Source organism: Paenibacillus physcomitrellae (genome assembly GCF_002240225.1).
Taxonomy (GTDB): Bacteria; Bacillota; Bacilli; order Paenibacillales; family Paenibacillaceae; genus Fontibacillus; species Fontibacillus physcomitrellae.
In genome coordinates this window covers 461,371-692,056 of record NZ_CP022584.1, presented here as the reverse complement: position 1 = coordinate 692,056, position 230,686 = coordinate 461,371, and the positions used below count along the sequence as shown (strand labels likewise).

Here is a 230,686-nt window from a genome sequence, read left to right as displayed (position 1 = left end):
TGTGATTCCGGGTATCCCGTTGACCAATCGAATCAGATATCCATACATTGGCGTTAACCCGGTGACTGAAAATTCTTCTTCTGCCATGCGTGTTATGGCCCTGCTTAAACGGTTGGTATTGAAATATAAGCAGCTTTGCAAAAATTCAAAACTATCTTGATCGGACATTGGCTCCCCTCCTTTAATTTTGTATGTACAACGAAATATATAGGAATAAATGACTTCTGTCAACAAGTTTTGTTGATTCAGTTGACCCGGCGCTTTCCTTAAGCTAAAGGAGCAACCGGGGTTGATTTAATATCTCGAATTGACTATCCTGCCTTGCATGCTTAACCGGTCGTTTCCTTCAACTGTCTCCGCATGAACAGCCAGCCCAGCACAGGAGAAAAACCGAGTCCAACAATCAGCCAGGTAATGGTTCTTGGCGCATCGCTGATCGATAGTATGACGACATAAAGCAGAATGCCCGCCAAACGTCCGCACATCAAACACAGTTCGCGCAGTACCATCAGTTCAACCCGGCTGTTAGCACTTTCTTCGTTTGTTCCCATCAGGTCAAAGGTAACGGACACCATAGGGATCATATAGAGAGGCACGAAAGCGGCCATCCCTATACCCATGACGAGCAGCATGCCATACTGCAGACTCCACAGCAAAGGAATCATAAAACCGGCCAGCAGCAGTGTGCCGATCAGCATCCCCGCATATCGATAACGGGGTTTTAACCATTTGCCCGCAACCCAGAAGGTTACCAGTGATATGGCAGAAGTAATCAGAGAGAACTGCCCGAGCTTCCATTCCTGCTGTGTAGCTTCATAGACCAGAAGCACGATCAAGAAGGAATAAACCCCCTCCCGCAGACCTTGGAAAACTAAGCCAAGCGCTGTGCGCCGCCAGGGACTCCCCGGTCTTTTGAGCTCAAGCAAAGGGGTACCCCACTGGTAATGCCCCTTCAGCTTGCGCTTGTTCAGAAAAAAGCTGAACACGACAGCTATTCCGTAGATCATCAGCGACAAAGTGAAAATAAGCCGGTACCCGGCATTATCCTGCATGCGGGAAATCACCCAGCCGGAGAACCAGGGGCCGACGATCCCGCATACGGATCCGATTAATCCCAGCCATCCATTAAACATATCCCGATTGCCCGGATCGGTCACTTCGAACGTCACCACATTAAAAGCCAGCCAGAACATGCCGAGCGCCGCCCCGAGCAGCAGCCCGAGCGGCCAGATATACCATACGGCAGCTTTGCCCGCCAGCAGCACCAGCAAATAGAACAAACCGGATAAGGCCGTGCCCACACGGAGCGCATTCATTTTGTTATGCTCCTTCACCCATTTTCCGGCGATCCAGAAGGTCAGGCCAAGCGCTATTTGCTGACTGACCGTAAACCAGCCGATCATGGCATAGTCCTGCTTGCTTTTCCACAAAAAGACATTCAGGAATGTGCCGGACAATGCCCCGGATAAAACAAACAATCCATTCACTGCAAGCAGCAGAATGGATTGTCGGTCAAGAGCTTTTTTCATCCTTTTCCCTCCTCAAGCCGGAGCTTCCAAACTGCAAAACCTCAGATTAGAATGTCCCGATTGGAGGATAAAGATCAATTTTTTTTATTCAGAGACGTAAGAACAGCAGTAGTCGGTCACAGCCGCCACTTGAAGTTTAAATTTAGTGTTCGCGGGAACAGTGAATTCCCCTTTGCCTTGAATATGCTGCCATTCTGTTTCCCCTGGCAGAAGAACTTTCAGATCGCCAGCCAAAATCTCCATTATTTCAATGCTGTCTGTACCGAATTCGTAGTCGCCTGGAAGCATGATGCCAAGCGTCTTTCTTGTGCCGTCTGCGAACAGGACAGCGCGGCTCGTTACTTTACCGTCAAAGTAAATATTAGCTTCCTTGACTACGGTGACATTCTCAAATTGTGCCATTCTAGTGATAGCTCCTCTACCTATGGAATAATGTTACAACCATTCTATTTGCTGAAGTCTATGAAGTCAATCATCAAACCAACAGAAGCTGCCCCGTCTTTTCCACTCAAATAATACCCTAAAAATGAAAGATTTATAGTACAATATGGAAACTACATAATTGGTGTGCCGCTTTACAGTATTAATGGTAATTTGAGAGGTACACCTAAGAAACTCAGTCGTTGCTGGCAGCCGCTCCAAAATTCTGGACAGCGGACTGCTGATCTTCGCTGTAGTCGTCCTGCATAACGGCCTCGGGTACTTGCTTGGCTACCTGTTCGCCAAACTGTTCCGCATGGACCTTGGCAAACGGAAAGCCATTATGTTCGAGACCGGTATGCAAAATTCCGGGCTTGGCGCTACGCTGGCCGCCGCTCACTCTAATCCGCTTGCGGCTGTGCCCAGCACGATCTTCAGTGTCTGGCACAATATCTCCGGTTCTGTTCTGGCCACGTTCTTTGCCCGGCGCAGTGAACGGAAACGTTAAGCTCTAGTCCACAAACAAACCCCGGCTCCCCTTCAAGGGGAAAGCCGGGGTTGTTATTTTTAATATACCCTTTATCGCTACAGATCCCGCAATATAACTGTTCTCGTGGAAGCATTCCATTGGACATCCAGCGCAAACGCCTCGGAAAAGAAACGTAAAGGGACCCTTACACGATCGCCTTCTATATACGGAGCAGCATCAAGCTCTTTCGTATATGTCCCTTCATTCGTCTCAACCTTCATGGTCCGGCTGCCTACTTCCATCTGAATGGAAGTATTCCCTTTACGCATAGTAACGGTTTGCTGCTGATAGGAGCTCGTATAACCAAAAGCTTCGACAACAGCACGCGCAGGAACCATTGTCCGGTCGTTCTTCAGCTGAGGCTGCGCATCCAAGAAAATCAGATTCTGCCCGTAGACCAGCTTGATCTCGTTATTTTGCGGAAGCTCAGGCAATTGGTAGCGGGACCACATTTTGATCCTGTTGTTTCCGGAATCAGCAATATAAATATCGCCGTTATCCGCAACCGCCACATCGCTTGGCTCGTTCAGCGCATTATGTCCATTAATGCCGTTTTGTTCCCCCGCCTGGCCGCTGCCCGCAAGGGTCACCACAGTCCCGTCATGCAAATAACGAATAGCATGATTCAGGCTGTCAGCGATGACAACGCCGCCTTCCGCTGTTACCGCGAGTCCTTTTGGAGCCTGAAAGCGGGCTGCATGTGCCGCTCCATCCGCAAAACCTCCTGCAGCAAAAAGTTCCTGTCCTTGACTTAGCTTCTGTGCAGCAGCAACATCTCCGGCAACGGTGGATACTTCACTTGTTTTAAAATCTATCAGACGAATAAGCTGGTTGCCTGTATCGCTGACATAGAGATTTCCTTCGGCATCCAGCGCCAATCCGGACGGTTCATTGAATTTTGCTTCCACCAGCGCTCCATCCGCATAATCACCTGCTAACAAAGGCACCCCTTCGACGGCTTCGATATAACGTTCTGAAGCCGCAGTCAACGTCTCAACTTCCCCATCTACAATACGTCTAATCACATGGTTGCCACTGTCAGCAACATAAATCGCCCCATCCTTCGCAACCGCAACATCACTCGGATGGTCGAAACGCGCCTCGCTCCCAGCCCCGTCTCGGCTGCCGGCGACGCCATCACCAGCCAATGTCGTCACTTTACCGCCAGGCGACAGCTGCCGGATCGCATGATTATAGGTATCCGCGATATAAACTGTTCCATCCTCAGCAACTGCCATACCTTGCGGACGCTGGAATGCCGCTTCCCCGGCGGCTCCGTCCAGCAGTGCTCCAAGAGGCAGACCATAGCCGTCAACCGGCATCCCCTCTTCAATCCCGGCATAAGTTGTCACCTGATCGCCTTTCGCCAGTTTGATCTGCTGATTTCGTGTATCAGCGACAAGCAGTGATCCATCCGGAAGGAAAGCTATTCCTTGCGGCATTCTTAATCCCGACTCTAGCAGCGCCCCGCCGGCTTGTGTATATTGTCCGCTACCAAGATACGTGCCAACTTCCGAGAGAAGCGCACCCTTTTCACCATAGACGGCTCCATTCGCCGCCGCTCCACTTGCTCCGCCTTCCAGCGACACTGCTGCTGCCAGAAGCAGCAGGATCGTTATTCGCTTGATCATGTTCTCCCTCCCCGCTTTTTTATAAGTTTTCTTCAATGGGTTCATTTCCTTCGGCATTCGGAATATCAGGAAATTCCGCGTGTTCAGCATAGAAAACGCCATATATTCCGTTGATGCTTTCTACCTTCGCGCTTGCTTTCCCATTCTCAATCGTGGTCGGCAGATAGTTCCAAACCCCATTATCCTGCTGATAGAAAATACCAATATTGCCTTCATTCATTTCCTCTCCAATTGCTCCATCTTCCAGGTCAAATTGCAGTTCAATGTCCCCTCCTGCTGCTTCAAATCTCTTTAATTCCAGAACAGCCCCGGCAGGAACAAGGCCCGTCACTTCACTCTCTTCTTTCGTAAATTCAAAGGGTGAAACGATCGGATTGCTGCCCCCGTCCGGTATGGAGGCATCAATAAATCGAATCACAGCCTCAGGCAGTGGAATCATCCGTTTTGCCGGATTCAGTTCAAACGGTTCGCCATATGGGACATAGACCATGACCTCAAGCGTCACTTCGCCTTCATAGCCGGCAACCGTTCCGCCGATTGTATATTGGCCGTATTCTGAAGGATCAAACTCGTCCTGCCATTGTACCTCCGCCAAACGAGTGGTGTTATCGCTCATCCTCACATTGACCTTGGCAGGCAGAGTAAAGTCTGCACCCGCCGCGATCTTTATCGGCTCAGGTTGAATAACTCCCACTATGGTTGGTGAAGGACTGCTTCCCCCTTCTGATGAACCACCACTAGGCGGACTTGATGGACTAGAACTTGGCGGACTTGGCAGACTCGGAGAGCTAGGCGGAGCAGGCGTTTGAGGTGCTTGAGGTGCTAAAGGCTGCCGCTGTTCCCGCTCCTGCTGAGCCAGCTGCCGCTCTTGTGTACGCTGCTGCTGGGCTTCTTCAAATCGCTGTTGGTCCGATTCCGGCAGCTGCTGCAGATAACGCTCTTCCGCCTTTTGCTGCTGTTCTTCCAATGCCCGTTGGTTCGCTTCCTGCTGCTGCCGGACCATCTCCTGCACTCTCTCTATGAGCGCTTTGTTTGTCTGCTCAAGCGAATCCCTCATTTGCTCCTTCTGCTGCTGTTGTTGGCTTTTCTGCTGAGCGAGGCGTTCTCTGTTCTCAATCGACTGACTTGCTGCCTCACCGCTTAGGCTCTCAATGGGTGGAATAGTACCAAGATCAAGCCTGCTATCAGCAGGTGTCCGGCTGTTTAATTCATCAACTATCTGCTGGGCACGCTCCTGATTCACAGCGCCATTTTCAACGGCTCCTTTTACAATATTGCCAACAAGATTATTCAAATTGTTAGTCAATTTGTTCATATCATCAGGAGCTGGTTCATTTCCGTTCTTCGCCAAGAAGTCCTGGGCAGTATAACCGTCGATTATATCCTGTTTCCTCTCCTCGTTCTCCCGCTCAATATCTTCCTTGTTCGCAAGCAACTGGCGGAGCATTTCTTCATCCACTTGACCGGCAAGCTCCTTCATGTCGATAGGACTGACAACTCCCGCAGGAGTTTCCTCTGAGGCACTTGGATCGAGATCAATCTGCTGGCCAGGCAGCGCCCTTGCCGGGGGAGAATCCGGTTGTCTCGAAGATTCTGCAGTGACCACGCCGGAATATACATATGTAGAAGGAAGTCCCGTGAGCGGATCAACCGAGACTGAAAAATGGGTTCCTCGAGCAGAAATAACCGCTTCCGGATTTACAAGTTCAAACGTATCCCTCGACTCCGTTAACGGCTCAACCTCGGCATAAACCGAACCGGCCTGCACACGCAGCCTTGTTTGCTTTGCTCCACTGTTCTCAGCAAGCACTTCGGCATACAGCTCGGTATTTTCGGATAAGACAAGTGAATCTTCACGATCCGTGCTGCTTAGAGTCGCCGAAGAACCCTCTTCCGTTCTGAGCCGGTCTCCTTCCTGAATCACCGTACCCGCATAAACAGGGACCTCTTTTGCGCTCCCTGCCTTCTGAACAAAGACATTCCCGACCACGCTGTCCACGATAAAAGAGCGCTCACCTTTTCCGGCTGCAAAAGCCGGCGGCATCATAGTATAAAAAACTAGAAAAAAGACCAAAAAACTAACCAGACGACTTAACCCTCTTTTTCCCTTCTTACCCTTCATCCTGTTTGCTCCTTTCGGACATTTCTGAAGCCATGTTGTAATTATTATATTCAGGCCTCTAGCAAGGGGTAAGTAGACAGTTTTATGTATACCTCAGCTGAAGCCCAGAAAGAGTCTGTATGCTGAAAACTCTTGCTGGACGCTAGACTAGAGAGAAATAGAGGGGAGGATGAGTGGTGTTAGTGGTGTTAGTCATCTTAGTCATCTACGCCATCTAAGCTAACTATGCCATCTTCACTTAGCTGTTCTGGATCTCTATCGTTCTGATCCCCTTCGCCGGATTCCCGCCAACTACGACATTATCGGGGACATCCTTTGTCACCACGGCACCGGAAGCAATAACAACATTGCTGCCAATCGTAACACCTGGATTGATAACGGCTCTGCCGCCCACCCAGACATTGTCGCCGAGCTTAACCGGCTTGCCCAATTCCGGACCCTTGATCCGTTCATAAGGATCTACAGGATGGGTAGCGGTATAGATATGAACTCCCGGTCCAAACATACAGTTATCTCCAATGTGCACCTCGCATACATCCAGAATGGTACAGTCAAAGTTGGCAAAAAAGTTCTCGCCCACATAAATGTTGTAGCCATAATCAAACCGGATATTCGGCTCCATCCCTACATGCTGACCGGTCCGGCCAAGCAGCTGCTTCAGAAGGCTTTCCCGAAGTTCATAGTCCGTCTCGCTGGTCTGATTATAGATGCGTGTCATCCTTCTGGCATATTCCCGCTCACGGGTTAGTTCAGGATCCCAAGCCTTATACAGTTCGCCAGCCAGCATTTTTTGTTTTTCCGTTTTCATCTCAAACACCTTGCCCTCTCTTCTTCCAATTGGAGAAATTCTAATGGTAGAAAATAATTCGCGCTTTGGCCGATTTCATCGCCGTTTATCTACAATTCGGAGTGAATAAGCCAAACTTTCCAGCGTCATTGTGATTAGACCGTACCTATAATCTTCTTCTGGATGTTCAAGAAGTGTCAGCTGCGGCATGTGCATATCCGGGATATATTTCCGGCATTCCTGACGAATCCGCTCAATGTCGGAAGGAGCGACCAGGCTAACTCGCCAAGCTCCTGCAGCTCGTTCAACAGATTTCCCCAGGTGGCTATGCTAAGGCCTGTTGCCTGTGCCACCATGGACTTCGTCCCCTGTTTCATCGTAGGTCAAGCAGGAATCGTTTGTAGCTTGCTTGTCCTTTAAACAGAAAATAGAAGCCATTGAGGAACGATAGCTTCCGTTCATGGCATGAAAAGTCGTAGGAGACACTATGTTGTGCCTTTGTTCTTATTGTCTCTCCTTCATATCCACTGTAACCGCAAGCTCCTCATAATAATGAATAGGATTAAACACGGGTGTTGTGATCTCGACGGAATCTATACGGCTGACATTGGAGAATGTAGTTTCATACCTGTCGCTGCCTTTAATCCGGATCGGCGGATTCACTCTCGGAAGTGGATTTCCATTTTGATCATAAAGCCAAATTTGTTCGATTTGCTCGTTAATGCGTTCCCCGGTGACCTCAAAAGTTACGGTTAATTTATCGCTCCGCAATTTCTCATCCAAAATCATCAGCGAGCCGGCTTCTCCTTGGGAAACAGAAATTGGCATTCCCTTCCATGCTGCACTTACTTTGGCTGTTGTATAGGCAGTGCTTACATAAGGGATAATCAAAAGCTTTCAAGATAGACTCTTGAATGGCGTCGCCGCAATCCGCATCTTGGGAGAGTATGGTTTTGGCTACCTGATACATGACGGTTTTATGGCTTTGAATCAGCTTCTCAAAGGCCTGTACATGATCCTTTTGCGCCTTTTTAACTTCTTTGCTCAAGTCCAATAAGTTGTCCCCCTCCTATCATCTAGACACATGTTAGATGCACGAGCCCATACGAAGGTTTCAATTTTCCCCAAAAAAGTAACGTAATCCATCTATAGAAAAACCCCCGCCTAAGCAGGGGCTCAACTGTTCATCCGTTTCCCAGATCCTCTTTCCATAACCTCTTTCCAGAACTTCTTTCCAGAACTGCTCCCCCAGCGCTTACATCAGCCGGATATTCCCTTCGCGGCATTCCTCCCGCGTCTTCTGATTCCAGACCGATACCTGCACTTCGCCGATATGGGCTTTCTTCAGCAAAAACATACAAAGCCTGGATTGGCCGATCCCGCCGCCAATAGAAGCCGGAAGTTCTCCGTTTAACACTGCTTGGTGGAAAAACAACGAGGAACGGTTCTCACAGTTGCTTAACTTCAGCTGGCGTTTCAGCGTTTCCGCATCCACCCGGATGCCCATGGACGAAACCTCAAATGCTCTTTCCAGCACCGGGTTCCATAACACGAGATCCCCGTTTAAGAACCAGTCATCATAGTCCGGAGAACGGCCGTCATGGACTTGCCCGGACTTCAATCGGCCTCCAATTTGCATAATGAATACAGCTCCATGCAATTGGGCGACTTCATTTTCTCTTTCCTGCGGGGAAAGGTTCGGGTATTGATCCTCGAGTTCTTGAGTCGTGACAAAATATAACGAATCCGGCAATATCGGCTCCAGACAAGTGAACTGGCGACAAATATATTGTTCGGTTTCTTTAACGGCTCTATAGATTTTGCGCGCTTCTAATTGGAGTGTCTCCAGCGTACGTTTGCCATCAAAAATAACCTTCTCCCAGTCCCACTGATCGACATAAACCGAATGGAGATTATCCATCACCTCGTCCCGTCTTACGGCTCTCATATCGGTGTACAAGCCTTCCCCGTAGGTAAAGCCGTAGCGGGCCAAAGCCATTCGCTTCCACTTCGCGAGCGATTGAACCATTTCGATTTGGCCGTCCTCCAGATCCAGGGCATCAAAAGAGACGATGCGTTCAGTTCCATTCAAATTATCGTTAACCCCGTTCCCCGCTTTCAGCATGATAGGCGAAGAAACCTTCATTAGCCGGAGTTTATTTTCCAGCTGTGTTTGGAAAAAGGTTTTGACCTCAGTGATTGCCTGTTCGGTCTCCAGCAGATTCAGCTTCGACTCATATCGGCGGGGTATTACAGTGGATCTCAACATTCAATTGCTCCTCCCAAATTGTAAATATAAGCTCTTGCCTAGGTTTGAGAACAGTGTATGTTGAGAGGGCCCGTTTGTCGCTTTGTCCGTTCGAAAAACATTTAGCAGGTTAATGCAGGTTAACCCTGCTGCTCTGCTGTTTTAATGTTATGACGTCAAGAGGGTCGTGATGCTGCCGGCTATAGGTATTATTACTGCTAGTTAGCGTTCTCCCTAAAGAGAGTTGTTCCCGCATGAATGTCAAAGCCACTACTCCCAAAATCAAGCTACCAGACCCAATCCCTTCCAAACAACATCCCTGAATACCAAGGCCGGGTTCGCTGCCATGACATTCTGGGTGATGCCTCCATTATGAGAACTGTATTCGTCAGACGTAAGGATGTTTTAATGACGCCGGCCTTATCCTCGTTCCTGTCGGAAATGAAAGCTCATTTTAATTAACTTGATTAATAATTAATTCCATGAGAAAGAAGACGATTGCCGCCGCAACCGTCTTCTTTCTGTCTTATTGCCAGCAGCACGGGCCTTTATTCCCCTCGGACGACCCGAAATCCTTGATCGGGCCCATAGCCGCTGGCTTCAAATTTCCCGCGAAAAGGCACTTCACCGCTGTTGACATCTCCAATCCAGCCGCCGCCTTTCACGACCCGGTATGAACCGCTGGCTGTCTCCGCGTCCTCAAACCAGTCCCAGCACCATTCCCGCACATTGCCTGACATGTCGTACAGACCTAACTCATTGGCTTTCTTCTCCCCGGCTGTATGCGGCCTTCCTTTGTTGCTTTCGATAGCCGGCCAGCTCCAGTCGCCGGATAAGGTTTTGTCTCCGGAGTTTCTCCAATACCAGGAGACATCGTCTGCCTGATCGCTTCCGCTGTAAGTATAGCTTTTGCTGAGCCGGCCGCCGCTTGCGGCATATTCCCACTCGGCTTCGGTCGGCAAACGATACCCGTTTGCCCCCTCATTGATCGTGACCTTCCATTTCAGAAAATCATATTCACTTTTATTATTCGGATCGAGTGTATCTTTATCTATATGATAATAAGGCCGCAGCCCCTCTTGTTCACTTCTCTTGTTACAATAGTCAACAGCGTCATACCAGCTCACCATTTCTACCGGAAGGTTGTCGCCTTGGAATTGGGAAGGATTATTTCCCATGACTTGAGTCCACTCTTTCTGGGTCACTTCATATCGGCCGATATAGAAATCGGATAAGGTCATCTTGTTCCCGTAATAATTGGATTTGGTATTCGTAAAAGTCCCGCCTTTCACCAGCACCAAGTTATCCTTGTCCGTCTTAGGCTGATTCTTCTCCTTTCCAGACGTGACTTGCGAACAACCGGTAGCGGCCACGAGACAGGCCAGGATCAGGATAATGAATAGATTTTTCATTCCACGATCTCCTTTAATGAATTCCCTATTAATCTGCCGGCTTAAGGCCGCTGCCCTGCTGATCATTGCTTGGTTGATAGGGAGGAGCGCCTCCCGGTCACACCCTTAGCCAAGGCGCTCCTCATAATGATGTTATATATAAAAGAATCCGATCACCACACGGTTACGTTTGCATTGCCGCTGCTTTGATAGCCTTCTACGACCATGGCCTGGTAAGACCAGCTGCTGCCCAGGTTCATGCCTTTGCTTTTCCAAGCGTTGACATGGTTGCCGAAATTAATTTGTACGTTGCTGCCGATCGGTCTCTTCGACTGTCTGACACTCCAGTACTGGGTAAAGGTTTGGGTCCCGTCAATGGATGGCGCATTGTAGCGTGTGTTTGTATAGATATCATAAGTGCCCCCGTCGCTGTTGACAGTGCCCTTGAAGGTTCCGGTCGGTCTGTACGTTCCCCAGTTGTCCACTACGTAATATTCGATTAGGGAATTTCTTGTCCATCCATAGAAAGCCAAATACCCGTTGCCGGACGGCGAGAAAACGCCTGCATTGTAGTTAACTACGCGGGAAGGCGAACCTGTCTGCCAGCCTTTGCCGATGACGAAGTTGCCGCTGTTTGTCCAAGAGACACTGAAATTGCCGCCTGATCCGTTAGTTGCATTTACGGTGCCGCCGCCATCGGTCCAATTCTGCCAATAGTCGGTTGCGGCATAAGAAGTTGCCCCAAACAAGCTAAAAGTCATTGCAGCAGTAAGAAGTGCCGTCAACCATTTCTTTTTTAATTTAAGCATAAGTAACCTCCTAAAATGTTGGTTTAGTAAGTACCTTCCTGCTTACTCTTGTTGTGGTTGTCTGCCTCGAAGTCCGTCACAGCTTCAGCTTCTTCATTTTGCTCGCCAACTCTCTTGGTTTCCACCTCCTTTCTAGCCAAATTATAGAAAGTAAGCGCATACAAAACAACCTGACAAATTAAAGGTTAATCCCCCTCAGATTAAAGATTTTTTGAAATCATGAAGAGTGGCTGACTTTTCTTCTTACCCATCCAATCAGCCAAATGATCATGGGAATCGCTGCCAGATGCAGCGTTGCGTACCCGACCCAAACGCTTTGTATGATGTTAGCTACATATACCGTATTGGTATACGTATTCCAAGCCACAATGACAAACAGAATAGCTAAGGGATATATGAACGGTTTGTGATCCTTAAGCCCAAACGTAACCTGCAGGCCATGGAGCATCGATAGGAACAACAAGGAAATCTTAATAAAAAAAGTCAGGATCCAGATCGTAATCAAAATACCCTCGACCCTTTGAAAGAAATTACCGACGTTGATCGTTTTGGCCAGAGCGAAAGCTGGGAACGTGCTGTTTTCCGTTTGTTCGATGCCCAGCACAAGCACGCTCAGCAGTACGATAATAGAGAGCACCAATCCGCCCGTTATTGTGCCCATGACATACAACCTTTCCCTGCTCTTCTTTTCGTTGACCATCGAAATAAAAGTCAGCATGACAATCATTTCTTCAAACATGGAGGAATGAATCCCTGCCTTAAAGACAGGAATCCAGCCGTCTTCTAGAACAGGTTTGATGTAATTCCAATGAATTTGCGGGATTAATGCGCCAACCAGTATAAGGAAGAGAAGGATGATCCAAGGAAACATCAATTCGCTTACTCTGGCCAAAATGATTATACCTTTATGAGCGCAGACGATAGCTGCCACTAAGAAGATGATTTGAATCGCTTCAATCGGCGTCTCAGGCATCATTTCACTGGACAGAAAAAAGCCGAGGTTTCCAAGTAAGGTACCGGTCAAGATAAGAAAATAAAACAGATAAAGCAGATTAAGCAGTTTCCCTAAGGCTTTGCCGAGAACATCCTCATGGATCTGAAAGATCGTTCTCCCCGGATATAAACGGGTGATCCCTATATAGAGCAGTACTGTCAGAACATTGATTGACAAACTGACTAACGAAGCCATCCAAGCGTCCTCTCTAGCCGTGTGGGCCAAACCAGAGGGCGTTACCAGGATGGAGGTACCTACAACCAGCCCAAATGTCAGGACAAAAAATTGCCTAGGAAAAATCTGATTCTGGTTTATCACGTAAACACTCCTTTCTCTCAGGGCATAAATTTATTAATAGGCTGCATAACAAAACCGATCCAATCCAAAGGCCTCAGACCCGAAAATTGCAGCATATCGGCAATTACAGTGATTAATGCAAGACCCCAGATGGAGAAGAAGACCAGGGTATCCGCAAGATATCGCTGCTTGATGCTCCTCCAAATCCCTTCGATCAAAGAAAAGGCCAGCACCAACAGAAGAGGCAGATTCCAATTCATGTTATTTAGACTCCCTGCTGATCGGCTGAACAATGGAACCGATTCTCCGTATCGCAACCTTCGTGTCGACGTTTACCTTCATCTTCTTGAAATGCTCCTCCCAATTGTCTCTATACTTTCTCCATTTCTTTGGGTATTTCCGGTGCAAAGCTTCTCCAAACCCGAAGACGTCGGCTCCGTAACGGACCTGAACATTTTGGATGGATCTGCTGATCATCGTATTATATTTCTCTTCAATCCGTTTCTCTATTTCTGTAATAGTAGAAGGTTGGCTAAGGTCCATCGGGAATTGAATGGTACTCAGATCCGCTTCAACTTTTATACGAACCTTAAATTCAGGAATTCCCTCTTCATTAAAAGAAACCTGTAACGAGCTGGTGGCCTGGTTTACGTTAAAACCAATAACGCCTTCAGGAAATACGATAACTCCCCCGGTGCTGTCCACTTCATTAAGAACATAATTTACAGCTTTGCTGGGAGCTTCCTCTAACCAGCCCACCAGACGGTCTCCTTTAAAAACGCCTAATCCAGTGTGCTCAATCAGCGTATCTGGCGTAATCTTTTTTACGTTATCGATGCTTTTCCCTTTGTTTTGATCCCCGCTCAGCCGTACACCCGATAACACAGGGTCTGAACCGTCACGTTTGAGTTCGGTAATAAACTGCTGGAGCGTAACTTTCCCTGTCGCAGCCCATTTATCATGGGAAACCAGAATAGACGAGTAAATCGAACCGGCCGGAATGTATTCGAAAGGGGTCACAACATCAAGGATCTCGGAAGCGTGGCCTGCTTTGGTCACAAGCAGAAAAAAATCCGTGCGCAGTTGGTAATTCCGCGCTATAAAATCCATGACATCTCCCAGTCCCGCCCGGGCCAGCTTTTCGCCAAAGATGAGGACCCTCAGATGAGACAAATATAAGGTTCGCGGTGCCAGACCATGCATACGCTGAAGGGCATCCGGGATGGTTTTGCCGACTGAAAAATAAGTAATGACGGGCAGACTCCCCATTGAGGCTCCCCGCTTAGTATCTGTTTCACCGGAATTAAGCACTTGAGCCGTTACGGCATACCCGCCTTCTACTTTGTCGATTCCCAGAGCCATAACGACGGCAAGTTCATTCAGCTCTTTCCGGCTCCAACAACCCGGAGTGAAAAGGACACCGATGAGAAGAAGGGTTATGAGCATCAGTCTTCCCAGCATTCTGGATCATCCTTATCTTGATTAGATTCTTGATCGTCCGCCATTTTTATGAGCATCAAGCATATTCAGATACTTCTTTTTTGTTCGCTGAGACAATCGAAGCATAGCGTCTTTTTGACTTCTCCAACGAAAAGGAGCAAAAGAAGTCATATACGGAACCCCCATCGATTCCAGACTGCAAAGATGTAGTCCAAGGATGATCAAAGCAATAATCATGCCGTACAAACCAAATGAAGCACCAATTCCCATAAGAACAAAACGAAGAACCCGCGTGGAAATGCCGAGATTAAAAGATGGAAGAGCAAAATTGGAAATGGCGGTGATCGATACGACGATAACCATGGCAGCGGATACCAATCCGGCTTCCACGGCTGCTTGGCCTATGACCAGAGTTCCTACGATGGAGACAGACTGCCCGATCGATTTAGGCAGCCGGATTCCCGCTTCCCTTAAAATCTCAAAGGTGATCTCCATGATAAGCGCTTCTACAAACGCCGGAAACGGAACCCCTTCCCGTTGACCGATTAAGCTGATGAGCAGATTGGTCGGAAGCATCTCCTGATGAAAGGTTGTGATTGCGATATAGAATGAAGGGGTTAGAAGTGCGATGCCGAAGCATAGGTACCGGAGAAGGCGGACAAGACTGGAGAAGTCTCCGCGCTGGTAATAGTCCTCGCTGGACTGGAAGAATTGGGCGAATAAGGCCGGTACAACTAATACAAAAGGCGTCCCTTCAACGAAGATCGCGATTCGGCCTTCCAGTAGTGCTGAGGCAATAACATCCGGACGCTCTGAATTGTACACGGTAGGAAAAGGACTATAACTCCGATCCTGAATCATCTCTTCGATATAGTTGCTCTCAAGTACGCTGTCCAAACGAATTTGGTCCAGCCGTTCTCTTAGTTGATTAAGGACCTCAATATCACACAGCCCTTGCATGTACATAATGGCAATCTGCGTGTTCGTATTGTCTCCGATTTTTCGTTCTTCAAGCTGGAGCTTTCGACTTTGGATCCGTCTTCTTACCAGTGCCGTGTTCTCCCGAAGCGATTCCGTGAAACCTTCCCTTGGTCCCCTTACCACAGACTGGGAAGTGGCTTCTTCAACGCCGCGCTGCTTCAAGGCCTCCGTTCCTACGTAAAGAGCCGTATCTAATCCATCAATATAAACAAGGGTATTACCGCTCAGAATTTTGGCTTCAAGCTCAGCGTGTGTCTTCACTTCACCAATCTTTCCCAATGTAATCGTTCGTTCTTTGAGCAGCAATAAGAGCTCCTCAGCGGACTGCTCCTGCCTCTCCAAATAAAGCGGCATATCCTGATGGATGGCTTCCAGCATTTCGTGTGGATCTCCCATTCCATCGATGTATATCATAACGACGCGTTTATTGCCTAATGTCATTTCACGATAAATAACATCCGGACTCTCCCCCAAAGACGATCTTACAAGTTCCGTGAATTCCTCCATCGTACAGGGAAAGCCGTCAGGTGTAGGGTTATTGCTCTTATTCATCATCACATGAGCTCCTAAGAAGATACTTATCCTGAAGATATTTCTCCAAAATATTTGTTGTGGCAGTTTTTTACTAATTCTTTTTACATTCTCCATTTAGTTGGAATATATACATTCGGTTCTACCGTTCCATATGTTCGTATTTGATGATTTGCACCGAACCCGGTTGTCTGGTCTATGGATTAGGCTTTTGCAGCAAAACAGAAATATTCCTTTCATAGCTCTTCATGTACGGCAAATCCATCTATTACACTCCCTTCCTCCAGCGTTTAAAATCAAAATCCTCCCCCCAGTATTCCTTCAATATCAACTATTATCAACACAAAAAAAAGCCGCCCTACAGGCGACTTCTTTAGCGGGATTCTTTCTTTTTAGCTTGGCGTAAACATTTTAATCTTCAATGACGTTCAGCAAAGGCCACTGCTTCTTCCATTCCTTCTTGTGAACACGTTCCAAATAATATGCCCTATCCGGGAAGAGCGGACTGCGCCTTATGATTAATTCAAACAGATCCTTTACCCCATACGGGCAAATGAACTGAACCTGGCCTTCCTCACCCATACTCGCTCCAACTGCGGTTGCGACCTCCGGCCATCTTCTCATAGCATCCCAAGTTGAGGAATAAGGCTGTTCCCCATTTCGCACATGCATCCTGGCCTGATTCTTGACGGACCATTTAGGATTACCGGTGAGACTTTTCAGCTCATCCTCCAGCCTTGCATCCCTTTCCTCCGAACAATCGGCGGGGTCATAATAAACGACGTCAATATCGCTGTGCCGCCCCCGATAGTCAAATCCATGAAGTCTGTCCCAAACATAATTTCTGATATACCCGGCTGCGATATAACTTTGGGGCAATTGAAGCTGCTTTACTAAGCGTAAATCTCGCAGCAAATCATCGTATTCAGATATATATTGCTTAAACTGGGTTTCCACTCGGCCGTATACTCCTTCTCCCTCTCATGAAACCTGAACTTCCTTCTCCATAATAAAATCATCCATCACAAATCCGCTGCCGATATCGGCTTTTTGCTCCCGGATGGAACGGAAGCCTTTGCGCTCATATACCGCTATGCTGTTTGTATTATAACGATTGACCGTCAGCCAGATATGGCTTAGTTTGCGATCCTTGCACAACTGTTCCAGGAAAGCAAAGGCCTGGCTTGAATAACCGTTCCCCCGGTGCTCTTTAGCGATATAAAACTTGCTCAGAAACAGCTTGCCTTCTTCGGGTTTGACCGACATATATCCAACATTGACCCCATCCTGCTGGAATAAATAATACTCGTAACCTTGCTGCTGGATTTGGTCCGTGATAGCGGCAACAGATTGAAATTTATCGATCATGTAATCAATCTGCTCCATGGTGATGATAGTAATATAATGTTCACGCCAGATTTCCGCCGCCAATGGAGCTAAATCAGCAATTTGTTCTGTATGATTCACCTTTACGAAATGAAGTTTCACAGCCTGTCCCTTCCTCTCCGTCTGATATCCTAAATCCTATCTATTACTTTAATTCTTAATTATTGTTCCGTAAAGAAAAAGACCGGCGAAATGTCGCCAGCCTTTCTATTGCTTAAAAGGTAGTACTTTTCTCATCATATTCGCTGGATAACTCCTTAAGCGATTTGATTTTACCATGGGGATGTTGTTCCTGCTTTCGAGACTTCCAGGCGGCTTCTTTCCTTCTTTTCTGGTCAGCCATAACAGATATCCTCCTCGGAAATTGAGATTTGTACTCCTTCCTTAGGTTGCCATTCTGCAGCCTTGTTCATTCCCGGAGCAATATATTCCTACGGTTACAACTCCAGATCCGCTGCCCGTGCGTTGGCCTCGACTTGTTCCGGACTTTTGCAGCCCGGTATAACGCAGCTTACGACCGGATTCTTCAGACACCAGGCCAGCGCCCATTCCGCCATGCCTACGCCTTCGGGCAATTCCGTCTGTTTGATCTGCTCCACAAGCTTCAGTTTCTCGTCGATCTCTTCACGCTTGCGCCCTTTCCTTACGTTATCCTCAAACACAGTACCCGGCTTGTATTTCCCGCTCAGAAAGCCGCTGGCCAGAGGAACCCGTGCGAGTACACCAAGATCCTGCTGCTGGCAGGACGGGAATACCCGTTCTTCCGGCGTGCGGTCCAACCGGTTATAAACGACCTGGATCGCTTTGGCGTTGAGCTCCGTAGCTTTGCTGGTCTGATGCAGGTTATCGTTGCTTCCGATCGAAATGCCGAGGTTGCGGATTTTGCCGGCCTGAACCTGCTTGTCCAGCATCGTCCATAGCTCATCCTGATCAAAGACCTCATCGGGTCCGGAGTGGAATTGATAAAGATCAATGTAGTCCGTTCTAAGGGCTTTCAAGGATTCTTCAAGCTGAACCCGAATCTGGTCCACGTTCCAGGCGTGCTCCCAATGGTCATGCCATTGATGACCAAACTTGGAGGCAATAATCCAATCCTCACGCCGGCCGCGGGAGATATAGTCCCCAATAAAGCTCTCTGACAAGTGATGGGGTCCGTAACACTCGGCCGTATCGATCAAGTTAATGCCTAACTCTTGTGCCCGGTTCAAAATTCCGTCTACTTCTTTCTGTGTGTAATCTTTGCCCCAATCACCGCCAAACTGCCATGTACCTACGCCAACAACGGATACGTTCAGTTCTGTTTTGCCTAGTCTTCTGTATTTCATTCCTCTCACCTCTTGATCCGAATGATAGATTTCGATATACCGATATATCGATAACGCTTTCATCTTATTCGATATCTATGTATTTTTCAAATCATCTCCATAAATCTTGATCGGAGTCCGCAATATGTTTCTTATCAAGGCCCTTTGGGTAATGACAAGAGTCAACTATAATTAACGTGGACCTTGGAACCAGCTTCAAAGTTTGTTTATCTATAATGGAGGTTAAGTTATGCATCGCGTGAATTTGAATCAAGTTACCTTCAATCAGCAAGTATTTGATCATGCTTCATTTGGCATTGGCCTTATTTCGCCGGAAGGCATGGTTTTAACCGTAAATCCTGCTATGGAGAAGATGTTTGGATATACCAAAGAGGAATTTGACAGCAAGCCCGCAGGCGTCTTTGCTCACCCGGATGAAACGGATACGGATATTGCCGGTTTGAAGGCCTTAATGGGTGATGGCGATGAAGTACAGGTTGAAAGAAGATACATGAAGAAGAACGGAGAAATCATGTGGGTACTGCTTTCCATCAAGCTCTTCAGCGATGAGACAGGCAAACCTCTATACTATATTGCACAGATGATTGATATCACCAAACAGAAAGAATCCGAGCGGCGGCTTCAGGAATCGGTTGAACGTTATACGTCTCTCAAGAAATACAACCATGACGCCGTTATTTCCTTTGGGCTTAACGGACGCATTATCAATACCAATAAAGTAACCGAAGAACTGACCGGATATGTAAATGAAACCGAATTGATCGGGATGGAGCTTGCCAACTTGATCGGCCAAGAGAATGTAGACAAAATTCTGGAGAAGTCTCTTTACGACAACTCCATTGAACACCACATCGACAAGCTGTTTACCAAATACGGCAATGCCGTTGAGGTACTTGCCAGCATAGCGCCGATCTTTGTCGGCGGACAGAATATAGGTTTTTACCTAATCTGCAAGGATATTTCCGAACAGAAGAAGCTGCTGCTGGCCAAGGAAGCTGCTGAGAGCACCAATAAGGCCAAAAGCGAGTTTTTGGCCATGATGAGCCACGAAATCCGGACACCGATGAACGGAGTCATCGGCATGACGGACATTTTGCTGGACACGCCCGATCTTACGGAAGAACAAAGAAACTGCATTGAAGTCATCCGCCAAAGCGGTGAAACACTGTTAGGCATTATCAATGACATTCTGGATCTGTCCAAGATCGAAGCAGGCCGCACCGAACTTCAAGAAGAAGTTTTTGATTTACGTTTATGTATCAAAGAAAGCTTCTCGGTCATTTCGGGCAAAGCGGAAGAGAAAAACCTGGCCTTATCCTACACCTTGAACCACGATGTTCCCGATCATATTTATGGGGATCCCGACCGGTTGAAGCAGGTACTGATAAACCTTCTGGGCAATGCCGTCAAGTTTACGCCTCAAGGAAACATATCGGTGAAAGTGGAACCATCGAAAGTGAAGCAGGAAATGCTGGTCTTTACTATTACAGATACGGGCATTGGGATCGATCCGAAACGGCTTGAGGACATCTTTGAGCCTTTCGCTCAAATAGACAGCTTTATGAGCCGCAGGCACGAAGGCACCGGTTTGGGGCTTGCGATCAGCCGCAAGGTCGTGCAGATGATGGGCGGCGAGATTCACGCCGAAAGCGACGGCAAGAACGGGTCTTCGTTTATTTTTACGATTGTCTTTAAACCAGCTTTGGAGCTTCCCGAGGGGCATTCTCTCGATCTGCTGCAGCAGAATATGGTTCAAACGAAGATCCTGCTTGCTGAAGATAATCCGATCAATCGATTGGTGATGAGCAAAATGCTGGAGAAACTAGGCCACGAGGTTACCGTTGTTAACAATGGTCAAGAAGTGATCGAAGAGGTGAACCGGCAGCTGTATGATATCATCTTTATGGATCTCCACATGCCCGTACTGAACGGCTTTGAAGCTACTCGTATGCTCAGAGAGAATCTCAAGGACAAGTGCCCCCGCATTATTGCCGTTACGGCCAATGCTTTAAAAGGCGATCGGGAGAAATGTCTCGAGGCCGGCATGGACGAATATATCAGTAAACCGGTCAAACGGGAGACGGTTATGAAGCTTTTGTGCCAGTTTGCTGCTGTTTGAGTGGTTCATTTTACCGAAAAATAAATAAACCGGATGTCTGTCCAGGACAGCATCCGGTTTGTTCTTTTTAAAGCCACACCAGGTGTCCGCCTTGGTTTCTACACCTGGCTGGCTGCGATAGCCTGCCCCAGATCGTACAGAATATCGTCAATTGACTCGGTGCCGATGGATACGCGCAGCAGTTCCGGCAACACGCCGGCCGTACGCTGTTCTTCTTCGGAAAGCTGCTGGTGGGTGGTGCTGGCCGGGTGGATGATCAGCGATTTGGAATCCCCTACGTTAGCCAGATGGGAGAACAGCTTGACGCTGCCGATCAGTTTAACGCCGGCTTCAGCCCCTCCTTTAATCCCGAAAGTGAGGATTGCCCCTTGGCCTTTAGGCAAATATTTTTGCGCTAGATCATAAGATGGATGGCTTGGCAAACCGGCATAGCTCACCCATTCCACGGCTTCATGGGCCTCCAGATATTCGGCAACCTTCAGCGCATTCTGGCTGTGGCGCTCCATACGCAAGTGCAGCGTTTCAAGCCCTTGCAGTAGAAGCCAGGAGTTAAACGGCGAAATCGAAGCGCCCAAATCACGCAGAAGCTGCACTCTGGCTTTGATGATGTATGCAATCGGCCCTACGGCCTCCGTATAAACTACGCCGTGGTAGCTTGGATCAGGTTCGGTCAAACCCGGGAACCGGCCGCTCGCTTTCCAATCGAATTTACCACTGTCCACGATGACTCCGCCGATTGAGGTCCCGTGTCCGCCGATAAATTTGGTCGCCGAGTGGACGACAATGTCGGCTCCATGTTCAATCGGGCGCAGCAAATACGGGCTCGGAAACGTATTGTCCACGATCAGCGGGAGACCGTGCTCATGAGCGATGGCAGCTACCGCTTCGATGTCCAGCACGTTACCCTGCGGGTTACCGATCGTCTCCGCGAAGACCGCTTTGGTCTTCTCGTTAATAGCATTTCGGAAGTTCTCCGGATTGTCCGAGTCGACAAAACGGACCTTAATGCCCAGTTTAGGAAGCGTTTGCGCAAACAGGTTGTATGTACCGCCGTACAAGCTGGAGGAAGATACGATTTCGTCTCCGGCTCCGGCGATATTAAGGATGGAGAAGGAAATCGCAGCGGAACCTGAAGCCGTAGCAAGCGCCCCTGCCCCGCCTTCGAGAGCCGCAATCCGCTGCTCGAATACGTCAGTTGTCGGATTCATGATCCGCGTATAGATGTTGCCGAACTCTTTCAGGGCAAACAGGTTGGCCGCATGCTCGGCATCGCGGAATCCATAAGAAGTGGTCTGGTAAAGCGGCACGGCGCGTGAGAACGTGGTCGGATCGACTTCCTGGCCGGCGTGTACGGCTAACGTTTCAAAGGACAGCTTGTGGTCTTCAGGCATAAATAAATCCTCCTTCAATGAATTAAAGTTTTAATGAGGGAAATATTGGAATGGCCTTATTTTCTCACAAAGCTTGTCATTTGAAAAGATTAATTCTTATTATTCTACTGAGAATTATACGAATTATTCACCTGTTCATTTACTGCTTGTCTGCTCCGGCAAAATATTCGGTAACAATCTCTCTAAATTCCCGGGCCGCCTGCGAAAGAAAACGGTTCTTGTGCCACAACAAGGCAATTTCCCTTTCCAGCTTGTGACCCTCAATAGGGATATAATGGATACGGTCTCTTATATCTCTTGCCGTGCTTGGTATAAAAGCGATCCCGATTTCCGCTTCGACCAGAGCGCTGAGCCGGGCGGGTTCATCTCCCTCAAACACATATTGGGGGACAAATCCTATGGACCTGCATGCCGAATCTGCCAAATCCCTAGTTCCATAACCGGGTTTGACGCCTACAAACCACTCATTCTTTAATTCCGTTAAAGATACACTGGCCCGCGCAGCCAGATGATGTCCGGTTGGAACAGCAACAAGGATTGGATCCCGGTACACGATTATGCTTTCAATCTCCTCTTCATTAACCGGTGGGGAAGACAAACAAAGATCGACCTCTCCTCTTTGAAGGAGGACAACCATTTCCTGAGTGGCCAGCATTTGAACATGAAATTGAATATCCGGCCGCATCTTGCGAAATTCACGGAGAATTTGAGGAAGCTTGCTGGCCGCTGTTACGGCAAGCTCAAGCGTGCTTTGTTCCAGGTTTAGTAGATCCTTGATCTCTTGTCTCCCCTGTTCCAATTCGAACAAAGCCTTCTCTGCACGTTGAAGGAACCTGCTTCCAAACCCATTCAAGCGCAAATTCCTTCCTATACGGTCAAACAAAGGAGCTCCCAGATCCTCCTCCAGCCGCTGAATCGTTTTGCTTAATGAGGATTGCGTAACATGCAGACTCCGCGCTGCCTCGGTTACGTGTTCTAACCGGGCAACCTCTATAAAATACTGCAATTGCAGAAGTTCCACTTGTGTCCCCCCAATTCATTCCTTCTAGTCAATAAAATCATACCATAAAATGCGTTGGAGTAAATGAATCGTCTCCGGTACGATATCCTTAATACGATTAAGGAGGAACACAAAATGAATGCTCGCAGCTGGTGGATGATGATCTCCATAGGTCTTGGAATTTTATTAAATCCACTTAATTCATCGATGGTTTCCGTTGCTATTCCAGGATTGCAAAAGGAATTCCATCTTGATTTCACAACGGCTTCCTGGATTATTTTTTCTTTTTATATCGCTAGTGCTTCTGCACAGCCGATCGTGGGAAAGGCTAGTGATTTATTCGGTCGCAGAAGGATTTTTCTAACGGGTCTGTGGGTATCCCTCGTGGTCTCTATATTAGCTCCATTGTCTGTGAGCTTTGGATGGATTATCTTCTTTCGCATCGTACAGTCCATCGGAACAAGCATGATGGCGGCTGTCGGAATGGCTTTAGTCCGTATCCATATTACAGAGAAACAAGCGACGGCGCTGTCCGTTTTGTCGATTTTTTTGTCCGGAGCAGCGGCTCTAGGGCCTTTTATCGGCGGGGTGTTGTTGGACTGGTGGAACTGGCCGGCCATCTTTTGGATCAACCTTCCCTTTGTAATTGCGGGGATTCTGCTCGCGTGGAGGACGATTCCACAGGACGGTCGATCAAAGCCGGCAATAGGCGGACAATCTCTCCGGAAATGGCTCAGCAGATTAGATGCGGCAGGGGTTCTCCTGTTTACGACAGGCCTGGTGGCTTTGCTGGTTGGGTTATTGTCGGCAATAGCCTCGCGGCACCTTTCCTGGGTAGATTTACTGCTTGGATTGTCCGGTCTCGTCGTTCTTCTCATTTTTGTCTGGCATGAAACAAGAACAGTGTTTCCTTTTATTCCTTTGCTAACCTTAGCCCGATATCCCGCAGTCACGCGGGTCAACATTCAATTCATACTCGTGAACGTTCTATATTACTCGATCTTCTTCGGGTTTCCGTCCTACCTGCAAACGGTACGCCACATCAGCGAATTTGATACAGGCCTGCTTATGTTAAGCTTAGGCGTATGCTCGCTTGCTGCTTCTCCATGGGCTGGAAAATGGATGGATAAGTCCGGGCCAAGGCCGGCCTTGTTGACGTCTGCCCTGTTCATGACGCTGGGCTCCCTGGGAATGCTCCTGATGAATGTGACTTCTTCCCTTCTCTGGGTTTGTTTGGCTTTAGCCGCTTTCGGTATTAGCAACGGGCTGAACAATGTCGGTATGCAAGCGGCCTTATTCCAAAGTTCGCCGAAAGAGATCATAGGTGTGGCATCCGGATTATTTAACACGTCCAGATATTTGGGCACCATTCTATCCTCCCTGTTAACAAGTATCATTATGGGCGGAAGCTTCAGCATTGGCGGATTTAAACTGCTTGGGGGAATATTGGCGGCCGTTGCGTTGACCTTGGCCTACATGAGCCGGCAGCTTCGCGGACAAGTCGGACGAGAGTTATGATAAAGCGCGTCACTCCTGGTGTCCGGATGTGGTCTGTACAGGAAGCCAGCCGCATAACAGCGCTCCTCCATCCGGATGGTTGCTTGCTGCGAGTTCCCCTCCATGCCGTCTAATAATGTTCTGCGAAATCGTTAATCCGAGTCCGCTGCCTCCGGTCGATCGGCTTCTGGAGGTTTCTCCCCGGTACAACGGTTCAAAGACGCGCTGCAGCTCATCTGCAGGGAAACCCGGTCCCGTGTCGCGCACCGTAAACTGTATTTTATCCCCTTCTTGTTCGCACCAAACTGCAATCTCCCCCTTATAGGGTGTATGTCTGACTGCGTTATCCAGCAGATTGTTGATCGCACGCTCCAATAAGTGGGCATCCCCGCTGATGATACAGCTGGAGCTGTCTTCACCAGCCGCGGTTGTCAGGGCGATCTCTTTTTTTTGGACCAACGGCTGCAGACTGTCTATCGATTTACAGAGAACATTCCTGAAATCGACAGGTCTGCTGCCAGGTTCCGTTTTGACATATTCCAACTTGGTATAGGTGAAGAGGTCCTCTACCAAGAGATCCAATTGAGCTGATTTCTCCTTGCATACCGCCACATATTTGGCTATTTTCTCCGGTGAATGAGCAATGCCCTGCTCCAAACCGTCCAAATACCCTCGGAGTGCAAAAAGAGGCGTCCGCAAATCATGAGCGACCGCAGCAATCACAAACCGGCGTTCTTCTTCCAGTTCGGCTTGTTTACGGTTGGATTGCTGTAACCCTTTTACCATGACCTGAAAACCATCCCCCACTTCAGCGATTTCCGCAATTCTGGAAACAGGCAGCTCGACTTCCCAATCCCCTGCAGCAATTTGTCTGGCCGCTCTACCCATTTTCTCAAGAGGTTTTAGGAGAAACCTGCTCATTTCAAACCCAATGATAAAGAAAGCCAGCAGAAGACCGATCAAAGCGGATATCGCCTGAACGGTATAGGATTTTGGCAAATAAAAAGTGAAACTTCCGAGTAAACGGCCATCTTCGATCAAGGCGTAATGTTCAACCGAGGACGACAGTCTGCTGGGGACTTGCGGGGAAGACTGGTAAACAATCTGATCTGCTGCGGACTGAATAACAACGTCAATTTGGGCCTGCTGTAATTGAAACTGAAGCTGCTTTTGCCAAGCGGGTTCCGCCCAGCGGCCTGCCCCTGATTCCACCTGCTCTACCAACCTGTTAAAATCGTGCTGAAGGATCGCCTTGCGCGGATTCTCCGGGAACTCAAACGATCGGGTGACTATAAAGTGAGCCGTAATAAAGAACAGCCAGGGCAGCAAAAGAATGAAGCAGAAACAAAGCAAGGTAAACGAACGAATACGAAGTCTTCCCATATTACCCTCCCTCAAAGCGGTAGCCTACTCCCCATACGTTCACAAGATGCCGCGGATGGTTCGGATCCGCTTCGATTTTCTCCCGAAGCCGGCTGAGATGAACCCGGATCGTATGTTTATCGCCGATTCCTTCCCAGAATTGATCGAGCAGCTGTTCATAAGTAAAAACTTGTTTGGGATGTGCTAGAAACAATTGCAGCAGCTCATATTCTTTTCGGGTCAGCAAGACCTGCTCCCCTTCCACAAATACTTCTCTTGAAGACAGATTCAGCCGGACACGGCCGTAATCGAGCACCTGTTCTTCCTTTTGCGCTTTTGAACCGCTCCTCCGCAAAACCGCTTTTACCCGGGCAATAATTTCACCGGGCGAAGCGGTCTTCAAGATATAATCGTCACCGCCGAGCGTAAGTCCCCGTATTTTATCCACATCATCGCTGCGAGCGCTCAGGAACAGGATGGGCACATCACTCTCCGCCCGGATCCGGCGGCACAGCTCAAACCCGCTTTGTCCCGGCATCATGATGTCAAGCACGATCCCCTGGATCGAATGCTGTTCAAACAATCCCCAGGCTTCACATGCGTCTCCAGCCATTAACACACGGAATTCCTCATGCTCCAGAAAATCTTTTAATAGATCAACGATACTCGGATCATCGTCCACCACCAGTATCGTATTTGATATGTACATGAATATCCCACCTCATTTTCCAGTCTACCATTTTTTTGTTCGAAAACCGATGGACCTCCTTTATTGTGATTGTTTGTTTATTCTTTTGTGACCTTTTCTTTGCCTGAATTGAGATATTGATTCGTTATGATTCAGTTTGAAAACAATTAAATGCTAGGAGGACGTACCATGTTATCTGTTCAAATCGTATTATTTGAAGGCTTTGATCTTTTGGATGCCATCGCCCCGTATGAGGTGTTCAGTGCTGCCAGCATGATGACCGAAAACATGATAAACTTAGAATTTGTTACAGCCGAAGGGCCAAGACTGGTCGCCAGCGGGATTAACGGAATTCAATTGGAGGCACACGGCAAGCTGGACCCTGGCCGGGCAGGGCTTATTCTGGTTCCCGGAGCGTCCGGCGATGTCCAAGGAGACGGTCCGGATTCCGTTCCGGCCATTTTAAGCCGAGCCGTGCATACGGGGCTGACCGGCTGCATGGAACAGGCACTTGGACAGCGGGACATCATCGTTGCTACGGTATGCGGCGGCTCACTGGTGCTTGCCATGGCCGGACTGCTGGAAGGCAGACCAGCGGTAACTAATCATCTAGGCATGGAGCTGCTTGGAGCAACCGGAGCGATCCCTGTTTGGGCACGGGTTGTGGATGACGGCAATCTCGTAACCGGAGGCGGAGTCACCTCAGGGCTTGATGTCGCTTTGTATTTGCTGGAGCGTGAACTGGGCCCCATGATCGCCCATGAGGTTGAGCGGTTGTTTGAATTTGAACGCAGAGGAACGGTGTGGCGACAATCGGGAATGGCGCCAGGCAGCGGTAGCAGCAGCCTTAATGCTCCTTCGGACGACAAGGTTTCTTTGGCGCAGGATCAACAGAATAGGGTTAGCCTAAGGCCAGACCCTATCACTCAAGCCTCAATCTTTGATGGAGATTGGGATACGTCGATTGCAACGCCGGTCGGGAAACTCCAGGTCAAGCTGTCTATTACAACTAGCCAAGGGAAGATCCTGGGCAAGGCCACTCAGGGGAATGAGACGGTTGAGTTTATCAATCCTCAGCTGGTGGAGAATCGGATGACCTGGTCCTTACAAATTCGGAAACCGATGCGCTTGAATCTGATGTTTGAGGTGTACGTTAGAGGTGATCAAATGACCGGAACCGCCAGAGCCGGAATGCTGCCGGCCTCCAAATTAACAGGTGAGCGTGTTCTATAAGCGGTGTTTGTAATGAGGAGCGAATTCAAGAATTACGGGGGTTAGCAACAATTGAAGAGACAACGAGTTTTATTCAGTATTTTAGTGACGGTCTGTTCTCTATTTATCTTGTATGCAATAATCAAAAATTACTTGGTTGATCCGGATGCCTCCGGATTCCTAAGTCACAAAACCGGGCTGAAGCGGGAGCTGAGCCTGCCCGTCTGGCTGAACGTGCTGTACGTTCACGTCGCTTTTGCCTGCCTTACCATGGCGACAGGGCTGCTTAATTTCTCTAATCGGATTTTTCGACAAAGCCGCAGATTCCATCGTATAAACGGCTATGTTTATCTCGTATCTGTGTTTCTGGTGGTATTGACCTCCGGTTATCTCGCCCCCTATTCGACTGGCGGAAAAATCAGCAGCATAGGGTTTAACGCGTTAAACCTGATCTGGCCGTTTCTTACGGTAATGGCGGTGATCTGGATCAGGAAGAAACAAATCGACCGGCACCGGAACTGGATGATTCGGAGCTACGCTTTTTGCTTCACTAACCTGTCGATCCACCTGCTCGCTTCTCTCTTCCAGTATGGACTTGGTTTCGACTATGCGGTCAGCTATACCATCGGCATTTATGGCTCTATCATCCTGCTGCTGGCCATTCCGGAGGTCCTGATCCGCAGCCTGTTTCCAGTTGGCAAAACCATCCATCCTTAAACAAAGGTTTAAACGCATCAATTTCAACTAAAAAAGAGAATCGCTTCACCTTAAAATAAAAGGATCGCTTCTTCATAGTCAAACATATCCTTAACAGCGTCTGCACCGCCGAAGAAAATCCTGTCCTCAACAAGTACCTGATCATTTTTAGCCCCATTATCCATACAAGTAAAACTCCTTCACTGAACGTTTATTTGCCGTTTTCTACGAACCGGGCTACACGATCCTTGATCGCATCGCGAACCTGATTAAACTGCTTTGTGATCTCTTTTTCCGTACCGGTGGCTTTGGCTGGATCATCAAAGCCCCAATGCCATTTGGTGACGTTTGGATTGGAGATCACCGGGCAGTGTTCATCGGCATGGCCGCAAAGCGTAATGACGTAGTCGGCGCGGTTGAGAATTTCCGGATCGATCACGTCGGAAGTATGGTTGGTAATATCAATACCGGCTTCTTTCATCGTTTGGACAGCACGCGGATTTAATCCGTGGGCCTCCAGCCCGGCACTTTTGACTTCATATTTGTCCCCGCCAAGCGCCTTCAGAAAGCCGTCCGCGATTTGGCTGCGGCAGGAATTGCCGGTGCACAGGAAATAAACAAAGGGTTTTGTTTTGTCCGCGAGAAGCTTCATATGTTCAGATATCTCTTCAATCGTGCTCACATCGCCATCCTCCTTTCAGAATCCAGATTCGCTGGATTTATTATATAAGCATTAATTTATATAAGTAAATGATTATATTGAAAACATTAGAAAAGATGAGCAAACACTCATCTTTGATCCCTATTCTTCTCTCATTCTTCTTTCAAACTTCCTTGATCCTTCTCTCAAACTTCCCCTCATCCGCCTATGACGGACAATTACTCATGTGCCTTCCATTTGCATGCCGTCAGCCGAATCTCACTGAACACCGCTTTGAAAGAGGACTCCTCAGGGCTGCAGGCATAGATCCCCAGCTGAATTTCCCCCGCGCCTTCAAACAGATGGAAAATCCGCATTTGCTTATAGGTCACCCCATCATAAGAATGTTCGATCAGAAAATCACTTTCCCGGCGGCTGACCCGGTAATACATTTGCTTAACAGCCGCATCGATATCAGTGGTAGCCCAGTCCGAGTACCCATGATTGGTGACTACGCTCCCCAGCCGTTGATATTCATCATTTTCATATTCAATCGAAGCTTTCGACCAGTTATCGCTGTTCTGGTAGATGATAACTCCGCATTGGTCAAAGCGGTGCTGGCTATCAAACTTGGTTTTCAGTTCAAAAGAAAAATACGGCTCGTCGATCTTAAACAATAAAGCCGGAGCGTTATCATTTCTAAATCCGTAATAGGTCCGCTGCCAGAAATCCGTGCCTGGATCGGTGTAGATCGTAATCTCATCTTCTTTAATCTCGTAATTCTTCGGTTCATGAAGCCAATAGGAATGGCTCGGATCATATTTCACTGACTTTTCCTCCAGACTGTTCTGAAATTTTTTTGAAAAAAAAGGGAGCCCAAGGCTCCCTTGCCTTCACGGCTTCTTTTAATAAGCGCCGCGAATATGTTCATGCACCTGCTCTTCGTAGAACTTCCGCAGCCGCTCATGTTCTTCCGCGCTGAACGGTTTGGCCGACAATACGCCAAGGTTGTCCTCGACCTGCTTCACGTTCTTGAAGCCCGGAATCACACATGTAATCTCTTTGAAATCCAGCAGCCAGCGAAGAGCGGCCCGCGTCATGTTGCCGCGTCCTTCCGCAATCCAGTCCAGCTGGGACGCAAGCTCGACGCCTTTCTCAAACGGCAGCCCGGCAAACGTTTCACCAACATTAAACGCTGCTCCGTCACGGTTGAAGTTGCGGTGATCCTCCGCTTCAAAGGTGGAGTTTGTCGTAAATTTGCCAGTCAGCAGACCGCTCGCAAGCGGCAGCCGGACCAGCAGCCCTACGCCGCGTTCGCTGGCGCGGGGAAGAAGCTCCGCGATTGGCTTCTGCCGGAAGATGTTGAAGATGATCTGCAGCGCCTGCACGCCGGATTTCTCCAGGCAGAACAGCCCTTCTTCCACGGTCTCGACGCTGACGCCGTAAGCACGGATTTTGCCTTCCTGCTTCAGCTTGTCCAGCACCTCAAACACAGCCCCCTGCTGCAAAATCTCGAACGGCGCGCAGTGGATTTGATACAAATCAATCGTGTCGCGCTCCAGCCGTTTCAGGCTGTCTTCACACCACTGGCGGATCCGCTGCTCCGAATAGGTCTGCGGATCGAAGATATCGCCCTGGCGGCAAAACTTCGTAGCGATATGAATTTGATCTTCCTTGCCTTTGGTAGCGCGGGCGAGCAGCCGCTCGCTTCTGCCGTCGCCGTATACATCGGCTGTATCGAAGAAGTTAACGCCTTCATCCATAGCTTTATCCAAAGCGCGGAGCGACTCGGCTTCACTGGTCTGTCCCCAGGAGCCTCCGATCGCCCATGTGCCAAAGCTGACTTCACTGACCTGCAAGCCCGTTCTGCCGAGCGGACGTTTGTTCATAAACGTTGCCTCCTTATTTTTCTACTATTAAATCCCAACGTTCCTATTGTAGCAAAATCAGGCATGAACGCGCTATCATGAATTGCCTGCACCTTCCTCCGCCGGGTCTTTCACAACTTCGAACTTTGTGCCTTCTGCCATTCTGCCAGCCTTCACATGCTTTAACTGAGCGACGATAATGACGCTGATGATGACCAGCAGGAACCAGGAACTGATCTTGCTGACGCTGACGGGATGCCAGGCCTCGTATTGGTCCGGATATTTCCAGGCGTTAAAGAACGTAGCGATATTTTCGGCCAGCCAGATGAAGAAGCCTACCAGAAAAAAGGCCAGCGTGAGCGGCATCCGGTAAACCTTCCCCCGCACCCGGTAGATGATCCAGGTTCTCCAGAAGACAACCAGCACAAGCAGCGCCAGCCACCAGCGGAAATCGGGGATAAAATGATGGGTGAAGAAGTTCAGGTAGATCGCCCCGCCAAGCAGCCCCGCAGCAAGAAGCCCTGGCCAGCCGGTCATATCCATCTTCAGTCTGCGCCATGCCTGGCACATATAACTGGCAACACTGGCATACATGAACCCGCTGTACAGCGGCACACCGAACACTTTACTCAAAGCCGGCTCCGGATACGACCACGAGCCCATCTTCACCTTATAGATTTCCAGCGCTAATCCGATGATATGAAACACGCAGATCACCTTGATTTCATCACGGGTCTCCAGACCGCTCCGGTACATCCCGTACTGGACCAGCAGCAGAACCACAAGAATCAGATCATAACGGTGAATGAAAGGCAGCTGGACAACCCCCGACACCGCTAACGTCAGAAAAATCGCAACAGGAAAAATGCAGCTCATCGCCTGCTGGTAGCCAAAATGCAGAAGCTGGACTACAGGTTTCATCTTCTTCATGACAGGATCTCCCCGGATCTCTTCTTATCCTTCAAAATATTCGCCAGGCCTGTATTCCAGAATATCTCCCGGTTGACAATCCAGCGCTTTGCAGATTGCCTCCAGCGTGGAGAACCGAATGGCCTTGGCTTTCCCGTTCTTTAAAATGGAGAGATTCGCCATCGTGATTCCCACCCGGTCGGCGAGTTCCGTTACGCTCATCTTTCGTTTGGCCAGCATCACATCAACATTAATAATAATCGCCATTGTCCTCACCTCAGACCGTTAAATCATTTTCGGATTTGATATCGATCGCATTCTTTAACAGCTTCTGAAGCACAGCGGCAAAAACGCCAATCACCAGAGAAGCAAAAATCACAACCAGCCCGATAACGATGAGACCGGGAGCATCATCCTGATCGGCCATGAAATACAAGAAAGGAAGAATCGCCACATACAAAATACAGATTGCAAAAGCGCAGTATTTAATGATCTTTAAGGCCCTGACGGACGAATCCGAGAACGCCGTGTTGCGGTCAATATAGCTCAGCAGCTTTAAAGCCTGATACAAGGCCGCAAAGAACGGCACAGCCGACAAATACATTCCCGTAATAGTCGGGTAAAGCCAATAGTCCGAAAAATACCCGTCAAAGCCTTTCGCAATCGAAGGCAGCCCAAAGATACACAAGGCCAGAATCACCAGACCCATCAGAATCACCGTTGCTTTTAAAAAGAAAGTTGATATGCGTTCCATTTCATACACCCCACTTTGATTTCTGAATCTGATTTTAGCATTTGATTTATCGTTTATCAATAAATAATTATTAAATATGAATATATATTTACCGATTTTCAAACAAAAAAAACACCTCCAAAAGGAGGTGCGGATAAGTCAGTCCGCGAAACAGCGGGGGATGTCCATCCCGGAACCGTTCAACGACGTCAGCGGAATATAGCGGCATTCAGCGAGTTTCAGTGCGATTCATCCCTTGTTAATCAGGCTTGCGATGAAATATAAGAGAACCAGGTGGACGGGATAAAAGAGATAAAACACATATTTCAGCTTTAATCCTCGTTTGCCGTTATAGAAGCGGATGAGTCCGGCGTTTAAGAAAGCCCATATTTCGATCAAACTCATGCAGGTAAGGATAATTGAGCCGGCCAGCATGGATTTTACCCGGTGCCTGCGGAACACGTACATCGATGCAATCGTCATGATTCCGAAACCGCCGTAGTCCGTGTGGAGCGCCGTCGCCAATATAACCCCGATGAAGGTAACAGAAGCCAGCTCCAAAGCCGAATTTAACCTTTGAACAGGAATTTTGGCGCTTAGCGCTAAGTAAATGATAATCCATACCAGCCCGTTTACCCACAGCAGGCTTCCCAAAGTAGATTGCGGTAACGTGATTTGTGCCGAAGAACCAAACGCATGAAAAGTCTCATTCAGCATTTGCAGCCCGGATGGGAGGACATAGAAAGCACTCAGAAATGTACAAGCCAGCAGCCCCATAACCGCCCTCAGAGAGAAACGCCTAGGGTCTGTCTCCCTGCTCCTAAGATACTCGAACCCCATCATCACCAGCAGTCCAATCCATAACGTGAAGAAGACATTTTGTTTTGCGAGATTCACAATCTGCCCGCTGAACGCGAGATCGAACGGGATTTCCGAAAGGAAAGCAAAAGCGATAAGCCGCATGGCATATTTCTGCCTATTGCCGGTATACATGAACCCCTCGACCAACAAGAAGCAGAAGATGGGAAAAGCGAGCCGGCCGGCCATTCGCATATATTGTCCGGTATGTACGAATGCGGGATGATTCCCGTTAATCTCGGGATGAATCAGAATGACGGCTGCAATATGATCGATCAGCATGGCGATTATGGCGATGATTTTTAACGTGCTTCCATCCAGACTGAGGGCGCTTCGCCTTCGGAGCTCCAGCTGCACGGCGCTGTTATTCAATCCGATCCCTTCTTTCCATTCAAATTATGCAATACTCCTGGTAATACTCTTGCTAATATTCTTGTTCAGTAAAAATGCTCCTGCATAAATTGTATCTATTTTACTAACCGTAATCCAATCTATTTTCTTTTATTTTCTTTTATCTTCTTCTACTTCCCGCCGATCCTAATTGTTCTCTGCTTTGTTCTCTGCTTATCCAATGAAATAAACCCGCCTTCCGGCGGGCTGGGGTTGATTTGATCTTGGTTTGAGTTTGTGTACCAGTTTGTTTGTAGTTTGTTTGTAGTTTGTTGGGTCGTCAGCAGAATCGGGCCCGGTTAAGACCGGGATTTGGCCAGCCTTTCCACACCGGAAGATACATAGATATCGTCCGCCAGCTTGACGGCCTTGAGTCCTTCCCATCCGTCAATCGCAAACGCCTCGCCCTTCTGCAGGCAGGCATAGAAATCCTGAATCAGGCTGGCATGGCTGCTGCCCCAATACGATTTGCCCGGAGGCCCGGTGAGGGCCGCGGCGCCGCACAAGACATCTTCTTCCCCGTCCTTCACCTGATACAAGGAATCGCTGCGCTGAATCAGCTTGCCTCCTTCAAAGACAATCTCAAGCTCGACTGGGGAATTGTCCACATAGCCGTTAGTAGCATAGAATAGGGCGGTCGCCCCGTTGGTGAAACGAATGCGGGCATGCGCCGTATCCTCAACCTCGATGACACCGTCCAGCGAATCCGTCGTAACACTTCCGCGGACGGACGCAATGTCGCCGCCGAACCATTGCAGCAGATCAAGCGTATGAATCGACTGATTCATCAGCACGCCGCCGCCTTCGGTGGCCCATTTGCCGCGCCATGGGCTTTGCGTGTAATACGCCTCGTCCCGGTACCAGGTTACGATCGCTTTCATGCCAAGCAGCTTGCCTAGTTCGCCTGACAATATCGTTTCCTTGATACGTAAGGACGCTTCATTGTACCGGTTCTGAAAGCAAACCCCAAGCTGCTTCCCGCTGATGGCAGCGGTTTCGGCCAGCTCTTTCCCTTCGCTCAGCGTATGGGAGATCGGCTTTTCGGTCAGCACGTGTTTGCCTGCCTTCAGCAGCGTAAGCGCCATCGGCACATGCAGATGATGGGGCGTGCATAAATGGACGACCTGGATATCCGGATTCCCGAGTAACGCCTGAATATCAGTTAGCGCTTCGCATCCATATTCCTCGGCGGCCAGACGCGCCCGCTCGGCGTCAGTATCGACAACGGTCCGCAGGCGCACCCCTTCCAGCTCGCTCAAAGCTTTGGCGTGCAGCGAAAATATACTGCCGCAGCCGACTATGGCTGCTCCTATTTCTTTCATCGTGAATCGCCTCTCTCTATTAGAAATGCAGCTACAACCGCAGCGGTTTCCCACCAACAGGAGTCACGTTCACCGCCAGATTCTGAGCCTGCAGACAAAGCTCGGCGGCTTTGAAGACATGCTCCTGGGTCATGGCTGTTTCCGTCCGGTTCAGGCAGTCGAGAATCAGCTCGCCGAAGAATGGATAACCGACCTTGCCGTGAACATCGGAGTAATGCTCGCCTTTGCGGTCGGCCCAGTAGACATGGTCGCCTCCTTTGGAACGGGCAAGATCCACGTATTTGCGAAGCTCGATATAACCTTCCGTACCCAGAATGGTGCATCTTCCGTCGCCCCAAACGCCAAGTCCGTCCGGCGTAAACCAGTCCACCCGGAAATAGTTCGAAGCACCGTTGTCGCCCACCAGCGCGGCATCCCCAAAATCCTCAAGCTCCGGATAATCGGGATTGGCATAATTGGCTACCTTACTGTGCAGCACTTTGGCATCCTTGCAGCCGGCAAAATACAGAAACTGCTCGATCTGATGGCTGCCAATATCGCAGAGAATGCCGCCGTATTTCTCCTTCTCAAAGAACCAGGCCGGACGATCCGGCGCATTCAGCCGGTGCGGCCCGAGGCCGATGACCTGAATGACCTTGCCAATAACACCCTCTTCAATCAGTTTGCCTGCATAGATGGCGCTCTCCACATGAAGCCGTTCACTGAAATACACCATATATTTACGCCCGGTCGCCGCGGTTGTGCGTCTGGCGTCTTCCAGCTGAGACAGCGCGGTGAACGGCGTTTTATCGGTAAAATAATCCTTGCCCGCAGCCATCACACGCAGCCCCAGTGGGCCCCGTTCGTTTGGCACAGCGGCAGCCGCCACCAGCCGGACCTCCGGATCCTCCAGAATCTCTTCGGGAGAACGGGCGGCCCGGGCCTGCGGATAACGTGCCGTGAAATCCTCCACCTTGACCGGGTCCGGATCGTACACCCATTTCAGTGTGGCACCGGCTTCGATCAGTCCGTTGCACATGCCATAGATATGCCCGTGGTCCAGCGCCATGGCCGCCATAACAAATCCGCCAGGTCCGACAACCGGCTTCGCTTGATGGACCGGAGCATACATCATGCCGTTGTTTGTGCTCAAGCCTTTACCTCCTCGCATTTGCCAAGCAGGTATTTCAAGCTGATGTCCACGCTTTCAAATGGATCGCGCCGGCACTCGTCCTGCTCCACAACCATCCATTCAACGCCCGTCTCGTCACAGGCCCGGATAAGCGCTTCATAGTTCATATTGCCCTCTCCAACTTCAGCAAAGACCTGTTTGCCGGAGACAATTGCCATATCCTTGAAATGGACGACCTGCATCCGTCCGGCAACCTTGTGGATCCATTCTACAGGGTCGCCGCCCCCGGCTTGGACCCAATACAGATCCAATTCAAATCCAAAAGCCGAAGGATCGGTTTCATCAAACAGGATTTCCAGGCCTGTTTTGTCGCCGTATTTCTCAAATTCAAAATGATGGTTATGATATACAAATTGCAGATCATAGTCGTTCTTCAGTTTGAGCGCTATTTCATTTGCCTGCTTCGCAAAGGTTCTGTAGCCATCGGCAGATCCCCGGTAGGATTCCGGCAGGGAACCAAGCCCGACATAACGGCAGTTCCACAGCCGATGCTGCTCGGCAACCCCTTCCAGGTCATCCACCAGGCGGTCCCATGGCACATGAGTCGCGCAGATGGAGAGCCCGGCTTCATCAGCCAGCTTCTTGACCGTTTCGTGCGGAATCGGTCCGATCCCGGAAACCTGAGCGGAGCGGTAGCCAATCGCTGCCACCTTGTTAAAAGTATCCTTCAACCCTTTTTCCGTTTGCGTGAAATTCCTCAGGGTATACAGCTGTACAGCTAAGTTGACGGGTTTCATCTATATTTTCACTCCTGTTCTTCAATTTGAATGGCGGCTTGAAAGCGTCGGCAAGTCTTTAGGCATCAGGTATTAGTGATTGCTATAGTGCTTGGCTATTAGTGCTTGCTATTAGATGCCAGTTATTGGGTATTAGTTACCAGTTAGGTACCCGTTTGGGTATAAGGCTTCAATGGGTGCCCGTTACGTCCAGCGTACGGCTCTCGTCCGTTTTCTTCTCATATTTCGAAGCGGCAATTTTGCTTTGCAGCAGTTCATGGAACCGGTCTTCATCCAGCGGGAGGTCGGCCCAGTCATCTTCCCAGGCGGATAGGTGCATTGCATTGGACAAGGTTAGGCCTTTGATCCCTTCTTCACCCGGCGCAATCAGCTGCTCGCCGTGCAGGATTGCATTCGTGAAATTTTTGAGAATGCCCAGATGCTGCTCGCCATGGCTTGCAGGCACCGGAATTTCACATTTCCAGCATTCTGGCGCACCAAAGCCGCCGTTAAAGGACGCATTAAATTCTGGTTCTGGAACACGCAGCCGCCAGAACACAAGCTTGTCGTCTTCGATGACGATTTTGCCCCGGTCTCCAGTGACCTCAAACCGGTTGGTACCCGGCGCTTCGCCGGTGGTCGTCACGAACAGGCCGGTCGCACCATTTTCATATTCCACATAAGCCGTTACGTCGTCTTCGACCTCAATATCACGGTATTTCCCAAAATGGCAAAAGGCGCGGACACGCTTAGGCATCAAGCCCGTTGTCCACTGCCAGAGATCCAGCTGGTGCGGGTCCTGATTCAGCAGCACGCCGCCGCCTTCCCCCGCCCAGGTTGCTCGCCAGCCGCCGGAATTATAGTAGCTTTGAGAGCGGTACCAATTGGTAATAATCCAGTTCGTCCGCCGGATCTCGCCAAGCTCGCCGGAAGAAATCAGCTCTTTCAGCTTTTGATACAGCGGATTGGTTCTTTGATTGTACATGATGCCAAACACCCGATCCGAAGCCGCAGCTCTGGCATTCATCTCTCTGACGGCTTTGGTGTACACGCCCGCAGGCTTCTCGATCAGCACGTGAAGGCCGGCGTCAAACGCCTGGATCGCCAGCGGCGGATGATCGTAGTGCGGCGTTGCGATAATCACCGCGTCGATCAAACCAGACTTGAACAAATTTTCCGGCTGCTTGAATTGTTGAACGCTTTCCGGCAGCCGGTCTTTGGCCCACGCTAAAGCGGCCGGGGAGCTATCGCATACAGCGGCAAGCTCCGCCCCGTTCACCTGATCCAGCAGCTGAACCGCATGCGATCTGCCCATATTTCCTATCCCGATGATTCCGTATCGTACCTTATTCATCCCTTAGAATTCCTCCTTGGTCATCTTTATGGATAGAGAATATAACGCTTTCATCTTTAGGAGAATGGTTGAAACTAAGACAGATTTGTATATAACTAAGGTGTTCCTGCCAAATTTTTATATTTAGATTATAATGAGGAGGATGATGAAGCAGGAGGCTGTCAACATGTCTGAAGCTCTTTCTTTTGCCGAAAGTTTAATGGAGAATCTGAGTGTATCCGTATCCCTGGTTCATTCCAGGTCTCATTTTGGCGGGTGGAACCGTACCGATGAAATTCCGTCGTTTAGCCGGCTGTATTATATTGCGGATGGTGAAGGAAGCGTGCTGCTGAACGGCGAGCTCCACTACCCGAAGCCGGGGCAGCTGATGATTATGCCCGCTGGTTCTGTCCAGACCACCACCACTTCCCGGGACAACCCCTATACACGTCACTTCTGCCATTTTGACGCCAAGATCGGCGAATGGCCGCTGTTTGCCCCCGAAGGGAAACTCATTCTTGTAGATGCGGAGGAGCCGGAGGCAACCCGGCGGCTGTTTCTGAATATGGAGGTGCAGTTCAGTCAAGGCGGGTATCTGGCTCCGCTGCGGCTCAAATCGGCGCTGCTGCATCTGCTTGCCTACTGCATGGAGCATTCCGGATATACAGCAGAGCTGGACCGCTTCCTGTTCCATGAAGAACGGGTCAAACTCGGCAGCGTACTGCAGTATATTGAAGAACATTTGGATCAGACGATCGAGATCGATACGCTGGCCGATATTATCCATCTTCATCCCAATTATTTCATCCCTTATTTTAAGAAGCTGATGGGCGTTACGCCTATCCACTATGTCCAGCAGAAGCGGATGGACAAGGCGAAGCGGCTGCTTTCTTTTTCCAATTTGTCGATTTCGGATACTGCGGAGCAGCTCGGCATGGATCTCCCCCACTTCTCTCGTACCTTCAAGAAGGCGACCGGCGTCAGCCCCAGCTCCTATCGCAGAGGAACGACGTAAATTCAAAAAAAGGTGACCCCACTAAATCTGGAGTCACCTTTCGTCTGTAAATGAGGATATTCCGCCTCGAATGATTCGGATAATCAAAGCAGCCATCTCGGCAGGAGGCGTTACATAACCGTCATTCACCCACTTAATCATCATGCCCATCCCGCCCGCCTCGGCAAATTTAAATAAATATTCCGCAATTTCAGGGTCTACAGCCTCGTCAGCCAGCCCGTTAACCTCAACTATTAGTCAACAATGGATTTGGGAAGACGGGGGAAATTATTACGGTGTGCCTATCTCCAATTATTTCGGCTGGTTCTTCGTCGTTTATCTGTTTATGCAAATTTTTGCCCTTTACCTTGCCAAGTATGACAAGAAAGGCACGGAATCGTTCAGCAAATCCTACTGGTTGGAGCCAATTGCGGTCTATGCTATTCAAAGCTTGAACTATTTGCTGCTATGCTTCACCGGTACCGGCTATCGCGACATCTACGACTCCATGACTCTCGTGTGCGTCTTTACGATGGTGTTTGTGGCGCTGCATGCCGCCTTGACAGTAAGCCGTGCTCACGATTTGGAAGCCCAATAATTTAGTTCAACTCAGTAAACGGGTAAGAAATCCGGGTGCCGTCGTCCAAAGTGACATACAGGTCGTCACCATTTAGGGATGATATATTTCGGTTTACAGGTATAAACCAGCTCCCGTCTTCCCCTACCCTATAACTGATTTCCAAAGAACCGCTTCCGAAAGAAGAAGGTTCATCATTAAAAGTTACGGTCTTCATATCATCAGAAGGAAAATAACCGAATATAAAGGTTTGACCATCCGCTTGAAAGAAAGAAAATCGTTGATTGTAGGCTTGCGTATTTTTTGGAATCGGAGCCGGTTCGATGACCTTGTTCCAGCCTAACAGTCCCCTTTTCAAATAAATGGCGTCCAGCTCTTTATCATCATTCAATAAGGCTATTTCGCCTTGCGCGAAAGGGATAAATGTCCAGCTGCCGTCCTCTGAATTTAGCACTTTGGAAATGGAAGAATGGTTATAGGAATAAGTGCCCGTATAGATAACGATTGCGAGTAAGATAAGGATGCCGAGAGCAGCCGGTAAAACAGCACCCGAAATCATTCGTTTCATCACGTCTATCTCCTTTTGAGTGGTACATGTGAATCACAACTGATCTTTCTGATTTAACTCCATTTTATTACAATTCACCCGTCCAATAAAAGAAAACGGCGATCTGCCCGGAAGAAAAACTCCGAAGGCGGATCGCCGCTTTTGTTATTTAAAGCTGAAAACTCGATTAAAGCTCAACCAAGCTCAATTAAAGCCCGTTTCATTAATGCTCCGCTTACCAGCTGGCTTTCTTCACACCCGGAATCCGTCCCTGATGAGCCAGTTCACGGAACACAATCCGGGATACTTTATATTTGCTGAGGTAACCTCTTGGTCTGCCGCTCACCAAGCAGCGGCTGTGAAGTCTTGTTACGGACGAATCACGCGGCAGCTTCTGCAAAGCTTCGTAATCCCCTTTGGCTTTCAGCTCTCTTCTTTTCTCCGCGTATTTCTCTACCAAGGCCTGGCGTTTTAGTTCTTTTACCACTTTGGACTTTTTAGCCACTGAAAATCAACCTTTCTGTTTATTAATTGGGTTAGATTGTTTTTTTAGATCGGGTTTTAATTGCATTGTAAAATGCCGTTATAAGAGTGATACGAGTTATTTTCATTCAAAGCTTTTTGCAGCGCGGTCAGATTCTGTTTCATGACACTAATATAATTCTGGTTCTGGGCCAACTCTTCATCGGTCAACCCTTCCAGCGGATTCAGCACATCCGACTTGGCGCCGATTTCCTTGGCGATGGTCTCAGCAACATTGGATGAAACCAGCGTTTCAAAAAAGATCGTCTTCACCTGGTGTTCCTTGGCGAATTGTACAATCTCCGCCATTTTGGCAGCTGACGGCTCCTGATCCGGCGATAAACCGGCAATAGGCACCTGCGTCAGGCCGTATTCTCTAGCCAAATAACCGAACGCGGCATGCTGCGTGATGAAATCCGTGCGTTTTGGATCTTTCAGGCTGTCTTTAAACTGCTGATCCAGCGTTTGCAGCTCGGCTATATAAGCATCAGCGTTGGCTTTGAACGTATCTGCATCGGCTGGATCGGCTTGTGCCAGTCCCTGCTCGATATTTTGAACTTCCTTGATGGCAAGTGCCGGAGACAGCCAGACGTGAGGGTCCAGTCCCGAGTGACCCTGATCCTGATCGTGGCCGGCCACTTCTTCGCCGGGCTCCTCTTCTTCCTCTTCCACAAAACCATCCATGATATCTAATCCTTTGCTGGCTTCAATAAGCTTTAGATGTCCGCCTGTCGCACTGGAAGCGACCTGATCGATCCAGCCCTCCATACCTGCGCCATTATAGACCAATACGTCTGCATCCGTAATTTCCGCGATGTCCTTGGGTACAGGCTCCCAATCGTGAGGTTCGGCGCCAGCCGGAACCAGATTGTGCACCTCGGCAAGATCGCCCGCTACGTGACGGGTAAATTCGTACATCGGGTAGAAGCTTGTCTCAATCTTAAGTTTCACCCCGGCAGTCGATACCGCCGATGAGTTGGATGCTGACACAGCATCCCCGGCTTGACTTTGATCTCCGGTCTGTTTCGATCCGCATCCTGCTGCAACCAGAACTAAAGATAATGAAAGTATAACGAGTAGCTGTTTCCTGCGTTTCATTTCTAAACCCCTTTTCTAATAGAACCCTTTAAACCGTGTCTTTCGATAAGCTTTGGCCGTCTAGTTCTGACTGGCCAATAACTATGTACCTGTTGGTTATTCGTAATTATTACGATTACAAGATTCGATTATATCGTAATAATTACGATTTGTAAACAGGTGTCTTTGACTATCCGATTAATGCCAAGTCGGCAACCAGGCGATCAGCATCGAGACACACACGGATGTCAGGAGCCGCTTGCCCGATATAGACGTTCCCTTTTGAAAAGTCCTCACCCTTAAAAAACTTTATAAATCCTCGAATCTAATCGAAACTTTTACGATTAATTTATCGTCAAAAGATAGAGTCAGGGCAACAAACAATTTCTCCGTCCTGAAGATTACAAATCATAGAATGGTGGTACATCATGAAGAAACTGTTATTTTTCGGCTTATTCGCGTTCCTAACGCTCTGCTGGGTTCAGACTCAGGCGGTTTCGGCCAAGGAGAGCACCCATTTGTTCCTGAATAATCAGGAGATAAGTCTATCGAAATCAGAGCAAATCATTATTTCTAACAACCGGGTGCTGGTTCCACTGCGGGTTTTGACCGAAGAGATGAATTATACCGTGGATTGGAATAACGGAGATAAAACGATTACTATACATAACGCAAGCCAGACGATCAAACTGAACTTGAACCGTCTTGAGGCTGTGGCAGATGGACAAACCATTCAGTTAAGCGCCGCCCCAGTTCTTTCCGGCAATACGGCTTTTGTCCCGATCCGTTTTGTTGGAGAACAGCTCGGGAGTGTGGTGGCCTGGGAGTCAGCGACAAAATCGGTAAAAATCACTACATCTAAAGGTCAGCCGTCCAAGGGAACAACTGCGGAGCCCAATCCCGTTTCGGGGTCCGGGACAGGACAAGCTTCCTCGCCTGCTCTCGGTTCCAAGCCAGAGGACACCTCCGTCTCCGTGTCCGATAAACCTGCGCAAGCCGTGCTCAAGGATTTGAGTTTGGCAGATGGGAAGTTAGTGCTGACCGTTCAAGGCTCAACGGAGCCTGGGACAGCTCTGCTGAGTGATCCGAATCGCCTCCAGGTTGATTTGCCTGCTGCGGTTTTTGATGCAGGCTTTACGCAGAAATATCCGCTTGACGACAATCATCACGGAGATATTCTTCTGCCAAGCGATCCTAACGTCAATGAAATCGAGCTTTCCCAGTTCAGCGGTTCGGATGACTCCTCTTCGATCCAAATCGTCTTGGTTCTGAATGGAGCCCAATCTTATCAGCTTCAGCAATCGTCAGGTACGATCACGATTCAGTTGCAGCCGGCTGCCAGCGATTCGGCCCCGCAGGCCGGCACATCAACCGGCATCGCCATGGGGCTTGACGTGTCCCATCATAATGGCTCGATCGACTGGGCAAACGTCGCCGCCTCCGGTTATTCCTTTGTTTTCATCAAAGCGTCGGAAGGCAAGACGTTTAAGGACCCGCAGTTTGCCGCCAATCTGGCAGGTGCAAAAGCCGCAGGCTTGCTTACAGGCGCCTATCACTTCCTGGATGCCACAACGCCGGAGAATGCACGGCTTGAGGCGGATCACTTTATCGAAACCCTGCAGTCCGCAGGCGGGATTGAGCAGCTTGATCTTCCGCCCGTGCTGGATTATGAAGACAATCCGGGCAAATTGACAACCGCCCAGATTAACCAAGTGGCCAAGGCCTTTTTGTCCGAATTCGAAACGGTTACCGGAGTCCGCCCGACGATTTATACGGGCAATGTATTTGCCGCCAACTTTGACGCTACCTTCTCTGCTTATAAGCTTTGGGTAGCCAAATACAGCAGCAAGCAGCCTACCCCGGTTACGGCTTGGGACAGCTGGTCTATATGGCAATACTCCCAAACCGGAAGTATTCCAGGTGTGACAGGAAATGTCGACCTGGATCAATTTAACGGAACGCTCGATGATCTGCTCTCCTCGCTCCGGATGTAAAGAAAAACAAGAAAAGCCCCGTTCAGATTTCAAACCTGAAACGGGGCTTGCTGCTTTTCAATCAGATGTTAGGTTAGGTTTGCTTTGCTTATTCATGTTTCATCAGTTAAGCCACTGAATAACGTCTTCTGCACTTCTTCTGGATTGCGGACGCCGCTCCTGCACCCGGTAACCAAACGCGGCCATTACGCTGATGCCGTATGTTCCGTTCTCCAGCAGTCCCGCCTGCTCGAGAACCTCATTTAATGCGGCTTGGTTAAAGCCTTCAATCGGGCAGGAATCGATGCCCAGCAGTGCTGCGGCGGTCATCATGTTGCCCAAAGCGATATAGGTCTGCTTGCAGGCCCAGTCAAATAAGGCGCGCTCGCTTTCAAACAAATTGAAGTCTTCTCCCTGGAATTCCGCATAACGGCCCATCATTTGACGGACCGTATCTTCCGGAATCCCCTTGATCTTCGTCATCTGGTTCCAGAAATATTCCGTATCATAACGTCCGTTCCTGCGGGCCAGAAGGACAACAAAATGGCTGGCCGTAGGCAGCTGCCCTTGCGCTCCCCAAGAGACTTTTTTGATCTTTTCACGAAGGTCGCTGTTTTGAACAACCAGAAACTTCCAAGGTTCCAAACCGACTGAACTTGGAGACAATCTGCCTGCTTCGAGGATCGTTTGGAAATCCTCGTCCGCAATTTTACGCTCATGATCAAAAGATTTAGTAGCATGTCTGAAATGAAAAGCGTCCAGAATTTGCTGGCGTTTAGCTTCGTTGCTGCTCATCCGTATGTTCCCTCCAATAGTTTCTGCTAAGGTTCTGCAATACCTTATAAAGGTAAGCTGCTATTTATAGAGCAATAAGTTACTTTTTCTACGCTTGAATATATTAGTACCCTCTGGCGGAATTGTCAATTTTTACGGAACAGGCTTATAGCTTTACCATGGAACCGTTCATTTATCCTTGATGGATAGGACGTTTTCTTAACGGAAACCACTTTGAACCGCTGTTTTCTAAGCCTCCATTTATAGCCTTCACTACCCGCAATGCTTCCTATAGTGGAAATCAGCAGGCTGGAGGTCATCCATTTTACCGTGAAATAAAGCCCCGTGCCCATAAGAACATCAACCAGAATGATGATTTTAATCGAACGGATGGTCTTTCCGCTTATGGCGTAAACATATACTTTCCTTGGCTTGGTCAAAGTTTTAATTCCTCCCCTGGATCACACTCCTATAAGGAAGTATTCTTTACCGGCCTTGTCCTATAACCCTTTCACCTTTCTCTACTTGTGAGCAAGCCCTTTTCTGTCTGAAAGTTCTTCGCAAAATGTAAAAAAGCTTAACCCAACAGGAGATAGTCAAGTTAAGCTTTTTTATAAGTGAAATTCTACTTCAATAAGCCGGTTATCGTCTCCCGCTCGCTGCGCGGCAGGTTTCGAAGCACAAGGCCATAGGATTCCTCGATCATTTCATACAAAATAGGTTCCGGCACTTTCCCATTAAGCAGAACCGTATTCCAGTGCTTTTTATTCATATGATAACCTGGAATTACAGTCCCGTGATATTGCTCACGCACGATCCATGCTTCTTCCGGGTTGGTTTTTACAGTCATGCTCGGGTAATCTTCATTCCTTCCGAAGAGAGCAAACATTTTGCTTCCGACATACAAGACAGGCACATCCGGATAAAATGGGTAACGCAGGCTGCTCCCGGCCAGCTGCAAGCCATGTCCGATCAATTGTGCAGGGTTATATTCCATCCCCTCTCGCTCCTTCCGGTCATTTTTTATCTGGAGATTTTATTATGGCTAATCCACGTCCTTCTGACAAGCCACGACCGGACTGAACTGGAGTATGAGGCTTCGCAGTTCAAACGTTCACATCACTGGACCTGCGTCAAACCGTCGTTATTCCAAAATTTCAAAGGATATTCTAATAAACAAAGAGCGTCCTATACGCTGCCGCGCAGTGTTTGATATTTGGCCACATAAGCAGCGGCCAACTCCGTAATTTTGTCGTATCTTCCCTGCTTCGCGGGAGCCGTCAGATTACCGCCAATACCGACTGCGATGCAGCCGGCTTTCAGCCATTGCTCCATATTCTCCAGATCCACGCCGCCGGTAGGCATAATGCTGATATGAGGCATAGGGCCTTTGACCGCTTTCACAAAATCCGGACCAAACGCGCTGCCTGGGAACAGCTTTAATACATCGACTCCAGATTTAAGAGCTTCTTTGATTTCGCCCAGTGTCAGGATGCCCGGCATGTAAGGGATTCCGTATAAATTACAGATCTTCGCCGTCTCGCTGTCAAACGATGGACTGACTACAAACTCGGCTCCAGCCAGAATCGCGATTCGGGCCGTGACCGGATCAAGTACAGTTCCCGCGCCGATGACCGCATGATTCCCGTGTTCCGCAGTCAGCCTGCGGATGGCTTCATCCGCACCAGGCGTTGTAAACGCTACTTCAATCATCGTCAAGCCGCCTTCAATACAAGCTGACGACATTTTACAAGCATCCTCTACATTATCCGCCCGAATTACGGCAACTACACCGCAGGCGGACAGGCTTTCCAGCACTTTAAGCTTTTTCATAGGTTTCTGCTCCTTTTGTTTATTGAATGTTATTCCATGAACTCTATAAACTTAAAATTAGTAAATAAATTTATTAAGTAAGTCTTTAAATTGCGAGAATTGGTTGTTTAATTTGATACTAAGCGCAATTAGAAGCTTCGTCAACCTTTTTTTGCAAACGATTGCAGAAATGACTGCCCTGGAAAGGAAGATCATTAAGTAACTTGTATACCCCTTATATATTAAGGTTTTTTTGATTTCTAGGCTCTGATTTGTATGCCGGAGAGTTGGCCTCGTACCGCCCTAACAAGAACGACAAACTTAAAATGATCATTGTACTAAACCGGTTTATGTGATATTTTGAGTGAAAGAATGATTACGGGGAGGATTCCGCATGTCAAAGCAGTTAGCTGCTATTACTTTTGGCGAACCGATGGTTATGTTCAGAGCTGAGGAATTTGGAGAACTTGAGAACGTTACTTCATTCTCAAAGGCCGTAGCCGGGGCCGAAAATAACGTTGCAACGGGGTTGTGCCGTCTCGGCCATCCAACCGGCTATGTGACGAAACTGGGCGATGATAGTCTGGGCCGGCATATTCTGCAAGTTCAACAGAAGGAAGGCATTGAGACTTCCGGTGTAAAAATGTCCAGTGAACGGCCTACAGGCCTGCTCTTTAAATCACGTGTACAAAGCGGAGACCCCAAGGTCGAGTATTTCCGTAAAAATTCCGCCTCTTCCACGCTCGGCATCGCCGACTTTGATCCGGATTATTTCGGCCTGGCAGGACATCTGCACGTTACCGGCATCTCGGCCGCCCTTTCACCGTCCACACTGGAATTTTCCCGTCATGCCATGGATTATATGAAAGCGCTTAAAAGAACCGTTTCTTTTGATCCGAATCTTCGCCCGGTGCTCTGGAGCGACCAGGAGACGATGATCCGCATAACGAATGAGCTGGCCGCCCGTACCGACTGGTTCATGCCCGGCATTGGTGAAGCCCGGATTTTGACCGGTCTTACCTCTCCAGAGGAGATCGCCGATTTCTATTTGAACCAAGGCGTTTCGCTGGTGGCGATCAAGATGGGACCAAGCGGGGCATATTTCAAATCTTCCGGGCTGGAAGGTTATGTTCCAGGCTTCAAAGTGGATGAAGTAATAGATACGGTTGGTGCAGGCGATGCCTTTGCCGTGGGCATAATCAGCGGCCTGCTGGAGAAGCTGGATGTACGTTCCGCCGTGCTGCGCGGCAATGCGCTGGGTGCACTTGCGGTCATGTCGCCAGGCGATATGGATGGTCTGCCGCGGCGCTCCGAGCTGGAGTCTTTTCTCGCTAAAGCCATCCCCGTCAATTAAGCGGCGCACGCAGTCTCATATCGGCAGGCTCATGCTGCTGAAAGGACTTATACTTATCAAACCCAAAAAAAGGGATTTCTTCTGGCATTGATGCCGGGAGAAATCCCTTTTTGAACTGTTGGAGACCGAAGACCGGTCCCTGTCCCTTCCTTTTACGGTCATTCGGAAACCTATTTAGAGTCTATTTAACGTTCATTTAGGCCTAACATTAAGGCTCCTACATTTAGATTTCAAGTCTTTCACTGATGCCCCTCGCTGAAGCGCAGGCGGAAAGCGGTACGTGATCGGTACCGGACGATCCTTCTCCTCAATAGCGGACAAAATAACTTTGGCTGCCTGAGCGCCCATTTCGTGAGCCGGCTGGCGGATAGTCGTGATAACAGGATTATAAATTTGAGCAAACTCGGCGTCGTCAATCCCGATCAGCGAAAGATGCTCCGGGATGATGATACCCTGACGGTTTGCTGCTTTCAATAGCTCAGCAAGTACGATGTCATTGCCTGCAAGCAGAGCCGTCGGCGGCTCGGGCCTTGCCAGCAGTTCCGCCAATCTGGCGGCTACTTCGCTTGCCGGAAGGCTGAGCACATAATCTTCGGCCGGCTGCAGGCCGGCCTCCTCCATTGCCTTCCGGAATCCGCCCAGTCGCTCCTTGCGCGGCGTAATCCCCTGCTCTCCGAGCGGGAGCGTCACAATCCCGATTCGTTCATGTCCTTCGCGAACCAGCTCTTCCACAGCCAGCTTCACGGCCATTTCGTTATCAAGCAGCAGGCTTTGCGTGCTGACACCTTCGACAAGCCGGTCAATCAACACGAACGGCAGCTGCTGCTCGCTGAGCCGTTCATAGGCAGACGCCTGATGTCCGGTAGGAAAGACGATCAGACCGTCAACCTGCCTTGCGATCAGCGTTTCAATATGACGCTGCTCTTTCTCCGGATTTTCATCCGAATTGCAGATCAACACCTGGATCCCGCGGTTTTGAAGTTCATTTTCAATCGCCTTTACGCATTGGATGGACAAGCTGTAATCAATATCCGCCACAACGACGCCTACCAGATGCGTCCGGTTCTGTTTTAAGCTGCGTGCCAGGCCGTTGGGCTGGTATCCAAGCTCGTCAATGACCTCTCCAATCCGCTGGCGGGTCTCCTCGCTCATATATTTATATCTTTGGTTCAGATATTGGGATACCGTGCTTTTGGAAACACCTGCAGCGCGGGCAACATCGTCTATTTTCAGCTTTTTCATCTTCTGGCTTCGCTCTCTTCATCTATTTTCTTCCTCATTTAAGCATAGCCGAAAAGAGACACATTTTCTACACAGCCCTGTTCCAATAAAAAAAGCCGCATTAAGCGGCCAAGTCTAGCAGGTCCTAGCTGATTATATAAATTATAACTTAAAGGATCAGGATGGATACGGATCAATCGTTTGAATCGTCCCGTCTGCGTTATATGTAAGTTCGGCATATTTCACGCTCCGCTTATGGTTCACCCCACCCGATAAGGAGCTGTCATGATAGAACAGATACCATTTATCCTCAAACTGCACGATGGAATGGTGAGTGGTCCAGCCGATCACCGGGGTCAGGATCGTACCTTTGAAGGTAAATGGACCAAGCGGATTATCGCTTACCGCATAAACCAGCTTATGAGTAGATCCTGTGGAATAAGAAAGATAATAGAGTCCGTTATACTTATGTACCCAAGGCCCTTCAAAATATCTGCGGTCCTCATCGCCGGCGAGAATCGGCTGCCCTTCTTCATCTATGATTGAAATTTCCTGCGGCTCCTGCTGGAAGGTCAGCATATCCTCGCTGAGCAGTGCTACTCGGGGACCCAAGGCAGGCTGGTCCGGCTTCAGTTCGGACGGATTCGGCTCAAAAGTGCCTGTCTGCCATTTCTCCAGCTGTCCGCCCCACAGTCCGCCAAAATAGATATACGCTTTATCGTCTTCATCGACCAATACCGCTGGATCAATGCTGTAGCTTCCCGGGATATAATCAGGTTCAGCCTTAAAAGGTCCCGCAGGAGAGTTCGAGGTGGCAACACCAATCCGGAAAATGCCATCATGATCACGTGCCGGGAAGAATAAATAATAGATGCCGTTCTTGAAAGCCGCATCCGGAGCCCACAGCTGTTTGGAAGCCCAAGGAATGTCGCGCAGATGCAGAGCTTCGCCGTGATCGACTACCGGCGACGAGAAATTATCCAGCGACAGGATATGATAATCCTCCATCGCATATTGGTCTCCGTTGTCATTGTCCGGCCCGTCATGTTCAAGGTCATGGGATGGATAAATATAAATTTTCCCTTCAAACACATGGGCGGAAGGGTCCGCAGTATAAATATGACTGACGAGCGGTTGATGCGGAACAGGAATTTTAGAATTCATCTGCAAATGCTCCTTTTTAATTGGTGTGAAAACGCTTCATTCAAAGACATTTCTATTCTACCTCCTAATCCTCCCCATTCTCAAGTATATAAATTTGAGCTCCGATCGCCAGGATCGAAGCTCACTCTCGTTTTCTATATCGATTTCGACTTGGGCATCAGCATCTTATTCGCTAACAGACTGTCCAGCGTGTTCTTCACCATCTGCCGAAGATCCGTATACTGGTATTGATACACTTCAGGATACTTGGTTTGATAGATTTGCGTAGTTCCAATCCGGGAATAAATCGTGTCTACATCTCCGTTAACAAAGCGTAATCCCCAAAGCACAAATTTGGGTATCGTTCGCGGGGAAGGTTTAAAGCCCAGATGACTGTATTCTTCACGAATTATGCCGGGGACTTCCGTCAGCCTTCCTTTTGTTCCAAAGCTTAAATGGCGATTGCTGTCAGTGCCCGGATTGCTCATCACCGCGATATGCATCTGCGCACAATCCCGAACATCTACATAATGCGAAAGCAAATCGAATACAAACGGCGTTTTGCCTTCCGCCATATCCTTCAGAGAGCCACTGCTGTACCGTACCCAAGGAATCAAGCTTAGTCCTAATATCTGGCCCGGGCAGACGGTCGCAAGAGCGGCTTCGGGCTGATTTAACCTTTTGTCTCGGGCCATGTCCCAAGCGAGCTGCTCGGCCAAGGTTTTACTCTTCATGTAGTCCTGTTTAGCGATTTCAGTATTCGTCCAGTCATCTTCATTAAAATACACTTTGGACGCCGGGTGACCGTAAGCCACTGCAGCCTCGGAGCTGGTCACCACAACCTGATGCCCTTCCCTCAAGGCCCTCTGAATAAGCTGTTGTCCAGTGCCGCCTCTTCCTGTTTTTGTTTTTCGTGTTCTTCTTGATTTTCTTATTCTTCGTGTTCTCTTTGTTTTACTCCACTAGCTGCTCTCTGTAAGCAATCGCGTCCCAGCTCATCTGAATTGCCGAGGTTATTTTGTTCTGTTCTGGTCGAATTGGAACTGTCCTGTCAGCTGCTCTTTAGCAAGCTGCGCGATAGGCGCTATCGAATACATAACCAGTAAGTTGAGATCCTCATTTTGAAAAAGCTTCTGCTGTTTGCCCTCTTCATACAATTCGAATAACGGCTGATACATGGGTGTCGTGTCTTCCAGGCACCAATTGCGCAGCAGCGGAGAGTTGGACACCTGCTCCATAAACAAATAATATTCTTTGTTGTTCACAATATACTGCACAAAGTTCCGGGCGAAGAACTCAAAACGTTCCCGCAAGGATGCCCTTGGGTCTACCGTTTGAAAAACCTTCTCGCTCATCAGCTTCTTAGCTTTCAAAATAAATCTTGCTTAACATATCCTCCTTATTCTCATAGTAAATGTAGATGGTAGCTGCCGAAACGCCCGCTTTCTTGGCTATCTTGGAAATGGAGGTTTCAGCGAAGCCGATTTCATTCACAAGGCCGACAGTCGCTCAATAATCGCTTCCACTTTATTGTCATCTCTTGGTCTCATGATTCAAATATAAATGATCATTCATTTAAAGTGAAACGGAAATTCGATTTTTCGATCGGGATCTTAACAGCTGCAAAAATAAAACGGATGGCCTTCAGCTGAAAGCCATCCGTTTTAATTCTTCAATCACATAACCGCTTCTCGGAACTCAGTCTCCGACTGCGGATGTTTTCTCCGTCATCCCGACCGTCTGTTGCATCGCATAATGCTTGGCTACACGGAACAGCAGTTCCGTGCCGAGCTTAATATCTTCGGTTTCGGCGAATTCTTCCGGGTTATGGCTGATTCCGTCCCGGCAGCGGACAAAAATCATCCCCATATCCGAAATGGCTGCCATCAGCTGGGCGTCATGGCCCGCGCCGCTGACCAGCTCGGGACAAACCAAATGCATCGCTTTGGCTTGCTCCTTCATGACCTCCACGATGCCCGGGGTGCACTGCACCGGAGGCACATCCATTCTTTCATGGAATTGCACCCGGAGTCCGCGCTGCTCGCAGATCCGCAAGGCCCCTTCTTTAACCTGCCGGATCACTTCGTTTCTCCGGTCTACGTCAATATCCCGGATATCCATTGAAAAGGACGCCAATCCGGGAACGATATTAGAGCCGCCGGGTTTAACTTCGACATGTCCGACGGTGCCGACCACCGGAGATCCTTTGAAGGAGAGGCAGGTTTGCTCTACCAAAAGCGCTATTTCACTGGCTCCCAAAAAAGCGTCCTGCCTCATTTCCATCGGAAGGATCCCGGCATGGCCCGCTTTCCCCTCGACTACCACTTCGATCCAGGCCGGGCCGGCAATGCCGGTCACGATGCCGACCGGCGCTCCCATTTTCTCAAGAACTGGTCCCTGCTCAATGTGCATTTCCAGATAAGCCCGGATTCCATCCTTTGTACGCACCGCTTCCGTTTGGATCCGGTCCGGCTCCAGCCCGAACAAGGCCAAGGCATCCCGGCGGGAAACGCCTTGTTTGTCGGTCAGCAGCAAATCCTGTTCTGACGTAGCCCCTATCATGGCTCTGCTGCCGAACAACCCGCTTTGAAAGCGGGAACCTTCCTCTTCGCAGAAAGCGATCACTTCAAGCGGAAGCAGCGGGCGGATATTTTCTTCCTTCATATGCTGGACTACCTCAATACCGCCAAGCACGCCGATGACGCCGTCATATTTCCCTCCGTTAACAACGGAATCGATATGCGAGCCGATCACGACAGGCGCCTCATCAGGATGCACGCCCCCCAGGCGTCCAATCAGATTGCCGGCGTGATCCAGACGCACCTGCATCCCCGCTTCCTCCATCCAGGCCGATACGACTTCTTGAGCTTCCTTGTCTTCCATGGAAAGGGCGACCCGAGTCACCCCTCCGCCCGGCAAACGGCCGATTCGGCCCAGCGTCTCAATTCGTTCCTTCAACCGTGCAGCATTAATCATTGTCAAGTTCTCCTCTGTCTTCTGTTGTTTTAGGCATTCATCACCGTCAAGCCCGGCAAGAAATCAGATGGTGTCCACCTTTTCGCGGGCTGTTGGCACCGATTTGGTCAGCTCTCCTCTCATCAGAAGCGTATAGACCAGCCCGCCGACCAGAATGCCGACAAACCAGTTGTACGTATACACAACCGACAGCGCGGGGACAAACAGGCCGATCAGTGCCGCAACTACGCCCACTGCCATGGCGATATAAGCATGGGGATTCCATCCCCGTACATAACTGAAATCTCCTTGCTTCGAGAACAGGCTGCTAATATCGTAATGACGGCGGCGGACCCAATAATAATCGGTGATCATAATCCCGGCTACAGGTCCCAAAGTTCCGCCGATGGCTCCGAGTATGGTATAAATCGTCGAGGAGTTGTCGTACCAGAGCCAAGGAGCGAAGAACAAACCAATTACGATGGAAAGCATGCCCGCCTTAACGAAATTCAGCTTTTTAGGCAGCAAATTAACCAGATCGTAGGCCGGGGAAACCACATTGGCCACGATATTTACGGAAAGCGTCGCTACCAATAAGGAAATAGCTCCGAGCAGGATGACCACAGGATGATGGAATTGAAGCAGAATATCGACCGGGTTTGTGATCGGTTTGCCAAATGCGATGATCGTCCCCGCCGTAATCATAATGCTCATGAAGGCGAAAACCGTCATCATGACCGGCAATCCGATCGCCTGACCTACCACCTGATCTTTCTGGCTCCGCGAGTATCTCGTCAGATCGGGAATGTTCAGCACCAGGGTAGCCAATACGCCAATCAAACCCGTGACCGAAAGGAAAAAGCTGTTCCAGAAAGATCCGCCGCTTAAGGTTCCCTGGATGGAAAACAGCGGCCCTACGCCTCCAGCAGCCCGGATGGCCCAGCCGACCAGTCCGAAACCAAGCACGATAACCAGCGGCCCGGCCCACATCTCGAAATGTCTGACCCGCTCCATGCCATGGGAGATGACCCAGGCATGCAGCAGCCAGAAGACCCCGAAACTGATCCAGTCCTGCAGCCCCATCCCGAGGAAAGCGATCCGGCCAAGCGAATCCCAGCCGGGATAAATGACGCTGATTATGGCGCCGACAGCTTTGCTGCCCGCATAAGCCTGGGCAGCAAACCAGAAAATGCCGACGAACGCCCTGATCATGACGGGGAAATGGGCTCCATGATAGCCGAATGAAGCTCTGATCAGCACCGGGAAAGGAAGGCCGTATTTGGTTCCTGCCGTACTGTTCAGCCAGATGGCCGCTATCAAAACGATATTGGAGAGAATAACGGCGCTTAACGCCTGCCAGACGTTCATTCCCATTCCAAGCAGGCTTGCCGCCAGCTCATAGGAAACGATATTGTGCACCATGCCCATCCAAATGGTGGAGTAATTGATCCAATCCCAGGTCCGTTTTTCCTTGGGGACCGGAGCCAAATCTTCGTTATACAGGGAAGGATCCGGATGATTAACCCGGGAGGATACAGTTTCCATAACATTCACCTCTCCAATATTTTCTATTTATTAAGCACGAATCCGGTGGGTTGCGCTCCAGTCGATGTTTCCTCCGGAAACCACGACCCCGTAATGACGTTCAGCGTCGTCTGCAGAGATGAAGCCATCCAGCACATCCGAAAGCACCGCTTCGGGTTTGCGTTCATACGGATTGCCGTAACCTCCGCCCCCCGGTCCGACCAAGGTCAGGGAATCTCCTTTTTTGGCCCGGTGATGCGGAATCTTCGAAGGCAATTTCGATTCCTGCCCATCCGCCGAGCGCATGATCAGCTGGCAAGTCGAGCCTTCGCTTCCGCCTTCAAAACCCCAGGGTTTGTATTTCTGCCCATCCCCTTCCACGGAAAATCCTCCGTCCTCGAGAAACGTCACTTCCCTTACCGAGCCGATTCCCCCGCGGAATTTGCCTGCCGCCGCCGAGTGGTCCAGCAGCTCGTAACGGGTAACCCGCAGCGGATAATGGGATTCGATATCCTCAATCGGGTTGTTGCGGGTATTGGCGTAAAGCGTGTCAACGGCATCCATGCCGTCCTTCTCGGCGCGGCCGCCGTAGCTGCCTTCCATGATGTCCATGTAGACCCAATATTGTTCGTCCTCCAGGCCACTGTAGGCTACAACGTTCAAGTTTCCGATACCGGCGCTCACCTGTCCCGGCACGATTTGCGCCAGCGCATGCATCAGCGTGTCTGCGACCATGTTGCCGGGACAGAAACGGGCGATTGTCGGCGCCGGGAACGTCGGATTCACCAGCGTGCCCTTAGGGGCGATAATTTGGATCGGTCTCATCAGGCCCGAGTTTTGCGGAATATGCCCAAACAGATCCGAATCGAGAAGCACGGAACGAAGCGTAAAATAAATGGCGATATCGACGGTCCCTTCGAGCGGCATATTAATCGGCCGGTCGGACACCTGCGGCGAGGTGCCGGTCAAGTCGACGGTGATTTCATTTCCTTTTACCGTTACGGCCACACAAAGCTTGAGATCCTTTTTCTCCGGATCCGGACTGTCCAGAAAGCCGTCGATATATCCTTCGGACCGGTAGATGCCGTCCGGCAGCTTGGCGATCTCATTGCGCATCATCCGTTCGGAATAGGCCATCAGGTCCTCGCTGGCTGCGAGTACCGTGTCCAGACCGTAGGTCTCGACAATGTCCAAATAACGGTCGGCCCCGATCCGGCATGCCGCGATCTGGGCTTCCATATCGCCGACCACCATATCGGCGGCCCGGACATTGTCCTTCAGCAGGCGCCAAATCATTTCATTGCGGACACCCTGGTCATAAACCTTGATCGCTTTGAACTGAAGGCCTTCGGCATAAGCGTCAACCGCATCCACGATCCCGCACGATCCCGGGGTTAAGGCCCCCAAATCAAGATGATGCGCTGTCGAACAAGAAAAGCCGATTAGCTGGTCCTGATAAAACACGGGCACGAAAAAACCGACATCGGGCTGGTGCGAAGCCCCGTAATAAGGGGAGTTGTGCATAATGACGTCTCCCGGGCGGAATACGTCTCCCCGCTGTTCCATAATCTTTTTGATGCCTCTCATATATCCCGGGAGCGGCCCGGACTGCAGCGGCGTGCTGGTCGTTGACTCGCAAAGCTGCTGGCCTTCCGCATCCAGCAGGGCGCACCCGAAATCCTCGGACTCGCGGATAATGCTGGAATAAGACATGCGGGCAAGCTTGTAACCCATTTCGATGGCGACGTTTTCGAGTGCCCCGCGCAAAACCTGCGCGGTGATCGGATCTATGGCCTGGCGATGATCTGTTTTCTGCATCCTGTTCATACCCCCACTTCGATGATGATGTTTCCGGATGACTCAAGCTTCACTTTGCAGTCCGGAGGAATAATGGTTGTCGTATCCTTCTGCAGGATAACGCACGGGCTGTTGAAAACGGTGTCCACCGGGAGCTGCTCCCTGCGGTAAAACGGAGTATCCACATCCCGGAGCTCGCCTTGAACCCGGAAAACCGATTTTTCTGTCTTCACAAGCGCATCGGATAAATCATTTCTTGGCTGGATGGAAGGACGTCTGATTTTAGGCATCGTCCCGGTTCCGGTCAGCCTGACATTTACGATTTCGATCGGGCTTCCTTCGAAGGCATGGCCGTACTCCCTTTCATGAAACCGGTGAAATTGATTCCATACCTGCTCAATATTGTCCGCATTTAAAGGTTCGGCAGGCAAAGCCACGCGCAGTTCGTAGCCCTGACCGATATACCGGCAGTCGAAAAAGCCCTGCACAGCCACCTCTCCGCCGGAGAAGCCCGCGTCTTCCAGCTGTTTGCGAATCTCCAGCTCCAGCTTGCTTACGGCTGTGTTTACCAAGCTTAAATCGAGCGTTCCGCTTTGCAGGAACAAGGTTTGGGTCGCGTCGTATTTCAAGTCCGTCGTCAGCAGGCCGGTCGCCGACGTGATTCCCGGATGCGGCGGAATGATGACTTCCGGAATTCCTAATATTTTGGCAACCTCCACCGCATGCATCGGCCCGGCTCCCCCGAGCGCCAGCAGACTGAAGCCGCGAGGATCGTAGCCCTTCTGCACCGTTTTGGCCCGGATGGCGTTTGCCATATTGTTGTTGACGATGGTCAGGATGCCTTCAGCGGTCTCCTCGGGCGACAGGCCGATTTGTCCGGCCAAGTCCTTGATGGCTTTTGCTGCATTTTCCGGATAAATCTTCATTTCCCCGCCCAGGAAGTTCTCGGGATCCAGATGACCGAGCGCGACATGCGCGTCGGTAACGGTTGGCTGTTCCCCGCCGCGTCCGTAGGAGGCCGGTCCCGGGTAGGAGCCAGCGCTTCTCGGTCCGACCTGGAATGCGCCGCCTCCGTCAACGTGGGCGATGCTGCCTCCGCCAGCGCCGATCGTATGAATGTCGATCATGGGAATCTGCACCGGGAACCCGGCGATCCAGGTATCGCGTGCGGAGGACTCCCCGAAGCCATGCTCGGTAATAATGGCGATATCCGCGCTTGTGCCGCCGACGTCAAACGTAATCAGCCTTTCCCGGCCGGACAGATTACCTGCCCATTGGCCGCCGAGCACGCCTGCCGCCGGACCGGACAGCAGCGTAAGCACCGGCTTCTCGGAGACCGTTTTTGCGGTGGCTACACCGCCGTTGGAGGACATAATATGCAGATCGCAGTGGATTCCGGCCTCCTTCAGCCGCCGTTCAAGCTGATCGACATAGGTTTGCACTTTCGGGCCAACAAAACCGTTTAACGCAGCGGTCGTGAATCGTTCAAATTCCCGGAACTGCGGCGAAATCCCGGAGGAAGTGGTGATGTAGAACTCCGGATATTCCTCACGGATGATTTCGGCGACCCGTTCCTCGTGCTCGGGATTCAAATAGGAGAACAACAGCCCGACGATGACGGATTCAACGCCATCCTCTTTGAAATCGCGCAAAATCTGGCGGACTTGCCCTTCATCGAGAGGAGTTTCCACCTTGGCCTGCCCCTTTACCGGTACGAGCCGTTCCCTGACCGTCATCCGGTTTCGTCTTTCGACAAGCGGCCGGTCCTGCCAAGGAATCTCCTGCCGGATCGAATAGTTCTGCGGACGCTGATGCCGGCCGATATGCAGAATATCCCGGTAGCCTTCCGTCGTAATCATGCCCGTCTTCGCGCCGTCATGCTCCAGAATGGCGTTCGTCGCGATGGTCGTCCCATGAAAAACATGGTCCAGCGATCCCGGCTCGATTCCGTGCCGCTCGCAAATTTCCTTGACGCCGGATACCATGCCGATGGAGGGATCCTCCTTCGTGGTAGGCACCTTGTGAATATAAGAAGTTCCTTCGGTTGTGTCAGTGAAGATAATGTCGGTGAATGTCCCGCCCACATCGATCCCAATCAGTTTCATCGGTTATTCCTCCTTCTCCGGTTGAAATTCGCTATAGCCGAAACTCTAAATGTGAGATAACCTTTCATCATAGAGAAGTCAGCAGGTTATGAAAGGAATTATATTATACAAAAGCTTAAATAAGTTCGGTCTTTTCCCGAAAATGAATGATTTTTTTCGTTTGAATGACTAAAATCGAACTGTTTTTCTATTCCCGGCATGATATGATGTCATTAAAAATAACACGAAATACAGACGGCGAGCTATTTGGCCTCCTATTTAATAAGAAAGCGGGTGATCGAAATGTCTGAACCGATTTCCTCCATCTCCGTTTCCGAATTGCAGCGGCGTTTGACGCAAAACGAACTGTTAATCGAAGCGGCGCAGTATTTTACTTCCAGCCTAAAGCTGGACGATGTGCTCACCCGGATCCTGGACCGGGTTTTGAACGTCATCGAAGCCGCCGACGCCGGTGTTTTATTTATTTACGATAAACAAAACGACCGGCTGAAGCCGATGGCTTGCTCAGGTTTTTTATGGGAAAAGATGCAGCATGTCATATTGTCTCCCGGCGAGTCGATGACCGGGCTTACGCTGAAGAGCCGGCAGGCGCAGATTTTTCATAATTCGGAAACAGTATTGAGAAACACCGATTTGATGAGTCCCTCCAACAAGGTTTTTTACGATCAGTCGCTCGAACCCGTCAGACAATCCATCGGGGAAGCCTTCCTCATCCAAAGCGTGATGTGCGCCCCCCTGCTGATCCGCGGAGAATGCATCGGCGTCATGACGATCGACAATTTCACGCACCGTTCCTTCACGAACGATGATTTGAACCTGCTCGCGGCCCTCTCCAATCTGGCGGCCGTCGCCCTGGATAATGCCCATCTCTATCAGGAGGAGAAAAGCAAAAAAGAACAGCTCGAGGAGCTGAACCATGTCATCCATTCCCAGAACCAGCAGCTGAACCGGATCAATCAGACCCATGATCGGCTGATGCGTCTGATTCTTAGCGGCAAGTCCCTATCTGAATTCGGGACGGCCGTATACGATACCCTCGAAAATCCAATCATTCTGTTCGACAGTCTTCTGAACGTCCTTACGGAGCATCCGCCTGATGCTTTTGATTTCGACATTCATACGCCGCCTTTTATGGCAGAGCTGCAGCAGGTGCTTCAAAAGCGCGAGTCCTGCCGGGTTGAAACCGGGCCGGATCGGACGGCTTCCTCTTCCGTCATGTTATTTCCCGTGGTGGCCTCTAGTGAAATCTTCGGCATTCTGGCCGTGTCGGAGGTGAACCTCAGGCTCAGCGATCAGGATATCGTACTGGCGGAACAATGCTGCCTGGTGCTTGCCATGGAGCTGCTAAAAAGGGAAGCCGTTTATGAAACCGAGCAGCGGTTAAAGGATGAATTTCTGGATGAGCTGTTTTCGGAGAAAAATGTGGGAACGCTCCGGGAGCGGGCTAAGTCGATGGGACTGAGCGCGGATGATTCCTTTGTGTTTATGGTGGCGGATATCGAATTTCCTTCCGGCAGCCTGCCGGTCATCCCGGATAAAAGCGTAAACCGTTACGTGCTTAGAACGATAGAAACGGAGCTGCAGAGCGCCAATCGGTACAGCCTAGTTCTGCATAAATTGAATGCTTACGTGATCATTTTGGCTTTGCCCAAGGAATTGGACCAGGCTCTGGCGCTGAAACGGAGCCGAATCGTTGCCAAACAGCTCCATGAAGCCCTGCGCAGGCTGTATCCCGGTATTCAGTGTTCCATCGGCATCGGACGAGTCTGCAAAAATTTCGAAGGCTTCGTGCAATCTTACGAGGACGCGAAACAAAGCGTGGCTTACAGCAAAAGAAGAAAAGATAAAAACAGCATCAAAGATTATGTCGAGCTTGGGGCCGTACAATTTATACTGAACCAGCCGCAGGAGAATCTGCTGCAATTTGTGCGGGATTTGCTGCAGCCGCTCCTGGATTACCCCTCCCCGAAAAGAAACGAGCTGCTGAAAGCGCTGGACGCTTTCATTCTCTCAGGCAAACGGTTTAAAGAAGCCGCCAGCCTGCTCGATATTCATCCCAACACCTTTGCCTATCGCATGAAACGCATCGAGGAAATATTGGATCTCCGGCTTGAACAGCATGCCGTGTTTTTTGATCTCCAATTCGCCTGGCAGGTGCTGGACATGCTGGATCTCAAGCAAAGCCTGCTGGACGGGCAGAAAATCGGTTCCTTTTCCGGCTAAAAACATATATATTTATTTAAATATCATTGTTTATGAATCTGAGGTGAGCTGTACATGACGAAAACCCGCGACTATACGAAATGGCTTGTCGTAACCGTCGCCTTGGGCACCCTGCTTAATCCCCTGAACTCCTCCATGATTTCGGTGGCCTTATCCCGGCTGCAGGAGCAGTTTGGGCTCAGCTTTACCGATTCTTCCTGGCTGATTTCGACTTACTATTTGGCCAGTGCCGTCGGTCAGCCCGTTATGGGCAAACTCAGCGATACTTGGGGCAGGAAAAGGCTGTTCCTCATCGGATTGCTGCTGATCGCCGTCTCGTCGGCGCTGGCCCCTTTTTCACCCAATTTTATTTGGCTGATCCTCTTCCGGATCATTCAGGCATTTGGAAGTTCGATTTTGTTTCCGGCCGGCATGGGCATTATTCGAAAGCGGATCACCGAAAATCAGGCTCAGGCGCTTGGCATTCTGTCGATTTTCACTTCGATTTCCGCTGCATTCGGCCCTTCAATTGGCGGTTTCATGCTGCAGCTTGGAGACTGGCCGGCCATTTTCATCATTAATTTCCCTTTCCTGATCGGATCCTTTCTGCTCGCGTGGAGATTATTCCCGGCCGATGAACGGCCGGAAGCCGGAGCCAAAATCGATTGGCCGGGCGTTTTGCTGTTTTCCGCCAGCATTGTCGGCTGGCTGTTGTTCCTTTTGTCCCTCGAGAAACGGGTGAATCTGGGCTACCTGCTGATCAGTCTGGCACTTACCGTATGGTTCTGCTTTTACGAGAAACGCCGGAAGGAACCTTTTATCGATGTATCCGGTTTTGTCAGCAACCTGAATCTTAGTTTTGTTTACCTTCAGTACATCCTGATCAACATTGTGTTTTATTCCGTCTTTTTCGGGGTTCCGACTTACCTTCAGCATGTGCAGAAGTTTGATTCGGGCACGACCGGTTTAGTTATGCTGGCTGTTGCGGGCTTTGGAGTGATCATCGCTCCCCTGACGGGAAAATGGATCGATAAGCAGGGCTCCAGACCCGCTCTCCTTGCCGGTTCGGCAACCCTGCTGCTGGGCACGCTGCTTCTGCTGCTCATCGGGGACCGGTCTGGGCCTTGGTTTATTTTCGCCATGTTGTCGATGCTTGGGATCAGCAACGGGTTTAACAATATTGCGATGCAAACTTCCTTGTATGCCTTCACCAGGCCGGAGGAGACGGGAGCCGCTTCAGGTTTGTTTATGACTTCCCGTTATTTGGGCACGATTTTTTCGTCGAGCCTGCTGGGCATCGTGTTCTCTAAACACATTACGACTGCCCATTTCCATCTCGTTGCCCTTTCCGGTTTTGTCATCGGTTTGGGTATTCTGCTGCTGACCTTGCGCATGCCGCGCAGGCGGGAGCAGCGGCAGAACGCCTGATTAGAAAGAACCCCGGCGCTTGATCTGCCGGCGGTTTCTTTTTTCTTAAAGGATGCTTTCGGCCGTCTGAAGGTTTTGCAAATCGAGCTTAATGCTTGAAAGCCGCATTCGCCAAGAAATAATATACGTTGGCATGAAAAAAAGCCGTTTCGTCAGGCAAGTTTCACCTGCGAAAACGGCTTAAATATCTTAAATGTCTTAAATGTGTCAAAACCTCTTTACCTGGACCGGTTCCATTCTTCGGTTCCATATTTGGTTCGAACCAGCTCTTCCGCCAGCTCCTCCTCATATTCCGTTAGCGGCTCAGCAACAAGAGAAGCGCCAAAAGCTTCCGCAAACCCGATGCGAAAGGCTTCTTCCGCTTCCTCAAGCGTTACTTCCCGGCCGTTTTTCCGCTTTAACACTTCGTTAATCGCTACGGCCTTCTCCTCCACGATCCGTTTCCAGCGTTCTTTCGTCCGGTTCTCCGAAAAATGAAGCAGCTCGAACAGGAAATCGATCTGCGGATCAACCGGGATTGAGCCGTGCTGCAGCACGATTCCCCGTGTCCGCATTTGAGCGCTGCCGGCGATCTTGCGTCCTTCAACCGTCAGCTCGTATCGTGACGGCGAATCAAAACAGGCTGCCGAGCGGGACAGCCGGGCCGCTTGAGGCGTTTCACCGGCAGCCAGGCTGTAGCCGCCTGTCATCTCCGCATCCAGGCCCAGCCGCCGGAAGCCGTACAGAAGGCCTTCACTCAGCACCCGGTAACCTTCATCCACCCGCGCCGGAAGGCCGGGGTACGTTTCCGGCACAACCAGCGAATAGGTCACCTCACGGTCGTGAAGGACGGCCCGTCCGCCTGTAGGCCGCCGCACAAAACCTACGCCATGCCGTTCAACGGCGGTAAAGTCGATCTCTTTCTCGGCCTTCTGGAAATACCCCACTGTCAACGTGCCGGGAAGCCAGTTGTAGAACCTTACAGTCGGCGGCACCCGTCCCTCCTGCTGGGCAATCATCATCGCTTCGTCGATGGCCATATTCATGGCGCCGGTACGCCGGCCCGTATGGACAAAACGCCATGCGGGCAAAACGTTGGCTTGAATTGGCGTTACTTTTGCTGAATTTAGTGTAGGGTCGTGCTGTTCTCTTTCCTTCAAACGGAATGCACCTCCTTGTCACTCGGCCACCGGCGTTTGCTGCCGGTTCTTGGCATGCTCGGCCTGTTCATGCGCGTGGTAGGAGCTGCGAACCAGCGGGCCGGATTCCACGTGAGCGAAGCCGATGCGAAGTCCTTCTTCCTTGAGTTCTGCAAATTCTTCTGGAGTATAGTAACGCTGCAGCTGAATATGCTTCAGCGTAGGCTGCAAATATTGTCCAATCGTAATAATGTCCACACCGGCTTCATGGAGATCTTTCATCGCCTGAATCAGCTCTTCTTTCGTTTCACCGAGACCGACCATGATGCCAGATTTGGTAGTTTGGCCTGGACGAAGCTCTTTGGCCTGGCGCAGCACGCTGAGCGAACGGTCGTATTTGGCTTTGGCCCGTACTTTGTCCGATAAGCGGGCAACCGTTTCCAGATTGTGGTTAAGCACATCCGGCTTCGCATCGAGAACAACCTTAATTCGTTCCGGTTCTCCGCCAAGGTCAGGAATAAGCACCTCAACATTGGTTAGCGGATTCAGCTCACGAACCGCTTGGATTGTAGCGGCAAACATGGATGCTCCATGATCGTTCAGATCATCGCGAGCCACTGACGTAATCACGACATGCTTCAGTCCCATATCCCGAACCGACTCGGCTACGTGCATAGGTTCTTCCAGATCCAGCTCGGTCGGCAGTCCGCTCGTCACCGCGCAGAAGCGGCACGCTCGGGTGCAAATGCTTCCTAAAATCATAAAGGTAGCCGTACGCTGGCTCCAGCATTCATAGATGTTCGGACATTTAGCCTCCTCGCACACGGAATGGAGCTTGCGGCCGCGCATCATTTTCTTAAGTTCCTTATATTCCTCACCTGTATTCAGCGAAATGCGAAGCCAGTCCGGCTTTCTCTCCATAGTCTGACGCATGTTTTCCTCCTTCAAGTTCGTTAGGTCTCTATCATATGTCGCAACAATTGACGCAGGAGCGTTCTCATCTATGATGCATAGAAAATAAGGTTATGTAAGTGGAAAACGCCGCCTAATTTTCATTACCATTCCATATTCTAGCCCCATTGAGCCCAAGCTTCAAGTTTTCAGCAAATGTTTATCCAGTTCCTCGATCCAACTAGGGCTTCCGTTCATGGCTTTCATGTTTTCCTGTAACCACAGCTTGGCTGGACGTTCTGCTGCCGAACGGTGCAAATAAATTAAAAAGTCATGTTCATCTTCTTCCCTGGGATTCAAGCTTTTAAACAGAAGCTGCCAGGCCGGATTTACGTACGGAAGCTCGCCGGATTTTTTCGAGAATTCATCTAAACTCATTTGAATCCGGGTATTTTTTCTGAACAGAATTTGATCGTCCGTCCGGTTAGTCAGCAGAATTTCAAGAAATTGCTTGTCCTTATACATATGCAAACCATATCTCGGCGATTCAATGTCTTGGATCCCTCTGACTTTCTCCAGCCGCTGCTCTCCCGGGATAGCCACATAAATGTCCCATTCATGGAAATACTCCAACGCGTATTCGGCATCTTCCCGAAATAGGCAGAGGTCTACATCTTTATGGCTACGGGTCACTTCACCTACAAACAAATCAATGGTCCAGCCGCCGGCTACAAACCAAGGTTTATCAAAACCATTCATCTGCTGCTTAAGATCTGCGAAGACATCGGAATGAATCATTGGCGTTTTCTCCCTGCCCGATCAAACCTGTTCATATTCGCTCTTCAAAATACTCATTCTGATCACATCCCAGTACCGGCCTTTCTTATAGATCCTCTGTCTGGCTCTGCCTTCTTCTTTAAAGCCGCTTTTTAAATAACAGTTGTAGCTCTTGCATTAAACTCATAGACATCAAGCTCCAGCCTGTTCAAATTCATTTCCTCGAAAACGAACTTCTGCAGAACCCCGATCGCTTCACTGCCATAACCTTTGCCTAAATTGTCTTTGCTTCCTATTACAATCGCCAGAGAAGCATGCCGATTCTTCATGTTTATAGCATATAGTTCAATCTGGCCTATATAGTCCAGTGTGTCCTTCGAGGCAATGACAAAACTTTTGTTGCTGGACTTCCCCTCCATATTCATTCTGACAAAGGATTCCGTCTCTAACCGGGAATGCGAATATAAGAAAATGTCAGACAAAGTGCTCGTAATTTCCGGATCATTTACCCATTGCCTGATAGCATCCAAATCTGAATCGCGGTAATCCCTAAGAACAATTCTCTCTCTCCATAATAGTGCGGCATAGCTAAACATCCTTTCGTTTAGGGTTTCCTGTTCACGGATGGCTCAATTCCAGAAATCATAATATAATGTTAATATGTACGAGCGGTTGGGGGGATAGGTCATGAACAAACAAGAACAGGTCATCTCGGAATTCAGGGATTTATTTAACAAGATGGTTTGGCTTAACAAAAACAAAATGGAAGACAATCTTAAAGGCTATAAACCTTCTGAAGTTCATTGTATCGAATCCATTGGAAAAAATGTAGATCCCAACGTGACCAAACTCGCGGAATCCTTATATATGACCAAAGGCGCCATCAGCAAAATGACCAAGAAGCTTATGGATAGAGGCTTGATCGAAAGCTACCAGAAGCCAGGAAACAAGAAAGAAATCTATTTTAAGCTTACGGAGCAAGGAAAGGTCGTTTATCACATCCATGAAGAGCTGCACCAAGAGTTCCAGGAGCGGGACAAAGCTGTATTTGAGCAGATTACGGAAGGCCAGCTTGAAAGCACACTGCGCTTCATAGACCAGTACAGCAGACATTTGGATGCAGAAATAAAGAAACAAGGTTTAGAAATCAATTAAGCAAGCCAGCCCCTTAAATCCGAATCAAGAAAATGAAGCCTCACCAGCCAGCAGCCCGTTTCTAAAGAGAACGGGCTGCTTTTTTATTCTGATTTTTTATTGACAAGGAAACAAAAATGGGTTACTTTTAGTTGACAAAGAAACAAAAAATACTCTTAACGAAACGCTCTGAAAGGAGAATAAAATGACAACCCCTCAAATCAAACAGCAAGGATTACCCAAAGAAATTCTCATGGCCGCCTGGGCGATTGCCCTTGGAGCCATAGCCCCTATGCTGGACTCCACGATGGTGAACATCGCCGTCGATGAAATAAACAAAGATTTCAATACGACGCTCGGCACGATCCAATGGGCGATTACGGGTTATGTTTTAGCCCTGGCGATGGCCGTTCCGTTATCCGGCTGGTTGATGAACAAATTCAACGGTAAAAAAGTCTTTATCGGCGCCGTCATCGCCTTTGGTGTCACTTCGGTACTTGCCGGATTGAGCTGGGACGTTTCCAGCTTCATCTTGTTCCGTTTGCTTCAAGGCTTTAGCGCCGGGATCATCACTCCGCTTATGTCCACGCTTCTGGTCAAAACGGCAGGTCCGGACAATCTGGGCAAAGTAATGGCTATCGTCAGCACACCTATGATCTTTGGTCCCATTCTGGGCCCCGTAATCGGAGGTTTCCTCGTTCAAGGCGCATCTTGGCACTGGATCTTCTTCATCAATGTGTTCATCGTTGTGATTGCGGTACCCCTAATGATCAAAACGATCCCGGACTTCGAACCCTTCAACAAAGAGAGTAAATTGGACCTGTTCGGAATGATTACGTTATCCTTCATGAGTGCGGCCTTGATTTACGGCATTACGAAAGCGGCGGACCATGCCTCGTTCAACAATGGTGAAACCCGTCTGTGGGCGGGAATTGGCCTTGGATTAGCTGTCCTTTACATCGTGTATAACCGAATCCGAAACCATCAAACCGTGCTCCCCATGAATTTGTTTGCCCACAAGAGCTTCTCGGCCTCCAGCATCGGCTTGTTCCTGGCCAATATGGCCGTTATGGGACCGATGTTAATTCTGCCCTTGTTCTTTCAAACCTTCCGTCATTTCACGGCCATCGAAGCAGCGCTTGCATTGATTCCTCAAGGCATCGGGATGCTGGTTACCAGACCTTTGATCGGAACCCTGATTGATAAGATCGGTGCCAAATACGTCGTGATGGTCAGTCTTGTTCTATCCCTGATCGGATCAATCCCGCTAATGTTTATTACTGATCAAACCAGCATGATCTGGATTTCCCTGGTATTGTTTATCCGAGGTACCAGCTTTGGCGGCATTATGCTTCCGCTCACGAGTGACGCTTACACGGGACTTGACACCAACCAGCTTCCGGAAGCTGGTGTGGGGATCAATATGATTGAGAACCTCGGTTCCAGTTTTGGTTCAGCCGTAATCGCTACTGTTGTCGCCACCGCGGGACATGCAGGACAAGGATTGCAGCCAACGCTTGCACAAGGCTTGAAAGGTTATCATGCAGGCTTCTTGGTTTCCGCCCTAGTTCTCACTCTCATCTTCATTCCGGGACTGTTCCTCACGCATAGAAGTCTCAGACGCGGCCTTCGAGGTCGGCTGACCCGTTAGATGAAAAAATCAAAAAACAGCGGCAGCCCGGACGTGAATATGGATTCCGGGACTACCGCTGTTTTTCGTTCAGTTAAATGATCTAATCCTGTTTACTTGTTCAGCCTCTGCTGAATCATAACCGTCAGCTCGTCAAAGGTATTCCAAACGATCGGCCGGACTTCTTTGAAGGATGAGGAGTATTGCCTGGTTCCGGTTTCCCCGCCGTTTATCGTCCATATGACCGGAAGATTCAAAGCAAGCGCATATCCGGCTGCCAAATAGACTTCCGGGGAATGGTCCGTTAAGTCGGCGATGACCGCTTGGCTCATGGCAACGACTTCCAAAGTATTTGGCGAGTTTGACTGAGGCAGCATATGCGGCAGATAGCCAAGCTGCTCAATTTTTGGGAACAATGTCTCCTGCCACTGCGCTCGCAGCTCCGGTCCTTTCGAAAGAAGCACAGAACAATTTTTCAGCTTTTTGCCTCCTGCCTGGGCAGCGGCTTCCTTCCATCCTTTTGCCGTAAGCCGGAAGTTCATGCCCTCCCTGATAAGCAGATTGTCGCTGCTGAGCTTGTCCAAAATATACACCAGTTCCTGCAGATTGTGAGAATATGTCAGGTTATAGCTGGCCGACAATGGCTGAATCACTACAGGGTCCCCTTCCCGGTCTGCATGCCGATAAAGATACTGCAGCAGGCGGCCGCCTTTAGCTTCTATAGTTGCCGGAATTTGAGGGTCATTGACAATAGCATCCAAATCATCGGCTGCTAGAGTCACTTGTTCGCCGCGGTCTGTTTGTTCGCGAATATAGGCGGAAATGATATGCAGCGTGTCGCGTTTTTTGGGATGCGGCAGCGACTGAATCGGTTCATAGCTGTCTCGGCGCAGATTATAGAACCCGCCGGGGGAGCAGGCACAGTCTATGAATCTATCGGAATCCCTTTCGGGTTGAATCATAACGATCTTATCGCAGAATAAACAACGTTTCTTGATCATAAGCACTTATCACCTGTTATTTTGGATTGTATCTCCCTACCTTACCAAAAATTTGCGGTGAAGTGGACATGCAAATAATTCCAACCACAGGATCTTAAGGGCCGATTAAACGGTGAAAATCAGAGTACATTATATTATTAATGGAATTAATTATTTATGCTATTAAGTTTTAAATCCTTTAGTTTTCCCTGCCTACTATTGCCGATTTAACCTTGATTCCTCCAGCCTCTCTTTGAGCTTCTGATGAAGTTCTCCCTTGGGTTCGCTGGCGCCCTTCGTATCCGTCATAAGGGTATGGAAATACTCCATTTTAAAATTCATAAGCTCAAGTGTGGCATTAATTTCTGCCTGCTGCTCAGCAAGAAGATTTTTGTGTTCGATAAGGGCGTGGTAACAGGCTTCGTAATCACGGCTAGCTACCGCTGCCATATATCTTTCGATTTCTTTAAGCGGCATTTGGGTTCTTTTGAGACGGGTTACGAAGACAAGGCGGTCGTAGTCGGATCGGCTGTATTCCCGTTGTCCGTATTTATTACGCTTGGCCGGCGGGATCAAATTCATTTTCTCATAATAACGGATTGTATCGTAGCTAAGACCCGTCATTTCTGACATCTCGCCGATTGAATAGGTCGGTTCCATTCGTTTCTCTCCTTTGCCCCCAACTAGAAGATGATTCCTGACCACGTCTTTCCACTAGCTGAAATATACATCATCTTAGAAATGATTGTACCTTAGGTCTGGAGCATACCTCAAATCCGAGATTTAGGCTGTCGGGCCGTTCCCATGCTCCTATATTACCGCCGGCGCAGACGTTTATCCATAAGAGCCGGCGGCTCATCGGCATAGTTGTCTTCCGGATTGAGATCCTTACCCGGAGGCACAATCTCATCGATTCGATCAAGCTGTTCCTCCGTTAACTCCAGATCTGCACCAGCCAGAAGACTCTCGAGCTGCTCCGCTGTCCGCGGACCGATAATCACCGAAGAAACGGCCGGATGCGCCTTCACAAACGCTACAGCCAGATGAGGCAGTGTCACGCCTGATTCTTCAGCAAGCTTATTCAGCTTCTCAAGCGCTTCTGCTTTGGCGGCATTTCCGGGAAGTGCCGGGTCATACTGATCCGGCAGGGTTAACGCCCGGTGGCTGGCCGTTAAATCCGCGCGTCCGGATAACCATCCGCTATTCAGCGGACTATACGTTATCACGCCCATCCCATACCGCAGCGCCGTAGGCAGAACCGCACCCTCCAGCCTTCTTGTAAAGATGGAGTATCTGGGCTGCTCCGTCAGAAAACGATGATAGTTGCCCCGCCGGGCAGCCCATTGAGCCTCAACGATCCACTCGGCCGGGAAGGTTGATGAACCAATTGCCCTTACTTTACCCTCGCGGATCAAGTCGGACAGCGCCGCAAGCGTTTCGGCCATATCGGTGTGAACATCCAGACGGTGGATTTGATAAAGGTCAATATAGTCCGTATCCAGCCGCCGCAAACTGTCCTCAACCGCCTTTTTGATCCATCTGGCTGAACCTCCCCGCTGGTTAGGATCAGCGCTCATAGGCAGCCCGAACTTGGTGGCTAGGATCACTTGGTCCCTCCGCCCTTTCAGCGCCTTGCCGACGATAACCTCAGATTCTCCCTTTGAATAAACGTCGGCCGTATCCATGATATTGATTCCGGCGTCCAGCGCTTGATGAATGATGCGAACGGAATCTCCATGATCTTGATTTCCCATGGCTCCGAACATCATGGCTCCAAGCGTATACTCGCTCACGGACATGCCGGTAGCCCCAAGAATACGATATTTCATTTTGATTTCCTCCTCAGATTTGGTATAAATAGGGTCTGTTACATCTGCTTCCTTTCCCCTATTCAGCTGTATTCTAAGTGCTGGAGTGAACTCAAGCGCAAGATGTTTTTTCCGCAAACCTAAAAATATTGAATGGAACTTGACCGCAGCGGACTAACCAGTAAACGAGAAGCACCGTCTAAGGCAGTTTATCCAAAATCAAGTCAATCAAGGAGTGAGGCTATCTTCATTCATTCAGTAGTCCTTGTTTCTAGGTGATCGTCATTTCGCTGCGGTTGATTCCTCCAACAGCCGTTTCAGTTTCATCCGCTGCTGCTTCTCTTTCCTGCGGCGTTCCTTGTCTTCAGCCTGCAGCGCTTTGAGCAGCGAGAAGCACATGCCGATCAGAACGACTGCAAACGGCAGTGCAGCTGCAACTGAAGCTGTCTGGAGCCCATTTAAACCGCCGCTGATCAGCAGGACGACTGCGATTCCTGACTGTAAAATCCCCCAGGTAATTTTGACTTTGTTGCTTGGATTCAAATTTCCGTCCGATGTCAGCATGCCGAGTACAAACGTTGCCGAATCGGCTGATGTAATAAAGAAGGTCATGATCAAAAGCGTAGCAATAAATGCTATGATCGTTCCTAAAGGGAGCTGTTCCAGCGTAATAAAAAGAGCCGTTGTCGTATCTCTTTGAACAGCCTCCGCCAAATTTGCAAAATCGAACATTTCCAGCTGCAGGCCCGTGCCGCCAAATACCGAAAACCAGATAAATCCGAACAAACTCGGAATAATCATCACGCAGATGACAAATTCCTTAATGGTTCTGCCTTTGGACACCCGGGCAATAAAGGTGCCGACAAAAGGAGCCCAGGCAATCCACCAGGCCCAATAGAACAGCGTCCATGCGCCAACCCAGGTACTTTCGGAGAACGGCGTAAGCCTTAAGCTCATGTTGACTATATTTTGCAGGTAGCTGCCCAAAGTCGTCGTAAAGGTATCAAAGATAAAAGAAGTCGGTCCTGTTACCCAGACAAACATCATGAGCAGTACGGCAATAATCAGATTAGCGTTGCTCAGAATCTTGATTCCTTTATCCAAACCTGTGCTTGCCGACAGCAGGAACAAGATAGTTACCACAGTTATGATAAGGATTTGAGACCAAGCCGTGTTCGGAAGTCCAAACAGGTGATGGAGTCCTCCTCCAATTTGCAGCGCCCCCAGCCCAAGCGAGGTGGCTACGCCGAAGATGGTAGCGATCACAGCCAGAATGTCGATGGTTTTGCCAAGCCATCCGTTGACCAGCCGCTCACCAAACAGAGGAATGAAGGTGAAGCTGATTAACCCTTTATATCCTTTTCGAAATTGAAAATAAGCCAGAGACAAAGCTATAACCGTATAAATCGCCCATGGATGAAGCCCCCAATGAAAAAAGGAATAACGCATCGCCAGGCGAGCCGCCTCCGTTGTTCCTCCTTTAGCCCCTTCCGGAGGAGATAAGTAATGGGACAAGGGTTCCGCTACTCCCCAAAAGACAAGTCCAATTCCCATACCTGCGCTGAACAGCATGGATAACCAGGAAAGGGTGGAATATTCCGGTTCATCATCGTCATCACCCAATCGGATATTCCCGTACCTGCTGAAAGCTAAATACAGCGCAAATAGTAGAAAAAACAACGTCGCGAGCAAATAAAACCAGCCAAAATTTTGAATAGAGAAATTATAGGCTTGATTAGCTGCAGCGGCCAAGCTATCTGGGGCAATGGCTCCCCATATAGCAAATAATGCAGCGATGATAATTGTGATTGTAAATACCATAGCAACCTCCATGTAGCCAAATGGCGTACGCATCTTGTTCTCAGTATGTACCAATGCAGGCAAGAATATTTTGCCGCATGATATGGCTTGCGGGTTAAGCAAAAGGAACCGCCGCAGTTCTGCTGCAGCGGTTCCTTTAATCTTCTTACAAACTTGATTACTGCTGATAACCGTTGTTTTGACCCGTTCCCATAGATCCGATCGAAGCCTGTCCGAAACCGCTTTGTCCAAACGACTGTGTTCCAAAAGTAGGCTGGTTATAACCGGTGTGCTGGATTCCTGCCCCAAATGCTGGGTTTTGAGCAGAATGTTCGATTTGATTGACCAAACTGGAGATCTGTTGATACTGCTGCATTGCCATTTGATGGCCTTGGAGCGCGTGTTGAATCGTTTGGGCTGCTTTGCGTTCACGCTGGGAAAGTTCTTCAAGACGCATGGCATTCTGCTGTTCCTGCTCCAGCATTTGTTGGTACATTACGGTAGCCTGGCGGGTTTGCTGTTCAAGCTCACGAATAGTTTGCTCGATTTGGCGGATTTGCTGGGACACGTTCATAGGGTTCATCATTTCATTTATTCCTCCTAAGGGATGTTGATGGTGGCTTCCGAAATTCAGAATTACCTTTACTGCAAAGATATATACCTAGAGTCCCCTCCTTAGCGGCCTGAAGAGATTTGAAAAAATTCCCCCATTAAAGTCGGATTTTATCCCTAGACCAATGCCGAAATATGGATGAAAATAGAAATACCTTCACCCGCTCCTTTTGAAGTGGGCTTCCTTCTATTCGTCTATCCTTTACATCCTGCTATTTTTCTATCAGCCCTCGATATGGTTTTAGCGCTAAACAACAACGACAGACAACAAAGCTCCTGAAGTAAAACGCAGTCAAATTTATTGTTTTATGGATTAAATCTGCAGCGTCGTCCATCTATTTTTGCTGTGCAAAAACATGCTCTATTGAGAGAAAGTTGAGAGACTCGGTGATAGATTCGCAGATAGACTTATTAAGCGGGCAGAAACAACGGGTGAAGGTCAGCTGAATCAGCGGGAGGTGAATCTGAACATTTGAAATACAAGGCTTCCATAAGATCAGGATTTATCCATTGAAATCTTTAATAAGGGAGGCAAATCGATGATGTTGTTCAGAAATAAGAAGCATCGTAAATCCTTCTCCATCGTAATGATCGCCGTACTTTTACTTACGCTATTTCCTGCTTTGGGCTCCTCCGTCAAAACGGCCACAGCCGCTCAAGATTACAAGCTTGTCGGGTATTATCCATCGTGGTCGGCTTATGCGCGGGGATATAATGTTTCTGACATAGATCCGACCAAGATGAACGTCATTAATTATGCTTTTGCCGATATTTGCTGGAACGGCATCCACGGCAACCCCGATCCAACCGGTCCTAACCCGGTAACCTGGACCTGTCAAAATGAGCAGGCGCAGACGATCAATGTGCCAAACGGGACGATTGTCCTCGGCGATCCCTGGATCGATACGGGTAAGAGCTTCGATGGCGACAAATGGGATGATCCGATCAAAGGCAATCTGAAGCAGCTCTGGAAACTGAAAGAGCGGAATCCGAACCTGAAGACCGTCATCTCCGTTGGCGGCTGGACCTGGTCAAACCGCTTCTCGGACGTAGCCGCATCGGCGGCCACACGCGAAGTATTCGCCAATTCAGCTGTTGATTTCATTCGCAAATACCAGATGGACGGTGTTGACCTGGACTGGGAATACCCGGTAGGCGGCGGCCTTGCCGGCAACAGCGTCCGTCCTGAAGATAAACAAAACTATGTACTTTTGCTGCAAAAAATCCGTGAAAAATTAAATGCCGCCGGCCAAGCGGACGGCAAAACCTATCTGCTGACCATAGCCTCCGGTGCAAGCCCTTCTTATGCAGCCAACAACAATCTGGCTGGAATCGCTTCGGTTGTCGATTGGATCAACATCATGACCTATGACTTTAACGGCTCCTGGAACACGACAACCGGACATAACGCACCTCTCTATTATGATCCTGCCACCGCCTCCACCGGCTTGACCGATCCACAAAATTTCAATATCGATAAGGCAGTCACCACCTATTTGGCTAACGGCGTGCCGGCGAATAAGCTGGTATTGGGAATGCCGTTCTATGGACGCGGCTGGAGCGGCGCACCAAACACAGGTAATGGTCAATACCAGGTTTCTTCCGGAATCTCGAATTCAGGAACCTGGGAGAACGGCAGCTATGACTTCTACGACCTTGAGGCCAATTATATTAACAAAAACGGCTACACCCGCTACTGGAACGATACGGCCAAAGTCCCTTACCTTTATAACCCTTCAACCAGGACCTTCATCAGTTACGACGATGCCGAATCTATCGGATATAAGATCAATTATTTGAAATCCAAAGGGCTGGCCGGCGCCATGTTCTGGGAACTGAGCGGGGACCGCAACAAAACACTGCAGAACAAGTTGATTACGGAGCTGCCGGGAGGCCCGGTACCAACGCCAAGTCCTACGCCATCGCCGACACCTGCTCCTACACCAACACCAACTCCAGGCCCTACCCCGACACCTTCGCCGACGCCTAGTCCTACGCCCGCTCCTACACCATCTCCAACTCCTGCTCCCGGTACATCAGCTTGGGCTGCTGGTGTTTCCTACCATGTGGGGGATGTCGTTACTTATGGCGGATACACCTATACTTGCTTGCAGGCCCATACCTCCATCGTGACTTGGGAACCGCCAAACACACCGGCTTTATGGAAGCTGAATTGATTGGAGATAACAAAGCGAATAAAAGCGCTGCCCGACGTACAATGGGGGTTTCTCCCGTTGTACGCGGCAGCGCTTTTTTCTTGTAATGTATACTATTTCTGCAGATTATAAACTGAAGCCTTGTTGATTGGGACAATCCGCCTTTGTAATGGAGGCCTGATTTAGCCATTCTTCATGTTGAAAGATATTTCCGCGTAAGGCATACAGCTTGTGAAAGCCCCTTTTCCGCAAAATTCTGGCGGCCTTCTTCGTTTTGAAAGGATGAGCGGACACAATAACCACACATTGCTCGGGAGATAATGCTTTTCTCCATACAAAAGGCAAACGGCCCAATGAAATATTGACAGAGCAAGGCAGGTGAAGCTGTTGGAAATCAGACGTGTCGCGGACATCCAGCATTTTCATCTCCGGGCACTGCTTTCTCTTGTTCTTCCAGTCCCTAATATCGACAAAGGAGAGATACTGAAGAGGCCAAAGCTGACGGACCAGCCAGACCAAGAACATTCCTCCTGCTCCAAGCAAAATGATCCCCAATATCATGATCAGTTGGACTCCCTTTCACCAGACAGTTCTCCGGTCCATCTCAGAAGACCTCCGGTCAGATTGACGACTTTGAAGCCCCTCTCATGCAGGATTTCACAAGCAAGGCCGCTCCGGCCGCCGCTCCTGCACATCACAACCCACTCTTTATTCCGGTCAAGCTCCTCGCACCGTTCAGGAAGAGCTCCTAGAGGAATATGTTTGGCCCCGGGAAGATGGCCTTCAAACCACTCACCCGGCTCACGCACATCCAGCATCATTACCGTTTCTCCTTGATGCAGCCGCTCTTCCAGCTGCTCAGGCGAAATTTCTTTGGGTACTTTAAAAGCCATTCATTCGGCCTCCTTTATTGTTAAAGCCATTTCATCAGCGGCTTTTGACCAGCAGTTCAATAGCTTGCTTCACTAATTGGTCCGTGTCCGGATTTTCAGCTGCTTGTTCTTCGTAAATGCACCTGCTCAAGTTCTCCGCCACAATTTGGGCTATAGCCTTGTCGGCAGCATTTCGGACGGCGGACAGCTGTGCCACAACGTCCTTGCATGATTTTCCTTCTTCCATTAGACGCAATACGCCTCTGGTTTGCCCTTCAATTCTTCGAAGACGAGCTTTAATCTCGTCCGGATAATGAACATTCATTTGTGGCGCCTCCTAGCTGCTTACCCTTTCCTATACCCCAGGGGGTATTATAATCGAAACTCCTGTACTGGATCAAGGCAATCGGCAGAATTTTCATTATTACGTTTATATTCACGGCAATAAACCTGACCTCCCGGACCCGGAATATTTTCCGTTTTTTATTAACAGCTTCTATTCAACATCTTTACCCGTGAAATGATATAGACATGTCTGTACTTACATGCTGCGCCAAGGAGTAAATTGACAAGGCTCAAAATCGTTTTTATACTGTTAATAGTTATTTTTACGATTAATCGACCAAACAAAATTCAACAAGAATTCTAGGAGCTATCATTATGAAATCATATGCTGCACAGCCGCTTCCTTCGAAAGAAGAGCGACTTATCCGGTTTGGTTCGGTTCCGCCTATTCCCGGGAACAAACCGACTACCAAAGAAAAAATGTCTGACCTTCAGAATCGGAGCCATGATTATTTGTTTAACATCAACCAGGTAGGTATATGTAAAGTCCGTCATCCGATTCAAATCCGCTCGGAGCTGATACCGGACATTCAAACCACCGTTGCCGAATTAACGTTGACGACGAGTCTGCAGCGGGAGTCCAAAGGAATCAATATGAGCAGACTGACCGAGCTGCTTGAGCGGTACAGACGGGAGAAGTGGGAAGCGGACTTTGAGGGACTGCAGCGGCTTGCCGCCGAAATGGCCGAATACATGGAGCAAACCCAGGCGGAGATCGAGCTTGAATTCCCTTGGTTCTACGAGCGCAGTTCCCCTGTTTTAGGAATGACGGGTCTAAACCATTCTCAGGCCTCCATGAAAGTCATCTACGCCCAAGGAAACCCCCTGGAATTTGTCTTGAAGCTCCAAACGGCCGTTACCACCTTGTGTCCGTGCTCCAAAGAGATCAGCGAATACAGTGCCCATAACCAGCGGGGAAATGTGACGGTTACGGTTGAATTGGACGAGACCTCGCTTCCGCAAAGCGATTGGAAAACGCTCCTGCTGGATGCCATAGAATCCAACGCCAGCTCTCCCCTGCATCCTGTTCTTAAACGCCCGGACGAGAAAGCTGTTACAGAAAGGGCTTATGAGAATCCACGTTTCGTGGAGGATATGGCGCGGCTCGTTGCCGCCGATTTGTACGAAATGGATTTCGTGAAGGCTTTTAAGGTGGAATGCCGGAACGAAGAATCTATCCATCTGCATGATGCTTTAGCGGTCATTAGTTTTGATAACACAACAGAAGCGGCCCTTTGAGGGACCGCTTCTGTTTTCTTTTTCCGGCATCTTATTTGTTTACTCCAATCCTTCGGCCAGACTCCGTTCTGCGTTTGCCTGTCCCCGGCGGGCCAAACATCATGATTTTGTTCGAAACGGGCACATCATGCTTTTCGAATTGTTCTTTCATCGCTAATATAGCCTGAAACTCCTCTATAATCGTCTTATTAGCCGGGGATAACACGATGTATTTGGCTTTGCGGGAACACTCCTTCGGGGAATAAACGGTGGCCATGTCCATGCCTTTAGCGGTGGGAAGGCGGCTGCTGTTGAACCGGTTGCTTTTGCTCATAATCTGTTAAACTACTCCTTCATGTCCTTGTTCAATGCTTCCCTACTTCTTCTTTGCCCCGCATTGTTCCTCGGTCGCTGTTCGTAGGGAAGCTTGCTTTATGGTCTAATCGTAATAATTACGAATTATATCGCTATTGTAGCCAGTTCCTTCTATAACGTCAACTTTTCAGCAGCGCAGCACTTCGATTTTGGGAAATCCATAGTTTTTCTTCCCGCTGTCATTGTATGATGAAAGTTATACGATAGGTTTACGAGATATTAAATAAAGAAAGAGTTGGATGGCTTTGCAGGAGAACTTAACCGCACCTAATTATGAACCGCACATTCAGGAAGAACGTTTTCTCCAAGGGGTCAAAAGCTGTATCCCCACATTATTGGGCTATTTGAGCATCGGCTTTGCTGCCGGTGTGGTCGAGAAAACGGCCGGGCTCAGCATAGCTGAAATCCTGCTGATGTCCGTGCTCATTTATGCCGGCTCTGCCCAGTTTATTGCCGCAGGCATGCTGGCCGCTTCCGGTTCGCCGGCCGCGATCGTGCTTACGATCTTCTTCGTCAACCTGCGCCATTTGCTGCTCAGCGCGGCTTTATCGCCTTATTTCCGGCTTCTCTCCCCGCTCAAAAATTTGCTGGTAGGCGCCCTGCTTACCGACGAAACGTTTGGGGTGGCCATTCACCAGGCGGCTATGAAGCATAGGCTTTCGGAAAAGTGGATGCACGGCTTGAATCTCACGGCTTATTTGAACTGGATCATAGCCAATATCGCCGGCGCTTTTCTGGGCCAGTGGATTGCCGACCCGGAACAGCTCGGGCTGGACTTTGCCCTGCCGGCCATGTTTATCGGCCTTTTGGTGCTTCAGCTGATCAGCCGCCGAAAGCTTAAGGCCGATCTGCTTGTGGTCTTATGTTCGATCTGCCTGGTTGTCGCGTTAAGTTATTTGACCTCCAGCAGCATTACGATCATCTTGGCTACGATAGCTGCTTCAACTCTCGGAATGGCGGTGAGCAGATGGAAATAAGATGGGATGTCTTCCTCATGATTGTCGGGGCCTCAATCGTCACCTTGATTCCGAGAGTGCTGCCGCTTGTCTTGCTCAGCCGGATTCAAATCCCCGAATGGGGCATGCGCTGGCTGAATTTTGTGCCCGTAGCGGTAATGGCCGCTTTGATCGGACAAGAATTGCTGGTACAGGACGGAAAGCTGTCGCTTGGCGTGGAAGTGATCGCTGCGCTTCCCGCTTTTGCCGCATCTGTCTTGACCCGCAGCCTGCTGGCGACCGTCATTGTCGGCATGCTGGCCATGATGGCGCTGCGTTTCTTTTGGTAGCAGCGCGTACGAAACAAACAAACCCAAAGCGGCTAAGCGCTTTGGGTTTGTTTGTTTAAGACAAGATCGTTAACCAGTTATGCTGTTGTTGTCCTCCTGCTGTTCGGCATTCGCCTCCTTCTCTTTACGGCTAAAGCGGCCCGCCCGGTCCAGAAGGTTCATCAAAGCCGGGAACAAAACGGGCAGCATGATCAGACTAAGCAGCACCAACCCAATCATAACGCCAATCGCCACTTCAATCAGCGTAATAACGCCTGATGGAATGAGCGCCGCAAAGGTGCCACCCAGAATGATGGCCGCCGAAATCACGACGCCGCCCAGGTTTCTGGAGGCTTGTTTAATCGCTTCCGTAGGACTTGCTTCGATTTCTCTGTAGCGCATCAGCAGGAAAATACTGTAATCCACGCCCAAAGTAACAATCATGATGAAAGTAAAGAACGGAACGTTCCAGCTCAAATCATCGACCTGAACCAGCTGCTTGCTGATAAACTCGTTGGCGCCCAGCGTGATCAGGTAGGTTAAATATAGAGAACCTATGACGAACACCGGCGGCCAGAAGGAACGCGTAATCAGAATCAGCATGATGCCGATCCCGATCAGCATAATCGCCGAGGTGCGGTTAAAGTCGCCGCCTGCGATATCTTTAAGGTCGAGATTCTGCTGAGTCACGCCCCCAAGCGCCAGATCGGCTTTCTCCAGCTTCGTTCCCTTCAGCGCCGAGTCCAGCTGCCCGTTCAAGTCCTGAACGACGTTCATTGCTTCTTTGGAGTAAGGGTTGTCGTCCAGAATGATGCTGATTTCGGCAATTTTGCGATTGCCAGACATGTAGGTATCCAGCGACTGCTGGAACTCTGCTCCGTGCAGCACATCATCGGGAATGTAAAAGCTTTCCGACGCCTCGGACCGGCTGAGGCCCGCCAAATAACGGGAAGCCGAATTCAAGCCCTCCGAAATTGAGCTGAGTCCTTCCGTGCTTTGGGTTAATCCGTCCTTCAAATCGTTCATTTTGCCTTGCAGCTCCTGCAGTCCTGTATAAAGCTGCTGCTGGCCTTTGCCAAGCTGATCCAGTCCGGACGCCACGTCCGAGGTTTTATCCGCAATTTGGGCAGAGCCTTTAGCTCCTTGACCCAAGCCGGTGGTCAGTTGATCGGCGCCTTTCTGAAGCTGGCCGGCTCCATTAACGACCTGCCCCAAACCGTCGCTGATTTGACCCAGGGAACCGTTCGCCTGCTTAAAGCTGTCCATCGCGGAATTATACTGCGCCGTCAAAGGATCGATCTGGCTGTAAAGCTCATTTAACTGCTTCTGGGCTGAAGCCGTAATCCCCATAACTTTCTGAACTTCGACATCCTCGGCCATTTCAGGATGGGTCGCCGTAATCGCCGACATGCTGGTTTGTATCTGGGCATACCCGTCCATCGCCCCTTTGACCGCCGTCTTGACCGTGGTGAAAAAGTTGCCGAACGAGCCAAGTCCCTGCTCCAGTCGGGCATATCCCTGCTTCAGCTGCGCAGTTCCGGCCTGCAGCTTCTGCACGTTTGCCTTCAGGGAGGCTAAACCTTGACTGAGCTCCTCTGCGCCGGATGTCCCGTCATTTAGACCCGCCGTTACCTGGTTCATCGCTTGTTCAAGGGTTTTGGTTCCCTCCTGCAGCTGTCCGGTCCCTGCGATCAGCTGCTGGACATTGCTGAGATCGTCGGTGGATTTGAGCTGATCGGTGACGGAAGACAACCCGTTCTTGATGGTGTCCACGCCTCCGTTGGCTTCGCCGACGCCTTCGTTTACCTTGCCTGTCTGATCATTGATGTAAAGATCGTCTATCCGGGCCCCGGTTGGCCGGGTAACGCTATAGACCTTGGATACGCCTTTCACTTTGGAAATTTTATCGCTCAGCTCGTCTAGCACCTTCAGCGATTCCTGATTGTCCAAGGGTTCGTCTGAGCGGATGGCTAGAGTGACAGGTGCCGAGAAACCGGGTGCAAAATGATCGGCGATCACGTTAATGCCTTGTTTCGACTCGTAAGAATCGGCTACTTCCGCCAGATCGTCGTAAGCCAGCTGCTTGCTGTATCCCATAATCAGCGGCACGCTGATGATCGCAACGATCAGGAGGGAAAGCAGCGGACGAAGCGCTGAACGGCTGGACAACCAGCCCCACAACCGGCTGTCGGCATGACCGCTGAAGGATTTGGACGGCCAGAACATTCTTTTTCCCATAAGCACCATGAAAAATGGGTTTAACGTATTCAGCACGATAATCAAAACCGCGACGCCGACGGCAACAGCCGACGAAGAACGGTACAAGCCGAACTTGGCGAGCAGCAGCGTCAGGAATCCGATAAATACGGCAAGTCCGCTGAACAGGACGGTTTTGCCGGCGGTTTTAAAGGTTACTTTTACGGCTTCCAGCACATCACCCTGTTTGTTCAGTTCTTCTTTGAAGCGCGTGTAGAGCAGGATGTTATAATCCGTCCCTATGCCAAACAGCACGACAACCAGGAAAACCTGGGTAAAGTTCGAGAACGGATAATTAAAGCTGTCCACTAAATGCCCAATGATCGCTAAAGACACCAAATAAGAAATGCCTACCGTCAGCAGTGATATCAGAGGGATGATCGGCGAACGGAACACAATAATCAGAATGACCAGAATAAAAATGATGGCAATCGTTTCGGTTTTCTTAACGCCTTCTTCGACGGATTTGCTGAAATCGTTTGTGACCAGCGTCGAACCGGTCAGGTAAGTAGGAACGTCGGAAATTCGGACCATCTGATCTAGATCCGAGGTGATTTGCTCAATAGGCCGGTCTTCGTTTAAGACGAAGGAAATTTGGGTCAAGATCGTGGTCCCGTCTTCGGAAACGAGGCGTTTCGCCTGCTCTTCCCCGTCCAGGTAAGTCACCAGATCCTTTAAGCCAAGCTGTGACTTTTGCTGCTGCAGCTTACGGAGAACATGGTTGATTTCGTTTTTTTGCGGATCGCTTAAGGCCTTGTCACTGCCGCTGTTAAAGACCAGCACGATCGACTGCTCTTCTTCTCCGCCCGTATTCATCTGCTTGATGAAAGAAGCCGCTTTGCTGCTTTGCGCCGTTTCCGGCATGGTGATTGCCCCTTTTTCTTTCACCAGCTGATTCAGATCAGGCATTGTGAGGAGCGCTGCTATTGTAATTAAAATCCAGCCTAAGAAGGATAAACTTCTGGCATTAAGTAGCTTTTTCATCGTTTGGAACCCCCAACTGTATTGATGAGGAATGAATATTCATTCCGTGTATATAAAAGATCAAAGAAGTTTGATCGAGTTTTAAGGATAAGTGCGGACCTGTTTAAACCTTTAAATTTAAAGTCGAGGAATGAATATTCATTCCCCTTTAGACAAAGATCCAACCTAATGGATCCTTACAGCATTCCAGCAGCAATCTTCGATTTCGTCCAGCAGTTCTTTGGATTCCTCCAGCAGCCCTTTTCGAAAAGCATCCGAGACTTGAAAAAAAGCGCCCAGCACGATTGCAATCAGTGCGTTTGCCGGCATTTTTCGAATGACCCCCTGCTCCTGTCCCCAAGAGATCGTCGCCAGAATCTGACTTAGAAATGTCGTTACTTCCTCCCGGCTGCGTTCGTCCAGATACAGCTCGTTAGCGTTTGAGCAAATCAGCTGCAGCCGGTTGGGCCGATGTTTCCCGAATTGAAAAAGTCCGGTGAACAGCAGGTGGAACTCTTCCCTGACGGTTGTTCTCTGCCCTGTTCCCGTCTGGTTCAAAGCTTCCGCAAAAGCCTGCAAGCTTTCAACGATCAGCACGTTGAGCAGAACTTCCTTGCTCTCGAAATACCGGTAGATCGTGCCTGCACCAACGCCGGCCAGTTCGCTGATCATCGGCATGGTTGTAGCATCGAATCCTCGTTCGGCAAACAGCTTTAAGGCGGCCTCCAGAATGGCTTCTTTCTTGCTTAATTGTGCCAATTTCATTTCCTCCATTCGGAATGAATAGTCATTCCGCTACTAAAGTCATTATAATTATATTTTAGGAAAAAGCAACCTTTCGCGAAATTTATCGAAAATTTCTTTTGCCGGAATACAAAAAAAGCTGCAATTGGCTCACAAGCCAGCTGCAGCCAATCCGCTCTCCAGGCCCATTTGGATCAGGCCACTGCTTGGGCTTCAACTATCTAAAGCGCCCGATCTTCGTTTTTACTTGTTCAAGCAGCGGTTGAGCCATTGTGCGTGCTTTCCGTGCTCCTTCAGCTAGAATCCGATCGATCCGGTCCGGATCGGCCATCAATGCATGGTATTTCGCACGAGGTTCTTCCAAGTAACGGTTCATCACCTTAAACAGCTCCTGTTTCGCTTCTCCCCAGCTGATGCCGGTCTGAAATCTGCCGTGCAGCCTTTCGGTTTCTTCGGGTTTGGCAAATTCCTTGTAGAGCAGAAATACGCTGGAGGTATTCGGATCTTTAGGTTCGTTTGGCGGCGTCGAGTCCGTCTTGATTTTTTTGATCCTTTTCTCCAGTTCTTCGGGCGGAGCAAAAAGCGGGATCGTATTGTTATAACTTTTGCTCATTTTCCTGCCGTCGAGTCCGGGAACAACTGCCGTGGTTTCGTCCACTACAAAGGTTGGCAGCCTGAAGGTATTCCCGAAACTTCGATTGAATTCCTCTGCAATATCTCTGGCAATCTCCACATGCTGGATCTGATCTTTGCCTACTGGCACTTGATCGGATTGAAACAGCAGGATATCTGCCGCCATCAGGATCGGATAAGTAAACAACCCCATGTTAACTCCGTTGTCCCTCTCCATCCCCGTCTGTTCATTCTGGTCCACTATCGCTTTATAGGCATGGGCACGGTTCATCAACCCTTTAGGGGTCAAGCAAGACAAAATCCAGTGGAGCTCAAATATTTCCGGCACATCCGACTGACGATAAAAAACCACCTGTTCCGGATCTAGGCCCATTGCCAGCCATGTCGCCGCAATCCCGTAGGTTAAACGATTGAATTCCCCTTTATTTTGAATAAACGTCAAACCATGATAGTCAGCGATAAAATAAAGAGGTTTGCATGTTTTGTCCGCCGCCATCTGAAGCGCGGGTTGATTGCCCCGACATAGTTGCCGAGATGCACCTCTCCTGTAGGTTTGATGCCCGTAAGGACGATTTGTTGAGCCATGTTCTTTCCCCTCCTCTTGGAAAATAAAAAGGGGCTTCTCATCCGGAAAGGACGAGAAACCCCGTGGTACCACCTTAATTAGCCCGCTTTGGCGGACTCGCTTGGCGTATCGCACCCGCATAAATAACAGGTTTTAATACGTGTCTCTTGTAACGATGAGACTTTCGCCAAAGCCTACTCAGCTGCGTTTTCGGTTTGGATGCTCAGAAGCCCACTTCGGCATAACCGCTGCGCTGATTTGCACCCTCCATCAGCTCTCTGAAGCAGTTGTTTATGCGTACTCTCTTCATCATCGCCTAGCATGTTTGGTTGTATTTCTAGTTTTAACCAATAATATACGAATTGTCAATAATTCAGGAGACATCCAAACAGCTTACCCGTTTACCTCCGTCCCATCAGGCTGGCTGCTGCTTCCAGTTCCCTGCTGATCTCCCGTTCCGGAGCCAGGCATCTGCTGACTGTTCCCGTCTGTACCCGGCATGCCTCTTCTGCCGCCTCCCTGACCTTGTCCCTGTCCAGGTTGTCCAGGGCCGCCGCCACCGAAGCCTGATGGGGCCGTTGTTACACCGGATTCATTCACATAGGTGACGTTGTCGCCAAGGGTAAAGGTAACTACTTTAGTGCTGCCGTTCGTTGTACCGCTGTCATAAAGCCCGTCTTTCTCCGCACCGGAAGAGGTTCCGCCCGTAGAGATCGTGTAGCTTTCCCCGGCTTTGAGCTCAGGCGAGGAGAATACGATGCTGTTGAACGTTTTCGACGGTGCAAAGGCCGCTACCGCATGGCCAGTGCTGTCTGCCAAGGTAACGAGCGTGCCGGCTTTCAGCGTATCCGGAAATGTCATCTGCACGGCAAGCTGCTTGGAATCCGTTGAAGGGGCTTGGGCCATGCCCGAGCTGCCGGCTGCAATTAACACGCCTCCCGACTGTTCAAAAGTGCCGTTGTAGTCAAGCGCACCGTTGCCCGAATTCGTAGGTCCATTCACAATCGCGGTTCCCCCGGACATCACGATCGAACCGTTGGAATCAAGCCCGTCTCCGCTAGCGTCCACGACCAGATAACCGCCGCTGATCGTCAACGTTCCATCCGTTGCGGCGAACATATCCCCGCCTCCACCACCGGGTCCTCCAGCGGCCGGTTCCGAAGCTGATGCGTCGTCGCTGCTTCCGCCGATGTTCACCCCGTCGTCGCTAGCTGTGACATGGATCGTTCCCCCGGAGATTTCCATATCCGCGCTTTCTAGGCCTTCATAGCTTTTAGCTACGTTTATGGTCCCTTTTGAGATGGAGAGCGCGGTATCCGCATGGATGCCGTCATCGCCGGAGGACAAGGTGTACTCCCCGCCCATAATAGCGGCGTTTGCGTTGCTGTGGATAGCATCATCTGCGGCATCGATGGTGAATTCGCCGCCCTGGATCGCGAGGTCTCCCCCGGCCTTCAGCGCTTTGGCGCTGGTTGATTCAGTCTCGCTGGCCGATTCAGTCTCTTCGGCCGCCGCCGAATCTCCGCTGTCTGCGGTACCGGCATCGCTATTCGCCTTACCCTCAGAAGCTGAAGGTTTGGCCTGAACAGGCTGTTGACCCTGGACCGTATTCCCGGTTGGCTGGTTCAACTCTACTGAGGAAGAGTTCATATCTGCAGGTGGCTGGCCCATATCTCCTGGCTGGCCCTTAAATCCAAATCCCGGCTGCTCTTCATGCGTTTTGGTGGAAGCGGCACTGCCCCCTCCCGATACGATGTTAAACGTGCCGTCGACAATATAAAACAAAGTCTCCGCCTGAATGCCGTCATTGACGGAAGTGATATTGAAAGTGCCTCCCGCTATGGCTATGCTGCCTTTCTCTTCATCGGTATCGTTGGTCGTCTTAAGGCCGTCACCGCCGGCATCAACCGTAATCTTACCGTCTTTCACGGCGATCAGATCCTTGCCGATCAGACCATCGTCGGCGGATTTAACGTTGATCGTGCCGCTCATGATTTTCAGATCATCCTTGCTCGTTATTCCGTCATTGTTGTTGCCTTTAACGTTCAAAGCACCTGTTCCATTAATCGTCAAATCGCTTTTGGCATAAACAGCCGCCGTAGGCGCTTCCTCCGAAGTATCCGCATAAGCGGCTCCGTCTGCCAATGTATTGTCGGTTCCCTCCTGCAGGGTCAGGATGACCTTGTCGGCCTGCTTCACATGGATAGCCGGTCCGTCGGCATTGCTGATCTGCACGCCGTTCAAGACCAGATGAACAACGGCATCCTCCGCTGCTTCAATGACAATTTCTCCGTCCGTCAAGGTTCCGCTGAGCACGTAAGTGCCCGCTTCAGTAATTGTAACTGTACTTCCCGCGGCTTTTGCCCCGTCCCCCGAGATGCTCGCGCTTGATGCGTTAAGTTTTATCGCCGTAGAACCGTCCGTGCTCCAGGTTGTCAATGTGTCATTATCGTCAAATCCGGCCTGTTTGGAGACGTCCACGCTGGCGAGTTTGACGGCTGCTGCAGCAGCGGCCCCGCTCGATTGTACAGCCGCCGAGGAATCGGAGTTTGAAGAAGTGCTGCCGGATACTCCGGCATTCGTAGAATTGGCGCTGCAGCCCGCCGCCAATACGGTGCTGAAGAGCATTATTCCGGCTACCCGGCTTTTCTTGAATCGTTTCATATTAATCTACCTCTCTTTATTAGTTTTCCTGCGTGACAGGATTCATGGTCAAGGTGATATCCAGATTGCCGTTTCGTGTGCGAACGGCGTCCAGCAGTTCCTTCTGATTCGTATCCGGACCGATTTGCAAGGCGTAGACCACTTCATACAAGCTGCCAAGTTCGGTGGTCCGCACCTTTTTCAGCTCATAACCGACATTAAATTTCTTGAAGATTTCATCAAAAGCTTCCTCGTACCCGAGATTTTCAGGAATCGTAACCTTAAGAAGCTTCAAAGCGTCTTTTCTCGTGCCAAATTTGAGCGCCTTCAGCCCAAACATCAGCCCGCACAGCAGCAGGGTGAAGACCACGGCGTAACCATAGGCTCCAACGCCGCAGGCCAGACCCGCGGCCATGGAGAACAAAACATAGGAAATGTCTTTGGAATCTCCCGGCGCGCTGCGGAACCGGATAATCGAGAAGGCGCCCGCCAGGCTGAAAGCCCGCGCGATATTGCTGCCGATCAGCATGATGATGATCGCGACGATGGTCGGCAGCACCATCATCGTTAAGGTGAAGCTTTGCGAATAAGCCGTTTGGGTTTTCATATAAGTAAAGCTGATCATGCCTCCGACCACGATGGCTGCCACAAAGGTCAGCAGGGCCTGGGCCAGCGTTAATTCGGTGCTTGCTGCGTAAGAACTAAAAATCGATTCGATCATATGAGAATGCGCTCCTTTTCCTGATTCGCGTAGCGGATGGACTTTTTGTATTCATTGCCATATTTGGAGAAGCTGGTCCGGTACATCTGCTGTTCGGACAGCAGCCTGGACAGCCAGACCGGAATCGTCTTCTCTGCTTTGACCTCCATGAGCCACTGACCGGGCTCCATCAGCTGTTCGCCGTGATCGCCGGCCTCCAGTCTGAGATCGTAACGGCGGCTCCGGATGTTGGTGTCGAAGGTGATCCGCAAATCCCGGTTCCCTTTGCAAAACATCGCAATCCGGTCATAAGCCAGATAGGCCATGGGGCGAAGCTGGTACCGGGACAGGAAATATTCGATTTCCTGCATCACCTGCCGGTTCATCCCCTCCCGGAAAGCCGGGGGTTGTCCGGTATGGACAAATTCGTAAGCCTCCTGCAGATTCAGCGAGGTTCGCCGTTTGTTCACGAGCCCAAAAACCTTTTTCTTCAGCTCCAGATACACTTTCGCGTTAGGAGACGGAACGCCGTACGCCCGAATCCGCAGTTTTTCTTTATATTTGGGTTTGGAAAGACTGCTGCGGACCAGCGTGTGCTGATCGGTGTCGTAATACAAATTGCTGATGACATAAAACTGGCCGCCTTTGTTGTTCGAATCCGGCTCCATATGCTCCATCAACCGGCTGTAAAAGCCGTTAAAGGCTTCCGTGTCCATTAAGTATTTGTTCTCGTATCGGTTAAAGACCTCAATTGCCATTTCTATAACTCTCCTTCCCCCGCGGGCTGTTGTCCCGCTCTTCATGTTTGTATCTTATAAAGCGAACCTTTAATGAAGCTTAAATGGTTAACGCAGTGTAAAAACTTAATGACTGATAGCAAAAAAAGAGCCGCCAGCAGGCAGCTCTTTCGGGTTTTTCCGATTCATCTTTTCCGATTCATCCGTTCCGATTCATCCATTTAATTGAACATAAAAAGTAGTAGTCTCATTTGGCGTGCTTCTTGCGTAAATTTTACCACGGTGCTGCTCCACAATCGATTTGGCAATGGCGAGCCCGAGTCCATATCCGCCTTTCTGACGCGAACGCGAGGCATCGACCCGGTAGAAACGGTCAAAGATCTTATCCAGATGCTCGGGTGGAATGCCCGGGCCTGTATTGCTGACAGCCAGCAGAATATGCCCTTTCTGCCTGCCCAACTGAACCTCAATCGAACCTTTTGAACCGGCATATTTGACTGCGTTGTCCAGCAGAATCATAGCGACCTGCTTCATCTGCTCGCTGCTGCCCGTAACCGTCAAGCCGGGTTCCAGCCGATAATCGAGTGATAGATTTTTCTCGAAAATAACAGGCTCCATCGTCAGGATTAGGCTTTCCAGAGCTTCGCTGAGATCGAAGGGGACCTGGATCGCCCTTGCCCGGGCCTCGTCCATTTCGGTCAGATATAACAGGTCGTTCGTGAGCGTCTTCATTCGCTCGGTTTCCGATTTGATGTGCTGGACCCACTTGACCTGGTTCTCTATCGTATCCTCCCTGTTGGCTAGCAAAACGTCAGCGTTGGTGTTAATGACCGCCAGCGGCGTCTTGAGTTCGTGCGATGCGTCGGCAATAAACAGTTTTTGCCTGTCGAATGCTTCTTTGACCGGGGCGATCGAACGGCCGGCAAAATACCGGCTGACAAAATAGATCACAATCAGCATCACCACCGCTACTGCGGAAAAGGTGTAGATGAGATTGGTCAATATCTTTTGCTGGGAGCTAACCTCCATGAAGATCAGATCATAGCCCGTTGGACTTTTAAAGACGCCATAAGCCCAGCGTGTCCCGCTAAGGGTGAAACGGCCAGAATCCTTGGGATGAGCCGATGCAATTTGCACAACCGACTGGTAGAAATCCTCATCCATGTCATAACGCGAATTCGTATCCGTAATATTCCACTGGCTGTCGGTCCGCAGTTCAAAAAACACCGATCGGACCCGGAAATTGTCGTTGTCTCCTTTGCCGGGAGGCAAAGGCCCGGACGGGCCGCCTCCACCTCCGGCTTCACCGTTCTTTGGCCCCATACCTCTGTCGATCCGGGCCGTGTCGGCAACCTGATGCAGCTGGTTGTCGATGTCCCGGCGGACATTTTGATATGTGATGGTATAAATGGTTGCGAAGGCTACCAGCATAATGAAAGAGATAATGACCATATTCATGAGAAGAAACCGGTTGCGAAGTCGGTTAAACATCAGGAGATCTCCTCCAATACGTAGCCAACGCCCCGAATCGTATTAATTCGGACCGACGCCTGAAGGAAGGCCAGTTTTTTTCTCAGAAAAGAGATATAGACTTCCACATTGTTGTGTTCGGCTTCCGAGTCGAATCCCCAAAGCTTCTCGATAATCTGCTCCTTCGACGAGACCGCCTGCTTTCTCGTAATCAACAGCTCCAGCAGCTCGCTTTCCTTTAAAATCAGCTTCAGCTCCTTGTTTCGGCAGGTCAGCTTCAAATGGGCCGTATTCAGCTCAATATCTCCGAATTTCAGCGTGTCTTCCTGCACGACCTCTCCTTTCCGGCGCAGCGCCGCCCGGATGCGGGCAAGCAGCTCGCCTGTGGAGAAAGGTTTAGCAACATAATCATCGGCTCCATAATCCAGGCCGGCGATTTTATCGGGTTCTTCTCCTTTGGCGGTCAGAAGAATGACGGGCGTTTGGATGCCTTGGGCACGGATCGTTTTGAGCAGGCTGATCCCGTCCATGCCAGGAAGCATGATGTCCAGCAGCAGCAGATCATAAATGCCGGTCAACGCATGGTCTAGCCCTTCCTCCCCGTCGTACGCCGTATCCACTGAATAATTCTGTTTCTTCAGGATCTGCGAAAGCGCCTCCGCCAAATTCACCTCATCTTCTACGATTAATATTCTCATTCTTACAGCCCCTCTTTAAATGTCCTGTCCTGATCATACATCAGAAACCTTTAATGGACCTTAATTATAGCAGCTGCTCATCTTCGCGCTCCTGCTAGCGGATCATCCCGGTATATTTCATATTAATCCGGGTTTCAACCTCAAAATCGAGCTGCGCATACATGTCTTCCCAGGCACGTTTCTCCGCCTCTAAACTTCCCCAATGTCTTGCCCTATATCGAAGTCCCCAGCCTAAAGGATCTGTACCGCTCTTTTGGATTTTTTCAAGTACGCTTTTAACCTGAGTGTTGAGCTGCTGCTCGGCCGCCGCTGACATCTCTTTTAGAACGGCTTCAGTTATGATCGTATTGCGTTCATCTTCTTCAATAGAAGCCTGGATCTTGATTTTATAACGGATATAAGGTCTACCATCCGCTTTCTCTTTGATGCTGAAGGAAGAATGACTCCGGCTAAAGGAGTAAGCAGTCTGGTTCCCTTTGAATTTCAGATCAAGGCTTGTTATCAGGTTATGCTCTTTCAAAATATTATAGATTCGCGTTTCGTCCGTATTTAGAGCAAGTACGGCTTTTTGCTTATCAAAAATATAGGCTTTATCGATATCTAACCCATCTTTCCCTTTCGTTTCCGCCAAAGGCATGATCGGATCGAGGCCGATCTCCTGCATTCTTCTTCCAAGCTCATAGGAGAAAGTCGGACCTACGATAAAAGGGGATTCCGTCCCGTCTTTGCTTAACGCAAGAAGCAGCGAGTTACCGGACAATCTCTCCGATACAGGCTGGACATGAAGAACCTCATTCGCCGAAGGGCGGGCTACGGCTGTAAAGACTAGAAGCTGAATATCCCTTCTTCGCGCCAGCCAATCTGCAGCTTGCCTGATATCTTCCCTGGCAAAGCTTTCACCTAATAGCACCACCTTACAATGGCCAAAGTCCAGCTCTTTATCTAAACGAGACTTCATTTTCCTTAAAGCCTCGGCTATGGTAACCGATTCTTCGGTCAAATACTGCGTCTTTTCATCAAATTGTTTAGGATCTCCGAGCGGAATGGCAATTTTAGCGGTTACGGACACTTTCTCCGGATGCTCCACAGACCTGTCTATTCCAAGCGCCACAACAAACAGTCTAAGGTCCAGATCCTTAAACTTGCAGCCCTGAAGGGGAATCAGCAAGAGCAGAACACCCAGCAGAGACACCATCTTTGTGATTACTTTGGTTTGATTAGGGGTTCTCGACTTGTTCATGCTGTCTTTCTCCTGCTCCTTCTGTAAGCGATGAATACACTTAAGATCAAAGCCGCTTCACCGCATAAGCGGACTGATAGAAACATTAAACCTAATTGGTCCAGTTTGAATTGATTGATGGTTTGCACAAATAAGGAAATCGCACTGAAGATCCCCATAATCCACCAGTCTGATTTGCTTCTTGTCTCTTTTTTATTGCGGGACGTAAATGCGCCCTTGATCAGATTCAGAGCCACATGCCAGTGAATAATCGCGCTGTTCAGCGATAAGGTTAGATAGCTGAAGTAGAAAATAAACAGAACCCTTTCAATAATAAAGTTTTGGGTCCGGAGCGCATCCGCCGTAGAAAACCACGGGTAAACATGCCTGTACACGTTAATAGTTCCAAGAAACCCGATGGGAATCAAAAAGGTGGTCAGCAGGATCAAAGCCCCCAGTACGCCAATCAACCATAAGTACTTCAGTTGCAAGGGCTTAAATACCTGATTGAAGACGGCCATATTGATATATCCTGAGAAAATAAAAGTGGCTGTTGCAATGTCCCTGTAGGAAGGGAGCGCTATGGAATGAGTAAAGATATCCGCGACAGCATCCCAGCTGAAATAAGGGTGCAGAATCGCCTTAAGGAGGATATATACAATAAGCGGAAAGTTGATGCACAGCAGGACTTCCAGGCCGTATAAGAGGGATTCTGAATTAATCCGCATGCATAAACAGACCACGGCCAGAAAGAGGAGCATAATCATCGTCGGCTCCACATCCACACTGACGTACCTTAATGTCACCTCCACGAAAGAAATCAGGGTAATCAAACCCGCTGTGAACCACAAACTGGCATATAAAAGCAGCGCGGTTGCCGATATTGCTTTGGGGAAATGGGCATTAAAGACGGCCGGCAGGGATTGGCTCGGAAATTTGTTCATGCCTTTGATGAACAGAAAGGTCATCAGCACACCTAGGGGAATGGCAATTACAATAGCCATCATAGCCCCGCCAAAACTTGAGTTGATTAATCCTCTGGGTACAAAATTCACAATATTAATCAGCGCATTAATCATGAACAGGTAATAAAAATACCGCTCTTTAACCATTACCTCCCTCTCCCCGCATTTGTATTTCCACTCGCTAAACGGTCCAGCCCAAAGAGCCGCAAGTAAGGTTTGCCAAAGCTTCGCAGACTGGCAAGGTACATGGTAAGCCACAGACATCCGCACACGATCCCAACCAATCCAAACAAGGCAGCCAGAAGGATTAGGCCATATTTCAGAATCCGCACTGAAAATCCCATCATATTCAAAGGAATAACGAAATTGGAAATCGCTACTACGGAAACAAGAATAATCATAATATTGCTGACTAATCCCGCTTCGGTAGCTGCTGTTCCTAAGATAAGCCCGCCAACCGTGGTAGCCGTTGAACCTATCGCCTTAGGCAGCCTTAAGCTCGCCTCTGTCAGAAATTCCATCATAAGCAGCATAATAACCACTTCTATAAAAGAGGGATAAGGCACCGTGGCTCGGCTCCCTGCCACAAGCAGTGCTATTTGAATTTTCCAGACATCCGTGTTGTAAGAGGAGAAAGCAACGTATATGGCTGGCAGGGTTACGGTAAGGAATAATCCAAGATAACGGAGCGACTTCAAGAACCAGCTTACCGGTTTGGGCAGCAGCTTATCATCCATCGCCGTGAAAAAGTCATTGAAGATTACCGGCAGAATGACAACAAAACCGTCCGTGTCCACTACAATGACAATTTTTCCTTCTGACAGGTTAAACACGGCTCTGTCGGGTCTTTCCGTCACGATCGTGGTAGGAAATAAATTGAATTTGCTGCTGGACAAATATCGGTCAAGCTCGGTTGAACCCTGCAAAATATCCAAAGAAAGACTTCCCAGTCTGACCCTAGTCTCCTCAAGCACACTTTGATCTACCCGGGCGTCGTCGTAAATCAAGGCAAGCTGTGTTTTGGACTGAGTTCCAATGGTCATCGTCTCTACCTTTAAATCAGCGGATTGATAACGGTGACGAATAAGATTCAAATTCACGTCCAGCTGTTCATTAAAGGAGTCCGAAGGCCCTTGGACAATGACTTCGGTTTCGGCTGCCGTTACAGGAGTCGATTCAATTCTGGCAGCATCGAATAAGTATAGGGTTCCCTCATTAACCGAGATCACAGCATAGCCGGAGAGTATTTTCCCTTCAATCTGTCTGGCGTCCGAAAGGACGAGAATGCCCGGAAACGAGGACATATAATTTTCATAATCCTCAGTCTCCTTCATTTCATAATAGGGAGTGATGATGGTATCCTTGATTTTTTGCGAATCAGCCAGGCTTGATAAGTATAGGAATTGAATTTGTTCGTCCTGGGCGCCAAGCTTCTGCAGCTTAAGGTCACTCATATTCTTCAAATGCTCTTGAACGGCCTTAAGAACGCTGACATTAGAAGGCTTAGAATTTTGCTGGCTGTCCTTCATGTTGTTCTCCTTTTTTTCATTATTGGCAAAGCTGCGTTATCCCGTTTAGATTGCGGAATTATTAAGATAAATATACAATTCATCCCATTCGAACATGGTATTTTAAGGTCACCAAATCAACAAAAACCGCCTAGGGAGGTCAATTCCTCCGAGGCGGTTTTGTTCTGATTATCCATTAAGGTGTTTAGTTGTTTAGGCTGCTCTCACTTATTGGAATCGCTTCTTTCTACATGCATACCGTACTGAAATTTACCCTGCCCTTCAGATTTCTTCCAGGCCACTTTGCCTTGAACCAACGATTCAATGTCCAGGCTGGGGATATGAAACCGGACGCTTTCACCTTCTTGCATATCGATGTCTGAAGTAAAGCGGATTCCTTCTTCGCTTACATCGTTCAGAATTAGCATGACATGTTTCAGGCGTTTACCTGAATCAAATTCGATTTCCTCAATCTCCAAATCTAAAGGTTCAATCGTTGTTCTTTGAAATTTGCGTTTCTCTTCCATTATTGCTCACCAGCTTTGGCAGGAGTTTCAAATACGTCATCCCCGAGAATTAACGGCAGCTGCAACAGGGAGAAGACGTACTCCACTTCCGGACTTAAATTTCGGATCAGCACTTTTATGCCTTGTGCCTTTAAATCCTTAATCAGCGTGATCAGCAATCCAATGCCGGATGAATCTACAAAGTCAACCTGACTAAAATCTAGTTCAATCGATGCTGCTCCGCGAAGCTTCGGCGCAAGGTCTTCCTGCAGGATCTCGGTAACGTCAATATCCATATCTCCGGATAAAAGTACGGTAGCCAACGAGTCTTTCTGTGTAAGGGTGTAATTGAACATCTCCGGTCTCCCCCGCTTAAGATATAATAAGTCTGCCTTCACTGCTTAAAGAGGCAGTGACATCGACGTGAGGCTGGACAAATTTGTAGTGATGGCTGCCGATTTGAATCAGGGTATCTTCCATAGCGAGTTTAATATAAATTTTCTCGGTTTCCGGCACCTTAATTTTAGTTGTGATTCCACCCTTGGTTCCCGCCTGTTCAAGAGTTACTCCCTTGGCCGCAAAGATCTCGCCTCCGCGTACGTAACCTTTGACGTTCACATGTCCGTGTGCAAACATTTTTGAATTGTAAATGCCTTTTCCCGTAACCCAAATGTCTCCCGCCGAATAAATTTGACTGTTCTGAACGAATCCGGCGTTAATGAACAGCTCGTCCGCCGCCGTCTCCACAGAAGATTGAATGAGATTCTCAGCAAGCTGAATGATCGGCTTAATCTCTTCAGACGATTTCAAGATAGAGTCATTTAAAGTCAGAAATCCGCGGTGAAGTCTCCTGCTCAGATCTTCCCATTCCGGTTCAAGGTGTGCTGAGTGCTCATTTAATTGTTGAACCAGCGTACTGACTAATGAGGAGAACTGTTTGAACTTGCCGTCATATAAAATTTTCAGCAGCGGCCCCAGCCCTGTTCGCTGAAAGGAAGATACCTTAAAAGCCGAGACCAGCGACAGCTGCTGGATGGCTGTTACGATTTTTTTCATTTGTAATACACATTCCTGCATAGATGCCTGAAGCTCTGTCTTCACCAAATTGCTTTTACCCGCAGTAACCTCGCTTGATATCACGTTGTGTTGAATGATGACCGATTTCCCGGCCATAATCGTGGCCATATTCGCATTGCCGCGGACCATCAGGTTCCCGTCCGCCTGTACCGTCATCCCATCCTGTACGGAACCTTTGATTTCGACTTCTCCAATATAGCGGATATTTCCGGTCTCCATATTGATATCTTTAACGATAGTCAGTTTCGGAACAACCGAGATTCTAGCCTCACGGCCTGACTGCTTGATGTCGGGATGTCCGGTGTCCAGAGCTACAACTTTTGAATCGCCTTCGACCAGCTCAACCCCATGGCCCGCCTGTAGAAGCAAAGGAAACACTTCTGGAGGAAACAAAGGCTCATTGGTTACTGTAACCCCTGGATAACCAGGCACAGGGGGAACTACGATGCCAATAATCTGTCCCCTATCCACCGAAGGAAACTCCTGAATATCCCGATAATTCACCGTTCCATCCGCTCGCTCCCTAATCCCTTTAAGAACCTCCATCTGCTGATAAGGCATAAAGTAGCCCTGTTTACCCTCCAAATACGGAGAGCCTTTGGCTATTAAATAGGTTTCCTCTTCTTCGCTTAAGCAGGCGCTGGCGATCTGGGCGTAGTTAACCCCGTGCACAATCCCGAGCTCGCGAAGCTTCTGCATAACCTCGCCATCGTCAAGCAGAATGGGAACCCGCTTCTCTTCGGCTTCGAGAAGTACAAAATTTGAAGGTTCCATATCCCGGATGCTGCGGCGCAGCTTGTATCCCGGCTTCACGCTTAAATGGGCTTCCATCTTGTCTTCCGAGATTTTGACCTCCCATACCGGCTGAACTTCTTCATCCTCGGTTTCAGCCAGTAGTTGGTCTCTTTCATGGATCACGGTTGCCCGTTCGACGATCTGGCCATTCTTATAAAGCTTTACGCCTTTGCCCGGCTGGATAACCGGAAATTTATCCTCCGCATCTTTACTGAAGAGCAAGCCGTTTTGCACCCATACCTTGCCGGATAAATCCTCTTCGTGTGGAACGGACATGCTTGTTTGTTCAAAATCCGGCGAATCTTGCAAATTTAACGTAGAAACCAGGTCACGCAAGGGGTCACGCAAAGAGTCTGCATCTGCGTTCTCTTGTTTTTCAGGAGCAGAAGCGGGGCTGGAATCCGTTTCCTTCAAAGTGACCCGCACTACCGCCGGTTTGTTGCGGAAACCGAGTAACCCTTTCTTCTCATTCTCCAAAATTTCTATATCCACCTCATGTTTATCGGCGCTCAGCAAATCAAGCGCAATAAGCAAGGCTTCCTGAATGGATCTTCCTTTAGCGATAACCTTATTCCCCATTCCAATTCCTCCTAAGCTAAACATCCTCGTTTCGCTTAATTCGGCACTCCAACATACGTCTTCCTATCTTCAGCCGTCTGCCCATCTTCAACATGACAATGGTAATATCATCCCTTTGCGGCAGTCCTTCTGTATAATGATCCAGTTCTTCCACAACGATGGACTCAATTTCAGAAACCTGTTTATCCGCATGTTCTTTCAAAAGCGGAACCAGCCTGTCAATTTTGTACATTTGCTTGGCCCGATTTTGAGCTTCTATTACACCGTCGGTATAGAAAAAGATCAGGTCGTCCTGCTGCAAATAGATTTCGTTCTCGATATAAACCTGACCGGACAATCCGCCGAGCATAACGCCTTTGGGGTTAGGAAGCTCCATCGTTCTATTCTGTGAACGAACCAGAATCGGAGAGTTATGTCCGCCATTTGCGTACACAAATTGCCCCGTACGGGGATCCCAGTCCGCGCAGCAGACTGTAACAAAGGAGTTCAAAATTCGCAAATCTTTATACATCGCATTGTTCATGGCCGTTAAGGTTTCTCCAGGGCTTCCAGCAGACCCGGCAGCGCTTCGAAAGGCTCCCCGGGTCAGAATCATCAGCATCGCGGCGGGGATTCCTTTGCCCATGACATCTCCGATAATAAAGCGGATCTTACCGTTATCAAGCGGATAGAAATCAAAGTAGTCTCCCCCTATCATTCTTGCAGGAATGGAGATTCCGGAAATTTCACCGCTTCTCAGCGGAGGTCTTTCACCGTTGAGAAGCTTCCTCTGAATATTCCTTGCCAGTTGAATTTCTCTAAGCAGAGTCGTATAATCGGGGTCATTTTCATGACGGATATGAGACGCCGTATCAGAACCCAACATTGTTAACGCCCCTCCTTTAAAAGAGCCTCCATAACTTTAAATACCCCTATCGTTTCAAACAGTTCCCGCGTGCTGTCATCCAAATCTACAAATTCTACTTGAATGTCGTGGTCGCTGGCAAAATGAATAAGCGTAAGAACCGAACCTATACCTGTAGAATCTATAAAATCTACTTCTTTAAAGCTGACGATTATTCTCGACACGTTCTCCGGAACCTGAAATGAATTGAATTCGTCAACCGTTGAATAATCAATAAGTCCTTTAAGGATGATCGTAAATACGGATTCCTTAATAGTAGTTTCTACTTTCAAAGTCATCTTTTGACCCTCCATGTTTATGCCGAAGATGATCACGGCTGGAATGTTAAAACTATTTATGATAAGTGAATTTCTCCAGCTGCCGGAGCAGCGACTGGGACAAGCCTGAAAGCTCACTGGACTGTCCGTGCAGGGATTTCAAGAGATCGGACAACGTAATCGAAATCAAGGTGGCGTTATTCGTTTTGTCTCTGAAGATCTGGCGGATCTCGTCAATTTGTTCAATCAAAGGCTGTACTTCGGCATGTCCCGCCTTGAGCTCCAGGCTTTCCTTGACCTGATTCAGGAAGAACTCGATCTCGTCAATCGAACCTCTTGCTTCGGCGGTTGCGTTAATGGACATGGTTAAGGCCTTTTCCACTGATTGATCCGCTTCAGCTTCCAGAATAAACGCCACTCTCTGCATCAGCGTTGCCTTTTCGTGTGTAGATGCCAAAAATTGATGGAGGGAATCCGCCATCGCGTTAACCGAGCTGGATAAATCGCCCAGCTCTCCTTTATCTTGAAGACTGCTCTTGGCCGTCAAATCTCCTTGTTCCAACTGCTTGATCTGCAATATGATTTTTTGTATAAATTTATAAATTTGTGAGAAGAAGCGGGCTGTCAGCATAAACAACGCGATAAGCGAAAGCAAACCAAATAACAAAGAAATCAACGAATGCCGGTAAAGCGGTTTGCTTATCTTCCCATAGTCCAGCGCAATATAAATGACCTGATCCGACTCGATCGGAACAAACAGCTTATACAGCTTTTTTCCTTCAACGGTTTCAACAAAACTTTGCTTGACCGGCTGCTTGGCCATGGACTTGAGCTTCACCAAATCGGATTCCGTCTGGTAGCTGAAGCTTCCATTCACGACTTTCTTTACAGGAGGATACAGCTTCTCCTCCAAAGTTGGATCCGCAAACACCTTGGGCGTCAGAACAGCCGCTTCGACCAAATAGGGGTTTTCTTTCATGATCTTCGTGATCCAGGCATCCGGACCGCTTGTTTCCGTAAATTGATTGACTTCATTCGCTTCAATAAAGGGATTGATCACATAATCGGTTCCCGGAGGATGATAATAAGCATATTTATAGAAGCTTGGATCCTCATTATGACTGGCTGATTGAGCGGTCGGAAGCACCACCATATTGTTCTCAATCAGCGTGGCTCCCGGAATCGGCGGTTTTCCGCCTGACAGCAGCAGTTGTCCGGCTTCATAAAATCCGATTTGCTTCATGCTGAACCCGATTTCGTTTGGATCTGTAGAAGCTACGCCAACGATGTCATCGTTTTTAGGTTCAAAGACCGTAAAGCCTGTAATATTGAGCTCCTGTTTGATGTTCAGCAGCTCATCTGAGGAGAGGCTGTCCATCTTTTTCCCCTTCAGTAATACGGCAATATGTTTGGCATAAGCAACCAGCTTCAGGTCAATTTGGTGTTCAATCGATTCGGAAGCGAGCAAGGTTTCCTCAACACCATTATTCAAGCTGCTTGCGGCCTGGTTGGCCTGATTCTGTGTCTCCCGGTCGATCTGCCGATGAATGAGATAGAATTGAGTGACCCCGGATAGCAGAATAATGACAAGCAGGACAATGAATACACGAAGTAGAAATTGCTGCTGCAGCGAGCTTTTCGAAGTCATCATGACTTCGCTTCCTCCCCTTCCCCCGAGAACCATCTGGATGCTTCTCTTCTGATCTCGCCAAGCTTATAATTGCAGCAATGCCCTTCATCCTCATAAGCCATCCACTTTTTTCCTTTCGGCAGACGATGAAACAAATCATTTATATCTTTGCCTGGCACCATCAAATCTTTTCCACCATGGAAAAGGTATACCGGCGACCGGAAGTGCAGCTCTTTGAAGTTCGGAATTGCCCGTTTCTCAGGTACCAGCGTGCAGGAGCAATCCATGCGCTCAAGAAAGTAACCCGGAAGCTGGAGACGATCGAATTCAACTGCCGGACTGACTGCCACGGTTTTATAAATGAATGGATGGCAGCTGCCGTAAATGGCCCAAGAGGCTCCGAGGCTTGTACCAAACAAATTAAGGGGCAGCTTTGGAAACTGTTTGGCCGCATATTCTATAACAAGATTCACAAACATTTCCCAGCGATCCTTCGTTCCTCTTAAGCCATTTGAAATATAGGTTTCGCCTTGTCCAGGCCCGTCAAAGCTGACTGTAACAAACCCTTGATCCAGGAAATCCAGCTCATACTGGTAAAGTTCCTCTTTGGTAGAATCAATAGGATTAACAATAATGACGCAGCCAATCGGATCATTCGGCAGCCGGACTCTTCCCGGACATAAAACACCCTCGATTTCGATGGCTTCATAGCGGGTTTCTATCTCGGAACATTCATCTGCTAAACGGAAAAGCCGGGTACAGGACTTATAGGCTTTCATTTTGTCTTCATTTCGTTCGGGATAAATCCATTGCAGCAGATTATAGGTCAGAGAAGCCGTGCGATAGACCTTATCTGCTTCAGTAAGGAAATGTTGTTCTTTCAGCTGCTGCGCCAGCTTCTCCTGTTTGGCGGCTAACGTAGACCAAACTTGGGTCCAGTTCTGCAAAGTGTGAAGCTTGCTTCTGACAGCTTCGATTTCGGCATAAGGAAATCCATGAACAATCCACCGATCCCAGAAAGCGTCGATCAAAACAGAAGTTCGCAGGGTTCGGTTGATTACTTCATCCACATTAAACGGAGTTCTCAAGTTTTACACCTTCTTCATGGAAGATAAGAATGATTGTCGACCCCTTATCAGAGGTTGCCAGCAGCATCTGGTCTGCCATCTTCATCATCAGGGTAAATCCTTGCCCCAATGAATTTTTGGTAGAGTATCCCTCCATCAAAACGGCATAAGGAAGCAGCTTCAGTTCAAAACCAGGTCCCCTGTCCGTGATGCAGACGTGAATAGCCGAGGGCATGTTATAAATGCTCAAGCTTCCTTCGCAGGCATGCTTCAGTACATTGGTAATGGCTTCGGAAATGAGCAGAATTTCGTTCATGACCCGGGGAAGGGGCTGGCCGATGCCAAGCAGGCATTCTTTTGCCTTCTGGCGGGCTTTAGGAATATCCGACCGTTCCTTGATGGGGGCCTCGTAGATCAAATCGCCTAGCTTGTAAGGAAGAAGCTCATCTTCCTGTACCAGCAGGAATTTTTGCTGCGTGGCCGCGTAAATGACATTTCGGTAGACTTCCCAAACCTCAATATCAAATTCTGATTTGGACAGCTCGGCGTTTTTCTTGGAAGTGAAGAGATAAGAAACTTCCTTAATTTCTTCATATACGGCTAATAAGGCTTCCGTATAAGGACCGCTTAAATTCATCCCTCTAATTTTCAGATAAACATCCATCCCGTTCTCCAGCCAGCGATACATACGAACGGCATACTCATTCAGTCCCCCTTGATCCTGTTGTTCCAAAGGGAGAAGCTGCCGCAGACGGTTCGCTATCCAGCTGATCAGCGCTTGCTTGTGATGCTCATATAACGATGGAGAGAAATCCGGTTGAGCAGGCATCTGCGTATTGATGTCAGGCTCGCCTCGGCCAATTAATTTATGCAGGAAAGTTTTCATAACATATTGGCAGCCTCCTACAAAATTCCTAAAGTCGGCATGATAGTGATTTCGTCTACAAATGCCCCTTTCTGTTGGCCTAACAGATAGATAAGATGTCTAGCTAGCGATTCGGAGGGGATCATTTGTTCGGGATTCGGAGTGTTCTCCATCTGATCCCAGAAAGAGGTGGCGGCAGCACCCGGCAGCACTGAAATGACCTCCAGTCCTTGACCGCGGAGCTCGGCCTGCATCACTCTGGATAAGCCGAGCAGACCGAATTTGGAAGCCGAATAACCTCCGCAGCCAGGTAAAGCTGTTGTACCGGCGATCGAAATCAAATTAATGATTTTACCTTGTCCGTTCTGGACCATATGCCGACCTACATATTTGTTCATCAGAAAAGTCCCGCGCAGATTAACGGACAGCATGCGGTCAAAGTCTTCCGTGGACAACGAAAGGATTGGCTCGAATACGCCGACTCCCGCGCAATTGATCAGAGCATCGATTTTCCCGAATCTTGAGACCGCTTTGTTCGTGAATTCCGCAATGGATTCCTCAGAGGTTACGTCCAGCTCTACCCATAAAGGCCCAGATTGGCAGCCGTCAGCAAGCGGGCCAGGCTCGCTCTGAGTCCGTGCTCCTAACACAAGGTTGGCCCCCATCTGGCTTAAAATCCGGGCCGTCTCTCTGCCGATTCCTTTGCTTGCTCCCGTAATGGCAATCGTTTTGTTCCTTAACTGTTCATCCAGATGATAATCAAACATGTTGTCCCTCCGGGCCCCAGTATTCAAAATAGTTCTTGTCCGTCTCCCAAAGTCCAATCCGGCAGAGCTGAGGCAGATGAGGTTTTAGCATGCCGTAAATGACCATGGCCACAACCTCGGAAGTCGGATTTACATCTTTGAATTCTTCCGTATCCAGATTTAAATTTTTATGATCAAGCTTCTCCAACACGATGCTTTCTACGATCTGATCCAGCTCGGCAAGATTCAGTACCATACCGGTTACGGGATCCGGTTCACCTTCCACCGTCACATCAAGGTAGTAGTTGTGGCCGTGGCCGTTGGGATTGTTGCATTTCCCAAACAACTGCTGATTTTGCTCAAGAGTCAGATTAGGGCTATGCAAACGGTGGGAGGCGCAAAAATGATATTTTCTGGTTAGCTTAAGCAAGGAATCCCTCTCCTTTTCAGCGCTTAAATAATGATTTTCATGCAATCGAATTTGGTGGAGCTCGCATCCCGGAAACCGGTGATCCAGCGACTCCCAAATATATTGAACGAGATTCTCCGTGGTTGGCATATGCTCCTGAAAATAAACATGCTCACGGTTCAGAAATTTACCGTCCAGTTCCTTGTGAAGAAAAGAACCGGCGATCTGTTTGATCTCTGTCGTATTAACCACAATCCCGGCTGTTTCATCCAGCAGTCCTTTAACGACGACTTCCAGCTTGTAATCATGGCCATGGCCATGGATGTTGCTGCATTTGCCGAATACCAGCAGGTTCTCCTCTTCGCCCCACTCAGCGACCCGGTAGACATGAGAGGCTGAGAAATCGAGCTGCCTGGACAGATAAAGCATTCGTTACCGCTCCTTTATAATCAAATGACCATCGGTTGGTTCTTCTAACGGGTTAAAGAACGCTCGAATTCTGCACAAAGGGCATCATTTTCCGCGAAGAGGCCTTTCTTCACCGTAGTCACCGTAATAGTTCCAGGCTTCTTGATTCCTCTCGCGCACATGCACAGGTGAGTGCCTTCGACCGAAACGATCACTCCCTTTGGCTTTAGTACATTTAGAATGGACGCAGCAATTTGCGAAGTCATTCTTTCTTGAACCTGCGGGCGGGCCGAAACCAGCTCTACCAATCTTGCGAACTTGCTTAAACCTACTATTCTTCCGTTAGGGATGTAGCCTATATGCGCTTTTCCGTAAAAGGGAATAAGATGATGTTCACAGAATGTATGATAGGTGATATCTTTAACGATAATCGTTCCTTCGTAATCTTCTTCAAAAGTGGTCGTTAGCGCCGTATCCGGATCTACGCCTACACCTGCGAATACTTCACGGTACATCTTGGCAACCCGCTTCGGAGTATCTAGCAAGCCTTCACGGTCAGGGTTCTCACCGATTTCAGATAGAATAGACCGTATATAACCTTCCAGCAGATCGATTTGCAAACCAAGATTCAATTCCGTTTTCATGAGACTTCCCCCTAAATGATTTAACCGTTAAATTTTTATCTTTAATTTGTAACTCTCTTATTAGTTGTCATTATCTTCCTAAATTCGATAAGAAACTATCAGCTTGTCTTCTTAATAAAATAAATGAAACTAGGAATATATTACTAATGTATTAGTCTTTTTTTCCTAAGAAAAAAACGGCCACTAAGGGCCGTTATACGGGGGAGATGATGCGCAGGAATTATTTTTATTTATAGACCTGACCGGTTTAAGCCTAAACGTTGGCTTTCTTCCATGCAGGCCTGGTTCACATAGGACATAGCCTGAATCCTGTCCGTTACATTTAATTTCTGGAAGATTCGGGAGATATGGTTCTTTACGGTGTGTTCACTGATAAACAGCTTGTCTGAAATCTCACGATTGGATAACCCCTCAACCAGAAGTTCAAGCACCTCAGACTCCCGGGCTGAAATGCCATAACGTTCTTTGGTTCGAGTGATGGCTGTTTTAATAATGGTCTGGTTCAGATCCCGGGAATAAAGCGGGTTCTTTTCTTCAGCCTGCAGCGCTGCATTCGGGTTCCGCGGATGGAAATAATGCCCTGTCGCTTCATGACTTTGCTTGTTATATTTCTCTATGAAGGTTTCCAGCTCTTCCAAAGGTACAGGGGGACAAAATAGATAACCCTGAATGACTTTACAGCCCAAATCTCTCAAAATAGAAAGCTGTTCCTCGGTTTCAACGCCTTGGGCAATCACAGACATCTTCAGGCTGCCGGCCAGCGTGATGATCGCGGAAACCATCGTGATGCTTTCCCTGGACTTCTGGGAAATTCTTTGAATGATCGACCTGTCAATCATTAAGGTATCCTTGGGGAAATGAATCAAATGATTCAGGGAGGCGTATCCGGCGCCAAAATCATCAATATTGATCGTAATCCCCATGCTCCGAACCTGATTCAGGATTTGTGTAATTCCTTCCGTCAAGGTATCCTCGCTTATATCCAATTCCAGTTCATCCGGCGTAACGCCCGTGTCATGCAAAATTTCCTTGAGCTTCTCAACAAAGTCTCTTTGCATAAATTGCTGAGCTGAGAAGTTGATCGACATCTTCAGCTTGGGGAACCCGGTGGCCTTCCATTTGCGGATTTGAGCGCACGCCGTCTTGAGCACCCAGTCTCCAATCTCGACAATAAGCCCCGTTTCTTCTGCAATCTGGATAAATTCAGAGGGTAAAATAAGCCCCCAGTTGGGATGGTTCCAGCGAATAAGAGCTTCAACGCTCGTTATTTTACCGGTCACAAGGTCCAGTCTGGGTTGATAATAAAGCGAAAGCTCCCGACGTTCGTTCGCTTTCCAAAGATCATTTTGAAGAATAAGCGCCCGGTAAGACTGGATATTCATGCCGGAATGATACAGCTTTAAGCAGTTCTTCCCCTGTTCCTTCGCCCGGTGTAAGGCGGTTTCAGCATTTTTGACCAAACTGAACACTTCTTCCCCGTCAAAGGGAAATATGCTCATGCCAATGCTGGTCGTCATATATAATTCATAAGAATCGACGTGGAAAGGCTGCTTGAACGATTTCATGATGTTCTCAGCCATCACAATCGCCTGTTCACGGTTGGTGCTCGGGAGGACGATGTTAAAATCGTCTCCGCCTACACAGGCAATGAAGTCTTCCTCCCGCATGTTCCCCTCGAGCCTTTTGGCAACCTGCTGAAGCAGAAGATCGCCGATCTTGTGCCCCAGAGAATCATTAATAAACTTGAAGCGATCAATTTCCAGGTAGAGAAGAGCGAAGGTTTGGTTCTCCTGTTTGGATTGACTTAATTGCGCATGCATATGCTCCAGAAACGAAGAACGATTAGGCAGACCGGTCACCCGGTCGTGATAAGCCAGATGAGTGATCATTTGCTCTGACTTTTTCTTTTGGGTTAAATCCCGGATCGTACACACGATAAAATTTGTCCTGCCGGTCACCCTGGCAGCGCTCAGCATCTGTGCCGGGAAAGTCTTCCCGTCCTTTCGAACGGCCGTAACTTCTACCGGCAGCCGGCCTGTCGAGCTCACAAGCTGATCAAATGCGGAATGAAACGGGTTGGTTTGGGGATTGTTGACGGTCAATAATAAATCAACAGAAGCGCCCAGCAGCTCCTGTTCCGAATAGAGGAACATTTCTTGCAGCGCACGGTTTCCCCTCAGAATATGCCCCTGCTCATCTAAGATCAGAATGGAGTCGATCGTAGATTCTGCCACTACGTTCAGCAAAACTTCGGATTCCCGAAGCTCGTGAGAGACAGCGGAAAGCTGCTTGTTTAGCCGCTCCGTTTCCTCTTTCATCTCTTTCAAAATTTCGTTCTGCCGCCGGATCGTCTGTTTAGCCCGGTGCAGCTCGGTAAGCCTGTCGATTTTCCCCTTTACGTTGATCGGGTAGAAAGGCTTAATCAAATAGTCCGAGCTATTAAGTGTATTCCGCTTTAAAACTTCCTGCAGTTCTAAATCGCCCGATGTCAGAAATACGATAGGAGCATACTGTGTTCGATCTCCGGATTTCATGATTCTGGCGGTTTCAAAGTCTTCCTGCTCAGCCCCGTTCAAATCCAGTAGTATAGCTGCGAAGTCGTACTTAAGAATTTCGGCAAGAGCTTCTTCCCCGGTTTTGGCCCAAACCAGCTGATAGGCATCATCCCCAAGAATAGCCCGCAGGGTAAGAAGAGATTTGGGATCCTCATCAACCAGTAGGATATGCATCTTGGAATCACCTTCCATCCAACCATCTCCTTGCTCCGCTTATAACAAGCGTTTTGGATCTTACCATTTTACCAGTTACCTACAAACCACATAAACGTATTTGTTCAAAAGCAATCAGTAATTTATAAAAAGCCGCAATTTAAACGTTTTACTCTGACAAATCACAATAGTTTATTATAGCGAAGGAAGAATGAAATACAACAAGCGCGGGACCATTACCTAATAATTACCAGACAGACAAATAAACAAGCGCACCCGAAAAATTCCTCGGGTGCGCTTGTTTACTTAGCGTATTTTATTCAAGAGCCTATTCTTCACTTCTGATTTAACCTTGTTCCTCTAACATATTAATTGGCACATCACGTTCTTCCTGCGGTCTGCCGACCGGAAAAACCCGCGCCGTCTCACGCTGCTCGTCCACATGCTGAATGTAAATCTGTGCGCCTTCACAGGTTACACTGATCATTTCGGGAGAAGAGACAATTTCCTGCGCTCTCTGAATGTTCATTTGAAAGCCTCCTTGGTTCAGGTTAGAAAGTTTTGGCCAGCTGATGCGCCCGCTCAATCGCTTGCTGCTTAATGGATTCCGCTTTGTCCGGCATGGCGGCCATCCCTTCCGCAAATAACCCTTCGAGAGTTGGAATCCCGATAAAGCTCATCACCACTTTTAAATGGCGGTGGGCCATTTCGAGATCACCGATCGGACCCTCTGAATAAACGCTACCGCTCGCCTGGATGTGCAGTGCTTTTTTGCCGCCCAGCAGTCCGACCGGACCATTTTCCGTATATTTGAACGTTTTTCCCGCTACGCAAATGGAATCAATATAAGCCTTCACAACCGGCGGATAAGAGAAGTTCCACATCGGCGTAACAAATACGTATTTATCGGCAGCAGCAAACTGATCGACAAGCTCGCCGAGGCGGCCGACTTTGGCTTTCTCGTCCGCACTCAGCTGGTCAAATTCGGAGCCGGATCTCAGCTTTCCCCAGCCAGCGAACACATCCGCATCAATTTGAGGGATCGACTCTTTGTACAGATCGACATGAACAACTTCGTCGTTTGGATTGGCTTCGCGGTAAGCTTCAATGAAAGCTTTGCCTACAGCCAGGCTGTAGGAGCTGTGATGATCGTTCGGGTGGGCCGTGATGTATAGAACTTGTGCCATAAATCGTTAGTCTCCTTCATCAAGTTTTAGAAATATCAAGCCAGAAATCTACTTGCCTGGTTCATCCAATCGAGAAGTATTATGTTCTTTTACAGTACAGATCATGCAGGAAGCAATCATGTAAGAACGGATCATACAAGGACAGATCATACATGAACAGATGATGCTAAGAGAGTACGCTTATAAATCCGCGGTACCCGGCTGCCTATTAGGCATAGAACCTCGTAAGCAATCGTCTCAAGCTTCCCGGCAATTTCATCCACCGGAATGAAGGAAGTGTCCGCATGTCCAATCAGGGTTACTGTTGTTCCAACTGCTGCCTGAGCTGGCAGCCTGATCATACATTGATCCATGCAGATTCTCCCTACAATAGGAGCGCGTACTCCGTCCACCAGCACTTCCTGCCCCTGCAGCCTGCGAATCCAGCCATCCGCGTACCCGATCGGCAGGGTGCCGATCCACTCCTCCTCCTGAGTTTCGTAGGTAGCCCCGTAACCGATCTTTTCACCTTTTGGCATCTTCTTGACGTGTATCAGCTTTGTACGCAGGGAGAAAGCTTCTTTTAAAGGCAGCGCTGCCTCCTGCTGAACGGTACTGGAAGGAGCGATACCGTACATGGACAGGCCGACCCTTACCGCATTAAACCGGGCTTTCGGAAATCTCAAGGCGGCCGCACTGTTGCTGCAGTGAATCCATTTCGGTTGTCTTGTTAACCCATTCAGCATCTCCTGAAATAAGCCAAGCTGCCGCTCAAAATAAGAAGTGTCCGGCTCATCAGCCGTTGCAAAATGGGTGTAGATGCCTTCCCATTCCCATCTGTCGTCCGACTGCAAAAGGGCTTCAATTTCGGCCAGTTCTTCCGAACTACGAATGCCGATCCGGCCCATGCCGGTATCGACTTTCACATGCACGCTCAGCCGTTCTTTGTCATGCAGGTGCATACGCGCTTCTTCCACCCATTCCTTTTGAAAAATCGTTAACGTGATGCTCTGAGCAGCGGCCAAAGGAGCGTCCTCCGGCCGGGCCGCCCCCAGAACGAGAATCGGCGCTGTAATGCCCTTATCTCTTAAAGCCAGTGCTTCGTCCAGAAAGGCTACGGCAAGATAAGAGGCTCCGGCCTCCATAGCAGTTGCCGCAACCTCGACGTCTCCATGTCCATAAGCGTTAGCTTTAACTACAGCGATGAAGGATGTCTCTTCCGGCAGCTGCTTTCGGATTTGAGCTATATTCCAGGCAATATGGTCAAGATCGACTTCTACCCAGGTATCCCGGTGAAAAGAAGTGCTGGCTCCGCTCGGCACCGCCGCTGTACTCATCTCTTTTACCATTTGCATTCCCATCGTTCTCATTCACTTCCTGTCTCTTTTCTTGTTCGTCTTTGACTTTCGCTTAAGTCCATCATGACACAGGGGCTGCGAAGACGAAAAGAACCACAAACCGCCGGATTGTCGGCAGTCGTGGTTCTATATGGTTCGGCTAAATGAAAAAAGGTTGAAATTTGCTCTGGTGCTTTACCAGAAGAAAGTGTATGATTATTACTTGTCGGTTCATCTGGTGATTCACGAAATTATAATCATTTTAACTTAAAGGAGTTTTTGTACAACATGTCCAGACACAAATTAGGCTTCTGGGTCCTGACCGCCCTCGTAATAGGGAATATGGTCGGTTCCGGTATTTTTATGCTTCCCCGCTCCTTGGCGGAAGCGGCCAGTCCGGCCGGAGTCCTGCTGGCTTGGGCTGCAACCGGGTTCGGTGTTCTCATGCTGGCGCTCGTCTTCGGCAGCCTGGCCGTGCGCAAGCCCGAACTCAGCGGCGGACCGCAGATTTATGCGAAGGAACTTTTTCGCGCTGGATCGCACGGCTCTCTTCTGGCCGGATTTATGTCTACCTGGGGGTATTGGGTCGGCAATATCGCCGGTTTTGTGGCAGTAATCACCACATTTACCAGCTATTTGTCCACCTTCTTCCCGGTGCTTACCAGTGATAAGATATGGCTGACCATCGGCAGCCTGTCTTTACAGGCTGGTAACGTACTGAGCTTTATCGTCTGTTCCGTGCTGCTGTGGGGGACACATGCCATCTGCCTCCATGGCATCAAAGGGGCAGGACGCTTGAACTTTATAGCGACCGCAACCAAGGTAATCGGATTTGTTTTGTTTATTGTCATTGCTTTGTTTGCGTTTCAGCAGAGCAACATCGGGCCGTTTGTTGCACCCCGTACGAGCGAAAGCGGCGCGAGCATCGGCTTGCTTTCCCAGGTCAACGGGGCTGCTGTGGCCACGCTTTGGGCTTTCATCGGCGTCGAATCGGCGATGGTATTTGCAGCCAGAGCCCGCCGCAAGCAGGATATTCGCCGCGCCACGATTGCCGGCCTACTGATCTCTTTGGTGCTGTATGTCGGCATCAGCCTGCTTACGATGGGCCTGCTGACGCAGGAGCAGCTGATCGCTTCCCAGAACCCGCTCGTGGACGGGATTTCCGCCGTGCTTGGCAGTGTAGGCGGCAAATGGCTGGCCGGGCTTGGCCTGATCAGCCTGCTGGGCTCGACCGTAGGCTGGGTGCTGCTCAGCGCCGAGGTGCCATTCCAGGCAGCCAAGCTGGGCGTTTTCCTGCCGTCTTTCTCCAAAGAGAACAGCAGCGGCATGCCGAAGGTATCCTTATGGATCTCTAACGTGCTGGGACAAATCCTGCTGCTGTCGACCCTTTCAAGCTCCCTTTCGGCCGCCTTTGATTTCATCATTTATATTGCAACACTCGCGTATCTGGTGCCTTACCTGATTGCCGCCGTTTATCATCTGAAGCTGACCCTTATCGGGGAAACGTATTTACGCCTACAAGAACGGTGGACCGAAGGAGTTATTGCAGGCCTGGCTTCCATTTATTCCTTATGGGTGATTATAGCGGGGACAGCTGATCTGAAGACGTTCCTGCTGGGTTTGGCTCTGATTGTTGTCGGAATTTTGTTTTATCCGTTGCTGCTGCTAGGGAAAAAGAAAGGCAAAGCCGTTTAAACCGGCTTTGTCAGCCTGCCTGCCTCGCCCTCGCTTCGTTCACGAATCGACAGCTCGATAATCCGGTCAAGCAATTGGGTGAAGCCGATACCGGCTGCGGCTGCGCTTTTGGGCATCAGGCTGGTCTTCGTCATGCCGGGCAGCGTGTTGGCTTCAAGCACATAAGGGATGCCATCCTTTAGCATCATATCAATACGGGCATAAACACCGCACTGCAGGAGACTATAGGTTTCCAGTGCGGTTGTTTGCACTTGTGCCGCTATTTCCTCCGGCAGCACAATGACCTCCTCCTCAGCCCCGCCGTGCTGATATTTGGCTTCATAATCAAACCATCCGGCTGTTTGAGGACGAATACCCAGAACCGGGAGCAATTCCCCGCCCAGAATGGAGCAGGTGATTTCGTCCCCTGGGATGAACTGTTCAATTAAGACGGATGAATCCCATTCCAAAGCCTGCCGGACCGCCAGCAGAAGCGAAGTTTCATCCGTAACAGGCAAAGCACCCACGCTTGAGCCCCCTGTATTGGGCTTCACGAACACTGGATAGCCAAGCTTCCTGACTTCCTCTGCCAGATGTTCCTCCTGTTCCTCGACGTCCTTTAAGAGCAGCCAATCCGGCGTTGCGATTCCAGCTGCCCGCAGCTTCTGTTTGGACAGATGTTTATCCATGCATAAATGACTGGAGAACACGCCGCTTCCTGAATAGGGAATTCCCAATGCCTCCAAAGCAGCCTGCACGGTTCCATCTTCCCCATAGCTTCCATGCAGAGCGAGCAGGGCAAAGTCAATGTCCCGGACCTGATCCGCCAATTCCTCCAGGCGCCCAATCTCTATGGCTATCCCCTCGTATTTGACCGGTTCCAGGTTAGCCAGCATCTCTTGACCAGTCATCAGTGAAACTTCCCGCTCCGATGAACTGCCTCCCATAATCACGCCTATCTTCATGTTGCTTCCTCCCCGTTTTTTGTTGTCTCTTTCCGAATTTCGGATGACGGCCTGCTGTCTGAATATCAAGCTAATTTTCGGGCTATTTTCCGCGCCGTTTCCCCTATGATGCGCAGCCCTTCTTCGATATCCTCCAGGCTCACTCTTGAGAACCCGATGCGCATCGTATTTCGGCCGCCGCCGTCGGTATAGAACATATCCCCAGGTGTAAAAACAACCCCTTGCTCCGAGCAGCTCTCCAGGAGCTCATGCGTATCAAACTCCGGAGCAAATTCCAGGAATAGATGAAGCCCGCCATCCCCCGACAATCTGGCGTCAGGCAAATATTTTACACAGCATTGCCGGGTCCATTCGTATTTCTTCTTGTATTCGGAACGGGCTCTCTTCAAATATTTATCGAGATGGCCGTTATGCAGGTATTGGTACAGAATCGCCTGGTCGATCGTGGAGGTATGAATGCTTCTCGCCCGCTTGATGCTTTCCAGATAATCGATCAGCTGCTTGTCGGCCAGCACCCAGCCTACCCGCAGACCGGGAAACAACACCTTGGAGAAGCTGCCGAGGTAAATGACCCCGTTTCCCCGTCCTGCAATCGCCATTAAAGGCAAAGCGTGCGAGCTTGAATAGCGGAGCTCCTCGTTAAAGCCGTCTTCGATCACTGGAATTTGATATTCGGCCATCAGCTTCATGAGCGCGATCCTTTTGGCTGGCGAAGTGACAATCCCCGTCGGATTGTGATAGGAAGGCACCAGATAAGCACAGTCATAGGCGCGCTCCATCAAAGCTTCTTTCAGCTTCCCCAGATGGATGCCGTCATGCTCCATCTCGATTCCCGTCACGTCAAAACCGTTCAGCTTAAAATTTTTGATCGCGGTCTGATGGGTTGGATTCTCACACAGGACGGCCCCATGTTTCCGGTTCAAAGCAGACAGAACGATATCGAAACCTTCCGTGAACCCGCTGGTAATCAGCAGATCCTTCCCTTCCAGCTCTACGCCTTTCTGCTCCATATAACGCTTCAGCAGCTCGATCAGCGGTTTATAGCCTTTGGCATAGCCGTAATTCAGCAGAACATGGCCTTCCAAAGCCATCCTGTCCAGAAACGCCCGCTTGACATGGTCCAGATCAAAAAGCTGCTCGTCGGGTGCGATGCTGGTGAACGAAATGGAACTTCTTCTCGGTGCCCGAATCCCGTTCTTCATCCGGTCCAGCTCCACGGCTTTCCGGGCATAACCGCTCACCCGGGTGGACCAGTCGGTTTGCAGAGAGGGCTGCGGTTCCTCGGGCGTTCTGTGAACCCCTGCCACGTAGCTCCCTTTCCCCTTCAAGACGTAAATCAGCCCCTCCTCCTCGAGGTCGGTATACGCAGCCAAAATCGTATTGCGGCTGACGGCAAGCAGGACGCTCATTTCCCTTGTGGAAGGCAGCTTCTGGTTCTCCTGCAGCGCCCCTTTCGCGATCAGCCGCTTCAAATATTCTTTCACCTGGATGTAGGCCGGCCGGTCCTCATCCTGTATTTTAAAGTCGTTAAACATGTTGCATCGCCCTCCAACCCCATCATGACATATTCGCTTCAAAAAAGAAAAGAACCACGGCCCGCGCTTTTACGCACGGGCGTGGTTCACTACAGCAGCAGCATTTGTCCGCCGGGCACCTCGGTCGCCGCTCCTTCTACACTGACCCACACCGACTGGGCGGAAGGATTATGCAGAATCCGGCTGTCAGCCGATATCCGCAACCTCTCCACCGCCTGGCAATAAGAGACGATTTCGGCGTTTGTAGCATACCAGATATCGCTGCGGCCGCCGATCTTTTCCCCAAACCGGTCCACCAATTCCCACTGGTCCTCTTCTTCAAATTCATAGCTGTGGCCCCAGACGTAGAATAGCGACATTCCGGCCTCCTTGGACTGCCGTTCAATAAACCTGCCGGCGTATTCCACCATTTCTTTGTGATGGCAGGTAGGATGCCAGCGGAGCCAATCTTCCGGTAAATGGAAGACCCCATGGCTGTTAACGGTTCTCGCGTATTCCATGCCTGCCGCTTTGACCAGAGCCGTCACCTCAGTGTTATAAGTCCCGTAAGGATAACTCATTCCTTTAACCGGGTAGCGGATCAGCTCCTCCAGCACGAGCCGGTCCTTTCGGATCTCTTCAATGACCTGTTCGGCGGGCAGTGCCGGCAATGAAGGATGATGAACGGTATGCGCGGAAACCTCGTGTCCTCTAAAGAGCGGTTCAACCTCCTCTTTCTTCAGATAACCCGCTTCTCCCAGGTTCCCGCTGTTCAGATGAAAAGCACCCCGAATGCCATATTGGTTTAATTTCTGTACTAATTTGTGGTCATAATCCCGCCCGTCATCAAAGCTGACGGTCAGCGCTTTGCTTAGGCCGTTTGGAAAACGATTCAATTGTATGCGCATTCAACAAACCTCCTGAATCCTCGTGGTTCCCCGGCTGCAGGAATCATTCTTCTGTCTAGTAACGGCACCAGCCGGGTCTGTTGGTTTCATCTTACCTCCATCCGCTTCCTTCTGGCAATGCCCCTTCGCGGGGCAGCAGGGCGGAGTTATCTGGGAACAAGAAGAAACGGGACCCTTCTGAGGATCCCGTTTACCACCCGTAAGCTTATTCACCCAAGGTAATTACCTCGGTCTCCAGTTCAACATCAAACTTCTCCCGAACCTTCTGCTGGATGTGTTCGATCAAATCCAGGTAATCCTGAGCGGTAGCATTATCGACATTAACGATAAAACCGGCATGTTTGGTGGACACCTCAGCTCCGCCAATCCGGGTTCCCTGCAGCTGACAATCCTGAATCAGCTTTCCGGCAAAATGCCCTTCAGGCCGTTTAAACACGCTGCCGCACGAAGGATATTCCAAGGGCTGCTTGGACTCTCTGGCCAAGGTCAGCTCATTCATTTTGGCCGAGATGCTCGCCTGGTCCCCTTCTTCAAGCCGGAATACCGCATCCAGAATAATATAGCGGTCGCTGCGGAAAATACTTTTCCGATAACCCAGCTCCATCTCCTCACCGGACAAATTCAGAAGCTCTCCGCCTCGAGTAAGCACATGAGCGCTCTGCAGCACATCAGATACCTGTCCGCCGTAGGCGCCCGCATTCATATACAATGCTCCCCCTACGCTGCCCGGAATTCCGCAGGCAAACTCCAGCCCGGTCAAAGTGTGGTCCAGCGCAGCTCTCGACACAGCGATAATATCGGCTCCGCTTTGTGCCTTGATTTCACAGCCCTTCACTTCGATTTGATTAAAATGACTGAGCGACAAGGTAATTCCGCGGATTCCTTTGTCTTTAATAATCGTATTCGAGCCTTTGCCCAGAATCGTTAAAGGCACGTTATTTCGTCTAGCAATATCGATAACCGTTTGAATTTCTTCATTGGTGGTAGGCTGGACAAGAATATCCGCTTCGCCGCCCAATCGGATAAAAGTATGGTTTCTTAATGGTTCATTGTATTTGATCTTGTTACGCGGTATTTGATTCTCTAAATCGAACATAAACTTGCGCATTCCCAATCTCATCCTTTAAGCTTTGTTATAGAACCTGATGCCCTGGGCTGCTGATCCCTAAATAAGCATACAGCATCACCAATAGTACACTGTTAGCCGGGATAAGAAAAGACCTGGGCTTTTATCTTTATATAAAATGATCCTGCATGCCCATTTGTGCCGAAGACACACCAAAAATATCCATCCTAAATTAGACAGGAGATTAAGCCATGACCGATCATCATAAATTCCCGCTGCTTTCCGGTTCTCTGTCTCTTGATTTGGTCAACACCGAGCTGGTAAGACGCGGCCGCCGTTACGAGCTGCTGCTCACGGAAGCCGATTTGCTTCATTGGGTTGATACGATGCTGGGGGAAGGAACTCTCTACAAAGCAAGCCTCGGTTCCCGTAGTATTCAAACCGAACAGGAATTTCAGCAGGTTTTGGAATTCCGTGCTATTGTGCGTGAACATTTCGAGTCTATCGCGGCCGGGGAAGAAATAACCGAAGACTTCATTGCCCTTCTGGAGCGTTCGATCGAGAAAGCTCCTTTTCAATATAAACTCCTCTCCGGCCATTTGGTGCCCGTACCCGCCGGTGAAACCGCTGCTGACGTATTGATAGCCTTGGCCGCCTATGACGCGTTGTCTTTAATGGCTCAGAGCAAACTCGGCACGCTTAAACACTGCTCCAATCCCGATTGCGTGCTTCTGTTTATGGATGACAGCGGCAAGCGGAAATGGTGCTCGATGAAAATATGCGGCAACCGCAGCAAAGCTGCCCGGTTTAAAAGTCAAAAATCTTCGAATGCCTGATCATTATATCGACTAAAACGGCTTCCTTTGGAAGTCGTTTTTTTATGCTTTTAGACGACCTTCTCAAACACATAAACTAACCCTTTAAATTTACATTGACAGGTTAGTTTGCCGTGGTGTAAATTAGCTTTAACAGATCACGAGAGGAAGTTGATGCATGGAAACGATAGCCGAAAATGTCCAAACGAATCAAATGAACCAGACAGCCCCGATGAACCAGACAAAGCAGCTGAGCCAGACGAATATAATAAGCGCTTATTTTGTGAAAATGAAAGGCAAAGGAAAAAGCCCCCTGCAAATTAATTACGGGGATGCTTTTACAGGATTTATTGGTGGCTTTGCCGCTATATTAGCCCTGGTTCTGCTGACAAATTACACGTCTTCCACCTGGCTCATGGCCCCGTTTGGCGCCAGCTGTGTGCTGGCCTTCGGCCTCTGGAATGCCCCATTATCACAGCCGAGAAACGTGATTGGCGGCCACTTCATCTCTACCCTGATTGGGCTGCTGGCTTTATACCTATTCGGAGACAGCCCATGGTCAATCGCTCTGGCGGTAGGATTGGCGATTGCGGCCATGATGCTGACCAAAACGACCCATCCGCCGGCTGGCGCTGATCCAATCGTAGTCATTATGGGACATTTTACATTTGGATATTTATTTTATCCGGTTCTGTCCGGTTCTATCATTATTGTGCTGCTAGCTTTGATCATTAATAACCTTCGGGGCAATCGGCAGTATCCTACCTTCTGGGTGTAGGCTTTATAAGCCCCTTCACATATCTCTTCCCGTTCCAACGGGGCTGTCTCAAAAGGATACATTCAATTAGCCAGTCCTAGATCGGAACAAAAAACCTCCAAAACCACTATGTAAGTAGGGTTGGAGGTTTTAATTTTGTTTAAACCCTTATTTGAAGTAATAAGGAAGCAACAGCGAGAACTGTTTAGCCATATAACGCGGAGTGTATGGGCTATCCTGACGCAGCCATGCGCTGATCGTCCCCATTAACGCCGAGGAACAGAACCAAACCGCGAAATCTTTGGGAATATTGGCTTTAGCCAAGAAGGACCCTTCATCCATCGTTTCAATTTTGTCAGTAATCATCTCTACAATCGGACTCAATAAAGCATCCACAAAGATCGGAATCCGTTTCGATGCCAGAATCACTTTGTAAATTTTCTCATTGTCCGCGATATGCTCCAGCAGACGGACCAGCATCGGCCAATCCGACTCCTCCTCCGCAGGACCGGAGGGCTCCGGACTTTTCAACAGCCGGCTCAGCTCGTCCCTCATTTCGGCCGATAGCTTTTCCAGCATATCGGGAATGTCCTGGTAATGCAGATAGAAGGTTACGCGGTTGATCGTAGCGCGTTCCGCAATCCGGTTCACCGATATTTTCTCAATATCCATTTCCCGCAGCAAATCGATAAACGCCTCTTTAATTAACTGTTTTGTTCGGAGGACGCGGGGATCCACCCGAGTCGGTTTAGAGTCCATTTCATGCAGCCCCTTTCAGTTCCATGTCCTAATCTTCAAATTTAAACTACAATCTTAAATAATCTGTTGATTAACTTCCGGATGAACGACAGATCATGAAATTTTCGTAATCTAATTTACATTTTTCAAAATTCCGTCGCTTGTCAAACTTCTGCTCCCCGTTATAATCTAATTCATACCCTGTTAAGTATACAACAGTTTGTAAATTTAGTCTCGCAGTTTGAAAGGATGATTAGACTTGAGCAAGAGCGACTTAGCACAAAGCAATACGATCAAGAGAGGCCCCATCTTATTTGTTATGATCTTGGGAGCCTTTCTGGCCACGCTGAACCAGACCATTATGAGTGTGGCTACTCCGGAGCTGATGACAGACTTCAGCATTACCGCCACAACCGCCCAGTGGCTGACCACCGGATATATGCTGGTTAACGGGGTGCTCATCCCGATTACAGCTTATCTCATGCTCAGATTCACGACTCGGCAGCTGTTTCAGGCTTCGATGATTTTGTTCCTGATCGGGACGATTGTTTCGGCATTCTCCGATACCTTCTCTGTTCTGTTAATCGGCCGTTTGATCCAGGCCGCCGGCGCGGGCATTATTATGCCGCTTCTGACGAATGTTATTTTAACCATCTTCCCGGTTGAAAAGAGAGGCGCCGCCATGGGGATGGTCGGCTTCGCGATTATTTTTGCCCCGGCGATCGGCCCTACGCTTGCCGGTTATATTTTGGAGAATTATGCTTGGGAAACGATGTTTTACGGCATGATTCCGCTTGCGGTAATCGTCATTGCCTGCGGCTTTATTTATTTGAAAAATGTCTCGGAAACCCAACGTTCCAAAATGGATATCATCAGCGTCATTCTCTCGACGATCGGCTTTGGCGCCCTGCTGTACGGCTTCAGCTCGGCAGGCAGCAAAGGCTGGTCAAGCGCAGAAGTATTATGGTCCATTGCAGCCGGCGTCGTCGCCCTCGGCTTGTTCACATGGAAGCAGCTCGCTTCCCGCAAACCGCTGCTCGACCTCAGAGCATTTAAGTATAATATGTTCTCCTTGACCTTGATCATTAATATTGCAGCTACCATGATGATGTACGCCGACATGATGCTGCTTCCGCTTTACCTGCAGAACGCCCGCGGTTTTACCGCCTTGGAATCAGGCCTGCTGATGCTGCCTGGCGCTTTGATTATGGGCTTCCTGATGCCCGTTACGGGCCGGCTGTTTGACCGTTTTGGCGCTAAATGGCTGTCGATCATTGGCCTGGCGATCACCCTGCTCACCACTTTTAGCTTTACAAATTTAACGGACTCCACCAGTTATATCTTCCTGATTCTGATGTCTACGGGACGCCGGATTGGCATGGCCTTGTTCCTGATGCCGCTCCAGACAGCCGGCCTGAATCAGCTGCCTTCGAAGCTGAGCGCACACGGTACCGCCATTTCCAATACCGTTAGACAAGTAGCGGGGGCCGTGGGAACCTCCCTGCTGGTAACCGTAATGACCAGCCGCACTACAACGCACTTGATGAATTTGATGGCCTCCGAAAATGCCGCGACTGCGGAAGCAAAGCAGCATTTGGCCATGGAAGCGATGATTGAAGGGATTAACGATGCTTATCTCGTTATTCTTGGTATCGGCCTGATCGGCCTGGTGCTCTCCTTCTTCATTAAGCGGGTCAAACCCGCAGATGAAATCAAAGCGGAAGTTGTCGTGAACAAGCTGGCTAAAACGGAAGCATGAGCAAGGAGATTTGAAAAAGGGAGTTTAGGCAAAGAAATTTGAGTAAGGAAATTTGAGTAAGGAAGTTTGAAATCAACTTTAGCAAATAGGTTGGTTTAAACGAAAAGCCCCTTGCCTGCATTCATGCAGCAAGGGGCTTTGCTATTTTGCATTTTGCTACTTCTATTCAAAAATACCAGAGCTTAAATACCGCTCCCCATTATCGGGCGCTATGCACAAGATTCGATGACCCGAGCCGAGCCGTTTGGCTTCCTGGAGAGCCGTCCAGACGGAAGCGCCGGAGGACGGGCCAAGGAGAAGTCCTTCCAGCCTCGCGAGCTGTCTGATCGTTTGGAGTGCGTCTTCATCCGCGACCTGAACGATTTCATCATATACTTCCTGATTCAGAATCGGCGGAATGAAGCCGGGGCTTGTCCCCACCAGCTTATGCGGGCCCGGTTGTCCGCCGGATAACACCGGTGAGCCTTTAGGCTCCACCACAACCACCCGAAGATCAGACAGCGCCTTGCGAAGTTCTTCGCCTGTTCCGGTGATCGTACCTCCGGTTCCTGATGTGGCGACAAACACATCCAGCCTGCCGTCCATTTGCTGCAAAATTTCGCGGGCAGTCGTGCCTCTATGGGCATCCGGATTGGCCGGATTCTCGAACTGCTGCGGCACAAAACTGCCGGGAATCGAGGCATGCAGCTCCATCGCCCTGCGGATCGCGCCGGGCATTCTCTCATCCGCCGGAGTCAGGATGACCTCGGCGCCATAAGCCTTCATGATATTGATGCGTTCCCGGCTCATATTCGAAGGCATCGTAATGATCAGCTTGTAGCCGCGTGCTGCAGCGTTCATGGCCAGTCCGATCCCCGTGTTGCCGCTTGTTGGTTCAATAATCGTCGCTCCGGGCTGCAGCCTGCCGTCCTTCTCCGCCTGCTCGATCAAGTTCCTTGCTGCCCTGTCCTTCACACTTCCGCTTGGATTGAAGTACTCCAGTTTGACGTACACCTCGGCGTCCTGTTCCCTGACAAGACGCCGTAGTTTAACGGCCGGAGTGTCACCGATTAAATCGGTAATCCGATTCACGATGGTTACAGCCATTCTTTAAACACTTCCTTGTAGAATAATCGAATTTGTATCATTCACCAGCGAATTTGATAATTCCCGTGGTGTGAAGAAGCACAAGCACGACCAGCACCGGCGCAATGTAACGAAGCGTAAAGACCCATGCGCGGAACCAGCCGGAGGTAAGACCGGCGGCTTCCCCGGCCTTTTTCCAGAAGTAGCCCGCAAACAGCGTAGTCAGCAGACCGCCGACCGGAAGAAGGATATTGGATGTGATAAAGTCCATCCAGTCGAAGAACGACTTGCCGCCGATATTCCCAAGCGAAGGAGCCAGACCAAACGACAACGCCGCCGGCACACCAAGCGCGAAGCAAAGAATGGACAGCACTGCCACCGAGGTTCTGCGGCTCCAGCCCCAGCGGTCCATCACATAGGAGACTGGAACCTCCATCAGCGATACCGCTGAGGTCAGCGCTGCGATCGCCAGCAGGATGAAGAACAATCCGCCGAAGAAAGCGCCAAACGGCATCGCCGAGAATGCGGCCGGCAGCGCGATGAACACCAGCGAAGCGCCTTGCGTCTGGTCAATACCGAACGAGAACGTCGTCGGGAAAATAATCAGACCCGCAATCAGCGCGTAAATAAGATCGCCTGCGCCGATGGCCAGCGTCGCTGAGCCTAACGACTGATTTTTATCCACATAAGCGCCGTAAGTAATCAGAATCCCCATGCCGAGGGACAACGAGAAAAAGGCATGTCCCAAAGCCACCAATGCCGATTCCGGAGACAATTTGGAGAAATCCGGATTCAGGAAGAAGGAAACGCCTTCTCCGGCTCCCGGCAGCGTAACGGCACGAACCAGCAGGATCAGCAGCAAAATAATCAGACCGGGAATGACGATTTTATTGAACCTTTCTATTCCCTTTGCAACCCCGCTTCCTACGATATAGGCTGTAAGAATCGCGGCAACCAGCTGCCAGATCATCGGAAGATAACCTCCCGTAAAGTCACCAAACTTTCCAGCAAAGTCATCACTTGTATAAAGCTGTCCGCTAAAGGACAGAACCGCATAATGCAGCGTCCAGCCTGTCACGATCAGATAGAAAGCCAAAATAATAAACGGAGAAATGACCTGCAGCAAGCCGAAGCGCTGCCAGATCCGTCCGCCGCCGGCCTTCACAAACGAAGAAGCTGCGCTGCCTCTGCCTGCACGTCCAATAGAAAGCTCTGCCAATAACACCGGAAGACCGATCACGACCAGACAAATGATAAACAGCAGAAAAAACGCCGCTCCCCCGTATTTTCCCGTTATGTACGGGAATTTCCACATGTTGCCGAGACCAACCGCACTGCCAATGGCCGCTAAAATAAAGCCCGCAGAGGAAAACCGGTCTCCTTTTGCTGCCCCTGCTTGAATCTTGTCCCTCAAATTCAAAACATCCTTCCTTACTCAATATGTTGTCTAAAAGCTTATAAGTTTCCTAATTATATTTCATGATGTGAAAGATGTCAGCAAAGAATGTTTACCCATTTGAGGGCCCTTTTAAAAAATAAAGCAAGGAATGTGCATCCCCTGCTCCATTCAGCTGATCTTAATTCATAGATTCATCATTAATGTAAGCCCATTAAAGTAAATCCAATATACAAAGCGGTCCCCCAGATGATAAAGGCCGATATTCTTTGAATGCCAGCGGACAGACGTCCCGCCGAATCTATGGTGCCCAGTCTTCTGCCCAAATAAGCCAGTCCGGCGAACCAGACCCAGGAAACCAGAATACAGGCCGCGGCAAAGGCTGCTTTGTCCACCCCGTCGTAATTCAAGGATCCTGAACCGATCACGCCGACCGTGTCCATGATGGCATGAGGATTAAGCAGAGAAACCGAAGCGGCAAATCCCATTTGCTGACGGGGAGTCATGACCCCTGCAGGTTTGCCCTGCCCGTCATCGGCTGACTCCCGGACGGAGAAGCTACTCCTCCAGGTTTGCCAGCCCATGTAGACTAGAAACAAGAGACCAACTGCCATCAGCAGCGTCTTTAACCAGGGCGTGTCGAGAAGGAGCAAAGAAACGCCCGTCACCGCAAGCAAAATAAGCAGCGTATCGCAAAGAGCGGCCGTCAGCATGGCCGGAAGGGCAAGCAGAAATCGTCTCTGCTGGGCTCCTTGATTGAAGATAAATACATTTTGTACGCCAAGCGGAAGGATCAGACCCAAAGCAAGAATAAATCCGTGAATAAATGCGGTTAACAATTGAAACGGCCTCCAAAATCAAGATTGTGCATGCCTCTCAGGCCGTGCACGTCTCTCATTGTAACCGCAAATTTCCGGCTCGTATCCAACCAATTGGATTGCTGCTGACCCAACCAACAGGTACAATGAAGGAAATAGGTTCGAGGAAGTGACTTCTTTGTATATACCCGATTGGCAGCCCGACAAGCTGTCCACAACGCCGCTGTATTTGCAGATCAAGCTTTTCCTCCTGCATAAAATTCAAACCGGCGAATGGCCAGTCGGCAGTCGAATTCCTCCGCAGCGTGTGATGGCAGACGCCTGGAACGTGAACCGCAGCACGATTGTAACGGCGGTCGAGGAGCTGATTGCGGAAGGATTGCTGGAAGGAAAAAGAGGCCAGGGTACGGTCGTCGTCAACAACAGCTGGTCCCTGCTTGCTTCTCCGCCGCCTCCCGACTGGAATGCCTATGTTCAATCAGGCATCCACCCTCCCAATGTTCCTGCAATCCAAATAATCAACAAAGCGGAGTTCATCCCAGGGATCATCCGGCTTGGAACAGGCGAGCCTTCCCCGGAATTGTTCCCCCGGGAGAAGATGCGGCAGGCGCTTGCCAGCCTGTCGGGGAATATCGATTCGCTCGGATACAGTGAGCCGAAAGGACTGCTGCCTTTAAGAGAGCAGATCAGCAGTCATTTGGAGAGAACCGGGATGGAGGTCTCCCCTTCTTCCATCCTGATCGTGTCCGGAGCTCTTCAGGCGCTTCAGCTCGTTGCAGTCGGATTGTTGCAGCCGGGATCGTCGATCCTGCTGGAGAATCCGTCCTATCTGAACTCGCTGCATGTGTTCCAATCTGCCGGAATCGGGCTGACCGGTCTTCCCATGGATGAGAAGGGAATTTGCGTGCAGCGGGTTGAGGAACAGAAGAAGAAGCAGCAGGCTGCGCTTCTTTATACCATCCCTTCTTATCAGAACCCAACTGGTCTGCTAATGCCAGCCTCCAGGCGATTGGAGCTCTTAAAGGCATGCGAACAGGTTCAACTGCCGATCATAGAAGACGATGTGTACCGGGATTTGTGGTTTGACATCCCTCCCCCGCCCCCTCTTAAAGCGATGGATAAGAAAGGACTTGTCCTCTATATGGGCAGTACCTCAAAGACGCTCAGTCCAGGTTTGCGGATCGGCTGGGTGGCGGGACCCGAATCCGTCATCGACCGTTTGGCCGACATTAAAATGCAGACCGATTACGGCTCAAGTTCATTGTCCCAATTAACGGTTGCCCAATGGATGTCCGCCGGATACTATCAGGAGCATCTTGAACACCTTCGGATGGAATTGAAGAGAAGACGTGATTTTATGCTAGAATGGCTTGAGCGGGATTTCGGGGATCTGGCGGTGTGGGAGATTCCGCAGGGGGGATTCTACATCTGGCTTCGGCTGCTTCCCGCCCTTTCGATGGCCAAGCTGTTTGAAACGGCATTGGAGCAGGGAATTCTGCTGAATCCCGGCTATCTCTACGACCGGAACGATCACCGTCATCTGCGATTGTCCTACGCTTATGCTTCATTGCCTGAGATGGAACACGGAATGAAGCAGCTTGCCCGGATCATCAGACAATTGGCAGATGGCTAGAACGGAAGCCAAACCCTATCTTATTTTACAGGAGGCATTATGATCCAATTACATAAAGGCGAAATCCTATTTCGTCAAGGCGAGTCAGGTCCATTATTCCACTTGAAGAGCGGAATGCTGAAAATTGTCCGCGTCCATGAGGACGGTTCGGAATTTCTGGTAAACGTCATTGTGCCGGGTGAAACCATTCCGCACCATTCCTTAATCAGCCCTAATCCCTACTACGGGACAGCCGTTGCACTTATTCCGTGTGAAGTGGAGAGAATTCCAAGCAGCGAATGGTATCAGCAGCTGGAGCAGAATCCGGAGCGTTACCGCACCATTGCTCTCCAGCTCCAGGACAAACTGCGCATGATGCAGCAGCGAATCGACCAGCTGACCGAAATATCGCCGGCCGATAAGCTGGCTCAGCTGCAGTCCTGGTTTCATACGTTTATTCAGCCGGCTTCCCTCACCGATATTCTGACCCAAAGTGAAATCGGGCAGCTGATCGGCTTAAGGAGAGAAACCATAAACCGGCTGCTTAAAATTCAAACGCGCCAAGGCGGCCGTTAATCGGGCGAACCACGGCCGCCTTGGTTGGCAATGGCATCAACGATGCTCCGGCACTCGCGGTGGCCGGCATTGAGATCTGCCTCTTTAATCAAATCAAGAAAGAATTCGTTTCTGTCCTTCCAACTCCCGGATCGGGTGGATATTTTGGGTGAATTCGAGCGTTCCCAGATATTTGCCCGCTTCATCTCTAACGGCGAAATAACGAATGTATACAAATTTATCCTTGAACGGAATCCAGAAATCCTCCACATCTTTGGCACCGGATTTGAAGTCTTCCAGCAGTTTGTTCACAATATGCACGCTTTGAGGCGGATGACAGTTCTGTACGGTACGGCCAATGACCGCTTTGGTCCGGGCAAAGATACGTTCCTTGCCGTGCGAGAAATAACGGACAACGTCCTGATCGTCAATAAAGGTTAAATCCACCGGCAAATGGTTAAGCATCGTCTCAAGCTGGGTTAAGGACAGCACCCCTGTAGCCATGCGTATCAGGCCTTGGGAAATGGCCCCTGCATCCGAGCTTTTTTCCAAGCGTTCTGTCGCGTGTTCCACCGAGTGTCCAGACGAATGTTCTCTCGAACGTTCTTCCAGCTGTTCTTCCGGAGACTTTTCAGACGCTGCCCCTGGTTGTTCCTGCTCCCCTGCCTCAAAGGGTTCCGGGGCACGTTCCGGAATCCACCGCTGCTCCGGTGAAATAAGGCAGTACCCGATTTCTTCGGTTTCGGCAGCGATTTGAACCCACTCATCTTCCGTTAATTTCTCAAGGGCCATCGGCAGTAAAATATGTTCCTCCTTAAAGATCATGTCGTTCACTTCGTTCATCACCCGGTCCAGCAGCCCAAGCAAGCCTTCACGATCTCCGTTATAGTCTGTCAGCTTGGCTTTCAGCTCCTTGATGCCCAGACGAATTCCGTCATCTACTCCCCACATCACTTTGGTTGGTCCATGAATGCCGTACTTCTCAAGAAAAGGAAACAGCAGATTCTCTTTACGGCTGTAATGCTTATCCACATCGTAAAGCAGTCCGAGGTCAGCGAGCAGCTTGAGGCGGTTTTGCTCGTTATCGTCTTCCCGGAACCGCCCGGCATGCAGTGAAATCGTAAAGCGGACAAGCCGGTCGATTTCCTGATTTTCCATCTTGAACACATGGACAGGGTGACCCGGCTGTTCCTCCGGTTTAGCGGATCTATGGATTTCCTGAATAGAACCTTTAAATACGGCCGCATGAACGCTGCACAGCCGCTGCACCTCTTCTACCGGGATGCCCTCTTCCTCCATCAGAGACTGTTCCAAGGCTGAAATTTCAGCGACCGAAATGTCCCCTGCAGCTTGGTGAAAACGGTCTTGAACCTCTTCCACACTGGTTCCGTTATGCAATTCTTTGATGATCTCTTTTAGGGCGGCCAGCCGTTCGGCATTGGCTTCTTTGTAATGTTCCCGGTTGTTAATCAACTCGCTCATGGACGTTCCCCTCCTGATTTCCAACCCTTGTCTAAAAAGGTTGGCTTGGCTTGCTTCCAAATTACCATCGCCAAACTGCCAACTTTGTGATCATAATCACAATTTGAAGTGCGGCAGGAACGTACGATATAAGTACAGGAATAAGCAAAGGAGTGTAAAACCTATGGATATCCAACATTTTTCGGCCGGGCCCCATCCTCATCCCTACCCAAACAGCCCGTTCACCAAAAAGATCCTGTTTCAAGAACCGGGACGTGTGGTGTTTGTACTGACTTTCGACCCGGGGCAGCAGCTGCCCGTTCATAAACATCCGGGAGCTTGTCTTTACGCCACGCTGCTGGAAGGAGCTGGGACGGTATACGCAGACGGGCAAGGCGTCGAGATCGCTCATGGACAGGCCATTCGGGTATCGGGAGAAGAGGAATTCTCTTACCGGAGTGGAGAACATTCGAAATCCGTGTTATACGTGACATTAATTCAGTCCTAGTTAAGCGGGCCAGAAAGACAAAAAAGGAGCATCCTGGCTTACGTCAGGTATGCTCCCTCACTCTTATTCGGCTTGCAACACTCTAAATTAAATTTCCTTGGTCATAAATGCGCTGTTCGGATCGTCAGTATAATGGGCGAACGGTTCGCAGTAACCAAATCCCAGCTTCTCATATAGCTTGCGCGCCGGTTCAAAAAAAGCCATGGAACCGGTCTCCAGACTGAGCCGTTTGTAGCCTCTTTCGCGGGCCGCCTGAAGAATGTGGTTCAGCATCGCTTCCGCTACGCCCTTGCGCTTGTGGCCGGAAGAAGTCCTCATCGACTTGATTTCACCATGCCCGGCATCCAATTCCTTTAACGCCCCGCAGCCGAGCAGTTCGTTCCCCTCCCAAGCTGTCCAGAAGGTCATTTCCGGCTTTCTCAAGCCTTCAAGATCAAGCGCATGTACGCTTTCCGGCGGAGAAGTAGCAAACATATCCTGTAAATGCTCCTCCAGCAGCGCAATGACGGCCGCGCCGGTCAAATCATCCTTTGTAATCTCCAAGACAACTCAGCCCCTCACTATGTATTGCTCCTAGTATAGAGGTTCGAAGTGAAATGGACAATGTCTAAGACGGATAGCCGGGCGCCGTTCACATCAAAGAACCCGATGGTATTCTACCTTTTCTCAATTTTACCTTTTCTCTATTCTACCTTTTCTTTATACCGATCTCTGTATCCCAACCTCTTCGCGCCACTTGTGCGTCGGCTGCCAGCCAAGCAGCTTTTTCGCTTGTTCATTGCTGAGCAGGGTTTCATAACCCTCAAGCGGTGCCCGAATATCGGTTACGCCGGGATAACGGGCAGATATCAGCTCGCGGCTGCGAACATTCATGCTGGAATCATCCGACGCAATGTTTAAGGCAACGGCGCCAAGGCCATCCGTTTCAATTGCCAGCCTGCAGGCAACGGCGGCGTCGCGTGTATCAATGTAGCTCCAAAGAATCCGATCCCGTTCCTCAGGCTTATCAATAAAGGAAGGGAATCGTGCATACCATTCCGGAGGAATGACGTTGCCAAGGCGCAGCGATACGACCTGCATGCCGGTCCGCCGATGAAACATCTCCGCTGTTTTCTCGTTCACAACCTTGGACAACCCGTAGCTGTCTTCCGGCAGCTGCGGATGAGCTTCATCAACCGGTACATACCGTGGAGACGGCGGGTTAACAGCAAACACAATCCCATACGAAGACTCGCTGGAAGCGATAACCGCTTTGCGGATTCCAAGACCGGCTGCTGCTTCCAGAACATTGTACGTGGACATCACATTGTTGCGGAAAGTGACCTCCGGTGTCCGGATATGTGCTGCCGGAATAGCGGCCAGATGAACAACCGCGTCGGCTCCGGCCAAAGCACTGTAGGTCTCACCCAGATTCTCCAGATCGACGATCAAAGTGGGACAAATTTCTTCTTCGGGACGGCGCGTGTCTACATTCAGCACCTCGTAGCCTTGTTCAACAAAATGTTTGACGACCCAGCGGCCCAGCATGCCGCTTCCGCCCGTAATAATTACCTTCGCCTTCGCCACAGTTCTAACCCCTCCCTATAATGAACCTACTTCAAAATTTCCTCAATCCGGTTCAGAACCTCTTCGCTTAGCTCGATACCTGAAGCTTTGGCGTTTTCTGTCACCTGCTCCGGACGGCTTGCTCCGATTAAAGCACTGGCTACGTTCGGCTGGCGCAGAATCCAGGCCAACGCAAGCGTGCTGACGCTGATGCCCAGCTCACCCGCCACATGTTCAAGCTCACGCACTTTGTTGATCTTCTCCTCGGTGATTCCCTTGCGCATGCCTTCCAGCTTGGCCGCGCGGCTGTCCTGCGGGAGATCTGAAACCGAGGTATATTTGCCTGTCAGCAGGCCCTGTGCCAGCGGCGAAAAGACCACTTGTCCAATACCGGAACGTTCGCCGAGCGGAATAACTTCTTGTTCAATATATCGGTTAAACATGTTGTAGATCGGCTGGTTCACGACGATGCGGTCCAGCAGATAACGATCGGCAAGCGCCAGCGCTTCAGCCATTTGGGAAGCCTGCCACTCGCTCACACCCACATACAGCACCTTGCCTTGGCGGACAAGATCGTCAATCGCACGAAGCGTTTCATGAAGCGGTGTCTCCGTGTCATAACGATGGCAGTAAAAAATATCCACGTAATCATGTCCTAAACGTTTCAGGCTGGCGTTTGCCTGCTCAATAATGTGCTTGCGGGACAAACCTTTGTCATTGGGACCTTCGCCCATTTTTCCGAAAGCTTTGGTTGCCAGCACGTAGGATTCGCGCGGGTATGCCTTGAGCGTCTGCCCGACCAGTTCCTCCGCAGCCCCTCTTTCATATACATTGGCTGTATCAAAGAAATTGATGCCCAGCTCATAGGCGGTTTTGATGGAATTCACCGCATTTTCGCGTTCCACGTAACCTCCGTATGTAAGCCAGCTTCCCAAACTGATTTCACTGACCTTAAGGCCGCTGCCACCGAGTCTTCTGTATTTCATCCGAAATTCCTCCTGTCTTAGTGTTTGTCTCTTCAGTGATTTTCACCTGCAGTCTTTCTTTTGTTACGCTTACATTTTAAATAAGTTAAGGCCGGTTTTGAAGAAGGGAAAAGATCTTCACTTAATTATATCGAAGATAGATACTATACTTTACTATACTTAGTGATTATGATAGTGGCCTGCCTGCTTGTGAAATATCCGCTTTTTAAATTCGCCAAACCAACTTATCCTGATAAGGTCATATTATTTTTAGTAAAGAGATTGTATACTGGAAAATACTAAATAAAAGTTTATCGTTTTGGCAGGAGGACGTTATGAGCAGAGAAGACCGCAATAAACTTCAGAAAAGATTGCAGCCGCGGCATATTACCTTAATGGCCATGGGAGGGGTAATTGGAACAGGCATCTTTAAAGGAAGCGCCGAGACGATCGGCCTGGCCGGTCCAGGGGTTGTCATTACCTATATCCTGGCAGGGCTTCTCCTGCTGGTGGTCATGGGAGCCATGACCGAAATGGCGACGGTGTACCCGGGCAGAAACATGAAAGATTTTGTGCGGGAAGCTTTCGGAGAACGAACCTCGTTTATTCTTGGCTGGCTTTATTGCTTTATGTGGCTGGCGGTTTGTGTAATCGAGATTATTGCGGCAGGCAGCTTTCTGCAGTATTGGCTTCCTTCCGTCCCATTGTGGATACTGAGCCTGGCTTGTGCGGCGCTGATTATTCTCATTAACCTGATGAGCGTTAACAGCTTTGGAGAGGTGGAGTTCTGGCTGGCCGGCATCAAAATCGCCATGATTGTCCTGTTCGTGATCCTTGGCGTGCTGGTTCTCTTTGGCGTTATCCATGGAGGGGGTGATGCCGCGGCTCCTGGTCTAAGCCGTTTAACGGAGAACGGTGGGTTCCTTCCGAACGGCTGGACAGCGATTTTCTCCGCTCTGCTGGTCGTCACTTTCTCTTACGGAGGGTCCGAACTGATTGGTCTGACGCTGACGGAAACCGAGAATTCGCATAAAATTCTCCCGCGCCTTGTCGGCAGCTTTATCCTGCGGGTTATTTTGTTCTACACGCTCCCGATTCTCGTCATCTGCGCCTTAATTCCATGGAATGAGCTTGGCGGAAACAGCAGTCCTTTTGTTCAGGTACTGAACTATACCGGCCTGAAAGGCTCAGCCCACGTCATGAATTTCATTCTGGTAACCGCTGTGCTTTCCGCAGCCAACTCCGGGGTTTACGGAGCTACAAGAATGCTGCACGCCATGGCCGCCGCCGGGGAGGCGCCTTCCAAACTGGCGCAAGTATCGAAACGGGGGGTTCCTTATCAGACATTGAAGCTGGTTTCAGTGCTTCTGATCGCCGGGTCACTGCTGGGCTTGTTCGCTCAAGACCAGCTCTTTCGCGTGCTGATGGCGGTACCTGGTTTTGTGGTCCTGCTCGTCTGGATGACGTTTTGCCTTGCTCAGCTGAAGCTGCGCAGGAATTATCCGGTTAAGCCGACCTTTAGATTATGGGGTGCTCCTTACATCAACTATGTAGCGGTTGCCTGCCTGGGCGTTATTGCGGTCTTGTTCCTGTTTGATGAACAGAACCGGCTGAGTATTGGCGTTTGCTTGGCTTTCCTTATCTTTCTGATCATCAGCTCTGTCGTGAAATTCCGCAGAAAGAACTTGTACACAAAGAATTAATATAAGGTACGCCATAAATAAAAGGTAACGTAAGCCTCCCATCCCTTCCAGGGTTCAAAGAGCTGCTGGAGAAAAGCTTCGGAGGGCTTCTCCTCAAGCCCCGCCGCCAATTTAACAGCGTTGCGCAGCCCTGCGTCGCCAATCGGAAAGGCCCCCGGATCTCCCAGACATCGCATCCGCACATAATGGGACGTCCAGGGGCCGATTCCTTTGATACGCTGAAGATGCTCGCCCATTTGATCATAGTCGCCCAAACGGATCAGCTGATCCCGGGATAACTCCCCGCTCTCCATCCTTTGGGCGATTTCCAGCAGGGCGGCGCTTTTGGCGCGAGATACTTTCATCGCTCCCAATTCTTCCGGCGAAGTCGCGAGCAGCTGCTTGGCAGACGGGAAGCTATAATAACGGCGGCCGTTCCAATCCAAAGGATTGCCGTAGGCGTAAGTTATATTTTTCTTAAGCGCATACGCAAAGGATAAATTGATCTGCTGGCCAAGGACAGCCCAGCAAAGCGCCTCAAACAGATCTGGTATCCCTACCATCCGCAACCCGTAAAACGACTTCGCAATCCCATTCAGCATAACATCCTCTTCGGCCAGGATATAGAATGGCCCCAAGTCTCGCTCCAGATCAAACCAATTCCGGATATACGCTTCAACGGTCTGCTGTTCGGCAGCTGTAAGCGGCCCCCCGTGCAGAACCACTGCCTTTAGAAGACGGCCCCCTTGACTGCCCACCTGAAGCAATACACTCCGGTCGTTTATGACAAGCAGCTTTCGAACCGTCTGCTCATGAATTTCATAAAGGCACTCTTCTGAAGACCTTCCCAAATAGTCCAGACAGTGGGCAAAATCAAAACCTTCAGGCGTTGGAATTCTCAACTCAAAATTGGAAACGGGCGTGTCCCTTTGAATCAATGGACTCCACTCCTTCCAGATGCAGCAGCATCTCCTTAATCGCTAAACCTCCGCGGTAACCGACCAAGGTACGGTTTGAGCCGATTACCCGGTGGCACGGCACCAGAATCGGCAGCGGATTGGCCCCGTTGGCCGTTCCCACCGCACGGACTGCCTGAGGGCGGCCGATGGCTGCAGCAAGCTCCCGGTAGGTCCAGACCGTGCCGTAAGGAATCTGCCGTAATTGGGCCCAGACCTCCTGTTGAAACGGCGTACCTAATTCATTTAGCGGCACCGAGTCGAAAGAGACCCTTTTCCCGTTAAAATAATCGTTCCACAGCTCAAAAATCCCAAACCTGTCTATAGCTTCCCGGTTCTCCTTCAGCTGCGCTCCCGGAGCCAGCCGCTTGAGCCAGCTGATCCAACGATCCGGAGAATCTCCCGGGTACAGAACCCGGCATATTCCTTGCTCTGTCGCAAGAAATGTCCATGAAGCGGCGTTGCCCGGCTCCAGTTGTGTCCAATAAATTACAGATCTAGTCATCGTCCCTGACTCCTCTCCTTATAAACCTCGCGATATTCGCTGGGCGTCATCCCCGTCTCCTGGGAGAACCAGCTCGAAAAATGAGAGTGGCTGCGGTATCCGACCGCTTTTGCGACGGCAGAGATCGTGTCAGCGCCATCGCTGCTCTCCAGTCTTTTTCTGGCTTCGGCTAATCTGAGCTTCTGCAAATGAACGGCAGGCGTAGAGCCGGTGATCCGTTTATACAGTCTCTGCAGATGAAAAGGACTAATGACCAGCGCATCGGCAATCTCTTGGAGGGTCATTGAACGGTGAAGGCTGTTCGCCAGCAGCTTGTTCACTTCAGCCGCCAGCCTTTCATCCGGATTCTGCTTGCCCGGAAGCTCCGGCCGGCAGCGTTTGCACGGACGAAAGCCTGCATTTCTCGCTTCTTGTACAGTAGTCACAAATAGAATGTTCCGGGGAAGAGGTGTTCTCGCGCGGCAGGACGGGCGGCAAAAAATACGGGTCGTTTTGACGCAGGTATAATAAATGCCATCATATGTAGTTTCCTTCTTGGCCAAAGATGCGTAGATCCGGTCAAACAATTCCTGTTGCACTCTCTTCACCTCCTGAGGCCAAGTATACCCTCAGGTGACGTTAACTTAAAAGGGGTTTCAGCTACGAGAGCAAGATTTCGACAAGCATCCGCAGATTTATCTGGTTTTGGCAAGCCCCAATGCTTTATGATCCCACAAAATATCCTCTACTACTGAGATCTGGTTCTCTTCACAGGTGACGATGAGAATCACATCTCCTTTCTTGCCTTTACGAATCTCGTTTTGATTCTTATGCCGTTTCACCAGGTAAATAATCCAGTTCAGCACAATTCCGAGTCCGAATCCGGTTACAGCTCCTGCCAATCCCCAAACCACCGGCCCACCGGCCCAGACAAATCCCTTGCTCGCCCCGATGGTCGACAGCATAAAACCAAAGATCATGCCCTTATCAATAAAGGACAAACCGTCGGACCGATGAATGCTGTCCATCAATCGGGGTTCCTTTTTTCGAAGCTCCAGCGGAACGGCATAAATCTCCGTTATTCCCTTCTGCTCAAGCTCCGTAATCACGATTTCCAGTAGCGACGAATATTCGTAAGTAGCAAAGATTTGCATCAGTTCACCTTTTCTCCAACCTTGATGTGCTTGCCTTGCGGCTGATATTTCTCGAGCAGGAACGTTTTTAGTGATGAATCAAACAACTTATTGTTCTCTATCGTATTCGTATATGCATCGTACATAGTAAAGAAATAAAAAGAAGGGAAATATAGCACCCACTGGGCGTCCACTGCCCTGGCAGAGCTTGAAATATCCCCGAGCATCAGGTAATGCAGCCCCAAAATTAAACGCGACTCCCAAACCAGCACGATGGTTGTAATCAAAATAAAAACAGCCAGCACGATACGATGCAAATACAGCTGTCCTACACTTGGAACTCCCATGGACCATACCACGGCCACCCACGGCTTTCGTTTGTCCAAATAATTGACTTCCAGCGCACCAATACTGAATTCATTAAAGGGCGAATTCTCCCTCATGGCAAGAAGATAGACCTTATTCATGTCAACGGCTGTCCGATAGCTGTCCCAGATCGCAAATAAATAAACCGGAATATAGAGGTAGGTAAAATTGGGATCAAGCACTTCGCGCGCGGCTTGAAAATTCCCGTTAAAAGTGTCTATGATGGCTTCATTCAAATGAATCTTTTGATTGATAAACATCTCCCAAAGCACAAGCACATAACCCCGAAGATATTTGTTAAGCAGCAAGTGGCCAAAGCCGGGAAATGCCAAGGACCAAAGACCGATTGTATAGGGGTTCCTTTTATGCAGCTGTGTCGTTCCGAGTATACTGACATGGGCTTTATAACGCCTGCTGCGTAATTTCTCTCTGAAGTTCTCCATATTCCCCTCCTGAAGATACATTTTATGGTAATTAAAGCTTTTCCATTAATACGCCATGTCATTCATTAAGGAGATAAATACTTCTCCGCAAAAAATAAAAAACAAGCCGTGCGAACACGGCTTGTTAGTTGACTTAAACTTCCTATTCGTAGAAACTGCGAATCAGACATGCTTCATCACTTTAAGCGGCTCAAGAGGCTCTACCCGGCCATACGTGACCGGGGAACCTGCTGCAGGCGCAGCCCAGTGTACGGCATTGGCAATAACTTTGATCACATCCGGATGGTGGTAAGTTGGAAATGACTCATGCCCGGGACGGAAGTAAAACAACTTCCCTTTCCCCCGCTTGTAACAACAGCCGCTGCGGAACACTTCCCCGCCTTCAAACCAGGAAATGAAGACCAGTTCATCCGGTGCCGGAATTTCGAACCGCTCCCCATACATTTCCTCCTGAGGCAGTTCAATATATTCGCCTAAACCGGCGGCAATCGGGTGGTTGGGTTCAACGACCCATAAACGTTCCTTCTCGCCTTCCTCCCGCCATTTAAGCCGGCCGGTATGGGTTCCAAGCAGCATCTCAAAGATCTTCGAAGCATGAGCGGAGTGAAGCACGATAAGCCCCATGCCATCAAGAACCCGATCTCTTACCTTCTGCACAATGTCATCTCTCACCTCATGATGAGCGACATGCCCCCACCAGATCAGCACATCCGTATCTGCCAAAACTTCATCCGTTAACCCGTGTTCAGGTTCATCAAGGGTTGCTGTGCGGATCTCCAATGTGCCGTCCTGAGCCAGATAGCCGCCGATGGCCTCGTGAATGCCGGACGGATAAATCTCTGCTACCTTCTCATCTTCCCGTTCATGCCGATATTCGTTCCAAACTGTAACCTTAAGGTTAACCATTTCAAATTCCCCCATCCCCGTTGTCAAAGCTAAAGCAAGCACCCTGAAAGCAAAGCTGATCCAGACTTAACACTTAACAACAGCTTTTACTGCCTAGTTAGAAAGCGCTTTAATTTATTCTTCCCCAGTATAGTGCATGCCGGACCAAACGAAAAGAGTGTCTAAACACTTTCTCGAAATCTTCCTGACCGATAATTAAAATGGCTGATTTTTCACTGGATGTTTTCGGCAAATTCCTTCATAATTTAATGAAAAAAAGGGAGGTGCTTCCGTATGTTTGATTCTTATCATCATCCCCATCCTGCCTACCGGAGACCTCTCTTCGCCCGTGGAGGCATGGTTGCGGCCTCTCAGCCTCTGGCAGCACAGGCGGGACTGGACATCCTCAAAAAAGGCGGAAACGCCATCGATGCCGCTATCGCGGCAGCGGCAGCGCTGACTGTCGTAGAGCCAACTGCAAACGGCATTGGCAGCGATGCCTTCGCCCTGGTCTGGACGGATGGGAAGCTTCACGGCCTCAATGCCAGCGGCCCCGCTCCCTTGTCCATCTCAAGCGAAGCTGTAAGGGCCGCCGGACATAAGAAAATGCCTGTTTACGGCGCAATTCCCGTCACCGTGCCGGGAACACCCGCCGGCTGGGCGGAGCTGTCCCGCCGTTTCGGACGACTGCCCTTGAGCGAGGTGCTGCAGCCGGCCATTGATTACGCGGAGAACGGGTTCCCCGTTTCGCCGACGGCCGCTTATTTCTGGGAAAAAGCTTATGCGCGTTTCAAGGAAATTTTTACTGAAAGCCATTATGAGCCTTGGTTTACCACCTTCGCACCGGCAGGCCGTGCACCCAAACCCGGAGAAATGTGGCGATCGCCGGACCATGCAAGAACACTGCGACTGATCGGCGAAACGGGAGCGGAAGCCTTTTACAGAGGGGAGCTTGCGGAACGCATTGCGGAGTTTGTACAGCAGGCCGGCGGTTACTTGCAGGCAAGCGATCTGGCGGCCTATCAGCCGGAGTGGGTGCAGCCGATCAGCACGGCCTACCGAGGTTATGACGTATGGGAAATCCCGCCGAACGGACAGGGACTTGTAGCGTTGATGGCGCTAAATATAGTTAAGGGCTTTGATTTTACGGGTTCCGATGAAGTCCGGCATTATCATCGTCAGATCGAAGCGATGAAGCTGGCTTTCGCGGACGGCCAGAAATACATTACGGACAGCCGCCATATGAACACGGACGTAAAACGCCTGCTGTCCGAGGAATACGGCGCCCGTCGGCGCAGCCTGATCGGCGCCGCAGCGCTCGAGCCGGAAGCCGGCGACCCGCATGCGAGCGGGACGGTGTACCTGGCGGCGGCCGATGGCGAAGGCAGCATGGTTTCTTTTATCCAAAGCAACTACATGGGATTCGGTTCGGGACTTGTGGTGCCGGGAACGGGGATCGCCCTGCAGAACCGGGGCAGCGATTTCTCACTTGAGGACGGCCATGAGAACCGTCTGGAGCCCGGCAAACGGACTTATCATACGATCATTCCCGGGTTCCTGACGAGAAACGGCCAGGCCGTCGGCCCGTTTGGCGTTATGGGCGGGTACATGCAGCCCCAGGGCCATATGCAGGTAGTGATGAATACGATCGACTACGGCCTTCATCCCCAGGCCGCCTTGGATGCGCCAAGATGGCAGTGGACAGGCGGGAAAACGGTTCTTGTCGAACCGACCTTTCCCAACGCGACCGCGCAGGCGCTCGCCCGGCTCGGGCATGATATCCGGATTACGCTCGATTCCGGTTCTTTCGGACGCGGGCAGATCATCTGGCGGGATCCCGAAACCGGCGTGCTTTGCGGAGGGACGGATTCCCGGACAGACGGCACGGTAGCCGCTTGGTAACGGCCTGATAAAGGTGAAAGGAGCTGCTGCAACAGCTTTGTTATATAGCGGAACTTTTACAGCCGCTTTTTCGATCCTTCCAAGGACCAAACAGTTAACTTTACCGCTTTTGACCGTGAAAATAAAGCAAAGGCCCACAGCAAGTGAATCTGCTGCGGGCCTTTGTGTTTGCCTTTTTTCGGCTTATCCTCTCAATCGGTAGCTGACGAAAGCAATCTGCCGGCTGTCCGGGGACCAGGAGTTGACGTTGATCGTCCCTTGTCCTCCAAACAAGTCAGCCAATACGCGGACGTTCCCGCCGTCATAGTCCATCATCCGAAGCTGGACCTGTTTGTTCGGCGGATGATCCGCCGGGTCCACGTCCCCTTTGCGGTAAGCGATATAAACCACTTTGGTGCCGTCGGGGGAAACATGCGGAAACCAGTTGTTGCTGTCTTCCTCCATCACCTGCGTTTGCTCGCTGCCGTCCGGGTTCATCCGCCAAACCTGCATGAGGCCGGTCCGCGTGGAGTTAAACCAGATATGGGCGCCGTCCGGCGAATATTCCGGCCCGTCGTCAAGACCAGGTGTATGCGTAAGCTGAGTCTCTACTCCGCCTTCGGCCGGGATCGTATAGATATTAAATACGCCGCCGCGTTCCGCGCAGTAAGCGAGCTTGCTGCCGTCCGGCGACCAGCCGTGCAAATAACTTGGCGCCATCGGCGTGATCAGCTCCGGCTTTCCACCTACCATCGGGAAAATATAAATTCTGGACTTCCCGTCCTCCTTGGTGTGATGGCTGACTGCTACACGCCGGTTATCCGGCGACAGGACATGGTCGTTGTTGCAGTGGTTCGCAAAACCGGAATTCATCCGGGTGCTCTCCCGTGTTTCCAAATCGAATTTAAACAGCGATCCGCCGCTGTTATAGATGAGGGTGCGTCCATCCCGGGTCCAGTTCGGCGCTTCGATCAGCTCTTCGAACTCGGCCAGCACGAGCCTTTCTCCAGTCTGCACATCGATCGTCTCCAGAATGCTGGTAACGCCCCGATCCTCCGGTTTGATTGTTTCGTCGATCTTATTCAATTTAGGTAACGCTCCTTTCGGATGCCTGTAATGTTGTTAAATCGGCATTTCATCCCCGTTAAATTTCACAAAATGATACCTCGACTTGGGCGCCGTCTTTCTTTCCGCCAAATCCAGCATGCCGGTGGCGCTGTCAGCGGGATCCATAGCGGCCTGTTCTCCGCCCATATCGGTCCGCATCCAGCCCGGATGCACGCTCAGAACCTGAACGCCCCGGTCCTTCAGCAAACTGCTGAGCTGCAGCGTAAACATGTTTAGCGCCGTTTTGGTGATCCCGTACGGATAGTCGTTGGGATACGCATTCGTTAAGCTTCCTGCCTCGGAAGAAATATTGATGACGGAAGCTTCCGACTCGGCCAGCAGCGGCAGCATATGTTTGACCACCCTCATTGGACCAAACAGGTTCACGTCAAAAGATTCGGCCACATCCTTCATGTCCAGCTCTTCGATCCGGGTATCCCTTGCTTTCAAAATAGCAGCATTGTTAATGATTGCGTCCAGGGAAATCCCCTGCCTGCGAAGCTCTGCCGAAGCCGCGGCAATCGTATCCTCGTCCTGCACATCCAGGCGAACAACCTGAAGCTGGTCAGAATATTTGTCCAAGAGCGGCTGCAGCTTCCCTTCTTTCTCCGCCGGATTTCTTGCTCCGGCTATGACGTTGTGCCCTCTCTTAAGCGCTTCCAGCGCCAGTTCAAAACCCAACCCCCGGTTAGCCCCGGTGATAAGTATGTACATTGGTTCCGCCTCCTTTTTCCGGCACCTTCATCATATTCAATATTCGAAAACGCTGTCAATCCTTCGATTGTTGTAAAGCCGCTTATTCGCCGATCCGCATGTTTTGAACCGTGAGCGTCAGAGCCCCCTGGACCTTTGCAAAACGTTCGAGCTCCTGCTCCACCCTTTGCCGGAGTTCGCCCGTATAGTCGATTCCCGGATCGATTTGCAGCAGCTGGACGGTTAAATGCTGCTTTTTGGTGTCGAGCCGCGGATCCATCCGGCCGATCAGCCGGTCGCCGGCCAAAATCGGCATGGCATAGTAGCCGTATTTCCGCTTGACGGCCGGCGTATAAATCTCCCAGCGGTATTCGAAGTCGAACAAGTCCTCCAGCCGTTTCCGGCTCCACAACAAATTATCCAGCGGCGGAAGGAAACGGACGGGAACGACGGGAGCGGAAAAGCCGAGTGAGTCCTTTTGATTTTCTGTCTCCTGATGGAACAGCAGGCGGTTTAGATCGGCGGCCAGGATGTAGTAAGGACTTTTTACGCCCTCCACCTCCAGCTGGACAAGTTTGCCTTCTGCCGTCCTTCTCGCTATCGTTTCCCGGCGGTCTTTCGCCGTGAGGCGCTGCCATCCCAAACGGGGATCCGAGGGTTCAAAAACCCGGTAAGCCCGGAAATATTTTTGCAGCATACCCTCAAGCGCTTCAGCCTCCGTAATCGAATCCGCAAGATCCAGCCATTCTCTGGGAATGCTCCGGCTGGTCAAATCAAAGAGACGCTGGTTGCCTTCGCGGCCGACGATCTGAATGGCCGCCATGTCCATCAGCAGGTTGATCGCATGGGAACTCGCTTTGGTTTTGGCCGTATTATCCCAATACCCCTGAACCTTCTGATCGGATTGAAAAGCTTTGGCGGGAAGCGGGCCTTCCTGCTCCAGCTTGCTCAAAACCTCGTCGGCAACCGGCCGGATTTCCTCAAGCCGGCTGTCGAGCTGGGTGAAAATACGCCTGCGAACCGGTTCAAAGACCGGATAATCTTCCATCGGAATCACGCACGCTGCATTCGCAAAATATTCGAACACGGCTCTATCCCGCAGAAGCTCGTTTAATAAGGACGGCTGATAGCCGGGAATCCGGGCGGCAAGCACCAAATGCTGATTGGGTTTAACAGCGGCCACAGGGTCAATTTGCACACATTCCAAATGACGCAGAACCTCTAACACCTTTTGATGCGTAGCGGCGGTTTGAGCCTCCTGATCGCCATCCGCCTCCACGCTCACGCTCGGCAAAAGCTGCGTCTCGAGCAGAAAACGCCTGAGCGCTTGTTTCGTAGTTTGAATCGGTTTCACATGAATTTCCTCCAAACAGATCCTAATCGCGAATCGGATGATATGGTCTTTCAGTGCCTGCGGATTAAATAACCCGTCTTCCAACCAGTATCTCATTTGTGCCCGGAGAATAAAAGTTCAAAAAAAGAGGCCCGACCAAGTCGGACCCCTCTTTTCCAAATCTTAATTGTTGATCGTCAAACCAAACCCGTTCTGAATGTAATAGAGATCCGGGTAAGCCACATTGCTGGTTACCAGATGATTAAACGTAGCCGCACCGTTGCCGGTGTAAGCGAAGATGGCCGCGCCGAGGTGCGGGCCGGAGAACCGGGAGGTGGTCACGCCGTCCAGACCCGTTCCGTTGATCGTGATGTTGTTGAATACAATGTTCTGGAAGCCGCCGCCATAGCCGAACTGGATCGCGTCACGCTGGCTGTTGATGATGTCGATGTTGGTAAACGTAACGTTCCGGATGGCATCGTTTGAAGCTTCCAAATCGATCGCACCGCGTTCGCCGTTATACAGGTCTTTGCTGGTGCCACAATTGATGATCGTATTATCGGAGAACAAAATGCCCGTATTGTTCTGGAAGTGGTAGCCCGGGAACACCGTATTCATGCGGATGCCGGAGCCGCCAACACAGTCAATGATGTAGTTGTGGTCCGCTTTGTGGCCGCTTCCGCCGAAGAAGGCGATACCGCCTGCCCGCCAGTTGTTCTCAATCGTGTTGTAAGAGAAGGTGTTGTTCACGCCGGCAGGAGCGCCATTGGTGTCACTCGTCCAGACAGCCAGAGCGTCATCCCCGTTGTTGCGGAGATTTGTATTTCGCACAGTGGAATTGCTGGTACCCTGTGCAAAATTGACGCCGTCCGCGAGGTTGTTGCGGATGCGGCTGTTTTCCACCGTCAAACCGTTCGCGTAAATGGCCGGCGTATGCGCGTAATCGCCAACCCACATGCCGCATTCGAAGTGCTCTACCCAGACGTCATGGATGACGGAATTGGTGCCGAAATTGTCCATAAAACCTTTATAGATCGCGTTTTGGCCGTAACGCGAACGCAGGTTGGAGTTCATGTACACATTGCTGAAATCCAGCTTGCCGGAGATCCGGAGCGAAATGCCTCCTCCCGCCGCGTTCGGGTTAGTGAACTGAATATTGGTGTACCAAATACCGGCTCCCGTAATCGTGAGGTTGTTGATCATGTTATTCGCAGAGCCGATTTCCCACATGCTCGAGAGATGGAAGGTGCCTTCCGGAATGTACAGGACTTTGCCTCCGGAGACGGCAGCATTTACCGCCGCCTTAAATGCGGCCAAATCATCCTGGTTGTCATTTGCTACCGCCCCGAAATCGGTCACTGACACCGAGTTGGCCGGACGAGGTACAGGCGCAGGCAGCGGTTCTATTTCGAGGAAGTCGACCCCGTATTCGAGACTGTCCCCGTTATTTTTCTGAATGCGGATTTTATCGCCAGCTTTCAGCGCCGTATCCAGTTTGAAGTGCACTTCATCGAAGCGGAACAGTGGACGGCCGCCGCTTGGCGTGTCGGCCGGCATGTCACCCGAGAAGTACTGCCAGCTGTAATACGAAGTAAGCGACACTGTTTGGGCTTTGGTCCCATTAACGTAAACGTCGAGAGAACCGTTTTGCCCCATGCCGTCAGCTGTATCCGGCAGCGTAAATCTCATGGTTACGCCGGCACCGCCTTGGCCCTGCTTCACGGTCCATTCGGCATAGGAACCGTTCGACGGCAAAGCAATGTAGCTTTGGCCTGAAGCTTCCGAAGCCGTCAAAGACTGGTCAAAGGTAGGCGCCGTTCTTAAAGCGGCTCCGCCGCCGCGTGTTGCCTCATCCGTATCGTACCGGCTGTAAGGCATGCTGGCGCCGCGGGCACCGTACACGACCAGATTGTTGGTCGTCGTGTTGTTCGATTGTTTCGAGGCCGCTTCATTGGCATCGGCAGCGATTGTAGTTGTTACTGTATAGCTGCCTGTTTGCGCGGTCCAGCTGCCCGGTAGAGCCACATTAGCCGAGGCCCCGGCAGCAAGCGAACCGTTGTAAGAACCGGTGAATGTTTGAAGCGTTGCTCCGGAAGCATTTTTGAGGACAACCGTAATGCCGTGTGCCCCGCCCGCCGTCGCGATGGTTCCCTGATTCTTCAGGGTAACACTGAAGCTGACGGCATTTCCAGCCTGCGGTGTAGCAGGCGACCAGGCGACGGTTCCGATCAGGTCCGAGCTGGATATCGGAGCAATTACAAGCGAAGCTGGACTCGTATAGCTGTTATTGCTCTCATTCGTTTCGATCACGGCATTATTCTCGTCTACTTTGGCTGTGACGGAATAGGTGTCCGCGGTCTTGCTGCCCACATTCAAAGGAACCGTTGTGCTTGCCCCCGCGGCTAATGCCCCGACAGGCGATGATCCGGCAAGCTCATTGTTCATATAAAAGTTCACGCTCGTCGCCCCCGCCGCGTGGGTTCCGTTGTTCTTGACAACCGCGTTAAGCGTAAAAGAGTTGTTCTCAGCCGGAGAAGCCGGTGTCCATGTCAATCCGGTGACCGTCAGATCCGGGTTGGCCGCCGGAGTACCAAATACCTGAAACTCGGCGATTTGGCCTGCCGGAGCTCCTGTATTTGAACTGATATTCAGCTGCAGCCGTTTGACCGTAGCCGTTACCGGAATAGTGACCGAATTGCCGGAAGCCGGATCAAACGTGTAGGCTTTGGCCCCGACCAGGCTGCTGAAGCTCGTTGTGCTCTGATTGTGGCCAAGCACTTGAATGGTTTGGGTGCGCGAGGACCAAACCGGGTCAGGATTCAGCTTGAGCACAATCGAGGAAATATCATGGTTCGATCCAAGATCAAGCGTTAGCGTGCTTGGATTACTTGCGCCCTCCCAATAAGTAGACAGGTTGTTGTCGTTGGCGTTGCTTTCCACATAATTTTGCGTGTGAGAAGAAGCTGTAATGGTTTTGCCTAGAGCCACATTCGACCCTGGACCTGGAGTAGGGCTAGGCGTTGGCTCAGGTGTCGGAGTAGGGCTAGGTGTTGGCGTTGGTGTTGGTGTTGGCGTTGGTGTTGGTGTTGGTGTTGGTGTTGGCGTTGGCGTTGGTGTTGGATCGGCTCCGTATATCTCCAATTCGGAAAGCTGAGCAGCCGGCCAGCCTGTATTTCCAGTAAAATTAAGCTTCACATAGCGGGTGCTGGCCGCTGAAAAATGGATCGTAACCGTATTGCCCGATTCCGGCGCGAAGACGTAGTCTGCGGAACCGACCAAGTTTGTATAATTCGAACCATTGGTGCTGCCTTGTACAGAAAGGGTTTGCGTTCTTGTATTCCAGCCGCTTGCCGTTGGGAGCTTCAGAACAATCTGATCAATGCTTGCAGGAGCTCCAAGGTCGACCTGAATCCACTGCGGAAACGTGTTATTCGTGCTTTCCCAATAAGTATTCTGGCTGCCGTCTTTAACGTTATTCGGACTATAGACGTCAGCCTGACCGCTGGCGGTAATTGTTTTGCCCAGAGTCAAATTAGGACCTCCTGCCGCAGACGCTGATAGAGCAAACGGACCCGCATCAAGAAAGAAACCGGAGAACAGCATGCTGATTACAAGTGACAAGGCGACAAATTTGTTGCGCATTATATTCCTCCTCAAAAACCGGGTTTTGGAATGAATAACGACCAATATCTCATTTTCTTCAACATTGTGTTAGCGGTTACATAATTCGATAGCCTTCCTCCTTTCCACTTCTTTCCTACCCATTATAGGGAATAGCGCCTTTTAGGGATGAGAGGCAATTCTACGGAAACTGTAGGCATTTCTAATGTAAAAAAAGAAAACCCGCCACTAGGCGGGTTTAAGATAAATGGACTTGCCAGCGGCCGGCCGGCAGATCCGAAGGTGATTTTTCCATATAAACTGCCAGATTTAGGCCATCCGATTAAGTGCAACCAGCATCGCATGAACGGAAGCCTGGATAATATCCGGATGGATACCGGCTCCCCAATATACTTTACCGTTGGAGGTAAGGCCTACATAAGCGATCGCCTGTGCCGACGACTCCCGGCCAAGTGAATGTTCTTCATAGAAGGACAGATCATAATTCAGACCCAGATAAGCTTTAAAAGCATTGCTTACAGAGTCCAGATGCCCGTTGCCCAAAGCGTTGATTTTGTCGCATTTGCCGTTACGGGTGATCTCCAGCGTAGCTACAATCGATCCCTCCTGCTTGTTGAACAGGAAGTCGAGCAAATCAAATTTCTGCGTGTTATCGACGTATTCGGCTTTAAAGAGGTTGTAAATTTCCTCGGCGGTCAATTCTTTCTCCCCTTGATCGGAAGCGCCTTTGGCCAGATAACCCATTTCCTCCTTCATTCCTGCCGGAAGCTGAACGCCGTAATTTTGCTGCAGCATATAACCTACGCCGCCTTTGCCGGATTGACTGTTCACGCGGATGACGTCCGTCTCGTAGTTCCGCCCAACGTCTTTCGGATCGATCGGCAGGTAAGGAACATCCCAAATCGGCGAGTTATGTTTCTCTCTCCACTGCATGCCTTTGGCGATCGCATCCTGATGGGAACCGGAGAACGCCGTAAAGACCAGCTGACCCGCATAAGGATGACGTTCGGAGACCTTCATATTAGTCAGGCGTTCATAGCCTTCAATGATCTCCATCATATTGCTGAAATCCAGCTCCGGATTCACGCCGTGAGAATACAGATTCATCGCCAGCGTGATGATGTCGACGTTGCCGGTTCTTTCTCCGTTGCCAAACAAAGTACCTTCAACCCGGTCCGCTCCGGCCAGCACTGCATATTCCGCGTCGGCCACGCCGCTGCCTCTGTCATTGTGCGGATGCACGGACAAAATAACCCCATCGCGGTAAGCGAGGTTTTTATGGATGTATTCGATTTGGCTGGCAAAGACGTGCGGCATCGCAATCTCTACCGTCGTTGGAATGTTGATGATCGCTTTATGGGCGCTGTCCGGCTGCCAGACGTCAAGTACGCTGTTGCATACTTCCAGAGCATAGTCTACTTCCGTACCCGGGAAGCTTTCCGGGCTGTACTGGAACCGGAAGTTTCCCGGTGTAGAAGCGGCCAGTTCCTTCACGAGGACCGCTCCGTCCACCGCCAGCTGCTTGATCTCTTCCTTGCTTTTCTGGAACACCTGCTGACGCTGCGCTACCGATGTGGAATTATAAAGGTGAACGATGGCCTGCGGCACGCCTTCCAGCGCCTGAAAGGTTCTGCGGATAATATGTTCCCTGGACTGCGTAAGGACCTGGATCGTTACATCCTCGGGAATCATTTTCTCTTCGATAATCGTACGCAGAAATTGGAATTCGGTATCGGAAGCAGCGGGAAAAGCCACCTCGATTTCCTTAAAGCCAATCTTCACCAGCATGCGGAACATATCCAGCTTCTCTTGGAGATTCATCGGTTTCACCAGTGCTTGGTTGCCGTCCCGGAGATCGACACTGCACCAAATCGGCGCTTTATCGATATAATCCTTTTTTACCCAGTCATACGTGACTACCGGCGGCATAAAATATCCGCGTTTGTACTTGTTATAGTCCATCATGCTTAACCCCTCCCATTAGCTGTTTATAATAAAAAAGGCCTTTCATCTCTATATTTCCAATAGAGACGAAAGACCATGTCTTACGCGGTACCACTCCAGTTTATGAACAGTTGTTCATACGCTCAGCGAATGAAAGAGTCCGGACTCTTCATTCTATCCCATCATAACGGCGGGTGATCCGTCCGCAGCTACTCCTGAACCGCGGGTTCAGTTTCGAAACGGCTGCTCCAAGGCGAGTTCCCCGATATCCTTCTACTGCTTCGCATCAACCAGCAGCTTTCTGACAACCGGACAGGCGGGTACTGCTCCTTATCCAAGCATTTAAATATTTCCATAATAATAGCAGGAACCGGGCAATTAATCCAGCCCTAATTAACATATGATGTGAAAAAAATTTTAGTAGTCGAATTTCCAAACCGTCACCGGCCGTCTCTATTCGCTCCTTTAAAGCTGAAAAAAGGCCGGGCAATTACGCCCAGCCAGAAGTGAATGGGTTAAACAATGGAGCTTGCCTCTCCCCTGTTATGGGGTACTCTCGGGAGAAGCCGGAGACTCTGAACCGCCGGAAGCAGAAGCAGGAGTTTGAGATTGTGAAGGTGCAGATTCGCCAGGCGGATCAGGCAGCTTTACTTCATCAGACGGTGCCGACAAGACATCCGGAGCTTGGTTCAAACCATTGGATACCGCCAGCACGTAAACCCTGTAGCTGGCGCCAGCCCGCAGGGCAGCTCCGGTAATGTCAACCGCTGCGGTACCACGGATCGTCCTCCCATCCGTCCCTTTGCTCAAATAACCCGAAACGCCTACCGCGCTGGCCTCATTCTGCGTCAAGCTTCCATGTTCAGCAGGCACCACCAGAATCCGGTATTCAGTGATCAGGTTCCCCGTTTCGGATGGGGTAAAGCTGACATCAAGACTGCCAGCATCAGCAGCATTCACAGCAGCTGTTACTCCAGTCGCCGGAAGAAGAGTGAGATTATTGGTCAAGGTAATCGCGGAGGAGGCGGAGGACAGCGCATTGCTGCCACTGTAACCGGATGCGCCAACCGACAGGACAAAGATCCGATAAGCTGTTCCATTCTGGATTCGATCCCCATCAACCGTTCTCAGCCAGGCATCCAGGTTCACATTGATGTCCCGGCCTGTTGGACTGACCTGTTTATAATAAGAGCTCGTTACATGATTAGCTTGGGCCAGCGTAAAGCCGGACGCCTCCGAAGCCTTAACGGCCATAATCCGGTAGCTGCCGATATTCGCTTCATTTGCTGCTCGGTTAAAGCTGACATTCAGATCGCTGGCATTGCCCGCGTCCCCTCTGTCCGCAACTTGAAGATTGCTTGCTGCTCCAATCGTCAGATTATCGGTTAACGTGATGGCGGAGGAAGGCGAAGACAAGACGTTATTACCACCGTTGCCCAACGTCAGCACAAAAACTCTGTAGCTTTGGCCTTTCGTTATGACAGCCCCGTCTATTGAACGGGTATAGCTGTTCAGGTTAAGACTCAAATTCCCTCCCGTTCTGGAGACACTGGTGTAGTAGGAGCTGGATAAGCCGCCCGCCTGGTAGACATTAAAGTTGGCGGCATCGCCTGTCTTCACCACAAATACCCGGTAACCGGATACGCCGCTCTCATTGACGGCTCTATTGAAAGACACCCGGAGATCACGACCGTCCCCGTAATCCGCCGTATCGGCTGCCTGCAGATTGCTTACCGCCGTTATGCTGGCGTTGTTTAACGTCAAGGCGCTGGATGGTCCAGACAGCAGATTAGGGTAAACAGGCGGATTGTTCGATACAGCCATTACGAATACCCGGTAGGAGATTCCCTCAGTGACCGCAGAGCCCTGAACCTCTCTCATATTTGACGGGAGAGTTGTTGTGACCGTTGGATTACCAGTTTTGGCAACATCATAATACCGGCCGGAATAGACCGAGTTGGCTGCACTCAAGCTAAAGCTGCCCGTATTGCCGGATTTGACAACAAAGATCCGGTAATATGCGACCTTGGATTCGTCCGCAGACCGGGTGAAATTGATTTGAAGATCCCGGCCATTCCCATAATCTGAACCGTCATTCAGCCAATTCACTACTGGAGCTGTGTTCACGGTGTTTAACGTTAGCGAGGATGAAGGACCTGTGAGCTTATTGGCATAAAGGGATTGATTGCTTACCGAAAGCACAAAGGCCGTATAAGATACTCCGTTTCGGATCAGGTCACCCGAAGTATCCCGGCTGCCGGCGTTCAGAGTTACAGCGATTGCGCTGCTGCCGGATTTGCCGACTGCTGTGTAGTAGCTGCTCGAAGCGGCATTGGCCGCTGATAAAGTAAAGGATGAGGCATTCGACGTCTTCACGATAAAGACCCGATATCCGGAAATATTCGCATCATTACCCGGTCTGGTGAAGCTGACCGATACATCCCGGCCATCCCCGTAGTCTCCCGTATCGCGTATAGCAAGGTTGGAAACGGCTGCGACGGATAACCCCGCCAGAGTGAAAGCGGATGAAGACGAAGATAATGCGTAGCCGCCTGTTCTCCCTACACTAAGGACAAATGCCCGGTAAGAGGCTCCAGCTACAAGCGTATTCCCGTCTACATCCCGGGTCTGAGCAGTCAGGCTGACGGATGTGTCGGAACTGCTGGCAGCCACGGCTGTGTAATTCGAGGCATTGATGGTTAAAGCTTTCGCATAAGTAAAGTTGGAGACGTTCGCTTCTTTCACGATAAAAATCCGGTATCCGGAAATGTTAGCCGGGTTCGCCGGGCGGGCAAAGCTTACCGTTACATCGGAACCTGTACCGGTCTGCCCGGAGGTGCGGACGCCCACGTAAGGAACGCTGCTTACATCGTCTTGCGATGAATTACCGCTGCCGTCTGACGTTGTAATAACAACCCTCCGGCTTGAAGGCTGCCATTCCACGTTCTGTCCGAGCGATTCGCTGACGAAACGGAGAGGAACCAAAGTCCGGCCGTTCCTGCTGACAGCAGGCGCGTCCAGATATACGGTCTGATTATTAATTGTTGCGGTGTTCGCACCCAGCTTAAGCACAACCGTAGTTCCATTTTTATACGTGGTGACCGTTTTGGAGGCGTTGTTCCACTGAACGCTCGCATTCAAAGCTTCAAAGATGCCTCTCAGTGGTACAAAAGTGCGCCCTCCGGTAATCAACGGCGCCTGATCGGTTACCAGCTCCTTGCCGTCAATCAGAATTTTGATGGCGGAAGCGGCCTGCACCGGGAGCTGTGTAATGAAAGCCGCGGACAGGATTCCAGCCATAAAGGCGCTTATTATTTTCTTCAAAATCGTTCACCCTCCTGCTTATGTCATGACTATCCTACCTCGCATTACTGTCCACCACGGTCCACAAGTTTTCCGTCCTCCCCCCTCCCGTATTTGATTTGACGCTTCCTGATTGGAAAAAGTTTCAAATCAAGTGAGAGAAGATTCCTCTTTTGTTTACGCTTTCGAAGGCACACACAAAGAGCCCCTGCTTTAGCTGGGGCTCTTCCACTCTTCCTTGGCCGGACCTCTAATTTTCTGATATCTGACCTTAATTATCTGGCCTTATGCCTCTGGCCGTTCGCTTTTTTATTGCCTTAAACTTCAATCACAATCGGCAGAATCATCGGTCTTTTCTTCGTCTGGCTGTAAATGAATCTCCCGATGTTATCCTTTAACGTCTGTTTGATGTCGTTCCACTGGCTTCTCTCCGCTTCATTCAGCCCGTTCATCGTAGACAGGACCAGCTCCCGAATCTGATTCATCAGCTCTTCGGATTCCTTGACGAATACAAATCCTCTGGAGATGACCTCAGGATCGGCCAGCATCGTTTTCTCCGACTTGCTGAGCGTAGTGACGATGATGATCATGCCATCGGACGAAAGATGCCTGCGGTCGCGGAGCACGATATTTCCCACCTCGCCTATGCCCAACCCGTCAACAAAGCTGTTGCCTGCCGGGATCTTCGGTCCAAGCGAAGCCTGTCCATGTTCGATACGGACAGTCTCTCCATTGTTCACAATAAACACATTGTCGCTTTGCACCCCGACAGATTCCGCAAGCAGCCGGTGCTGGTACAGCATCCGGAACTCCCCGTGAACCGGAATTAAATATTCGGGTTTCATCAGCGTAAGCATCAGCTTCAGTTCTTCCTGACTGCCGTGGCCGGACACATGCATTCCTGTCGAGCTGCCTGAGCCATAGATGACCTTGGCCCCCAACACATATAAATTGTCGATTACATGGGCGAGATTCCGTTCGTTGCCTGGAATCGGGCCTGCCGCAATGATGACGGTATCCCCCGGTAAAATCTCAATCTTGGGATGTTTGGAGCTGGCGAGGCGCGAAAGCGCGGCCATCGGTTCACCTTGACTTCCTGTACATAGAACGGCGATTTTATCGGCCGGATAACGCTCCGACTCCTCCGGTTCAATAATCAAACCTTCCGGTATCTGCAAGTAGCCCAGCTCCATGGAGACATTAACGACATTCACCATGCTGCGGCCGAGCAGCGCCAGCTTGCGCCCCGTTTCAACAGCGGCATCGATCACCTGCTGCACCCGGTTGACATTAGAAGCAAACGTTGAAATAAACACCTGCTGTTTGGCTCTTATAAAAGCATCCAGCAGATGCTCCCCAACTTGGCGTTCCGAAGGGGTGAACCCCGGCCTTTCCGCATTTGTGCTTTCCGACAGCAGCACCTTGACGCCCTGCTTGCCGATCTCCGCCATCCGGTGCAGATCGGGATAAGGGCCGCTTACGGGAGACATATCGAACTTGAAGTCGCCCGTGTGAACAACAGTCCCTTCCGGGGTTTGGAAGCAGATGCCCAGACAATCGGGAATGCTGTGGTTGATCGAGAAGAAGGAGGCACTGATCTGCCCGGCTTCAACGGCCGAATCCGCGTTAATAGTGTGCAGCTCTGCCTCTCTTAGCAGTCCATGCTCTTTGAGCTTGATTTTAATCAATCCCAAAGTCAGTTTGCTTCCGTATACCGGCAGATTAAGCTGCTTCAGCAGATAAGGAATACCGCCGATATGATCTTCATGTCCATGGGTAACGATCAAGGCTCGTACCTTTTCTTTATTGTCGAGCAAATACGTAATGTCCGGAACAATCAGATCGATGCCCGGCAGATTTTCGGTGGGAAATTTGGAACCGCAGTCGATCACGACAATGTCGTCTTTATACTGAATGAAGTACATGTTTTTTCCGATCTCATTAACGCCGCCCAGCGCAGCGATCAGCAGTCCGCGTTCGGTTGGTTTCAAAATAAGGACCCTCCTCAAAAAATATCGGTAAGCTGGAAACTACCTTTATTATCGGGGAATCCTTCAAACTTATGCGCGGAACTTGTGCGCGTTGTTTTGACCCTTTTTTATAAGAGACCAAACAGCGCTTTAATTCCCTGCAAACCGAAATAAACGCCGAAACCAACCAGAGAAAGTCCGGACAGGAAAGAAATCAGCATGAGGCTTGTATCATTCAGCAAACGTCTTAGTCCTGTAGTGAGCCCTGCCACAAAAATATCCCATAAGGCCAAACCCAGAAAAATCATACTGCTGTACACAAGCAAATGGCTTGTCCCATGAGACACAGCCGTTCGCGCCAGAACAGAGCCATAGATGCCCAGCCAGAACAGTATCGACAGCGGACTGGTAATCGACATGAAGAAACCGAGCAGAAAGCAGCTCCTTAAGGAATCTCTGCTGCTTCTCATCATATCAAGGTGAACCTTCTTCGCACGCAGACCGCTTTCAAACCCGGAATAAATGAGCACGGCACCGCCGAACAGCCATAAACTGATTTGAACGGCCATAATATTCAGAAATTGAACAAGCCCCAGATAAATCAGCAGCATAAAGATCATATCTGCAAGCATAGAACCTGCCCCTACTACCCAGGCATGGAAAAAACCGTTCTTTATCCCTTTATCCAAACGCGCCGAGTTCACCGGGCCAATCGGGGCGGCCAAAGTCAATCCCAATAAGATATAACTTAACAATACGTTAGCGCTCAACGATTCCACTCCTGTTTTGATTTGCCCTAGGTCAGGCTCGTACATTTTATGAACAAGCCATAGGCGTTTATGACAGGAGATTTTCTTCTACCTTGAGGCTGCTTAAGGCTGCGGGCTCAGGTTTGTTAAAACCTGTCCTACTCCCCGTCTTTTGTGAATATAGCTGTTAATACAGCATGCACAAAGGGGGAGAATCCAATCAACTTATTTATTGGTTATATCTTTCTGGGCTTGTCTCTTTCTGCTCCTATTGGTCCGATCAACGCCGCTCAGCTGGATAAAGGGATCCGCGGCGGCTTCTGGCATGCTTGGGCTGTGGGGCTTGGTGCTTTGCTGGCTGACGTCGGTTACATGCTTGCGGTCTATTTCGGCGTTTCCCATATGCTTGACGCCCCATATATCCGGGCCTTTTTGTCTTTGTTCGGCTTTATGGTTCTCCTGTATACCGGAATCGAAAGCATTAAAGACGCCGGCAAAATCTCAAGCCAATCGTTAAGGGGCGGGGAATCCCTGCTGTTTAAATCGTTCCTTTCCGGCTTTCTCATGTCTTTATTTAATCCGCTTTCGATTCTGTTCTGGCTCGGCATTTACGGGTCGATTCTGGCTGACGCCGCTAATACTTTTCCCATGCACCAGCTGCTGATCTATAGCGGAGGCATTGTGATCGGCATCATCATTTGGGATTTCTCGATGGCAGCCGCCGCCAGTGTGTTCCGGAATTTGCTTACGGACAAGGTGCTGAAGGGAATCTCCATTCTGTCCGGACTTTCTCTCATCGGCTTTGGCCTGTATTTTGGTGTACAAGCTTTCCGGATGTTATTCCTTTAACAGGACAAGAGACAAAACGGAGATTGGGAAAATGAACTGAAAAGCAGGTCAGCTTCGGCTTTTCTGTCTGATAATCCCTTTAATCCTGTAACCGCTGCCTTCCTCAAGCCTGTGCGGGTCCTCTGGAAGGCCCGGCGCAGCCTGTTTGGTGTCTTGACTTTTCTTCCGGTGCCGCTCCACCAGAAACCCGCATAACGCAATGACCGAAACAAGCAGCAAGCTGATAAAAAATCCCGGGCGGCTTAAGGCATGGAATAAAGTCCCGCTGACAGCCGCCGCAATCAGTACAAGACCGATCCAGCGTTTAATAACACTCCACGTTCCGGATTGAAGCAGCTTGCCGGAAGACAACAAAATAAACGACCAGTTGTACAGCAGCATCAGACCTGCAGCAGTCGTAATATACTCATACACTTTGCCCGGCAGCAGCAGCGCCATAATGATTGCGGCCAGCAGGCCGCATGAAATCAGGCCGAGTCCAAACAAAGGGTATTTGTCCTTCCATTTCCTTGCGAACAGCCTTGGAGCATCCCCTTCCTGCGCCAGCGTATTGATCATTGAGGTTACCGCGTAAAGCGAAGCCGTCATCGTCGAGAATCCGGCAATGATAAGCACTCCGTTGAACAGATGAGGCACAAAAGCAAGATGATCGCTGCTCAAGGCAAGCACAAACGGGCTCTCTTTCGGGTTAAAAGCATGCTGCGGAACCATAATGGCCGCAAGTCCTATAGACAATACATAAACGATGGCAAGCGCAAGCAACATCACTTTACCGGCTTTAGGCGCCTCTTCCGGGTTCTTGAGCCGGTAGGACATGATGCCAAGCACTTCAATTCCCCCGTACGCATAAAAAGCAAAGATAAAGGCCGACCACAGCCCGGTCCATCCCTTCGGCAGCCAGGCTCCATAGTGGTCAGGAAAATGCGGCTGAAATTTGCCGCCTTCAATCCATCCCGCAAGCAGCGCCGCTGCCAGAACAATAAACATGAGAATGGCAGCTGATTTGATTACGGCCAGCACATTCTCCACCCGGTCAAATCCTTTGTTGCCGAAGAAGACAATAATCAGTCCCAGCAGCCCGAATCCGGCGGCAAACATCCACATCGGGACCGCCGGGAACCAGAAACGCGCGAATATGGAAAGCGCCGTCAGCTGGCTGCCCATAATCAGCATTTCGGAGAACCAGTACACCCAGCCGCTGCCGAATCCGGCCCAGCCGCCGAACGCCTTTTTGGCATAAGAACGAAAAGAGCCCTGTTCCGGATGATCGGCCGTCATCCGGGCCAAAGCGTCGAACACCATATAGGTTCCAGCAGCCGCAAGGAGATAAGCCAGCAGAACCGCAGGTCCTCCAATTGAAAGCGCCAGGCTTGACCCCAGAAAATATCCGGTGCCAATCGTTCCGGCCACCCCAAGCAGAGAAAGCTGCCACCACTTCAAATTGCCTTTCCCTTGAGTTGATTGTTTAGCTGATGAATTGTTCATGTTTGACAGGACCTCGTCTAATTATGGATTTTGGGAAAGCTCCCGAAATTAGACTGCCCCGCCCATTGGATTTCATTACGAATTTCATGACGGATTTCATTGAGGATTTCCTTATGGAATTCCTTACGTGTTCCTTAAAGACACTTAATTAGATTTTAAATCTTTGATATACCAGGCATCGCAGGCAAAATGCTCAGATCCTGCAAGAGGCGCATCCAGCTGCTCGAAGCCGTTTTTCCGATAGAAACGATTTGCCGCATGCATATTCTCCAGCGTTTCCAGATAACATTGGCTGTAATGCTTTTCACCGAAAGCCAATGCCTTCTGCAGCAACTGAGCCGCCATGCCTGTCCCTCTGGCTTCCGGAATCAAATACATTTTCTGCAGCTCACATACGCCCTTATCTTCATCAAAAGGCGCAATCCCGCAGCCTCCGGCGATTTCTCCCCCTACCGTTTCTATCACCCAGTACGCACAGCCCGGCTTTTGGTAATAATGAAATAAGTCATGCATGCTTTCGTCCGCCCAGGCCAGACCCTCACGATTGCCGCCAAATTCGATCAGGCATTCACGGATCACCCTCTCTATACGCGCATTATCTTCAAATTGCAGTTCACGGATTATCATGTCTAAAGAACCTCCAGTATCACTTAAGCATATTGTTTTCAGTTTACATGAAACAGATTGGTCAGCAAAGATGGATATTTCGCCAACCTTCTACAAGAAAAAGGGAAAGCACATCAAATCGAATCGATTTCTGCGCTTTCCCAGGAAATTTAAACAACCGGTTTGATTCTCTTCTAGTTCTGTTTCTGCTTCCGGTTCTCCCTGCCGAAGCTTCCTCCAGTCTTAAACACAACAATGCCGGCTATAATGACCAGAACCCCGATCAGCTGATTCGGCCGGAAAGGCACCTTCTCGAGACCCAGCCAACCCATCGAATCCCATAACAAAGCAAACCCTAACTGTGAGGTCATCACGATGGAGATCGAGAACGTTGGTTCCAGCCTTTTTAAAGCCTGTACGAGACAAATGACAACCCCCACCCCAATAATCCCGCTGATCCAGTACCAAGGCTGCATATTCACGAGGTTAAACATCCGTTTGCCTTCAAACAACAATCCGATCAGCAGCGAAGCAGCAAACCCCATACCAAGCACAAGGGACGTAGTCCCCCAGGAGCTGATATGCTGATTCACTTTACTGTTGAAAACATTTTGCAGACTCACCAGCGAACCGGCAAGGATCGCAAGCAGTATTCCGATGATCAATTAGATGCTCCTCCTCTACTTCTTCCCGTATTCATCACTCATAAATGCTTTGGCCGGTCAGCGCGCGCAGGCCCTCTTTATTTTTGAGCACAAGAGAGCCTTTGCTGCGCTCCACCCATCCCTCTGCACAAAATTTCTGAATCACCCGATTGACGTGCCGGTAGCTCGTCCCGATCAGATTCGCCGCATCTCTAAGACTTGAAGTGCTGATCGGGCTGTCTACAAAGGAACCGAATTCATCCGAGGATACCGACAGCAGATAGCTGGCCAGCCTGACTTCTACGGGATGCAGCATGTTAAAGCTGAGAAAGTTCGACTTTTTGTAGAATTTATCCGTGATGATGTCCAGTAAAAATTGCAGAAACGGTGCGTAGCTACGCCCGTATTTATCAAGCCAGCGGTAATGAACGCCGACCATTACGACCGTAGAGACAGCCTCAACCGTATTGATGATGTCAATCCCCCGGATATATTCAATATCTCCGATAATCTCAAGCGGCGTTTTGAAAGAAAGAATCAACGATTTTCCTTCCGTGGATGTCGTGTAAATTTTAATTTTGCCTTTAACCAGCACAAATAACTGATGACTGCGGTCGCCTTGCGAGCAAATCAGTTCTCCCCGCTCATAAGCGAATAACGACAAATGCGTTAGCAGTTCCACTGGAAAAAATGACTCCAGACCATGCTCCCGCAAATAGATTTGCAGCTGGTCCTGATCTTGAATTTCGTTCATCGTTCAAGCACAACCTCCAAGTTTGTCATAAAGCTTTTAAAATAATGACGCCGGCGATCATCATTCCGATCCCGACAAACTGCGGCAGCTTCATCTTCTGTTTGGCAACGCCAAACCAGCCGAAGCTGTCGATCAGAAACGCAAGGCAAAGCTGCGCGATGAGCAGCGCGGAGATCATCAGGGTTACGCCAATTTGCTGAATGGCGGTCACTTCACTGAAGATCACAATAGCTCCAAAAGCCCCGCCTATGAGATATAAGGGCTTAACCGCCCGGATTCCGGATGTGTTCAATTTGGGCAGGTTCCGTCCCGAAATCAGCAGAAAAATCAGGAAAGCCATTAAAAACCCCGTCATCTGCGTAACTGCCGCTGCCTGCCAGGTGCCGATATCTTTGCCGATCTGCGCATTTGCCACCCCCTGCAGCGTAATACAGGCTCCGCCCATAAAAGCAAATAGACTCCCCTTGAATATTCCTTTCATCTTCTCTCTCCTTCTATAAATCTCTGTTTCTTTATTAAAGGATAGACAGGTCGATCTAGGGAAGGACATATGTCCTCAAAACAGCATACAGGAATAGACTGCGAATCACAAAAAGGAATACACTACAAATCACAAACTACGAATCGCAAAAAACCTGCCGCAGGTGAAACGACTCTTTGGCGGATTGTTCAGCCTTCAAGCCACATTCCCTGACAGCAGGTTTGCTGCTTCTTGCTTCTTTGCTGTATCGCTTTTTGCTTTTGTTTTCGCATTTTGCATTTACTTATCTACTTATAGTGGCACTTGTTCTACAGCAGAACTTGTTTTACAGCAGAATTTCTTCAATATCCAAGCCGCGGTTTTTGGACAAATCACGGTAGACATTCCCGTCTATTCTAATTAGCGGACGGAACATATCGGACAAGTTGTTAAGCACAATAACTCCTTGTTCTCCGCTGCTGAGCTGGACCTTTTTGCCGATAAAATTCGGCAGCATATGCTGGATCAGCGCATGAACCGGCTTCTCACTCAGCTTGCCGAAGCTAAGCGCGTACATTTCTTTCAAATTCACCATCAAATTGTTCGGTTTGTCCGGTTCGGCCTTCTCACGCATGCTGATATATTCGTCGGCTACGGCAACGATCTCGGCAAACGGATGGATTTCTCCCTTCATCATTCCGTTAGGATAACCGGAACCGTCTTCCCTTTCATGATGCTGAAGGGCGATCAGCGCCGTCGTTTGATCCATCTTCGATCTCTGGATGAGATCATATCCCAATATGGTATGCTTCCTGTATTCTTGCCATTCCTGAGAGGTTAGCGGTTCTTCCTTGTAACGGATTCGCATCGGCACCTTGCATTTCCCGATGTCGTGCAGGTATCCGCCCTTGCTGATCTGATAACATTCTTCCTCCGTAAATCCCAGCCAGCTTGCTATGTAATAAGATAAGGTTCCTACCTGGATCGAGTGCGTGTAATTGTTAACGTCATCGCGTTCAAGCATGAGCAGCAGCCGGACGACATCCTTTTGCAGCGCCAGCTCGTTAACCATAGGTAAGAAGGCATGATCCACCTGCTTTGAATCAAAACGGCCGTTAACCAGTGCATCAAGAAAGACTGACTGATAATTCCGGACTGTAAAATCAAATCGCGGCTTGATGACCTTCTCCGCATAAACCGCCTCCTCATCCGCAAGCGCGCCGGAAGCCGGCTCTTCCTCCTTCGTTACGGGTTTCGTCTCAACCTCCACATAGTCGACCCGATGTTGAAGCAGCAAATCAATGTCCTCGGCCTTAATGACCGCGCCTTTCCCGAGTATATGTAGTCCGGAACTGTTAAACGTATCTTGCAGCAGGCGGTCGCCTTGCTGGAGATTCATAACAGAAACTTTCAATCGATTCCCCTCCTGCAGAAAATCATTCAAATAAAGGAACAGTGGGCCTCTTCTAATAAGAACAGCGAGCCCCTAATGAGCTTCTCCCTTGTAAAAAAGGCCCTTCCCCCTTTATCGAACCATTTTCGGGAATCTTTCATAGTCTGAACGACCTTAAAGTGAAGGAACTAGACGTTTACTTAGTGCTTTTTACCTGTTTTTGAACAAAAAGATGGGGTCTTCTCGAGCAGGGCCCTGGATTACCGCATAGGTTTCGTACATTGCGACCTTTTTGTCGAGCACATAGTCCGGATCGTTATTACCGCGCTTTGCCCGGTGGCCGGCCAAATGCACATCGCTTTTCTCCCAGTTCTTCCAGGCTTCACTGGACTCCCAACGAATCATCACCATCACTTCGTCGTATTCTTTATTTCGGCTGTTCACCATAACCGTCCGGTCGATCAGCCCGGCAAAGCCGTCAACCGGGCTTTCCTGGCTGAACTTTGCAGCCATATCCTCGGCATGCCCTTTAGCAAGCTTAAATATTCGTGTTTGAATCAGCATATGATTTCTTCCCTTCTTGCAAATTGGATGTTGGATGCCTCACTTAAACGCCGTTGTTTTGCAAAGCAAATCTGACCGCGTGACTCATCAGAACTGCCAGAACCGAGACGTGTCCTTCATTGTCAAAGGTTTTAAAGGCCAGCTGAAGACCAGGATGCCTGCGCTCTTCAACACACTTTGAGAACAGCGCTGCATTTTCGATCATCTTGTGGGCGGTTTCCAGTTCCCCTGCCGCTACCATCAGTTTGACCCGGGCGCCGCTTTGCTTCAGCTTGTCTCCCAGACGTTGTTCTTCCTCAAAAATAAACGCCTCATTCCAATGAATCGACGGACTTCCGGCTATATAGCATTGAAACGAATCCGGCTCTATAAGCAGCGTCTGCAGGACAAACAGTCCGCCAAGCGAATGGCCGATCAGAGATTGCCTATTCCGATTGACCGGACAGGTTTTCTCGATCTCGGGCTTAAGTTCCTGTTGAAGGAACCGCATAAAGAGCTCCGCGCCTCCCTCCTCGGCAAAGGTCCTGCCCTTAAAGGCATAAGGAGGTGCTCCTTCAGGCCGAGGCAGGGTAAAATCATAGGTCCGGTCAGGTGAGAACGGTTCTTCCGTCTGATAGCCGATACCGACCACAACTGCCGGTTCGACTCCAGTTTTGTCCGGTCTGCGGGATTGCACCTTCAAACTCTCGACCAGCGTTCCGAAGACGGCATTGCCGTCCAGCGCGTAAATAACAGGAAAGCCGCCAGGCGGCGGAACAGCCGCCGGGATATATATAAAGATACGATAAGCCCGTTTGCTTTCCTCAGAGAAGATATCCCACTGCCGGGTTCCGGGAATCGAAACCTGCTCCATCCGGTTTTGCATATTCATAGAGAGCTCCTCCTTCACCCATTAAAATATTAAGATCATAAACGGCGCTTCTCCATATAAAGCAAGTAGACAAAGTAAGGCACGCCAATGATAGAAATCACAATGCCGACCGGAAGCTCTACGGGGGAAAATACCATTTTGGCGACCGCATCGGCAGCCAGAACCAGAAGAGCGCCGATCAGTCCGGCCAGCGGAAGAGCCCGGACATGTCGATGTCCTGCAAGGCGTTTAGCAATATGTGGAGCCAGCAGGCCGACAAAACCGATATTACCGGAAACTGCGACACACGCACCGATCAAACCAATGCTGCACAGCAGCAGTATATTTTTTTCTCTTTCTACCCGGACTCCAAGACCTTTGGCTGCTGGTTCCCCCAATTGATATAAGTCGAGCAAATAAGCCCTACGGATAATGAACGGAATTAAGACCAGCAGCCAGGGAAGCATGCAAAGGATATAGGTCCAATTGCTGTTCCAAATGCTTCCCGCCAGCCAAACCACGGCCATTTCAAAGTCCTGCGGATTCATTTTGAGCGAAAGATACAAGGTAGCCGCGCCAAGACCCGAACCCACGGCTAAACCGGCAAGGATCATCTGCTGCGAATCCAGAGTTCCGTTTCTCCTTGCGAACGTATAGATCAATACTGCAGCGATCAAACCGCCCAGCCAGCCAAAGGCAGGAACGGCCAGCGCACTGCTCAGCCCTCCGGATACGACCTTGCCTTGGGAAAGAAACATAAACAGCACTATCGCCGCCCCGGCTCCTGCGTTAATGCCCAATATCCCCGGGTCCGCCAAACCGTTGCGGGTAACGCCTTGAACCACCGTTCCGGCGATTCCAAGGCCAAACCCGACCAATAACGAGGCTGCAATTCTAGGGAGTCTGAATTCAAACAGGATCAAATCATATTCGGCCACACGATGAATGCGAAACAACGAATAAATAATATCTTTTATTGAAAGATCGAAAGAACCGTTCGTCAGGCTCAAATAAAACACGATCAGAATCAGTCCCGCAAACAGCAGCAGGAGTGACCCGTATCGTTTCCTTGATGGGTTACGCATGTTTTCCTGCTCCTTTGCTTCTGATTAGATACAGAAAATACGGAACCCCGATGATCGCGGTAATGACCCCGATCGGCGTTTCAAACGGGTAATTGGCGAAACGGCTGACCACATCACAGGCCGTCAGAAAGATTCCGCCAAGCACTCCCGAGCAAGGAACAATCCATCTATAGTCCACTCCGACCAAATAACGGGTGATATGGGGAATAATCAGACCCACAAAACCGATGTTGCCGGCCAAAGCCACCGAAATTCCGGTCAGGATGATCACTGACAAGGTGGCCATCCCTTTGACCCATAACGTCCGCTGCCCCAGCCCGGCTGCAACCTCTTCTCCAAGCGACAACACCGTCACGGATTTGGAAACCGAGAAAGCAATCGAGAGGCCAAGAACCGCAAATGGGATACTCAGTTTGATCAGATGCGGGTCCAGCTGATGAAGTCTTGCGTTGTACCAAAAGCTGACTTGCTGCGACAGCTGGAAATAAGAAGCTGCGGCTGCGGCCAGGCTGCTCATGAAGGTTCCGATCAGGGTACCAAGAATAGCCAGCTTGACCGGGCTTAACCCGTCCGGCAGCAAAGCAGCAGCGCCAAAAACGATACAGACCGCCGTAGCAGAACCTAACATAGAATAACCGATCACTCCCATGGAAGATAAGCCGGGCAGGCCTATCATACATAGGGTAACGGCCAGGACCGACCCGTCGGATACGCCCATAATGGAGGGTGAAGCCAGGTAATTTCGGGTCATCCCCTGCATCACGGCTCCCGATACCGCCAGAAAGGCTCCGATCAATAAGGCGCCGACGGCTCTCGGGAGTCTGGAGTGAAAAATGATTTGATGATCGACATTTGACCCATCAAAATGAAAGAAGCTGTCCCAGACGGTCATAGCTGGAATGTGCTTGGCCCCGAGCATAACCGATAGAACAATAACCAGAATCATAACCACAGGGGAAGCCATAAGGATAACGACTGGCAGCGATGCTTTGCTTCTCATAAGGCCTCCCTCCGAATCAATCGGCAGACAGCTTCTCCACAGCTGCCTTCAGGAACCGGGTTTTACTCCAGGCCGTGCCGCCCTGCGCCAGCGGGTCCACTACGTTGACGTATACGTGATCAGATTTTACAGCGCTGATGCTGCGCCAAATCGGATTGTTTTCCAGTTCCGCAAGCGCTTGGGGTTTATCCTTGTTCTCATCTTCGGAGAATTGGATGAATACGTAGTCCGGATTGATCTCGCTGAATTTCTCCAGGGATACCGTTTCCTGGGTTTTGGCCGCCTTGATTTCAGCCGGGACGGCCAGTCCCAAATCCCCGTACAAGGTAGGATTAAAAAAGACATCATCGCGGTATACCATAATATTGCCTGCACGAATGCGGATCGCCACGACTTTTTTGTCCTGCAGCTTGGCGCCGAGTTCGGTTTTCGCGGCTTGAACGTCCTCTTTATACTGCTTAATAATTTGATCCGCTTTGTCCTGCTTGCCCGACAATTCAGCCAGGAGCTTAAGGTTAGCCTCCCAGTCCGAAGCTAATTGAGAAACGGGGATCATCGTTGCGATCTTCTGGAGCTTATCGCTGACTTCTGCCGGAAATTTGGCCGTTCCGAGAATAACATCCGGCTTCAGCTTGACAATGGTTTCAAAATCAGGCTGCGTCTTCTCGCCTGCAGACTCGGTGTTCGCCGTAATATCCTTAAACATTGCCGGGAATTTGCCTCCCACTGAAATGGCTCCGGCCGGATTAACCCCGAGCACCAGCGCATCCTCCATCGCTTCCAGACTTCCGGTAATGACCAGTTTGTCCGTTTGAGCGGGTATGGTGTACGTTTGGTCCAGATATTGGAGGGTTCGGTTTGACGTATTTGCCGGCTCGGAAGCCGCCGGGCTTTCGCTTGAGGCAGTGCCGGCAGCGGCATTCTCAGCTTGGAGCGCCGAAGATGACGAGTTCCCGTTGGGTGAACTTGTTTGGCTTGAGCCGCAAGCGGCCAAGGATAACACCGCTGTCCCGGTAATAACAAGGCAGGATATTTTTTTGAAGACAGGCATAGATAACATGAATAATCCCCTTTCTCTGTAATTGAAATTGATTCTCATTATCATATTAGCCTTCTCCTTTTTATGCGTCCATGTACCAAATCCCGGGCTTAATTTGTACAATCCTCTGATAGCAGCTCTACCATGAGGTCAATAACCCGTTCATGCGCAGCAGGCGAATACTCGAACCACGGATCGGAAGCCAGCGGGTAAACCTGATGTTTCTGGACCGCTGCAAGCTCCTGCCAGGCCATCGTATGCTGAAGCTCCGACCAGTAAGCCAAAGTGTCTGTTTCCTGTCTGATCAGCAGCAGGATGTGTGAGGGGTTGGTATCATGCAGTTGCTCAAGCGTAACGAGTTCATCGTAAACAGGCTTGTCCGCCGGATAAGCCCTTGGAATCTGCAAGTCGCCATATAAAACTTCGGCGATAGTCCGGTTGCTGTAGGCACGGATTTCCGAGCCGAAAATGCGGAGTATAAGCAGCTTCCCTCCCTGCATGGAGCCCTTAAGTCTCTTGCTGGACAACTCAACCTTCCCTTGATAACCGTCAAGCCACTGCTCTGCTTCCATGTGCTCGCCAAGTTGCTCTGCCAGCTTCCGGAACTGGGTTCTCCATTCTCCGGTTCCCCAAGAGACAAAGGCCAGAGGGGCCAGACGTTCCAACCGTTTTTTCTCTTCTGCTGAAATTTCGTCTTTGAGCACAATCAGATCCGGCGCTTCCGCTTCCAGCATGTCCAGATTCATCTCCCAATGCCGGTTGTTCCGGTAAGCGCTGAGGGGAACGGCAATATCGTCCCTGATAAACTCATAATAATAAGCCGTCCACTTTGGATGCAGGGGTGCAGCGTAAGGCAGAATTTGCAGGGCCAGCAAATAGCCGGTTAATGGCGCATGGTATACGGCAATTTTGCGGCGGCGGCTTTTGACATACTGACTGGGACTCATTCCGGTAAACTTCTTGAACTTACGGCTGAAATAGAATTCATCCTGTATGCCAACCTCGGCCGCTATTTCCTTCATCTTCCGGGGATGTACCGCTGCTTTGGCCATCAATTGTTTGGCTGTCTTCATTCGAATCGACGTCAGGAAATCCATTGCGCTGATTCCAAATGTTTTCTTGAATTGATCCACGAAATAATTGGGACTCAAATTGGCGATTTGGGCCAGTTGTTCAATCTTCAAATTAGAGCGGAAGCTGCTTTCAATATGTAATTTGGCTGCCTGAAGCGCTGAACCGGAGAAAGCCGCCTGTTTGTATTCCTGCTGCTTCAGAAGTTTGCCGATCAAGGTTTGGAACAGAAGTTGAGCTTCAAAACGTCCCAGCGGGGTTTCGGACGCGGTCTGAGCCGCAATCATGCCAAAAAGCGATGACAGCATACCTTTATCTTTAAGACTTAACGGATGTTTCAAAGGAAATTCGGCTATGTCTTCTATCCATCGAGGCGAAACCTGCGGACTTGCTGGGATCTCATACACGCTAAACCGGAGAACATACATGCACAGCTGCCGGGGAAGCGGCTCATAGACTCCGTAAACTTGATTTGGAGAACAAAAATAGACCTGTTCAGGTCCCAATTGAATTTCTTCTTCATCTATGACTAAACGTCCGTTTCCTTTAACGACGGCAAACAGAACAAAAGTATCGCAAACCAGCCGGGCCTCTTCCCAGTCAGTGACATCATGAATCCATGAAATGTCATGCAGGCGAAAGATCAGATGGTCCGGGGTTATTTTATAATGAGCGCCCACTACTATTCCCCCCATAAAAAGCTGTATTTCCAATTCCTGATCAACAAATGATAATGATTCTCAACAATCAGGGTTATTCGAATGATAATCGTTCTCAGCCTTAATTGTCAATGCTTTTCCTTGGGAGGGGCTGCGAACCAAAAAAGCCATCCCCGGGAAGGAGATGGCGATGATGTAAATCATTTTTATGAAGGTGAATCCGGAAAGAGAATCAGAGAGCCAATCAGGAAACTCCATCCTTAAGCGAAAAAGCCTTCTCCCCTTCCTCCAGAGGAGCCGGAACCTCACACGTGCTTTGCATCGTGTAGTGTCCCTGCTCGTCGGAGGCGTCATGGAAAGCCCACATGGCTTCCAGCACATGGTAGGCCAGATCGCCTGTCGCCCGGTGACGGCGTCCGCTGCGAATTGCATCCGCCATATCGGCGGCGGCGATGCCCCGGGCATTTTCGCTGAAGCCAGGGAGGAGCGGCTGCTCAATCCATTCGGATTGGCCGGCCAGCTTGTATTCCGCTTTCCCGCCGAAATTATTCGGGTCCGGCACCTTCAGCGTGCCAAGCGTTCCGTAAATTTCAATCGGCGGCAGCGTGCTTCCCCCAAAGACGTCGAAGCTTGTAACGAGCGTCGCAATGGCTCCCTTCTGGAATTCCAGCACCCCGGCCACATGTGTCGGAATTTCGACCTTGATTTTCTGGCCGGCTTTGGGGCTGCTTGTGATCACTCTTTCCTCAAGCGCTTTGCCGGTAATACCGGTAATCCGTTTGATCGGTCCCAGCAGCTGCACCAGCGCTGTCAAATAATACGGCCCCATATCAAACATAGGTCCGCCGCCTTTAGCATAATAGAATTCCGGGCTTGGATGCCAGGATTCATGACCGCCGCTCATCATAAAGGCTGAAGCGGCAACCGGACGCCCGATCACGCCGCTTTGAACCAGCTGGAGGCTGGTTTGAATTCCCGCTCCATAGAACGTTTCAGGCGCACAGCCAACGAGCAGCCCCTTTTCCCTGGCCGTCCGCAGCACTTCCTGTCCCTGTTCGCGGGTAACCGCCAGCGGCTTCTCCACATAGACATGTTTGCCGGCCTCCAAAGCCTGCAGACAAACGGAAGCATGAGCCGCCGGAATCGTCAGATTGATGACAAGCTCAATTTCCGGATCGTTCAGCAGCTCTTCCGGGCTGTAGACCCGGGGAATGCCATATTCTGCCGCTTTGCTTTCAGCCTGCGTGCGATCGAGATCGGCACAGGCGATCAGGTCCAGATTCTCAAACTTCTTGCAGTTCTCCATATAAATCCCACTGATTTTTCCGCATCCGATAATACCAACCTTCACTGGTTTCAACCGGTTCTCCCCCATTCGCTACTCGTATTGGTTGTCCTGCATGCCGCTGTAGACACTTGTATTATTAGCCTGGTCACCTTCTGCTGCAGCCCGCTGTTTTCCGGCCGCTGCCCACAGAAATCCCCGGCGCATCATTTCCGTAACCTCAGGCATGTCGACGATATCCGCATGATGACCCAGCGAATTATAGAATACGCGGCCTTTACCCCAAGTTTTGGTCCAAACTACCGGCATGTCGACCGGCGGGTTCGTGTCATGTGGACCGGGAACTACCGGGAAACGGGTCGTTGCATGCACCTGCACTACCGGGTCTACATGCATATAATACTGCTCGCTTTTCACTTTAAAATCCTCAAGACCGCCAAGCAGCGGTTCGCTGTCCGTCTCGCGGTTCACGATATTTACGGTATATTCAACGCCGTCATTTCCGGGGTGAGCCACCCACTGACCGCCGACCATGAACTGCCAGTCAACATTTGTCCGGAAGGAGTCGCCCATTCCGCCATGGCAGCCGGCTATTCCGGTACCCTGCTGAACAGCGGCCAGCACATTTTGCGTAAGCTCGCTGCTCAGTTCCCCCATCGTCCAGACCGGAACGATCAAATCAAGCCCAAGCAGCTTTTCTTTGTCTGCATAAGCCTCCAGCTTGTCTGAAACCTCTACTTCAAACCCTTCTGCCTCCAGAATCCGTTTAAAAATAGCAGCCACCTGCTCCGGCTCATGGCCGTCCCAGCCGCCCCATACGATTAATGCTTTCATGCTGGCTCTCACTCCTTGAATGAATGGATTTATGGTCGATCGATTTTCAGCTGCTGTTGTTACATTTCTTTAAGTTTTACCCACCGGCGCTCGTCAACCGAACGCTCCACGGCTTCCAGCACTGCTTGACATTTCACACCGTCATGGAAATTTGGAGATGGCTGACGGTCTTCCTGAATCGCCTGCATCAGCTCCAGCATTTCGTGCGTGAAAGTATGCTCGAAGCCGATCGTATGACCGGCCGGCCACCAAGCCTCCGCATACTCGTGTGCGGCATCCGTAGCCAGAACCCGGCGGAAGCCCTGCACATCCTCTGCATCATCGGTAAAATAAACCTCCAGCTCGTTCATCCGCTCGAAATCGAAGCGGACACTCCCTTTGCTGCCGTTGATTTCAAACGAGTTGGTGCTGCGGTGGCCCGCCGCAAACCGGGTTGCTTCAAACAAACCCAGCGCACCGTTCTCGAACCGGGTCAGGAACGTAGTGGCATCATCCACGGTCACCTTGCCCATAGGCCCTCCGCTGCTACCTTTGGCTGTTAGTCCGGTCATGTTGTCCGCCAGCGGCCGTTCTTTGATAAACGTTTGGCTGGTGCCAATCACTTCTTCCATATCGCCGACCAAATAATGGGCCAGGTCGATCAAATGAGCGCCAAGATCTCCGAGAGAGCCGGAGCCGGCAATTTCCTTTTGCAGTCTCCAGACCAGCGGGAATTCAGGATCCATAATCCAGTCCTGCAGGAAAAAGGCCCGAAAATGGTAGATTTGGCCCAGACGGCCGGAATCCACCAATTTCTTGGCCAGCTTCACCGCCGGTGAGAAGCGGTAATTGAACCCGATCATATGCTTGACTCCGACCTGCTCGGCGGCTCTCAGCATCTCCCGGGAATCCTCCAGCGTTAGCGCAAGAGGTTTTTCGCAGAAAATATGTTTGCCCGCCGCGGCTGCGGCTAAAGCAATTTCCTTGTGCGCATCGCTTGGGGCATTGATGTCGATTAAGTCAATATCCTCCCTGCCGACAAGCTTGCGCCAATCCGTTACAGCTCCACTCCATCCGAAGCGGTCTGCCGCCTCCTGCACAGCCTCAGGATCGCGGCCGCAAATGGCCGTCATTTCCGGTTTCAACCCGCTGCCAGGAAAAAACATAGGCAAAGCCCGGTAAGCATTGCTGTGGGCTTTCCCCATAAATTTATATCCAACCATACCAATTCTGACTTTCTCCATGAACGGCAACCGCCTCCATCTGTCCGAATTATTTTTCTTCCTCGCGGAAGAACAAAAAGTTAGGTAACGCTTTCATTTTCTATCATAACCCAAAACCTGCCTATTTCGGGTACAAAATTATTAGATGTTTTTCAATTCTTTTTTCTTATTCACGTAACGGACATCACTGCTGTTCTTGCTTCTTATACCAGGCCAACAGCGCATCAGAAACCGCTCGTCCGGCCAGACCGTTGGGATGCGGATCGTAAACATCGCTCATATATTCTGGTTTGATCCGCTGTTCCTCCGGTTTCGAGCAGGATAAAATGTCGCCGACAGCAAACACGCGCTCCGCCCCTTCGGGCAGCTGACTCAATATCCACACGTTAACCAAACGCCATACCCGCTCCCTATTCTCAGTAAAATTAAACGGAGGAATTGTACTCAGCAGAATCCTCATTTGCGGATTCCTTTTCGTCAGCCGGCTGAGGATGACCAAAAGATCTGCCTGCAGTTGTTCCGCAGACCGCTCTCCAATATCGATGTCGTTGACCCCGAGCATGATCAGCAGTTCATCCGCATACTGTGCCTTATGAAGCCAAGGGCTTCCTTCAGCGGCTGCGTCATAAGCTCTGCCCCAGCCGGAGCCGATATTCCATACTCCGGCTTCCCCGGCCAATTCGCGGCCGAATCGCGCGGCCCAATATTCATAAGCGTCTTTGACCGTTCGTACGCCCTGGGTAATGGAATCCCCGAGTAGAACGATCCTCTTCGCACCGGGACGGTAAGAACCGATGAAGCTCGGCATCACCAGCAAATTCTCCGAAAGCGTGAGCCCATCAGCCTCTGGTTCTCCTGCCAGATTGCCCGGCCCATCATAGGCTGTTGCCAGCATCCCTTCCACATTGTAAGGTATCGATTTACCCGGTTCGACCGCCGTAAGCGTCCAGCTGAAAACCAGATAATGCCCCTCCTCCACCTGAACGATTGCCTCGTCGCTGGAGAAGGTTTCGCCCGGCTCCACTTCTTTGAATTCGGCTCCCCCGAAGGTCATTCGGATCATGGCAGCGGCCTCAACACGGCCGTCCGGCAACAGACCGCCGTCCCCTAAATAAGCGGACTCAATCCGCCATTTCCCGCCCGGTTCGCCCCCGGCCGCCTGCTGTCCTTGATCCCAAGTTGAGTCTACAGCATTGCTGTGCCACAACCTCATGACAAGCCTTCCGCTCTGATAGGGACGGAAATACGTCCTGTATGTATGTGTGAACGGCTCAGGCCGGTCCATAATATGGTTGGCCGCCGTCGAAAGCGGAGTTGCGGAGACATATCCGCCGGCCATCGGAGACAGATCTTCCTCTGACATTTGCCCCTTAGACCACTCCCCCTGTCCCTTCCATCCTGGATGATCTCTAAATCCCGTCTGATCTACCTCTTCCCTCGGTTTCAACTTCTCCGCTCTTTCCATCCTCTTGCCCACTCCCTGCTTGACTAAACTGGATAAGACTGCCTGTTTGTCTATTAGCATTATATCGCTGATATCTTGCGGAAAGCTTGGACGATCCCGCTTCTTTTTTGCATTTTCTTGACCCACTTCTGGTGCTTCAAAACAACAAAGCCGGCACCTCACGGTACCGGCCATTTGTTTCTAATTGTTCTTATTTCTTCGTAAGATTGATATGATCCAAATCCGTGCTGCTGTTGAAGATAAATTCAAGTTTATAAGCGCCGCGCACATAGGTCAGCTTCGTTTGAGTGATTTTGCCCGTTTTGATCGTAGAGACCGAACTTGGTGCGTACCAGTTCTTCTTCACCATAGCGATCGTAATGCCGCCAATATTGGTTTGGCGTTCCACGTTGGTTCCGAAATAACGTATTTCGCGAATTTTGCCTAATTTATAATTGAAAGCATAACCCGGATTGCCCATTTCAGCTCCGTATACATCAAAGGAATCGGCATCCTTGGCCGGCATTGGCGCCTTGCCGATCGCTTTGATGACCTCATCTTTCGTCGTTTTGCCAACGACGAAGCTGCTCACCACGCCAGGGAAGTGGCCGTTTAATGCCGGCTTATAGAAGCTGTTCAATGTCTGAAGTGCTTTCTGAGAGTCCGATTGGCTGACGGCCGCCGCTCCTGCCTGCTGTACGGGTACCAAACCTCCATATACGCCGAAGCTGCCGGCTCCGATGACACCGGCCATAGCCAGCGCAATTGTCGTTTTTGTGATTGTTTTCTTAAGTTTCATGATAATCTGCTCCTTTATCCTTGTTCTTGATCATTCATCTGTTCCATTACCCTATCCCAGCCGAAGTCAATCCTGTACAGTTCATACCCGGCCAGGTTACTAAGCTATATTTCGACTATATCTCATTCTTGCAGGTCAAGGGTTACGAACCTCTGAACAGGATATATCAATTTTGATACAAAAACTGTCCCTTACCCGCCCGAACCAGCCATTATGCTACAATATTTGCAGAGTCTTTTTTGGCGTAATGTTATAGAACTTCGGATGAATTTGGAGGGGATCAATGATGGACTTGACGTTCACCACTCTGTCTCACTGGGACCAGGAACAATGGAATCAACTGCGGCCCATTTACGAGGAGGCTTTCCCTCATGGCGCCAAGCCGGAAGCGATTCTGCACGGTATGCTGGACCGGGGGATCGGCTTTCTGCACGGCGGTTATCAGGGGACTGAAGCCGTTACAATGGCTGTAACCGGGCTGGCCGGACCCGCAAACGACCGAAAGCTGATTCTGGATTATATGGCTGTTCGCCAAGATCTGCGTGGGCAAGGTTTGGGCCGTCTTTTTCTGAGACAGATTCGAGATTGGGCCATTCGGGAGCATGGAATTAATGCGATTATTCTGGAGGCGGAAGCTGAAGACAATGAAGTTAACCGGACCCGGCTGCAATTTTGGCAGCAATGCGGCTTTATTCCGACCGACTACGTCCACACTTATATATGGGTTCCTGAGCCCTATCGTGGCTTAGTGCTGCCGCTGGAACCCGACTTTGAACTGAAGGATAACGGGCAGTCTCTCTTCCGTTACATCACCGCTTTGCATGAAAAAGCCTACCGAAAACGGTAGGCTCCATATGCAACTTGAAATAGCTGCAATAAAAATAGTTACGCTTAAAACAGTCATGCTTAAAATAGTCACCCTTAAAATAGTTACATTTCTGTCATTTGTGTATCACTGTTGTTTCGAATCGGCTGCTGTATCCCAGCCCGCCCGCTTAGCGGAGCACTTTTTCAAACACCGGAAAGTCGGCCTCTCTAGCCGGGTAGTTGATTTTCCCTCTGACTTCGTAACCGAGTTTGAGATAAAGACCTTGTGCGGTTATATTCTTGGCGTATGTATCCAGCCGGACACTCTTATATCCGTTATCCTGGGCATATTGTTCCGCAAAAGCAATCAATCTGCTGGCTATCCCACGCCCCTGCGCGTTAGGATCCACGGCCAGCCGGTGCATAATTAAATTTGGCCCCTGCTTCTGCTGCCAATCGATGTTCGCGTACTGCTCATCCTGATTATCGTCAAGCACCATCATGCCCAGAACCTGGCCGTCCTCCGTTGCCGCGATACACATCGTTCCTCGCTCTAGATCTCCGGCAATAATATCCTCAGTCGGGTAGTCTTCTCCCCATTGTTCGTTGCCGCCTTCATTCATTACCCGAACAACCCGACCAATCATGCTCATCAATGGCTGAAGATGATCGGGGTTTGCTTTTAGAATGTCGATATTCACTGAATCTCTCCTCCGCCGTCTGTGTCTTTTAAATCTTGATCAAAGTTTATCATAGGACGCCGAAGTGTACGAATAGACCTTTCAAATCTGTACTTACTCTATCTCCATATAATGTAACCGCTTTAACTTTGAACCTGCATGCCTGCGTCCTGTGAAACCTCATGATCCGCATAACTGACACTTCCGGGAGTGGACTTGCAGATCTTCTTGATCCGTGTGGCTTCCTCTACAATCTCGTCGACATGTTTATAAGCTCTAACCCGGTTTGTAACAACCGCAATGGAAAGTGAGGTCAGCGGAATAGCCGCATATACGCCGTCCCGTGATTCCCCCATCACATACTGATTCCGCCAATCTTCTTCATTATAAAATTCCAGCTTCTGTTTCTCGAACTCTACAAGGACCTGCTGGCAAATCGGTTCAAAGTCATGGTGACTTAATATCGCTATGAAATCATCTCCGCCAATATGGCCCAGGAAGTCATCCGTAAAATACCGGCGCAGCAGGTTGGCCGTGGCCTGAATCAGCTCATCGCCCATTTTGAAACCATAACTGTCGTTGTACGTCTTGAAATGGTCCAAATCTATGTATAAAACGCTGAAAAATTCCTGCTGTACGGATTGATGAAGCCGATCCTCAATGATCCGGTTGCCTGGGAGCCCGGTTAACGGGTTCATGAAAATAGCCATTTCAGCCCTAATGTCGGCGACGGCCAGCAGCAGACTTCGAATACTGACTGCTCCGTACAGGCTTCCATCCTTCGTTACGATGACTCCTTCATAAAGATCCTCATCGCTCCGGTTCATCGCCTGGATACTGACTTCCGTGATCGGGTCTTCATAATCAACAACTAAAGGCTGGTTATTGACGACAAGCCGGACAGGCCGGCCCATATACAAATTATAGCCATATTGCGTACCGATCTTCTGATAGAAGCGGGAACGCATCAGCAGTTGGGGATGTCCATTTCCCTCAACTACCGCAACACCTTCCAGCTTTGGATTTTGTTTAAACAAACCGTTGACGAAGCCGCATTTGGTGTCTGGTGTTACGGACGGAATAGATTCGGCTATCTCACCGATTTTCGTATACATCTTTCTCATCCTCTCTCTCCTCTGGAGAAACGCCAGCCTCAGGTTCAATCAGTTCTGTTACATGGAGGCCAAGGATAAGGGAACGGATTGGAGCTTGGTTTCCGGTCTGCCAAGCGCATATCCTTGGCCATATTCAATACCTTCCGAGCGCAGATAAGAAATTTCATCCGTGCTTTCAATACCTTCAGCTATGATATGTGTGCCGGAGGCCTCCGCAAATTCCTGAAGCAGCTTGACCACCTTCCGCTGGTTCGGCTGACGATACACATCACGGATCAGGGACTTGTCCAGCTTGATAAATTCCGGCTTCAGACTGACAATGGCTTTTAGACTGTTATAACCTGACCCCGCATCGTCTATGGCAATCCTGAACCCCTGCGACCGGTAATGGGACAAGATCCTTTCAAACGCATCATAGTCCTGAACGGCCTGGCGTTCCGTTAATTCAAATACGATTTGCTCCGGGCTGAACCCAAACCTCGACAACAATTGCAGCGTTTCTCCGCTGCGATAATTGGAATCAGACAACACCTCCGGATGAACATTCAAAAAGATTACGGCATCCTTCGCGGACGAATCGACCGCCGCCTTCTTGAAACGCTCCAGCGACAGCTCCCGGCAGAACCGCTCAAAAGCAAACACCTGATCCGTATAACCGATGAAGTCATAAAATGATTCGGTGGTCGGAAAATGGGACGAAATCGGCGGGCGGTTCAACACTTCAAAGCCAAGACAATCGTTATTTTGCAAATGGAAGATCGGTTGAAAATAACTGGTCAGCTTCCTGCCGCGGACGATGCGCTGAAACTCGTCAAATCTTCTATAAGCCAATAAGGAGTGACGTGTAGTGTGATAGAAATAGGTCATGTAGTTATACAGACCGCTTTTGTCCATAGAAGGAAAGAGCGGTTTCTTCATCTTTTGGTTTCTCCCTTGTTATTATATATGTAATATTCAAAATCCTGGCTCTCTAGCCCTTTAGACCTATCGTAACACTCCTATAACTGACAAGCGTCAATCCGATGTTAAGCTTATGTAAAATAAATAAAAAGCACCGCGTTTATTACAAACACGGTGCTTTCATAAGACTCATTGAAGTTTGGTCGGTTCTTATTTAACCGATTTGCTCCAGTCGGCAGCGAATTTAGCCAGACCTTGCTCTGTCAATGGGTGTTTAGTCAATTGATCGATAACGCTGAATGGAATTGTAGCGATGTGCGCACCAGCCAATGCTACGCGTGTAACATGGTCTGGGTGACGAACGGAAGCAGCAATGATTTGAGTGTCCAGATTGTGAACACGGAACAGCTCAGCAATTTTGGCAACCAGTTGAACACCGTCTTCGGAGATGTCGTCCAGACGACCCAAGAACGGAGAAACATAAGTTGCGCCAGCACGTGCAGCAAGCAAGGCTTGGTTAACTGTAAAGATCAAGGTAACGTTAGTTTTAACGCCTTGTTTAGTCAAAGCGCGGCAAGCTTCCAAACCAGCCAAAGTCATTGGCAGTTTGATTGTGATGTTCTTGTCGCCATTGTTGATTTTGATCAGCTCTTGAGCTTGGGCAATCATATCTTCAGCAGTTTCTGCATCTGGAGTAACTTCCGCAGATACGGATTCAACTTCAGGAACAGCCTGCAAAATTTCCGCGATGCGGTCTTCAAATTTAACGCCTTCTTTAACAACCAGAGAAGGGTTTGTTGTTACGCCGGACAGAACACCAAGTTTGTAAGCTTTTTTGATGTCGTCCAGGTTGGCAGTATCGATGAAAAATTTCATTTTTGGTAACCTCCACAAATTTAATTAATGTATTTTTGAAAGTTTCTTACCCAAGTATACTCTCGTGTCCAGAAGAGGTCAATTTGCAAAAACCTCACATGTGTCCGTATTTCGACAATTTCAGAGCTAAAACGAGGGGTTAGTTCAATGATATCGCCTATTAAGGCCAAAAACGATATATTTTCCAAAATAAATCGGGATTTCAGGGTTGCCAGGCTGGAGAATACTCTGCTAGTCCTGCTTATTGTTCACGGAGAACACTAGTTTTATGTGCAGCCCCCTATTAAACCTGACCGCTCCAATCAGGCTTTGCCACTTCCCGCCAGCGGTTGCGGATACGTTCAAAAACTTCTGAAGACAGCAAGCCTTCAGCCAGCAATTCTGCATTTTCCTGCCAGCGGTTCGGTTTATTCGTTCCGACAATAGCTGTATCTACGCCAGGCACGCTTAATGTGAAACGCAGGGCCGTTTGCACCGCTTGTTTGATATCCTGCTCCAGAAAGTCATATTTCAGTTCACCAAGCCGCTTCCAATAAACATAAGGATAAGCTTGTTCATCCAGGGAATCATAAGTCCAGGCTGCATTGGCAATCGGCCGTTTGGCGATGATCCCCATCCCTTTCTCCTTCGCTTTCGGAATCGTCAGTTCCACGGATTCCTGATCCGCAATATTGACGGAAGTTTCAAAGCTGTCAAACACGCCGGTCTGAATGGCAAATGCCGCATCCTTGCTGTCGCCGCTGTAGCCAATGAACCGTATCTTCCCGGCCTGCTTGGCCTTTTGCAGCACCTCGATTACTTCACCTTGGCGAAGAACCTCTTCACTGCAGCTGTGCAGATGGATCACATCGACATAATCTGTCTTCAGCCGCTTAAGGCTTCGATCGATGCTGGTTTCGAGCATGGACGGCTTCCAGTCCCCGCCTTCCAGGCCGGAGGCATGTCCACATTTGGTGAAGAGGTAGAAGTCATTCCGTCTCCCGCCCAGTACTTTACCAATCAGTTCCTCGCTGTCGCCATAACATTCCGCCGTATCAATCACGTTTAGCCCCGCATCCAGCGCACTGTGCAGCAGCCGTTCAACCTCCTGCTCAGACACCCCTCTGCCGATTTCAGCCCCGCCGAAACCAAGCACACTGACTTCCATACCGGTATTGCCGTATTGACGTTTCTCCAAAGTAAAGCCTCCGATCTCGATCCATATTGAACAAGGCTTGCATAAAGACAAGGCTCTGCAAAAGGACAAAGCTTTGCATTAGGCTTGGCCGCTGCCTTGTTCGCAAGGAATATTTTACCTCTTATGAAGGTCATAACTCTATAGTAAATTCCCCAAAATCGCTAAATCTGAAACCACAGAATTAGAAAGCGCTGAACTGGCGATCCTGTTTGATAGCAAATTGGTGAGCTCGGCAAAAAGCCGCTCTCTATCGCTAGAGAACGGCTTCTTTGATTACATAATGATTAATTTAATGGCTCGATTTTGAACAGCTTGGAGCTGGCTCCAGGAAGATTAACATCAAATGTGCCGTTAACCGTGCTGCTTTCACCGGTCCAAAGATCGGTAAGCTTGTAAGACGCGCTGCCTTGAAGGCCTGAGCGTTCCAAATCGATCGTTCTGTTGACGTCCGTGCCGGAGTAGTTAAACGTTGCCAGATAGAATACGCCTCCGTCTTCCAACACAAATGTGTCCGCCGCATTTGTGCCAGTGTTGCCTTCAACCGGTCTGAAAGCTTTGCCTTTCAGAGCAACCTCATTAACGGCCGGATTAGTCAACAGAGCTTCCATATATTCGCGGGCAGTTGCATCATGAACGTCGTCGGAATCCAAATATACCGTTCCGGAAATGGCAGCGGCATTCACGCGCGAACGCGCGCCTTCCAAGGAGCCGCCTTTACTTAGCGCCATATAATCCGGATCCGTGTACGAGTAGATCGTTCCGTTCTGCCACCAGCCATAGGTCAGGTTATTCAGCTGGTACTCAGTGCTGCTGATGGAACCGTCCACATCACAGGAAATCCGCCGGCTGTGCGCATATTGGCTCGGGAAGATCGGCGCAATGGAAGCGCTGATAAACATCGTTCCGCCTGCGGTTTGATCCAGGTAAGCCATGCCTTCGTTATAAGCCTGAATCCCCGTTTGTACCGCTGGATCATAATGCTTGCCTTCGAGTGAGCCGTGAGTCAGGAAGTCCACTTTGATATATTCAAAGCCGGCTTTCTTGAAACGGTCCATGTAGTAATCCAGCCGCTGCTTAACCGCCGGATGTGTGGGGTCAACCGCATAAGCGCCGTCCAGCTTCGGCAGCACCTGGCCTTCGCTGTCGCGAAGCACAATATCTCCATATTTGTAGGCTCCATTGGTGCCTTCTACTGTTTGATCCAGATTATCGCCCCAGTACACGAAAGGCGAATAATAGATTCCGGCCTTTTGTCCGTTGCCATGGATCAACGTCACTAGATCGGCAAGCTGCTCATCGTTCATGTTGTCCCAGTAGGAATCCAGGTTAATGTAGACGTTGCCGTCGTTCTCAAAAGACTGATTCTGCAGCTGATTCTTAATATACTCTGAGGTATCCGCTACCGCATCATAGCTGACATTACTGGAGTAGGCTCCCCAGCTGTTCCAGCCTACCGGTACACCCGAAGGAATGTCCGGGCCAAAAGCGAGCGGCGGCGCTACGGCGGCGTTTGCTGCCCCGTAAGCTTCAAGTCCTGTCCGATAATCGCGGTAAAACCCGACGAAAATTTCAGGAGAGGTCACACTTGTTCCGGTCACTTTGCCATGAGCCACACTGTCCCGGGTAGAGGAGGATGAAGTAAACCCACCATACACCTGCAGCTCATTCAATTTGTTGTCCGAACCGCTCCAGTAAATGCCGGTCTTCCAGGTATCATGAGACACGGACCCCAAAACGAGGCCGTTTCGGCTGGTATTGTCAAAGACCGCCGTCATCTCGGAGCTGATGTAATTGTTGTTATTCAGGCTGGTGTTGATCGTTTTGGACTGGTAACGGGACCAGGCGTCGTTGTCAAACGGTGTTACCAGGACACGGTTATCGTCGTAGCTGCCGATATCCACCCCGCCCCGGGCCTCCATCACAATCGGCGCTATATAGTTTGTAGCCAGCGGTGTAGATTGTTTAGCCACCGTCTTGGTCAGCAGGTAAGGACCGTTTTCATAGATGCTGTAGACCTGATCCAGGGAAGGAGCTCCCTGCTTCTTATTATGAACGGTTACGCGAACCCCTTTACCGACGCTGTCCTGGAAAGGGACGATTTCATTTTTGCTGAAGGTGTGCGAATTATAATCTTTGCTCGCCATCTTTCGTCCGGTGTCCACCTCGCTGTATAGCCCGGTTGCTACCGTTTGTCCGCCCCAATTGTATTGGGACAGTCCCGTATGCGTGTTGTAGACCACCTCGTAGGACGAATTGCCGATTTTGAAGCCTTTTTTGTATTCCGTTAACGTTATGGCACCGTATTTCGAAACGCTGACAACCTTACCGAGCGCCCCGATGCTTCCGTCTCCGGAAGGTCCCTGACTGCCCTCGGCATCAAAGACCAGATCAATTTTGTCAAAGTCAGGTGAATAGCCGTTATCATCGTCAAACAGGAGGGTATTGCTGCCCTGCTGCAGGTAAATTTGATAAGTATACTGTCCTACCGTGTTCCAGTCCGCTGTTTTAGGGAAGCTGATATTCTCTTTCTCCCCGCCGTTGACGGAAAGAGAAGCGGCCCGCGAATCACCGGAAATATAGGAGATCGTCAAATCGTACACCCCGGTTTGGCTTACGGTTACTCCGTTAAACTGAAGGGTCGAACCGCCGTACAAATTGCCTACTTTAGTTCCCCCGGAACAGCTGTCGCAGGAGACGGGACCGGCATTGCCTGTCAAAGTGTTGCCGGATGCCTCCGCCTCATAAGAAACCGTAGCTGCCGAAGAACCGTCACCCTGATGATTGTTGTTCTTGTTCGATTCCTGGGTCTTGGCGGAAGCGGAAGAAGCAGCCGAAATCGAGCTTGATGATACAGCTGAAGCCGTTAAAGCCGAAGCGGCTGCAGCCGCCGAATTGATTGGAGTTGCCCATGAGCTGCTGGAGAAAGCAAAAGCCAGGAAAAGCGGTAAAATTGCCGCCGCGGATTTATGAAATACTCGGTTGAACCGCCGGATATTCATGAAGTTCCTCCTTTTTTGTGATCCGATTATGATACGATTATAGGTTTAGGATTGTACGGCCAAGGTCAGCTTGTAGATTTTCGACTCCGCCGGTTCAAGGCTACAGGTCAGCTCATCCTTAATGATCGCCGCCTCGCCATCCCACAGTTCGGTCATTTGATAGCTTTGGCCGGCTTCGAGGCCCATCCGTTTCAGCGAAAAGGTTTTGCTGGCCGCATTCTGCTTGTCGAAATTGAAGACCGCCGCGTACATCGCTTCCCCTCCTGCCGAATCTGTCTCCTCCACCTTCAGCACAAAAATATCGCACGCCTGCTGGCCGAAATTCCCTTCCACCGGAATAAAGGTTTGACCCAGCCGGGCCAGATTCAGCACCTCGCGGTTGGCCAGCCAGTTCTTGGCCCGCCAAGCGGCTTCTTCCCTGCGGAAATCGTCGCCAAGCAGCAGCACCGTACCGGAAATGATTGAAGCCGTAAGCCGGCTCCGCCCTTCGTGGCGGGTCGTCGGCTCCTGGTTGAAGCTCTTATACATCACCGTATGGTCCGGATCGTTAAAGCGGTATAACGTGTTGTTCATCCAGAAGCCGTGCGTCAGCGAATTCAGCAAATATTCCGTATCTCCGATTTCGCCGAACACATCACAGGAAATACGGCGTCCATGCGCGAACGCATACGGGAATAACGGCGCGATCGACAAATGGATAAAGAATGGCTTGCCGGCCTTCTTGGGCGAAAGCTTATCCGCCAAATAGGACAAGCCATAACGATAAGCAGCTATGCCAGTCGTAATATCCGGGTTGTAATGCCTTCCCTCCAGGGCTCCATGGGCCATAAAATCAAGTTTGATATATTCGAAGCCGTCTGCAATCGCCTTGGAGGTGAACCAGTCTATTCTGGCAAGCGCGCCGGGATGTGTCGGGTCAATCGGCAGGCCTCCGGCTATATCGGCGACGATCTCGCCATCCGCATCGCGGAGCAGAATGTCGCTGTATACGTATTTTCCATCTGTTCCTTCAACGGGTTGTCCGAACTGCTCGGGTTTTCCCCAGAAAGCAAACGGCGTCCAATAGGTGCCCGGCTTATGTCCGTTTTGGCGGACACGTTCAACAGCTGATTTAAATTCTTCCGGGGACAGGTTGTTCCAGAAGGCATCAAAGTTGATATAAAGCGTCCCCTCATTTTCAAAGCCCAGTGGCTGAACTTCCTGCTTAAGGAAATCCGTTGTCGATGTGTAAAGGTCATAGTCCAGCTTCGTAGCTGCGGCCGACCAGCTGTTCCAGCCGAATGGGACGCCTCCCTCCCACGGAAGCGCAGGAGCGATAACCGTATTGGCCCAGCCATACGTCTCCAGCCCGCTCCGGTAATCCTCGTAGAACCCGAGGAAGACAAGCGGCGACTCAACCCGAGGTCCTTTAACATAGCCATGCGGCTGAAAGTCGCGGGTCATCTCGCTCACTGCCCCGGCGTAGAGATCCAATTCGTCGATCTGGGAGGCGGTGTCCGCTTTGATCCGAATCCCTGTTTTCCAAAGGTCATGGCTTAAGGAGCCCATCACAATACCGTTGCGGCTCTCCGGAAGGAACAAGGTCGTCGCTTCATAGCTTTCGGTTGAAATCGGCAGTTGCTCGGCGTGAAACCGTATCCACTTGTCATTGTCGAACGGTATCCGGAGCACTTGAAGCTGGTCATCAGGATGCTGCTCATCCACAAATGACAGCGTATTCATTTTGAAAACGGATAACCGATTGGCTTTAAAATGCTCTCCCCCCGTAACAGCCGTTCTCAGCAGCACAAAAGGAACATTTTCATAAGCGTAGAAATGCTGTTCCAATTCCGGCAGACCCTCTTTGGAATGGATGACTGTTACCTGGATGCCTTGGCCGAAACCATCCTCCACCTGAACCGGTTCTTTCAATTTATGGATTTCATAATGTCCTGAATCATACTCGCGTCCGTTCCAGCGGAACGCACTTTTCAGCCCGGCAAGCTCCGCGAACCCTTCCCCGCTGCAGGAGTACTCCCCCTTCTCCAGATCAATCTTAAGCTTAAGCTTCCCGTTCTCCACCACAAACCGGGTTTCCCCTTCCTTTGCCGCCTTGATGGGGACCGTACTGTTGACACTCATAACTCTACCTCCTTCTTAGAACCGATTAGCTTACGAATAAGCTTTCGGTGATATTATAGAAGACAAAATAAAGCGCTTTCCATGCTTCGATCTTCCGATCTATGCCGTGAATCGACGGAAGTTTCCTATTTGAATCGTTAAAATGAGATATTGCCGCAGTCCGGCTCTCCCTGCCTCTTTCAAGCCGGTTTCCTAATAGCAAAAAAGCGGAATATACCCGCTTCGAGAGGGGTACATCCGCTTTTTACAAGACGATCGTTCCTATATTAATCTTTGCAATTATTTCTTAATACTTCTTCTCAAACCTGATTATTTCAAAATGTCTTCAATGCGGTTCAGCACATCTTCGCTCAGCTCGATGCCGGAAGCTTTCGCATTTTCCGTCACCTGCTCCGGACGGCTTGCGCCAACCAGGGCGCTGGCTACGTTGTTTTGACGCAGAATCCAGGCGAGCGCCAGATTGCCGACGGAAATGCCCAGCTCTTTAGCAATGCCTTCAAGCTGATGCACCTTGTTGATCTTCTCTTCCGAAATGCCTTTGCGCATCCAGTCCAGCTTGGCCGCGCGGCTGTCCTGCGGGATGTCGGAAGCAGATGTGTATTTGCCTGTCAGCAGGCCTTGGGCCAGCGGGGAGAATACGACTTGTCCGATGCCGGAACGTTCGCTGAGCGGAATGATCTCCTTCTCGATATAACGTTCAAACATGTTGTAGATCGGCTGGTTCACGACGATGCGGTCCAGCAGATAACGGTCGGCAACGCCAAGCGCTTCCGCAATTTGGGAAGCCTGCCATTCGCTCACGCCCACATACAGCACTTTGCCTTGACGAACCAGGTCGTCAATCGCGCGGAGGGTTTCATGCAGCGGCGTTTCCGGATCATGACGGTGGCAGTAGAAAATATCCACATAATCATGTCCGAGACGCTTCAAGCTGGCATTGGCCTGCTCCGTAATATGCTTGCGGGACAAACCGCGGTCATTCGGGCCTTCGCCCATTGGCCAAAAGGCTTTGGTCGCCAGCACATAAGATTCACGAGGATATTCCTTGAGCGCTTTGCCTACCAATTCCTCGGCAGCGCCTTTCTCGTAAACGTTCGCTGTATCAAAGAAGTTGATCCCCAAATCGTACGCGGTTTTAATCGAGTTCACCGCATTTTCCCGTTCCACATAACCACCATATGTAAGCCAGCTGCCCAAGCTAATTTCACTGACTTTAAGTCCACTTCCGCCTAATCTCCGGTATTTCATGTTCGTTGTACCTCCTTAGGTTGTTTGTTGGGAGTAACCCTTTTCATTCTAATAAAGTTCATATATGATTTAAAGAAGTGAAATGATTTTCACTTAATTATAATTAGAGAAGATACTATACCTTGTATAGTTAGTTCCATAGAGGAGGAAAACCTATGAAAACAGCTAAAAAGGCAAGCAGCTATATTCCTAAAGAACCCGTACATATTGAATGCAATATTGAGAAAACGCTGAATGTGCTTGGCGGGAAATGGGCGTTCCTCGTCATCCGGGAACTGTTCTGCGGCAAACTGCGTTTCGGCGAACTGCAGCGGCGCATTCCGAGTGTCAGCCCGCGCGCTTTGACCAGTACGCTGCGGCATTTGGAGGAACAGGGCGTTCTCGAACGCGAGGTGTTCCCGACCGTGCCCGTTACGGTGGAATATTCTTTGACCCCTAAAGGACATGATCTGCATGTCATCTGTCATGAAATGAAGCTGTGGGCCGCACGCTGGACCTAGAACCCGGAACAGACTGAATACTGAATACAAATGAGGGGCGCCTCTGGTCAGAGAAATGACCGGGAGCGCCCCTGTTGAGTTGTATCCTGTTTATTCGTATCCTGTTTAGTTGGTTCATCTTGAGATGTAATGGCGTTAATTCTTCCTGATTTACGTTCAGCCGCCTATATAAGACATGGGGATTTTCTTCCTAAGGACCGTCTGCTCCGTTCTTTCATCCGAATAGCGGTCAACGCGCATCTCCCAGATCCGCCGAATAGCTGAGCTTAGCAGCTCCTCCTGGACGCCGCTGCGCAGCATCCCCCGCAGGTCAAAGCCTTCGGAGGCAAACAGGCAGGTGTACATTTTCCCGTCCGAAGATAATCTTGCCCGTGTACATGATGAGCAAAACGATTCGGAGACCGAGCTGATGAATCCCACCTCCGCTCCTCCGTCCCGGTACCGGTATTTCGCTGCAACCTCTCCGAAGTAACCGGGTTCCACAGGCTCCAGGTCGTAGACTCTGCTTAGTCGTTCATAGATTTCCTGCTTCGTGACGACCCTGCTGAAGCTCCATCCATTGCCATTGCCGGCATCCATAAATTCGATAAACCTTAGGGGAATTCCCTTCCCTTTGAAATAGGCTGCCATCGGAAGAATCTCCGAATCATTAACGCCCTTCTGCACAACCATATTTACTTTAAGATGAAAACCTAGGGATTGGGCCAGTTCTATATTCTTTAAAATAACAGCAGGCTTGATGCCCCGTCCATTGATGCTGGCGAACCGTTCGGGTTCCAGCGCGTCAAGGCTGACGTTCAGCCGCCTGAGTCCGGCTTGATAAAGCGGCTGCGCCTGCCGGCCAAGAAGCAGTCCATTGGTCGTCAAGCCGATATCCTCGACTCCCTCGATGGATGCCAAAGACGCAACCAGATCGGGCAGGCCGCTGCGGACCAGCGGTTCTCCACCGGTCAGGCGGATTTTCCTGACGCCCATCGATACAAACAGCTTGACCAGCCGCCGGATCTCATCAAACGTCAGCAGCTCCTCCTGCGGAAGGGAAGCAAAGTCATCGCCGAACAGCTCCTTCGGCATGCAGTAGGTGCAGCGAAAATTGCAGCGATCCGTCACCGATATTCTTAAATCGCGCATAGGGCGATGGTATTGATCCGTTACGTTCTCCCTGATCATGGCTTCTTTTCCTTCCCTTGGCTCGTGTCGAACCCCGCTTGCTTTTGCCAGGGTTTCCTTATGATTTCTCCAGAGTAATATCGCTGAACGTGCCGACATAACGGACGTCGTCGCCGGTCTCATCCTTGACGGCGCTGATCGTAAGCCACTGCAAATACGCTTCTCCATTTTTGCGTTTGTTCCAGATTTCGCCCTGCCAAACGCCTTTCTCCTTGATCGCCTTCCACATCTCCCGGTAGAAGCCTTCGGGCTGACGTCCGGATTTCAGAACGCTGGGCTTCTCCCCGACAACCTCTTTCTCAACGTAACCCGTCAGACGGGTGAAAGCCGGATTGACCGCCATAATTTTGCCGGACACATCCGTAACCAGAACCCCCTGGCCCGTTGAATTAAACACCTCGGACTGCAGGGACAGACGATCCTGATAATACATCCAGATGACGAGCACGAGGCTGGCAAGCGCCACTTGGGAAAGAAGCATAAAACCGATCGAATATTGCCCGGTTATGCCGTGTATCGCCGACAGCAGGACCGGCGGGAAGAATCCGCCCAGTCCCCCCATCATGGAAACAATCCCGTTCACGATACCCGCCTGCTTATTGAAATAAAGCGGAACCAGCTTGAAAATAACTCCGTTCCCGATCCCCGCGCACACGGCAATGACCAGACTGCCTACCGAATACAGGCCGATCGAAGGCGAGAAGGCAAGCAGAATAGCCGATAAGGTATAAGCGGCAAATGTTCCCATCAGGAGAAACAACGGCTTAAACCGGTCCGCCAGCCAGCCGCCTGCCGGCCTCATCAGAGTCGCGACTGCAATAAAGCCCGCCGTCCGCATGCCGGCATCCACTTTGTCCAGCTCAAAATTCGAGACCAGAAAGTTCGGAAGGTAGACGGTAAACGCAACAAAGGAACCAAAAGTGATGAAATAAAAAAGCGAGAAAAACCACATTTTCTGATTCTTGTAGACCCCTTTGATCTGCTCGACGATCGGTGTCTTGACTTTCACTTCCTTGCGGTCTCCGAGAAAGAAGTTCAGCAAAATAAACAGAAGCAGCAGGAAAAGATACAGCTTAACGGTCGGCGCCCAGCCGATTTTCGTAGCTATAATCGGTGCAGCAAAGGTTGTCACCGCCGTCCCGATATTTCCGGCTCCGTATACGCCGTTAACCAAACCGTGTTTCTCCTTGGGGTAATATTTAGGCAGTGAGGTGACGCCAACCGAGAACACGGCCCCGCCAATGCCGAGAAACAAGCCGCCGATGATCAAATCGGTCAGGCTTGAAGCCTCGCTTATGTAATAAACCGGGAACAGCAGGAGGATAAAGCTGACTAGAAACAGAATTCTTGCCCCAAATATATTGGCATAATAACCCAATGGAATCCTCAGGACAGAACCAAGGATGACCGGTATGGCCGTCACCATGGACAATTGATCTGCAGGAATTTTAATATCATCGGTAATGTAGGGCAGCAATGACGAAATAATTACCCAGATCATAAATCCGACAATCAAGTTCAGCGTCTGCAGCGGCAGCTGAATTTTTTTTATCATTTTATTCACCTTTTTCTACAGTTTCATTCTGGCGTTGCCTTTTCTTCTCTTATTGTATTTGCAGGTTTAGACTGCAGATATAGGGGAGTCCCCTCTCCTTGGCCGGGGAATCCCCGATGAGACCGACAGCCGCTCCCTGTCCGCTGCCGGCCTCTCTTCGGCCTCCCTTTCCACACAACAAAAAACACCTGTAAAGCTCCACCCCCACCTAAGGGATGATAGCTTTGCAGGTGCTCGAACGTTCGTTTTGCTGCTCAAAAATCAAGCAGCTTTTTCTTCAGCGCATATTCCACCAGCTCGGGCCGGCTTTTCAGCTGCAGCTTCTCCATAATTTTAGCCTTGTGGGCTTCCACCGTCTTGACGGATACGAACAGCTTCTCGGCAATTTCCTTGTTTCCGTAACCTTTTGCGATCAATGGCAGAATTTCCAATTCCCTTTTGGACAAAAGCTCGAAAGGATCGTCCAAATGAGCCGAATGATCCTTGTTAACAAACTCACGGACCAGCGAGGTGGCCATTTTCGGATTAATATAGGTTCCACCGCTGTAAACGGTCCTTATAGCCAGAAGAAGCTCTTCGTCCGGCGCATTCTTCAGCACATAACCGGAAGCTCCGTTCTTCAGGACATGAAACAAATAATCTTCGTCATCGTGCATGGTCAGAATCAGGATTTGGGTTTCCGGAAAATCTTCCTTAATCTTGCCGGTCGCGATCAGCCCGCTTTCACCCGGCGGCATGCTGAGATCCATAATCAGAACGTCCGGCCTTGATTTAGCCGTTACTGTGTAGGCCTCCAGACCGTCGGCCGCGGTGCCGATAACCTCCATGTCCGCCTGGAAATCCAGAATCATGGAGAACCCGCTGCGTACGACTGCATGGTCGTCGGCAATCACAATTCGTATCATTCGTTAGCTCTCTCCTTCTCCCTTATCGTTTCCAACCGGAACCTGCAGAAGGACCGTGGTCCCCGAGCCGACCCGGGATACAACCGTCAGGCTGCCGCCAACCTGCTCTGCCCGCTCCTGCATGCCGAACAGCCCCATTCCTGTTCCAAGCGGCGCGTCGCCCTGATTGAAGCCCACCCCTTTGTCTTCCACCCGCAAGCTCAGCACCTTGCCCGTATCCGTTAACGAGACCTGTACCGTATCGACCTGCGCGTATTTGAGCGCATTTAAGACGGCTTCCTGGCAGACCCGGTACATCACCGTCTCCACTTCATTGCCGTACCGCTTCTGCGAAAGGTCCGAGCTGAATTCGACCAGCAGGCCGTAACTGCGCTCCATCCTCTTGAAATGTGAACGAAAGGCCGCTTCCAGCCCAAGGTCATCCAAAGCGGGCGGGCGCAGTTCAACCGAAAGGTTCCGGATATCGTCCAGCAGGCGGGTCATGGTAGCCTCTGTCTGCTTCATTTTTTTGAGCAGCTGATCATCCTGGGTCATATACTTCAGGACGCGCAGATCCAGAACCGCGCTCATCAATTCCTGGGCGACACTGTCATGAAGCTCGCGGGAAATCCGCTTGCGCTCATTCTCCTGGGCTTCAATGACGTGTTTCATTATTTTATGCTTATATAAATTCTCCTGGGTCTGGAGCTGCCGGGTCAAATCCCGGAGCATAAACACACGGATTCCTTCTTCCGGATCAATGGTGTGAAAAGAGGCCGTGTAAGGGACCATGCCCTTCCCTTTGGTTTCGAGAAAAACCTGGAAAGAGCTGAGGTTCTCGGATTCCGGAATTTGAAAATAACATTCCAGGCACGTTCTTGCCTCCGTTTCGCTCGTATACCCGCGGCATGTCGCGCAAAGAGCGCGGCTTTCCCCCTGGTAAAGCTTAAAGAGCACCTGTTCGCCCACAATGTCTTCGGCAGCCGGGTTCATCGCGATTGTCTTCCCGTCCCGGTCAAAGAAAAAGATGGCTTCCGTTCCATTCTTAAAAAGGTTCATTAACAACGGGATGAGGTATTCCAACTTGGTTTGTGTCATTAGAATCAGATCATTTCCTTTTCTGTACTTTCTTTGAACGACGTTCGGGTCAAATCGACCATGGCTTGAAGCAGCTCATCCGTAACCTGCTTGTCGCCGCGAAAAGCTCCCAGCAGAACGCCCTCCACCCGTTCCTCGTTCCATAGCGGGACTGCTCCCACACTCTTCAAATCCTCGGATTGGGCGATCGGATAATTGAACAGACTGCCCGGACCGACCTCCTGTTCAATGGACGGGATCAAAAGCGGCTTTCCGATCTTGAAGACCATTCCGGCTATGCCCTTCCCGGACTGAAGCACGATGCGTTTATAACGTTCATTTTTATTGCCGGACACATACTTCCATTTGATAATATAGTTGTGTTCCGCCGATTCAACAAGGGCCAGCGCCATGAAATCAAAACCAAGGGTTGCCCGAGCCATGTCAAGGTCCCTTTGGAATGCCACCTTCGTATTCATCCAGTTATCTCCTATGGAAACCAGAAAAGAAGGCTCAGCCTTCTCTTCTGGTCGTTTTGTTTTTTCTATATAAAATATAACTTCTGCCCATATAATTCAAGGGCACACTCCACACATGCACCAATCTGCTGAACGGCCAGAAAGCCAAAATGCCAAAACCGAGCAGGGCATGCAGCTTAAAGGATAAAGGAACGTCCGTCATCAGCGAAGCATCCGGTCTGAGCATAAACAGCCCTCGGAACCAGACCGAGATCGTCTCCCTGTAATCGAATTCGGGCCGCACGGCATTGGTAACCAAAGTGGCGAACATGCCCATGCAGACGATGATCAGCAGCAGCGCGTTCACCGCCAGGTCGGAAGCCGAGCTTAAACGTCGCACATTCTTCATCGTAAAGCGCCGTGCCGTTAAAATGAGCATGCCGATCAGGGTCATCGCCCCAAAAATCCCGCCGATATAAACGGCGCCGATATGGTAAATATGATCATCCACGCCAAAAGCCCGCATCCAGGATTTAGGGATGCCGAGGCCCGATACGTGGCCAAAAAATACCGGAATGACGCCGAGATGGAACAGGAGGCTGCCGGCCATCAACCGTTTTTTCTCGATAAATTCGCTGGATTTGGCGGTCCAGTTAAACTGGTCCGTCCGGTAGCGGAAGATATGGCCGACAACAAAAATCGCCAGGCAAAGATAAGGGTAAATCACCCATAAAAATTGGTTCAGCATGGTCATGACCCGGCAACCCCCTGTTTGACGCACGCTTTAAGCGTTGCACGCAGCCCTTTTACCAGATGGGCATAAGGACTGTTTTTCTTCTCCAGCGCTTTGAGCAAATGGTAAGTGCCGTCTTCGAGAATCAGAATCGGCATTCGAAAATTTTCAGGCGTGCGCGGGTCCTTTCTCCATTCTGCCGCATAGAAAAACTCGCACATCAGCGGGAGGAAATCCGGAAGCTCCCCTTCCGGCATGACCAGTCCGTATAATTCGTACAGCATTTTGAGCTTGGCCAGCATCTGCCCCCGCTCTTTCGCATCCTCAAATTTAAAATAAGTCATATAGAGCGCACAATGTTTGTCAAAATCAAACGTCTCCGTATACAACTCCCGGATTTCTTCCATACTCAGGTTCTGCATCAAAGACCAATAAGTTCGAACCTCGGTGATGGCCGGGTGCTGCGCATCAAAAGCTTCCTCCAGCAAAACGGGATGAAAGTCCAGTTTCTCCGGGTACATCAGCTGGCGGGAGAAGAAGCCAAACGAGGTTTTATACGCCTGCAGCTTGAATACGTCAATTGCGTCAATCACGCCAGATCCCCCCGTAAAAATTCTCGCCGAATTCCTTGCCCGATTCCTCGGTTTTGACCGGAGCCGGCGGAACGGCGTTCATGGATTGAACCGCATTCATCGACTGAACCGCGCCGCAACCGCTGCAGCCCTGCCCCATGTCCATGCTGCCCATGACATGATTAAAGCCGGTGGAGCCTTGAGCCCGGTAAGGATTCATATGCTCCTCTTTATGCGAGGAAGGAATCACGAAGCGGTCCTCATATTTGGCAATAGCCAGCAGTCTGTACATCTCTTCCGTCTGAAGCGCCGTTAACCCCACCCGGTCAAGCCGGCTGTCGTCAAACTCCTGTCCGCTGGACTTGGCGCGCATATACGAGCGCATCATCGCCATCCGCTGCAGGGCTCCTTTGACCGTATCCGTATCACCGGCCGTCAGCAGGTTCGCCAAGTATTCGATCGGGGTCCGCATTTCATCGATCGCCGGGAAAATCAGATCCGGATGTTGGATCGAATCCTTGCCCTCAAAATAGTTCATGATCGGGCTAAGCGGCGGAACGTACCATACCATCGGAAGCGTACGGTATTCCGGATGAAGCGGGAAAGCGAGTTTATATTCAATCGCCAGCTTGTAAACCGGGGAGTTCTGAGCCGCTTCGATCCAGTCCTCGGAAAGGCCGTCCCGTCTAGCCTGGGCAATAATCTCGGGGTCGTACGGATCGAGGAACAAGCTGCATTGTTGCTTGTATAAATCTTGTTCATCCGGGGTTGACGCCGCTTCAAGCACACGGTCAGCATCATAGAGCAAAACGCCCAAATAACGGATGCGGCCCGTGCAGGTTTCCGAGCACACGGTCGGCAGACCCGCTTCCACACGCGGGAAGCAGAAGGTGCATTTTTCGGCTTTGTTGGTCTGCCAGTTGAAATAGACCTTCTTGTAAGGGCAGCCCGTCATGCAGTATCTCCAGCCCCGGCAAGCCTTCTGGTCCACCAGCACGATGCCGTCTTCATCCCGCTTATACATGGCGCCCGAAGGACAGGAAGCCACGCAGCTCGGATTCAGGCAATGCTCACACAGACGGGGCAGATACATCATAAACGACTGCTCAAAGTTGAATTTGATCTCTTCTTCGATCTTTTGGATATTCGGATCCTGCGGTCCGGTAACATGGGCTCCGGCCAGATCGTCCTCCCAGTTCGGGCCCCATTCCAGATTCATTTTGTCCCCGGTAACCGCGGAATGTGGTTTGGCTACCGGAGAGTGTTTTTGTTCCTTAGCTTGAGTCAAATGGTCATAATTATAGGTCCACGGCTCATAGTAATCTTTCATTTCAGGCATGTCGGGGTTATAAAAAATTTTGCCGAGCGCAACCTTAGAAAGCTTGTTTCCCGCTTTCAGCTCCAGTTTGCCTTTGCGCAGCTCCCAGCCGCCTTTGTACTGCTCCTGGTCCTCCCAGCGCTTCGGATAACCGATGCCCGGTTTGGTCTCCACATTGTTGAACCAGATGTATTCCGCCCCTTTGCGGTTTGTCCATGTAGTTTTGCAGGTAACGCTGCAGGTATGGCAGCCGATACATTTATCCAAATTCAGGACCATTGCGACTTGCGCTTTAATCTTCAAGCCAGTTAACCTCCTTCATTTTACGGACCGCCACATAAACATCACGCTGGTTGCCGATCGGCCCGTAATAGTTGAATCCATAGCTGAGCTGGGCATATCCGCCGACCATCTGGGTCGGCTTCAGGTGGATCCGTGTCGGGGCATTGTGGCTGCCGCCTCGCGTCTCCGAAATTTCCGAACCGGGTACGTTGATATGTTTATCCTGGGCATGGTACATAAACATCGTGCCTCGCGGCATCCGGTGGCTGACCACGGCTCTTGCGGTCACTACGCCGTTGCGGTTGTAAACTTCCACCCAATCGTTGTCGGCGAGATCGTGCTCCGCCGCGTCCTCATTGTTGATCCAGACCGTCGGTCCTCCCCGGAACAAGGTCAGCATGTGCTGGTTATCCTGATAAGTGGAGTGGATATTCCACTTTCCGTGTGGAGTCAGGTAGCGGAGCACCAGCGTATCCCGGCCGCCTTTGACCTCCTTGTCCCTCGGCCCGAAGACCAGCGGAGGAAGGGTTGGTTTATAAACCGGCAGCGATTCGCCGAATTGCAGGAAAATTTCGTGATCCAGGTAAAAATGCTGTCTGCCGGTCAAGGTGCGGAACGGTACCAGACGTTCGATATTCGTTGTAAACGGCGAATATCGGCGTCCCTGCTTGTTCGAACCGGTGAAGACCGGTGTCGGAATGACTTCCCGTGGCTGAGCTGTAATGCTCTGGAAGGTAATCTTCTCCGCGGCGCGGTCTGCGGAGATATCCTTCAGCGGAACGCCATGCTCCTTCTCGGCTTCCCCATAGGCCTTCTGCGAAACGCGGCCGTTCGTGGCCGATGACAAATGCAGCACCGCATCGGCCGCTTGTCTCGCGCTTTGAAGCTTCGGCAATCCGTCTTTGATCGAGTTGTCGTGATAGACGCCGTTCAGCTTCTTCATTTCCTCGTATTCATCCGCTACCGAGAAGCTGACGCCGTGGGCGCCGACTTTTCCGGTTGCCAGGTTAGGACCCAGCGAAACGTATTTATCGTGGATCTGGGTATAATCCCGTTCCACGATGCCGAAGTTCGGCATCGTTCTGCCGGGGACCGCCTCGATTTCCCCCTTGGTCCAATCCTTGATCAGCCCCATAGGCTGGGCAATTTCGCCGGCGGAATCATGACCGAGAGGCGACATGACCAAATCTTTATAGACGCCGGGCAGATGCTCTTTGGCCATCTCGGAGAACACTTCGGACAGCTGGCGGTAGATATCCCAGTCCGAGCGGGATTCCCACAGCGGATTAATTGCCGGATTAAACGGATGGACAAAAGGATGCATATCGGTCGAAGATAAATCCGTCTTCTCATACCAGGTGGCCGCCGGAAGCACGATGTCCGAATACAGCGGCGTCGCCGTCATCCGGAAATCGATGCTGACCAGGAGGTCAAGCTTGCCTTCGACATCCTCTCGCCACACGATTTCTTCCGGTTTTTGTTCCTCGTTCGGACGGGCCAGCAGAGCGTCGGAGGCCCCGAGCAGGTGTTTCATGAAATATTCCTGCCCTTTCGCCGAACTGGAGATCAGGTTCGACCGCCAGACGAACAACGAACGCGGGAAGTTCTCGGGTGCGCCCGGATCTTCCACCGCAAATTTAGTGTTACGGGATTTGATCTCTTCCACCGAATGGTGGATGATCTCTTCATGCGACTTTTTGCCCGCCCGGGCCGCTTCTTCCGCGAACAGCAGGCTGTTCTTGTTAAACTGCGGGTAGGAAGGCAGCCAGCCGAGACGGGCGGCCAGCACGTTGTAGTCCGCAGGATGCCGATAATGAACGTCGCCTGCGGTCGGAGATTTCAGCGAATGCGTATCGCTTTCTTCATATCTCCACTGGTCCGTTGCAAAATAGAAAAACGAAGTCGCGTTTTGCTGCCGCGCTGCCCCCTGCCAGTCCTTGGCAAAGGCGATCGCCGACCAGCCTTCGATCGGGCGGAGCTTCTCCTGTCCGACATAATGGGCCCAGCCTCCGCCGTTAACGCCTTGGCAGGCGGTCAGCATAACCAGGTTCAGGATGGAGCGGTAAATCGTGTCGCTGTTGAACCAGTGATTGATGCCGGCTCCCATAATAATCATCGAGCGTCCCCCGGTATCGAGAGCGTTCTGGGCAAATTCGCGGGCAATCTGCACAACCACAGACGCTTTAACGCCCGTAATTTTTTCCTGCCAGGCCGGGGTATAATGGACCGTTTCGTCCTCGTAATTTTTGGCGTGATAAGAATTTTCAACGTGATAAGAACTCTCGGTGCGGGCGACGCCGTATTGGCTCATCATAAGGTCGTACACGGTAGCCGCATAACGCTCCGAACCGTCGGCAAGACGGATTTTCATAGCCGGAATCATTCGTTTAAACGTCCCGTTCTTCGCGTTGTCGAAATACGGGAACACGATCTCCTCCCACTGCTCCCCATGGCCTTCTACGGAAAGCGCAGGTTCGACCTTCGTCCCGTCCTCCCTTTCAAGGATCAGGTTCCATTTCTTGCCCTGCTCCCATCTTTGGCCCAGCGTACCGTTCGGAACCATCAGCTCCCCGGCAGCTTCATCATAAATGACCGGCTTCCAATCAGAATTCGGCGAAGTTTCTCCAAGATCGCTGGCTCTCAGGAACCGGCCGCCCTTCCAGGCATCCTCATGAGAATCAAGCAGAATAAGAAACGGCATATCCGTGTATTGTTTGGCGTAATTCATAAACATCGGTTCCTTGCGAACCTGATAAAATTCATTCAAAATGACATGGGTCATTGCCTGAGCCAATGCGGCATCCGTGCCGGGATTCGGCGCAAGCCAGTTGTCGGCAAACTTCACGTTCTCCGCCAGGTCCGGGGCTACCGAAACCACCTTGGTTCCTTTGTAGCGGACCTCGGTCATGAAGTGGGCATCCGGCGTACGGGTAAGCGGAACATTCGAGCCCCACATGATCAGGTAACCGGCATTGTACCAGTCCGAAGACTCGGGCACGTCCGTCTGTTCACCCCAGATTTGCGGGGAGGCCGGCGGAAGATCTGCGTACCAGTCATAGAAGCTGAGCATTTGACCGCCCAGCAGAGAGATAAAACGGGCGCCCGACGCGTAGCTGATCATCGACATGGCTGGAATCGGAGTGAAACCGGCAATCCTGTCAGGCCCATACTTGCGGATGGTGTAAATCAGCTGCGCTGAAATCAGCTGCAGGGCATCCTCCCATTTGACCCGCACATGGCCGCCTTTGCCCCGCGCGGATTTATAATGCTGGGTTTTCTCCGGGTCCTCTACTATGCTGGCCCAGGCTTCTACCGGGTTGCTATGCTCGGCAAGGGCTGCTTCCCACAGCCGCCAAAGCTTGCCGCGCATATAAGGATATTTCACGCGCAGCGGGCTGTATTCGTACCAGGAGAAGCTAGCTCCCCGAGGGCAGCCCCGCGGTTCAAACTCGGGCATGTCGGGCCCGCAGGAAGGGTAATCGATCTGCTGGTTCTCCCAGGTGATAATGCCGTTCTTGACAAACACCTTCCAGCTGCAGGAGCCGGTACAGTTCACGCCATGCGTGGTCCGGACTACCTTGTCATGCGACCAGCGCTGCCGGTAGACGTTCTCCCACTCTCTGTTTTTCTCCTCAAGAATGGACCAGTTGCCGGAATAGCTTTCTATCGGTTTAAAAAAATTCAGACTTCTTTTTCTTTTCATTGAAATAGGACGCTCCTTTGCCTATATAAGTCATGTGATCTCCAAGAGCCGCGAGTAACCATAAACTTATTATGAAAGGAAGGCTTCGGCGTGCCCATCAGGGAATGTCCTATTGCTTGCAGGGAAATCCCTGTGTTTCAACGATAAAAAAACCATCCGAAGCACCGGATGGTTTTGGTTCAAGCGTATATAAACAAAATTGAAACATAGATGAGCGAGGCGAAACCAAATTCCGCCATGCCGGTTTGCTTAACCTTGAGCCCCAGCTTTGGAAACCAGGCTGCGCGCAGCAGCAGGATAACGGCAGGAAAGATCATATAAAGATTGACAGCTGCGGCAATCCCGATGTTTAAGAGATGATAGGTGATGGAGGCATAATAGAACCTGGGATTATTTTTCTCGCGAATGACGGTTTTGACGTATAAGACAGTTCCGATAAAATAGGCGGCCAACAACGCAAACCATTGCGCGGCTTCTACATAACTGCGGCTGCCTCCTTCGCCCACGTAGACCACCGGGAAAATGAAAGAGCAAAAGACAAGAACGGCCATGATATCGTTGAGCAGCGCACGTTCGTTTTTGGTTTTGGCGTAATAGATATTCGGGATGAAAAAAACGAGCAGCAGCACGCCATAGCCGATCAGCATGGGGTCAAATGCGATAAGAATAACCGTTAAAGGAAGCAGAATCACGCCGTACAGCAGCGCGGGGCCACGGTATCGGGCTTTATTTCCCGTCTTGATCCACTGCAGCACCGGAAAGCTGAACAAATAAATAACCAGCCACCAAAGAAACAGCGGAATATGAATGATTTTTCCTTCCGAGATCGCCAGCCCGGCCAAAAAGGGAAGGACAAGCATCGCCCAGGCTCCATGCTGCTTGGGAATGTACCTTGCCACAGGCACCCTCCTTATCTGTTAAACTAGTAATACGTCTATGTAATATTGTAAGCAAGCTTGCATAATCTGCCCATTAGGGAAAACCCTCGGCAGCTTAACCTCCGCGTCATTGCAGCCGCACCTCATATTCGCAGCGCTCGTCGCCGTGCACATTGCATTTCACTTCCCGCACGCTGACCGTCCGGTTCAGGATTTTCTTAAGCGCTCCTTCCATGATAGCGCCCTCCAGGTCGCACACCATCTTCTCTTCATCCACCGGCAGCCCTTTGCAAAAGCAGTCTTCAACAGCGACGCGAAGGCTCCGCTCGTTCTGGTCCACGATCATGGGCAGCCCGATTTTGAGGTCGCGGAACAGCTGAAACAATTCCTCGACCGTGTTTGCGGGCAAATTTTCTCCAATTTTACGTCCAACCGTCAGTGTTGTGCCTTTCCCGCCCATCGGGAGTCCCTGGTACATGCCGATCAGACGGATCGTGCGAAACAGCTCCAGCGGCACGGTGGCCCCAAGCTCGCTCCGGTTGATTTGTTTCATGTCTTCAAAAGTATAGTCCCGCATCTCAAACCTCTCCTTTTGTTTATCTGTAATCCAGCGTAACATGGCCTAAACCTCTCAATTGTGATTATAATCACAACTATCATGAACACTCAGAATGCCTACTAAAAGGATGCTGAGGCGATTCCTACTCAATAAGTTTTAGACAGAATCCAATAAATAAAGCAGCGGTGCATCAAGGCCACCTAGACCTTATCCTCCCTATAAACGCAGCTCAAGCCTCGACTAATATCGTCTAAAACTTAAAGCGGGCCCCTCAGTAATTGGAGCCCGCTTAGTGAACCTTTATTTGTCTGTCAAGATCTTTGTGTAAACTCTATTGAAGCCCCCCCCTCGGGGGGATTCGGCGTTTCTAATGTAAGTAGTTGCCGATTCGATCTGGAAAGAAGACCGAAAGTTGAAGCAGCATCTGGCCCCAATTTTGGACGCGACCTGTCCATTTCCGGGTCACATCCATCGTGGCCAGGTAGAGTTTTTTTAGCAGGGCTTCATCGATAGGGAAAATACTTTACCCCTTGGTTTCCTTACGCAGCTGCCGGTGGTAGCTTTCAATTGCCGTTTGCGCGGACTCATTGAGCGGCCTAATAATATCCTTACAGTCTAAAAATATTTTTGCATGTTATTCAAGACAACGGCATATCCATTCGGGAGCATGTGAATTCCATCGGTGGAATATTCCGCTTTCAAATTCCCCTCGGCATCTAACAGTCCCTCATTCACGTCAATGAAGTCATAACGGTGCTTGGAAGCAAAACTCTCAATGGCTTCATTTGCTTCCCTTATGGCTTCATTCGTCCGTCTCTGAAATACTTCTTCCATGGATGCCCTGGGTACGAATGGAAACTCTGCTTTTGCATTCACGGGATAATAAGCCATCACATACACCTGACAGTCAGGCAGCCTCTTCGCAATCTGGCTTAGTATTTCATCGTAGTTCGCAAGCAGACCCTCGAGCCGGTAATCTGGCGCACTAATATCGTTGGTTCCGATATTTATGAATATTTTGGTCGGTGCCAGCTCGAAGATACACACCTCCATCGACTCCAGCAGCTCCGCCGTCACATAGCCGGCGATCCCCCGATTATAAAAGCAGCCTTTGTACCCGAAGGCTTGCTGCAGCTCATGAATGGGGAAAAATTCCATCAATGAGGAGCCAACAAATACGGTTTGTCCTTTTTGAGCATATTGATTGAGGACCTTGTACTTTCTTACCTTTTCCATCTTCTCGTCATTTGCTTCCGGTTGAGCCTCCGATGATGCCATTTCTCATTCCTCCTTTGTCATTTTGAAAAGCTGCTAACATAAGAAAAATTTGAATAATGTTAATTCCGTCGCAACTTATGATACATTCGCCGGGATTGATCTTAAACCTCCTACCGGTTAGTTACTGAAGCATCACCGGCCTAGCACGTTATTTTCTCCCTCCATTAGTCGGCAAAATAAGCCGTCCATTGGACGGCTTATCAAACAAAGAGCCTGTTTCTTTCTCCGCAACCGCATGGCTGTCCAAGCCTTACTCCAGGCTTTTTAACCAGTCGCGCAGAACAAGGGCATGATTGTGCATCGGGTCTTTGGCGGCATAAATCAAGGTTACCTTCTGCTGGGCCGCCAAATCACGGATTTTCGCTGCCGCTGCTCTCGGAACAGCCTCCTGATCCAGCTCCAGCATGTAACGGTCCCTGAATTCCTCAAAACGTTCCGGTTCATGACCAAACCACTTCCGCAATCCGGGACTGGGCGCCACGTCTTTCATCCATTCCTGGATCATAGCTTGTTCTTTGGCAATGCCCCGCGGCCACAGTCGGTCTACCAATATTCGGCAGCCATCCGCAGCTCCATAAGGCTCATAGATGCGTTTTATGGTCAAATGATCTGCAGGAATACGGCTCATCTTTCCTTTTCCTCACTCAGGTTCATCTTCCTGTTCATCTCCCCCTCTATTCTTCCGTCATTATATCATTTGTTAAAAAATTGGCTGCACGAGCTTCCTTACGCTAGCCGCTCCCGTTTTAAATCCAGCTTACTTCCAGAAACCATTCGTATACACGGTCCGGTCCGACCTCTGCAGCCTGCCCGTGCTCCCGGGCATAACTCAGATCGTCCAGAAATCCGGTCGCGGGCTCCAGCGCCAGATGATATTGGCCCTCAAATCCCCCGTCATTGGCCCAAACCGATAAATAAGGCACCTTGTCTACCGGAAAAGCCAGCTCCAAGCCTTCCCCTTTCGCGGGATCGTAGATTCCCGCCCTGCCGCTCGGCAGAGGACCCGCGAAATAATATTTTTCAGCCGTTCCCTGCTCAGAGGTTCCTGTCCGGTCAAGCCGGATGTCCGGGCGATCCGCCAAAGGCTGCGGCCAGCTTCTCACCTCCCCGGTCCGGCCAAGCCGGTTGCCTGCGGAATAAGAGACCACGATCTCGTTCAGACCTTGCGGAACGCGGATTTCCATGCCCTCCTCCACTTGGAATAGCGGATGGGCCGCCCAAAGAAAGGACATGGGCGCAGCGCTTAAGTTCTTCACCGCATAACCGATCCGAAGCCGGTCAGGGGCAGGGAAAGAATACGTTTTACTGAGCAAATACGGAAGCCGGACGCCCCGGACTTCACAGTGCAGCTCTCGTCCTTCCGCATCGGCCTTTGCCTGCCAGGGAATGGACCAAACCTCCCCATGATCGGGCAGCTCCACCTCCGGCCATGGCGACCCGGAGTAACGGCAGGGGTTGATGGTCGGAAACATCTCATCCCAGCCGCTTCCGCTGCTTTCGGTGAATGGGCGGCCAAATCCGGGAACGTTATAATTCTCGGATTGAGTAAGCCATTCGCGTCCTGTCTCCAGGTTATAAAGGGAGATCATTTTGCTGCCGATGGAGGGAATAAGGGAGATCCGCATGGCCTCTGTTTCCCCTGTCCAAATCTCATGGTCCTGAAATTGAGTTTTGCTCCAGATCTGAGCCGGTTTATTCTGAGACATGTTCACACGATCTCCCCCCACTTATAGATTTAAAAATTTTTCATTTCGCTCGAAGACCCTTTACAAAACCTAGTCTATTTAAAGATCCCGCTCTCCGGCCAGCGCCAGATGAACGGCGGCCCCTTGATGATGAGGCTCCAGCTCAAGCGCCGTTTCAAATTGGCGTTTGGCGTCTGCCTGACGTCCGAGGCCCAAATAACCGAGCCCCATCATGTAATGGCAGTGGATGATGTTTTTCCGTTTCAAATCCTCGTCAAACACCAGAAAGTCCGGCAGCGATACAGCAAAATAGTCGATTTTCGGATCGTCGAACAAATGCTGTTCGCCATAGTCCACCAGCTTATTAAACCGGCTGCGCGCGGCAGCCTCATTGCCGAGCTTCCGCTGTCCGAGCCCTTGATAGAAAATCATGTGCGGCGGCTGGTCATTATAGAACATGGCGCTCGACGGCTCCTCCAGTCCTACGGATGCCGCTTCGAAGCTTGCCGCCGCCTGGTTCTGCTGGCCGAGCTGTTTATAGGCGCAGCCCAGATAATAGTCGATGTTATTTTCCTGCGCACCTTCCAGCTTGCCTTCGTTGATATTCAGCGGATATTGTTTGGCCGCAAGCAGTTCGCTGATAGCCTGATCCGCCTTCTGCTCCCGGAGCAGCCGCTTGGCCCGCTCGACCCGGGCAAACACGTATTGGGCCGGCACCTTGCCTTCTCCGCCTTCCCAAGGATGGAAATGCCGCTTCAGAATCAGCCCGAGGGCCTGGTCATAATGCCCCAAGGTATTATGAAGCGTGATGTACTCCAGATATAAGTCGTCTCGCTGAATCACCAGCTCCCTGTGCTGCTCCAGCAGCTCCAGCCGTTTGTCCGGCAGACTGCCCAATTTCTTATGCAGCTGATCGAGTTCATACAGCACGCGGGCATCCGCCGGGTTCAGCTCAAAGGCCCGGGTCAGCACACGCAAAGCCGGCTCCGGCCGATGCTCTTTATTATAATAAGCCAGCGCCAGATTACGGTAAGGCGTGGCAAAGCGGTCATTCAGCTTGACGGACGCCTCCCAGCAGCGGGCGGCCTCCTCATGCCGCTTCTTGTCATACAGCAAATTGCCCAAATAGTAGCAGGCATGTGCATCCTCAGGGGAATGCAGGGTAACATGGCGCAGCAGCACGTAATCATGAAGCGTATTCGGGAAGCAATACGCCGGATCGGCTTGTGCGGCCAGCTTATAATACCTTGCACTCTCTGAAGCCTTCCCTGCCTCTTCACTGTAGAAAGCCATGTAGTACAGAAGCAGCGGTGAACCCGGATTTCCGTTCTCCAGTCCCGGATACAAACCCAGCACACGCAAAGCTTCTTCGTATTGACCGGCATCCGCGTAATCCTGGGCCAGATGGATGAAGTTCGCAGGATCGTCACGCAGCAGCCCCAGCAGATCGCTGAGCGCAGCCGTTTCTGCGGCCGAGTCTCCCCGCTCCGCGGCTATACGAACACGCTCGTAACGCGAACCGAACTCAATCGGGTCCATCTCTATCGTCTCAAGCACCAACTGCTCGGCTTGCTGTGCTTGACCGAGCTTGCGAAGCAGCAGCGTCTTCAGATGCCGTGCTTTGAAGCTGCGGTACTGCACATTCAGCGAACGGTCGATCAGCTCGAGCGCTTCTGTCTCATTTCCTTGCTCGGCGGCAATCTGGGCCAGGTGGAAGTACCCGGCGGCCTGCCAAACCGCAGACCAGACCGATTTATAAAAAGCGCTGAAGGCTTCGTCCAGCCGCCCCTGCCATTTCAGGCTTTTGCCCAGGTTAAAGAAGGGTTCGCTGTCATAAGGCCGTGCGTTATGCCGCGTCAGCGTCTCCGCCGCTTTGCGGAAATACGTTTCGCTTTCCTCGAACAGTCCGCGGCGAAGCAACAGCAATCCATAAGCGTTGTTCAGCCGGATATCACCCGGATCCCGTTTCAGTCCCTCCAGATAATAAGGGTCCGGCTCATAAGTCGCATGTCTGTACTGCTCCAGATGCTGTCCGGCCAAATACAAGGCTTCCGTATTCGCCAGCTCTTCCGGCTCTCCGATCGCTTTCGCCGGTTCAGGCAGCGGCTCGATCGACTTCGGCAGAGGCTGGAAGGCAACCAGCTCACGGCCGCCCTGCTCGTAAACCGTTACTTTCAGATCTTCTTCCAGCTCACCCTCAGCAAGCTCCAATTCGGCTTTATACGTTTGAGTCGGAGACAAGGTCAAGCTTTGATCCACATAGGTCTTCAGACGCCCTTGCACAACGACCCGCGCCTGCTCAAACAAGGAGGTCGCATACGCCTTAACCATCGCTTTTCCCTCATGGACCTCGAGGTTTACCGCAGCTTCCAGGGAGGCGTTCTTAACCATCCCGATCTGCTTGTAGGGCATAAAATATTGCTTGAAGCTTTTCTCTTCATAAGGATGCAGCCAGGTAAAATCGGGCTGATTGTCCGTATAAACCCCGGTCATCAGCTCGATGTAAGGACCGTCTTCGTCCGTCAAGTTCCGGTCCCAGGCCTGGCCGAACTCACCGTTGCCCCAGGTCCACTGCTTTTTGCCCGGAGATACGTGTTTGTTGGCAAAATGGAGAATCCCGGCCTGAACGCCATGATCATAACCGCCGACAAAGTTGAAATCGGAATGATAAGCCATGTAGGAGGTCGGCACCGGGATGTTGCTGTATTTGGAAATGTCGACCCCGGCGGAATAATCCATCTTGTAATAGGTGCCCGTGGCAATCGGGAATTTGGAGACGTCGCGTTTGCCATGGTCGAATACGGCATGGACATCCGGCGGAAATACGGACTGGGTATGGTCATTGACGGCTACCGCCGGATTGGCCCACCACAGGAACGTTTGCGGCTCTGCCGTCCGGTTGTACAGCTGGGCATGAATTTCCAGATAAGCCTTGCCGGGGTACAGCGTAAAGCCGGTGGTCACTTTGGTTCCGTACATCTTGTCCGTTTCACCGACCCAGACGGTTTTGCTGCCGTCCTGATTCTCCTCGGTCCGGTATTCTACCGGGCCAAACGTGTTTGGCCGGTGATGCTGTGGCCAGTTGAATTCGATCCCGCCAGAGATCCACGGTCCGGCCAATCCGACCAGCGCCGGTTTAATGACCTGGTTGTAATAGACAAAGTCATAATTATTGGTTTTATCGAGAGCTCGGTAGATCCGGCCGCCGATTTGCGGCATGATTTGAATCTGTACGAATTCATTCTCCAGGAATACGACCCGGTAGGACTTCATCACTTTCTCGTCTTCAATCTTGTCGATGACCGGATGCGGATACACGCGGCCTGAGCTGCCTTGATACACCCGTTTCTCAAGGAACATCGGATTTTTATCCGGGCGGCCGGTTTCATAAGTCGGAATTTCAACGTCTTCCTCCCAAACCTTGACGGCGGGCTGCAAAGAGATGCTGGACATGGTTCATATTCATCCTTTCTGTCAAGAAATCGCTTTCTTATAAGGCTATGTTACCTCGCCCCCGCTTCCGTATTCCATTGACAATCTCATGGTCTTGATGGATTATATGATGATTTTTTCCTGTTTTCTATTGACACTAAATCACGAAATGATCATAGTTGAATTATGGATATGATAAGAAAAATAGACGGATTCACGTCGCAGAAGCTGATTGTATTACCGGACGATATACTGAATAAGGTCTCCAAGCATCCGCTTGTTGCTCCTCTATATGTGACGGACACCGGCTATTTCCCGGAAGCCAAATATCATTACCGGGAACGGCCGGACGGAATCGGGGCTTACATTCTCATTTATTGTGCGGGGGGCGAAGGATGGATTCAGATTCAGGATGGAAGAAAGCATGAGCTGCGCAAAGGTTTTGCCGCCGTCATTCCTGCCGGCGCCGGGCATCAGTATGCCTCTTCCGAAGACCATCCCTGGAGTATCTACTGGTGGCATATGAAAGGAGAACAAGCCGAGGTTTTCTTTGAAGACTTTGACAAACAGTCAGAACCCCTCTTATTAGGCGCCCAGCAGAACACCAATGTCGTGCGGTTATTTGAAGAAGGATACGAGATCCTGCAGAAAGGGTATTCGTTGAACCACATGATTTATGTGTCCCAGCTCGCCTCTTATCTTGCGGTTATGCTGAGACTTCCGCAGCTGCTGTCTTCCGATTCCAATCGGCAGCCCGGAAATAAAGGGAATATGGACGGAACGATCCGCTACATGTCCGAACATCTGGAAGGACAATTAACGTTGGCTGAACTGGCGTCGCAGGCCAATCTGTCGGTGCCTCATCTGACACACCGCTTCAAGCAGGCCACCGGTTATTCGCCGGTCGATTATTATTTAAGGCTTAAAATCCAGCGTGCCTGCCAAATGCTGGATTTGACCGACCAGAGCATTAAAGAAATCAGCCACAGGCTGGGTTTTCAGGACCCTTATTACTTCTCCAGACTGTTCAAAAAAATCATGGGGAAACCTCCGACCGAATACCGGGAAACCCGGAAAGGGTAGTCGGAGGTTTTCTCCATGTTCACTATTCGCTATTCACTATTCAATCCGGTTAAATACTCTCGCGAATCCGGTACATCAAGCTGTCGAAATCCCCGCGAAGCGGAAGTTCAATGCCGATGTTCATCAGTGCGCGGCCGCTCCAGAGGCCGCTTAACCCTTCGATGGCATAGGTCTTCTCCGGCTTAAGACTCTTTAATCTCAGCCTTGGCAGCGGTTCCCCCAGCTTCTGCGAGTGCAGGAAGGCAAACAAGACATGGTCGCTGCCGTCTCCGCCCGCATATTGAATGGCGGTCACGCCTTTATCCTCCAGAGAAGACAAACGATATTGATCGCCAAACTGCACGAGATGGCGGATTTGTTTGTACTGCTCCACATAGGAGGCTGTTTCGGCAATCTGCTCATCGCTCCATCCATTTAGATTGGAGCCGATGCCGAGCGTTCCCGTCATGGCGCTGTGGAAACGGTATTTGAGCGATACCCGGCGTTTGTTCATGCCGGTCGGCGATTCCGTCACCCAGCAGGTCATCATGCGCGGCGCATAAGTGTAAGAGAAGCCTTTCTGGATGCTCAGGCGGTCGAACGGATCGGTATTATCGCTCGGCCAGGATTGGTCGGCATAACGGAAAATGCCTAGATCAATACGTGAGCCGCCGCCGGCGCAGGTTTCGAATTCGACCTGCGGGAATCTGCGGCGCAGCTCGTCCCAGATCTCGTAAAGGGTGAGCGCATGGCGGACCCAGATTTCTTTTTGCCGGTTCAAAGGATGGTCCTTCATGCCGGGTTCGGAGATGGTTCGGTTCATGTCCCACTTGATGAACTTAATCTCGTGCTCCTCCAGCAGCTCGGTCATGAACTGCAAAATATAAGCCTTCACTTCCGGTTTGGAAATGTTCAGGAGCAGCTGATTGCGGAGCTCGGTCCGCTCGCGGGTTTCAAAATGGTACACCCAATCAGGGTGAGCACGGTACAGATCGCTGTCCGGATTAACGGATTCCGGCTCGACCCAAAGGCCAAACTCCATGCCAAGCTCATGAACCCGGCCGATCAGCTGATTCAAGCCATTCGGGAATTTCTCCTTGTTCACTTGCCAGTCCCCCAGACCGGCACGGTCATGGTTACGGGCCCCGAACCAGCCGTCATCGACGACAAACAGCTCGACTCCGGCTTTGGCCGCCCGCTCGGCAAGGGCCATCTGATCTTTGACGTTCACGTCGAAATAAGTCGCTTCCCAGGAATTGTAGAGCACCTTTCTTGTCTCGCTTCGTGGGAGGACGTAGTCATATTGATACCGGTGAAGCTGCCGGCTCATGCCGCCAAATCCGCCCGGGCTGTAACCACCGACAAACACAGGGGTCTGGAATGACTCTCCTCCTCCCAGCACCCACTCGTTGTCAAAATCATTAATGCCGCCCGTCACGCGGACATGATTAAAAGCCGTCTTCTCTGCCGTGATCTTCCAGTTGCCGCTCCAGGCCAGAGCGCCGAACCAAACCTGGCCCGCATCTTCCGTTGCTTTGCCATCATCAACAGCAAACCAAGGATTGGCATGGCTGTCCGTGAAACCTCTACGGGACTCAATCACCTTTTTACCTTCGGTCAGGAAGGTGCTGCGAAGCTGGAATTCCCCGGACCATTTCCCCGTTACATGGGTCATCCGCGTCTCCGGCAAATAAGGCAGGCTCCAGGCTGCGGATTGCATATTTTCCAGAATGATCTCCTGCTGTCCCGTATTCCGAATAACAGTATGACGCTCAATCAGGCCATGCTCGGGGATAACCCGATAAACAAGAACCGTCTCCAGCGGATAAACCTTGTCCTTCAAAGAAATCGTTAACGTCTCCTTGCCGTCCTGCTTGGAGACCGTATGGCCCGCGTAATCTACGTCCAAATCCCGGACGCCGTCAGGCATGCGCACCTTCAGAGATGGCTCTGTATAGCTGACCCCGCCCCAGAAGCTGTATTCTTCCGCTTCCCGGTCCAGCTCGGCATCAAAGGAGCTGTGCGAGGAAGCACGAAGCAGCGGAGCCGCGTCTTCAATAGATACCTGCGGCCCCCAATACAGATGCTGCAGTTTGCCTTTATCATTAACCCCGAAGAGGTAAGAGCAGTGCTGCGTATGGATTGCAAAAATGCGGAGTTTCTCATCAAAATGAATGGCCAACTTCAATCAATCCTTCCCTCGTTAAGTAGCTGCTGCCGAATAAAAAGGGAGACGAAAGACAGACGTCTTCTTCTCCCTTTCCTGACTCAATGCCTTTGCAAAAGTACGATAAGTTGCTTAGAAGTTTAGCTGCTTAGAAATTCACATATTTGGCCGCTTAGCTGTTCCACAGCTCTTGACGTTTTTTATAGTTATCGGTATAGATCTTCTCCAGCTTCGGCAGACCGGCTGCATCCACTTCTTTGATCATTTGGTTGTACAAATCCGTTACTTGATCCGTAGAAGGAGCCAGCGCCATCTTCAGGAAATATTTATTGATCGTGTCATTGACTTTAGTCTCCATGATTGCTTCAGGTGTACCGCCGTCAGGTCCCAGGCTGTCATATGGTGCTGTATCGAAAGAAGTGTCGGCCAGGTTCTTGATCGCCAGATCCGTTACCGGATCCGAGGAATAACGGCCGATCAGGTCATACGGTGTGCCATCCGAGCCCGGGCCATTCTTGACCATCCAAGTCCATTTGCGGATACCGGTTGTGCGGGAAGCTTCATCCCAATTCTTCTTGAAGGCATCAAGCGTCTCTTGGCGCGGTACGTGTTTGCCGTCCTTCATGTCCCAGTCCTTGCCTTCAATGCCCCACATCAGCAAGTATTGTCCTTCTTCACTGGCAAGGAAATCAAGCAGCTTGATCGTTCTGACCGGATCTTTGTTGGTTTTGGTAATTGCGATGCCGTCCCAGCCGAGGGAGCTCTTAGGGCCATAAGTCGTTTGATCTGGACCGATGCCGGGAGCAAGCACCTTGTATTGGTAGAATTGATGGTCGTCCTGCTGGGCCGGGTCGGTGACTGTGGCTCTGAGCGCCGTATTGGCATTGCCGACATTCCAGAGCGCTTCGGCAGTCGCGAATACGTTGCCTGTGGACAGCTTTTGCTCATACTGCTTGGTTTTCAAGGTCGCCCATTCCTTGTCGAGCAATCCTTTTTGGTACAGCGAATTCAAATATTTCACCATTTCCAGATATTTCGGATCACGAATGTCTTTCTTCAGCTCGCCGTTCTCTTCGTAGTAAGGCATGATGCCGAACATCCCTTTAAATGTGCCTGTTACACTGCCGATGTTCTCGCCGTTCAGCGTCATCGGGATGCTTTCTTTACCGTCGATGGTCGGGTATTTCTCTTTGAACTTAACCAGCAGATCTTCAAATTCCTGCGCTGTGAAAGGTTCGCCGTTGTTAACCTTATCACCGACGCCGAGCTCTTTCATAAGATCCATGCGCATCATGAATCCGAACACCGGATATTGCTCCAGTCCATACCAGTTAGCGAAATAGTAGTTCTTGCCGTCTTCGCTTCGGGTTTTCTTCAGCGTATCTCCGTACATTTCTTTAATATGCGGCGCATATTTATCAATCAGGTCATTCAGCGGAATAATCGCGCCGGAAGAAATATATTTATTCATGATATCGCTTCCACGATCCAGCATCACGACATCCGGCAAATCATTACTTGCCAGCATCAAATTCAATTTCTCCGCCGGGTTGCCGGTAGGCTGCTGTACTTCAATCGTCACTCCCGTCTTCTCTGTAATCGCTTTCGCAACAGGGTTGTTAAAAGCATCTCCCGTGTTTTTGTCAAACCAGGTCAATGTAATCGGCCCTGTGTCTGTCTCTGCGTTTGCGCCGGAAGCGCCGGAGGATGCACCCTTGTCGCTTCCACATGCCGTAAGCGCTACCAAGAGTGAAGCTGCGGCTGCGATTGCCAATATCTTTTTCATCTTAAAACCCCTTTCTTCTGATCGTGAATGCTGTGAGCTGTGAACGTTGAACACAAGTCCATTGTAAAAATGCCCGAACCAATAATCCATACCGCAATCTTACAATCCATGATGGAAAACGTCTTTCATCCTGTAGACCTGATTATTCACCGCTCCACGGTCGGATCAAGCGGAATCCGGATGGTCACGGCTGTTCCAATGCCCGGTCTGCTGTACATGTGCACGCCGTAACGTTCCCCGTAGGTCAGCTTGATCCGGTCATCCACGTTCTTGATGCCATAACCGGACAAATTATCCGTTTTGCTCAACGCCCGTTCCAGCTGTTCAGCCGTCATTCCGATCCCGTCGTCAATGACCCTTAGCAGAATATCCTCGCCCTCCTGCTGAAGTTTGACGATGATGTTAATCCCGCTCTCATCCCAAATAGCATGATTGATGCAATTTTCGATAAAAGGCTGCAGAATCAGCTTGATCGTCGTTCTCCCAAACAGCGATTCATCCAAATCGTAATGCATGTGCAGCTTGTCGGGGAACCGGATAGCCTGAATGGCCACATAGTTGCGGATCAGGTTGATTTCCTGTTCGATCAGAATAATCCGTTTGCCTTTATTCAGAGATACCCGGTAATATTTGGCCAAATAATTGACCATTTGATAGACCGGCATCGCCCCTTCTTTAACAGCCAATGAGGAGATAGATGATAACGTATTATAGAGAAAATGAGGATTAATTTGCGCTTGCAGCGTGTTCAGCTCCGATTCTTTCATTGCCAGTTCCTTCTCATACACATCATGAATCAGGGACTGGATCTGCGTCGCCATTTTATTGAACGCAAAGGACAATTGGCCGATTTCATCATGGCCCATCGGTTTGATGGACAGCCTGAAATCCCCCCGTTCCACCTTGCGGATCTGGGACAGCAATATTTCGATCCGTTTGGTGATCACCTTGCTCGTGACAAAGATCAGCAGGGTTGCGGCAGCAATAGCAATCGCTGAAATCCAGATAATATGGGTGGTTGCCTTGTTGGTGTCCGAAAGCAATTCGTTATAAGGGATTGTGATGACGATTTTCCAGCCGTTACTTAGCGTCTTATAAGTGAAAAATTGCTTTTCCCCATGAATGACCGCATCAAATTCCCCGTCTTTATTTGCCAGCTGGTCCTCTATCGGATAGATGTTAAACAGCTGTCTGGAGGTTATGGTTTGGTCTCCCGTACTGATCAGTCCGCCGTTCTCATCTATGATGTAGACGCTTTTATTGTTGTTCTCCTTCTCAATCAGTGAATACAGCTCGCTGCTGTTGATGTCCATGGTCAAGATGCCGTACGGATGCTTCAAACTGAAATAACTAAGCGATCTTGCCAATGTGATATGCGCATCGTCCGCTTTGTAATCGCTGGAATGCGTATAAACCGTTCCTCCGGCCGCATCAAGCGCTCTTTGCCGAATCGGTTCCGGAAGCTCTTCCATATGTTTGACGTATTGTTCGTCTGTATAAAGGGTTTCGTTGTTGGAATAAATCGTAATGCCCTGCAAATTTGAATTCAGAATCATCAGCGACGGCAGCACTCGGTTGATATATTCAAAGGCGTCCAGATAATAAAAGGCCTCCTCGTAATTGGAAGACAAATAGTTGCGGAGCTGGGCGTCCATATACAAACTGGTAGACAACTGCTTGTAATATTCCAACCGGTTCTCCACGTTGGTATCAATCTGTTCGAGCGTGCTGTCAAGGCTCGTGTAAGTCTGCTGGGTGATTGTATCTCTTGTTGAGGAATAAGAGTAAACAATCAGCAGAGAGAAAGGCAGGATCAGCACAATCAGAAAAATAAAGAAAAACTTGTTTCGAAGGGGCAGGTTCGCAAACGCCCCTTTCTGCAGCAGCGAGAAACGTCGTCTTCGGGCGCCGGGATGTCCTTTCACGGGCTTATCCTTCACTGGTTTATAGACTCTTTCGGTATTCATTCGGCGTAACTCCCTGGTTCTTTAGGAATAAGGAAATAAAATACGAAGTGCTTTCATAACCGACCCTCTGCGCTATATCCTGAACCTTCAGGGAACCGTCCGCCAGCAGCAGCTTGGCTTTATCCAGCCGGATCTTCGTCAAATAATCATGAATGGTCATCCCTGTCTTCTCTTTAAAGATCGACCTCAAATAATTCGGAGACAGATAGACCTGATCAGATAAACTATTGATGGTAATGGGCTCGTGATAGGTTTGATCAATCAGGCTGCAAACCTGGTGAACCAGCTTGGCATTTTTATCCATAAACCGTTCACCGAGCCGCTCCATCGTCTCTTCGGCTGTCTTAAGAACGATGGACTCAATCTGCTGAATCGTCCGGCAGTTGTAGATGGAATAATACATTTCGCCTCTCTCATACCCGCCGGCCGATTGATGCAGAATTTCCTCTTCCAGTCGGCCAATGAGCTGCAGAGCCCAATCGCACACCGCTTTGCGGCCTGCACGCAGCCGGATCAACCCTGCCGTATATTCATGGACAAGCTCGCGGGCTTTCTCGGCGTCCAGCTGGTTGACCGCCTCTAGCCAGCGCTCGGACGGAAACGGCGGCATTAATTCATCGTGGAACGGTGTGCGATTCTCCGACTGCGAAATCACTTTACCTTCTCCCACGTAGAATTGATCGGCCAGAATTTGCTTGCTCTGTTCATAGAGTTCCGCCAGATCAGACAGCCCGGCGGCCTTCTCGTTAACAGCAATGGTAACCGGAAAATCGGCATTTTCCTGCAGAAAAGACGACCAGCGCTCAGCGATCCGGAAGACGGCAGAATGTCCAGCCTTCAGCGAAGTTCCCGTACCCGTTTCAGTTGCCGTTTCCGAGCTGCAGTCCAGAAAAATCCCCACTTCACTGTCGCGAATCACGACGGTCATACCAGCCAGCTTCTCTCCTGCCAGGAAACGTTCCGCCAAGGAGGTGAAGGCTTTGACCGCCTCTTCCATAACGGTTCCATCCCCCTGGGCTCCCGGATGGATGTCGCACAGCAGCAAGCAGTAAGTTCCGGCCTCCTGCCTGCGAGCCAGCTTGCAGAAGCTCGATTTCAGGTTATCTATTCTATCCGTGCTGCGCTCAAACAGCAGTTCTTTGAAGATATTGGCTTTGGCTGCCTGGATAGAGCGGTTCTTGAGACGGACCTCCTCGCATTGCTGCTTCACCCTCTCCATAACCGCCACGATTTCAGTCAAGTCGAGCGGTTTCAGCAAATAACCTACAGCGCCTACGTTAAGTGCCGATTTGACATAAGTAAATTCATCATGGCCGGTCAGAAATACAAGCTGCATCCAGTCGTACCTTTCACGGACCAGCTTGGCCAGATCAATCCCGTTCATGATGGGCATTTGCACATCCGTCAAGACGATGTCAGGCTGCATCACCTCAATCTTCTCCAAAGCATCCTTGCCGTTGATGGCCGTCCCGGCCACATAAATCCCCATTTCTTCCCAACGTATATAATCCCGCATCATTTCAAGCTCAAGCGTCTCGTCATCGACCAGAAATATGCTGTACATAGCTGTCCCTCCCCCGCTTCGTCGCTATTATTATAGCGCTTACATGAAAATCCTTTAATCGTCCTTTCGTATGAAAGTTATTTTCAAGTATCATTCGTTAGAATGTCATATCGACACTGCTTTTTGGCCGGTCCTATAATTTTAAGTAACTTGAGATTGCGAGGTGCAGCAAAATGAAAACCTTTACAAAAGTGCGAGAGAACCCGCAAGTACCGGCTCTTGCGATCCCTCAGCGAAAAACCTGGATGAAGTTCAAGCAGCAAAAATTCCTCTTCCTGATGATGCTGCCCGCCGTCATATGGGCGCTCATTTTCGCCTATACGCCGATGGTCGGATTGTACATGTCTTTCGTTAACTACCAGCCGACACTGGGCGCATTTTGGCAGACTTTATTTAGCAGCGAATTCGTAGGGTTCAAGTGGTTCGATTATTTCTTCAGCAACGGCGACTTCCTGCTCATCATGCGGAATACGCTGGCATCTACCCTCATTACCCTGCTCTTCTCGTTCCCGATGCCGATCCTGATCGCCATCGCCATCAACGAAATCAAGAACGTAGCCTTCAAGAAAACCGTTCAGACCGCATCCTATTTGCCCTATTTCATCTCCTGGGTTATCGCCGCGAACATTATCGTGACACTGCTGTCCTCTGACGGAGCGATCAACGGTCTGCTCAAGTTCCTGCATATTACGAACGAAAGCGTCCTGTTCCTGCAGCACGGCAAATATTTCTGGTGGATTGTCGCCTTGGGCAACACTTGGAAAGACATGGGCTACAGCTCCATTATGTATCTGGCCGCCATTTCTTCCATCAATCCGGAGCTTTACGAGGCTGCTAAGGTTGACGGCGCTAACCGGTTTAAACAAATCCGGTATATTACACTGCCGCACTTAAAACCAACGATTGTCATTCTGCTGATTCTGGCGCTTGGCGGCATCCTGAATGCGGGCTTTGACCAGCACTTCCTGCTTGGCAATGATTTGACCAAGGATTATTCGGATGTATTGTCGACGTATTCCTTCCGCTACGGGATTCAGAACGGCATGTTCTCCTATGCTTCCGCAGTAGGCATGTTCAGTTCCGTAGTTGCCTTCATTATCGTAGTTATTGTCAATTTCATTGCCAAACGAGTGAATGGACACTCCCTATTCTAAACTTACACCGGAGGGACCTCATATGAACAGCAAAACTTTTGGCGAACGTTTATTTGATGCGGCGCTGTATATTTTCCTGGCAGGCATCTTCGTCGTTACCTTCTATCCGTTCTGGAACATCCTGGTGATCTCCCTGAACGATGCAACCGACACGCTTCGCGGGAATTTATATTTCTGGCCGAGATCGCTTACCTTTGAAAGCTACCGGACGATCTTCCGGAATCCTGAAATCTGGAGCGCGCTGCAGGTTACGGTGCTCCGAACCATCATCGGAACGGCCTTATCGATGTTCTGCATCTCCATGCTGGCTTATTCGCTAAGCAAACGTTATTTGCTTGGCTGGAAGTACTTCTCCTTCTTCTTTGTGTTCACGATGTACTTTGGCGGCGGTCTTATTCCTACTTACATGGTCATTAAATCCGTTGGCCTGATCGACTCGTTCTGGGTGTTCATCTTCCCGGGCTTGATCGGCGTGTTCCTGATGATCCTGGTTCGCACCTTTATCGAGCAGATTCCCGGCGAAGTCGAAGAATCCGCCAAAATTGACGGTGCCAACGATCTGCAGATCTTCTTCCGGATCGTCATGCCGCTCTGTGTGCCGGTGCTTGCCACGATCGGCTTGTTTCTGGCCATCGGCCACTGGAACTCCTGGTACGATTCCTATGTATACACCTACAAACCAAACCTTAAGACGCTGCAGGCCGTCCTGGTGAAGATCCTGAACCAATACCAGACCGCAGGCATGATGTCCGATGCCCAGCAGCTTGCGCAAAGCTCGAAGCAAATTCCGGTCTCTACGGAAAGTATCCGGATGGCTACGACCATGGTCGCTACACTGCCGATCATTATGGTTTATCCGTTTGTCCAGAAGTATTTCGTTAAAGGGATGATGATGGGCGCGATCAAAAGCTGATCCCCGAGGATTAAGAAATTTCCTTTCACGAAAAAAAGATATCCGTCCGCACAGACAACTGTGTGGACGGATTTTTATTTGGATCGCTGCAGGCAGATCCCGCCGAATAACCTTAATTCACGAGCAGCCGCAGGATCATGAGCCGGGTTCCGCGGCTTCGCTGGTCTCTGCGTCCCGTATTCCGCAGCGTAATCGTCATTGGCCCCCTTTCAGTCTGAATTGGGAACAGCACACTTACCGGACGATAAGCAAGTGGACACCATTCATCAAACAGATTCACCTCCACAAATGTTCCTCCGTTAATAGAGAATTCAAAGATGCCGGAATCCGGCCCGTACAGCATCGTAACACCGGCGCTCTGGCCCCACGCTTCGAACGTAAGATCGGCGTCTTCCTGCTCCGTAAACAGGTGCTCCGTATCGTACCTCCAGTTCATCAGCGGTTCGTTGGCCTCCAGCTTGCTGCGCTTCCAGCCTGTTCGGCTGATCAGCCGAATCCGGGGGATAGGCAGAACCAAAACATCTGATGTGGAGGCGTTTCGCCCCCCTTCTTCCCGCCGTGCCGGAAGGTGCCCTCTTCCTTCTTCCCAGTTTGATACAGACCGAGTTCCTGCATATTCGTAATTGGATTCCTCGATCGGCTCGGGAACAGCTTCTTCCTCCTTCACATCTCCAATCGTGGATTCTCCGAATAACGCTCTATCCAGATACTCCTTCATATACTCGGCATATAACGCATGACCAGCATCGTTCGGGTGATAGGTATCCGGTGCCAGATCGGTCCATTCGGTGTCTTCTTCTTGAAGCAAATCGTAGACCTTTCGCGCGAAATTCACACTGGAAAGATGATAATGTTCAGCTACGTGCTCATGGACTGCAATATACTTCGGCATTTCCGAACTTAAGTTCCGCTCTGATGCGGTGTACACGAAACAAAGATCGGTCTGCGGAGACAACCGCTTCATCTGCCGGACGATGCCTTCCATCCCCCGAATAGACTCTGCCTGCTCCAGCTGGTCATTGCCGTCATTGACGCTAAACTCTACAAACAGCAGGTCAATCGGCCGCTGGCTGAGGACGTGCTCATACAGCCGATGGGCGCCAAATACCGAATTGGTCCCACCAACCCCGGCATTGACACAGCTTACCATCTCGCCCCCCAGCCGCTCGCTCAAATATTGGCCGGTTAATGCCCTCCAGCTGGTGTCTTCCGCCTGGGAAGCTCCCGCTCCTTCCGTAATCGAGCCGCCCAGAAAGGCGATTCGGACAGGCCGTTTCAGCCTGATCTTATTCTGAGTATAGGGAAGGCCTCCGCGAAGCTGAAATCCCGATCCTTCCTTGCCTCTTTTAATCTCTTCCTCCGTGCTTGGGCTTCCGTACCACACTGCCGCTGCTGCCATTTCTTCCTTACGATTCAGCTGCTCATTCTCCATGTCTTCCTCCCCTAAAAAACCAAACCCCTCTGCCGCCGCAAGCGGTGACAAAGGGGATCGATTTTTCTCGTTTGATGTATGGCTTGGTGTTAGTGTTAGTGTTAGTGTTAGTGTTAGTGTTAGTGTTAGGTCTGACTTGTGATTAAGCGAGCAATCCGATTATTTTGCAGCGGAATTACTTGAATCGTAAGCTTTCTGCAAAATCTCCAGATAACGGCTCAGCTGGAGTTTATCAAGACCACTTACGTAGCTGTCCCAGTCTTTGTTCAGGTCTTTGCTGCCAGTGATGAATTGAAGTGTATTTTGATCGATGTAGTTCTTGATATTCGTCTGCAGCATGCTCAGCTCATCCGTTTCGGATGGATCGACCCAGATCGACCAGAACGGGAACAGTTCTTTCGGTTCTTTGCCTTCATACAGCAGCGTAGCTTCGTACAATCTGCGTTCATATCCGTCTGGCGAATAGATATCCTGGTCGGCTACAAAGCTGTCACGGTACGTCTTAGGCATATACATATGCGACATGCCGCCCCAGCCGTAGTTGGTTGGGCCTTCACCGGTTGGATAGCTGATGGAGGCAAACTGAGGTGTTACGCCGTCTCCAAGCGCTTGCTCGCCTTCTTTAGGTTTTCTCCAGCCTTCGCCCTCCTGACCTGAGTTGGAGATCGTCTGGCCTTCCGGCGTGTACATATAATCCGCGATTTTAATCAGGGCAATCTGCGCTTCTTTGCTGGCTTTGTTAGTAATGACGAATTTGGCTCCCGGAACAATACCGCCGTCATTATGAGTAGCATAGTTGGCATGAGGGCCGGTCAAAGGCGGAACCGGATTATAATCTTTGGTATTCGTGTTGACGAAAATAGCCGGGTGCATGCCTGCTCCAGCACCCAAAATTTCTGCGCTGGCGTTATCGCCGATCTTGCGGAATGCGTCGGCATTTTGCGTAAAGGCGCCCGGATCGATCAAACCTTCATCATACAGGGATTTGATGTATTCAAGGCCTTCCTTCCACTCCGGCTTGTTGGCCACGGAATCGACTTTGCCATCCTTAAGCTGCAAATAGTTCGTGTCATCATCATAGATAAAGCCGTTCATCAGGAATGGCACGATGTGCACGCCAAACGTTTCTGTAGATCCGCTCAAAGGCACTTCGTCGGCTTTGCCGTTGCCGTTTGGATCCTGTGTTTTAAACGCTTCCAAAACTTTCTTGAAATCTTCCGTCGTCTTTGGCATTTCCAGCTTCAGCTTATCCAGCCATTTGGTATTGATCCACATTTTGTTCGGATAAGAACAGTGGAAACACTCGGCATAAGCTACAAGGCCATAGATGTTGCCGTCCGGCGCAGTGATGTAGCTGCGCAGCGAAGGATTCGATTCCATAGCCGCCTTGATATGCGGTGCGTATTGGTCGATCAGGTCATTAAGCGGAACAAGCACGCCTTGTTTGCCGTATTTCAGGAGATCCGCCGGCGTGAATTGATCGATGTATTCGGTCAGGAAATACGCATCCGGATAGTCACCGCTGGCCAGCGAGATCTGGCGTTTCTCCTGTGCGCCGTCGGTAGGAATGACCTGCCAGTCGAATTTAACGTTAAACTGCTTCTCCAGGAATGTGCTAAATGTGTTGGTCTTCAGATCTACGCCGGCTTCCTGCTGGGCAAACAAGCTGACAGTGACCGGCTTTCCGCTTTCCGTACTGCCGCCAGCCGCATTGCCGGAACCCGAAGACGCACTGTTATTGCCGCCTCCGCAGGCGGTAAGCACTACGCTGAATACGATGATCAAGCTCCATAAACTCCATATTCTTTTTCTCAAAGCTGACCTCTCCCTTATTGTCGATTTAATAAATCCTCAGCCTTTCACAGAACCTACAAGCATGCCCTGCACAAAATGCTTCTGAACGAACGGATAGATGCAGAGCACCGGCAAGGTCGCCACAACAATCAGCGAATATTTCAGCAGGTCGGATAGATGCTGCTTCTCCACCATTTCCGCCGCATCCATGGCTCCTGCCCCGTTATTCAGAATGATAATGCTGCGCAGAATCAGTTGAAGCGGGAATAGATGGTCCGATTTCAAATAAATCAGCGCATCGAAATAAGCGTTCCACTGGCCGACCGCATACATCAGCACAAGCACCGCGATGATCGGCTTGGACAGCGGAAGCACGACGCTCCAGATAAACCGCAGATCGCTGCAGCCGTCAAGCTCGCTGGCTTCCACCAATTCGTCGGGAATCGAGGATTGGAAGAAAGAACGGGCAATAATGACCTGCCACACCCAGATCGCATTCGGAATGAGCAGCGCCCAGCGGGTATCCACCATTCCAAGCTGCTTTACAACGAGATAGGTGGGAATCAAACCTCCCCCAAACAGCATCGTAAAGGTGACAAAAACCATGATCACGCTGCGCCCGTACAAACTTCGCCGGGACAGCGGATAAGCGATCATAATCGTCAAGGTGACGCTGATCAAGGTGCCCGCAGCCGTATAAAACAAAGAGTTGGCATAACCGGTCAGGATCAGCGGCGTCGAAAATAAGGTTGTATATCCTTCAAAGGAAATATCCACCGGCCAAAGCCAGACTTTACCGGAGGAGACCGCATCCGGGCTGCTGATCGAGCTGCTGAGAATATAAATAAGCGGATACAGCACGGCAATCAGGATGAGACTGAGCGCCGTATAGATGATGGCCATAAATACCCGGTCGCCGGCCGAATTTTTAATGCGGTAAGCTCTTGAACTGCCGGGTGCCGTGGTGGCCGAAAGCGGGGATGCCATGGCTAGTCTCTCCTTTCTACCAGATGCTGTTGCTCGAAATCCGTTTGGCCAGACCGTTGACAAGAACGAGCAGGACCAGATTAATCACCGAGTTGAACAAGCCAACCGCCGTTGCAAAGCTGTAGTTGGCGTTCAAAAGGCCCATTTTGTACACATAGGTGGCAATGACCTCTGAACTCGATGTATTAAGCGGATTTTGCAGCAAATAAATTTTCTCGAAGCCAAGCGCCATAATATTGCCTACATTCAGAATGAGCAGAATCGTTACAGTAGGCAATATGCCCGGCAAATCAACGTGAATGATCTTTTGCAGACGGGAAGCCCCATCCACCTTGGCCGCTTCATAAAGCACCGGATCAATCCCTGCAAGCGCTGCCAAATATACGACTGATGCATAACCGGCAGACTGCCAGAGATCCGACCATACATAAATGGAGCGGAACATTCCCGGTTCCCCAAGGAAGTTGATCGAGTCCATCCCCAGCGCATTCAAAGCCAGATTGACGAAACCAAGCCGCGGCGCAAGGAACAGCATGATCATGGAAACCATGACCACCGTCGAGATGAAATAAGGCGCAAAGGTCACCATTTGCACCAGCTTCTTGAACTTGGCATGCCTTACTTCATTCAAGGCGAGTGCCAGCAGAATCGGAATCGGGAAGCCCACCAGCAATTGATAAAGACTGATTAATAAGGTATTTTTGACGAGGGTCCAGAAGATCGGATTATCAAAAAACATTCTGAAATTTTTAAAGCCGATCCACGGGCTGCCCCAAATGCCTTTTGTTACGTTGTAGTCTTTGAAAGCCAGCACGGCGTTCGCCATCGGGTAATACTTAAAGATGATGAAGAACAAAATCGGTGGAATCAGGATGAGATACAGCTGCCAGTGCTTGGCAAAGCTTTTACGTGCGACATTCAAATAAATCCCCCCTTCGTTTTAGGTCTACGCCAAATGACAGCGCTTTCTTATACAGGGTTCATTGTAGTGCCGCAGCGTATAAACGGGGTAGGTACAATTCCGGTTTTTAAGGTACCTTTCTTCCGATTAGAACCGGTCAATTGGCCCATAGAACGTACATTTTCTGCCTGATTACAAAGCGGCCAGGCTCTGACAGAAGAAAAAGAGCCCGCGCTACTGCGCGAGCTGCCGGTAGGCGCTTGGCGAAACGCCCATCACTCTCTTGAAAGCCCGGCGGAACGAATGTGAGCTGTTGTAGCCGACCATTACAGAAATTTCATCCACGGTACACTGTTTGGCTTGAAGAAGCTTAACCGCCTCCTCCATACGCACCTGCTCCAGGTAGTCCGACAAATTTGTTCCCGTAACTTCTTTGAAAAGTTGGGAAATATATTTTTCGGGCCGCTCCGCTTGTTCCGCAATTCGGTACAAATTCAGCTCGCCGTCAGAATAATGCTCTGAAATAAATTGTTTGATCTTCTCTACGATTTGCAGCTGGCTGTCATTTTGTTTGCTGGTTACGACCTCGCACAGCTCGGCGATCATCTCGCCAAATTCCTGCTGCACCGTCTCCCATTCACTTCCGGCCTGTACGCTCATCACCTTGAGATGCAGCTCCTGATGACGGCCTGACTCGAGAAAGACCTTCTGGTCCAGCAATTTGATCAGCGTAGCTTTAATTTCGTTAATGAATTGATATCTCATTTCCAGCAGCAGATTTCGGTTCTCCCTATTCTGTTCAATGATGGACCGAAGCAGCTTATCCGCTTCTTCACGGTCTCCCGCACGTACGGTGCTGATCAGCCGGTGTTCCATGTCCAGAGGATAATAATAACTTCCGCTCTCAAGCCTGGAATCGCTGAACCAGACAATATCCGGCCTTTCCTCGGCCGCGGCGTACTCCGCCATCTGCTTGGCTTGCTCGAAGGACTGACTGATCTCCTGCAGCGAGGAGAAAAATTCGCCAAAAGCAGCGGTCAGCTTCATTTTATATTCCTGGTATGCAATTGCGATTATCCTGCCAATCATGGACTCAAGCTGCTTGCGCTGCTCTTCCTTGGACACCATTTCCCCGTCCATTCCGTTCAGGAAGATCATGACAATCTGATCAGAGCCCAAATCCGTCAGATACATTCCAGGCCATGGGTCGTTCCCGTTCAGCATCTGTTTGACAAGCAGGCGGGCCGCGTACAATTCGTTTAGGATATCCACGCTGTCCAGATCAGGATACCCGTTCACCTGCAAAATGCCCACATAACCGCTGTGGGACTCCAGCTCGGTTTGGGTTTGCACAGCTGCTGCCAGGATTTCCGACTTCGTCTCGAACTCCCCATTAATCAGCCGCTTGAGGAAGCCGTCTCTGACGAGTGGAAACTGGCGCGCCACCTCTGACTCCAACTGTTTATTCTCCACAAGAATCTGCGAAATGTTGCCGTGCAGGAAGTCGAACTCATTGCGCTTTTTAGGAAACTGAAACTGATCGTCCTTCAGCACCTGCTCCTTGAACATGGCCAGCAGGTGGTTTAAGGGAGCGCTGTTCCGGTAAGACAGAATCAACCCCACCAGCAAGCCGACAAGCAAAGCCGCTCCGGTAAATACCCAGGAGATATATTTAATATGGTTCGCATTTTGCATCAGCACATGTTTGGGAATCCCCGCCCGATAAACCCATCCAGTTGTTTTGGAAGGAATGGTGATGACAAGGTCGTCGCCCCAGAAGCGGCTTACCTGACCATTATCTGAATCAAGCTCGGATGATACCGCTTTCATTTTGTCAGCTGTAATCCCCTGCAAGCTGAGCGGTTGTCCTTGTTCGTCCGTTATGGACGTCCATCCGCCGTATCTTTCGATCCAGCCGGACAGCAGATTTTCAATATTCTGCTCATCGATCGTTACCACAATCGCAGCAGGGGAAGAACCGCTGAAGCTGTCGAGCGGCAGGGATTGCATATAAGAAATCGCTGAGATCTGCTTATTTTCCATTACCAGAGTGTTAAGCGGCGTGATTTCGCTGCGGTGTGTACTATGCAGAATCTGGTCCTCCCACTCGGTCAGCGACATATTTTCGTAGTGACTGGATTGGTAATACGATTCAGGCCTGTAGGTGGAACCTTTGGCCAAAATTACATTGTAATTGCTGAGATAGATATAATAATTTTGCAAAAAATCATTCGTCTGGCTAAAAGGTGTGACCTGCTTGAGCAGTTCCCATATGCCAAATACGTTAACCTCTCCGCTGACGGCCGGTTTCTCATTCAGCAGCGCATTTAAATCCTGATTTAAAGCCAGCTGCCGGGTAAACCCTTCTACCTCCGCTATCCGTCTTTCCAGCATTTCCTTGCTTTTATTAAGCTCCGTGACACTATTCTCAATAGACATGGACTGGGTAATCGAAATGGAGGTTCGGTAGGACAGATACCCGGCAAAGCTGGGGATGATCAGGATAATCAGATAAGAGATCAGAAATCGTCGAAACATTTTGGACTGCCTAAGCACCTGCCTGGTCCGATCAAACATAGGTTTTGAGTTGCGGAGCAGCTTTCCTGAAGTCTGCATAGTTTGGCTTGAAAAGAAACGCAAAGCCTCTCCCCCTTTGAAAGAATGTTCTCCCGGACCCCACATCCGCTTTCAAATGGCAGGAAAGACAACCACGGCTTTTGGCTCAACGGTTGTCTTCAGCTCTTGCCGACGTTCGCAGGGTCAAGGATTTCTTCTGTCTGTTGTCAAAGTTTCATTTGCCTTCCTGCCGGAGCTCACAGAATTTAGAAATTCGCCATTCAAATTGTGAAGATTAGCATTCAATTGAACAGTTTCACCCTGCGCCAATTCCAGTCGAGTTTGTTTGTCCTTGTGCCGGATCAAGACGGTCCTGCCAGGGGAACTGGAGCGGATGGAAACGGTTCGCAGTTCTCCCCCGCTCCACTCGATGTCGACTTCAAAGCCGCCTTTGGCTCGTAAGCCACTCACGCTTCCTTCCTGCCACTCCTGCGGCAGAGCCGGAAGCAATTCGATCTCGCCCGAAAGGCTGTGCAGCAGCATTTCAGCAATCGCGGCAGCTCCTCCAAAATTGCCGTCTATCACAAAAATATTCGTCTCGGCACCGGCAATTCCTGCTTTTGAGAACGTTAACATATTATCCAGGCATAATTCACCGATCAGGTGGGAGACATGCTTCAAAGCTCGACTGCCCTCCTGCAGCCTTGCGAAATAGATCGCGAACAATGCCGCCGTGAACTCTACGTCCTCCAGATTGCTTTGCCCCATCCGCTTCTCAAGCGTGACTCTCGCCGCATCAGCCAGTTCGCGGGTCCGTTCCGGATGAATTTGATTCCCCGGATAAAGAGCAGTCAGATGCGATAAATGCCGGTGCTCCGGCTGGGCTTCTTCGTAATCCTCAAGCCATTCCTGCAGCTGTCCCTGCTTGCCGATCTGAAGAGGGGGCAGTTTGGCAAGCGCTGCTGACCACTGCTCCTGCAGCTCTTCATCCCGCTGGAGCTCGCGGGCGGCCTTCAGGCAGAACTGAAGCAGATCCCTGACCAGCACCATATCCATGGTTGGCCCCATAGACAACTGCTGTCCGCTTTCCTCCGGCTTCGAGGTATAGAAGCTGTTCTCCGGCGAATTCGACGGCCCCGTCACCAGCCAGCCATACTTCGGATGTTCGGTCATGTAATCGAGGAAAAAGGCCGCTGCATCCTTTAATACCGGATAAGCCTGCTCCCGCAGGAAGCGTTCATCCAGCGAATATTCGTAATGCTCCATCAAATGTGTGGCAATCCACAAGCCCCCAGTTACGTTCAGCCCCCAGCCGGTCTGCCAGCCAGGCAGCGTAAATCCCCAGGCATTGGAGAAGACATGGGCGACCCAGCCGTCTGCACCGTACAAGTCCCGCGCCGTCGTCCGTCCGGCTTTGGCCAGCTCCTCTACGTAGTCCATAAGCGGCACATGGCTTTCACCGAGATTCACAATCTCCGTTGGATAATAATTCATTTGGGTATTAATGTCGAGGTGGTAGTCACAGCTCCATGCCATCCGGTTGGCTTCCCCGTCGTTCCAAATGCCCTGCAGATTCAGCGGCAGCGGAGAATCCTCTCTCGCCCCGGCAATCGTCAAATAACGACCATATTGGAAAAACAGCTCTACAAGCGCCGGATCATCCAGCTTCCCTTCTTTAAAGCGGCGAATTCTTGCATCCAGCGGCAGCTTTGCCGCTTCCGTAGTTCCCACGTCGAGTTTTACCCGCTCAAACAGCGGCTTATAATCGGCCATATGTTCAGCTTTAAGCCGATCAAATCCTTTCGCCATGGCCCCTTTCACTTGTTCGGCCGCTCGGTTGCTCCAGCTGTCATCCTCCTGTTTATAGTCCGTATTCACCGCAAAATAAATGACCGCCTCGTCCGCCCCTATAACCTTAATGATTCCGTCACGGCTGCTGACGGTACCGCCAAAGGCCTCTACCTTGACGACCCCGGCGCTGCTGACTCCGCAGCTTCCGTCGCTATGTATCGTTTCAACCGCTTTGCCATGAAATCGGATTTCACTCAACTCCTGATGATCGCTTTCTGCTTTGAATTCAGAGGTTCGGCCTTCCAGGCGAAGTGTAAAATGAAGGCCGCTCTGCACCGCGCTTCGCACCCTGCCTACCACCAGGTCTTCGGCATGAGTAGCCAGAACCTCCCGCGTGAACAGGGCCGACTCCGTCTGCCCTGTTTTGTCTGCCTTGTCTATCTTAACTGCCTTAACTGCCTTATCTGCCTTGTCCGCCCCTTCCGAGCTCCGCACTTCTGTCCGCACGGCCGCTTCGCCGAGATCCAGCTCACGATATACTATGGGCTCCTGCTCTCCACCGTTTGCATTCAGCTGTCCGGCTGACACTGCCGGCTGAAACTCCACAACCACATCGCAAAGGCTCAGGTTTGTCCCGAAGTTTTGTTTGGCGGGCTGCAAATAACGTTTCGCCAGCTGGTCCCCGCCTGCATAGTCTCCGGCAAAGAAGTGGCTTCTCATTTCTTCGATCGCCTCTTTACCTCCGCCAGCTCCCTGCACATATTCCGGCTGTCCGGACCAATACGTGATCTCGGTCATGGACCAAACTTCTTTCAGCACTTCCGCTATCACGACCGCTCCAATTCTACCGTTGCCGACCGGAAGACCTTGAGCCCACCCCTTTGCCGGCGATGTGTACCAAAGTTTGTTTTTTGTCATGGAGAGTTCCTTCTTTCTATTCAAAATGAGTTTATCTGCATTCATATAGGGAAAGCGCATTCAAAGAGACTTGCTAAACTTTCTAAACTTGCGAAATGATCCGCTCTGCATGCCTGCCTCTTTCCATTAACGGTGCATTTATCGTATCATCCTAAGCAGGATATTGTCTTTGCAGGATGATTCAATCATTTGACGAATTGTCCGGTAATTCAATCCGATTCCGGGAATAACGAAGGAGCTTGGAACATGAAACGTATATCCGATATTCGTCCTTATGTAGGCGACTCCATGAAATATTTATACGATGGCAGCAGCAATGAGAAGCTGCGGGTGTGCAGCGTATACGCTTTTCATTTGTTTACGGAGGGTCCTGGCGAAATGGAGATCGACGGGATTCGTTATCCGATTGAACGGGGCACGCTGATCTTTCTGCGTCCAGGCCAGCCGCATGCTTTTCACATTTCACCCGAACGCCCCTTATCCTCTTACAATCTTTATTGTGATTTGTGGGAACGTCCGGAGCAGGCTCCTTACAGCCGGACCATTATTTATGCGCCGCAGCCGTTTCATCTGGATGAGCTATCACCGGAGGAGAACTGCGAGGAGCTCACGCTTCTGCCGAAGGTTTATTCACTGCGCGCCTATCCCCATCTCTATGACGGCTTTATTCAGGTGGCCCGTTTCTTTGATGAGCTGGAATTATACCGCCAGGAGGCGGTGAACAGTTATTTTTACGGCTGGCTGTTGTCCTGGTTTAACGTCCTTCAAACCCGACAGCCGACCGATTACCGGATTGTTCGGTTTCTGCAGCAGCTTCACGCCTCCCCCGAACGCCGGAATTCCGTTGCCGAGTGGTCCAGAAGCTGCGGATTAAAGCGGACTTATTTTCATGAGCTGTTTCTGCGGGAAACCGGACTCACCCCGAAAGCTTACCAGCATAATCTGCTCATGAAGAAAGCGGCCAACCTGCTGCTTGAAAGCGAAATGAGCGTGACCTTGATTGCCGAGAAGCTGGGCTACGGCTCGATCCATCCTTTTTCCAGACATTTCAGTTCTTTCTACGGCATGACACCAAGTCAATATCGCAAGACCCCTCAAGCCCGGCCATAAAAAAAGGACTCTTCATATACGGAGAATCCTTCGTAAAAAAGGAACAATAACGCTCTAGCCGTTCGCATGATCGGTGTGATTGAGAATCAAACCGGATTTTAACGTCCTGCGCATTACCTTTGATCGTCAATGGTGGCACTGCTATTGTTAGCCGCAAGTTCTCCGATCGGATCATAAGGCGCTCCGATTGGCGTTCCGACGAGCAAAGCGATATCCACCGCATTCTCCGGAATGCCCCAGGAGTTGCCCGAGAAGACGAATATGGCGCGGTCTACCACATACCCGCGTGTGTTATATACGACATTGTTCATGATATTGCCTGTTGAGTTCGGATTCAGATAAGCAGGCTGTCTTAAACTATAGAAAATATTGCCTCTCACCAGCAGATTTGTCACGTTGCCCTGGGTCAAGAATCCGCGGTTAACCACCCAGCCTGTTGAAGGCCCGGCTTGCGGCGGACCAAAGATCATATTATTGGTCAATCTATGATTCGTTCCTGCAAACTGGAAGAATTCAACAGCATAAGGCAGGTTACTGGTGACGGTCAAGCCGTCTATCGTCACTCCGCTACCGGTCACCAGGAAGGGAATCGCCGCTACCTGCAGCATGATCTGGGTGTTCGGATAACCCTGGAGCGTGATTCCGGCTTTGTTGACGGTAATGGTTGCAGTCAGCGGGTATGTGCCTCCCAAAATATGCACGGTCCCCGTCGGAGACACGGCGGTTACACCCTGCTGAATCGTGCCGTACGGAGCCGCCTGGCTCCCATCACCGCCAGCGGCACCTGCTTGCACATAGACATTGAACGGATTCGGTTCCACACTGCCCGTAGGCCCGGTGGCTCCTGTAGGCCCGGTCGCTCCAGTGGCTCCCGTAGCACCCGTTGCCCCTGTTGCTCCTGTTGCTCCTGTTGGACCGGTGTCACCGGTCGCTCCCCCTGCCGGTCCGGTTGGTCCCGTGTCACCTACCGCCCCTGTTTCCCCAGTCGCTCCCGTAGCCCCGGTCGCACCGGTAGGGCCGGTCATCCCCATAACCCCGCTAGCGCCTGTTGGCCCTGTTTCTCCCCTTGATCCGGGAGCTCCCGTAGGACCGGTGGCTCCCGTTTCTCCTGCAGCGCCGGTCGGTCCGGCGGCTCCTGCTGGTCCTGTTGGCCCTGTCTGCCCCGTAACACCTGTCTGCCCCGTAGCACCTATTGGGCCCGTAGCACCTGTTGGTCCCGTCGGACCCGTTGCCCCGGTTGCTCCAGTGGCTCCGGTCGGCCCAGGCCCAACCAGTTCAGAAGTTAACAACCGATGCGCGCTGACCAGCTGATTGTTTACATTTTTCCCCCACAACGAAATTTCGACTTCTTCCGGCGTAACTCCTGTGATATTGAAATCAAACTCAAAAGCATCCACATCGGCAGGGTAAGCTCGAACCATCACCTGGTTTGCCGGAATGGGCAGGACTTCCGCAATATACACCGTCCTTGCCCCACTTAAATTATATCCTGTCACCGTTGCCGCAGCCGGGTTTATCAAACTGCGGTTTGTAAGGCTGACCATCACCTGCGCGGTTGGCCTCGATCCAGTAGAGGCATCAATCGGGTTTTCTATTGGGCCTGAATGGTAGAATGCCACTTTCTTCTCCTCCTAACATCAAAATTAAAGGATGTTCACCCTCTGAACTTAGTCTTGTTGTGTAATTAATATATTCGTAGCCAGGCAAAGAGCTTGGGCAGCCAAGGAGATGTGCCGCCTATTTTCTAGGACAAGAATATAACAAAGAAGCATAAACGCCGTCTCCTTTCGGATCAACCGGGTTTGCGCAATGAATATGTGCATGTGCCATACAGTCTATTTCTATTTCATCTACTTTTTCGTATACAGCCTTAGTCCTGCTCTTGATCTCCGGAGATGCCCAGTACCGTTTCAAAATAGTTCTTGTTCTGCAGCATCCTCTTATCAGCCGGTCTGTAGGCAAGTGCCTGCTCGTTATGCCTGTAAGCCAGCCTATGAAGCCCTAGACGGTCATAACATACACAAAGCTGCAGATGGGGAAGCCACGTTGAGCAGGCTTCATGAGTTAGCCCCAAATGGCCCGCGGGCGGTTTGATTTGAGTAGCAAGTTCATACCAAAAGACGGCAGAGCGGTAGTCCTGTTCATTCAGGAAATAATATCCGAGCCGACAGCAGGCTTCAGGCCTCGGACTGCTGTATTGCAGCGTTCGAAGCGTGGATTCAAGAACCTTCTCTTTATGGCCCAAATGCGTATAAGCATCCGCAAGCTTTCCGCAGGCCGCGATATTGTCCTCCACCCAGCCAAGACCGGTAGCCAAGAAACGATGATAATAGGCAACAGCCCTCTCGTATTTCCCATGATCAAACAGCTCATTTGCGAAATAATATAAATCCCTCGGAGAAAAATCCTCCCCCGCCTGTTCCCGTGCTTCGTAAATGTTCAGGTTTCGGTCGCTGTCATGATGGAGGCTGCTGTGCGTTACGGATATTTCACTATCATAAATATAGCCCCCTACCTCTAAATACTCGTGGACAGGACCGATCCATTTAAATCTGTTTGCTTTCTTTACAAGTCGGTTGCGGCGCAAACTTGAAATCACGTTCCCGAATTCATCGAAGACAAGGTCATATTTCATCGTCACAGAATCTATCGAAGGGTCCAGCGTTTGTTTTAACTCGGCTAATTTCTTGCGATCGTCCTTTTGCAGCACATCATCCGCATCCAGCCATAAAATATAGGGTTGTGTTGCTTTGCTGAAGGCATAATTCCGGGCAGCTGCAAAATCTTGGATCCATTCGAAATCATAAACCCGATCCGTGAACCGGCTTACGACTTCTTTGGTTCGATCGGTGGAGCCGGTATCCACGATATTGATCTCCTCTACCAAATCGTGCACAGAAGCCAGGCAGCGGCCAATGGTATCTTCTTCATTTCTGACAATCATACATAAACTGATCTGGATCACGACTCATCACCTCAACTATATGAGTATTCCAGGACACGCTGTCTGGTGAGCCCGTGTTATCCATCGATGGTTGGAACAAACTAAAAAGGCCCATCCGCGATCGGATAGGCCTCCAGTTCAAGCTTCGAATTATTTCTTGTTTCCAAGTCCCATAACGAGCATCAGCTTGTTATAAACTTCGGTATTCTCGAACATGCCTGAGAAGAGAACCGAGTTTTTACCCATAGCTGTAACAGGTACGTCTACCGCTGTATGTCCGGAAGTCGTCCAGTCCACCATAAACTGCTGGTCGGAGCCTTTAATGGCAAAAGGACCGTCTTCCTTCGAAATGCCGTCACCGGATTCATCCTCGGTATCTTCAACCGGTTCAATCGAGAATCCGCCGGTTTCATGGTCAGCCAGTACAAGCACCAGCGTATCCGGGTTTTGTTTAGCAAAGTCTTTCGCTACCTGAACCGATTTGTCCAGCTCCTGGCCGGCTTTAATCGTCAGTGCGGCATTGTTATTGTGAGCCATCTCGTCGGTTGCTTCCTCTTCTACCATCAGGAAGAACCCTTTATCATTTTTAGCAAGAGTATCGATTGCTTTCTTGGTCATATCCGCCAGCGGCACCACAGGGTTGTAAAGATCGCCCTTGCCTTCTTCACGCTGCTGGAACATTTCTTCATTGGCAAACAATCCAAGCAGCTTGCTGCTGGTTGCCTGCTCCAGCTCGGATTTGCTCGTTACATAGGAGTAGCCGAGCTGTTTGGCTTTCTCGACCAGATTGCCTTTTGTACCTTTGCTTTTCTCAGATGGATCTTCAGCAGGCTCGTCTGGGAAAGCTCCCTGTTCTCCCGCAGGGAACCAGAAATCTTCGCCGCCGCCAAGAATGACATCAAGCTTGCTGTCATTCAGATATTGCTCTGCAATATCGCTTTGTGCCGAACGATCCTCTACATGGGAACCAAATGCGGCGCCCGTTGCGTCCGTTACCTGGCTGGTTGTTACTACACCCGTAGATAAGCCGGCATCTTTCGCATATTCCATGATCGCTTTCACGGATTGTTTGTGTTCATCTACACCGATAGCTCCGTTATAAGTTTTAACCCCGCTTGCGTAGGCTGTAGCAGCAGCAGCGGAATCCGTAACCGGAACCGTTGAGCTAGTATGAATGAGACCGCTGTAAGGCATATCATCCATAGCCAGCTTGCCTGTCTCGCCAACTGTTGCCAGACGAATCGCGTTTCGCTGAGCTGTGCCCATGCCGTCGCCAACGAATAAAATGACGTTTTTCGTTTTAGGGGTGTCGGCTTGAACGTTTTCGGATGCTTTAGGGATCACGAAACCTGTTGCCGCCAGAACTGTTGCGGCTGCGACCACCGCTGTTTTCTTCATGCTGCTTTTTGCTAACTTCATTGAATGCCCTCCTAATTTTAGATAGAATAACATTTCCAAAAAGTAGCATACCTCAGCTAGATTAATAGAATGTATAAATCATGTAAAATTGTGTGAAATCGTGTAAAAAAAACGGACCCTCGATAGGATCCGGTTTGAATATGCGAGTAATAATACATCACCGATGCTGCGTATAACGGTTCGCGCGGCTGATCTGCCGAATTTGCCCAAGCACCTTATCGCTCAGCGGAGGAATAGCGGATGCACCTACATTCTCATCAAGCTGCTTGAGAGAACTTGCTCCAGCAATCGCCGAAGCCACAGCCGGTGCAGCCAGGCTGTAGCGAATCGCCAGCTGGCTAAGCGTGCAGGTGCCGGCCGCCACCTGCGCCAATTTGCTGCGAATCTCCAATAGCTCGGACTCGTTGTAGTCCAAATAACCTTTGGCCGCTTTCTGTTCGCCTCCATCGGCCAGATTGCCGCTGGCTACCGGACCGCGGGCAATAACGCTAATGCCGTTCTTCTCGAGCAGCGGAAGGACCTCTTCCTCGGCGCGCCGGTCCAAAATGCTATACTGGTTCATGACGCTGACGATCGAAGAACGTGATACGTATTCCCGAATAACGTTTGGACGAATCGAGGAAATGCCATAGTGCCGAATAAGCCCTTCCTTTTTCAACTGCTCAAAAGCTTCTATCGTCTCATCGATCGGGTCATCCAGCGTGCCTCCATGCAGCTGATAAAGGTCGATATAATCGGTCTGCAGCCGGCGCAGACTTTCTTTAACAGCCGATAGAATATAGGCTTTGGAAGCGTCCCAGACCCAGCCCTCATGGTCGGGAATCCGCCGGTTGCCAACCTTGGTCGCCAGAATGACGTCCTGACGGCGTCCTTTCAAGGCCAAACCAACGATTTCCTCGTTGCGGCCGCTGTCATACAGATCCGCCGTATCCAGCAGATTGATGCCGCGGTCCAGCGCTTCATGAATAAGTCTGACACCTGTCTGTTCTTCGGTTCCGATGGTCATGCAGCCAAACCCGATTTCAGATACGAGCAAATCCGATGTTCCGAGTTGATTTTTGTTCATAAGAACTCCCCGCTTTCTGCTTGCAATTAACTAGAGTTATGGACTCCATCACTACATCAAAGGATTAGAGGGTGGAGTCTCCTGCTCCCGCCCCTGCCTCCCTTTGTGCCGCACCAGCAGCACTTCCTGGCAGACAAACATGAGCAGCAGAAGCAGGCAGAATCCACCATACAATAGGGTGATCAAGCCTACATTCACTTCGGGCATCAGCACCGCCGCTCCCAGCACGCCAATCAGGCCGATATAAGACAACATACCCCACACCGAGGACCAGCAGTATTTCCGGAAGCTTAGCGATGAAATAGACGCCATTAAACAAATCAGGTTATTGGGCATAATGGGCAGGGTGCGGAGCAGAATGATTGTCCAGATTCCGTACCGTTCCGTATACCTCTGCCATTTCTCATAACGTTTCATCTTTCTGAGCCACTTGCGTTGTATCCAGTTTGATAGAAATTTCTCGCAGACGACATAGACCAATATCGTACCCAGGGTTCCCATTGCCCAGCTGACCAGAAGCCCTTCTACAAGGCCGATAGCCGAAATATTCAGCATGATGAGGGCAGCAAACGGGTAAAGGCCGATAAAGGATTGAATAAGCGCCAGAGGAATCGTAACCAGCAGAATGGAGTAGCCATTCAACTGCATGGTTTGAATTAACCAGTCAATAAACTCCTCAGGGTAATTTTCCATAATACATCCCGCTCCAGCATTGATGATGTTTTTTTGGTACGGATACAATCATAACTCAAAAACGGCAATTTTGGTATAAGTCCTAAAGTGGGGGTGCTGTGCCGGAATGCCCGGTCACGGTCTGCACATATGAAATCTTCGATCCATCCAGGCGCAAGGTCAGTCAGCACAGAAAAAGCCGTCTGAACAACGTCCAGGCGGCCTGTCCAAGTTTGGTTCCCGCTAAAGGGTTAACGGTTACGGTTTTAATAT

The 230,686-nt window shown here is 50.2% G+C and carries 203 protein-coding genes, 3 pseudogenes and 2 other annotated features (2 of these 208 running past the window's edge); of the genes and pseudogenes, 33 read left to right on the top strand and 173 right to left on the bottom strand.

Annotation, left to right across the window (positions count from 1 at the left end; all coding sequences use genetic code 11):
* The 3 genes from CBE73_RS03135 to ppnP all read right to left on the bottom strand — a co-directional run.
* A protein-coding gene (locus tag CBE73_RS03135; RefSeq protein WP_094092962.1) for a MarR family winged helix-turn-helix transcriptional regulator crosses the window boundary here: on the bottom strand, nucleotides 1–168 show its 5' portion. The gene continues 267 nt to the left of window position 1, outside the view; 168 of the gene's 435 nt are visible here — the first part of the coding sequence; its start codon is at nucleotides 166–168; its stop codon lies beyond the left edge, outside the window.
* Between the two features lie 161 nt (nucleotides 169–329).
* Nucleotides 330–1,529 (bottom strand): MFS transporter, encoded by a 1,200-nt coding sequence (locus tag CBE73_RS03130; protein ID WP_094092961.1) that lies wholly within the window; start codon nucleotides 1,527–1,529, stop codon nucleotides 330–332.
* Between the two features lie 84 nt (nucleotides 1,530–1,613).
* Nucleotides 1,614–1,931: a pyrimidine/purine nucleoside phosphorylase gene (ppnP, locus tag CBE73_RS03125; protein WP_094092960.1), complete on the bottom strand. Its 318-nt coding sequence runs from the start codon at nucleotides 1,929–1,931 to the stop codon at nucleotides 1,614–1,616.
* Between the two features lie 217 nt (nucleotides 1,932–2,148).
* On the opposite strand from ppnP, the pseudogene CBE73_RS22330 reads away from it, so the two are divergent.
* Nucleotides 2,149–2,457, top strand: a pseudogene (locus CBE73_RS22330) (bile acid:sodium symporter family protein); the annotation flags it as partial.
* A 77-nt stretch (nucleotides 2,458–2,534) separates the two neighbouring features.
* On the opposite strand, the gene CBE73_RS03115 reads toward CBE73_RS22330, so the two are convergent.
* From CBE73_RS03115 to CBE73_RS03040, 15 genes are all read right to left on the bottom strand, one after another.
* Nucleotides 2,535–4,109 carry a stalk domain-containing protein gene (locus CBE73_RS03115; protein ID WP_174704648.1) on the bottom strand — a complete coding sequence of 525 codons (1,575 nt, stop codon included), beginning with the start codon at nucleotides 4,107–4,109 and terminating at the stop codon, nucleotides 2,535–2,537.
* 19 nt (nucleotides 4,110–4,128) lie between these two features.
* Nucleotides 4,129–6,231, bottom strand: a complete 2,103-nt coding sequence (locus CBE73_RS03110) for a FecR domain-containing protein (RefSeq protein ID WP_094092958.1) — start codon at nucleotides 6,229–6,231, stop codon at nucleotides 4,129–4,131.
* A gap of 238 nt (nucleotides 6,232–6,469) precedes the next feature.
* Entirely contained in the window at nucleotides 6,470–7,039 is a 570-nt protein-coding gene (locus tag CBE73_RS03105) for a maltose acetyltransferase domain-containing protein (RefSeq protein WP_094096106.1), read from the bottom strand.
* 483 nt (nucleotides 7,040–7,522) lie between these two features.
* Nucleotides 7,523–7,846 carry a hypothetical protein gene (locus tag CBE73_RS03095; RefSeq protein WP_157739373.1) on the bottom strand — a complete coding sequence of 108 codons (324 nt, stop codon included), beginning with the start codon at nucleotides 7,844–7,846 and terminating at the stop codon, nucleotides 7,523–7,525.
* A gap of 427 nt (nucleotides 7,847–8,273) precedes the next feature.
* Nucleotides 8,274–9,287: an aspartate--ammonia ligase gene (asnA, locus tag CBE73_RS03085; RefSeq protein WP_094092955.1), complete on the bottom strand. Its 1,014-nt coding sequence runs from the start codon at nucleotides 9,285–9,287 to the stop codon at nucleotides 8,274–8,276.
* A gap of 527 nt (nucleotides 9,288–9,814) precedes the next feature.
* Nucleotides 9,815–10,678: a formylglycine-generating enzyme family protein gene (locus tag CBE73_RS03080; protein WP_094092954.1), complete on the bottom strand. Its 864-nt coding sequence runs from the start codon at nucleotides 10,676–10,678 to the stop codon at nucleotides 9,815–9,817.
* Between the two features lie 152 nt (nucleotides 10,679–10,830).
* Complete coding sequence (locus CBE73_RS03075) at nucleotides 10,831–11,466, bottom strand: glycoside hydrolase family 11 protein (protein WP_094092953.1); 636 nt, start codon at nucleotides 11,464–11,466, stop codon at nucleotides 10,831–10,833.
* 217 nt (nucleotides 11,467–11,683) lie between these two features.
* A complete protein-coding gene (locus tag CBE73_RS03070; RefSeq protein ID WP_094092952.1) occupies nucleotides 11,684–12,778 on the bottom strand; it encodes a GerAB/ArcD/ProY family transporter in 1,095 nt (364 codons plus the stop codon).
* A gap of 17 nt (nucleotides 12,779–12,795) precedes the next feature.
* Nucleotides 12,796–13,017, bottom strand: a complete 222-nt coding sequence (locus tag CBE73_RS03065) for a hypothetical protein (protein ID WP_094092951.1) — start codon at nucleotides 13,015–13,017, stop codon at nucleotides 12,796–12,798.
* A gap of 1 nt (nucleotide 13,018) precedes the next feature.
* On the bottom strand, nucleotides 13,019–14,218 hold the full coding sequence (locus tag CBE73_RS03060) for a Ger(x)C family spore germination protein (protein ID WP_094092950.1): 1,200 nt from the start codon (nucleotides 14,216–14,218) through the stop codon (nucleotides 13,019–13,021).
* Nucleotides 14,219–14,239: 21 nt separating this feature from the next.
* Nucleotides 14,240–15,685, bottom strand: a complete 1,446-nt coding sequence (locus CBE73_RS03055) for a spore germination protein (protein ID WP_280523005.1) — start codon at nucleotides 15,683–15,685, stop codon at nucleotides 14,240–14,242.
* Between the two features lie 435 nt (nucleotides 15,686–16,120).
* Complete coding sequence (locus tag CBE73_RS03050; RefSeq protein ID WP_094092949.1) at nucleotides 16,121–16,666, bottom strand: nucleotidyltransferase family protein; 546 nt, start codon at nucleotides 16,664–16,666, stop codon at nucleotides 16,121–16,123.
* Nucleotides 16,667–16,690: 24 nt separating this feature from the next.
* Nucleotides 16,691–17,176 carry a GNAT family N-acetyltransferase gene (locus CBE73_RS03045; RefSeq protein WP_244905516.1) on the bottom strand — a complete coding sequence of 162 codons (486 nt, stop codon included), beginning with the start codon at nucleotides 17,174–17,176 and terminating at the stop codon, nucleotides 16,691–16,693.
* A gap of 133 nt (nucleotides 17,177–17,309) precedes the next feature.
* Nucleotides 17,310–17,438, bottom strand: a complete 129-nt coding sequence (locus tag CBE73_RS22325) for a DUF6254 family protein (protein WP_229752555.1) — start codon at nucleotides 17,436–17,438, stop codon at nucleotides 17,310–17,312.
* A 94-nt stretch (nucleotides 17,439–17,532) separates the two neighbouring features.
* Nucleotides 17,533–18,420: an aldo/keto reductase gene (locus CBE73_RS03040; RefSeq protein ID WP_094092947.1), complete on the bottom strand. Its 888-nt coding sequence runs from the start codon at nucleotides 18,418–18,420 to the stop codon at nucleotides 17,533–17,535.
* A 229-nt stretch (nucleotides 18,421–18,649) separates the two neighbouring features.
* On the opposite strand from CBE73_RS03040, the gene CBE73_RS03035 reads away from it, so the two are divergent.
* A complete protein-coding gene (locus CBE73_RS03035; RefSeq protein WP_094092946.1) occupies nucleotides 18,650–20,539 on the top strand; it encodes a PAS domain S-box protein in 1,890 nt (629 codons plus the stop codon).
* 98 nt (nucleotides 20,540–20,637) lie between these two features.
* Here CBE73_RS03035 and CBE73_RS03030 read toward each other — a convergent pair whose 3' ends face one another.
* Together CBE73_RS03030 and CBE73_RS03025 are read right to left on the bottom strand one after the other, a co-directional pair.
* Nucleotides 20,638–21,930 carry a homocysteine synthase gene (locus CBE73_RS03030; RefSeq protein ID WP_094092945.1) on the bottom strand — a complete coding sequence of 431 codons (1,293 nt, stop codon included), beginning with the start codon at nucleotides 21,928–21,930 and terminating at the stop codon, nucleotides 20,638–20,640.
* Nucleotides 21,931–22,069: 139 nt separating this feature from the next.
* On the bottom strand, nucleotides 22,070–22,951 hold the full coding sequence (locus CBE73_RS03025; RefSeq protein WP_094092944.1) for a LysR family transcriptional regulator: 882 nt from the start codon (nucleotides 22,949–22,951) through the stop codon (nucleotides 22,070–22,072).
* Nucleotides 22,952–23,065: 114 nt separating this feature from the next.
* Here CBE73_RS03025 and CBE73_RS03020 point away from each other — a divergent pair, with 114 nt between their 5' ends.
* Nucleotides 23,066–24,448, top strand: a complete 1,383-nt coding sequence (locus CBE73_RS03020; protein ID WP_094092943.1) for an MFS transporter — start codon at nucleotides 23,066–23,068, stop codon at nucleotides 24,446–24,448.
* A 9-nt stretch (nucleotides 24,449–24,457) separates the two neighbouring features.
* Here CBE73_RS03020 and CBE73_RS03015 read toward each other — a convergent pair whose 3' ends face one another.
* Together CBE73_RS03015 and CBE73_RS03010 are read right to left on the bottom strand one after the other, a co-directional pair.
* On the bottom strand, nucleotides 24,458–25,810 hold the full coding sequence (locus tag CBE73_RS03015; protein ID WP_094092942.1) for a sensor histidine kinase: 1,353 nt from the start codon (nucleotides 25,808–25,810) through the stop codon (nucleotides 24,458–24,460).
* 1 nt (nucleotide 25,811) lies between these two features.
* Nucleotides 25,812–26,498 (bottom strand): response regulator transcription factor, encoded by a 687-nt coding sequence (locus CBE73_RS03010; RefSeq protein WP_094092941.1) that lies wholly within the window; start codon nucleotides 26,496–26,498, stop codon nucleotides 25,812–25,814.
* Between the two features lie 168 nt (nucleotides 26,499–26,666).
* On the opposite strand from CBE73_RS03010, the gene CBE73_RS03005 reads away from it, so the two are divergent.
* Both CBE73_RS03005 and CBE73_RS03000 read left to right on the top strand, forming a co-directional pair.
* Complete coding sequence (locus CBE73_RS03005; protein ID WP_094092940.1) at nucleotides 26,667–27,710, top strand: DJ-1/PfpI family protein; 1,044 nt, start codon at nucleotides 26,667–26,669, stop codon at nucleotides 27,708–27,710.
* Nucleotides 27,711–27,761: 51 nt separating this feature from the next.
* The gene (locus tag CBE73_RS03000; protein WP_094092939.1) at nucleotides 27,762–28,406 is read left to right on the top strand and encodes a DUF2306 domain-containing protein; all 645 of its coding nucleotides are present in this window, start codon (nucleotides 27,762–27,764) and stop codon (nucleotides 28,404–28,406) included.
* Between the two features lie 190 nt (nucleotides 28,407–28,596).
* Here the strand turns inward: CBE73_RS03000 and arsC are convergent, their stop codons facing one another.
* The 11 genes from arsC to CBE73_RS02945 all read right to left on the bottom strand — a co-directional run bounded on the left by arsC (nucleotide 28,597) and on the right by CBE73_RS02945 (nucleotide 38,346).
* A complete protein-coding gene (gene arsC / locus CBE73_RS02995; RefSeq protein WP_094096104.1) occupies nucleotides 28,597–29,037 on the bottom strand; it encodes an arsenate reductase (thioredoxin) in 441 nt (146 codons plus the stop codon).
* Between the two features lie 227 nt (nucleotides 29,038–29,264).
* Nucleotides 29,265–29,852: a DUF1349 domain-containing protein gene (locus tag CBE73_RS02990; protein ID WP_094092938.1), complete on the bottom strand. Its 588-nt coding sequence runs from the start codon at nucleotides 29,850–29,852 to the stop codon at nucleotides 29,265–29,267.
* A 78-nt stretch (nucleotides 29,853–29,930) separates the two neighbouring features.
* Nucleotides 29,931–30,914 (bottom strand): aldo/keto reductase, encoded by a 984-nt coding sequence (locus tag CBE73_RS02985; protein ID WP_094092937.1) that lies wholly within the window; start codon nucleotides 30,912–30,914, stop codon nucleotides 29,931–29,933.
* A gap of 75 nt (nucleotides 30,915–30,989) precedes the next feature.
* A complete protein-coding gene (locus CBE73_RS02980; RefSeq protein ID WP_094096103.1) occupies nucleotides 30,990–31,814 on the bottom strand; it encodes a DUF817 domain-containing protein in 825 nt (274 codons plus the stop codon).
* Between the two features lie 33 nt (nucleotides 31,815–31,847).
* Complete coding sequence (locus tag CBE73_RS02975) at nucleotides 31,848–32,069, bottom strand: helix-turn-helix domain-containing protein (RefSeq protein WP_094092936.1); 222 nt, start codon at nucleotides 32,067–32,069, stop codon at nucleotides 31,848–31,850.
* Nucleotides 32,070–32,079: 10 nt separating this feature from the next.
* The gene (locus tag CBE73_RS02970) at nucleotides 32,080–32,556 is read right to left on the bottom strand and encodes a DUF2975 domain-containing protein (protein ID WP_094096102.1); all 477 of its coding nucleotides are present in this window, start codon (nucleotides 32,554–32,556) and stop codon (nucleotides 32,080–32,082) included.
* A 228-nt stretch (nucleotides 32,557–32,784) separates the two neighbouring features.
* Nucleotides 32,785–33,765 (bottom strand): TraX family protein, encoded by a 981-nt coding sequence (locus tag CBE73_RS21820; protein WP_157739370.1) that lies wholly within the window; start codon nucleotides 33,763–33,765, stop codon nucleotides 32,785–32,787.
* A gap of 317 nt (nucleotides 33,766–34,082) precedes the next feature.
* Nucleotides 34,083–35,105 carry a Gfo/Idh/MocA family protein gene (locus tag CBE73_RS02960; RefSeq protein WP_094092935.1) on the bottom strand — a complete coding sequence of 341 codons (1,023 nt, stop codon included), beginning with the start codon at nucleotides 35,103–35,105 and terminating at the stop codon, nucleotides 34,083–34,085.
* A gap of 31 nt (nucleotides 35,106–35,136) precedes the next feature.
* Nucleotides 35,137–36,237 carry a Gfo/Idh/MocA family protein gene (locus CBE73_RS02955; protein ID WP_094092934.1) on the bottom strand — a complete coding sequence of 367 codons (1,101 nt, stop codon included), beginning with the start codon at nucleotides 36,235–36,237 and terminating at the stop codon, nucleotides 35,137–35,139.
* On the bottom strand, nucleotides 36,234–37,013 hold the full coding sequence (locus CBE73_RS02950; RefSeq protein WP_094092933.1) for a sugar phosphate isomerase/epimerase family protein: 780 nt from the start codon (nucleotides 37,011–37,013) through the stop codon (nucleotides 36,234–36,236). The genes CBE73_RS02955 and CBE73_RS02950 overlap by 4 nt, the downstream gene beginning before the upstream one ends.
* 169 nt (nucleotides 37,014–37,182) lie before the next feature.
* Nucleotides 37,183–38,346: a Gfo/Idh/MocA family protein gene (locus tag CBE73_RS02945; protein ID WP_094092932.1), complete on the bottom strand. Its 1,164-nt coding sequence runs from the start codon at nucleotides 38,344–38,346 to the stop codon at nucleotides 37,183–37,185.
* A gap of 166 nt (nucleotides 38,347–38,512) precedes the next feature.
* Here CBE73_RS02945 and CBE73_RS02940 point away from each other — a divergent pair, with 166 nt between their 5' ends.
* Complete coding sequence (locus CBE73_RS02940; RefSeq protein ID WP_094096101.1) at nucleotides 38,513–39,340, top strand: AraC family transcriptional regulator; 828 nt, start codon at nucleotides 38,513–38,515, stop codon at nucleotides 39,338–39,340.
* Between the two features lie 33 nt (nucleotides 39,341–39,373).
* Here the strand turns inward: CBE73_RS02940 and CBE73_RS22545 are convergent, their stop codons facing one another.
* Nucleotides 39,374–39,556: a TetR-like C-terminal domain-containing protein gene (locus CBE73_RS22545; RefSeq protein ID WP_268237140.1), complete on the bottom strand. Its 183-nt coding sequence runs from the start codon at nucleotides 39,554–39,556 to the stop codon at nucleotides 39,374–39,376.
* On the opposite strand from CBE73_RS22545, the gene CBE73_RS02935 reads away from it, so the two are divergent.
* Nucleotides 39,483–39,917, top strand: coding sequence for a carotenoid biosynthesis protein (locus CBE73_RS02935; RefSeq protein WP_094092931.1), 435 nt, complete (start codon nucleotides 39,483–39,485; stop codon nucleotides 39,915–39,917). The two genes, CBE73_RS22545 and CBE73_RS02935, sit on opposite strands and share 74 nt — an antisense overlap.
* A gap of 1 nt (nucleotide 39,918) precedes the next feature.
* Here CBE73_RS02935 and CBE73_RS02930 read toward each other — a convergent pair whose 3' ends face one another.
* The 3 genes from CBE73_RS02930 to CBE73_RS02920 all read right to left on the bottom strand — a co-directional run bounded on the left by CBE73_RS02930 (nucleotide 39,919) and on the right by CBE73_RS02920 (nucleotide 42,063).
* Nucleotides 39,919–40,464, bottom strand: coding sequence for a hypothetical protein (locus CBE73_RS02930; RefSeq protein WP_094092930.1), 546 nt, complete (start codon nucleotides 40,462–40,464; stop codon nucleotides 39,919–39,921).
* A 214-nt stretch (nucleotides 40,465–40,678) separates the two neighbouring features.
* Entirely contained in the window at nucleotides 40,679–40,948 is a 270-nt protein-coding gene (rpsN, locus tag CBE73_RS02925; RefSeq protein WP_094092929.1) for a 30S ribosomal protein S14, read from the bottom strand.
* A 56-nt stretch (nucleotides 40,949–41,004) separates the two neighbouring features.
* Nucleotides 41,005–42,063: a metal ABC transporter substrate-binding protein gene (locus tag CBE73_RS02920; RefSeq protein WP_094092928.1), complete on the bottom strand. Its 1,059-nt coding sequence runs from the start codon at nucleotides 42,061–42,063 to the stop codon at nucleotides 41,005–41,007.
* Nucleotides 42,064–42,470: 407 nt separating this feature from the next.
* Here CBE73_RS02920 and CBE73_RS02915 point away from each other — a divergent pair, with 407 nt between their 5' ends.
* Nucleotides 42,471–44,036, top strand: coding sequence for a GH25 family lysozyme (locus CBE73_RS02915; protein WP_094092927.1), 1,566 nt, complete (start codon nucleotides 42,471–42,473; stop codon nucleotides 44,034–44,036).
* Nucleotides 44,037–44,138: 102 nt separating this feature from the next.
* Here CBE73_RS02915 and CBE73_RS02910 read toward each other — a convergent pair whose 3' ends face one another.
* The 4 genes from CBE73_RS02910 to CBE73_RS02895 all read right to left on the bottom strand — a co-directional run bounded on the left by CBE73_RS02910 (nucleotide 44,139) and on the right by CBE73_RS02895 (nucleotide 46,622).
* Nucleotides 44,139–44,810: an NAD(P)H-dependent oxidoreductase gene (locus tag CBE73_RS02910; RefSeq protein WP_094092926.1), complete on the bottom strand. Its 672-nt coding sequence runs from the start codon at nucleotides 44,808–44,810 to the stop codon at nucleotides 44,139–44,141.
* 125 nt (nucleotides 44,811–44,935) lie between these two features.
* Nucleotides 44,936–45,229, bottom strand: a complete 294-nt coding sequence (locus CBE73_RS02905; protein WP_094092925.1) for a hypothetical protein — start codon at nucleotides 45,227–45,229, stop codon at nucleotides 44,936–44,938.
* A 185-nt stretch (nucleotides 45,230–45,414) separates the two neighbouring features.
* Entirely contained in the window at nucleotides 45,415–45,786 is a 372-nt protein-coding gene (locus CBE73_RS02900) for an MmcQ/YjbR family DNA-binding protein (RefSeq protein WP_094092924.1), read from the bottom strand.
* 191 nt (nucleotides 45,787–45,977) lie between these two features.
* Entirely contained in the window at nucleotides 45,978–46,622 is a 645-nt protein-coding gene (locus CBE73_RS02895) for a bifunctional 2-keto-4-hydroxyglutarate aldolase/2-keto-3-deoxy-6-phosphogluconate aldolase (RefSeq protein WP_094092923.1), read from the bottom strand.
* Nucleotides 46,623–46,995: 373 nt separating this feature from the next.
* Between CBE73_RS02895 and CBE73_RS02890 the strand changes: the two genes are divergently transcribed.
* Nucleotides 46,996–47,955, top strand: a complete 960-nt coding sequence (locus CBE73_RS02890) for a sugar kinase (RefSeq protein ID WP_094092922.1) — start codon at nucleotides 46,996–46,998, stop codon at nucleotides 47,953–47,955.
* Nucleotides 47,956–48,147: 192 nt separating this feature from the next.
* Here CBE73_RS02890 and CBE73_RS02885 read toward each other — a convergent pair whose 3' ends face one another.
* The 9 genes from CBE73_RS02885 to CBE73_RS02845 all read right to left on the bottom strand — a co-directional run bounded on the left by CBE73_RS02885 (nucleotide 48,148) and on the right by CBE73_RS02845 (nucleotide 58,700).
* Nucleotides 48,148–49,197: a LacI family DNA-binding transcriptional regulator gene (locus tag CBE73_RS02885; protein WP_094092921.1), complete on the bottom strand. Its 1,050-nt coding sequence runs from the start codon at nucleotides 49,195–49,197 to the stop codon at nucleotides 48,148–48,150.
* A gap of 156 nt (nucleotides 49,198–49,353) precedes the next feature.
* Complete coding sequence (locus CBE73_RS02880; RefSeq protein ID WP_094092920.1) at nucleotides 49,354–50,340, bottom strand: glycoside hydrolase family 43 protein; 987 nt, start codon at nucleotides 50,338–50,340, stop codon at nucleotides 49,354–49,356.
* Between the two features lie 134 nt (nucleotides 50,341–50,474).
* Nucleotides 50,475–51,179 carry a hypothetical protein gene (locus CBE73_RS02875; RefSeq protein ID WP_094092919.1) on the bottom strand — a complete coding sequence of 235 codons (705 nt, stop codon included), beginning with the start codon at nucleotides 51,177–51,179 and terminating at the stop codon, nucleotides 50,475–50,477.
* A 153-nt stretch (nucleotides 51,180–51,332) separates the two neighbouring features.
* Entirely contained in the window at nucleotides 51,333–51,692 is a 360-nt protein-coding gene (locus tag CBE73_RS02870) for a hypothetical protein (RefSeq protein ID WP_094092918.1), read from the bottom strand.
* Nucleotides 51,682–51,813: a TetR/AcrR family transcriptional regulator gene (locus CBE73_RS02865; protein ID WP_094092917.1), complete on the bottom strand. Its 132-nt coding sequence runs from the start codon at nucleotides 51,811–51,813 to the stop codon at nucleotides 51,682–51,684. The genes CBE73_RS02870 and CBE73_RS02865 overlap by 11 nt, the downstream gene beginning before the upstream one ends.
* Nucleotides 51,814–52,017: 204 nt before the next feature.
* A complete protein-coding gene (locus CBE73_RS02860) occupies nucleotides 52,018–53,295 on the bottom strand; it encodes a M20 family metallo-hydrolase (protein ID WP_094092916.1) in 1,278 nt (425 codons plus the stop codon).
* A gap of 63 nt (nucleotides 53,296–53,358) precedes the next feature.
* Complete coding sequence (locus CBE73_RS02855) at nucleotides 53,359–54,819, bottom strand: NCS1 family nucleobase:cation symporter-1 (RefSeq protein WP_094092915.1); 1,461 nt, start codon at nucleotides 54,817–54,819, stop codon at nucleotides 53,359–53,361.
* Between the two features lie 30 nt (nucleotides 54,820–54,849).
* A complete protein-coding gene (locus tag CBE73_RS02850) occupies nucleotides 54,850–56,616 on the bottom strand; it encodes a hydantoinase B/oxoprolinase family protein (protein ID WP_094092914.1) in 1,767 nt (588 codons plus the stop codon).
* A gap of 5 nt (nucleotides 56,617–56,621) precedes the next feature.
* Nucleotides 56,622–58,700, bottom strand: coding sequence for a hydantoinase/oxoprolinase family protein (locus CBE73_RS02845; RefSeq protein ID WP_094092913.1), 2,079 nt, complete (start codon nucleotides 58,698–58,700; stop codon nucleotides 56,622–56,624).
* Between the two features lie 282 nt (nucleotides 58,701–58,982).
* On the opposite strand from CBE73_RS02845, the gene CBE73_RS02840 reads away from it, so the two are divergent.
* Nucleotides 58,983–60,923, top strand: coding sequence for a GAF domain-containing protein (locus CBE73_RS02840; protein WP_094092912.1), 1,941 nt, complete (start codon nucleotides 58,983–58,985; stop codon nucleotides 60,921–60,923).
* 54 nt (nucleotides 60,924–60,977) lie between these two features.
* The gene (locus CBE73_RS02835) at nucleotides 60,978–62,330 is read left to right on the top strand and encodes an MFS transporter (RefSeq protein ID WP_094092911.1); all 1,353 of its coding nucleotides are present in this window, start codon (nucleotides 60,978–60,980) and stop codon (nucleotides 62,328–62,330) included.
* Nucleotides 62,331–62,548: 218 nt separating this feature from the next.
* On the opposite strand, the gene CBE73_RS02830 is transcribed toward CBE73_RS02835, so the two are convergent.
* The 4 genes from CBE73_RS02830 to CBE73_RS02815 form a co-directional block, all read right to left on the bottom strand.
* On the bottom strand, nucleotides 62,549–63,400 hold the full coding sequence (locus CBE73_RS02830) for a lipoate--protein ligase family protein (RefSeq protein ID WP_094096100.1): 852 nt from the start codon (nucleotides 63,398–63,400) through the stop codon (nucleotides 62,549–62,551).
* Between the two features lie 87 nt (nucleotides 63,401–63,487).
* A complete protein-coding gene (gene lipA / locus CBE73_RS02825; protein WP_268237135.1) occupies nucleotides 63,488–64,396 on the bottom strand; it encodes a lipoyl synthase in 909 nt (302 codons plus the stop codon).
* Between the two features lie 144 nt (nucleotides 64,397–64,540).
* Entirely contained in the window at nucleotides 64,541–65,137 is a 597-nt protein-coding gene (locus CBE73_RS02820) for a nucleotidyltransferase domain-containing protein (RefSeq protein WP_094092910.1), read from the bottom strand.
* Nucleotides 65,138–65,268: 131 nt separating this feature from the next.
* Complete coding sequence (locus CBE73_RS02815; RefSeq protein WP_342351909.1) at nucleotides 65,269–65,646, bottom strand: GNAT family N-acetyltransferase; 378 nt, start codon at nucleotides 65,644–65,646, stop codon at nucleotides 65,269–65,271.
* Nucleotides 65,647–65,803: 157 nt separating this feature from the next.
* Between CBE73_RS02815 and CBE73_RS02810 the strand changes: the two genes are divergently transcribed.
* Nucleotides 65,804–66,271, top strand: a complete 468-nt coding sequence (locus CBE73_RS02810; RefSeq protein WP_094092909.1) for a MarR family transcriptional regulator — start codon at nucleotides 65,804–65,806, stop codon at nucleotides 66,269–66,271.
* 184 nt (nucleotides 66,272–66,455) lie between these two features.
* On the top strand, nucleotides 66,456–67,901 hold the full coding sequence (locus CBE73_RS02805; RefSeq protein WP_094092908.1) for an MDR family MFS transporter: 1,446 nt from the start codon (nucleotides 66,456–66,458) through the stop codon (nucleotides 67,899–67,901).
* A gap of 92 nt (nucleotides 67,902–67,993) precedes the next feature.
* On the opposite strand, the gene CBE73_RS02800 is transcribed toward CBE73_RS02805, so the two are convergent.
* From CBE73_RS02800 to CBE73_RS02780, 5 genes are all read right to left on the bottom strand, one after another.
* On the bottom strand, nucleotides 67,994–68,881 hold the full coding sequence (locus CBE73_RS02800; protein ID WP_094092907.1) for a hypothetical protein: 888 nt from the start codon (nucleotides 68,879–68,881) through the stop codon (nucleotides 67,994–67,996).
* Between the two features lie 195 nt (nucleotides 68,882–69,076).
* The gene (locus tag CBE73_RS02795; protein WP_094092906.1) at nucleotides 69,077–69,520 is read right to left on the bottom strand and encodes a MerR family transcriptional regulator; all 444 of its coding nucleotides are present in this window, start codon (nucleotides 69,518–69,520) and stop codon (nucleotides 69,077–69,079) included.
* Nucleotides 69,521–69,675: 155 nt separating this feature from the next.
* Complete coding sequence (locus CBE73_RS02790) at nucleotides 69,676–70,689, bottom strand: aldo/keto reductase (protein WP_094092905.1); 1,014 nt, start codon at nucleotides 70,687–70,689, stop codon at nucleotides 69,676–69,678.
* A gap of 261 nt (nucleotides 70,690–70,950) precedes the next feature.
* Nucleotides 70,951–72,489 (bottom strand): glycine betaine uptake BCCT transporter, encoded by a 1,539-nt coding sequence (locus CBE73_RS02785; RefSeq protein WP_094092904.1) that lies wholly within the window; start codon nucleotides 72,487–72,489, stop codon nucleotides 70,951–70,953.
* 157 nt (nucleotides 72,490–72,646) lie between these two features.
* Nucleotides 72,647–73,054 carry a hypothetical protein gene (locus CBE73_RS02780; RefSeq protein WP_094092903.1) on the bottom strand — a complete coding sequence of 136 codons (408 nt, stop codon included), beginning with the start codon at nucleotides 73,052–73,054 and terminating at the stop codon, nucleotides 72,647–72,649.
* Nucleotides 73,055–73,619: 565 nt separating this feature from the next.
* On the opposite strand from CBE73_RS02780, the gene CBE73_RS02775 reads away from it, so the two are divergent.
* A complete protein-coding gene (locus CBE73_RS02775) occupies nucleotides 73,620–75,257 on the top strand; it encodes a glycosyl hydrolase family 18 protein (protein ID WP_094092902.1) in 1,638 nt (545 codons plus the stop codon).
* Nucleotides 75,258–75,362: 105 nt separating this feature from the next.
* On the opposite strand, the gene CBE73_RS02770 is transcribed toward CBE73_RS02775, so the two are convergent.
* Genes CBE73_RS02770 through CBE73_RS02760 form a run of 3 tightly spaced genes read right to left on the bottom strand, consistent with a single transcriptional unit; the run spans nucleotide 75,363 to nucleotide 76,433 of the window.
* Complete coding sequence (locus CBE73_RS02770; RefSeq protein ID WP_268237141.1) at nucleotides 75,363–75,761, bottom strand: rhodanese-like domain-containing protein; 399 nt, start codon at nucleotides 75,759–75,761, stop codon at nucleotides 75,363–75,365.
* A gap of 38 nt (nucleotides 75,762–75,799) precedes the next feature.
* Nucleotides 75,800–76,129: a rhodanese-like domain-containing protein gene (locus tag CBE73_RS02765; RefSeq protein ID WP_094092900.1), complete on the bottom strand. Its 330-nt coding sequence runs from the start codon at nucleotides 76,127–76,129 to the stop codon at nucleotides 75,800–75,802.
* A gap of 34 nt (nucleotides 76,130–76,163) precedes the next feature.
* Nucleotides 76,164–76,433, bottom strand: a complete 270-nt coding sequence (locus tag CBE73_RS02760; protein ID WP_094092899.1) for a metal-sensitive transcriptional regulator — start codon at nucleotides 76,431–76,433, stop codon at nucleotides 76,164–76,166.
* Nucleotides 76,434–76,768: 335 nt separating this feature from the next.
* On the opposite strand from CBE73_RS02760, the gene folE2 reads away from it, so the two are divergent.
* Nucleotides 76,769–77,692 carry a GTP cyclohydrolase FolE2 gene (gene folE2, locus CBE73_RS02755; RefSeq protein WP_094092898.1) on the top strand — a complete coding sequence of 308 codons (924 nt, stop codon included), beginning with the start codon at nucleotides 76,769–76,771 and terminating at the stop codon, nucleotides 77,690–77,692.
* 31 nt (nucleotides 77,693–77,723) lie between these two features.
* Here the strand turns inward: folE2 and CBE73_RS02750 are convergent, their stop codons facing one another.
* Entirely contained in the window at nucleotides 77,724–78,005 is a 282-nt protein-coding gene (locus CBE73_RS02750; protein ID WP_094092897.1) for a hypothetical protein, read from the bottom strand.
* Between the two features lie 280 nt (nucleotides 78,006–78,285).
* Between CBE73_RS02750 and CBE73_RS02745 the strand changes: the two genes are divergently transcribed.
* Both CBE73_RS02745 and CBE73_RS02740 read left to right on the top strand, forming a co-directional pair.
* Entirely contained in the window at nucleotides 78,286–79,023 is a 738-nt protein-coding gene (locus CBE73_RS02745; protein ID WP_094092896.1) for an AzlC family ABC transporter permease, read from the top strand.
* Nucleotides 79,014–79,331, top strand: coding sequence for an AzlD domain-containing protein (locus tag CBE73_RS02740; RefSeq protein ID WP_094092895.1), 318 nt, complete (start codon nucleotides 79,014–79,016; stop codon nucleotides 79,329–79,331). Before CBE73_RS02745 ends, CBE73_RS02740 begins: the two co-directional genes overlap by 10 nt.
* A gap of 69 nt (nucleotides 79,332–79,400) precedes the next feature.
* Here CBE73_RS02740 and CBE73_RS02735 read toward each other — a convergent pair whose 3' ends face one another.
* The 26 genes and pseudogenes from CBE73_RS02735 to alr all read right to left on the bottom strand — a co-directional run bounded on the left by CBE73_RS02735 (nucleotide 79,401) and on the right by alr (nucleotide 109,527).
* The gene (locus tag CBE73_RS02735; protein ID WP_094092894.1) at nucleotides 79,401–82,550 is read right to left on the bottom strand and encodes an MMPL family transporter; all 3,150 of its coding nucleotides are present in this window, start codon (nucleotides 82,548–82,550) and stop codon (nucleotides 79,401–79,403) included.
* Nucleotides 82,551–82,715: 165 nt separating this feature from the next.
* Nucleotides 82,716–83,294, bottom strand: coding sequence for a TetR/AcrR family transcriptional regulator (locus CBE73_RS02730; RefSeq protein WP_244905515.1), 579 nt, complete (start codon nucleotides 83,292–83,294; stop codon nucleotides 82,716–82,718).
* Nucleotides 83,295–83,490: 196 nt separating this feature from the next.
* Nucleotides 83,491–84,491: pseudogene (locus CBE73_RS02725) on the bottom strand (tryptophan--tRNA ligase).
* Nucleotides 84,492–84,535: 44 nt separating this feature from the next.
* Nucleotides 84,536–84,793 (bottom strand) — a binding site (T-box leader).
* A 71-nt stretch (nucleotides 84,794–84,864) separates the two neighbouring features.
* Nucleotides 84,865–87,135 carry a carbohydrate-binding domain-containing protein gene (locus CBE73_RS02720; RefSeq protein WP_094092892.1) on the bottom strand — a complete coding sequence of 757 codons (2,271 nt, stop codon included), beginning with the start codon at nucleotides 87,133–87,135 and terminating at the stop codon, nucleotides 84,865–84,867.
* 19 nt (nucleotides 87,136–87,154) lie between these two features.
* The gene (locus tag CBE73_RS02715; protein WP_094092891.1) at nucleotides 87,155–87,835 is read right to left on the bottom strand and encodes a DUF4956 domain-containing protein; all 681 of its coding nucleotides are present in this window, start codon (nucleotides 87,833–87,835) and stop codon (nucleotides 87,155–87,157) included.
* A complete protein-coding gene (locus tag CBE73_RS02710; protein ID WP_094092890.1) occupies nucleotides 87,832–88,572 on the bottom strand; it encodes a polyphosphate polymerase domain-containing protein in 741 nt (246 codons plus the stop codon). The genes CBE73_RS02715 and CBE73_RS02710 overlap by 4 nt, the downstream gene beginning before the upstream one ends.
* 192 nt (nucleotides 88,573–88,764) lie before the next feature.
* Nucleotides 88,765–90,042, bottom strand: coding sequence for a sensor histidine kinase (locus CBE73_RS02705; RefSeq protein WP_094092889.1), 1,278 nt, complete (start codon nucleotides 90,040–90,042; stop codon nucleotides 88,765–88,767).
* Nucleotides 90,042–90,719 (bottom strand): response regulator transcription factor, encoded by a 678-nt coding sequence (locus CBE73_RS02700; RefSeq protein ID WP_094092888.1) that lies wholly within the window; start codon nucleotides 90,717–90,719, stop codon nucleotides 90,042–90,044. The genes CBE73_RS02705 and CBE73_RS02700 overlap by 1 nt, the downstream gene beginning before the upstream one ends.
* Nucleotides 90,720–90,813: 94 nt before the next feature.
* Nucleotides 90,814–91,959, bottom strand: a complete 1,146-nt coding sequence (locus CBE73_RS02695; protein ID WP_094092887.1) for a Ger(x)C family spore germination protein — start codon at nucleotides 91,957–91,959, stop codon at nucleotides 90,814–90,816.
* Nucleotides 91,956–93,050: a GerAB/ArcD/ProY family transporter gene (locus CBE73_RS02690; RefSeq protein WP_094092886.1), complete on the bottom strand. Its 1,095-nt coding sequence runs from the start codon at nucleotides 93,048–93,050 to the stop codon at nucleotides 91,956–91,958. Before CBE73_RS02690 ends, CBE73_RS02695 begins: the two co-directional genes overlap by 4 nt.
* Nucleotides 93,050–94,432: a spore germination protein gene (locus CBE73_RS02685; protein WP_094092885.1), complete on the bottom strand. Its 1,383-nt coding sequence runs from the start codon at nucleotides 94,430–94,432 to the stop codon at nucleotides 93,050–93,052. Before CBE73_RS02685 ends, CBE73_RS02690 begins: the two co-directional genes overlap by 1 nt.
* Nucleotides 94,433–94,635: 203 nt before the next feature.
* Entirely contained in the window at nucleotides 94,636–94,938 is a 303-nt protein-coding gene (locus tag CBE73_RS02680; protein WP_094092884.1) for a PilZ domain-containing protein, read from the bottom strand.
* Nucleotides 94,938–95,273: an STAS domain-containing protein gene (locus CBE73_RS02675; protein ID WP_094092883.1), complete on the bottom strand. Its 336-nt coding sequence runs from the start codon at nucleotides 95,271–95,273 to the stop codon at nucleotides 94,938–94,940. Before CBE73_RS02675 ends, CBE73_RS02680 begins: the two co-directional genes overlap by 1 nt.
* A 16-nt stretch (nucleotides 95,274–95,289) precedes the next feature.
* Nucleotides 95,290–97,368, bottom strand: coding sequence for a FapA family protein (locus CBE73_RS02670; RefSeq protein WP_174704647.1), 2,079 nt, complete (start codon nucleotides 97,366–97,368; stop codon nucleotides 95,290–95,292).
* A gap of 16 nt (nucleotides 97,369–97,384) precedes the next feature.
* Nucleotides 97,385–98,233: a PP2C family protein-serine/threonine phosphatase gene (locus tag CBE73_RS02665; RefSeq protein WP_094092881.1), complete on the bottom strand. Its 849-nt coding sequence runs from the start codon at nucleotides 98,231–98,233 to the stop codon at nucleotides 97,385–97,387.
* Between the two features lie 2 nt (nucleotides 98,234–98,235).
* Nucleotides 98,236–98,550 (bottom strand): STAS domain-containing protein, encoded by a 315-nt coding sequence (locus CBE73_RS02660; protein WP_157739361.1) that lies wholly within the window; start codon nucleotides 98,548–98,550, stop codon nucleotides 98,236–98,238.
* Nucleotides 98,551–98,602: 52 nt separating this feature from the next.
* A complete protein-coding gene (locus tag CBE73_RS02655; RefSeq protein WP_157739358.1) occupies nucleotides 98,603–100,180 on the bottom strand; it encodes a HAMP domain-containing protein in 1,578 nt (525 codons plus the stop codon).
* Entirely contained in the window at nucleotides 100,177–101,247 is a 1,071-nt protein-coding gene (locus CBE73_RS02650; protein ID WP_229752558.1) for an alpha/beta hydrolase, read from the bottom strand. Before CBE73_RS02650 ends, CBE73_RS02655 begins: the two co-directional genes overlap by 4 nt.
* Nucleotides 101,231–102,112 (bottom strand): ATP-binding protein, encoded by an 882-nt coding sequence (locus CBE73_RS02645; RefSeq protein ID WP_094092878.1) that lies wholly within the window; start codon nucleotides 102,110–102,112, stop codon nucleotides 101,231–101,233. Before CBE73_RS02645 ends, CBE73_RS02650 begins: the two co-directional genes overlap by 17 nt.
* Nucleotides 102,113–102,129: 17 nt before the next feature.
* The gene (locus tag CBE73_RS02640; RefSeq protein ID WP_094092877.1) at nucleotides 102,130–102,858 is read right to left on the bottom strand and encodes an SDR family oxidoreductase; all 729 of its coding nucleotides are present in this window, start codon (nucleotides 102,856–102,858) and stop codon (nucleotides 102,130–102,132) included.
* The gene (locus CBE73_RS02635) at nucleotides 102,851–103,675 is read right to left on the bottom strand and encodes a 6-carboxytetrahydropterin synthase (protein ID WP_094092876.1); all 825 of its coding nucleotides are present in this window, start codon (nucleotides 103,673–103,675) and stop codon (nucleotides 102,851–102,853) included. The genes CBE73_RS02640 and CBE73_RS02635 overlap by 8 nt, the downstream gene beginning before the upstream one ends.
* Before the next feature lie 44 nt (nucleotides 103,676–103,719).
* Nucleotides 103,720–104,298, bottom strand: a complete 579-nt coding sequence (gene folE / locus CBE73_RS02630) for a GTP cyclohydrolase I FolE (RefSeq protein WP_094092875.1) — start codon at nucleotides 104,296–104,298, stop codon at nucleotides 103,720–103,722.
* 230 nt (nucleotides 104,299–104,528) lie between these two features.
* Entirely contained in the window at nucleotides 104,529–107,045 is a 2,517-nt protein-coding gene (locus CBE73_RS02625; RefSeq protein ID WP_094092874.1) for an EAL domain-containing protein, read from the bottom strand.
* A 307-nt stretch (nucleotides 107,046–107,352) separates the two neighbouring features.
* Nucleotides 107,353–107,535, bottom strand: a complete 183-nt coding sequence (locus tag CBE73_RS02620; RefSeq protein ID WP_094092873.1) for an H-type small acid-soluble spore protein — start codon at nucleotides 107,533–107,535, stop codon at nucleotides 107,353–107,355.
* A gap of 22 nt (nucleotides 107,536–107,557) precedes the next feature.
* Nucleotides 107,558–108,193 (bottom strand): FMN-dependent NADH-azoreductase, encoded by a 636-nt coding sequence (locus CBE73_RS02615; RefSeq protein WP_094092872.1) that lies wholly within the window; start codon nucleotides 108,191–108,193, stop codon nucleotides 107,558–107,560.
* Nucleotides 108,194–108,339: 146 nt separating this feature from the next.
* Entirely contained in the window at nucleotides 108,340–109,527 is a 1,188-nt protein-coding gene (gene alr, locus CBE73_RS02610) for an alanine racemase (protein WP_229752571.1), read from the bottom strand.
* Nucleotides 109,528–109,797: 270 nt separating this feature from the next.
* Here alr and CBE73_RS02605 point away from each other — a divergent pair, with 270 nt between their 5' ends.
* On the top strand, nucleotides 109,798–111,204 hold the full coding sequence (locus tag CBE73_RS02605) for an amino acid permease (protein WP_094092870.1): 1,407 nt from the start codon (nucleotides 109,798–109,800) through the stop codon (nucleotides 111,202–111,204).
* Here CBE73_RS02605 and CBE73_RS02600 read toward each other — a convergent pair.
* From CBE73_RS02600 to murB, 4 genes are all read right to left on the bottom strand, one after another.
* The gene (locus CBE73_RS02600; RefSeq protein ID WP_094096098.1) at nucleotides 111,201–112,148 is read right to left on the bottom strand and encodes a D-alanine--D-alanine ligase; all 948 of its coding nucleotides are present in this window, start codon (nucleotides 112,146–112,148) and stop codon (nucleotides 111,201–111,203) included. The two genes, CBE73_RS02605 and CBE73_RS02600, sit on opposite strands and share 4 nt — an antisense overlap.
* A 65-nt stretch (nucleotides 112,149–112,213) precedes the next feature.
* Nucleotides 112,214–113,683 (bottom strand): aminotransferase-like domain-containing protein, encoded by a 1,470-nt coding sequence (locus tag CBE73_RS02595; protein WP_094092869.1) that lies wholly within the window; start codon nucleotides 113,681–113,683, stop codon nucleotides 112,214–112,216.
* Nucleotides 113,684–113,772: 89 nt separating this feature from the next.
* Nucleotides 113,773–114,570, bottom strand: coding sequence for a polysaccharide deacetylase family protein (locus CBE73_RS02590; RefSeq protein ID WP_094092868.1), 798 nt, complete (start codon nucleotides 114,568–114,570; stop codon nucleotides 113,773–113,775).
* Between the two features lie 205 nt (nucleotides 114,571–114,775).
* Nucleotides 114,776–115,684: a UDP-N-acetylmuramate dehydrogenase gene (gene murB / locus CBE73_RS02585; RefSeq protein ID WP_373286349.1), complete on the bottom strand. Its 909-nt coding sequence runs from the start codon at nucleotides 115,682–115,684 to the stop codon at nucleotides 114,776–114,778.
* A gap of 203 nt (nucleotides 115,685–115,887) precedes the next feature.
* Here murB and CBE73_RS02580 point away from each other — a divergent pair, with 203 nt between their 5' ends.
* Together CBE73_RS02580 and CBE73_RS02575 are read left to right on the top strand one after the other, a co-directional pair.
* Nucleotides 115,888–116,472 carry a CGNR zinc finger domain-containing protein gene (locus CBE73_RS02580; protein ID WP_094092867.1) on the top strand — a complete coding sequence of 195 codons (585 nt, stop codon included), beginning with the start codon at nucleotides 115,888–115,890 and terminating at the stop codon, nucleotides 116,470–116,472.
* Nucleotides 116,473–116,683: 211 nt separating this feature from the next.
* On the top strand, nucleotides 116,684–117,229 hold the full coding sequence (locus CBE73_RS02575; RefSeq protein WP_094096096.1) for an HPP family protein: 546 nt from the start codon (nucleotides 116,684–116,686) through the stop codon (nucleotides 117,227–117,229).
* A 147-nt stretch (nucleotides 117,230–117,376) separates the two neighbouring features.
* Here the strand turns inward: CBE73_RS02575 and CBE73_RS02570 are convergent, their stop codons facing one another.
* Complete coding sequence (locus tag CBE73_RS02570) at nucleotides 117,377–117,967, bottom strand: TetR/AcrR family transcriptional regulator (RefSeq protein WP_094092866.1); 591 nt, start codon at nucleotides 117,965–117,967, stop codon at nucleotides 117,377–117,379.
* Nucleotides 117,968–118,265: 298 nt separating this feature from the next.
* Here CBE73_RS02570 and CBE73_RS02565 point away from each other — a divergent pair, with 298 nt between their 5' ends.
* On the top strand, nucleotides 118,266–119,705 hold the full coding sequence (locus CBE73_RS02565; protein WP_094096095.1) for a DHA2 family efflux MFS transporter permease subunit: 1,440 nt from the start codon (nucleotides 118,266–118,268) through the stop codon (nucleotides 119,703–119,705).
* Nucleotides 119,706–119,867: 162 nt separating this feature from the next.
* Here CBE73_RS02565 and cysK read toward each other — a convergent pair whose 3' ends face one another.
* From cysK to CBE73_RS02550, 3 genes are all read right to left on the bottom strand, one after another.
* On the bottom strand, nucleotides 119,868–120,791 hold the full coding sequence (cysK, locus tag CBE73_RS02560; RefSeq protein WP_094092865.1) for a cysteine synthase A: 924 nt from the start codon (nucleotides 120,789–120,791) through the stop codon (nucleotides 119,868–119,870).
* A 37-nt stretch (nucleotides 120,792–120,828) separates the two neighbouring features.
* Nucleotides 120,829–122,184, bottom strand: coding sequence for a sodium-dependent transporter (locus tag CBE73_RS02555; protein ID WP_229752560.1), 1,356 nt, complete (start codon nucleotides 122,182–122,184; stop codon nucleotides 120,829–120,831).
* A 182-nt stretch (nucleotides 122,185–122,366) separates the two neighbouring features.
* Nucleotides 122,367–123,005, bottom strand: coding sequence for a LysE/ArgO family amino acid transporter (locus CBE73_RS02550; protein ID WP_094092864.1), 639 nt, complete (start codon nucleotides 123,003–123,005; stop codon nucleotides 122,367–122,369).
* Between the two features lie 157 nt (nucleotides 123,006–123,162).
* Here CBE73_RS02550 and pdxR point away from each other — a divergent pair, with 157 nt between their 5' ends.
* The gene (gene pdxR, locus CBE73_RS02545; protein WP_094092863.1) at nucleotides 123,163–124,617 is read left to right on the top strand and encodes a MocR-like pyridoxine biosynthesis transcription factor PdxR; all 1,455 of its coding nucleotides are present in this window, start codon (nucleotides 123,163–123,165) and stop codon (nucleotides 124,615–124,617) included.
* A gap of 42 nt (nucleotides 124,618–124,659) precedes the next feature.
* The gene (locus CBE73_RS02540) at nucleotides 124,660–125,172 is read left to right on the top strand and encodes a Crp/Fnr family transcriptional regulator (protein WP_094096094.1); all 513 of its coding nucleotides are present in this window, start codon (nucleotides 124,660–124,662) and stop codon (nucleotides 125,170–125,172) included.
* A gap of 93 nt (nucleotides 125,173–125,265) precedes the next feature.
* Here CBE73_RS02540 and CBE73_RS02535 read toward each other — a convergent pair whose 3' ends face one another.
* On the bottom strand, nucleotides 125,266–126,633 hold the full coding sequence (locus tag CBE73_RS02535; protein ID WP_094092862.1) for a DUF438 domain-containing protein: 1,368 nt from the start codon (nucleotides 126,631–126,633) through the stop codon (nucleotides 125,266–125,268).
* 163 nt (nucleotides 126,634–126,796) lie between these two features.
* Between CBE73_RS02535 and CBE73_RS02530 the strand changes: the two genes are divergently transcribed.
* Nucleotides 126,797–127,120, top strand: a complete 324-nt coding sequence (locus CBE73_RS02530; RefSeq protein ID WP_094092861.1) for a cupin domain-containing protein — start codon at nucleotides 126,797–126,799, stop codon at nucleotides 127,118–127,120.
* Between the two features lie 87 nt (nucleotides 127,121–127,207).
* Here the strand turns inward: CBE73_RS02530 and CBE73_RS02525 are convergent, their stop codons facing one another.
* The 3 genes from CBE73_RS02525 to CBE73_RS02515 form a co-directional block, all read right to left on the bottom strand.
* Nucleotides 127,208–127,663, bottom strand: a complete 456-nt coding sequence (locus tag CBE73_RS02525) for a GNAT family N-acetyltransferase (RefSeq protein ID WP_094092860.1) — start codon at nucleotides 127,661–127,663, stop codon at nucleotides 127,208–127,210.
* 156 nt (nucleotides 127,664–127,819) lie between these two features.
* The gene (locus tag CBE73_RS02520) at nucleotides 127,820–128,686 is read right to left on the bottom strand and encodes an NAD-dependent epimerase/dehydratase family protein (protein ID WP_268237136.1); all 867 of its coding nucleotides are present in this window, start codon (nucleotides 128,684–128,686) and stop codon (nucleotides 127,820–127,822) included.
* Between the two features lie 26 nt (nucleotides 128,687–128,712).
* Nucleotides 128,713–129,651 carry an aldo/keto reductase family protein gene (locus CBE73_RS02515; protein WP_094092859.1) on the bottom strand — a complete coding sequence of 313 codons (939 nt, stop codon included), beginning with the start codon at nucleotides 129,649–129,651 and terminating at the stop codon, nucleotides 128,713–128,715.
* A 314-nt stretch (nucleotides 129,652–129,965) separates the two neighbouring features.
* Here CBE73_RS02515 and CBE73_RS02510 point away from each other — a divergent pair, with 314 nt between their 5' ends.
* Nucleotides 129,966–131,333: an amino acid permease gene (locus CBE73_RS02510; RefSeq protein ID WP_094092858.1), complete on the top strand. Its 1,368-nt coding sequence runs from the start codon at nucleotides 129,966–129,968 to the stop codon at nucleotides 131,331–131,333.
* On the opposite strand, the gene CBE73_RS02505 is transcribed toward CBE73_RS02510, so the two are convergent.
* From CBE73_RS02505 to CBE73_RS02480, 6 genes are all read right to left on the bottom strand, one after another.
* On the bottom strand, nucleotides 131,330–132,250 hold the full coding sequence (locus CBE73_RS02505) for a DNA-3-methyladenine glycosylase family protein (protein ID WP_229752561.1): 921 nt from the start codon (nucleotides 132,248–132,250) through the stop codon (nucleotides 131,330–131,332). The two genes, CBE73_RS02510 and CBE73_RS02505, sit on opposite strands and share 4 nt — an antisense overlap.
* Nucleotides 132,216–132,773, bottom strand: a complete 558-nt coding sequence (locus tag CBE73_RS02500; RefSeq protein WP_094092857.1) for a methylated-DNA--[protein]-cysteine S-methyltransferase — start codon at nucleotides 132,771–132,773, stop codon at nucleotides 132,216–132,218. Before CBE73_RS02500 ends, CBE73_RS02505 begins: the two co-directional genes overlap by 35 nt.
* Nucleotides 132,770–133,351 carry an Ada metal-binding domain-containing protein gene (locus CBE73_RS02495; RefSeq protein WP_094092856.1) on the bottom strand — a complete coding sequence of 194 codons (582 nt, stop codon included), beginning with the start codon at nucleotides 133,349–133,351 and terminating at the stop codon, nucleotides 132,770–132,772. Before CBE73_RS02495 ends, CBE73_RS02500 begins: the two co-directional genes overlap by 4 nt.
* A gap of 96 nt (nucleotides 133,352–133,447) precedes the next feature.
* Entirely contained in the window at nucleotides 133,448–133,906 is a 459-nt protein-coding gene (locus CBE73_RS02490) for a YfiM family lipoprotein (RefSeq protein ID WP_094092855.1), read from the bottom strand.
* The gene (locus tag CBE73_RS02485; protein WP_094092854.1) at nucleotides 133,906–134,694 is read right to left on the bottom strand and encodes a hypothetical protein; all 789 of its coding nucleotides are present in this window, start codon (nucleotides 134,692–134,694) and stop codon (nucleotides 133,906–133,908) included. Before CBE73_RS02485 ends, CBE73_RS02490 begins: the two co-directional genes overlap by 1 nt.
* A gap of 162 nt (nucleotides 134,695–134,856) precedes the next feature.
* Complete coding sequence (locus tag CBE73_RS02480; RefSeq protein WP_094092853.1) at nucleotides 134,857–135,600, bottom strand: ThuA domain-containing protein; 744 nt, start codon at nucleotides 135,598–135,600, stop codon at nucleotides 134,857–134,859.
* 273 nt (nucleotides 135,601–135,873) lie between these two features.
* On the opposite strand from CBE73_RS02480, the gene ggt reads away from it, so the two are divergent.
* Nucleotides 135,874–137,481, top strand: coding sequence for a gamma-glutamyltransferase (gene ggt, locus CBE73_RS02475; RefSeq protein ID WP_094092852.1), 1,608 nt, complete (start codon nucleotides 135,874–135,876; stop codon nucleotides 137,479–137,481).
* 183 nt (nucleotides 137,482–137,664) lie between these two features.
* Here ggt and CBE73_RS02470 read toward each other — a convergent pair whose 3' ends face one another.
* From CBE73_RS02470 to CBE73_RS02435, 8 genes are all read right to left on the bottom strand, one after another.
* Nucleotides 137,665–138,546, bottom strand: coding sequence for a TolB family protein (locus CBE73_RS02470; protein WP_094092851.1), 882 nt, complete (start codon nucleotides 138,544–138,546; stop codon nucleotides 137,665–137,667).
* A gap of 36 nt (nucleotides 138,547–138,582) precedes the next feature.
* Entirely contained in the window at nucleotides 138,583–139,281 is a 699-nt protein-coding gene (locus tag CBE73_RS02465) for an SDR family oxidoreductase (RefSeq protein ID WP_094092850.1), read from the bottom strand.
* 82 nt (nucleotides 139,282–139,363) lie between these two features.
* Complete coding sequence (locus tag CBE73_RS02460; protein ID WP_094096091.1) at nucleotides 139,364–140,614, bottom strand: winged helix-turn-helix domain-containing protein; 1,251 nt, start codon at nucleotides 140,612–140,614, stop codon at nucleotides 139,364–139,366.
* Between the two features lie 162 nt (nucleotides 140,615–140,776).
* The gene (locus CBE73_RS02455) at nucleotides 140,777–144,235 is read right to left on the bottom strand and encodes a discoidin domain-containing protein (protein WP_094092849.1); all 3,459 of its coding nucleotides are present in this window, start codon (nucleotides 144,233–144,235) and stop codon (nucleotides 140,777–140,779) included.
* A 288-nt stretch (nucleotides 144,236–144,523) separates the two neighbouring features.
* Nucleotides 144,524–146,179, bottom strand: coding sequence for a 2-isopropylmalate synthase (locus CBE73_RS02450; protein ID WP_094092848.1), 1,656 nt, complete (start codon nucleotides 146,177–146,179; stop codon nucleotides 144,524–144,526).
* Nucleotides 146,180–146,237: 58 nt separating this feature from the next.
* Nucleotides 146,238–146,504 (bottom strand) — a binding site (T-box leader).
* Nucleotides 146,505–146,701: 197 nt separating this feature from the next.
* Nucleotides 146,702–149,482 carry a copper amine oxidase N-terminal domain-containing protein gene (locus CBE73_RS02445; RefSeq protein WP_094092847.1) on the bottom strand — a complete coding sequence of 927 codons (2,781 nt, stop codon included), beginning with the start codon at nucleotides 149,480–149,482 and terminating at the stop codon, nucleotides 146,702–146,704.
* 296 nt (nucleotides 149,483–149,778) lie between these two features.
* Nucleotides 149,779–151,452 carry a ribonuclease J gene (locus CBE73_RS02440; RefSeq protein ID WP_094092846.1) on the bottom strand — a complete coding sequence of 558 codons (1,674 nt, stop codon included), beginning with the start codon at nucleotides 151,450–151,452 and terminating at the stop codon, nucleotides 149,779–149,781.
* 107 nt (nucleotides 151,453–151,559) lie between these two features.
* A complete protein-coding gene (locus CBE73_RS02435; protein ID WP_094092845.1) occupies nucleotides 151,560–152,201 on the bottom strand; it encodes a LysE family transporter in 642 nt (213 codons plus the stop codon).
* 198 nt (nucleotides 152,202–152,399) lie between these two features.
* On the opposite strand from CBE73_RS02435, the gene CBE73_RS02430 reads away from it, so the two are divergent.
* The gene (locus CBE73_RS02430) at nucleotides 152,400–153,029 is read left to right on the top strand and encodes a LysE family transporter (RefSeq protein WP_094096090.1); all 630 of its coding nucleotides are present in this window, start codon (nucleotides 152,400–152,402) and stop codon (nucleotides 153,027–153,029) included.
* A gap of 48 nt (nucleotides 153,030–153,077) precedes the next feature.
* Here CBE73_RS02430 and CBE73_RS02425 read toward each other — a convergent pair whose 3' ends face one another.
* From CBE73_RS02425 to CBE73_RS02345, 18 genes are all read right to left on the bottom strand, one after another.
* Nucleotides 153,078–154,514, bottom strand: a complete 1,437-nt coding sequence (locus CBE73_RS02425; RefSeq protein ID WP_094092844.1) for an amino acid permease — start codon at nucleotides 154,512–154,514, stop codon at nucleotides 153,078–153,080.
* A 144-nt stretch (nucleotides 154,515–154,658) separates the two neighbouring features.
* Nucleotides 154,659–155,141 (bottom strand): GNAT family N-acetyltransferase, encoded by a 483-nt coding sequence (locus tag CBE73_RS02420; protein WP_094092843.1) that lies wholly within the window; start codon nucleotides 155,139–155,141, stop codon nucleotides 154,659–154,661.
* A gap of 173 nt (nucleotides 155,142–155,314) precedes the next feature.
* Nucleotides 155,315–155,785, bottom strand: a complete 471-nt coding sequence (locus CBE73_RS02415; RefSeq protein WP_094092842.1) for a DMT family transporter — start codon at nucleotides 155,783–155,785, stop codon at nucleotides 155,315–155,317.
* A 34-nt stretch (nucleotides 155,786–155,819) separates the two neighbouring features.
* A complete protein-coding gene (locus CBE73_RS02410; protein WP_094092841.1) occupies nucleotides 155,820–156,518 on the bottom strand; it encodes a Crp/Fnr family transcriptional regulator in 699 nt (232 codons plus the stop codon).
* A 25-nt stretch (nucleotides 156,519–156,543) separates the two neighbouring features.
* Nucleotides 156,544–156,999 carry a DMT family transporter gene (locus tag CBE73_RS02405; protein WP_094092840.1) on the bottom strand — a complete coding sequence of 152 codons (456 nt, stop codon included), beginning with the start codon at nucleotides 156,997–156,999 and terminating at the stop codon, nucleotides 156,544–156,546.
* Between the two features lie 325 nt (nucleotides 157,000–157,324).
* Nucleotides 157,325–158,392, bottom strand: a complete 1,068-nt coding sequence (locus tag CBE73_RS02400; protein WP_094092839.1) for an HD-GYP domain-containing protein — start codon at nucleotides 158,390–158,392, stop codon at nucleotides 157,325–157,327.
* A gap of 189 nt (nucleotides 158,393–158,581) precedes the next feature.
* Nucleotides 158,582–158,935 (bottom strand): antibiotic biosynthesis monooxygenase, encoded by a 354-nt coding sequence (locus CBE73_RS02395; protein ID WP_094092838.1) that lies wholly within the window; start codon nucleotides 158,933–158,935, stop codon nucleotides 158,582–158,584.
* Between the two features lie 43 nt (nucleotides 158,936–158,978).
* Complete coding sequence (locus CBE73_RS02390) at nucleotides 158,979–159,806, bottom strand: alpha/beta hydrolase (protein WP_094092837.1); 828 nt, start codon at nucleotides 159,804–159,806, stop codon at nucleotides 158,979–158,981.
* Between the two features lie 35 nt (nucleotides 159,807–159,841).
* A complete protein-coding gene (locus CBE73_RS02385; protein ID WP_094092836.1) occupies nucleotides 159,842–160,870 on the bottom strand; it encodes a FecCD family ABC transporter permease in 1,029 nt (342 codons plus the stop codon).
* Nucleotides 160,863–161,870 carry a FecCD family ABC transporter permease gene (locus CBE73_RS02380; protein WP_094092835.1) on the bottom strand — a complete coding sequence of 336 codons (1,008 nt, stop codon included), beginning with the start codon at nucleotides 161,868–161,870 and terminating at the stop codon, nucleotides 160,863–160,865. Before CBE73_RS02380 ends, CBE73_RS02385 begins: the two co-directional genes overlap by 8 nt.
* A 16-nt stretch (nucleotides 161,871–161,886) precedes the next feature.
* Nucleotides 161,887–162,930 (bottom strand): iron-hydroxamate ABC transporter substrate-binding protein, encoded by a 1,044-nt coding sequence (locus CBE73_RS02375; protein WP_373286348.1) that lies wholly within the window; start codon nucleotides 162,928–162,930, stop codon nucleotides 161,887–161,889.
* 89 nt (nucleotides 162,931–163,019) lie between these two features.
* On the bottom strand, nucleotides 163,020–164,675 hold the full coding sequence (locus CBE73_RS02370; protein WP_094092834.1) for an AraC family transcriptional regulator: 1,656 nt from the start codon (nucleotides 164,673–164,675) through the stop codon (nucleotides 163,020–163,022).
* Nucleotides 164,676–164,720: 45 nt separating this feature from the next.
* Nucleotides 164,721–164,897, bottom strand: a complete 177-nt coding sequence (locus tag CBE73_RS22060) for a hypothetical protein (protein ID WP_174704645.1) — start codon at nucleotides 164,895–164,897, stop codon at nucleotides 164,721–164,723.
* Nucleotides 164,884–165,999: a Gfo/Idh/MocA family protein gene (locus tag CBE73_RS02365; protein ID WP_094092833.1), complete on the bottom strand. Its 1,116-nt coding sequence runs from the start codon at nucleotides 165,997–165,999 to the stop codon at nucleotides 164,884–164,886. Before CBE73_RS02365 ends, CBE73_RS22060 begins: the two co-directional genes overlap by 14 nt.
* 18 nt (nucleotides 166,000–166,017) lie before the next feature.
* The gene (locus tag CBE73_RS02360) at nucleotides 166,018–166,758 is read right to left on the bottom strand and encodes a ThuA domain-containing protein (RefSeq protein ID WP_094092832.1); all 741 of its coding nucleotides are present in this window, start codon (nucleotides 166,756–166,758) and stop codon (nucleotides 166,018–166,020) included.
* 59 nt (nucleotides 166,759–166,817) lie between these two features.
* Nucleotides 166,818–167,981 carry a Gfo/Idh/MocA family protein gene (locus CBE73_RS02355; RefSeq protein WP_094092831.1) on the bottom strand — a complete coding sequence of 388 codons (1,164 nt, stop codon included), beginning with the start codon at nucleotides 167,979–167,981 and terminating at the stop codon, nucleotides 166,818–166,820.
* A 163-nt stretch (nucleotides 167,982–168,144) separates the two neighbouring features.
* Entirely contained in the window at nucleotides 168,145–169,425 is a 1,281-nt protein-coding gene (locus CBE73_RS02350) for an SGNH/GDSL hydrolase family protein (RefSeq protein ID WP_229752562.1), read from the bottom strand.
* A 190-nt stretch (nucleotides 169,426–169,615) separates the two neighbouring features.
* Nucleotides 169,616–170,203 carry a YjgB family protein gene (locus CBE73_RS02345; RefSeq protein WP_094092830.1) on the bottom strand — a complete coding sequence of 196 codons (588 nt, stop codon included), beginning with the start codon at nucleotides 170,201–170,203 and terminating at the stop codon, nucleotides 169,616–169,618.
* A gap of 283 nt (nucleotides 170,204–170,486) precedes the next feature.
* Here CBE73_RS02345 and CBE73_RS02340 point away from each other — a divergent pair, with 283 nt between their 5' ends.
* Nucleotides 170,487–171,050: a GNAT family N-acetyltransferase gene (locus tag CBE73_RS02340; RefSeq protein WP_229752563.1), complete on the top strand. Its 564-nt coding sequence runs from the start codon at nucleotides 170,487–170,489 to the stop codon at nucleotides 171,048–171,050.
* Between the two features lie 148 nt (nucleotides 171,051–171,198).
* Here the strand turns inward: CBE73_RS02340 and CBE73_RS02335 are convergent, their stop codons facing one another.
* The 8 genes from CBE73_RS02335 to CBE73_RS02300 all read right to left on the bottom strand — a co-directional run bounded on the left by CBE73_RS02335 (nucleotide 171,199) and on the right by CBE73_RS02300 (nucleotide 182,126).
* The gene (locus CBE73_RS02335) at nucleotides 171,199–171,663 is read right to left on the bottom strand and encodes a GNAT family N-acetyltransferase (RefSeq protein WP_244905514.1); all 465 of its coding nucleotides are present in this window, start codon (nucleotides 171,661–171,663) and stop codon (nucleotides 171,199–171,201) included.
* Between the two features lie 170 nt (nucleotides 171,664–171,833).
* On the bottom strand, nucleotides 171,834–172,814 hold the full coding sequence (locus CBE73_RS02330) for a GGDEF domain-containing protein (protein WP_229752564.1): 981 nt from the start codon (nucleotides 172,812–172,814) through the stop codon (nucleotides 171,834–171,836).
* 48 nt (nucleotides 172,815–172,862) lie between these two features.
* Entirely contained in the window at nucleotides 172,863–173,723 is an 861-nt protein-coding gene (locus CBE73_RS02325; protein WP_094092828.1) for an EAL domain-containing protein, read from the bottom strand.
* 192 nt (nucleotides 173,724–173,915) lie between these two features.
* Nucleotides 173,916–174,581: a fructose-6-phosphate aldolase gene (gene fsa, locus CBE73_RS02320; RefSeq protein ID WP_094092827.1), complete on the bottom strand. Its 666-nt coding sequence runs from the start codon at nucleotides 174,579–174,581 to the stop codon at nucleotides 173,916–173,918.
* Between the two features lie 283 nt (nucleotides 174,582–174,864).
* Nucleotides 174,865–175,758, bottom strand: coding sequence for an aldo/keto reductase (locus CBE73_RS02315; protein ID WP_094092826.1), 894 nt, complete (start codon nucleotides 175,756–175,758; stop codon nucleotides 174,865–174,867).
* Nucleotides 175,759–176,042: 284 nt separating this feature from the next.
* Nucleotides 176,043–178,757, bottom strand: coding sequence for a carbohydrate-binding protein (locus tag CBE73_RS02310; protein ID WP_157739355.1), 2,715 nt, complete (start codon nucleotides 178,755–178,757; stop codon nucleotides 176,043–176,045).
* Nucleotides 178,758–178,802: 45 nt separating this feature from the next.
* Nucleotides 178,803–180,878, bottom strand: a complete 2,076-nt coding sequence (locus CBE73_RS02305) for an alpha-amylase family protein (RefSeq protein WP_094092825.1) — start codon at nucleotides 180,876–180,878, stop codon at nucleotides 178,803–178,805.
* Between the two features lie 309 nt (nucleotides 180,879–181,187).
* A complete protein-coding gene (locus CBE73_RS02300) occupies nucleotides 181,188–182,126 on the bottom strand; it encodes an aldo/keto reductase family protein (RefSeq protein WP_094092824.1) in 939 nt (312 codons plus the stop codon).
* A gap of 155 nt (nucleotides 182,127–182,281) precedes the next feature.
* On the opposite strand from CBE73_RS02300, the gene CBE73_RS02295 reads away from it, so the two are divergent.
* Nucleotides 182,282–182,626 (top strand): winged helix-turn-helix transcriptional regulator, encoded by a 345-nt coding sequence (locus tag CBE73_RS02295; RefSeq protein ID WP_094092823.1) that lies wholly within the window; start codon nucleotides 182,282–182,284, stop codon nucleotides 182,624–182,626.
* Between the two features lie 156 nt (nucleotides 182,627–182,782).
* Here the strand turns inward: CBE73_RS02295 and moaA are convergent, their stop codons facing one another.
* The 16 genes and pseudogenes from moaA to CBE73_RS02215 all read right to left on the bottom strand — a co-directional run bounded on the left by moaA (nucleotide 182,783) and on the right by CBE73_RS02215 (nucleotide 202,231).
* Nucleotides 182,783–183,796, bottom strand: a complete 1,014-nt coding sequence (gene moaA, locus CBE73_RS02290; RefSeq protein ID WP_094092822.1) for a GTP 3',8-cyclase MoaA — start codon at nucleotides 183,794–183,796, stop codon at nucleotides 182,783–182,785.
* 58 nt (nucleotides 183,797–183,854) lie between these two features.
* Nucleotides 183,855–185,351, bottom strand: coding sequence for a nitrate/nitrite transporter (locus CBE73_RS02285; RefSeq protein WP_094092821.1), 1,497 nt, complete (start codon nucleotides 185,349–185,351; stop codon nucleotides 183,855–183,857).
* 254 nt (nucleotides 185,352–185,605) lie between these two features.
* The gene (locus tag CBE73_RS02280; RefSeq protein ID WP_094096084.1) at nucleotides 185,606–186,253 is read right to left on the bottom strand and encodes a response regulator; all 648 of its coding nucleotides are present in this window, start codon (nucleotides 186,251–186,253) and stop codon (nucleotides 185,606–185,608) included.
* 6 nt (nucleotides 186,254–186,259) lie between these two features.
* The gene (locus tag CBE73_RS02275; protein WP_244905513.1) at nucleotides 186,260–187,294 is read right to left on the bottom strand and encodes a sensor histidine kinase; all 1,035 of its coding nucleotides are present in this window, start codon (nucleotides 187,292–187,294) and stop codon (nucleotides 186,260–186,262) included.
* Nucleotides 187,295–187,338: 44 nt separating this feature from the next.
* Nucleotides 187,339–187,791, bottom strand: a complete 453-nt coding sequence (locus CBE73_RS02270) for a GAF domain-containing protein (RefSeq protein WP_094092819.1) — start codon at nucleotides 187,789–187,791, stop codon at nucleotides 187,339–187,341.
* 34 nt (nucleotides 187,792–187,825) lie between these two features.
* The gene (narI, locus tag CBE73_RS02265; RefSeq protein ID WP_094092818.1) at nucleotides 187,826–188,524 is read right to left on the bottom strand and encodes a respiratory nitrate reductase subunit gamma; all 699 of its coding nucleotides are present in this window, start codon (nucleotides 188,522–188,524) and stop codon (nucleotides 187,826–187,828) included.
* A complete protein-coding gene (gene narJ / locus CBE73_RS02260) occupies nucleotides 188,521–189,096 on the bottom strand; it encodes a nitrate reductase molybdenum cofactor assembly chaperone (protein ID WP_229752565.1) in 576 nt (191 codons plus the stop codon). The genes narI and narJ overlap by 4 nt, the downstream gene beginning before the upstream one ends.
* The gene (narH, locus tag CBE73_RS02255; RefSeq protein WP_094092817.1) at nucleotides 189,089–190,696 is read right to left on the bottom strand and encodes a nitrate reductase subunit beta; all 1,608 of its coding nucleotides are present in this window, start codon (nucleotides 190,694–190,696) and stop codon (nucleotides 189,089–189,091) included. Before narH ends, narJ begins: the two co-directional genes overlap by 8 nt.
* The gene (locus CBE73_RS02250) at nucleotides 190,686–194,378 is read right to left on the bottom strand and encodes a nitrate reductase subunit alpha (protein ID WP_094092816.1); all 3,693 of its coding nucleotides are present in this window, start codon (nucleotides 194,376–194,378) and stop codon (nucleotides 190,686–190,688) included. The genes narH and CBE73_RS02250 overlap by 11 nt, the downstream gene beginning before the upstream one ends.
* A gap of 179 nt (nucleotides 194,379–194,557) precedes the next feature.
* Nucleotides 194,558–195,277: a YwiC-like family protein gene (locus CBE73_RS02245; RefSeq protein ID WP_094092815.1), complete on the bottom strand. Its 720-nt coding sequence runs from the start codon at nucleotides 195,275–195,277 to the stop codon at nucleotides 194,558–194,560.
* Between the two features lie 106 nt (nucleotides 195,278–195,383).
* The gene (locus CBE73_RS02240; protein ID WP_094092814.1) at nucleotides 195,384–195,833 is read right to left on the bottom strand and encodes a V4R domain-containing protein; all 450 of its coding nucleotides are present in this window, start codon (nucleotides 195,831–195,833) and stop codon (nucleotides 195,384–195,386) included.
* Between the two features lie 349 nt (nucleotides 195,834–196,182).
* Nucleotides 196,183–196,383 (bottom strand): annotated as a pseudogene (locus CBE73_RS22315) (IS256 family transposase); the annotation flags it as partial.
* Between the two features lie 47 nt (nucleotides 196,384–196,430).
* Nucleotides 196,431–197,093 carry a GDSL-type esterase/lipase family protein gene (locus tag CBE73_RS02230; protein ID WP_094092813.1) on the bottom strand — a complete coding sequence of 221 codons (663 nt, stop codon included), beginning with the start codon at nucleotides 197,091–197,093 and terminating at the stop codon, nucleotides 196,431–196,433.
* 250 nt (nucleotides 197,094–197,343) lie between these two features.
* Nucleotides 197,344–197,721, bottom strand: coding sequence for a DUF488 domain-containing protein (locus tag CBE73_RS02225; protein ID WP_094092812.1), 378 nt, complete (start codon nucleotides 197,719–197,721; stop codon nucleotides 197,344–197,346).
* A gap of 118 nt (nucleotides 197,722–197,839) precedes the next feature.
* Nucleotides 197,840–198,799, bottom strand: a complete 960-nt coding sequence (locus tag CBE73_RS02220; protein ID WP_094092811.1) for an aldose epimerase family protein — start codon at nucleotides 198,797–198,799, stop codon at nucleotides 197,840–197,842.
* 78 nt (nucleotides 198,800–198,877) lie between these two features.
* Complete coding sequence (locus CBE73_RS02215) at nucleotides 198,878–202,231, bottom strand: DUF5107 domain-containing protein (RefSeq protein ID WP_094092810.1); 3,354 nt, start codon at nucleotides 202,229–202,231, stop codon at nucleotides 198,878–198,880.
* A 171-nt stretch (nucleotides 202,232–202,402) separates the two neighbouring features.
* Here CBE73_RS02215 and CBE73_RS02210 point away from each other — a divergent pair, with 171 nt between their 5' ends.
* Nucleotides 202,403–203,293, top strand: a complete 891-nt coding sequence (locus CBE73_RS02210; protein WP_229752566.1) for an AraC family transcriptional regulator — start codon at nucleotides 202,403–202,405, stop codon at nucleotides 203,291–203,293.
* 49 nt (nucleotides 203,294–203,342) lie between these two features.
* Here CBE73_RS02210 and CBE73_RS02205 read toward each other — a convergent pair whose 3' ends face one another.
* From CBE73_RS02205 to CBE73_RS02190, 4 genes are all read right to left on the bottom strand, one after another.
* Nucleotides 203,343–205,454 carry an alpha-galactosidase gene (locus CBE73_RS02205; RefSeq protein WP_094096082.1) on the bottom strand — a complete coding sequence of 704 codons (2,112 nt, stop codon included), beginning with the start codon at nucleotides 205,452–205,454 and terminating at the stop codon, nucleotides 203,343–203,345.
* 157 nt (nucleotides 205,455–205,611) lie between these two features.
* Nucleotides 205,612–207,225, bottom strand: coding sequence for an ABC transporter substrate-binding protein (locus tag CBE73_RS02200; RefSeq protein WP_094092808.1), 1,614 nt, complete (start codon nucleotides 207,223–207,225; stop codon nucleotides 205,612–205,614).
* 146 nt (nucleotides 207,226–207,371) lie between these two features.
* Entirely contained in the window at nucleotides 207,372–209,192 is a 1,821-nt protein-coding gene (locus CBE73_RS02195; RefSeq protein ID WP_094092807.1) for a sensor histidine kinase, read from the bottom strand.
* Nucleotides 209,170–210,756: a response regulator transcription factor gene (locus CBE73_RS02190; protein WP_094092806.1), complete on the bottom strand. Its 1,587-nt coding sequence runs from the start codon at nucleotides 210,754–210,756 to the stop codon at nucleotides 209,170–209,172. The genes CBE73_RS02195 and CBE73_RS02190 overlap by 23 nt, the downstream gene beginning before the upstream one ends.
* A gap of 173 nt (nucleotides 210,757–210,929) precedes the next feature.
* Here CBE73_RS02190 and CBE73_RS02185 point away from each other — a divergent pair, with 173 nt between their 5' ends.
* Nucleotides 210,930–211,910 carry an ABC transporter permease gene (locus CBE73_RS02185; protein WP_094092805.1) on the top strand — a complete coding sequence of 327 codons (981 nt, stop codon included), beginning with the start codon at nucleotides 210,930–210,932 and terminating at the stop codon, nucleotides 211,908–211,910.
* 22 nt (nucleotides 211,911–211,932) lie between these two features.
* Nucleotides 211,933–212,823, top strand: coding sequence for a carbohydrate ABC transporter permease (locus CBE73_RS02180; RefSeq protein ID WP_094092804.1), 891 nt, complete (start codon nucleotides 211,933–211,935; stop codon nucleotides 212,821–212,823).
* A gap of 112 nt (nucleotides 212,824–212,935) precedes the next feature.
* On the opposite strand, the gene CBE73_RS02175 is transcribed toward CBE73_RS02180, so the two are convergent.
* The 6 genes from CBE73_RS02175 to CBE73_RS02150 form a co-directional block, all read right to left on the bottom strand.
* The gene (locus tag CBE73_RS02175; RefSeq protein WP_094092803.1) at nucleotides 212,936–214,255 is read right to left on the bottom strand and encodes an SGNH/GDSL hydrolase family protein; all 1,320 of its coding nucleotides are present in this window, start codon (nucleotides 214,253–214,255) and stop codon (nucleotides 212,936–212,938) included.
* Nucleotides 214,256–214,414: 159 nt separating this feature from the next.
* Nucleotides 214,415–216,070, bottom strand: a complete 1,656-nt coding sequence (locus tag CBE73_RS02170; protein ID WP_094092802.1) for an ABC transporter substrate-binding protein — start codon at nucleotides 216,068–216,070, stop codon at nucleotides 214,415–214,417.
* A 36-nt stretch (nucleotides 216,071–216,106) separates the two neighbouring features.
* Nucleotides 216,107–217,036: a carbohydrate ABC transporter permease gene (locus CBE73_RS02165; protein WP_094092801.1), complete on the bottom strand. Its 930-nt coding sequence runs from the start codon at nucleotides 217,034–217,036 to the stop codon at nucleotides 216,107–216,109.
* A 16-nt stretch (nucleotides 217,037–217,052) separates the two neighbouring features.
* Nucleotides 217,053–217,958 carry an ABC transporter permease gene (locus tag CBE73_RS02160; protein ID WP_229752567.1) on the bottom strand — a complete coding sequence of 302 codons (906 nt, stop codon included), beginning with the start codon at nucleotides 217,956–217,958 and terminating at the stop codon, nucleotides 217,053–217,055.
* A 213-nt stretch (nucleotides 217,959–218,171) separates the two neighbouring features.
* Nucleotides 218,172–220,514: a helix-turn-helix domain-containing protein gene (locus CBE73_RS02155; RefSeq protein ID WP_244905512.1), complete on the bottom strand. Its 2,343-nt coding sequence runs from the start codon at nucleotides 220,512–220,514 to the stop codon at nucleotides 218,172–218,174.
* A gap of 183 nt (nucleotides 220,515–220,697) precedes the next feature.
* Nucleotides 220,698–223,202, bottom strand: a complete 2,505-nt coding sequence (locus tag CBE73_RS02150) for a glycoside hydrolase family 95 protein (RefSeq protein ID WP_094092800.1) — start codon at nucleotides 223,200–223,202, stop codon at nucleotides 220,698–220,700.
* Between the two features lie 246 nt (nucleotides 223,203–223,448).
* Here CBE73_RS02150 and CBE73_RS02145 point away from each other — a divergent pair, with 246 nt between their 5' ends.
* On the top strand, nucleotides 223,449–224,312 hold the full coding sequence (locus CBE73_RS02145) for a helix-turn-helix domain-containing protein (RefSeq protein ID WP_094096079.1): 864 nt from the start codon (nucleotides 223,449–223,451) through the stop codon (nucleotides 224,310–224,312).
* 113 nt (nucleotides 224,313–224,425) lie between these two features.
* Here the strand turns inward: CBE73_RS02145 and CBE73_RS22540 are convergent, their stop codons facing one another.
* The 6 genes from CBE73_RS22540 to CBE73_RS02115 form a co-directional block, all read right to left on the bottom strand.
* Nucleotides 224,426–225,931: a collagen-like triple helix repeat-containing protein gene (locus tag CBE73_RS22540; RefSeq protein ID WP_217349724.1), complete on the bottom strand. Its 1,506-nt coding sequence runs from the start codon at nucleotides 225,929–225,931 to the stop codon at nucleotides 224,426–224,428.
* A 251-nt stretch (nucleotides 225,932–226,182) separates the two neighbouring features.
* Nucleotides 226,183–227,277 (bottom strand): glycosyltransferase, encoded by a 1,095-nt coding sequence (locus CBE73_RS02135; protein ID WP_094092799.1) that lies wholly within the window; start codon nucleotides 227,275–227,277, stop codon nucleotides 226,183–226,185.
* A 129-nt stretch (nucleotides 227,278–227,406) separates the two neighbouring features.
* Nucleotides 227,407–228,675: an alkaline phosphatase gene (locus tag CBE73_RS02130; protein WP_094092798.1), complete on the bottom strand. Its 1,269-nt coding sequence runs from the start codon at nucleotides 228,673–228,675 to the stop codon at nucleotides 227,407–227,409.
* 157 nt (nucleotides 228,676–228,832) lie between these two features.
* Nucleotides 228,833–229,741, bottom strand: a complete 909-nt coding sequence (locus CBE73_RS02125) for an aldo/keto reductase (RefSeq protein WP_094092797.1) — start codon at nucleotides 229,739–229,741, stop codon at nucleotides 228,833–228,835.
* A 51-nt stretch (nucleotides 229,742–229,792) separates the two neighbouring features.
* A complete protein-coding gene (locus CBE73_RS02120; protein ID WP_094092796.1) occupies nucleotides 229,793–230,434 on the bottom strand; it encodes a TVP38/TMEM64 family protein in 642 nt (213 codons plus the stop codon).
* Between the two features lie 237 nt (nucleotides 230,435–230,671).
* Nucleotides 230,672–230,686 carry the end of a zinc-dependent alcohol dehydrogenase gene (locus tag CBE73_RS02115; RefSeq protein ID WP_094092795.1) on the bottom strand. The gene runs 1,125 nt beyond the window's last position, so only the last 15 of its 1,140 coding nucleotides appear in the window; its start codon lies beyond the right edge, outside the window — the gene reads right to left on this strand; the stop codon is at nucleotides 230,672–230,674.

Coding starts and splice junctions, on each gene's coding strand:
- CBE73_RS03130 (WP_094092961.1), bottom strand. CDS start 1,529: ATGAAAAAAGCTCTTGACCGACAATCCATTCTGCTGCTTGCAGTGAAT.
- ppnP (WP_094092960.1), bottom strand. CDS start 1,931: ATGGCACAATTTGAGAATGTCACCGTAGTCAAGGAAGCTAATATTTAC.
- CBE73_RS03115 (WP_174704648.1), bottom strand. CDS start 4,109: ATGATCAAGCGAATAACGATCCTGCTGCTTCTGGCAGCAGCAGTGTCG.
- CBE73_RS03110 (WP_094092958.1), bottom strand. CDS start 6,231: ATGAAGGGTAAGAAGGGAAAAAGAGGGTTAAGTCGTCTGGTTAGTTTT.
- CBE73_RS03105 (WP_094096106.1), bottom strand. CDS start 7,039: ATGAAAACGGAAAAACAAAAAATGCTGGCTGGCGAACTGTATAAGGCT.
- CBE73_RS03095 (WP_157739373.1), bottom strand. CDS start 7,846: ATGCCAATTTCTGTTTCCCAAGGAGAAGCCGGCTCGCTGATGATTTTG.
- asnA (WP_094092955.1), bottom strand. CDS start 9,287: ATGTTGAGATCCACTGTAATACCCCGCCGATATGAGTCGAAGCTGAAT.
- CBE73_RS03080 (WP_094092954.1), bottom strand. CDS start 10,678: ATGAAAAATCTATTCATTATCCTGATCCTGGCCTGTCTCGTGGCCGCT.
- CBE73_RS03075 (WP_094092953.1), bottom strand. CDS start 11,466: ATGCTTAAATTAAAAAAGAAATGGTTGACGGCACTTCTTACTGCTGCA.
- CBE73_RS03065 (WP_094092951.1), bottom strand. CDS start 13,017: ATGAATTGGAATCTGCCTCTTCTGTTGGTGCTGGCCTTTTCTTTGATC.
- CBE73_RS03060 (WP_094092950.1), bottom strand. CDS start 14,218: ATGCTGGGAAGACTGATGCTCATAACCCTTCTTCTCATCGGTGTCCTT.
- CBE73_RS03055 (WP_280523005.1), bottom strand. CDS start 15,685: ATGGAGGAATTCACGGAACTTGTAAGATCGTCTTTGGGGGAGAGTCCG.
- CBE73_RS22325 (WP_229752555.1), bottom strand. CDS start 17,438: ATGGCTGACCAGAAAAGAAGGAAAGAAGCCGCCTGGAAGTCTCGAAAG.
- CBE73_RS03040 (WP_094092947.1), bottom strand. CDS start 18,420: ATGAAATACAGAAGACTAGGCAAAACAGAACTGAACGTATCCGTTGTT.
- CBE73_RS03035 (WP_094092946.1), top strand. CDS start 18,650: ATGCATCGCGTGAATTTGAATCAAGTTACCTTCAATCAGCAAGTATTT.
- CBE73_RS03030 (WP_094092945.1), bottom strand. CDS start 21,930: ATGCCTGAAGACCACAAGCTGTCCTTTGAAACGTTAGCCGTACACGCC.
- CBE73_RS03020 (WP_094092943.1), top strand. CDS start 23,066: ATGAATGCTCGCAGCTGGTGGATGATGATCTCCATAGGTCTTGGAATT.
- CBE73_RS03015 (WP_094092942.1), bottom strand. CDS start 25,810: ATGGGAAGACTTCGTATTCGTTCGTTTACCTTGCTTTGTTTCTGCTTC.
- CBE73_RS03010 (WP_094092941.1), bottom strand. CDS start 26,498: ATGTACATATCAAATACGATACTGGTGGTGGACGATGATCCGAGTATC.
- CBE73_RS03005 (WP_094092940.1), top strand. CDS start 26,667: ATGTTATCTGTTCAAATCGTATTATTTGAAGGCTTTGATCTTTTGGAT.
- arsC (WP_094096104.1), bottom strand. CDS start 29,037: ATGAAGCTTCTCGCGGACAAAACAAAACCCTTTGTTTATTTCCTGTGC.
- CBE73_RS02985 (WP_094092937.1), bottom strand. CDS start 30,914: ATGAACAAACGTCCGCTCGGCAGAACGGGCTTGCAGGTCAGTGAAGTC.
- CBE73_RS02980 (WP_094096103.1), bottom strand. CDS start 31,814: ATGAAACCTGTAGTCCAGCTTCTGCATTTTGGCTACCAGCAGGCGATG.
- CBE73_RS02975 (WP_094092936.1), bottom strand. CDS start 32,069: ATGGCGATTATTATTAATGTTGATGTGATGCTGGCCAAACGAAAGATG.
- CBE73_RS02970 (WP_094096102.1), bottom strand. CDS start 32,556: ATGGAACGCATATCAACTTTCTTTTTAAAAGCAACGGTGATTCTGATG.
- CBE73_RS02960 (WP_094092935.1), bottom strand. CDS start 35,105: ATGAAAGAAATAGGAGCAGCCATAGTCGGCTGCGGCAGTATATTTTCG.
- CBE73_RS02950 (WP_094092933.1), bottom strand. CDS start 37,013: ATGAAACCCGTCAACTTAGCTGTACAGCTGTATACCCTGAGGAATTTC.
- CBE73_RS02945 (WP_094092932.1), bottom strand. CDS start 38,346: ATGAATAAGGTACGATACGGAATCATCGGGATAGGAAATATGGGCAGA.
- CBE73_RS02940 (WP_094096101.1), top strand. CDS start 38,513: ATGTCTGAAGCTCTTTCTTTTGCCGAAAGTTTAATGGAGAATCTGAGT.
- CBE73_RS02935 (WP_094092931.1), top strand. CDS start 39,483: ATGCCCATCCCGCCCGCCTCGGCAAATTTAAATAAATATTCCGCAATT.
- CBE73_RS02930 (WP_094092930.1), bottom strand. CDS start 40,464: ATGAAACGAATGATTTCGGGTGCTGTTTTACCGGCTGCTCTCGGCATC.
- CBE73_RS02920 (WP_094092928.1), bottom strand. CDS start 42,063: ATGAAACGCAGGAAACAGCTACTCGTTATACTTTCATTATCTTTAGTT.
- CBE73_RS02915 (WP_094092927.1), top strand. CDS start 42,471: ATGAAGAAACTGTTATTTTTCGGCTTATTCGCGTTCCTAACGCTCTGC.
- CBE73_RS02910 (WP_094092926.1), bottom strand. CDS start 44,810: ATGAGCAGCAACGAAGCTAAACGCCAGCAAATTCTGGACGCTTTTCAT.
- CBE73_RS02900 (WP_094092924.1), bottom strand. CDS start 45,786: ATGGAATATAACCCTGCACAATTGATCGGACATGGCTTGCAGCTGGCC.
- CBE73_RS02895 (WP_094092923.1), bottom strand. CDS start 46,622: ATGAAAAAGCTTAAAGTGCTGGAAAGCCTGTCCGCCTGCGGTGTAGTT.
- CBE73_RS02890 (WP_094092922.1), top strand. CDS start 46,996: ATGTCAAAGCAGTTAGCTGCTATTACTTTTGGCGAACCGATGGTTATG.
- CBE73_RS02885 (WP_094092921.1), bottom strand. CDS start 49,197: ATGAAAAAGCTGAAAATAGACGATGTTGCCCGCGCTGCAGGTGTTTCC.
- CBE73_RS02880 (WP_094092920.1), bottom strand. CDS start 50,340: ATGAATTCTAAAATTCCTGTTCCGCATCAACCGCTCGTCAGTCATATT.
- CBE73_RS02860 (WP_094092916.1), bottom strand. CDS start 53,295: ATGATTAATGCTGCACGGTTGAAGGAACGAATTGAGACGCTGGGCCGA.
- CBE73_RS02855 (WP_094092915.1), bottom strand. CDS start 54,819: ATGGAAACTGTATCCTCCCGGGTTAATCATCCGGATCCTTCCCTGTAT.
- CBE73_RS02850 (WP_094092914.1), bottom strand. CDS start 56,616: ATGCAGAAAACAGATCATCGCCAGGCCATAGATCCGATCACCGCGCAG.
- CBE73_RS02845 (WP_094092913.1), bottom strand. CDS start 58,700: ATGAAACTGATTGGGATCGATGTGGGCGGGACATTCACCGACATTATC.
- CBE73_RS02840 (WP_094092912.1), top strand. CDS start 58,983: ATGTCTGAACCGATTTCCTCCATCTCCGTTTCCGAATTGCAGCGGCGT.
- CBE73_RS02835 (WP_094092911.1), top strand. CDS start 60,978: ATGACGAAAACCCGCGACTATACGAAATGGCTTGTCGTAACCGTCGCC.
- CBE73_RS02820 (WP_094092910.1), bottom strand. CDS start 65,137: ATGATTCATTCCGATGTCTTCGCAGATCTTAAGCAGCAGATGAATGGT.
- CBE73_RS02810 (WP_094092909.1), top strand. CDS start 65,804: ATGAACAAACAAGAACAGGTCATCTCGGAATTCAGGGATTTATTTAAC.
- CBE73_RS02805 (WP_094092908.1), top strand. CDS start 66,456: ATGACAACCCCTCAAATCAAACAGCAAGGATTACCCAAAGAAATTCTC.
- CBE73_RS02800 (WP_094092907.1), bottom strand. CDS start 68,881: ATGATCAAGAAACGTTGTTTATTCTGCGATAAGATCGTTATGATTCAA.
- CBE73_RS02795 (WP_094092906.1), bottom strand. CDS start 69,520: ATGGAACCGACCTATTCAATCGGCGAGATGTCAGAAATGACGGGTCTT.
- CBE73_RS02790 (WP_094092905.1), bottom strand. CDS start 70,689: ATGAAATATCGTATTCTTGGGGCTACCGGCATGTCCGTGAGCGAGTAT.
- CBE73_RS02785 (WP_094092904.1), bottom strand. CDS start 72,489: ATGGTATTTACAATCACAATTATCATCGCTGCATTATTTGCTATATGG.
- CBE73_RS02780 (WP_094092903.1), bottom strand. CDS start 73,054: ATGATGAACCCTATGAACGTGTCCCAGCAAATCCGCCAAATCGAGCAA.
- CBE73_RS02775 (WP_094092902.1), top strand. CDS start 73,620: ATGATGTTGTTCAGAAATAAGAAGCATCGTAAATCCTTCTCCATCGTA.
- CBE73_RS02770 (WP_268237141.1), bottom strand. CDS start 75,761: ATGTTCTTGGTCTGGCTGGTCCGTCAGCTTTGGCCTCTTCAGTATCTC.
- CBE73_RS02765 (WP_094092900.1), bottom strand. CDS start 76,129: ATGGCTTTTAAAGTACCCAAAGAAATTTCGCCTGAGCAGCTGGAAGAG.
- CBE73_RS02760 (WP_094092899.1), bottom strand. CDS start 76,433: ATGAATGTTCATTATCCGGACGAGATTAAAGCTCGTCTTCGAAGAATT.
- folE2 (WP_094092898.1), top strand. CDS start 76,769: ATGAAATCATATGCTGCACAGCCGCTTCCTTCGAAAGAAGAGCGACTT.
- CBE73_RS02750 (WP_094092897.1), bottom strand. CDS start 78,005: ATGAGCAAAAGCAACCGGTTCAACAGCAGCCGCCTTCCCACCGCTAAA.
- CBE73_RS02745 (WP_094092896.1), top strand. CDS start 78,286: ATGGCTTTGCAGGAGAACTTAACCGCACCTAATTATGAACCGCACATT.
- CBE73_RS02740 (WP_094092895.1), top strand. CDS start 79,014: ATGGAAATAAGATGGGATGTCTTCCTCATGATTGTCGGGGCCTCAATC.
- CBE73_RS02735 (WP_094092894.1), bottom strand. CDS start 82,550: ATGAAAAAGCTACTTAATGCCAGAAGTTTATCCTTCTTAGGCTGGATT.
- CBE73_RS02730 (WP_244905515.1), bottom strand. CDS start 83,294: ATGAAATTGGCACAATTAAGCAAGAAAGAAGCCATTCTGGAGGCCGCC.
- CBE73_RS02720 (WP_094092892.1), bottom strand. CDS start 87,135: ATGAAACGATTCAAGAAAAGCCGGGTAGCCGGAATAATGCTCTTCAGC.
- CBE73_RS02715 (WP_094092891.1), bottom strand. CDS start 87,835: ATGATCGAATCGATTTTTAGTTCTTACGCAGCAAGCACCGAATTAACG.
- CBE73_RS02710 (WP_094092890.1), bottom strand. CDS start 88,572: ATGGCAATTGAGGTCTTTAACCGATACGAGAACAAATACTTAATGGAC.
- CBE73_RS02705 (WP_094092889.1), bottom strand. CDS start 90,042: ATGTTTAACCGACTTCGCAACCGGTTTCTTCTCATGAATATGGTCATT.
- CBE73_RS02700 (WP_094092888.1), bottom strand. CDS start 90,719: ATGAGAATATTAATCGTAGAAGATGAGGTGAATTTGGCGGAGGCGCTT.
- CBE73_RS02695 (WP_094092887.1), bottom strand. CDS start 91,959: ATGAACAAGTCGAGAACCCCTAATCAAACCAAAGTAATCACAAAGATG.
- CBE73_RS02690 (WP_094092886.1), bottom strand. CDS start 93,050: ATGGTTAAAGAGCGGTATTTTTATTACCTGTTCATGATTAATGCGCTG.
- CBE73_RS02685 (WP_094092885.1), bottom strand. CDS start 94,432: ATGAAGGACAGCCAGCAAAATTCTAAGCCTTCTAATGTCAGCGTTCTT.
- CBE73_RS02680 (WP_094092884.1), bottom strand. CDS start 94,938: ATGGAAGAGAAACGCAAATTTCAAAGAACAACGATTGAACCTTTAGAT.
- CBE73_RS02675 (WP_094092883.1), bottom strand. CDS start 95,273: ATGTTCAATTACACCCTTACACAGAAAGACTCGTTGGCTACCGTACTT.
- CBE73_RS02670 (WP_174704647.1), bottom strand. CDS start 97,368: ATGGGGAATAAGGTTATCGCTAAAGGAAGATCCATTCAGGAAGCCTTG.
- CBE73_RS02665 (WP_094092881.1), bottom strand. CDS start 98,233: ATGTTGGGTTCTGATACGGCGTCTCATATCCGTCATGAAAATGACCCC.
- CBE73_RS02660 (WP_157739361.1), bottom strand. CDS start 98,550: ATGACTTTGAAAGTAGAAACTACTATTAAGGAATCCGTATTTACGATC.
- CBE73_RS02655 (WP_157739358.1), bottom strand. CDS start 100,180: ATGATGACTTCGAAAAGCTCGCTGCAGCAGCAATTTCTACTTCGTGTA.
- CBE73_RS02645 (WP_094092878.1), bottom strand. CDS start 102,112: ATGAAAACTTTCCTGCATAAATTAATTGGCCGAGGCGAGCCTGACATC.
- CBE73_RS02640 (WP_094092877.1), bottom strand. CDS start 102,858: ATGTTTGATTATCATCTGGATGAACAGTTAAGGAACAAAACGATTGCC.
- CBE73_RS02635 (WP_094092876.1), bottom strand. CDS start 103,675: ATGCTTTATCTGTCCAGGCAGCTCGATTTCTCAGCCTCTCATGTCTAC.
- folE (WP_094092875.1), bottom strand. CDS start 104,298: ATGAAAACGGAATTGAATCTTGGTTTGCAAATCGATCTGCTGGAAGGT.
- CBE73_RS02625 (WP_094092874.1), bottom strand. CDS start 107,045: ATGGAAGGTGATTCCAAGATGCATATCCTACTGGTTGATGAGGATCCC.
- CBE73_RS02620 (WP_094092873.1), bottom strand. CDS start 107,535: ATGAACATTCAGAGAGCGCAGGAAATTGTCTCTTCTCCCGAAATGATC.
- CBE73_RS02615 (WP_094092872.1), bottom strand. CDS start 108,193: ATGGCACAAGTTCTATACATCACGGCCCACCCGAACGATCATCACAGC.
- alr (WP_229752571.1), bottom strand. CDS start 109,527: ATGCAAATGGTAAAAGAGATGAGTACAGCGGCGGTGCCGAGCGGAGCC.
- CBE73_RS02605 (WP_094092870.1), top strand. CDS start 109,798: ATGTCCAGACACAAATTAGGCTTCTGGGTCCTGACCGCCCTCGTAATA.
- CBE73_RS02600 (WP_094096098.1), bottom strand. CDS start 112,148: ATGAAGATAGGCGTGATTATGGGAGGCAGTTCATCGGAGCGGGAAGTT.
- CBE73_RS02595 (WP_094092869.1), bottom strand. CDS start 113,683: ATGTTTAACGACTTTAAAATACAGGATGAGGACCGGCCGGCCTACATC.
- CBE73_RS02590 (WP_094092868.1), bottom strand. CDS start 114,570: ATGCGCATACAATTGAATCGTTTTCCAAACGGCCTAAGCAAAGCGCTG.
- CBE73_RS02580 (WP_094092867.1), top strand. CDS start 115,888: ATGACCGATCATCATAAATTCCCGCTGCTTTCCGGTTCTCTGTCTCTT.
- CBE73_RS02575 (WP_094096096.1), top strand. CDS start 116,684: ATGAACCAGACAAAGCAGCTGAGCCAGACGAATATAATAAGCGCTTAT.
- CBE73_RS02570 (WP_094092866.1), bottom strand. CDS start 117,967: ATGGACTCTAAACCGACTCGGGTGGATCCCCGCGTCCTCCGAACAAAA.
- CBE73_RS02565 (WP_094096095.1), top strand. CDS start 118,266: ATGATCTTGGGAGCCTTTCTGGCCACGCTGAACCAGACCATTATGAGT.
- cysK (WP_094092865.1), bottom strand. CDS start 120,791: ATGGCTGTAACCATCGTGAATCGGATTACCGATTTAATCGGTGACACT.
- CBE73_RS02535 (WP_094092862.1), bottom strand. CDS start 126,633: ATGAGCGAGTTGATTAACAACCGGGAACATTACAAAGAAGCCAATGCC.
- CBE73_RS02530 (WP_094092861.1), top strand. CDS start 126,797: ATGGATATCCAACATTTTTCGGCCGGGCCCCATCCTCATCCCTACCCA.
- CBE73_RS02515 (WP_094092859.1), bottom strand. CDS start 129,651: ATGAAATACAGAAGACTCGGTGGCAGCGGCCTTAAGGTCAGTGAAATC.
- CBE73_RS02510 (WP_094092858.1), top strand. CDS start 129,966: ATGAGCAGAGAAGACCGCAATAAACTTCAGAAAAGATTGCAGCCGCGG.
- CBE73_RS02500 (WP_094092857.1), bottom strand. CDS start 132,773: ATGACTAGATCTGTAATTTATTGGACACAACTGGAGCCGGGCAACGCC.
- CBE73_RS02490 (WP_094092855.1), bottom strand. CDS start 133,906: ATGCAAATCTTTGCTACTTACGAATATTCGTCGCTACTGGAAATCGTG.
- CBE73_RS02485 (WP_094092854.1), bottom strand. CDS start 134,694: ATGGAGAACTTCAGAGAGAAATTACGCAGCAGGCGTTATAAAGCCCAT.
- CBE73_RS02480 (WP_094092853.1), bottom strand. CDS start 135,600: ATGGTTAACCTTAAGGTTACAGTTTGGAACGAATATCGGCATGAACGG.
- ggt (WP_094092852.1), top strand. CDS start 135,874: ATGTTTGATTCTTATCATCATCCCCATCCTGCCTACCGGAGACCTCTC.
- CBE73_RS02465 (WP_094092850.1), bottom strand. CDS start 139,281: ATGTACATACTTATCACCGGGGCTAACCGGGGGTTGGGTTTTGAACTG.
- CBE73_RS02455 (WP_094092849.1), bottom strand. CDS start 144,235: ATGCGCAACAAATTTGTCGCCTTGTCACTTGTAATCAGCATGCTGTTC.
- CBE73_RS02450 (WP_094092848.1), bottom strand. CDS start 146,179: ATGATGGACTATAACAAGTACAAACGCGGATATTTTATGCCGCCGGTA.
- CBE73_RS02425 (WP_094092844.1), bottom strand. CDS start 154,514: ATGAACAATTCATCAGCTAAACAATCAACTCAAGGGAAAGGCAATTTG.
- CBE73_RS02420 (WP_094092843.1), bottom strand. CDS start 155,141: ATGATAATCCGTGAACTGCAATTTGAAGATAATGCGCGTATAGAGAGG.
- CBE73_RS02410 (WP_094092841.1), bottom strand. CDS start 156,518: ATGAACGAAATTCAAGATCAGGACCAGCTGCAAATCTATTTGCGGGAG.
- CBE73_RS02405 (WP_094092840.1), bottom strand. CDS start 156,999: ATGAAAGGAATATTCAAGGGGAGTCTATTTGCTTTTATGGGCGGAGCC.
- CBE73_RS02395 (WP_094092838.1), bottom strand. CDS start 158,935: ATGCTGATTCAAACACGAATATTTAAGCTTGCTAAAGGGCATGCCGAG.
- CBE73_RS02390 (WP_094092837.1), bottom strand. CDS start 159,806: ATGAATATGCAAAACCGGATGGAGCAGGTTTCGATTCCCGGAACCCGG.
- CBE73_RS02385 (WP_094092836.1), bottom strand. CDS start 160,870: ATGCGTAACCCATCAAGGAAACGATACGGGTCACTCCTGCTGCTGTTT.
- CBE73_RS02380 (WP_094092835.1), bottom strand. CDS start 161,870: ATGAGAAGCAAAGCATCGCTGCCAGTCGTTATCCTTATGGCTTCCCCT.
- CBE73_RS02375 (WP_373286348.1), bottom strand. CDS start 162,930: ATGTTATCTATGCCTGTCTTCAAAAAAATATCCTGCCTTGTTATTACC.
- CBE73_RS02370 (WP_094092834.1), bottom strand. CDS start 164,675: ATGGGGGGAATAGTAGTGGGCGCTCATTATAAAATAACCCCGGACCAT.
- CBE73_RS22060 (WP_174704645.1), bottom strand. CDS start 164,897: ATGGAGTTTCCTGATTGGCTCTCTGATTCTCTTTCCGGATTCACCTTC.
- CBE73_RS02360 (WP_094092832.1), bottom strand. CDS start 166,758: ATGAAAGCATTAATCGTATGGGGCGGCTGGGACGGCCATGAGCCGGAG.
- CBE73_RS02355 (WP_094092831.1), bottom strand. CDS start 167,981: ATGGAGAAAGTCAGAATTGGTATGGTTGGATATAAATTTATGGGGAAA.
- CBE73_RS02350 (WP_229752562.1), bottom strand. CDS start 169,425: ATGGAAAGAGCGGAGAAGTTGAAACCGAGGGAAGAGGTAGATCAGACG.
- CBE73_RS02345 (WP_094092830.1), bottom strand. CDS start 170,203: ATGAAACTTAAGAAAACAATCACAAAAACGACAATTGCGCTGGCTATG.
- CBE73_RS02340 (WP_229752563.1), top strand. CDS start 170,487: ATGATGGACTTGACGTTCACCACTCTGTCTCACTGGGACCAGGAACAA.
- CBE73_RS02335 (WP_244905514.1), bottom strand. CDS start 171,663: ATGAGCATGATTGGTCGGGTTGTTCGGGTAATGAATGAAGGCGGCAAC.
- CBE73_RS02330 (WP_229752564.1), bottom strand. CDS start 172,814: ATGAGAAAGATGTATACGAAAATCGGTGAGATAGCCGAATCTATTCCG.
- CBE73_RS02325 (WP_094092828.1), bottom strand. CDS start 173,723: ATGAAGAAACCGCTCTTTCCTTCTATGGACAAAAGCGGTCTGTATAAC.
- fsa (WP_094092827.1), bottom strand. CDS start 174,581: ATGAAATTTTTCATCGATACTGCCAACCTGGACGACATCAAAAAAGCT.
- CBE73_RS02310 (WP_157739355.1), bottom strand. CDS start 178,757: ATGAATATCCGGCGGTTCAACCGAGTATTTCATAAATCCGCGGCGGCA.
- CBE73_RS02305 (WP_094092825.1), bottom strand. CDS start 180,878: ATGAGTGTCAACAGTACGGTCCCCATCAAGGCGGCAAAGGAAGGGGAA.
- CBE73_RS02300 (WP_094092824.1), bottom strand. CDS start 182,126: ATGAAATACCGGAGATTAGGCGGAAGTGGACTTAAAGTCAGTGAAATT.
- CBE73_RS02295 (WP_094092823.1), top strand. CDS start 182,282: ATGAAAACAGCTAAAAAGGCAAGCAGCTATATTCCTAAAGAACCCGTA.
- moaA (WP_094092822.1), bottom strand. CDS start 183,796: ATGATCAGGGAGAACGTAACGGATCAATACCATCGCCCTATGCGCGAT.
- CBE73_RS02285 (WP_094092821.1), bottom strand. CDS start 185,351: ATGATAAAAAAAATTCAGCTGCCGCTGCAGACGCTGAACTTGATTGTC.
- CBE73_RS02275 (WP_244905513.1), bottom strand. CDS start 187,294: ATGAACCTTTTTAAGAATGGAACGGAAGCCATCTTTTTCTTTGACCGG.
- CBE73_RS02270 (WP_094092819.1), bottom strand. CDS start 187,791: ATGAATACGAAGGTGGCATTCCAAAGGGACCTTGACATGGCTCGGGCA.
- narI (WP_094092818.1), bottom strand. CDS start 188,524: ATGACCATGCTGAACCAATTTTTATGGGTGATTTACCCTTATCTTTGC.
- CBE73_RS02250 (WP_094092816.1), bottom strand. CDS start 194,378: ATGAAAAGAAAAAGAAGTCTGAATTTTTTTAAACCGATAGAAAGCTAT.
- CBE73_RS02240 (WP_094092814.1), bottom strand. CDS start 195,833: ATGCGGGACTATACTTTTGAAGACATGAAACAAATCAACCGGAGCGAG.
- CBE73_RS02230 (WP_094092813.1), bottom strand. CDS start 197,093: ATGGCATCATCGGAGGCTCAACCGGAAGCAAATGACGAGAAGATGGAA.
- CBE73_RS02225 (WP_094092812.1), bottom strand. CDS start 197,721: ATGAGCCGTATTCCTGCAGATCATTTGACCATAAAACGCATCTATGAG.
- CBE73_RS02220 (WP_094092811.1), bottom strand. CDS start 198,799: ATGTCTCAGAATAAACCGGCTCAGATCTGGAGCAAAACTCAATTTCAG.
- CBE73_RS02215 (WP_094092810.1), bottom strand. CDS start 202,231: ATGTCCAGCATCTCTTTGCAGCCCGCCGTCAAGGTTTGGGAGGAAGAC.
- CBE73_RS02210 (WP_229752566.1), top strand. CDS start 202,403: ATGATAAGAAAAATAGACGGATTCACGTCGCAGAAGCTGATTGTATTA.
- CBE73_RS02200 (WP_094092808.1), bottom strand. CDS start 207,225: ATGAAAAAGATATTGGCAATCGCAGCCGCAGCTTCACTCTTGGTAGCG.
- CBE73_RS02195 (WP_094092807.1), bottom strand. CDS start 209,192: ATGAATACCGAAAGAGTCTATAAACCAGTGAAGGATAAGCCCGTGAAA.
- CBE73_RS02190 (WP_094092806.1), bottom strand. CDS start 210,756: ATGTACAGCATATTTCTGGTCGATGACGAGACGCTTGAGCTTGAAATG.
- CBE73_RS02185 (WP_094092805.1), top strand. CDS start 210,930: ATGAAAACCTTTACAAAAGTGCGAGAGAACCCGCAAGTACCGGCTCTT.
- CBE73_RS02180 (WP_094092804.1), top strand. CDS start 211,933: ATGAACAGCAAAACTTTTGGCGAACGTTTATTTGATGCGGCGCTGTAT.
- CBE73_RS02175 (WP_094092803.1), bottom strand. CDS start 214,255: ATGGAGAATGAGCAGCTGAATCGTAAGGAAGAAATGGCAGCAGCGGCA.
- CBE73_RS02165 (WP_094092801.1), bottom strand. CDS start 217,036: ATGGCATCCCCGCTTTCGGCCACCACGGCACCCGGCAGTTCAAGAGCT.
- CBE73_RS02155 (WP_244905512.1), bottom strand. CDS start 220,514: ATGTTTGATCGGACCAGGCAGGTGCTTAGGCAGTCCAAAATGTTTCGA.
- CBE73_RS02150 (WP_094092800.1), bottom strand. CDS start 223,202: ATGACAAAAAACAAACTTTGGTACACATCGCCGGCAAAGGGGTGGGCT.
- CBE73_RS02145 (WP_094096079.1), top strand. CDS start 223,449: ATGAAACGTATATCCGATATTCGTCCTTATGTAGGCGACTCCATGAAA.
- CBE73_RS02130 (WP_094092798.1), bottom strand. CDS start 228,675: ATGAAGTTAGCAAAAAGCAGCATGAAGAAAACAGCGGTGGTCGCAGCC.
- CBE73_RS02125 (WP_094092797.1), bottom strand. CDS start 229,741: ATGAACAAAAATCAACTCGGAACATCGGATTTGCTCGTATCTGAAATC.
- CBE73_RS02120 (WP_094092796.1), bottom strand. CDS start 230,434: ATGGAAAATTACCCTGAGGAGTTTATTGACTGGTTAATTCAAACCATG.